Source organism: Paenibacillus tepidiphilus (assembly GCF_008635795.1).
In the GTDB taxonomy this organism is placed as follows: Bacteria; Bacillota; Bacilli; order Paenibacillales; family Paenibacillaceae; genus Paenibacillus_AQ; species Paenibacillus_AQ tepidiphilus.
Window position 1 is genome coordinate 113347 of record NZ_VWRQ01000004.1, and the last position, 230686, is coordinate 344032.

The following is a 230686-nucleotide window of genomic DNA, read 5'->3' on the forward strand; positions in this document are numbered from 1 at the left end:
TGATGGCCTCCGAGGAAGGCGGTACAGAAATTGAAGAAGTGGCGGCTACGCATCCGGAGAAGATTTTTAAGGAAGTCATTGATCCGGCTGTGGGGCTGCTGACCTTTCAAGCCCGCAAATTAGCTTATAGCATCGCCATTCCGCCGGAGCTGGTCAATAAAGCGGTCAAGTTCATGCAAGCGCTGTATTTGGCTTTTGTGGATAAGGATTGCTCTATTGCGGAGATCAATCCGCTTGTTGTGACCGGCGACGGTAACGTAATGGCACTGGATGCGAAGCTCAATTTCGATTCGAACGCCTTGTTCCGTCACAAGGATATTCAGGCATTGCGCGATCTGGATGAAGAGGATGAGAAGGAAATCGAAGCCTCCAAGTTCGATCTCAGTTATATCGCGCTGGACGGCAACATTGGCTGTATGGTCAACGGTGCCGGTCTTGCCATGGCTACAATGGATATTATTAAATATTATGGCGGCGAACCGGCCAATTTCCTGGATGTCGGCGGCGGTGCCACAACAGAGAAGGTTACGGAAGCTTTCAAAATCATATTGTCCGATGACAAGGTCAGTGGGATCTTTGTCAATATATTCGGCGGAATCATGCGCTGCGATGTCATTGCCAGCGGTGTAGTTGAAGCTGCGCGGCAGCTCGGCTTGACCAAGCCGCTCGTGGTCCGTCTGGAAGGCACTAATGTGGCGCTCGGCAAGGAAATTCTGGCCGGCTCAGGGCTGAATATTGTTGCTGCCGACTCCATGGCCGACGGTGCCCGCAAAATTGTCGCTTTAGTGTAATTTGCTGCCGGTACTTTACGGACCAGGCATTCGTATTCGACTACTCTATCAGTGGGGATGTGACCAGAACATGAGCATTCTTGTCAATAAACATACGAAAGTGATTACGCAAGGCATTACCGGAGCGACCGGACTATTCCATACTAAGGGAGCACTTGAATACGGTACGCAAATGGTTGGCGGGGTGACTCCTGGCAAAGGTGGAACCTATGCTGACATTACGCTGGAGAACGGCACCCAAGTCAGCCTGCCGGTATTCGACACCGTAGTGCAGGCAGTAGCCGCTACCGGAGCAACGGCCAGTGTTATTTATGTTCCACCGGCATTTGCTGCGGATTCCATTATGGAGGCGGTGGATGCCGAGCTTGATCTCGTCATCTGTATTACCGAGGGCATTCCGGTGCTGGATATGGTCAAGGTGTCCCGTTATATGGAAGGTAAGTCCACCGTACTCATTGGACCTAACTGTCCGGGTGTCATTACGCCCGGTGAGTGCAAGATCGGGATTATGCCGGGATATATCCATACCCCGGGTTATGTTGGCGTCGTTTCGCGCAGCGGAACCTTGACCTATGAAGCCGTGCATCAGCTGACCGAACGCGGCATCGGGCAATCGACGGCTGTGGGCATCGGCGGCGATCCGGTGAAGGGCTCGGAGTTTATAGATATTCTGAAGCTCTTTAATGAAGATCCCGGAACCAAAGCGGTTATTATGATCGGTGAAATCGGGGGAACGGCCGAGGAAGAAGCTGCGTTATGGATCAAAGAGAACATGACAAAGCCTGTTGTCGGATTTATCGGCGGCGTGACGGCGCCTCCAGGCAAGCGTATGGGCCATGCCGGTGCGATTATCTCCGGGGGCAAAGGTACGGCCAGCGAGAAAATTGCCGTGCTGGAGTCCTGCGGTATCAAGGTGGCGCCTACTCCGGCCGAAATGGGCTCGACGCTGGTCAGTGTTCTGGAAGAGCGCGGCATATTGAACGCCTTCACTACGCATTAAAGCTATACCTTGTCATCATTGCTGTGTATAATAGCTGTAAAGGTAAGCAACCTTTTATTCTCCGCAGCGGGGATAAAAGGTTGCTTTTTTTTGTGCCAAATAAGGAAGGCATTCCTTCCGTTCAAATGAGGGAGTAGAGTATATATGGATAAGCGCGAATTGCTGTTTGGGTTGCATGAGATTGCCGGTATCGGCTGGAAAAGTATCGACAAAATCTGCCGTTCAGGTTATTTGTCAGAGGAGGGGCTTTCCTGCCGGGAAGAGGAATGGCGCGGTATTGGATTATCGGTTGCAGTTGCGCAGCGACTGGCCGGGATGAACATCCTGGAGTGGATCAAAGAGCGCCGCCTTTTAATAGAAGAAAGAGGTCTGGAGATGGTCACCGTGTTCGACGGGAATTACCCGGCGCAACTGAAAGAAACAGCCCAGCCGCCTTGGGTGCTGTACTATAAAGGCGATATCGGACTGACCGGGAGACCGGTTGTCGCCATGGTCGGGACCCGTGTACCAACAGCGTATGGCCGTAAAGTCGGTGAAATGCTGGCTGAGGAGCTAAGCCGCGGCGGAGTGACTGTTGCCAGCGGACTGGCACGGGGGATTGACAGTGTCTGCCACGAAGCGGCATTGCGCGGAGAAGGCAGCACAATCGCAGTGATGGCGACAGGATTTGACAAAATTTACCCTCCGGATAACCGGGAGCTGGAACGCGATATTAGCCGCAGAGGACTGGTCTTGAGCGAGTATCCCTTAGGAACACCGAGCCATCCCGGCTTGTTTCCGCAGCGGAACCGGATTATCGCCGGCTTGGCCTTGGGTACGGTAGTGGTGGAAGCGGACAGCCGCAGCGGTTCGCTCATCACGGCAGATGCCGCCCTGGAAGCAGGCAGGGATGTATTTGCTGTGCCGGGACCGCTGACTTCGCCCAAGAGCAGAGGTGCCCTGGAGCTGATTAAGCAGGGGGCGAAGCTGGTAACCTGCGCCGGCGATATCCTTGAAGAATATGCCCATCTTTTGCCGCTGACTGCTGTGGACAGAGAATCCGGACACGGTCCGGCAGCCGGGCAACGGGCAGGACTTGATGAAAAGAAATTGACAAACGATGAGCAACAACTATACCATATACTGCAGCAAGGGCCATTCACCCTGGATGAGCTGCTGGGGCGCTCAGGATGGCATTTTGGACATTTGCATTCAGTTCTGTTATCGTTAATCATACAAAAAGCGGTAGCGCAATTACCGGGTGCAATCTATAAGGTAATTTAATATAGAAGGCGAGTTAAGTGCGTGTTTTACGGGTAAGATTTAATCCGGATTACTCTGAAGACAATGAACGTTCAGGGGCCCCGCATGCCCATGGACGCCCTGAAATTAGACTGCACTTTGCGGGATTCTATCGAGTATCAAGCTTATTTACGATTTAGGAGGAGAGCCTATGGCAGATGCATTGGTTATTGTCGAATCGCCGGCCAAAGCGAAGACGATTGGCAAATATTTAGGCAGTAAATATATTGTAAAAGCATCAATGGGGCATATCAGAGATTTGCCGAAGAGTCAAATAGGGGTTGAAGTCGAGAACCAGTTCAGCCCAAAATATATAACAATCCGCGGCAAGGGTTCGATTCTGAAGGAACTTAAGGACGCCAGTAAAAAAGTCAAAAAAGTATATCTGGCGGCTGACCCGGACCGCGAAGGGGAAGCCATTGCCTGGCATCTGGCGCATGCGCTGGAGCTGGACAATACGCAGGAATGCCGGGTGGTCTTTAATGAGATCACCAAGCAGGCCGTCAAGGATGCATTCAAGACGCCGCGCAAAATCAATATGGATCTGGTGAACGCACAGCAGGCCCGGCGTATCCTGGACCGGCTGGTGGGCTATAAGATCAGCCCACTATTATGGAAGAAAGTCAAAAAAGGACTCTCTGCCGGACGCGTACAGTCAGTAGCAGTCAAGATTATTATGGACCGGGAAAACGAAATTTCCGCGTTTGTTCCAACGGAATACTGGAGCATTACAGCGAAGCTTGGAATCCGCGATTCTGTCTTTGAAGCCAAGTTCCATAAGCTGAACGGCGAGAAAAAGGAGCTGGGCCAGGAAAGCGATGTTCAGGAAGTGCTGAAAGCGATCCAAAATGCGGACTTCACTGTCAGTGAAGTCAAAGAAAAGGAACGCCAGCGTCATCCTTCCGCACCGTTTACGACAAGCTCGCTCCAGCAGGAAGCGGCACGTAAGCTGGGCTTCCGGGCGGCCAAGACCATGTCCGTGGCACAGCAGCTCTATGAAGGGGTGGAGCTGGGCAAGGAAGGGACAGTCGGCCTTATTACTTATATGCGTACTGACTCCACCCGATTGTCTGTGACGGCCCAGGATGAAGCCCGCGAGCTGATTACCTCTAAATACGGTGCGCCATTCGTGCCGGAGACGCCGCGCAATTATTCCAAGAAAGCAGCCGGGGCCCAGGATGCCCATGAGGCGATTCGCCCTACTTCGGCGCAGCGCGAGCCGGAAATGATCAAGGAATTCATGAGCCGCGACCAGTTCCGGTTGTATAAGCTGATTTGGGAGCGTTTTGTTTCCAGCCAGATGGCTTCGGCTGTTCTGGATACTCTGTCGGTCGATATTGCTGCAGGCACAGCTGTATTCCGGGCTGTGGGCTCCAAGATATCCTTCCCTGGTTTCATGAAGGTGTATGTGGAAGGCAATGACGACGGGACTACCGATGAAGAGAAGTTTCTGCCGCCGCTGCAGAAGGGAGATGTCCTGGACAATAAGGAAATCGAGCCTAAGCAGCATTTCACCCAGCCGCCACCAAGGTATACGGAAGCCCGTCTGGTGAAGACACTGGAGGAGCTCGGCATCGGCCGGCCAAGCACCTATGCTCCGACACTGGAAACGATTCAGAAGCGCGGCTATGTGGCGATTGAAGAAAAGAAATTTATGCCGACAGAGCTGGGCGAGCTCATTATCGAGCAAATGGAGCAATTCTTCCCGGAAATTCTGGATGTGGAATTCACGGCACATATGGAAGGCGACCTTGACCATGTCGAAGAAGGGGAAGAGGATTGGGTGAAGGTACTTGCCGAATTCTATGAATCCTTCGAGAAGCGGCTGGTGGTTGCCGAGGAAGAAATGAAGGAAATCGAGATTGAAGACGAGGTTTCAGACGAGAATTGCGAGAAATGCGGCAAGCCGATGGTCTATAAGCTGGGCAGATTTGGTAAATTTCTGGCCTGCTCCGGTTTCCCGGATTGCCGGAACACCAAGCCGATCGTGAAGGATATCGGTGTGGAATGCCCGAAATGCCATGAAGGCAAAGTCGTAGAGCGACGCAGTAAGAAGGGCCGCGTATTCTATGGCTGCGACCAGTATCCGGGCTGCGATTTTGTCTCCTGGGACCGGCCTTCGGCCAAGCCTTGTCCTGTATGCGGCTCCTGGATGATCGAGAAGCGCAACAAGCAGGGAGCGAAGCTGCAATGTACGGCCTGTGATCATTCGGAGGAAGTGGCAGACAACGAAGAACTGGCAGAATAAGTCCTACAGGAGGAACGGAAAGTGACAGAATCAGCAAAAGTAACAGTGATCGGCGCAGGACTTGCGGGCAGCGAAGCTGCTTGGCAAATTGCCTCGCAGGGAGTGCCGGTCCGTTTATATGAGATGCGCCCGGCGGTGAAGACGCCGGCGCATCATACCGATCAATTCGCCGAGCTGGTCTGCAGCAATTCGCTGCGGGCCAATGGCCTTGGCAATGCGGTAGGGGTGCTTAAGGAAGAAATGCGCCGGCTGAACTCATTGGTGCTCGGCGCAGCCGACCGCCATGCAGTGCCGGCTGGCGGCGCGCTTGCCGTTGACCGTGACGGCTTCTCGGGCGAAATTACCAGAACGCTGCACGAACATCCTTTGGTGGAAGTCATAAATGAAGAACTGACGCATATACCGGAGGAAGGGATTGTTGTCATCGCTACCGGTCCCTTGACCTCACCGGCGTTATCTTCCGAAATCAAAGGACTGCTGGGCGAAGAGTATTTCTACTTCTATGATGCTGCCGCACCTATTGTCGAGAAGGACAGCATTGACATGAACAAGGTCTATCTGGCTTCGCGTTACGACAAGGGAGAAGCCGCCTACCTTAACTGTCCGATGACGGAAGCGGAATTCGATGTCTTCTATGATGCGCTGATCTCCGCGGAAACGGCAGCCCTCAAGGATTTTGAGAAGGAGATTTATTTCGAAGGCTGTATGCCGATTGAAATCATGATGAAGCGCGGGAAGCAGACCGCTCTGTTCGGACCCATGAAGCCTGTGGGCCTGGTTAATCCCCACACCGGCAAGCTGCCTTACGCGGTTGTGCAATTACGTCAGGATAACGCGGCAGGTACGCTCTACAATCTGGTCGGCTTCCAGACGCATCTGAAATGGGGCGAGCAGAAACGAGTCTTCTCTCTGATCCCCGGACTTGAGAATGCCGAATATGTGCGTTATGGCGTCATGCACCGCAACACATTCATTAACTCTCCGAAGCTGCTCCATCCTACCTATCAGATGAAGGGACGGGAACGGCTGTTTTTTGCCGGCCAGATGACCGGAGTTGAGGGCTATGTGGAATCGGCTGCCTCCGGACTTATTGCCGGAATCAATGCGGCCCGGGCGGCGCTTGGCCAAGAATGCCTGATCTTCCCGGACGACAGCGTGCTGGGCAGTATGCCAGCCTACATCACATCGGCCGATCCGGCACATTTCCAGCCGATGAACGCCAACTTCGGCCTGCTGCCGAAGCCGGAGAAGAAGATCCGCAGCAAGAAAGAGAAGAATGAAATGCTTGCTTACCGCGCGCTTGACAGCCTGGCGGCATTCGCCAAAGAGCAGAAGCTGCCTTATACAGAGCCGGAGGCAGAACCGGTGGCTTCAGAGACAGAATCGCAGTAAGAGGCGCGCTTCGAAGCCAGTTTTGCTCGAAGATAGGTTCAAGGATGTAACGCTCACAAAACTTAGCGTATGCTTACGAAGTCAGTTTGTACGAAGAGCATTCAAGGTAGTATTCCCATACAAATAAGCGTATGCTTCCGAAGCCAGTTTTGCTCGAAGATAGTTTCACGGATGTAACGCTCACAAAACTAGAGTATGCTTACGAAGTCAGTTTGTACGAAGAGCATTCAAGGTAGTATTCCCATACAAATAAGCGTATGCTTCCGAAGCCAGTTTTGCTCGAAGATAGTTTCACGGATGTAACGCTCACAAAACTTTTAGGAGGTTGCATATCATGTTGCCCAGCTTTCACGCAACCACAATCTGTGCTGTAAGACATAACGGCCAGGCGGCAATCGCCGGGGACGGCCAGGTGACGTTCGGCGAGAGCGTGATTATGAAAACCACGGCCAAGAAGGTGCGCCGGCTTTACCGGGGTCAGGTCATCGCCGGGTTTGCAGGCTCCGTAGCCGATGCCATCACGCTGTTTGAGATGTTTGAAGGGAAGCTTGAGGAGCATCACGGCAACCTGCAGCGCGCTGCAGTCGAACTGGCCAAGGACTGGCGCCAGGACCGCGTCCTCCGGAAGCTGGAGGCGCTCATGATCGTTGTGAACCGGGAAGGCATGCTGCTGATCTCGGGCAACGGGGAAATTATCGAGCCGGATGATGATGTGCTTGCGATCGGTTCCGGGGGCAATTTCGCGTTGGCGGCCGGTCGGGCGCTCAAACGCCATTCACCCGGTATGTCTGCACAGGAGATCGCCAGAGAAGCGCTGCAGATTGCCTCTGAAATTTGCGTGTACACCAATTCCAACATCATTACCGAACAATTGCAGGCCGAATAGGCCCGCAAGAACCAGAGGAGGAAGTCACGATGCCGAATCAAGCGTTTACGCCGCGCCAAATTGTCACCGAGCTGGACAAATACATCGTCGGGCAAAAGCAAGCTAAAAAATCGGTAGCCGTCGCTTTACGGAACCGTTACCGGCGCAGTCTGCTAAGCGAAGAGCTGCGGGATGAAGTGGTTCCCAAAAACATTCTGATGATTGGACCTACCGGCGTGGGCAAGACGGAAATCGCCCGCCGCCTGGCCAAGCTGGTTAATGCGCCTTTTGTTAAAGTGGAGGCGACAAAGTTTACCGAGGTGGGCTATGTCGGGCGGGATGTGGAGTCCATGGTTCGTGATCTGGTGGAAACGGCCATTCGGATGGTGAAGCTAGAGCGGACGGAGAAGGTCAAAGACCGCGCTGAGGAATTGGCCAATGAGCGTATTGTAGCCTTGCTGGTACCGTCCAATGTCAAAGCCAAGAACCAGCGCAATCCGTTCGAAATGATTTTTGGCGGAGGCGGAAATGGCGCTTCCGATGACACGAAAGAAGAAGCAGAGGACAGCAGTCTCAGTGAACGCCGCCGCGGGGTGAAGTTCAAATTGCTGGCCGGACAGCTGGAGGAAGACGTTATCGAAATCGATGTGGAGGATACTGCGCCGAATATGTTCGATATGTTTGCCGGCCAGGGCAATGACCAGATGGGGATGAACATGCAGGAGATGTTCGGCAGCCTGCTGCCCAAGCGGACCAAGAAACGCAAGCTGGCGGTCAAAGAGGCCCGCAAGGTGCTGATTCAGGATGAAGCGGCTAAGCTGATTGATATGGATGATGTCATCCAGGAATCCGTGGCACGTGCCGAGCAGTCGGGCATCATTTTTATCGATGAAATTGATAAGGTCGCAAGTGCGGGGAAAGGCTCCGGCCCCGATGTTTCCCGAGAAGGCGTGCAGCGCGATATTCTGCCGATAGTTGAGGGTTCGACCGTTATGACCAAATACGGCCCTGTAAAGACCGATTACGTGCTGTTCATCGCTGCAGGGGCCTTCCATATCGCCAAGCCGTCCGATCTGATTCCTGAGCTTCAGGGCCGCTTTCCGATTCGCGTAGAACTGAGCAGTTTGACCCTCGAGGACTTTGTGTCCATCTTGACCGAGCCCAAGAATGCATTGACCAAGCAGTACATCAATCTGCTCAAAACGGAGAACCTGGAGATCGAGTTCCAGCAGGAGGCGATTCAGGAGATTGCCCGGATTGCCGCGACCGTCAATCAGAACACCGAAAATATCGGTGCGCGCCGCCTGCATACCATTTTGGAGAAGCTGCTGGAGGATCTGTCGTTTGAGGCTCCGGAGCTCACGCTGGAGACAATGGTCATTACTCCGGAATATGTCCGCGAGAAGCTGGCCGATATCGCACAGGACCGCGATTTAAGTCAATATATTCTTTAAACTGACAAAGCAGCAATATTAACGAAAAATAGGCATTTGGATATAGTGACAGAACAGTCAATCTTTAAATATGTGTAAGCAATGCTAAATGTAGTGGAATATTAGCGATAAATGGGATTGAATTAACTATAAATTTGCCGTTTTATGTAGTGAGCCCTGTCTTTTCTGAAAAGATAGGGCTTATTTCTTATTGTAATAATATACAAATTCTAAGAGAATCAATGTATATGAGCGTCACTATTTTCATTCGACATCGACACCTTTCGACTTACGGTGAAAGGATAGGAAGAATTTTAGCTTTTTTTGTCGAATCAAGAAGGAATTCGTAAGAAGATGTGGAATTCTTTTCATTGCGAAAAGGATTGGAGAGGAGAGTTTCCATGGGATTGCTGAACAGTGTCAGTTTTCAAAGATTGCAGGCCGGTCTGGATGCCGCCAATATACGACAAAACGTGCTGGCCAACAATGTGGCAAATGCCGATACACCGAATTTCAAACGTTCGGATGTAGCTTTTGAAAGCTTGTTGAGACAGCAAGAAAGCGGAATCCAGGCATCACTGGACGCGAAAGTGACGGATTCCCGTCATTTCAAATTCGGAACAGGTACTTCTCTGCCGGGTCCTGCCGTATCCATGGACGCAACCACTTCCATGAACAACAACGGCAACAACGTGGATATGGACCGCGAGATGGCGCTCAGCGCCGAGAATCAGCTCCGGTATAATTCATATGTCCAGCAGATCAACAGTCAGATCACAATGATGCGAACCGTAATTGAAGGGAGGTAGTAAGTGGTGAATTTTGGCAGCAGTTTTGGAATCAGCGCATCCGCATTGACCGCCCAGCGGCTTAGAATGGACGTGATTTCCTCCAATATCGCCAACGCCGAAACGACCAGAGCGTCGGTGGTGGATGGCAAAGCAGTAGCATACCGCCGCAAACTGGTGGTGCTTGAGACTTCTGACAGCAACAGCTTCGCAAATGTTCTGAATTCCAAAATGAACGGTCAGAGCGAAGGAGTTAAGGTGCAGTCGATTACAGAGGATCCTTCACCGCTGAAACCCGTGTATAATCCGAGCCATCCGGATGCGGATGCCGAAGGCTATGTATATATGCCCAATGTGGATATTACGAAGGAAATGGTGGATATGCTCTCGGCTTCGCGTTCTTACGAGGCTAACGTTACGATGCTGAACGCATCCAAAGCAATGGTATCGAAAGCGCTGGAAATCGGCAGAGCTTAATAACGTCAATAAGGCAACAAAATTACAGGAGGGAATTCATTGATCCAGAATTTTATGATTGGCTCCCAGACCATACAACCGCTAGCCATGAAGACAGCAGCCGCTGAGACTTCCAGCGTATCCGACTCTTCACAAAGCTTCAGCGCTTATTTGCAGGATGCCCTGAATCAGGTCGCCGGCCAGGAACAAAATGCTAAAGATATGAACAATAAATTTATTTTGGGAGAAGTCAATATAGACGAAACCATGATTGCTTCCCAACAGGCACTGCTAAGCTTGCAGTTGACTACACAAGTCCGGAACAAGGTAATCGAAGCCTATCAGGAAATTATGAGAACTCAGATCTAAATAATCCAAGCTTAGTTTCGGATGGGGTGACACTGTGAATGAAAGATTTGCCCAGTACCGGGAGAAGCTCACCCAGTATTGGAACAGATTTAGCGGGAAGCAGAAGATTCTTTTCTTCTCGACCCTTTTTATAATTATCATCATCATTGTAGTTATGACCATGCAGCTTTCCAAAACGGAGTATGAAGTGGCATTCCGGGATCTTGACAGTACGGATGCTGCGGGAGTCATGACTTATCTGGATTCGTCGGGAATCCCTTACCGGCTGAGCCCGGATGGACAAAGTATTTCGGTCCCGAGCACGGATGCGACTAGGATCAAGATTGATATCGCTTCGCAGGGGATCGTACAGGAAGGTTCAATCGGCTACAAAGTATTCGATGAGTCCTCTTCGATGATTGGAACAACGGACAGCGAGTTTAATGTTAAGTATAACAACGCCTTAAACGGCGAGGTTGAGCAGCTGATGGGACGTATGCAGGGCATCAAGGCTGCCAAGGTGCTGATCAATCTGCCGAAAGAAACGGTATTCGTTGCACAAGAGGGGCAAGAACAGGCTTCGGCTTCTGTAGTCTTGACGTTCGACCCTGGCTTCAGGCCATCACAGGATAATATCGACGGATACTTCAATCTAGTGAAGACTGCCGTTCCAAATTTGCCCATCGAGAATATTACGATCGCTAACAATGAGGTCGAATTGATGCCGACGGCAAAGGGCGGACAAGCGGGTGTCTCCAATCAGGTGGAGGAAAACTTCGCGCTCACTAAGAAGTTCGAGGAAGAAGTCAAGAAAAATGTAAAGCAATTCTTAAGCACGTTTACCGGTCCGGACAAGGTGGATGTTCTGGTAATCTCAACATTGAATTTTGATAAGGAGAACCGGACGGAGAATATCGTAGCACCAGTTGATACCGAGAATATGCGAGGAATTGAAATCAGTTCGCAGATTATCAGCAACACTTATTCGGGTCAGGGAAACACCACGGGCGGAGTTGCAGGGACAGGCTCTGAAGATGTCTCCGGATATCCTGCCGGTTCCGATACGGGGACTTCCACTTCTGAAGAATCCTCGGAGACCCGGAACTATGAAGTGACCCGCATCACCAAGGATGTAATCGCAAGCCCATATACTGTTAAAGATTTAACCATTAATGTTGCGGTTGAACCACCTACAGGACAAGAAAGTTTGGACCAGGCGACTTCTGATGCCATCGAGAATATTCTGGTGAATATTGTCCGCGCATCTCTGGCCGGTTCCGGTACTACTTATACAGACGCTGATTTGGCCAAGAAAGTTTCGGTCTTATCGCAGCCGTTTGGCGGAACTACGGCAGAAGCAGCCGCAGGCGGCCTGGCTACCTGGATGATTTGGGCTATCGGCGGGGCGGCACTCCTGGTGGGAGTGGGAGCCGGATATCTGATCTACCGCAGACGCAGAAACAACGCGGAGGAAGATGTGGAAGAAGAAGTTCCTCTGCAGGTTCCTACCGAGTTTCCGTCTATTAATATGGAGAGCGTAACGAATGAAAGTCAGGTCCGCAAGCAGCTTGAAAGTCTGGCGAAGAAGAAGCCGGATGAATTCGTAAATCTGCTGCGTTCCTGGTTAGCTGACGAATAGAGGTGTCTTAATGGCAAAAGCCGGCCAAGCGGGACTCAGCGGCCGCCAGAAAGCGGCGATCCTGCTTATAACTCTAGGGCCAGAAGTATCGGCGCAAATATTCAAGCATTTGAAGGACGAAGAAATCGAACAGCTCACTCTGGAGATCGCCAACGTCCGCAAGGTGGACAGCGCGGAGAAAGAGATGATTATGTCCGAGTTCCATCAGATCTGCCTGGCCCAGGAATATATCTCGCAAGGCGGGATTAATTACGCCAAGGAGATCCTGGAGAAGGCACTCGGGCAGACCAAGGCGATGGAGGTCATCAACCGGCTGACGGCAACGCTGCAGGTCAGACCTTTCGACTTCGCCCGCAAGGCCGATCCGAATCAGATCCTGAACTTTATCCAGAACGAAAATGTCCAGACTATTGCGCTCGTCCTGTCTTATCTGCAATTCGAGCAGGCTGCCTCCATCCTGTCCTCTCTTCCGCAAGAGAAGCAGGCAGAGGTTGCCCGGAGAATTGCGATCATGGACAGCACTTCGCCGGAAGTGGTTACACAAATTGAACGGGTCCTGGAGCAGAAGCTCTCGGCTACCGTTACCCAGGATTATACGAATGCCGGGGGTATCGAATCCATTGTACAGATCCTGAATGGGGTCGACCGGGGCACGGAGCGCACCATTCTCGATTCTCTGGAGATTCAGGACCCGGAGCTTGCCGAAGAAATCAAGAAGCGGATGTTCGTGTTCGAGGATATCGTCAACGTGGACAACCGTTCAATCCAGCATATTATCCGGCATATCGAAAATGCGGATCTCCAGCTTGCGCTCAAGGTGGCCAGCGAAGAAGTGCGGGACGTCATCTTCCGCAATATGTCCAAGCGCATGGCGGATACCTTCCGCGAAGAGATGGAGTATATGGGTCCTGTGCGGCTGCGTGACGTTGAAGAGGCGCAGACCCGCATTGTAGGCACGATCCGCAGACTGGAAGACTCAGGTGAAATAATCATCGCCCGTGGCGGAGGAGATGACATCATTGTCTAGGCTGATCAAACATTCCCAATATGTTCCGATAGATGTGCTTAAACGGCTGGAACAGGCCCGGCACCATGCCGGACTTACAGATGAGCCGGTATCGGAAGAACCGGTTAGTGAAGTCCCTGTCCATGACGCCGCCCGCGAGGAAGCGGAAGCGGCCCGGAAGCAGATGCTGAAGGATGCCCAGGAGTTTGCCGAGGGGCAAGTCCGGAGCGCCTCGGAGGAAGCCGAGCGGATTGTGGAGGCGGCAAAGGCCGAGGCGGAGGAATGGTGGCAGCAGCGCAGGGAACAGGATGAGCATCTGACCGAGGCAATCAAGGCGGAAGCGTATCAGCAGGGATATCAGGAAGGCATTGCGCAAGCCGAGCAGGATATGGCCCGCAAGCTGGCACAGATGATGGAAGAGGCGCAAAATGTGCTGCAGGAGGCTTATCGGGCCAAAGAAGTCATCATCCAGGAAGCGGAGCCGTTTCTCGTGGAGCTGAGCTGCTCGATCGCCGAGAAGATCGTCGACAAGCAGCTCACCATAGAACCGGAATTTACGATGGAGCTCATTCGCAGGAATTTGTCGCGTAAACGCGAGCAGGGAGTGATATCCTTATGCGTCTCCCCTGCCCAGTTCGCATTTGTGAATGCTGCGAGAGAAGAATTGTCGCTGGCAGTGGATTCACAGGCTGAACTACAGATTTTGCCGGATTCTACCGTTAAAGATCAGGGCTGCGTAATACGCTCCTCCTTCGGAAGTATAGATGCCCGGATTGATACGCAGCTGGCCGAGATCAAGAAAGAGCTGCTCCGGGTTGCGCTGGACAACGATGAATTGAGAAATGGGGAAGACGATGCTGGACAGCGGACGCTATAAAGAGCAGTTGCGCAATCTCGATCCGGTGCGGGTCAACGGTAAGGTGACCCAGGTCATCGGGCTGATGGTTGAATCGGAAGGGCCGGATGCCAGTATCGGCGATGTCTGCTACATCTATCCCTCCAAAGGCAGCAAGCCTCTGCAGGCTGAAGTGGTAGGCTTCCGCGATAACAAGGTACTGCTGATGCCGCTTGGTGAACTGCAGTCGATCGGTCCGGGCTGCGATGTAGTGGGCACCGGCAAGCCGCTCAGCGTACAGGTAGGCTCCGAGCTTCTGGGCAAGATACTCGACGGCCTCGGCCAGCCGCTGGACGGTTCGCTGATTCCGGCCCGGATGCCGCACAGCTCAACCTTTAATATTCCTTCGAATCCGCTCAACCGCCCGCGAGTACATGAGCCGATCAGCATCGGTGTACGGGCGATAGATGGTCTGCTGACTATCGGCAAGGGACAGCGCGTCGGCATCTTCGCCGGTTCGGGGGTTGGCAAGAGTACACTGATGGGCATGATTGCCCGGAACACCTCGGCAGATGTCAACGTGATTGCTCTGATTGGCGAACGCGGCCGGGAAGTGCTTGACTTCATTGAACGCGATCTCGGGCCGGAGGGCCTGCAGCGATCGGTCGTCGTGGTGGCAACGTCTGACCAGCCGGCGCTGATCCGGATCAAGGGGGCGCTGATCGCGACAACCATCGCCGAGTATTTTCGCGACAGGGGCCTGAATGTGATGCTGATGATGGACTCGGTTACCCGGTATGCAATGGCGCAGCGTGAGGTGGGCCTTGCCGTCGGGGAGCCGCCGGCAATGAGAGGCTATACCCCTTCCGTATTTGCCAGCCTGCCGAAGCTGCTGGAGCGGGCGGGAACAGGTCCGACAGGATCGATTACGGCGTTCTACACGGTACTCGTCGATGGAGACGATATGAACGAGCCGATTGCCGACGCGGTCCGCGGTATTCTAGACGGGCATATTGTGCTGAACCGGGGGATTGCGAATAAAGGTCATTTTCCCGCCATCGATGTTTTGGCCAGCATCAGCCGTGTCATGAAGGATATTGCGCCGCAGGATCAGATTGCCGCAGCAGAGAATGTTAAGCGCCTGATGGCGGTGTATAAGGACTCGGAGGATTTGATCAATATCGGGGCCTATCAGCGGGGCTCGAACGCACAGATTGATGAATCCATCCATTTTATCGATAAAATCTGGGAGTTCACCAAGCAAAGAGTCAATGAGAAGGTCACGCTGGGTGAGGTTCAGCAAGCATTAATTTCACAGTTCTCAAGGAGTTGATAAGCAATGAGATTCCATTACAACTTTCAAAAAGTGGTGGATTTGAAGAGCAACGAGAAGACCCAGGCGGAGTGGATGCTCTCAAGCGCGCTCGGAGAACTGCAGGCCCAGGAGAAGAGTCTGGATCAATTGCTGGAACAACGCAGCACACTGTTACTGGAATTGCAAAATGCCGCCGAGCATAAAACGCCGATGGCCAAGATCCGCGAGATGCAAAATTATGTGGAATACCTGGATCTCTGCATTTCCCGCAAGCATACCGACATTAACCGGGCCCATGCAGAGGTGCAAATCAAGCAGGATCAGCTCAGCACGAAAATGCTGGATGAGAAGGTATGGCTGAAGGCGAGAGACAAGGCCCTGAATTTATTCCAGCAAGAGATGATTTTACGGGAACAAAACGAACTGGATGAGATGGCAACCGTCCGCTTCGCGATGAAATCCCTCTAACCCGGGAGGTTTCCGCTAGTGGCTAACAATGAATTAGAGATCGAAAACGAAGAGTCGGCAAGCAAATTCGAGCGGTTTTTGTTCCTGATGATTCCGATAATTTTTACACTTGTACTGCTTGGTGTGCTGTTGACTCTATTTAATATGGATGTTCGGGAGAAGGCGCTCAAAATTGCCGACAAAATTCTGTTTGTGGAGCGATTCGTTCCCGACCCGGTGGCTGACACGCCCGCTGAGTCGGCTGCGGAGGAAAACGATCAGACCGACAGCGAGAAGCAGCTGGAAAGCTCCGAGAGCACGATCAAGGAGCTGAAAGCCCAGCTTGCGTCACAGGCGGCGCAATTGCAGCAGGCCAATGAGGCCAAGTCGGCGCAGGACAGCAGGGTGGAGGCGCTGCAGAAGCAGATCGACGATATGAAGGCGGAAGCTGAAGCTGCCGAAGCGGTGGCGGCGGAAGAGGCGGTCGATCCGTATCAGGACAGGGTGACGGAGCTCGCCAAGCTGTATTCCGGCATGAAAGCGTCCAAGGCGGCACCGATTCTGGAGAATCTGACCACCGAGGAGCAGGTGCAAATCTTCAGTGCCATGAACAATGCAAGCAAGACGGCCATTCTTGAAAAAATGGACCCGGAGGCCGCAGCCGAAGTTACAGTAAGACTGAAGGAAACAGCAAGCTCGGCTGATATGGCCGTAGCCGCCCTGCAGTCCCGGCTGAAGCAGGAGCAGGCCGCGAAAACGGCGGCCACCACGGGAACATCCGCCAATCTGGACAAAGAACAGCTTGCTCAGACATTCGGTGCAATGCCTGCCGCTGATGCGGCCACCTTGCTAAGTTCAATGTACAGTATTAGTCCGGACAAAGTAATCACTATCCTCAATACTGTCGACGATAGCATACGCTCTTCTATACTAAGCGAGATGGCAAGCGCTGACGATGAAGGCGCCTTGGCTGCGAAAATTGTCAACCGTCTCATGGGCGGCAAATAATCAGCCGGGCAGAACTAAGAGGAACACTTGAAGGGAGGTGAAAAAGAATGAGTTTGGTATTTACATCGTTTACAGGCGGAGGAATGACAGCGCCGGTTGCTGCGCCAACAGGTGCAGGAAATTCTGCTGTGGCTTCGGCAACGGCCGGGGCGACAACACCTGCATTTGCGCTGACACTGGTTCAGAGCATGGAAGGTAATATCGTGAAGGAAGCTGCGGGTTCGCTCATCGGGAATGTAGCTGTGCTGCTGCAGGGCCTGCTTGCTGGAACATCTCCAGCGGGTAAAGAGTCCGCAGAAGCAGAAGGCACAGAAGCCGGTAAGCTTCTGGAGAAGCTGGGAGCTGAGCTTGAGCAGCTTGATGAAGACATCCAGAAGGATCCCGCACTGCTGGCGGCACTGCAGGGCTGGCTGCTGCAGGTTGCTGCACTGCTGAATGGCAACAGCACTTCCGGACCAACGGAAGCACTGGCTGAAGGTGCGGCAGGAGCAGAAGGCTTATCGCCGCTGGCCCGTCAACCCGAAACGCTGCGCTTCGCGGTGCAGGATGAGCTGCATAATCTGGTCTCGATGATTCAGAACGCATCAGCTGCAGGGAATGAAGAAGCTGCGGTCAAAGGAATGGCTATGCTGGGCCAGTTCTCGACTCTGCTGGCGGAAGTAGCGGTTCCAGAAGCCAAGGAGAAGACAACAGCTCTGAAAGCAGGTTCTATTCAGGCTATGCCTGAGAATCAGGCTGGTAAGAACACCGCCAAGACTGCTGAACCTGGAGTTCGCCTTGTTCCGGACAAGGGCGCTCAGCCTGCCGTAGAAGGCAAGCAGGCCGCTGCCCTGACAATGCCTGCACAGCAGCCTGCAGGGGATTCCGGAGAAGACCGGGTTTCTGCTTCTGTAATGAAATCGGCAGTGCCTGCGCTGAATGCAGAGACTGTGGAAGAGATGGCTCCCGATACGGTAAAGGCAAGCGCAGACCCGTCAGATGTTATTACAGCCGGCCAGCTGTCACTGCGTGACGGTATGACTGCTCCGCAGAAGACGGAGCTGCAGCGGGTTCCGGTTCACCGGTTCGCCGAAGAAATGGACACCTTTATCAAGGGCAACCTGCAGATCGTTCAAAAGGGCGGCGTAGCCGAAGCGACGATCACCTTATTCCCGGACAACCTGGGTCAGGTGGACGTCAAGATTACGATGCAGGCCGGAACGATTGTGGCACAGTTTGTCACCGAGCATACCGTCGCCAAGGATATGCTGGAGCAGCAGATGAATCAGCTGCGGAGCGCTTTGGTCTCCCAAGGCCTGCAGGTTGAGAAGCTGGAGGTATCCCAGAGCAATTCCTCGTCGCTGTTCTCGCAGTTTGCCGGTCAGCAGGGACGCGGCACAGGTTCCGGAGCCCAGCAGGACAGACGTTCCAGAGAACGTGGTGATGAACAATCGGATGCGCTTCTGGCTGCCGAATTGAACGGCGAGTGGAAGGATTGGGTGGCGAATACCCGTATGGATCAACGCGAAGGCGGCAGCGGGTTCTCAGCCAAGGTATAAATACAGTCAACAAGCGGGGTGAAATGAAATGACGACAACGAATCTGGTGTCCAATAACACACAATGGAATTATGCTGTACCTGATGCTTCGAAGCAAACAACAGGCAGTTCTGTTCTGGGCAAGGATCAGTTTCTCAAGATTCTGATCACGCAGCTGCAGAATCAGGACCCGATGCAGCCGATGGAAGATAAGGAATTTATCGCCCAGATGGCGCAGTTCTCATCCGTTGAGCAGCTGATGAACATCTCGACGCAAATTACGGCGATGAACCAGTCGCTTGGCTCGGTATCCGGCCTGATTGACAAAAGCATCAGCTGGACAGACGCAACTACCAAGCTGCCAAAATCGGGTACGGTGGAATCGATCCTCGTTAAGGATGGGGTTCAATACGCCGTGGTCGGCAGTGAACGCATCGCTCTGACGGACATCACACTAATCCAGAACGCTGTTCCTTCGGGGGAGAACGCCGGCGGAACGAACACCGGTACAGGCAGCGGGGAGAGCGGGGCGAACGCATGAGCGACAGAATGACTATTGGTCAGCTGTACCCCTCTACAATCCATCCTTCTGTGATGCAGCGGAAGCCGGCGGCGATGAATACGGCAGCTCCGGAAGCTTCGTTCGAACAGGTACTGCAGAACAATATGCTGAAGTTCAGCAACCATGCAGCCAAACGGCTGGAGCAGAGAGGCATTGAGCTGGGTGACCGGCAGCTGGATCAAATTTCGTCGGCGGTGGACAAAGCCGCAGCCAAGGGCAGTAAGGAATCACTTATTCTCATGAAAGATATGGCCTTGATTGTCAGTGTACCCAACCGCACGGTAGTGACCGCGCTGGACGGGAATGCGATGAAGGACAATGTATTTACGCAAATCGACAGTGCAGTCATAATTTCTTAAGCCGGCTGGTCCTTATCTGGGAGCCGGAGCGGCCGCCGACCGACTGAAGCGGCCGAACTCTTGATGATGAGTCAACTGAATTCCAATTTATTATCCGGGAGGACATGAAATGTTAAAATCAATGTATTCGGGTGTATCAGGTATGCGCGGGTTTCAGACCAAGCTGGACGTAATCGGCAACAATATCGCTAACGTCAACACGGTCGGCTTTAAGTCCGGACGCGTAATGTTCAAGGATATTATGAGCCAGACGGTATCGGGAGTTACCGCACCAGGGGGAGGAGAGCAGGGCGGGGTGAACGCCAAGCAGATCGGCCTTGGCGTAAGCATCGGATCGGTGGACACGCTGCATCTGGCCGGAAGCGCCATGACTACCAACAATCCGACCGACCTGCGTATCGACGGCGACGGATTCTTTCTGGTCAAGCTGAACGGCGATCAGGAGGTGCCTTTTCTGACCCGTGCCGGTGACTTTCATGTCGATGCGGAACGCTACCTGGTAACTTCCGACGGCTTGTACGTATCTGATGCCGGCGGTGAAATCATTCAGCTTGGCGACGATGTCACGGCATTCTCGATTGCCGATGACGGCACCATTGTACAGACCATGGCTGACGGAACGACCGAGCCGGGCGTGCAAATCGGGGTAGGCAAGGTGAGCAATCCGCAGGGCTTGGAAAAAATCGGGGGCAATCTGTACCGGATGACGCTGAATGCCAATGCTGAAGGTGCTCTTGAGCCAACAACTGCAGGCAATGCAGAAGTGGGTACCGGTTCGATCGTAGCGGGCCAGCTGGAAATGTCCAATGTGGACCTGACCGGTGAATTTACAGAAATGATCGTAACCCAGCGCGGATTCCAGGCGAACTCCCGCATCATCACTACTTCCGATGAAGTGCTGCAGGAAGTGGTAAACCTCAAACGCTGATTTAGGTACCAGATAATATGCTTGCTGAATCGAACGCGCCCACTCGCTAAGCGGGTGGGAAGCTCGTTACCGGCGGCGGGGGAGGTGCTCCTCCCCCAATTTTGTTAGGGGGTCAGATATGATTTCGGTAACGAGATTAAACGGCACACAGATGTGGTTGAATGCTTTGCTGGTAGAAATGGTTGAAGAATGCCCGGATACCTACATAACGCTTGTAACCGGGAAAAGATTGATTGTGCTGGAAAAGGCCGATGAGGTCATTGTAAAGATCAGGGATTATAACAGGGACATTGGCACGCATGCTGCCACCATTAAAGTCCAGTCTATGGAGGAGCTATCATGAAGAAGATGCTGCCGTGGCTCATTACGGCGCTGCTGGGAATTACGCTTATCGCAGTTGCCGCAGGTTTATTGTGGGACAAATTTTTCCCTAAGGATACGAATGATGTCAATGCTGCCGTTCAGAATGTAGAGGCCAAGCACCTGAGCGCCGATGAAATAGTCGAATTGACCGCAGAATTGACCGGAATCAAAACTAATCTTGCCGATCCCGAGTATATCGTTTCAATAGACTTTGCGTTCCAGCTTGATACCGCAACAGCCAAAGCGGATTTCGAGAAAATTATGCAGATCAAGATCAAGCCGATCATTATTAAAACGCTGGCCGACACCAAACCCGAGGAATTGAACGGGGCCAATGGCAAAGACCAGCTCAGCGCCAAGCTCGTCAACCTGATCAACAAAACGCTTCCGGAAGGGAAGCTGACCCAGATCGAGATTACGAACTTTGTGCTGGCCAGCATGTAATCTCAAGCCGGATGACACTATGATGGGGGGGTGATTGAAATGGTTGATGTACTATCGCAGAACGAAATAGATGCTCTCCTAGCCGCACTTTCTTCCGGTGAGATGGATGCCGATGAGCTGAAAAAGGAAGATACGCAGAAAAAGATCCGTTCTTATGATTTCAAACGGGCGGTGCGCTTCTCCAAGGACCATATCCGTACATTGACACGGATCCATGATAACTTTGCCCGCTACCTGACAACTTACTTCTCGGCACAGCTGCGTACCTTCGTCCAGATCAATGTCGTGCAGGTAGAGCAGCTCCCATACGATGAATTTATCCGCTCCATCCCCAAAATGACGATTCTCAACATATTCGAGGCCGAACCGCTGGAGGGACGGATGGTGATGGAGGTGCATCCGAATATCGCCTACGCGATGCTGGACCGGCTGCTTGGGGGCTTTGGCTCGGCACCGGCGAAGATTACGGCACTGACCGAAATCGAAACAACCATTATGGAACGGATTTTCAGCAGATGCTTCGAGAGTCTGCAGGAAGCCTGGAAGACTGTTCTTGATATCCAGCCCCGAATGGAAGCGCTGGAGACCAATCCGCAGTTTATGCAGATTGTGTCGCCCAACGAGACAATTGCGCTAATCTCCCTCAGCACCAAGATCGGTGACACGACAGGGATGATCAATCTCTGTATCCCGCATGTGGTACTTGAACCGATTATGTCGCGGCTGTCAGTGCATCAATGGTTCGTTTCGGAGAAGAAGGTTCGCGACGAAGTCGAGCTGCAAGCGATCAAGGCCAGTGTCAATCGGGCACAGCTGTCGATCGTGGCGGAACTGGGTGAATCCAGCCTGTCCATTGCTGAATTCCTCGGCCTCAGCGTCGGTGATGTCATTTCCCTGAACCGGGCGGTGGACTCCGGACTGTCGGTAAAAGTAGGCGATAAGCTCAAATTCATCGGAAGCCCGGGAGTGGTAAAAGACCGGGTGGCGGTGCAAATAGACGAGATTGTCAGTGAAGGAGTTGAAGAGATTGACGAGTAAAGATTATTTATCCCAGGAGGAAATCGATGCTCTTCTCAGACAATCTGCGGAAGGCGGCCTGGAACCTGCAGCGAAGACAGTTGATGATTTCCTGACCCCTTTTGAGCAGGATGCGCTTGGGGAGATCGGCAACATCACCTTTGGCAGTGCGGCCACCGCGCTGTCGACGCTACTCGGAAAAAAGGTAGACATTACCACACCGCAAGTGTCCATAATTACGCGTGGCGAGTTTGAAGAAGCTTTCCCCAAACCGCATGTCGCGGTTCATGTCCAGTACGTGGACGGCTTTCAGGGGATAAACTCGCTGGTCATCAAAATCAAGGATGCCCAGGTCATTGCCGACCTGATGCTGGGCGGCGAAGGCGCGCCGAAGGACGAGGAGCTCAACGAGATTCATATCAGCGCCGTGCAGGAAGCGATGAATCAGATGATGGGCTCATCGGCGACGTCGATGTCCACCATCTTTAACCGGTTTGTCAATATTTCGCCTCCGGGCATTGATATTCTGAATATGTCGAGCGGTGAAGGGGTAGGGAATCTGCCTGATGATGAGACGCTGATCCAGATATCGTTCCGGCTGAAGATCGGTGATTTGATTGATTCCACCATCATGCAGCTGCTTCCGGTGCAATTCGCCAAGGACATGGTAACCATGCTGCTTGGTGATGTAGGCTCAGCAGAGCCGGAAGCTGCAGCTGCGGTGGAAGCCCCGCCAGCACCGTCCGCTCCGCCGGCATCACAGGCACCGCCGGTATCCCAAGCGCCGCAGGGACAGCCGGAGCAGCCGCCGCAAGGGACGGTGCCGCCGCCATACCCGCCGCAGGGGATGCCGCCGTATCCGGGAATGCCGGAAGGCGGATATTACTACCCGCCGGCCGGAATGCCTGCCTACGGGATGCCCCCATATGGCATGCCTCCGCAAGGGATGCCATATATGCAGCAGCCTATGGCCCAGACGCCTCCGCCGCAGGCTCCGCCGGTTAACCGGAATGTGAATGTACAGCCTGTCCAATTCGCCAATTTGTCCGGCGGCGCTTTTGGCAGCATTGATGAAAATAATTTAAATTTACTGATGGACATACCACTGAAAGTGACCGTAGAATTAGGAAGGACCCAGAAGCAGATTAAAGATATTCTGGAGATGTCGCAAGGCTCGATTATCGAACTGGACAAGCTTGCAGGGGAGCCTGTGGACATTCTTGTCAATAACAAGCTTATTGCCAAGGGAGAAGTCGTAGTAATCGACGAGAACTTCGGTGTTCGCGTTACAGATATCGTCAGCCAGTGGGACCGACTTCAAAAACTACAATAATGGATATTTAGGGAGGATTTTGTACAAATGGCTAACCGAATTCTAATCGTAGACGACGCAGCATTTATGAGAATGATGATCCGTGACATTTTGACAAAGAACGGATTTGAAGTGGTAGGAGAAGCCCAGGACGGCGCACAAGCCATTGAGAAGTTCAAGGAATTGCGTCCCGACCTGATTACAATGGATATCACCATGCCTGAAATGGACGGCATTGCCGCATTGAAGGAAATCAAGAAAGTGGATGCAGGCGCCAAAGTCATCATGTGTTCCGCGATGGGTCAGCAGGCGATGGTTATTGATGCAATTCAAGCAGGGGCCAAGGACTTTATCGTTAAGCCGTTCCAGGCGGACCGTGTAATTGAAGCCATTAACAAAACGCTGGGTGTATAGGGAAACGGGATGTTAATGTACGCCTCCGAACCGTTCGGAACCGGCAATACCCTGCTGAACTTATTTAAGATCATTGCCGTGCTTGCGGTAATCGTTATTCTTATAGTGTTCCTGATCCGTTTTCTGGGCCGGCGCAACCGGCTGCTCATGAGCGGGCGGTCGATCCGTACGCTGGGCGCGATGGGCCTTGGACCCAATAAGTCGGTCCAGATTATTGAAGTCGGCGGCAGCCTGTATGTAATCGGGGTAGGCGAAGACGTCACCATGCTCGACAAGATTACTGATCCGGCGGAAGTGGCGCTCATTGTATCCGCGTTCGAGGATGAAATGGCTACCCAGAATAATGTGCTTGCACCGCTAATTGGCAAGTTCAAGGCCAAACTGCGGGGCGAGGTGCCCTCCGAGGAAATAGAACTTAGTGATACATCCTCTTTCTATGAGACCTTGCAATCCAAGCTTGCGCTCGCACCCGAGCGGAAAGAAAAGATGGACGAGCTGCTCCGGGATGATGCACCTAGGGATGAGTCGAGGTAGATATGAACAAAAAGCTGATTCTTTCATTTTTATTGCTCGGTATGTTTAGTATATTCCTGCAGCACCATCCGGTTCATGCCGATCCGATTCCGAACATCAACATTGATGTGGGAGGGAGCGGTGAAGGCGGAGCGACCAGCTCGATTTCGATTCTCCTGCTGATAACGGTGCTCAGTGTGGCTCCGGCTTTTCTGGTGCTGATGACCAGCTTCACACGGATCGTCATCGTGCTTGGATTTGTCCGCACTTCGCTCGGGACGCAGCAAATGCCGCCGAACCAGGTGCTGGTCGGGCTGGCACTGTTTCTGTCGCTATTTGTCATGTCCCCAACCTTGTCGGATATTAACGAGACTGCACTGCAGCCCTATATCAGAGGAGAGCTGACCCAGACTGAAGCGTTGAACCAGGCTGCCGATCCGCTGAAGGAGTTTATGTTCAAGCAGACCAGCGCGAAGGATCTGCTGCTGTTCATGAATTACGCCGGTGACTCCATTACGGAGAAGCCTGCGACTTACAGCGATATTCCGCTTACCGTTATGGTTCCGGCTTTTGCGATCGGTGAGATGAAAAAGGCTTTTACAATGGGCTTTATGATCTTTATTCCGTTTCTGATCATCGACCTGGTGGTATCCAGTACCCTGATGGCGATGGGGATGATGATGCTGCCGCCGGTAATGATCTCGCTGCCGTTCAAAATCATGCTGTTCGTGCTGGTTGACGGCTGGTACCTGGTCGTTCAGTCACTGCTCTCCAGCTTTAATACCTGACACATGGGAGGCATCCGCAAATGAATACGGAGTTTATTATCGGTCTGGCCGGCCAAGCCGTATATCTGGTGCTGGAGACAAGCGCTCCCATGCTGATCCTTGGACTGGTGGTCGGGCTTATTATCAGTATTTTTCAGGCGACGACCCAGATTCAGGAGCAGACGCTGGCGTTTGTCCCCAAGATCGTTGCCGTACTGCTGGCTCTGCTGCTCTTCGGACCGTGGATTATAACCAAGCTGGTGGACTTCACCAGTCAAATTTTGGGCAGTCTCCATATGTATATCGGTTAAGATGATGACAATGGAGACCCTGCTGCAAAATTTACCTGTCTTTATGTTGTTTTTTTGTCGAATTACAGCTTTTTTTGTTGTCGTTCCTGTTTTTTCTTCGCTGAATATACCGGCCACCTTCAAAATCGGCTTGTCCTTTTTTATTTCGCTGATTGTATTCAGCTCAAGAGGAACCGACCTTATCGTACCTCAGGATCTTACCTATGTTCTGATGATCTTCAAAGAGGTGCTGGTCGGCTTGCTGCTCGGCTTTATCGGATATCTGATGTTTATGGCGATTCAAACGGCAGGATCTTTTATCGATCTCCAGATCGGCTTCGGGATTGCGAACGTTATCGACCCGATGACCGGTACGTCGTCTCCGCTGCTTGGCAATTTCAAATATATGATTGCCACGGTCCTGTTTCTGGTGATGAACGGGCATCATTATTTGCTCGACGGTATCATTTACAGCTACAATTGGGCGCCGCTGGATAACGATTTGCTGGCCCGGATGATGGACGGCAGCCTGTCAGACTTCCTGGTGCGCACCTTCGCCCAGTCGTTCATGCTAAGCTTTCAAATGTCAGCGCCGCTGGTGACGGCATTGTTTCTGACGGATGTCGGACTGGCATTCCTGGCCCGAACGGCTCCGCAATATAACGTGTTCGTAATCGGCGTACCGCTCAAAATCATCATTGGTCTGGCGCTGCTGCTGGTGCTGATGCCTGGAATGGCAGTGCTGTTTCAAAACCTCTTCGACATCATGTTTGATTCCATGCGGAATCTGCTCGGCGTGATGGGGAAGAGCCCTTAGACAATCACAGGGAGAGAATGCAATGCCGGTTGTGAGCCGCTATAAGCTGGATCTCCAATATTTCGGCGGAGACAAAACAGAAAAGGCGACGCCTAAAAAGCGGCAGGATGCCCGTAAAAAGGGCCAGGTGGCCAAAAGCCCCGAACTCTCCGGCGCAGTGGTGCTGCTGGCGGCGCTCATCACCTTTACCGCCTTCGGCGGTTTTATCAAGGAACGTTTTATGGCGCTATACATGGATGTATTTCAGAACCGGATGACCATGGAAGTTACACCGGAGAATGTAATCTCCATGTTCAACGAGTATGGTGTGCAGATTCTGGTGCTGCTGGCTCCCTTGCTGGCCATCACCTTCATCCTTGCCATCGTGGCAAACGTGGCTCAGGTCGGTTTCATGGCTATCGGCGAAGGACTTACTCCTAAATTCAGCAAATTGAATCCCATTAAAGGCTTCAAAAATATTTTCTCCATGCGTTCGTTTGTGGAGTTTCTCAAATCGATCTTCAAGCTGGTGATTATTGCCTACCTGGTATACAGCACCCTCTGGGGGCAAAAAGACAAATTCGCCTCGCTTTCCCATCTCAATGCCGAGGGAGTTTTCCGGTTCGCCGCAGATCTTACCTTGAGCCTAGGAATCAAAATCGGTGTTGCCCTGATGATAATGGCGGCGCTGGATTACATGTACCAGAAATACGACCATGAAAAAAACCTGAGAATGTCCAAGCAGGACATTAAAGACGAGTACAAGAAAATGGAGGGCGACCCCCTCATTAAAGGCAAGATCAGGGAACGCCAGCGCCGGATGGCTATGCAGCGGATGATGCAGGAAGTTCCTAAAGCGGATGTCATTATTACAAACCCGACCCACTTTGCGGTAGCCCTGAAATACGACGGTTCCCAGATGGAAGCGCCGCAGGTTATCGCCAAGGGTCAGGATTATGTGGCACTGCGCATCAAAGAGCTGGCCAAGGAGCATGGTGTCGTGACTATTGAGAACAAGCCGCTGGCCAGAGCGCTGTTTGGGCGGACGGAAATCGGGGACAGCGTTCCCGCCGATCTGTTCCAGGCCGTGGCCGAGGTTCTGGCATATGTATACAAGCTTAAAGGCAAGAGGAGATAAGCCCCGGGGAGGTTGAGGACAATGAAAACTAAAGATCTAACAGTTCTTGTAGGCGTCATCGGCATTGTCCTGATGATGATCCTGCCCATCCCGGAATGGCTTCTGGATGTACTGCTGATTGTCAATATTTCGATCGCCTTGACCATTATTCTGGTAGCGATGAATACGCGGGACCCGCTGCAGTTCTCGATCTTTCCATCGCTGCTGCTGCTCACGACGCTATTCCGACTGGCGCTGAACATTTCTACGACGAAGCTGATTCTTGGGGAAGGGCATGCCGGTGCCGTTGTGGCGACATTCGGCAGCTGGATTGCCGGGGGACAGATCGCTATCGGTTTCATCGTCTTTCTGATTCTCGTCGTAGTGCAGTTTATCGTTATTACGAAGGGCTCGGAGCGGGTAGCCGAAGTCGGCGCCCGCTTTACGCTGGACGCGATGCCCGGTAAGCAGATGAGTATCGATGCCGACCTCAACGCCGGCATGATCAATGAGCAGCAGGCCCGTGAGCGCCGCCGCAACGTCGAACGCGAAGCGGATTTCTTCGGCGCCATGGACGGTGCGAGTAAGTTCGTCAAAGGGGATGCCATCGCCAGTATCATCATCCTCCTGATCAACCTGATCGGGGGATTCATTATTGGGATGATGGTTCACGGAGATACCTTTCAAGGTGCGCTGGCCAAATACTCCGTATTGACGATCGGTGATGGTCTGGTGAGCCAGATTCCGGCGCTGCTGATCTCCACGGCATCGGGTCTGATTGTTACGCGGGCTGCTTCGGAAGGCAATTTGGCCGAGGATCTGACCGGACAGCTGCTTTCTTATCCCAAGCTGCTGTACATTGTAGCTGTAACCATCGCTTTCCTCGGATTCTTCACGCCGATTACGGTATTGTCCACGTTGCCCCTGGCAGGCTTAATGGCTTTTGCCGCTTACAAAATGGGTGAAAAAGAGAACAAAAAGCAGCTTGAAGAGGAGCAGCTTGTCGAAGAGAAGCAGATCGAGGAGGTACGCAGTCCGGAAAGTGTCATCAATCTGCTGACGGTCGATCCTATCGAGTTCGAATTCGGCTATGGGCTGATCCCGCTCGCCGACACGGCGCAGGGCGGTGACCTGCTGGATCGCATCATTATGATCAGGCGGCAATGTGCACTCGAAATGGGACTGGTTGTGCCCGTCATCCGCATTCGCGACAATATTCAACTAAAACCGAACGAATATGTCATCAAAATTAAAGGAAATGTCGTTGGCGGGGGTGAATTATTACTTAATCACTATTTGGCCATGAGTCCCGGTTATGACGATGAATCCATACACGGAATTGAGACGGTGGAGCCGTCCTTCGGTCTCCCGGCACTTTGGATTGACGAAACGGTGAAGGAACGTGCCGAATTGTCCGGTTACACGGTTGTAGACCCGCCTTCCGTGGTGGCTACACACCTGACCGAGCTGATCAAACGCCATGGGCATGAACTGCTGGGTCGCCAGGAAACGAAGCAATTGGTCGACAACCTCAGAGAGAGCTACCCTGTTCTTGTTGACGAACTGATTCCTTCCGTGCTGGCCATCGGGGATGTTCAGAAGGTGCTTGCGAAGCTGCTGCGCGAGAAGATCTCCATTCGTGACCTTGTGACGATCTTTGAGACATTGGCGGATTACGGCACCTACACCAAGGATCCGGACATTCTGACCGAGTATGTGCGCCAGGCGCTGTCCAGACAAATTACTCAGCAATTCTCGCAATCCGGCGAGACACTGCGGGTAATTACGGTCGGGCCTAACCTGGAGAAAAAGATATCCGAAAGTGTGCAGCAAACGGAGCAAGGAAGCTACCTTGCGCTGGATCCGGTATCCACCCAGACAGTCTACCAGCGGCTGACCGAGCAGATTAACCGACTGCTGCAGTCCGGCCAACAGCCGATTGTGCTGACGTCTCCGACGATCCGGATGTATCTGCGCCAGGTCATTGAGCGGACGATGCAGGATATTCCCGTATTGTCCTACAGTGAGCTGGAGCCAAATATTGAAATTCAAAGCGTTGGGGTGGTGAATTTATGAGAGTGAAGCGTTATGTGGTCGATACGATGCCAGACGCGATGCATTCCATCCGCAGCGAGCTTGGAAGCGACGCCGTAATCCTGAGTACCAAAGAAGTTAAGGTGGGCGGCTTCATGGGCCTGTTCACCAAGAAAAAAATCGAGGTGGTGGCGGCTGTCGAAGAGGCCAAGAAGCCTTCGGCTCAGCCTATAGCTCCGCCTTCGCTGCCAAGTGTGCCGCGCAGCGCCGCACCGCAGGCCTATCAGAAGGCAGCCGCTGTAGTGAACCTGAACCAGCCGGCCCCTCCGCCTAAGGAACCGGAGATGCCGAAACGGACCTTCGCCGAGATCGCGGCGGCACTTGCGGAAGCTTCGGAAGCCGCAGAGGCTAAAGTCTCCGTAGCAGTGCTGACGGAGCGGGAGCCTGAGCCTCCGGCAGTAATTGCCGGTGCAGAGCGGGAGGAAGCCGTGCCGCCGGTACAGCGGAAGCCGGAGCTAAGCGCTGCGATGATCCGGGAAGAGCTGCGGAGCCCGGAGCCGGGCCTGGAACGGGTGTCCGCGGCTGAAAGCGACCTGATCCGCGAAATCCGCGATATGAAGCAGTGGATGGAACGCATCGCGCGTTATTCTTCCAGCGGGGTGGAGCTACCAGCCAGATTGGAGGAACTGAAAGCCCTGCTGCAGGACCATGATACCGATCTGGTGCTGGTGGAAGAATGGATCAACAACATTCATGAAGCCTGGATTGCCGACGGACGCACCTGGAATCCCGAGCAATTCGGGGAGCGGCTCCAGCTGCTGGTGGACGATTTCCTGCAAGGCCGGATCGCCGGAGGGATTGAGCCGGATACGCGTATCGTTTACATTGCAGGTCCGACGGGAGTCGGCAAGACGACGACCATCGCCAAGCTGGCCGCCGAACAGCTCTTCAAGCACGGGCGCAAGGTTGGCCTGATCACCTCCGACACGTACCGCATTTCTGCGGTGGAGCAGCTGCGGACCTACGCCGCTATTCTTAATATTCCGCTGGAAGTGGTGCAGTCGCCTGGTGATCTGCAGCGGGCGATGTTCCGGCTCGAAAGCTGCGATTTAGTGCTTATGGACACGGCGGGCCGGAATTACCGCAACGAGATGCTGGTGGCCGAGCTGCAGAGCTTACTGGCCAGGGAGCTGAAGAGCGAAACCTACCTGGTGCTCAGCATGACCTCGAAGAGCCGAGACATGAAGACGATTGCCGAGCATTTCGGCCGCTACCAGCTGGATAAGGTCATCTTTACCAAGCTGGACGAAACGGGAAGCTATGGACCGCTGTTCAATGTCCTGAACGATTTCCCGCTGAAGCTTTCCTATATGACCAACGGCCAGAACGTCCCCGATGATTTGCTGCTGGTCACCAAGGACCAGATCTCCGGGATGCTGCTGGGGACAGGAGGCTTCTGATGGATCAGGCGCAATCGCTCCGGCAGCTCGTTTCCGGAAACACGCCGAGGCGGTCGCCCGGTGACGGACCCACAGCCCGGATAATCACCGTTTGCAGCGGCAAAGGGGGCGTGGGAAAGTCCAACTTCACGCTGAATTTCGCCCTGGCGCTTAAGGCTATGGGCAAGAATGTGCTGCTGTTCGATGCCGATATCGGCATGGCGAACATCGATGTATTAATGGGGGTTTCCCCGAAGCTTAACCTCTACCACCTGCTGAAGAGAGAAGCAGAAATCGGGCAGATTATCGAGTCCGGACCGGGGAATCTTCCTTTCATTGCCGGCGGGTCGGGAATGGAAGAGCTGTTCAGCCTCTCCGAGGGTGATCTGGAATACTTCACCTCACAGGTGACACAGATTGCAGATAAGATGGATTATATTTTGTTCGATACCGGAGCCGGCCTTTCGAAGGAAACGATGAAATTTATCGCTTCCGCCGATGATTGCCTGGTGGTGACGACACCGGAGCCTACAGCCATTACCGATGCTTATGCGCTGATGAAGGTCGTTCATAACACCCACCCGGAGACGGTCTTCAAGCTGATCGTCAACCAGGCGGGGGATGAGCGGGAGGCACGGCTGACCAGCGATAAAATCCGGATGGCGGCCAGCCGCTTCCTGGAGCTGGATATCCCCTTTCTCGGGTTCATAAGCAGTGATTCCCATGTGGTTCAGGCTGTCAAGAAACAGATTCCATTCTCAGTGGCTTTTCCGAACAGTGCAGCAGCCAAGGATATACAGCGGCTTGCCCTCAGCTACCTGTCCGCCAAACCGGTGGAGACAGAGAAACCGCAGGGCATCAGAGGATTTATCAGCAAGTGGTTGAAGCGTAATCAGTAGATTGTTCTGAATAAGAGGACAGAGGTGGAAATGATATGGAACCATATAAGGTCTTGGTAGTTGATGATTCCGCATTCATGCGCAAGATCATTTCCGATTTGATTGAAACAGAACCTGCCTTCCGGGTTACGGCCACGGCAGCCAACGGCCGCGAAGCGATCATGAAAGTCAAGGAGCTTCGTCCGGATCTGGTGACGATGGATGTGGAGATGCCGGAGATGAACGGTCTCGAGGCGCTCAAAATGATCATGGCGGAGCAGCCGCTCCCTGTTATCATGCTGTCGGGCATCAACGAGCAGGGGATGAAAGAAACGATTATGGCGCTGGAATGGGGCGCGTTCGACTTCATCCGCAAGCCTTCCATCTCCAATTCGCAGGATATCCGCAGCGTCGGAGAAGCGCTGCGCGAGCAGATGAACGAAGCCATGCTGGCCCGGCGCCAGCGGGAAGAGCGGGCGCAGGCGTTACTGGCGCAGGGACCTGCCCCTATGCCGGCGCCGAAGCCGGAGTCGCCTCCGCCGGCCAAGGCCGAGCCGCTGCCCAAGGCTCCGGAGCTTCCGGGCCGGCTGCCTGAGGCGAAGCTGAAGCCTCAGGCACCGAAGCCGCCGGCTGCAGAAGCCTTGCGGAAGCCGGCTGCGCCGGTGCAGCCCGGAAGCAAGGCGGCCAAGCCTGCTTCGCAGCCGGCACCCGCTGCACGCCGGGCGGCAGCGGAGAAGCCCGTCGGCCGCAGCGGTGCGGAGCGTCCGGCCGGAAAGCCATTGCAGCCAGCTGCAGCGCCTGTGCAGGCTGCCGGAAGCGAGCCGCCGGTTGCAGCCGGCGACCGGAAGCCGGGCGCCGGCAAAGGACTGCGCAAGCTGGTAGCTGTCGGCACCTCGACGGGTGGTCCGCGGGCGCTCAAAGCCTTCCTGGAGCACATTCCCGCCGATTTCCCGGCGCCGATTGTCATTGTGCAGCATATGCCGCCCAATTTCACAAAGTCGCTGGCACAGCGGCTGAACACCTTCAGCCCGCTTGAAGTGGCAGAGGCCGAGCATGGTATGGTGCTCCGTCCTGGCGCAGCTTACATTGCACCCGGCGGCTATCATCTGAAGGTAGTGCCATCTGGCGGGGGCCAATATTCCATTCAGCTCTCCCAGGAAGAAGCGCGCAACGGCCACCGTCCGTCTGTCGATACCTTGTTCGAATCGCTGCTGCCGCTGAATGAGCTGGAACGGCATGCGGTCATCATGACCGGAATGGGCAGCGACGGGGCGCGGATGATGAAATCACTTTATGATTCCGGGGTAACCTCGACCTTCGCTGAAAGCGAAGAGACCTGCGTAGTCTACGGAATGCCGCGCTCCGCGGTGGAATTGCAGTGTGTAAGACATATCCTGCCGTTGCAAGAAATTGCTCCAAGGCTGGTGCAAGCCGTTAAATAAAGGAAAAGCGAACTCGAAGGGGAGGTGCTCGTTAGTGGACATGAATCAATACTTATCCATGTTTATTGATGAGTCGAATGATCATCTGCAGTCATTGAACGAGAATATGATGGGACTGGAAGCAAATCCTGTGGATCTGGGCATTGTACAGGTGATATTCCGCTCGGCGCATACCTTGAAAGGTATGGCTGCTACAATGGGATTTGAGGATTTGGCTTCGCTGACCCACCAGATGGAGAATGTGCTCGATCTGGTGCGCAACAACAAGCTGCGGATGCAGGATTTCATCTTTGACACACTGTTCAAGAGTCTGGATGCTCTGGAGGCTATGGTTCAGGATATCACTGCAGGCGGAGAAGGCAAAGCCGATGTATCGCATATCGTCGCATCGCTGCAGGCGATCGTCCGCGGCGAGATTCCTTCAGCAGCCGGAGCGGCAGCCGAAGTGACTGCCGCTGCAGCACCTGCGGCAAGCAGCTCACCAGGGACCCTGGATGAGTTCCAGTATTCTGTCCTGGAACAGTCCATACAGGAAGGCCACCGGGTACTGTACATTGATGTGGCGATCCGCAAGGATTGTCAGCTCAAAGCTGTCCGTGCCTATATGGTATTCGATCTCCTGGAGCGTTCGGGAGAAGTGGTCAAATCCTTCCCTTCGGTTCAGGACATAGAACAGGAGAAATTCGATCACGGGTTCTCCCTCTATTACATAACCGCCAAGGAAGCCAGTGAAATGGAATCCATGATTATGAATGTATCGGAGATTGAGAAGGCCACAGCGGTGATGCTTGACTCCGAGACGCTGCGTCAGATGAGTCAGGCTCCTGCAGCGGCAGCGGCTGAAGCTCCGGTTAAGGAAGCGCCCGGTGAGGTTCAGGCTCCGGCAGCTCCGGCCCCGCAAGCCAAGGGAGATGCCGCCAAGCCGGCGCCTGCCAGAGCGGCAGCAAACGCCCCTTCACGGACTATCCGCGTGGACATCGAACGGCTGGATGTGCTCATGAATCTGTTCAGCGAGCTGCTGATTGACCGGGTACGCCTGGAGCAGCTTGCCTCCGAGGTGCAAAACGGCGATCTGACTGAGACCGTGGAGCATATGGGACGTGTCAGCAGCGATCTGCAGAACATCGTTATGAAGCTGCGGATGGTGCCGGTGGATACCGTATTTAACCGGTTCCCGCGGATGGTCCGCGATTTGGCCAAGTCGCTCGACAAGAAGATCGACCTTGTGATTACAGGCGCGGAGACAGAGCTCGACCGTACCGTCATCGATGAAATCGGTGACCCGCTTGTCCATTTGCTCCGCAATGCCGTTGACCACGGTGTGGAGAACGGACAGGAACGCGTTGCCTCCGGCAAACCGGAGACGGGAACAGTCCATCTGCGGGCGTTCCACAGCGGCAACCATGTCTTCATTGAGATCGAGGACGACGGTGCCGGCATTAACCCGCAGAAGATCCGGCAATCGGCCGTGAAGAAAGGCATTCTCTCACAGGAAGAAGCTGCGCGGTACTCCGACGACGAAGCGATTCAGCTGTTATTCGCACCGGGCTTCAGCACAGCCGAAGTCATTTCCGACGTATCCGGCCGCGGGGTTGGCCTGGATGTCGTGAAGTCCAAGATTGCTTCACTTGGCGGCAATGTCGTGGTGTACTCGACCTTGGGCAAAGGCACCAATTTCTCCGTGCAGCTTCCGCTCACCTTATCGATTATCGCTGCAATGCTGATCCGCCTGGGGTCCGAGAAATATGCGATTCCGCTGTCTTCCATTGTTGAGACAGGCATCATCAAGAAGGCGCAAATCCGTCAGGTGCACGGCACGCGGATGATTGAATTCCGTGGCAGCCACATCCCGCTCCTGTCGCTAAGCAAATTCTTTGCCGTAGCCGATTTCGATGAGAGCACGGAGGATGAGACTGAGATTGTCGTCGTCCGTAAGGGCGATCGCCTGGTGGCTCTGGCCGTACAAGATTTCATCGGACAGAACGAAATCGTCATCAAGAATCTGGGCAAATATTTGCCGGAGGTTCAGGGGATTTCGGGAGCAACCATTCTTGGCGACGGCCAGGTTGCGCTGATCATTGACCCCAATGCATTTATTAAATAAATTAAAGTTCAACAGGGAGGTTTCGTTCCATGGCCGAAGATATTAAAGTGATTGTGTTCAAGCTAGGCACCGAAGAATACGGGATTGAAGTGGACAAGGTGCAGACGATCGAACGGATGATGCCGATTACCCGGGTTCCCAAGACGTATTCCTTCATTAAAGGAGTCATCAATCTGCGGGGTGTCGTCATTCCGGTCATTGACCTGCGCGGCCGCTTCGGCATCGCCGAAGCCGAGCATACCGATCAGACCCGCATTATTATCGTTAACGTGAACGAAATGGAAGTCGGCTTCATTGTGGATTCGGCCAACGACGTGATTGACCTGAACCGCGACTCCATCGATACTCCACCGGAGGTTGTCGGCGGCATCAAAGCGAAATATCTGGATGGGGTGGCCAAAATCGGAGAAGATCGTCTGCTGATCATGCTGAACTTGTCCGAAGTGCTTAACAAGAGTGAAATTGTGCAGCTCGAAAGTCTTGAGGGATAACGGATGGAGCTGTTTAAGAATTTCAAGGATTTTAAAATGGATGTGCTCAAGGAGGTCGGCAATATCGGAGCGGGTCACGCAGCCACCGCGTTATCCCAGCTCGTCGGCAAGCCGATCGATATGGCCGTCCCTAAGGTTCAACTGCTGAACTTTGAAGAAATCGCCGAAAAGGTGGGCGGAGCGGAGGAATTGGTCTATGCCGTATTCCTCCGGGTTGAGGGCGAAGCGCCGGGCAATCTGTTCTTCATCCTTACTCCCGAGGCCGCAGTCAGCCTGCTGAACCGGATTGCAGGTATAGAGGTATCTAGCGAGGGCATGCTCGGCGAAATGGAGATGTCTGCATTGAACGAGATCGGCAACATCCTGGCGGGATCATATCTTTCCTCGCTGGCCGATTTCACACAGCTGTCCATGTTCCCGACGGTTCCGGCACTGGCCATGGACATGGCGGGAGCCATTCTTGCCTATGGCCTGCTGCAGTTCGGGCAGATGGGCGATGATGCTCTCCTGATCGACACCACGTTTATGGAAGGCAATGATGAAATAGAAGGGCAGTTTTTCCTGATTCCCGATCCCGAATCGTTCCCGAAAATTTTCAAATCATTAGGAGTTCCGTTTGATAATGATTGAAGAACAGAGCATTATTAAGGTAGGCATGGCCGATCTCAATGTGGGCAGCCAGGACAGCCTGATCCGCACTACCGGACTTGGCTCCTGTGTGGGATTGACCTTGTTCGATCCGGTCAAGAAGCTGGCGGGCATGGCGCATGTCATGCTGCCCTCTTCGGATATTGCCCGTGAAGGGCAGCTTAATATCGCCAAGTATGCCGATACCGCTGTACCGGAACTGCTGAACCGCCTGCTTGCGCTTGGAGCGGTGCGCAGCCGCCTTGTTGCCAAAATGGCCGGCGGCTCGCAAATGTTCGCTTTTGCCGGAGGGAATGACACCATGAGGATCGGGCCTCGGAATGTGGAATCCTGCAAGCTTGCGCTGGAGGCGCTGCATATTCCTTTGATTGCGGAGGATACAGGCGGCAACTTCGGACGCACCATTGAAATTGCCTGCAATACCGGAGTGCTGTTTATCCGGAGCGTGCAAAAGGGCATAAGGGAAATCTGACGATGAAGAAGACATTTGTGCTGAGCGCTTTTGTCGGACTGGTCGGGTTTCTGATTACCTTTCTCGCGAATTCCGGACATAATTTGCTCGGAACCAGCCTCTTGCGAGGGTTTTACGGATTTGTTATCTGGTTTGTGCTTGCATTCCTCCTAGGATGGGTATTGGGATTTATCATGAAGTCGCCCGAAGCAGCGGACGCTGCCGCTGCGGATGGTGAAAGTGAAGCAGGACTCGGCAACCAGCTGGACATCAGCACACCCGGTGAAGACCAGGAGCTGATAGATCTGCTGAAGCCGAAGCCGGCGGTGGAAGAAGGCGGTACTGCTGAAGGTTTCAAGCCGCTGCAGCCGCCGAAGCTGGTCTCCATGAAAGATCCTGAAGAATTGGCCAAGGCCGTTCGTCACCTGAAAGAAGAATAAGCGGGAACGGGGCGCCGTCTCTTGCCCGCCGACTACACTTTGGGAAGGGTGAAAGCCGCTTGAACGAACATAAATCTTCTCAATTGGACACCGACGCGCTTTGGGAGCAGTGGAAAGAGCACGGCAATCCCGAAGCCAAAAAAAAGCTGATTGAGAGTTATCTGCATATTGTCGATTATGTGTCCAACCGTTTGGCTGTCGGTTTGCCCAAAAATGTCTCCAAAGAAGATTTGGCCAGCAATGGCGTGATGGGCCTGATTGATGCCATTGAAAAATTTGACTATAAGCGCGGGCTGCAGTTTCAGACCTATGCCTCCTGGCGTGTACGCGGAGCGATCCTGGATTCGCTTCGCCAGAGCGACTGGGTACCGAGATCGGTGCGTGAGAAAGCCAAGCGGATTGAAGACGCGTACCAACAGCTGGAACAGAAGTATTTGCGCTCAGTTACCGACGAGGAAATGAGCAAGCATCTGAATATATCGGAAACGGAGTTTCAAACCATGCTTCAGGATGTGGCGGTGATGTCGCTCTGTTCGCTGGAGGACCCGATCCGGGAAGAAGAATCCGAGACAAGAATGTCCATTCTGGTGGACGACAAAGCAAAAAATCCTGACCGGAAGGTCAATGAATTTTATCTGCGGGAGACCCTCACCAAAGGCATTGAAAAATTAACCGTGAAAGAACGGACCGTTGTGTCCCTTTTATATTATGAGGATTTATCTTTGAGCGAAATCGCCGAGGTGATGTCATTGTCGCCTTCCCGTATTTCGCAGCTTCATTCGAAAGCGATTTTGCGGCTGAGAGGGACGCTGGAGAAGAACCGCGATCTGCTCATGCAAAACGATTAACCGGGGACGGTGACAAGGGGGAGCAACATTGATCGGTCATTATGCGTTGAATCAATACGTAACGATAACCTTTTCGGAAGACAAAGGAATTGCATACCTGCAATTTTCAAAGAGAGACGAGAATTTCTCCTGTTCGGTTGAAGATTTGGAGAGCTTTCTGTCCGGTCAGGACATTCGTTACGGAATTCAGCATGATATAGTGAGACGGATCAGCAGCAATCCGGAGGAGTATTTCTTCAGCAGAGTTCCGATAGCCATCGGAGATGCTCCGGAGAATGGCGTAGACGGCCAGATCAAATATACCGTTGATTTGGAAGAGGACCGTAAACCTCTGGAGATGGCGGACGGCAAAGTCGACTATAAAGATTTGGTCCGGCTGCACAATGTGCTGAAGGGCCAGCTGATTGCCCAAGCCATTCCTCCCCGTCCGGGAAAAAGCGGCAAGACGGTCACCGGTGAAGTTCTGCCGTTCAAAGCGGGCAAGGAAGCGCGGTTTAAGGTGGGGAAGAACGTGCTGATAGACGGGGACGGAACCTCGATGTATGCCGCGATTGACGGGCTGGTTACTCTAACCGATAAAGGCAAAGTTAATGTGTTCCCCGTATATGAAGTTAACGGTGATGTGGATTACAGCACAGGCAACATTGATTTTGTCGGAACGGTCGTCATCCGCGGGAATGTCCTCACCGGCTTCACTGTCAAGTCCGCAGGAGATATCCGGGTAGTCGGGGGTGTAGAAGGGGCCGAGCTTGTTGCCGGAGGCTCCATCGAAGTGACCGGAGGAATTATCGGCTACAATAAGGGCCTGGTAAACGCGAGCAAGAATGTGAAGGTATCTTTTATCCAGGACGGGAACGTGGTCGCGGGTGAAGATGTGATCGTCTCGCAGAGCATCATGCATTCGAGTGTCCGTGCAGGACGCGATGTGATTTGTAACGGCACCAAGGGGTTGATTGTCGGAGGAACGGTCCAGGCCGGGGAGCGGGTCGTGGCACGTACAATCGGCAATACAATGTCTACGGCAACCGCCATTGAAGTCGGGGTCGTACCGGAGCTGCGCAATGAGATGAACGAGCTGCGCCAGGAGCTCCGCCAGCTTCTGGAGAACGAAGATAAGACCAACAAGGCGCTGTATCTGCTTAATCAGCTGGCGGGCAGCGGACAGCTATCTCCGGATAAAGTGGCACTGCGGGTCAAGCTGAACGCCACGAAGCAGTCCCATCTCCGCGAAGAGAAGCGGATTAAGGAGCGGACACTGGAGATTGAACGCATGCTGGAGGATAACGGCCGGGCCCGGGTCGAAGTGGTAAGAACGATCTATGGCGGCTCCAAAATCGTCATTGGCAGATATACACGTTTTGTCAAAGATCCCACGGAGCGGGTTATCTTCACCTATAATGAAGGCGACATCACGCTCACGCCTTATATTTAACTTTGGCGGGCAGCGTACAGCGGCCGGCCATTCCTTGATTTATAAGCAGTATACTTTGGATCAGGAAGAGGGCCCAATACGATGAGTATGAAACCGGTGGAACTGCAAATTGCCTTGCCGCGGACGACCGATGCCGGAAAAGTCCAGAACGATTTACAGCAGCGCCCGCTGATTACACAGCAGCAGATTTCCGCAGAGGGCATTAAGCAGGCACAGCAATCGGCGCGTCGCAGCGCAGAGATTGATGAGCCGGCAGATGCCAAGCTGCACAGCAGGGAGGGACGGAGCCGGCAGCCTCACCAGCAGGCCGAGGCGAAAGCCGAGAGAGAGGAGGATGTCCATGAGGCCGAACATCCTTACAAGGGACACCGGATCGATCTCAGTCTCTGATCTGGGCAAATTTAATGGTTAAGGAGATAAAAGCATTTGGAACCTTGGGTATATATAGTGCTGGTGGGCGTGGCCGCGATTGGATACGCCCTGATGATCCCGGCACGGAAGAAGGAGAAGACGGAAGGGCAGCAGAGCCTGAAGGATACGGAAGCGGCACTGGAGCTTTACATGTCGGATCTCGAACGCGAGAATGAAAAGATGATAGAGCTGGTCGCCGCCCTCAAGCAGCAGAGCCAGCAGAGCAAGGCGGCAATGCAGGAAGAAATCGGCGGGCTCCGGCAGCAAGTATCCGAGCTGCGCAGCCACACGGAACGGCTGGAGTCCAGACTTGATGCGAGCGAGCGGGGACTGCAGGAATTGACGGTAGCACAGGCGCGTGCCGAGGCTGCCCTGTCCGCGCCCGGACGCTCCGAAGCCGTGCAGGAGCAGGCCAAGCCGAAACCGGTCAGCTCGATCAAGCTGCGTTACCCGCGGCTGTTTGAGCTTTATGAAGAAGGGAAATCGATTGATGCCATCGCCAAGATGGCCGGTTTGCAGCGGGGTGAGGTACAGCTCATCCTGCAGCTAGCCAAACAGGAGGAATCGGTATGATGAAGAACCGATCCTTCCTGCTAGGGCTGGGCGCAGGGCTGATTATCGGCGCACTGCTCCTGCAGCTGATGATCGCCGGCGGAGCGGCACCCATGACGAAAGAGCAACTGGTGCGCGAAGCCGCCCGGCTGAATCTGGTAGTTGAGGATCCGGCCGCGCCGGCAGCAAGCCCCGAACAAGGTGCCGCTGAAGGGGAGCAGCCTGCCCAGAATAGCCAAGCCGGAGACCAGCCTGAGACTTCAGCAGCACCGGAGTCTCCGAGTCCGGGACCTTCGGCACCGGGAGAGGCCAGCGCTCCATCACAGCCAGCCGAGCCTTCGGCGCCTGCGGCTTCGTCCTCGCAGCAGCCGGTAAGCTCAGCAGACGCTGCAAGCGCACCGGCAGCTCCGGCTACCCCCGAACCGGCTGCCGGGTTGGTCAGCGTGCGCATTCCGACAGGGGCGACGCTCTCCGAAACGGCGGATATTCTGGCCGCAGCCGGGGTTATAGCGGACAAACAGGCTTTTCTGGATGCGGCGCTGGCCCGTAAGATCAACCGGATTATCCAATACGGCAGCTACAGCTTCACTAGAGGAGAGAGCAACGGCTCTATTATTGACAAGTTAATCAGCGTAAAGTAATTCAGTTTTGTCCCTATGCGCCATGCGTGGACCGGGCAAAACTTTTTTTATGAAACATTGCATCCCGTGTATGATTATGGTATAGTAATTGACGGTGTTAAAACACACGCCGGTTGATTTCGACAAGGGGTGCTTTCTTCTGAAGAAAGTCTTGTAGAAAAATGATATCCGGCGGAGGAGACACACAATAAACCAAACTTAGGAGGTGTGTGAAGATGGCAGTAATCTCCATGAAACAGCTGCTTGAAGCTGGGGTACACTTCGGTCATCAGACCCGTCGTTGGAATCCGAAAATGGATCGTTATATCTTCACTGAAAGAAACGGAATTTACATTATTGACCTGCAGAAAACGGTTAAAAAAGTTGAGGAAGCTTACAACTTTGTTAAGAGCGTAGCAGGCGAGGGCGGCACAATCTTGTTCGTAGGAACCAAGAAGCAAGCCCAAGACTCTGTGAAAGAAGAAGCCGAACGTTCCGGCATGTTCTTCATCAACCAACGCTGGCTCGGCGGTACCCTGACCAACTTCCAGACCATTCAGAAGCGCGTTGACCGCCTGAAGAAGCTGGAACTGTGGGAAGAAGACGGTACTTTCCAGGTTCTGCCTAAGAAAGAAGTTATCCTTCTCCGCAAAGAGAAAGATCGTCTTGAGAAATTCCTGGGCGGTATCAAGAACATGAAGGGCCTGCCAAGCGCGCTGTTCATCATCGATCCTCGCAAAGAGCGTATCGCTGTTGCCGAAGCACGCAAATTGGGTATCCCAATTGTAGCTATCGTTGATACCAACTGTGATCCGGACGAAATCGACTACGTAATTCCAGGCAATGACGACGCAATCCGCGCCGTGAAATTGCTGACTGGCAAAATGGCTGACGCTGTTGTTGAAGCCCATCAGGGTGAAGACACAACTACAGCTTAAGTAGTCTCCGGACTTTTAACAAGAACTTAAATGAAAAGGGTGGTTGGCAGGTGGATAACCTCTCACTGCCCTTTTTTTGGGATTATGGGCCTGTAAAGGGCTGACTATACAACAACCATTTGGAGGGAATTAACAATGGCAGTAGATGCTAAATCCGTAAAAGAACTTCGTGAAAGAACAGGCGCAGGCATGCTGGATTGTAAGAAGGCACTGGAAGAAGCTGGCGGCGACATCGCCAAAGCCGCTGACCTGCTTCGTGAAAAAGGTCTCTCCGCAGCCGCTAACAAAGCTGGCCGCGTAGCTACTGAAGGCGTTGTTGAATCTTACATCCATGCCGGCGGACGTATCGGCGTACTGGTCGAAATCAACTGCGAAACTGACTTCGTAGGCAAGACTGACTCCTTCAAAGAATTCGCACGCGACATTGCGATGCAAATCGCTGCAGCCAGCCCACGCTATGTACGCCGCGAAGAAGTGCCTGCAGAAGAAGTAGAGAAGGAAAAGGAAATTCTTAAGGCGCAAGCACTGAACGAAGGCAAGCCTGAGAAGATCGTTGAAAAGATGGTCGAAGGCCGCATCTCGAAGTTCTATGAAGAATATTGCTTGCTGGAGCAATCCTTCGTGAAAGACCCTGACAAGACGATTTCCCAACTGCTGAACGAAAAGATCAGCACGATCGGAGAGAACATCTCCATCCGCCGTTTTGTCCGTTATGAGCTGGGCGAAGGTCTGGAGAAGAAAGTCGACAACTTTGTAGAAGAAGTAATGGCGCAAGTTAAACAATAATATTCCCGCCGGATTTGAAGCTGGAGCAGAATTGAATAAAGGCAAGCATCATAAGAGCGGAACACAGTCCAAATCAGTGTTCCGTCTTTTGTAAGAAAGTGAGGGTATACATTTGGAACAGCCGGTATTTAAGAGAGTCGTCCTTAAGGTCAGCGGAGAATCGCTGGCAGGACAAAATGGATACGGTATTGATGCCGATACGATTATTTCGATTGCAGAGCAGGTGAAGGAAGTCGTTGAGCTGGGAGTTCAAGTGGCCATTGTGTGCGGCGGCGGGAACATCTGGCGCGGGATCGCCGGCAGCGCAAGCGGCATTGACCGGGCTACTGCGGACTACATGGGTATGCTGGCCACGGTGATGAATTCATTGGCGCTGCAGGATGCACTCGAACAGATCGATGTGCCTACGCGGGTTCAGACCTCCATCTCCATGCAGCAGATCGCCGAGCCTTACATCCGCCGGCGGGCAATCCGCCATCTGGAGAAAGGCCGCGTCGTTATTTTTGCCGCTGGAACGGGTAACCCGTTCTTCTCGACGGATACGACGGCAGCGCTCAGAGCCGCCGAAATTGAAGCCGAAGTGATCCTCATGGCCAAGAATAAAGTGGACGGCGTTTACTCTGCTGACCCATTCAAGGACAGCACCGCCGAGAAGTATGAACAGCTGACCTACATGGATGTGCTGAACAAGAACCTCGGTGTCATGGATTCTACGGCTTCTTCCCTTTGCATGGATAACAATATACCGCTCATTGTGTTTGCTATTACGGAGCAAGGCAATATCAAACGTGTCGTTCTCGGTGAGAAAATCGGGACGATTGTTAAAGGGAGTGTAGATTAATGCCGCAAGCGGTGAAGAAAAATGCCGAAGAACGTATGGAAAAAGCGATCGGAGCACTGAAGCGCGATCTGGCGACATTGCGTGCGGGCCGTGCGTCCACAGCACTTTTGGACCGGATTCAGGTCGAGTATTATGGAGCGCCGACTCCTGTGAACCAGCTGGCCAACATCAGTACCCCGGATTCCCGGACACTGCTGATCCAGCCTTGGGACAGATCATCGCTATCCGATATTGAACGGGCGATTATGAAATCCGATCTGGGGCTGACGCCAGCCAACGACGGAACCATTATCCGCCTGAGCATTCCTCCGCTGACCGAAGAGCGCCGCAGCGAACTGGTGAAGCTGACGAAGAAATTCGGCGAAGAAGCGAAGGTAGCTATCCGCAATATCCGCCGCGATGCCAACGACGACATCAAGAAGATGGAGAAGAACGGCATCTCGGAAGATGAATCCCGCGGTCATCAGGAGGATATCCAGAAATCAACGGATAAGTTCATAGCCGAAGTCGATAAAGTGCTCTTGGCCAAAGAAAAAGAGATTATGGAAGTATAAGAATTTCAAGAGACTAAGAGGCCCCTCCGTTTATGGTGGGGTTTGTCTCTTTCTTAAGAAGAGCTTGGAGGAAACGGAAATGATCAAACGGGTTCAAGCGTGGCTGGGCCGTAAAGACGGGCAGCAGCCAGTCGAGATTTCACCGGACAATATTCCCCGGCATGTGGCTATCATTATGGATGGCAACGGACGATGGGCGAAGAGCCGCGGATTGCCGCGGATTATCGGACATCAGAACGGCATGAAGGCAGTCAAACGGGCGACGATCGCCGCGAATGATCTGGGCGTGGAATTCCTGACGATGTATGCTTTTTCAACCGAGAACTGGAAACGTCCTAAGGATGAAGTCGATTTTCTAATGCGTCTTCCTGTGGAGTTTTTGGCCATTGAGCTGGATGAGCTGATTGAGAAAAATGTCCAGGTGCGTGTGATGGGCGATGCCGATGCTCTGCCCGAGCATACCCGCAAGGCGATGGAGGAGGCGGTGGCCCGGACCCGGGAGAACACCGGACTGGTGCTCAACTTCGCTTTGAACTACGGCTCTCGCAAAGAGATTGAGGATTGCATGCGCAGTATGGGTGAGGACATCCGGGCCGGAGTGCTGGCGCCGGAGGAGATTACCTCGGAGCTTATCGACAGCAGGCTGTTATCCGGCGGCTTGCCCGATCCTGATCTGCTGATTCGGACGAGCGGAGAAATGAGACTCAGCAACTTTATGCTTTGGCAGGTCGCTTACAGCGAGCTGTGGTTTACGGATATCTACTGGCCAGAGTTCGACAAGACGCATCTACTGCAGGCGGTGGCGGAATATCAGCGCCGTTCGCGCCGGTACGGCGGATTGAAGTAGCCTGATGGGGGTTTGAATATTGAAGCAGCGATTGATTACCGGTATTTTAGCCGGAGCGTTGTTTTTGGGCATGTGCGTATGGGGAGGCTGGCCTTACCAGCTTTTGCTTGCGGCAATGGCACTTATCGGAACCTATGAATTTATCGTAATGACCGGAATACCGGCAGCGGGAGCGCTTGCTGCCCTGGCGTATCTCAGCGTACTTGGCTTTATGATTCCTTGGGGGCTGCTGGAAACCTCGCCCTGGTTCACATGGGAGCAGGGAATCTGGCTGCTGCTGCTGCTCTTCCTGCTGGTTACGGTGTTTACCAAAAACAAGCGGGATATTAAAATAGTCGCGCTTCTCTTTACGGGTATGCTATATATCGGGATGGGCTTTTCATACATGGGAGTGACCCGCGGTGCGGAGGACGGCCACGGCCTGCTGTGGACCTTTCTGCTCTTGAGCTGCATTTGGGGCAGTGACGCTGGCGCCTATTTTGTCGGACGCAGCTTTGGCAAGAATAAGCTCTGGCCGGCAATCAGCCCCAACAAAACCATCGAAGGCGCTTTGGGCGGAGTGCTTATTGCAATCGTCATCTCCGTCATTTATGCACTGGCCGCACCGGATGTTCTGACCATAGGGCGTGCGCTGCTTATTGGCGCTTCCTGCGCGGTACTCGGACAACTCGGCGATCTGGTTCAGTCTGCTTACAAACGGGTGTACGGCATCAAAGATTCAGGCTCACTGCTGCCAGGTCACGGGGGCATCCTGGACCGCTGCGACAGCTGGATCATCGTATTTCCTTTCGTACATATCGTAATGCTGATGCCTTACTATTAACGGGCGGGAAGAGGGTATAATCCAGTGAAAAAGATAAGTATACTCGGCTCCACCGGGTCAATCGGCACACAAACACTTGACGTTGTAGCCATGCACCCGGAGGACTTTGCAATAGACGGCCTTGCGGCCGGAAGCAATACGGCACTGCTCCTGGAGCAGTGCCGGCGGTTCAAGCCGCGCCGGGTCTCCGTAGGAAGCAAGGCGCTTGCTGATGAGATCCGCTCCAGTCTGCCTGACGGCACAGAGCTGTTCTATGGGGAAGAGGGACTGGTGGAAATCGCCGCCGGCGGTGAAGCCGAAATGATTGTTACAGCGCTTGTGGGCAGCGTCGGTCTTGAATCTACGCTCGCTGCCATTGAAGCGGGACGGAATATCGGCCTTGCCAACAAGGAGACGCTTGTTACGGCGGGTCACCTGGTCATGGAAGCGGTTCGCCGGACGGGTGTCAGCCTGCTGCCGGTCGACAGCGAGCATTCGGCAATCTTCCAGTGTCTGAACGGGGAGAACCGCAGAGACATTGCCGGAATTACAATTACCGCTTCCGGCGGATCTTTCCGCGACTATAGCCGGGCTGAACTGTCCAATGTGACTGTGGAAGACGCGCTGCGTCATCCCAACTGGAGCATGGGCGCCAAAATCACCATTGATTCGGCAACCATGGTGAATAAAGGGCTGGAGGTCATTGAAGCCCGCTGGCTGTTTGATTTGCCTTATGAGCAGATTCATGTGCTGCTTCATCCGGAGAGCATTATCCATTCGTTCGTCGAATTCCAGGACAGCAGCATTATCGCTCAGCTGGGCAGCCCGGATATGCGCGTTCCAATTCAATATGCGCTGACGTATCCACAGCGGCTGGTTTCTCCGGCCAAGAGCTTGTCCCTGGCAGAAACAGGCCGCCTTACCTTCCGGGAGATGGATCTGGTACGCTATCCGGCACTGCGGATGGCCATTGAAAGCGGCAAAGCCGGGGGGACGGCCCCAACGGCCTTCAATGCCGCGAACGAGATCGCCGTGGCGCGGTTTCTGCGCCGGGAAATCCCTTTCCTGCGCATTGAAGAGATCATTGATGAGGTGCTGCAGCGCCATCAGAATACGGCCAGTCCGGACCTGCAGCAGATCAAGGAATGCGATGCCGCTGTCCGTACGCTTGCTGCGGGGCTGTAATCGCGGAATTGTCTCACCGGCGGGAAGTGGACATCACCCTGTAAAAATAGACCGGGACAAGTGATTCTCTTGTGAAGGACCTTGGAATAATGATAAATTAAGAGGACATACTTCGGTCTTAACCAAAAGGGGGAATGTTACGCATGGAAATGGTAAGAGTCGTCTTTTTGACGGTGCTTATGTTCTTTGTTCTGGTGACGGTGCATGAATGGGGACATTATTTTTTCGCCAAGCGCGCCGGCATCCTGGTACGGGAATTTGCCATCGGTTTCGGTCCGAAACTGTTTTCCTATAAACGCAATGAAACCCAGTTTACACTTCGTCTGCTGCCATTCGGAGGATATGCCCGGATGGCCGGGGAAGATCCGGAAATTATTGAAATCGGTCCGGGACAGATGATTGCGGTCCGGCTGGGCCAGGACAACAAGATCAAGAACATATATCTCGATATGCTGGATACCCGCCGGAACGTGATCCGCGGAGAAGCGCAGCATACTGATCTTGAGAACGATCTGAAGATCAAGCTTGATGTAGACGGAGAAATCGTCACCTACGACGTTCATCCGCAGGCCATGCTGATCAAGGGCAGCCAGCAGACGCAAATTGCCCCCAAAGACCGCCAGTTCGGCAGCAAAACGGTCGGGCAGCGCGCACTGGCAATTGTGGCCGGCCCGGTCATGAACTTCCTGCTGGCCTTCGTGTTGTTTGCGCTCCATTTGCAGATGGCAGGCATCGCTATCGAGAACCCGACCTTTGTGAAGATTGGCGGAGTCAGCGCAGGTATGCCTGCGGAGGAGGCCGGTCTGAAGTCCGGTGACATCGTCGTTTCAATTGATGGTGAAACTATCGGCGGCGATTATGAGAAAATGATCGCCATGACTTCCGTCTCCAAGGGGAAGCCAATGGAATGGACGCTGAAACGCGGCGATGAGACCCTAAGCGTTACCATGACTCCTCGCAGCATGGAAGGGGAAGAGGGCGGCAAGGTGGGTATCACAACGGAGCTTCCAACCCGCAAGGTTGGTTTCGTTGAGACGATCACGCTGTCGGGGACGGCAATGGTCGATACGACTCAGCTGATCTTCACCGGTTTCAAACAGTTGATTAACAACTTTAACATGGATGATATCTCCGGTCCTGTCGGCACGGCCAAAATGACCGGCCAGATCGCTCAGCAGGGGATTGAATATTTGACGTATTGGGCAGCGATTCTCAGCCTGTACCTGGGCATCTTTAATCTGCTGCCGATTCCCGCACTCGATGGAAGCAGGCTAGTATTCCTGGGAGTCGAAGCCCTGCGCGGCAAGCCGGTTGATCCGGGGCATGAGGGTATGGTGCATTTTGTGGGCTTCGCCCTGCTGTTCCTGGTAATGATCGCCGTGACCTATAACGACATTCTGCGGCTCATATCCGGTTAAGTTGTACTGAATATATTACGAAGCAGCTGCCTCATTTCATGGGGCGGCAATGGAGGATTTCGCCAATGGCTAAAGAGAAGCAGTTCGTGACCGAAATTACGCCGCAGAGCGAGGATTTCTCACGCTGGTATATTGATGTAATCAAAAAAGGGGACCTCATGGATTACTCCCCTGTTCGCGGCTGTATCGTATTCAAGCCGGAAGGCTATGAAATCTGGGAGCATATTCAGGAGGAAATGAACCGCCGCCTGAAGGCAACCGGCCACCGCAACGCCTACTTCCCGGTATTTATTCCGGAGAGCTTTTTCCAGAAGGAGAAGGAGCATGTCGAAGGCTTTAATCCTGAGCTTCCGTGGGTTACGGAAGCCGGGGGCGACGTGCTGGAGGAACGGCTGGCGGTTCGTCCGACTTCGGAGACCATGTTCGGCCATATGTATTCCAAATGGATTCAGTCTTACCGCGACCTGCCGGTGCTGATTAACCAGTGGGCCAATGTGGTGCGCTGGGAGAAGCGTACACTTCCGTTCATCCGCACTACTGAGTTCCTTTGGCAGGAAGGCCATACCGCACATGAGAACGAAGAAGAAGCGCGCGAAGAGACGATGCGCATGCTGGAGAATTACCGTGATTTTGTAGAGAACTACCTTGCGATTCCGGTCATCACCGGGCAAAAAACGCCGTCCGAGCGTTTTGCAGGTGCGGTTGACACCTACTCCATTGAAGCCATGATGAAGGACGGACGGGCGGTTCAGGCGGCGACCTCGCATTATCTGGGCACCAAATTTGCCGTCGCTTTCGATATTCAGTACCTAAGCCGTGAGAATGTACTGGAATACGTGCACACCACCTCCTGGGGCTCCACGACACGCCTGATCGGTTCGCTAATTATGGTGCATGGGGATGACCGCGGGCTGGCACTTCCGCCGAAGGTGGCTCCGACCCAGGTTATTATGATCCCGATCGGTCCGCCGAAGACGCGCGAAGCGGTCATTGCCCGGACGGACGAGCTGTTCCAGCAGCTGAAGGATGCAGGTGTACGCGTACGTGTAGACGACCGTGCCGATCTGACACCTGGCTGGAAGTTCAATGAGTACGAAATGCGCGGTGTGCCGGTTCGTCTTGAGCTTGGCCCTCGCGATATGGAGAACGGCGTATGTGTGCTGGTCTCCCGCATTACCGGCGAGAAGAAGATTATCCAGCAGGAGAACCTGGTGGAAGAAGTCCAGGCTATGCTGGAGCAGGTTCACAAGGAAATGTACGAGCGGGCGCTGCAGTTCCGTGAAGATCATTTCTACTCGGTGGATACTTTGGAAGAAATGAAAAGCTCGATGGAAGAGAAGCGTGGCTTTGCGCTGGCCGGCTGGTGCGGGTCGGAAGAATGTGAATCCAAGGTCAAGGAAGAAACGGGTGCGGGCAGCCGCAACATCCCGTTTGAGCCGGCAGTAACCAAGGATACCTGCATTTGCTGCGGCAAGCCTGCAGCGCACACAGTAGTATTTGCCAAGGCGTATTAATCCGCCTGTTATATCAGATCAACTGAATGCTAGCTTCTGGCGAGCGAAGCCCGGCGGGCCGTCATACCCCGGTGCTTTTAGCTCACCGGAAGCTTTTTCTCATGGCGCTGCGGATGTCATCATGTTAATATTTTTATAGATTTATCTATGCGTAATGTTAGGCGGGGGAGGCATGGAACAGAACTTGGAGAAGAGAAAGCGATTTGAACTGTTGATGAAGCAGGCGGATATGCCGCCGGCGGTCATCGAACCCTATTTTTTGGACGGCATGATTGAACGAGTCGAGATCAGCCGTGAGAACCGCGACTGGCATATTGTCATTGCCAAGGAAAGTCTGGTTCCGGCCCAGGTGTACCGGACCTTTTGTTTGAGAACACGCGAGAAGCTGCAGCACATTGCCAAAGTCAGCTTCTTGTTCCTATATGATGAGAAGATTAACAAAGCAGATATCGTGTATGAATATTGGGGATTGTTCCTGGAATGGGTGCAGCGGGAGATTCCCTCGGTCAACGGCTGGCTGACCCGCTCCGGACAGGAATTGCAGGGCGATACGCTGCAGCTCAGCCTGAATGATTCCATGGCGCTGGAGCTTGCCCGCAAGAAAGGGATAGAAGGAGCGATTACGTCGTTCTATAACCGGTTCTTCGCATTGCCGCTTAAGGTGAAGATGTTTGTCGCCGAGAATGAGAGCAGCAAAGCGGAAGCGATTGAGGAATTCCAGCAGAAGCTGCAGCAGGAGCAGCGTGAGCTGGTGGAACTGATGATGATGGCCAGCAATGAGCCGGAGGAGCCTGCTGAGGAGATCGACCCGAACGAAGTTATCAAACTGCAGATTGGTTATGACATCAAGGAGCCGCCGGTGCCGATCGTGCAAATCCAGGATGAAGAGAAGAAAATCCCGGTACAGGGGGCGATCTTCGGGCTGGAGAGCAAGGAGCTGCGCAACGGCAATACTCTCTTTTCCTTCTGCATCACAGACTTTACGGACTCCCTGCAGATGAAGATGTTCGCAAAGACCAAGGAAGATCTGAAGATAATGGGGCAGCTGGCCAACGGCAAATGGGTCAAGGCACGCGGCAGAGTGGAATATGACCGTTTCATGCAAATTCCGGAGCTGGTGATGATTCCTTCGGACCTCACGGAGGTGAACGCGCCTCCTGCACGCAAGGACAACGCCAAACAGAAGCGGGTTGAATTCCATCTGCATACGACGATGAGCACGATGGATGCGGTGACGCCGATCGATGTCTATGTCAAAACAGCCGCCAAATGGGGTCATCCGGCCATCGCTGTGACTGACCATGGAGTTGTGCAGAGCTTCCCGGAGGCCAACCATGCCGCGCACAAGAACAAGATCAAAATGCTCTACGGGGTCGAGGCCAATATTGTCAACGATTCTGTTAGCGTGGTGGAGAATGCGCAGCCAATCGACCTTAAGACAGCCACCTATGTCGTCTTCGACATCGAGACCACCGGCTTGTCCATTACGCGTAATAACATTACCGAGCTCGCGGCGGTCAAGTATCAGGAAGGCAAGGAGCTGGACCGCTACACCACCTTCGTTAATCCGCATGAAAAAATACCGTATCATATTCAGCAGCTGACCAATATTACGGATGAGATGGTCAAGGATGCCCCGGATCTTGGACCGGTGCTGAAGCAGTTCGTGGAGTTTGTGGGCGACAGCATCCTGGTGGCCCATAATGCCAATTTTGATATGGGCTTTATTCAGGCGATGCTCGTGAAGCATGGCATGCCGACATTGCCTAACCCGGCGCTCGATACCCTGGAGCTGGCGCGCCTGTTGTTCCCGGCCATGAAGAACCACCGGCTGAACACGCTGGCCGACAAATATAAGGTTCTGCTGGAAAGCCATCACCGGGCGGTAGACGATACCGTGGCTCTGGGCGGCATACTGATTGGTCTCCTGGCCGACGCTGAGAAGCTGAAGGGCATTACCCGGCTGGACCAGATGAATGACTATGCAGGCAACGACCTGTCCAATGTCCGTCCGTTTCATTGCGGCGTTTACGCCCTTAATGAAGTGGGCAAAAAGAACTTATATAAGCTGATTTCTTTATCGCATACGCAATATTTCAAGCGGGTTCCCTGCATTCCGAAATCCAAGCTGGAGCAGCACCGTGAAGGTCTGCTGGTCATCTCGGGCTGCGAGCGGGGGGAATTCTTCGAGGCGGTTCTCAACAAAACGGTGGAGGAAGCCATAGAAGTAGCCGAGTTCTACGATGTGCTGGAGATTCAGCCGCTCACCATGTACATGCATCTGGTGGATAAGGGCTTCGTAGCTACGGCGGAGGATTTGCGGGATGTGGTGCGCAAGATTTGTGAGATCGGTGACCGAATGAACAAGCCCGTCATCGCTACGGGGAATGTGCATTATCTGGAGCCACGCGACAAGATGTTCCGTGATATTACGATACATGGAATCACTGGCTTCAGTCCGCTGAAGGATCAGCGCAAGCCGGATGCCCATTTCCGTACAACGGATGAGATGCTGGAAGAGTTTGCTTTCCTGGGTCCGGAAAAAGCGATGGAGGTCGTGGTTACCAATACCGTTGAGCTTGCCGAACGCTTCGAGGAATATGAGCTGTTCCCAAGCAAGCTGTTCACCCCGAACCTGGAGGGCGCGGATGAGGAAATCCGCCAGACCTGCTATGATACGGCGAAATCGATCTACGGCGAGGAATTGCCGGAGGTCGTGGTAGCCCGGCTGGAGAAGGAGCTGGCACCGATTATCAAGTACGGCTTCTCCGCGAACTATCTGATTTCCGAGCGTCTGGTTAAAAAATCAAACCGCGACGGCTATCTGGTCGGCTCCCGTGGTTCCGTCGGCTCCTCTGTGGTTGCCACCTTCCTGGGGATTTCCGAGGTTAATCCGCTGCCCGCCCATTACATCTGCAGAAATCCGGAATGCAAGCACAGCGAATGGTTCCTGGACGGCAGCGTGCCGAGCGGATTTGACCTGCCGGACAAGAACTGCCCGGATTGCGGCGGCAAGCTGAAGGGGGAAGGGCAGGATATTCCGTTTGAGACCTTCCTGGGCTTCAAAGGGGACAAGGTCCCCGATATTGACCTTAACTTCTCCGGGGAATATCAGCCGCAAGCCCACAATTTCACCAAAACGATGTTCGGTGAGGAGAACGTATACCGGGCCGGAACGATTGGTACGGTAGCCGAGAAGACAGCCTTCGGCTTTGCCAAAAAATATGAGGAGCATCATCAGAAGCATTGGCGGGGTGCAGAGCTGAACCGTCTGGCCTCCGGCTGTACCGGCGTCAAACGCAGTACCGGCCAGCATCCCGGCGGGATTGTCGTCGTTCCTGACTACATTGATGTGGAAGATATCACACCAGTGCAATTTCCGGCAGACGACGTGACCGCTGAGTGGAAGACCACCCATTTTGACTATCATGCCTTTGATGCGAATCTGCTCAAGCTCGACATTCTGGGACACGACGATCCGACGATGATGCGGATGCTGCAGGATTTGACGGGAGTCGATCCGACGACCATTCCGATGAACGATCCGAAGGTCATGAGCATGTTCAACTCCACCGAGGCGCTTGGCGTCACGCCGGATCGTATCCGTACACCGGTTGCCACTTACGGGGTTCCGGAAATGGGTACCAAATTCGTCCGGCAGATGCTGATCGAATCGAAGCCGTCAAGCTTTGCCGACTTGCTGCAGATTTCCGGTCTCTCGCACGGTACAGGCGTGTGGCTCGGCAATGCGCAGGAGCTGATTAAGAATAACACCTGCAACATCAAGACGGTTATCGGCTGCCGTGACGATATTATGCTGTATCTGATCTATAAAGCGGGTATGGATGCCGGCCTTGCCTTCAAAATTACGGAGAGCGTGCGTAAGGGGAAAGGGCTCAGCGCTGAATGGATCGAGGAGATGAAGAAGTGCAAGGTGCCGCAATGGTACATTGACTCCTGCCTGAAGATCCAGTACATGTTCCCGAAGGCGCATGCGGCGGCTTATGTTATATCTGCTGTGCGCACCGCTTATTTCAAGCTTTACCATCCGATTGAGTTCTATGCGACATATTTCTCCGTCCGCGCGGCGGACTTCGACATCGAGCTGTGCTGCCAGGGCTATGACGCCATTTTGCGCCAGATTGTCGAAATAGAAGGCAAGGGCTTCGCGGCCCAGCCGAAGGAAAAAGCGCTGCTGCCGATTCTTGAAATGGCACTTGAAATGACTGCGCGCGGGTTCACGTTCCAGAGCATTGATCTGTACCGTTCGCAGGCTACCCGCTTTACCGTGGACGGAACAAGCCTGATTCCGCCGTTCTCGGCGCTGGCCGGTATCGGTGAGAATGCGGCGATCAACATCGCCGCTGCGAAGGACGCGGGAGAATTCCTCTCCATCGAGGACTTCCAGCAGAAGTCAAAGGCAAGTAAGACTATCATTGAGCTGCTGACGGGTATGGGCTGCTTCCGCGGCCTGCCGGAGAGCAACCAGCTGTCCCTTTTTTAGCCCAACAAATTAGTCCCACGAAGTGGAGAGATTTCTTCGAAGATTACTCAGGTACTTTGCGGGGACCCCGAGATAACGCCCCACAAAGTGGAGCTGCCCCCTTCGTCAAGGGCCGGCACTTGTCAGTCCGGGAGCACTATGGTATAATTTTTTTGGTAATAATGAGATAAGTCCGTTGTGTAAAGAGTGGGGAAACCCACTCTTTATCTTTGGTATATAGCAAAAGACAAGTTCGTGGAGGTAATTTTCTTTTGAGCACACCCAAATCCAAAATTAAACAAACGGTAGAGCAAATGCTCGGCTCCTATCTCGAGGAGAATGGTTTTGAACTGGTTGACGTGGATTACGTAAAGGAAGGCTCGAACTGGTTCCTGCGCATATTCGTGGACAAGGAAGGCGGCATTGATATCGATGACTGCGGCGCCATCAGCGAAGTTCTCAGCGCGCGGCTGGACGAGAACGATCCGATCCCGGAAGCCTATTTCCTTGAAGTTTCCTCGCCCGGGGCGGAGCGTCCGCTGAAGAAGGCCGCCGATGTGGCCAAGGCGGTGGGCAAGGATGTATATGTGACGACCTATGAGCCTATTTCCGGCCTCAAGGAATTCGAGGGCCGTTTGCTTTCGTTCGAGAATGAGGAAATGCTCATCTCCGCGGGCAAAAAAGAACATGTAGTGCCGTATGCCAAAGTCGCCAGCGCGAGATTGGCCATTATTTTTTGATGTCTTGAAAGGGGGACCGGAATTTCATGAGTATGGATTTTATTGAAGCTATGAATGAACTGGAAAGGGAGAAGGGCATCAGCAAGGATGTGCTGTTTGAAGCCATCGAAGCTGCGCTGATCTCCAGCTATAAACGCAATTTCAATGCGGCGCAGAACGTGCGTGTCGATATGAACCGCAATACCGGCGTTATCAAGGTGTTCGCCCGCAAGCTGATCGTCGAAGAGGTGCTGGATTCCCGCACCGAAATTTCGCTGACGGCAGCCAGAGAGATCAACCCGCACTTCCAGCTGGAAGATGTGGCCGAGCTTGAGGTTACCCCGCGCGATTTCGGGCGCATTGCCGCCCAGACCGCCAAGCAGGTGGTGACCCAGCGTATCCGCGAAGCGGAACGCGGACTTATCTATAACGCCTTTATCGATAAGGAAGAAGACATCGTAACCGGTCTTGTTCAGCGCCAGGATCTCCGCAACATCTATGTGGATCTCGGCAAAATCGAAGCCGTTCTGCCGCTCACGGAGCTGATGCCCGGCGAGAAGTTCAAACAGGCTGAACGGATTAAGGCGTATATTACCAAAGTGGAGAATACGACCAAAGGACCGCAAATCCTGCTGTCCCGCAGCCATCCGGGGCTGCTTAAGCGTCTGTTCGAGCTGGAGGTTCCGGAGATTTTTGACGGGGTGGTAGAGATCCGTTCGGTGGCCCGTGAAGCCGGCTTCCGTTCGAAGATCGCTGTCTTCTCGCGCAACCCTGAGGTAGATCCGGTTGGCTCATGCGTAGGTCCGAGAGGAACGCGGGTACAGACCATCGTAACCGAGCTCCGCGGCGAGAAGATTGATATCGTCCGTTACTCGGAATCGGTAGAAGAATATGTGGCGAACGCGCTCAGCCCGTCCAAGGTGCTGGAAGTACAAGTGTTCGAAGCCGAAAAGATGGCCCGGGTCATTGTGCCTGACTATCAGTTGTCGCTCGCCATTGGCATTAAGGGCCAGAATGCCCGTCTTGCCGCCAAGCTGACCGGCTGGAAAATCGACATCAAGAGCGAAACCCAGGCGGAGCAGGAATTCGGCAGACCGAGAACTTCTAATGATGAAATGCATCAGGATTCCGTCTCCATCGATTAATGCATTAATTATTGACGGGAGGCGTTAATGATGGTGAAGCAAAGAAAGGTGCCGCTGCGCAAATGCGTGGCCAGCCAAGAAATGATGCCGAAGAAAGAGCTGATCCGTGTGGTCAGAACTCCCGAAGGCGAAGTCATGATTGACCTGACCGGTAAAAAGTCGGGACGGGGTGCCTATATCTGCGGTAAACTGGAATATTTCAAGCTGGCGCAGAAGACCCGGGCGTTTGACCGCGCTTTGAAATGCCAGGTCAGTCCGGAGATTTACGCCCAGTTAATCAGAGACTTTGCTTCCGTGGAGGATGAATTTCTGGCGGCGAAGGATCGTGAGGAAGATGAGTAAGGCACTATCTTATTTAGGGCTTGCCATGAGGGCAGGCAAGATTGTCACCGGCGACGAGAGCGTACTGAAGGCAGTGCGTACTCGGGAAGCGAAGCTGGTCGTTCTAGCGGGTGACGCTTCAGATAATACCCAAAAAAAGTTCCGTGATAAATGCGGAACATACGATATTCCACTAGTCATCGCATCTGACCGGGATGAGCTCGGTGCAAGCATTGGTAAAGACCAGCGCGTAGTGCTGGCCGTTACGGACAAAGGATTCGCGGAAATGGTCTCCAAAGCGTTCGGAGATACAGTCGGAGGTGGAGTTATTGACTAAAGAAGATAACAAAGATAAACTGCGCGTGTACGAATATGCGAAATCGCTGAACATGAGCAGCAAAGAAATTATTACTATTCTGAAGCGTTTGAATGTTCCTGTGAATAACCATATGAGTGTAATGGAGAACGATTCTGTTTCCAAAGTGGAGCAATTCTTCAAGGACATTAAATCGAACGCGGCAGCCAAACGGGAGGGCGGCGCCAGCAGCCGTCCGGCAGTAGTCCAAGCAACTGCAGAACCGCAAGGTGCCAACAAAATACAATCGGAAAAGCAGGTAGGTATGAACAGTAACCATAACAACAACCAATCGACAACGTCACAAAGGCCACAGAGCGGACAAGATTCCCGCCGACCATCAGGAAATGGACAGAATTCCCGTCCGCAAGGAAGCTCGCAAGGAGGAAGCCGTCCGCAGGGCTCACAAGGCGGCAACCGTCCGCAGGGTAGCTCGCAAGGCGGCAATAGACCGCAAGGAAGCTCCCAAGGAGGAAATCGTCCACAAGGTAGCTCGCAAGGAGGAAGCCGTCCGCAGGGAGGCCAAGGCGGCCAAGGGGGCGGCAATCGCCCACAGGGCTCGCAAGGCGGCAACAGACCGCAAGGCGGTTCGCAGGGCAGCCGTCCACAGGGTGGACAGCAAGGCGGCGGCAACAGACCGCAAGGCTCGCAAGGCAGCCGTCCGCAAGGGCAAGGCGGCGCACCACGCAGCGGCCAGCCGGCGCAGGACTTCTCGCGCAGCGGCGACAGAACTCAGAAGAAGAATGTTCCCGGCGGCAGAGCAGGAAACGGTAACCAGAAACGGTTCGAGGACGGTAAGAGCGGAGGCAACAATTACCGCAGCCGGCCAGGCAACAAGAATAACCGCGGCAGAAACCAGCAGCAGACTGAACGCCGTGAAAAGATCGACAATACACCGAAGAAGATTATCGTACGCGGCAACATGACAGTCGGCGAAACCGCCAAACTGCTTCATAAAGACGCTTCGGAAGTAATCAAGAAGCTGATCCTGATGGGCGTAATGGCCACTATCAATCAGGAGCTGGACATCGAAACGATCCAGCTGCTTGCCGGCGAGTTCGGTGTTGAAGTGGAAGTGAAGATTCCAGTCGACGAAGACACCTTCGAGAACGTTGAAGAGAATGATTCCGAAGAGGATCTGCAGTCCCGTCCTCCGGTAGTCACCATCATGGGTCACGTTGACCACGGTAAAACCACGCTCTTGGATGCCATCCGCTCCACTAACGTAACCGGCGGAGAAGCCGGCGGGATTACCCAGCATATCGGTGCCTATCAGGTTGAAATCAACCAGAAGAAGATCACCTTCCTGGATACTCCGGGCCACGAAGCGTTTACTGCAATGCGTGCCCGCGGCGCGCAGGTAACCGACATGACGATCATCGTTGTGGCTGCCGATGACGGCGTAATGCCGCAGACGGTAGAGGCGATCAACCACGCCAAGGCCGCTGGATTGCCAATCATCGTAGCTGTTAACAAGATCGACAAGCCGGGTGCCGATCCGGATCGCGTGAAGCAAGAGCTGACCAATTATGAGCTGGTACCGGAAGAGTGGGGCGGCGATACGATCTTCGTCAACCTGTCCGCGAAGCAGCGCATTAATCTGGAAGAATTGCTGGAAATGATTCTGCTGGTTGCCGAAGTTAATGAATACAAGGCGAACCCTGATAAGCGTGCGCGCGGTACGGTCATTGAAGCCGAGCTCGATAAGAGCCGTGGACCGGTTGCCCGTATCCTTGTGCAGAATGGTACGCTGAAAGTCGGAGACGCCTTTGTTGCGGGTAACTGCTTCGGACGCGTCCGTGCCATGGTCAATGATAAGGGCCGTAAGATCAAGGAAGCGGGTCCTTCTACACCGGTGGAAATTACCGGTCTCACGGAAGTGCCGGGAGCGGGCGATCCGTTCATGGCCTTCGAGGATGAGCGTAAGGCACGCGCTATTGCTGACCGCCGTTCGATCTCGCATCGTCAATCCGAGCTGAACACGAATACGCGTGTAACACTCGATGATCTGTTCAAGCATATCAAAGAAGGCGAAATCAAGGACCTCAACGTCATTATCAAAGCTGACGTGCAAGGTTCCGTTGAAGCCCTCAAGGGCTCGCTTGCTAAGATTGAAGTTGAAGGCGTGCGGGTAAAAATTATTCACAGCGGCGCCGGTGCGATTACCGAATCCGACATTACCCTGGCTGCGGCATCCAACGCCATTGTGATCGGCTTCAACGTTCGTCCGGATGCGCAGACGAAAGCGACCGCCGATCAAGAGAAGGTGGATGTGCGTCTGCATAACATCATTTACAATGTCATTGAGGAAATCGAGAGTGCCATGAAGGGTATGCTCGATCCGATCTTCAAAGAAAATATTATCGGCCATGCTGAAGTACGTAATATCTTCAAGATCAGTAAAGTGGGTAACATTGCCGGCTGTATGGTAACTGACGGCAAAATTGCCCGTAATGCTGAATTGCGCCTGATCCGTGGCGGCATCGTGGTGCATGAAGGCAAGGTTGACACCTTGAAGCGCTACAAAGACGATGCCAAAGAAGTGTCGCAAGGGTTTGAATGCGGCATAACTTTGGAACGCTATAATGACATCCAAGTGGGTGACATCATCGAAGCGTTCATCATGGAAAAGGTTGAGCGCTAAGCAAAGAGGTGAATGCATATGTCTAAAATCAGAGCCGGACGGGTTGGCGAGCAAATCAAGAAGGAGCTCAGCCAGCTTATCCAAAGCGGACTGAAGGACCCGCGTGTCGGGTTCGTTACAGTCACCGGTGTCGACGTGACCAGCGATCTGTCGCAGGCCAAGGTATACCTTAGCGTATTTGGTGACGAGGAGCAGAAGCAAAGCTCGCTGAAGGCGATTGAGAAAGCGAACGGCTATCTCCGCTCGGAGCTGGGTAAGGTGATCCGCCTGCGCCATACGCCAGAGCTGATCTTCAAATTTGACGAGTCCGTAGCCTACGGCAGTCATATCGAGAAGCTGCTTGGCGAGATCGGCAAAAGCGAAGAGAGCCAGGATAAATAAAGGAGACGGCGAATGCAGAGCTATGAACAAAGTCTCCGGCAGACCCGTGAGTTTCTGCTGGAACACGACGATTACCTTGTAGTGTCGCATGTTCAGCCGGACGGAGATGCAGTCAGCTCCACCCTAGCGGTGGGCTGGCTTCTCTCATGTCTGGGCAAAAAATACACCATGCTGAATGAAGGCCCGATACCGCAGCGGATGAAGTATCTGTGGCATGCTGATGATATCATCAACATGACAGAAGGCGGATTGAACCGTACCTTCAGTCATGTCATCTGCGTGGATTGCGCCGATTTCCAGCGTGTGGGATTAACCAAAAGCTACTTCGCGGTGAACTGCCTCATTCTGAACATTGACCATCATCCCACCAACAACGGTTATGGTTCCCTGTCGCTCATTAAGCCGGATGCGGCGGCGACGGCGGAAATTCTGTTCGACCTGCTGAAGACCTTTCAGGTCGAGTGGGATCTGGATATCGCTACCGCCATCTATACCGGCCTGCTAACCGATACCGGGGGATTCCGGTATACCAACACTTCCCCTAAAGTTATGGCTGCTGTGTCTGAGCTTCTTGCGCTGGGAGTCAATGGTCCTCTGCTGGCGGAGACGCTGCTTGAGGAAATGACCCTTGCGCAGGTAAAGGTGCTGCAGCGTGCGTTAAATACATTGGAGATGACGCCGGACGGTCAGATCGCCTGGGTGTACGTGACGCCGCAGGATATGCTGGATTGCGGCGCGGCCAATGAGGATCTGGAGGGAATCGTCAATTATCCGCGCAATATCCGCGGCGTTGAGGTCGGGATCTTGTTCAAAGAGATCAACGGCCAGGCGGTTAAAGCCAGTCTGCGATCCGCCGGCAAGGTGGATGTAGCGGCTCTGGCTCAAGTGTTTGGCGGCGGCGGCCATACGCGGGCGGCAGGTGCCCGGATCGACGCTCCGCTGGCACAGGCGATTCCGCTTGTGCTTGAGGAGGTTAAGCGGCATTTATGAGTGAGCTTACAGGCGTACTCGCAGTTCATAAGCCGGCCGGCTTCACCTCGCATGATGTTGTAGCCAAGGCGCGGCGAATCCTGGGGATGAAGCGGATCGGACATACCGGTACGCTCGACCCGCAGGTGACGGGAGTGCTCCCGATCTGTCTCGGCAGAGCTACCCGGGTGGTGGAATACATTCAGGAGCTGCCGAAGGAGTATGTGGCGACACTGCGGCTGGGATTGTCCAGTGATACCGAGGATATGACCGGCACCATCACCGAGTCGGTGGATGAGGTGCAGGTTACAGAAGCCCAGGTACAGACGGTGCTGCAAACGTTCGTAGGCACCATCTCCCAGGTTCCGCCCATGTATTCAGCGGTGAAGGTTGACGGCAAGCGGCTCTATGAACTTGCCAGAGAAGGCAAGACCGTTGAACGCAAAAGCCGTGAAGTGGAAATCTATGAGATTGAGATGACCGAAATGGTCTGGAACGGCAATTATCCCGATATTACCTTTCGGGTGTTGTGCTCCAAGGGTACATATATCCGTACGCTCTGCGTGGATATTGGGCGGGCGCTCAGTCTCCCGGGGGTTATGGTAAGTCTGACGAGGACGATGTCCGGCGGCATTCCACTCAGCCGTTGTCTGACCCTTGAGCAGATTGCAGAGTATCAGGCAGACGGTACGCTGCAGAACTATTTGATTGCCGCCGATGAGGCGATTGCCCACCTGCCGCGTCATACCGTAACGGAAGAGAAGCAAAAAGCGGCGGTGCAGGGTCAACGGCTCTCTGCCAAGGCGGTCATTCCAGAAGTCGAGTCGGCGGGGCATTTCCGGCTTTACGATCCCGCCGGTGAATTTCTGGGGATTTATGAGCGGGACGACAGCGGGGCGATTGCTCCGGTAAAAGTGTTCGCTCAGGCATAACCGTTAATTTTATTTGTGAATTGTAGGTGAGAAGCAGCGTGAGAACGATCAACTTAAGCTATCCATTGCCTCCGGAGACTGTGGCACAGTGGGCCCGGCCGCAGGTGGCTGCACTCGGACAGTTTGACGGACTGCACCGCGGACATGCCAGCGTCATCGCTTCGGCTGTTACTTCTGCCCGCCGGGAAGGTGTACCGGCAGCGGTGATTACGTTTCATCCGCATCCGAAGGATGTGATGGGCAAGGGTGATTATGACGGATATTTGACTCCGCCGCGGGACAAGCAGGAGCTGCTGGCCGCAATGGGTGTCGATCTATTATATATCATTGAATTTAATGAACAGCTGTCCCGGGTCAGCCCGCAGGATTTTGTCACCGGCATGCTGCTGCCGCTGCAAATTACAACCGCCGTGGTCGGGTTCGACTATCGCTTCGGTTACAAAGGCGAAGGCGATGCCGACATGCTTCGTGAGCTTGGCTCCGGCCATATGAAGGTGGAGACAACGCCTCCTTATCTGCTTACAGGTGAGAAGGTCAGCAGCTCAGGCATCCGCAAAAGCCTGCAATCCGGAGATCTGGAGCGGGCCAACGCCTGGTTCGGCCGCTGCTACCATCTGCGGGGAACCGTCGGGCACGGGGAGAAGCGCGGGCGGACGATCGGCTTTCCCACGGCGAATCTGCAGCTTGAGGACCGCTATGTTATTCCTGCCAAAGGCGTATATGCAGTAAAAGTGCATCATGAGGCGGCTGTATTATACGGCGTCATGAACGTCGGTGTGAAGCCAACCTTTCATGAGGGTGTTACCGCACCGAGCTTCGAGGTGCATCTGTTTGATTTTGCCGCAGATATCTACGGCCAGGAGCTGATGGTGGAGCTGGTGTCCTTTATCCGGCCGGAACGCAAGTTCACCTCCATTGATGCACTGATCGCGCAAATCGCGGACGATGCGGAAACTGCCAAACAGCTGCTGGAATATCATTCATAAACATGACGTTTACTTTTGCAGGCAGAAATGCTATACTGATTAACGTTGCTGGAAAGACAGCATCATAACCTTGGCTTGGTTGCCCGTTCTCACCGACGGCTACGAGGCCAGAGGCGATTATAATGAAGGAGGTGAACAGGATGGCATTGACTCAAGAACGTAAACACCAATTGATCGACGAGCACAAAACTCATGAATCCGACACTGGATCCCCAGAGGTGCAAGTTGCTATCCTTACGGAAAATATCGTAAACTTGACAAACCACTTGCGTACGCACAAGAAGGATCACCATTCCCGTCGCGGACTGCTCAAGATGGTTGGACAACGTCGTAAATTGCTGGCATATCTGAAGAACAAAGATGTGCGTCGTTACAGCGCCCTGATCGAGAAACTGGGATTGCGTCGTTAATTTTCCATAAGATGACCCTTAAAGCAGCCTGGTTGTATACCGTATGTCCTTAATTGTGAGGTACAGCGGGACAGCCGGGTTGCTTTTTGAAAATTTAGGGAAAACTTTAACAGTGGCTTGCTTTCGCAGAACCACAGAAACCAAACGGCTGGTGCAATATTGCAGGACAAGCCGTTTCTTCTTTTATGATATCTACCATACGATGCCTGGCTTCCCCCGGAAACAGGTATTCTTTGTTTCATTTGACCGCTTGCGATGATCTGTAAAGTGATTAGTGGGGGGTCTATTACCACTTGAGGAGGGATTTTATGGAAAAACGTGTGGAAATGCAGCTCGGCGGAAGACGCCTCGTGCTGGAAACCGGCCGTCTGGCCAAGCAGGCCAACGCTGCAGTTATGGTCCGCTATGGGGATACTGCGGTATTGTGTACGGTTACAGCCTCCAGCGAGCCGAAGGATCTCGATTTCTTTCCGCTGACCGTAAATTATGAAGAAAGACTGTATGCCGTCGGCAAAATTCCAGGCGGCTTCATTAAACGGGAAGGCCGTCCGAGTGAAAAGGCTATTCTGTCCAGCCGTCTGACCGACCGGCCGATTCGTCCGTTGTTCCCGGAAGGCTTCCGTAATGATGTGCAAGTGCTTAATCTCGTCATGAGCGTGGATCAGGATTGCGCACCGGACATCGCCGCAATGATTGGTACCTCGGCAGCGCTGAGTATCTCTGATGTTCCGTTTGACGGACCGATCGGCGGAGTCTCCGTTGGCCGGATTGCCGGTGAATTCGTGATCAACCCGAACGTGGCACAGCAGGAAGCGAGCGATCTGTACCTCGTAGTGGCTGGAACCAAAGAAGCCATTATGATGGTTGAAGCGGAAGCCAACGAAGTGCCGGAAGAAGTAATGCTGGAAGCAATCATGTTCGGGCATGAAGAGATCCGCAAGATTGTGGCTACCATTGAAGAGCTGGTACAAATTGCCGGCAAAGAAAAGATGGCAGTGAAGCTGCACGCCGTCAATGCCGAAGTCAATGCGGAGGTTCGCGACTTCGCGCAAGCCCGTCTTGTAGAAGCAGTCCGAATCGCCGAGAAGCATGCCCGTCAGGATGCTATCGACGAAGTGAATAACGAGACGGTTTCGTATTTCGCGGAGAAATACATAGAGACCCCTGAACTTCTCTCCGATGTCAAGGAAGTGCTGCATGATATCGTCAAGGAAGAAGTCAGAAGATTGATTACCCATGACAAGGTTCGTCCGGATGGACGCAAGCTGGATGAGATCCGTCCGATTGATTGCGATACCAGTCTGCTGCCGCGTACCCACGGCTCCGGTCTGTTTACCCGCGGACAAACCCAGGCGCTCAGCGTCTGCACTCTGGGTGCGCTCGGCGATGTGCAGATTCTCGACGGTATTGATCCGGCCGAGACGAAGCGCTTCATGCACCATTACAACTTCCCGCCGTTCAGCGTCGGGGAAGCCCGTCCGCTCCGCGCACCGGGCCGCCGCGAAATCGGTCATGGCGCACTGGGCGAAAGAGCATTGTCCAAGGTAATTCCAAGTGAGACGGAATTCCCTTACACCATCCGCCTCGTATCCGAGGTCATTGAATCCAACGGTTCGACTTCCCAGGCCAGCATTTGCGCAAGCACACTGGCGATGATGGATGCAGGCGTACCGATCAAGGCTCCGGTTGCCGGTGTGGCGATGGGTCTGATCAAGGATGGCGATCATGTATCGATCCTGACCGACATTCAAGGGATGGAAGATCACCTGGGCGATATGGACTTCAAGGTTGCAGGTACGGCAGAAGGCGTCACGGCGATCCAGATGGACATCAAGATTGCCGGCATCGACCGCGCTATTCTGCAGGAAGCGCTGCAGCAGGCCAAGGAAGGCCGGATGCATATTCTCGGCAAGATGATGGAAGCTATTTCTGCTCCAAGAACCAGCCTGTCGCAGTACGCGCCTAAGATCATTATCATGAACATTAATCCGGACAAGATCCGCGACGTCATTGGCGCAGGCGGCAAGATCATCAACAAGATCATTGAAGAAACCGGCGTGAAGATCGATATCGAGCAGGACGGCCGTGTATTCATTGCTTCTTCCGATGAAGCTATGATCCAGAAAGCCCGCGGCATTATCGAAGGCATCGTGAAGGAAATCCAGGTCGGCGAGATTTATGTCGGTACTGTCAGACGGATTGAGAAATTCGGCGCATTTGTCGAACTGATTCCGGGCAAAGACGGACTGGTGCATATTTCTCAGCTCTCGACGGAGCGCGTAGCCAAAGTAGAAGATGTTGTAGCCATTGGCGATACCATTACTGTTAAGGTTACCGAAATTGACCAGCAGGGCCGCGTTAATCTGTCCCGCAAAGCTGTGCTCACCGCAGAAAGCGGCGCAAAGGCTTAAGTTCTGCCTGCTATAGGATAAATGAGAAGAAGAGACAGCATCGTTAGCGAGCTGGCTCTTTTTTTAATGCAGCGAATGCATTGTGCGTTCCCCGCGAGTTGGCCATGCCGCATATTTTCCGGAATCATCTCATAGGCTGGGACAAAGCGTCTTCTGCCGTCTGCGGAAGATGCAAGAGTAGCTTCTTCCGGGGAGGAACAACGTCATGAAGACGGAAAAAGCGGCAATCGTGCTGGCCGCCATGGCCATCATCATTGGCCTGGGCTCGAGCGACGGTCCGGTAAAGGAAATGCTGGCGGCGCTCAAGCCGCAGGAGGAACTTGCGGTGTGGAATGAGCTCCAGGCCGGAGACAACGAGCTGCGGAAGCTGGTGGAGAGCCAGGCGGCCAAGCTGAATGCGGCGCCTGTGGACGCCGCGGTGGATCGGGTCTGGAAGGCCGTACCGGGCTACAACGGGCTGGAGGTGGATGTGGAAGCAACCTACCGCCATGCGCTGCTGAAAGGCCCGGGGGACCCGCTCAAGCTGATGGTCCGCCAGATCAAGCCAAAGGTGTCGCTGGATGACTTGGGAGCGCAGCCGATTTACCGGGGCAATCCGGCTAAGCCGATGGTATCGCTAATGATTAATGTGGCCTGGGGCAACGAGTACCTGGTTCCGATGCTGGACATTCTGGATCAGGAGCAGGTGAAGGCTACTTTTTTTCTGGATGGCAGTTGGCTGAAGAAGAATCGGGAGCTTGCCCTCGAGATCCAGAAACGCGGTCATGAGCTGGAGAATCATGCGTATACGCATCCCAATATGAGCACGCTCAGCAGGGCCCGCGCCACCGCAGAAATCGAGAAGACGAAGAAGCTGCTGAAGGAGAGCCTGAACGTAAATAACAAGTGGTTTGCGCCCCCTTCGGGTGATTTTGACCAGGAGACGGTTGACATTGCCGCCTCGCTCGGTCTGAAGACCGTGCTGTGGACGCTGGATACGGTGGATTGGCGCCATCCCTCACCGGGTTCGCTGGTGCAGAAGATCAGTGCCAAAGCCGGACCGGGGACACTGATTCTGATGCATCCGACCGACTCTTCCTCACAGGCGCTGAAAGGGATGATCCGGGGAATCAAAGCCAAGGGCCTGCTGCTGGGAACCGTCAGCCAGACGCTCTCGGCGGATAGGGTGCTGCCAAGCGAAGTTGAGTGAGCCGTTTATTTCTGGTAGGATAAGTAGCATGCGCATCAATTGCAGATCAGAAAAGAGCTATGCCAGGAGGACGTAGAATTGGAAAAAATCGTATTATCGAACGGCCTGCGTGTGGTGACGGAGCGAATCCCCACCGGACGATCCGTTTCGTTTGGAATTTGGGTCAAGAACGGCTCACGCAATGAAACCCCGATTAACAACGGGATCTCCCATTTTATTGAACATATGCTCTTTAAGGGAACCGACCGCTTCAGCGCCAAGGATATCGCCGAGCAGTTTGACGCCATCGGCGGCAACGTGAATGCTTTTACCGCCAAGGAATATACCTGCTATTATGCTAAAGTACTGGATGAACATCTGCCGATTGCTGTGGACACGCTGGCCGATATGTTCTTCCGTTCACGCTTTGATGCCGAGGAATTGGCGAAGGAGAAGAACGTTATTCTGGAGGAGATCTCCATGTGCGAGGACACTCCGGACGACTTAGTGCATGATCTGATGTGCGCGGCCGCTTACGGCGATCATCCTCTGGCCTATACCATTCTCGGACTCAAGGAACGTCTGCTGGAGATGACGCCGGATGATCTCCGCGCCTTTATGCAGCAGCGCTATACTGTGGAGAATACGGTTATCAGCGTCGCTGGAAACATCAACGATGGCTTGCTGGAGCTCTTGGAGCGCCATTTCGGCTCGTTTGACAACCACGGCTCGTCCGATACGCTGACAGCACCGGAATTCCATGGCGAATTGGTGTATCACCGCAAGAAAACAGAACAGAACCATATTTGCATCTCGCTTCCGGGTGTGGAAAGCGGCGGACCGCTGCAATATCCGATGGTGCTGCTGAATAATGCCATCGGCGGGGGCATGAGTTCCCGGCTGTTCCAGGAAATCCGCGAAAAGCGCGGTCTGGCCTATTCCGTCTATTCGTACCACAGCGCGCAGGCCGACAGCGGCCTGTTCACGGTCTACGCGGGTACTGCACCAAAGCAGACCAAAGAGGTCACCGAGCTGATTAAGGAGATGCTGCAGGACCTGGCTCTTAAAGGTCTCAGCGAGGACGAACTGAACAAAGGCAAGGAACAGCTTAAGGGCAGCCTGATTCTCAGTCTGGAATCCACCAACAGCCGGATGAACCGGATTGGCAAGAACGAGCTGATGCTGGGCAGACATGACTCGCTGGACGAAATGATCGATAAAATTCAGCAGGTCTCCATGGATGACGTTAACCGTCTGCTTGACCATATGTTTGCACAGCCGCTGGCTGCAGCAATGGTCGGAGCAACGGACAAAGTGATAGCAAATGTTAGGAGAGATGATCTTGTCTTATTACGTGCAAATTCATAAACTTCCAGGTAACGAAGATGTACCGCTGCCGCGCAAGATGTCGGAGCAAGCCTCGGGCTATGACTTGTTCGCAGCTGTAGCGGAAGAGGTTGTGCTCGCGCCTGGCGAGCGGGCTCTGATTCCTAGCGGGATTGCGCTGGCGATGCCGGACGGTCTGGAAGCGCAGATCCGTCCACGGAGCGGGCTCGCGCTGAAGCACGGCATTACCTGTCTGAATACGCCGGGAACGATCGACGCCGATTACCGCGGTGAGATCAAGGTGCTGCTGATCAATCTGGGGCAAGAGCCGTTTGCGATTGTGCGCGGTGAACGAATTGCCCAGATGGTGTTCCAGGCCGTTCCTTCCGTCACTCTGACGGAAGTAGCAGAGCTCTCGGAAACCGAGCGCGGAGCCGGGGGCTTCGGACATACGGGGAGATAGACTCCCGGAATAGGTATTTAATCAGGCTTGCAGACAGCGCTTAATAAGCGCAGTGCTGCAAGCCTTTTTGGATAGTTGATAGTGCTGAGGCTTATCTGAATTGTCCGCTCTCAGCAAGATCGCTGCGAACCACCTCACGCAATTTGCTTATCTGTGCATCCTTGCGGTCCAATATGTCCTGTGCTGTGGTATAGGCTTCTATATCGGGGAAGACGCTTTCGGCCGGGTCCCTTTCCGGATCAGGACGCTCCCAGGAACAGTAGGAGGTCTGGAACATAATGCCCGATGAAGGCAGGGAGAAAGGGATCACATTTCCATAAGATGTAGGTCTGTTACCCGTGGCCTCGCCAATCACACTGCCCAATCCGTTGTCCTGTACAATGACGGCGAACCAGTTGGCGGAGCTGAATGTCCGCGGGGAGGTCAGAATGTACAGCTTGCCGTCATACGGCTGTCCCGCAGGTGCAGGATTTTGGATTACACCGCGCTCGAATTGTTTAAATCCCTGATCTTGTTCTAAGTTGTTGGCTTGTTTGGCTTGCGGTGAATAACGGATCAAGGCTCCAAAGCCGGTATATTCACGCACCTTTAAATAGGAAAGGAACTCGTCGATCACGACAGAATTGCCGCCTCCGTTATTCCTGATATCCACTGCAATATGCTTAATGCCCTTATCCGCCACTTCTGAAAAAAACTGTTTGACCATTTCCCGGTAAGCGGCGTTATAGGTGCACTCGTTGAGACGGAACACAGCCAGCGGCAGGTCGTCTTCAATCGAGTAAGAAAAAGCCTCTCTTCCGGATGGATAGGGGTTGTATCCTTCTTCATAGTTTGCACTGAGGGTGTACACATCGCTGACGTTCTGTTTGCCGCGCAAGGCTTCCACGACAACTTGTCCGTCTCGGATCATATCCAGGTGGCGCAGTACTGTAACCGTCCGCAAATAAGTTGCCCCCGTTGAACGCACCCAATTCATATTCTCCGCCGGTATCAGTTCCTTGAGAGCCTGCTCCAGCTCACCGATGCTCCGCCCGCCAATCGCCGTGACTATGTCACCTGCGCGCAGTTGTCCACGCTTGTCCGTTATGATTAATCCCTCGCGGGACCAGAACAGCGGCAAATCCAGCCATGCATTGACAAGGGGAGCAATGCCGAGCATGGTATGCCCGTCATGCAGGAGCATTACAATCTCGTTAGCAGCAAAATAAAACTCCTGGGCCGTCCGCTCCGTTTCGGCGTACTTGTATGCCTGCTTAATTACCGCTTGTTCATCAGAACTCCAGCCCTCGATGAGCCTCGGGTGTACTTCGCTCAACGTTGTAACTAAGTAATCCAGATCGGCTTTCATTTGCGCGGGAGTCAGTGTGGTCCTTATTGATAATAAAGAAAACTATATTATGACTTTGTATTTATATCTGTGACGGATTTGGCCCTGCGGCTTTTTCCACTCAGCGTTTCACCCATCCGCAGCCGCCCGCATAAGATGCTTCATAGTTGATTGTCGATGTAGAAAGGAGCGTCATCCCTATGCTTACTGGCATCAGGATCGTGTTCCTGGGCGGGGACGCGAGGCAAATAGAAGTAATCCGCAAATGTGTGGAAATGGATGCGACGGTAAGCGCAGCCGGGTTCGAGAAGTGGGAGTCTCGAATTCCCGGGGTCATTCTGGAGCCGTTGTCGGAAGAGCTCCTGGCTGGAGCGGATGTGCTGGTGCTGCCGACTGTGGGCTGCGATCAGGAGGGCAATATCAACGCGCTATATGCGAAGGATCGTCTGAAGCTGGAGGAAGAACATGTGGCGGCTCTGCCGCCGAATGCTGCGGTATATACGGGATTGGCCAAGAGCTATTTGCGCGACCTGTGCGCCAAATATTCGCTGAAGCTGGTGGAACTGCTGGATCGGGATGATGTGGCGATTCTCAATTCAATCCCTACGGCGGAAGGTGCACTGGTCATGGCGATTCAAAATACCGATTTCACCATCCACGGCTCAACCTCAATAGTGCTGGGAATGGGACGTACCGGATTTACGATGGCACGGGCGCTGCAGGGGTTAGGTTCAAGCGTTAAGGTAGGTGTCCGGAAGCAGGAGCATTTTGCGCGGGCTGAGGAGATGCGCTGGCGGCCGTTCATGACCGGAGAGCTGCTGCAGCAGGTGGGGGATGTTGACCTTATATTCAACACCATACCGAGCATGGTGATTACCGCCCAGGTGCTCACACGAATTCCCCGACATTGCGTAATTATCGATCTCGCTTCAGCACCGGGGGGCGTCGATTTCCGGTATGCGGAGAAGCGCGGGATCAAGGCCATGCTGGCGCCGGGCTTGCCGGGTATCGTTGCTCCGAAAAGCGCCGGGATCATTATGGGCAACGCGCTTGTTCAGTCGATCTCGGAAGAGATCATCATCAGGGGGGATTGATTCAATGGATTGGCACGGAAAAACGGTAGGCTATGCAATCACCGGCTCACACTGCACCTTCGCCGAGGTGATGCCGCAAATTCAGCGCTTTATGGACGGCGGCGCCAAGGTCGTGCCGATTGTGTCAGCTTCAGTGCTGAATACAGACACCCGCTTTGGAACGTCGGAAAATTGGTTAAAACAGTTGAAAGATATAACAGGGAATGATATCATTTCTACAATTGTTGAAGCGGAACCGCTCGGGCCTTCCAAGCTTCTGGATGTGCTCACAATCGCCCCCTGCACGGGGAATACCACGAGCAAGCTGGCTAATGCCATGACCGACAGCCCGGTGCTGATGGCGGCCAAGTCGCAGATGCGCAACGGACGTCCGCTCGTACTCGCGATTTCGACCAATGACGGTCTGGGGCTGAATGCGGCCAATATTGCGAAGCTGCTCGTGACCAAGAATATTTATTTTGTGCCGTTTGGCCAGGATAATCCCGAGGGCAAGCCGAATTCGCTGGTGGCGCGTATGGATCTCATTCCCGAGACCTGCTATGCGGCGCTTTCCGGCAAGCAACTGCAGCCGATGATCATCGAACGGTTTCATTCAGCATAGGACATATTTGTATCAGCATAGCTGCTGCGATAGTTCGTTCATTTTCGCCGTCCCTGCGAGGGGGCGGCCTGAAATATTTTACCAGCCATTCGGGAATGAACAGACGCTTCGGCTTAGAGAAGTTATGGAGGAATTATTCATGGGTATTTTGGTGCAAAAATTCGGCGGTACGTCACTCTCCACACCCGTGGCCAGAGAGCATGTCATCCGCCATGTCAAACGCGAGCTTGCCGGAGGCTACAGCCTGGTAGTCGTGGTGTCGGCCATGGGCCGCAAAGGCGAGCCGTATGCAACCGACACGCTGCTGGAATGGGCCGTGCAGAACGGTAATGCGCTGCCGGAACGCGAGAAGGACCTCCTGATGGCCTGCGGCGAGATTATTTCCGCCACAACGCTGTGCGGGCTGCTGGAGCAGGAGGGCATCCGCTCCACCGTGCTTACCGGCGCGCAGGCGGGCTTCGTCACGGACAACAGCTTCGGCAATGCGCGGATATTGGATGTACGGACCGACCGTATTTTGCGCGAATTGCGTGAGAACAAGGTCGTCATCGTTACCGGGTTCCAGGGACAGACGGAAGCCGGAGATTTCACGACCCTTGGACGGGGCGGAAGCGATACGTCGGCAACTGCACTGGGCGCTGCGCTGCGTGCGGACATTGTAGACATCTACACGGATGTGGACGGCATCCTGACCGCCGATCCGCGGATCGTTGAAGATGCCAAGCCGCTGACTTATGTCAGCTATACGGAAATTTGCAATATGGCTTATCAGGGAGCGAAGGTTATTCATCCCCGCGCTGTAGAGATTGCCATGCAGGCGCAGATTCCGGTTCGTGTACGGTCCACCTTCTCCGACGGAGAGGGCACGCTGGTTACCCATCCGGAAGGCTTCAGCGACGTATCGCATGGCATCGTGGACCGCTATGTGACCGGCATCGCCTACGTCAGCAACATCACCCAGATTTCAGTGGAATGCCCCGAAGGCAACGGAACCGGGGTGCAGCTGCAAATCTTCAAGAGCATGGCCGGCAACGGCATCAGCGTCGATTTCATCAATGTGACGCCGACAGAAGCGGTGTATACTGTCAATGACGACAAATCGGAGCGGGCCATCGCCGCGCTGCAGGAGCTCGGTCTGCGTCCGAGGAGCCTGTCCGGCTGTGCCAAGGTATCCGTAATCGGTGGCGGCATCAACGGGGTTCCGGGCATCATGGCCCATATCGTTGAAGCGCTCAGCTCCGAGAATATTCAAATTCTGCAATCAGCGGATTCCAATACAACGATCTGGGTGCTTGTGAAGAAGGAAGACATGGTTCAGTCCGTGCGTGCCCTGCACAACAAGTTCGAACTACACCGCTAATGTAGGAGGAATGGAACGTGGACTTCGGAAGATTAATCACGGCTATGGTTACCCCGTTTGACGGGGCGGGCGAAATCAACTGGGAAGCAACCTCCCGGCTGGTGGATTACCTGATTAAAGAGCAGAAATCGGAAGCACTGGTGGTCTGCGGCACAACCGGCGAATCGCCGACGCTCAGCGACAGGGAGAAGCTGCAGCTGTTTGCGTTCGTCAAGGAGCGGGCGGCGGGACGCTGCCGGGTCATTGCCGGAACAGGCACCAACAGCACCAGGCATTCCATTGATCTGACGAAAGAAGCGGAGAACATCGGCGTCGACGGTGTACTGCTCGTCGTGCCGTATTACAATAAACCGAACCAGGAGGGCCTTTACAGGCATTTTGCGGCAATAGCTGCGGAGACCTCTCTTCCGTGCATTCTGTATAATGTCCCTGGCCGTACAGGGGTCAGTATGAGCGTTGCGACCACGCTGCGCCTGGCTGAAATCCGGAACATCGTGGCCACCAAGGAATGCTTGTCCGTGGACCAGATTACCCAGATCGCCACGGCATGTCCGGAGGATTTCCATGTCTATACAGGTGACGATTCTGCAGGACTTGCTGCACTGGCCGTAGGCGGCCACGGCATTATCAGCGTGGCCAGTCATATCGTCGGGGCAGAGATGACGGAAATGATATCGGCCTTCATCTCCGGAAATGTGGGCGAAGCCGGCCGGCTGCACCGGCAGCTGTTCCCGGTATTCAAGGGCCTCTTCGATTGCCCGCAGCCGCTTCCGAATCCCTCGGCCGTGAAGTATGCGCTGGGCTTGCGGGGCCAGGAGGTCGGGTCCGTCCGGCTGCCCCTTGTACCGCCTTCCGCGGAGGAAGCTGATTTTATCAAAGCACTGCTTGAATCTTGATGCAAATAAGCCGGCTTCCGAACAGGGAGCCGGTTTTTGTATGCCTGATTTTGTATGATCCAAGGCAGCTGCCGAGCTGATTTTATGGAAAGAATAGGCTAACGAGCAGAGTGACTTGTCTTTTGCCAAAAAAATCATGTATAATGTTCACAAGTGACTGGGTGCGGTTAAAATTAAATATGCGGTAATCTTCCGTCAATGTTTTTTAACATTGTATACAGGATAGGTCCTAGCATTCGTCTGCTCTCATGCAGAATCTCATGCTGGGAAAGCGGCGGCGGTGAAGTTTGACGGCGGAATAACGTCTTCAAGAAGGTACTCACTACCCGGGTTCGGGCGTTTTTGTATATACAGAACTTACTGGATCAACGCGAGCTTCCTGTTCACGCAGAAGATTTACGGCAATTTGAGGAATGTGTTCAGCGCCGCTGAAATAATGAGCTAATAGTTAACAAAATAAAACGTATGACGTCCAACATCATAGGAGGGTTAGATTCATTTGTCCAAAAAAAACAACAACAACGATAAACTAATGATCTTCGCATTGGGCGGGGTCGGTGAGATCGGGAAGAACATGTATGTGATTCAATACGGGAACGACATTGTAGTCGTGGATTCCGGATTAAAGTTCCCTGAAGAGGATATGCTGGGTATTGATATCGTTATTCCTGATATCTCGTATTTGACGGAGAACCGCGACAAGGTAAGAGGTATTGTATTGACACACGGCCATGAGGACCACATCGGTGGACTGCCTTATGTGCTGAAGAACCTGAATGTTCCGGTATACGGAACGAGATTGACGCTCGGGCTGGTGGAGAACAAGCTGAAGGAAGCGAACCTGCTCGGTGATACGAAGCGAATTCTCATTCATGAGGATTCTGTGGTTGAACTCGGCAGCACGCTGAAAGCGACTTTCTTCAGAACCAATCACAGTATTCCTGATTCTGTCGGCGTTTGCATTGAGACACCGGAAGGCAATGTCGTCCATACAGGCGACTTCAAATTTGACCACACCCCAGTCAACGGTCAATACGCCAACCTGCACCGCATGGCCGAAATCGGTCAAAAGGGTGTACTCGCTCTGCTGTCGGACAGCACAAATGCCGAGAAGCCGGGCTTCACGCCTTCGGAGAAGAACGTCGGCGTAGTGCTGGAAGATATCTTCCGCAAGGCGGACCAGCGTGTGGTTGTGGCAACCTTCGCCTCCAACGTGCACCGTATCCAGCAGGTGGTTAATGCCGCTGAATCTACGGGCCGCAAGATTACCGTAATCGGACGGAGTATGGTCAATGTCGTTTCGATCGCATCTGAACTGGGCTACCTTCATATACCGGACGGTATGCTGATTGAGCCGGAAGAGATGAACCGGATGGCCGGCAACCGTGTCGTTGTGCTCTGCACAGGCAGCCAGGGCGAACCGATGTCGGCTCTGACCCGCATGGCTCGCTCCAGTCACCGTAAGGTGGACATCCTGCCGGGCGATACCGTTATTATTGCTGCAACGCCTGTACCGGGCAATGAGAAATATGTCGGCCGCACCATTGATGAATTGTTCCGCCTCGGCGCCAATGTCATCTACAGCGGTTCGAACTCCGGCGTACACGTCTCCGGCCACGGCAGCCAGGAAGAGCTGAAGCTAATGCTGAACCTGATGAAGCCTAAGTTCTTTTTGCCGATTCACGGTGAATTCCGGATGCAGCGCAGACATGCACTGCTGGCCGAATCGGTCGGCGTAGAGCCGGAGAACATCTTCATCACGGAGATCGGTGAAGTGATCGAGATCCAGGGCGGTACAGCCCGTAGAGCCAGCAAGGTAACCTCCGGCAATGTATTGATCGACGGCCTCGGCGTAGGCGATGTCGGCAATATCGTACTGCGCGACCGTAAGCTGTTGTCCCAGGACGGTATTCTGGTAGTCGTTGTGACGCTGAGCAAGCAGAACGGCGCCATCGTCTCCGGACCGGACATCATCTCGCGCGGATTCGTCTACGTTCGTGAATCTGAAGGGCTTCTGGACGAAGCGAACCGGATCGTATCCAGCACGCTGCAGCGTCTGATGAGTGAGAAGGTTAACGAGTGGGCTTCGCTGAAGACAAGCGTCAAGGATTCCCTGGGCCGCTTCCTGTTCGAGCAGACCCGCCGCAGACCGATGATTCTGCCGATCATAATGGAAGTTTAATTCCGGAAATCCAACCGGAGTCATTAATTTCAGACTTTACACAACTATAAGCATGGCCCCTCTCCCCGGAAATATTGGACGGTTTCCGCAGGAGAGGGGCTTTTTTGTTTGTTCAGTGACGGTGTCTGAATAGCGGGGCCCTTCCGCATGTCATACTAAGAAATAGTATGCCAAGCCGAGCCAATACTAAGCGGCGGAAAGGAAGACAGTGGTTATGGAAATCATCAATGGTTTGGACAATAGCGGAAATAATGAGGAGCATATTCCCGGCGAGGTTAAGCCAGAGGTACACGAGCCGGTTCTGCCCGGAACGGTGGGAATTGTGAAGGAGCTCGGCCAGACGGTGGTACCCAGCGGGGAGCCGGATATTTTTTGCATGACAATTATCGGACAGATTGAGGGGCACTTCGTGCTGCCGCCGCATAACAAGACAACCAAATACGAGCATATTATTCCGCAGCTCGTGGCGGCAGAGCAGAATAAGAATATCAAGGGACTGCTGATTATCCTCAATACCGTGGGGGGGGATGTGGAAGCGGGCCTCGCCATCGCCGAGATGATCGCTTCGCTGTCCAAGCCGACAGTGACGGTGGTCATCGGCGGCGGACACAGCATCGGGGTACCGATTGCGGTGGCCTCCAGCTACTCCATCATTGCCGAGAGCGCGACCATGACGATCCATCCGATCCGGATGAACGGGCTGGTGATCGGGGTGCCGCAGACTTTTGAGTATATGGAACGCATGCAGGAGCGGATGGTCCGGTTCGTCACTTCACATTCCAAGATCTCGGAGCAGCAGTTTAAGGACCTGATGTTTAAGACCGGAGAGCTTAACCGTGATATCGGAACGGCCGTAGGCGGGTATGATGCAGTGAAATACGGGCTGATGGACGAAGTGGGCGGCATCGGCTCGGCGCTCCTGCAGCTAAACCGCATGATTGCTGCGGGAGCCTCTCCTACAGCCGGTCTAGCTGCTCCGCAGGGAGGGCTGACACAATGACAATGTATACGGTATTGCCGATGGAACAGGTACTGGCGGGCGTGATCCAGTCTCCCGCCCCGTGCCGCGAAGTCAGCTTTCAGGGTGTGCTGATGCAAGTGGAGCCGCTGGAGGGCGGACAAGCACGGGTTGTCCGGCTGCTGCAATGCCCCTTGGAGAAGTATCTGGACCCGGCCTTTGCACCGGGTGCCATTGTGCGGTATGACGGCTAATGAAGCGTTCTTAATCATTTGATAGCGGGGTAAGAATGCCGTATTCTGCAGCAGGCAATATCCGACAAAAGAGAACATAGGTACGCCACGCCATTATATGGTATAATGTTGTCTCGGGGGTGGCCAACTGTGGCGAAACGTAAGAAGAAAAAGAAGAAAGCGCTGCTGGGCAGCGTTCTGAAATATGAGATATACGGAATTATGCTGATTACCCTATCCGTCATTGCTCTATCGGGAGAAGCGGCCGTCGGACGCGCGCTCTCCAGTATGGCGGGTTATTTATTGGGAAGATTCTACTTTGTACTGCCGGTTGCCGGCATAGTATACGGTTTGCTGGTTATGATCCACCGGAGGTGGCCGTCCAAATGGACAAGCCGCCAATCCGGTGTACTGCTGCTTGTGCTTGCACTGTGCCTGATGAGCACCATCTCTGCCATGCAGCAGAAGCTTGCCCCGCTTAACATGCTGCATCCTGGCAATGTACTGGCGCAAATACATAATGATTTGTCGGGCTCTCTGAAGCCAGCCCCGGACGACGGCGGCGCCTTTATGCTCGGCAAGGATATCAGCGGCGGTTACCTGGGGGCGCTTGAATATGCGGCCTTGCTGTGGCTGTTCGGCAATCTCGGCGCCAAGCTGCTGATGATTGTCATGCTGGCCATCAGCTTTATGCTCATTACCAATCTGTCCTATGTGGAGCTGTTTGCTTGGGTAAGAACGCGCGGAGTGAAGCTCCTCGACGGTATCCGGCTTAAAGTGGCCAACCGTCCGGCGGCAGTGCCCGTCGCCCCCCGTGCGTCCAAACCGCGCAAATCGCCCCCTCCTCCACCGGAGCCGGACGATGACGATGATTATTATGAAGAAGACCAGCCACTGGCGAAACGCAGCCGCCCGGCGTTCATGAAGACCATTGGCGGCTGGTTCAGCGGAGCAGGTCAAAGCAAGATGCCGGCAGCCGAAGCCGGTATGGATGATGACGGCTCTGATATTGTGCTCACCGGAGCGCCGCCAATGCAGACTGTCACGGTGCAGAATACGGAAAGATCCGGAACCGCTGCCTGGGAGGAGCGGGAGCCGGGTTATCCGGAGGACGGGGAACTGGAGCCGGTAACCCCGATTATCCGCGATTTCTTCGAGCATATCCGTTCCGAAGGCCTGTCTGAAGAAGAGCGGGAGGAGTGGGGCGAATTCTCGCCGGCGGCACGCGGCAGTGCGGTGAAGACGGCTGACGGCCCCGGGATGCTGCCTATGGATGAGCTTCCCGGTCCGGAGGAGTCGGATCAGCCGCTAGCAGCCGCCGGTCTCAGTGACCTCCCGCCGGATGGGGACAGCGGTGAGGTGCTGATTCCGCCTGCACCGCTCCCGCCGCCCCCGAAACCGTACAAGCTGCCGCCGTTCCGTCTCCTGACGAAGCCGAACAACGGCGGCAAGGGCGGCGATCAGAACGATTACATGCAGACTGCGCGCAAGCTAGAGGCGACGCTGGAAAGCTTCGGCGTCCGGGCGAAGGTGCTAGAGGTGGTTCGCGGTCCGGCCGTGACCCGCTATGAAATCCAGCCTGACATCGGCGTCAAGGTCAGCCGGATCGTCAATCTGACTGACGACATCGCACTTGCACTTGCCGCCAAGGATATCCGGATGGAAGCGCCGATCCCCGGTAAATCGGCGATCGGGATCGAGGTTCCGAATCCGGAGGTCTCTGTGGTTACGATGCGCGAAGTGATGGAGACACAGGTGTTTCAGGATGCCGAAGCGAAGCTGTCCATCGCCTTTGGCCGGGATATTTCCGGTCAGACCATCATAGGCAATCTGGCCAAGATGCCCCATTTGCTTGTAGCGGGCGCCACGGGCTCAGGGAAATCGGTATGTATTAACGGCATTATTACCAGTATTCTGTATAAAGCCAAGCCCAATGAGGTCAAATTCCTGATGGTTGACCCGAAGATGGTGGAGCTGAATGTGTATAACGGCATTCCTCATTTGCTGGCACCGGTCGTAACCGACCCGAAACGGGCCAGCCTGGCACTCAAGAAGATTGTGGTTGAGATGGAGAAGCGCTATGAGCTGTTCTCCAAATCGGGCACACGTAATGTGGAAGGCTATAATCTGCTGCAGAAAGACAATCCGGCGGCTGTACTGCCGTACATCGTCGTCATCGTGGACGAGCTTGCCGATCTGATGATGGTGGCTGCAAACGATGTCGAGGATGCGATCTGCCGGCTGGCACAGATGGCGCGGGCAGCGGGAATTCACCTGATTATCGCTACCCAGCGGCCGTCGGTCGATGTCATTACCGGATTGATCAAGGCCAATATTCCTTCCCGTATTGCGTTCGGGGTATCGTCCAACGTCGACTCGCGGACGATTCTTGATTCCCCCGGTGCTGAGAAGCTGCTCGGCCGCGGCGATATGCTGTTCCTGCCGATGGGCGCATCGAAGCCGATCCGCGTACAAGGCGCTTTTCTGAGTGATCAGGAGGTTGAAGCAGTGGTTGGATACGTCAGCAGCCAGGGCGAAGCCGAGTACGACGAATCCATCGTTCCGGAAGTTGATGATGAGGCGGCGTCGGAGGACCAGGAGCCGCAGGATGAGCTGTATGAGCAGGCGGTACAGATTGTGCTGGAAGCCAAGCAGGCTTCAGTTTCACTCTTGCAGCGGCGGATGCGGGTAGGCTATACCCGGGCTGCCCGTTTAATTGATGCGATGGAGGCACGCGGTGTTATTGGGCCCTATGAGGGCAGTAAGCCGCGCGAAGTGCTGATGTCGCTGGAGCAATACCAGCATAATAACCGGATTAGCTCATAAGGGTCATAAGTATGGAATACAGCGCTCTTTCCCATTGGGAGAGGGCGCTTTTTGTATATGCAGCGGGCTTTGCTCCGTCTTCCGTTCCGGGATTTGCTCCGTCTTCCGTTTCCGGCTATGCATAGGATGCCCTGCCGCTCCTCATAATAACTTTAGCCATTCATGCAGAACTAACAAGAAAGGTAGAGCGCATCCTATGACAAAAAAGAAGCAGTGGATATTAGCGGTGATTACCCTTGCCCTGGCTGCCGCGCCGTTCACGGGCCTGCTCCTGAACGACAAGCCCGGCTCCTCCAGTGTTTTTGCTGCGGCGGTACAAGAATCGAATCCGGACGACTTTGCGGAAGCAGCCCTTCCCGCATTCGGAACGACACCGCTTAAGCTTGGATCATCCGGGCAGGATGTTTATGAGCTTCAGGGCAGACTGAAGCATCTTGGGTATTATGGCGGCAAGATCGACAGCCAGTTTGGACCGAAGACGAAAAATGCCGTCACCTGGTTCCAATGGAGATTCGGCATGAAGGTGGACGGTGTCGTCGGGGCCAAAACAAAGCTGAAGCTTTACAACGCGACCAAAGCCTGGAAACCTACGGAGCCGCGTACCGGAACAGCGAGCAAGAATACCGGCAACAACGGCAATAAGAATGCTCAGGCAGCGAAAACCAATGCCGGCAACGCCGAATTGTCTTCCGGCAATACCATGGGCTTATCCGAAAATGATCTGAAGATTATGGCGAACGCCGTATACGGCGAAGCGCGCGGCGAGCCGTTTGAAGGCCAGGTTGCCGTAGCGGCCGTCATTCTGAACCGTGTGAAATCGCCGAGCTTTCCGAACACCCCTTCAGGTGTTATTTTTCAGCCCGGGGCATTCACCGCAGTAGCAGACGGACAAATTTATCTGGAGCCGAACGAGCAGGCCCGCAAGGCTGTTCAGCAGGCACTTAACGGATGGGATCCTTCGGGCGGCTGCCTGTACTATTTCAATCCCCGAACGGCCACATCCGCATGGATTTGGACCCGCCCGCAGGTGAAGACGATCGGTGAGCATATCTTCTGCATGTAGGCTAATGTGAGCCGAGCATATTTCAAGTACAAGCAACCGGAACCGGCTTCCGGTTGCTTCCTTACTTTGGAATGGTTTAGAATGGATAATACTTCATACACTTATTGGAGAAGCACCTATTCACGTCGTAAAGGAGTTTTGGACTTGACAAATAACGGATTTCAACATGGCAGCGTGGCAGGCATACGGATCCATGTGTTGCCGACCAAGGCGTTCAAGACGTTCGCCATATCGCTGTATGCAGGTGTTCCGCTGGACGAGAATACGGTGACAGAGACGGCCACTTTGCCTTTTGTGCTGCGCCGGGGAACGGCTTCCTACCCGGAAACGATCCAGTTCCGCGAGCGGCTGGAGGAATTGTACGGCGCCGGGTTTGGCTTTGACATCTACAAGCGGGGCGATTATCAGATTGTCCAGTTTCGGATGGACACGATCAACGATTCCTTCGTGCAGAGCAAGGACAGCCTGCTGGCTGAATCCTTTGCTTTTCTCGGAGAGGTAATCACCCGTCCCTTGCTGGAAGACGGCCATTTCCGGGCGGCCTATGTGAACACCGAGCGGGAGACGGTTCGTAAGAAGCTGGAAGCCATTGTTAATGACAAAATCCGCTATGCCGCTGAACGCTGCATCGAAGTGATGTGCGCAGGAGAGCCTTACCGGCTGCATCCCCTGGGACAAAGAGCCGATCTTGACCGCATTACTCCGGAATCGTTGTACGGCACTTACAAGAACTGGCTGGACGGGGCTATATTCGATCTGTATGTGGTTGGCGATACCACTCCGGAGGAAGTCGAGAAGCTGGTCGCCGCGAATTTCGGACGTGGCAACGCCCGCAGTGCGGATTATGAATCCCGGTTTACGCCGGTTCAGGTCAATGAGGTCCGGACTGTGGAGGAGCGGCTTAATGTTAATCAAGGCAAGCTGAATATGGGGCTGCGTACTTCAATTACTTATGGCGACGACCGGTATGCTTCCACCCTGATGTACAACGGAATCCTTGGCGGATACCCGCATTCGAAGCTGTTTGTGAATGTGCGGGAGAAGGCAAGCCTGGCGTATTATGCTTCTTCGCGGTATGACGGCCATAAAGGGATCGGAACGATCCAATCCGGCATCGAAACCCAGAACTACGGCAAAGCCGTCGATATTATCCGCAAACAGCTCGATGAACTGAAGAGCGGTAACATTACCGATCTGGAGCTGAACCAGACTAAGGCAATGATCCGCAATCTGCTCTCTGAAATTCAGGACTCTGCCTTTGAGATGATCTCCTTCGATTTCAACCGGCAGCTTTCCGGCAAAAACCGCTCAACCGCAGAACTGCTGAGCCAGGTGGACGGAACCGGGGTGTCCGATGTGAAAGCAGCGGCGGAGACCTTCCAGCTCGATACGATTTATTTCCTGACAGGGCAGAAGGAGGGGGAATAGCGGTGGAAAGCAAAACTTACGAGAGACTTCAAGAAACGCTGTATTACGAGGTAATGGATAACGGGTTACAGGTATACGTATTGCCAAAGCCAACTTTTAAGAAAACCTATGCCACCTTTGCTACCAAATATGGCTCTGTGGATAATCATTTCCGTGTGGAGGGGGGAGAAGAGACCCGGGTTCCTGACGGCATCGCCCATTTTCTGGAGCATAAGATGTTCGAGGAGCCCGAAGGAGACATCTTCGCGACCTTTGCTTCAAACGGGGCATCAGCGAACGCTTTTACCAGCTTCGACCAGACAGTATATTTGTTCTCTGCTACAGAGAATATTGAGACCAACCTCACAACCTTGGTTGACTTTGTGCAGCGTCCATACTTTACCGACGAGAATGTGGAGAAGGAAAAGGGCATTATCGGCCAGGAGATCAATATGTATGCCGACAATCCCGACTGGCGGGTCTATTTCGGCCTGATTGAGGCGATGTATTCCAAGCACCCGGTGCATATTGATATTGCCGGAACGGTGGAGTCGATCAGCACAATTACCAAAGAGACACTCTATACGTGCTACAACTCGTTTTACCATCCGAGCAATATGCTGCTGTTCATTGTCGGCGGTGTCGATCCCGAGCAAGTATTCACCCTGATCCGCAGTAACCAGAACACCAAATCGTACGGCAAGCAGGGACAGATTGAACGGCTTTTCGAGCCGGAGCCGGCCGAGGTGGCCAATAAGTGGAAAGAGTGCAAGCTCGCTGTATCCATGCCCAAATGTCTGTTCGGATTCAAGGAAAAGGCAACAGGACTGACCGGTCCGGATGCCGTACGGCGTGATCTCACGACCAAGCTGATGCTGGATCTGCTCTTCGGAAGCAGCACGGAGCTGTATCAGAAGCTATATAATGAAGATCTGATTTCTGACAGCTTCAGCCATGAATTCAACAGTTCGCCGCAGTACGCCTTTTCTGCTGTGGGCGGTGATACGAAGGATCCGGGGAGACTGATGGAGCGGATCAAAGAGGAAGTATCATCCCTTCTGGAAAGCGGATTTGCTGCGAAGGATTTCGAACGTGCCCGGAAAAAGAAAATCGGGGGTTATCTGCGGATGCTGAATTCTCCGGAAAATATCGCCCATGAATTTACGCGCTACCAATTCCGCGGCGGTGATTTGTTCGAGGTGCTTCCGGTGTATGAATCCATTACTCTTGAGGATGTGAACGCCCGGCTGCGCGAGCATGTCGCTTGGGAGCAGATGTCCGTATCGCTTGTGGTGAGTCCGTAATGGCTTCTCTGGGAGAGAGCGGCAAACCCATCAAGGAAATGACGGTGCTGATCACCGGAGGCAGCGGGGGAATCGGGGGGGCGATCGCTGAGCGATTCGCCTCCGTTGGCATGAATATTGTCATTCATTATATGAATTCGCATGAAGCGGCCAATGAAGTGGCGCGGCGCTGCATGGCGCTTGGCGCCAAGGTGCTGACGGTAGCGGCCGATGTCCGCGACCGCAGCCAGCTGCTGAGGATGGCGGAGCGGCTGGAGGGCAGCGGCATGCTCCCGGATATCCTGGTGAACAATGCCGGAAAGGCCCATTACGGGATGCTGGCCGATGTGACAGAAGAGGAATGGGATGATATTATGGCCGTCAACCTCAAGGGGACTTTCTTGTGCAGCCAAATCTTTATGCGACCTATGGTCTCCCAGCGGTTCGGGCGGATTATTAATGTCTCTTCCGTCTGGGGCATTTCAGGGGCTTCCTGCGAGGTGGCTTATTCGGCCAGCAAAGGCGGCATCAATGCATTCACCAAAGCGCTGGCGAAGGAGCTGGCGCCTTCCGGAGTGACGGTGAATGCCGTTGCCCCGGGAGCGGTCAACACCTCCATGCTCTCCAATCTGCAGGAGGATGAGATGCGCATGCTTGAGGAGGAAATTCCGGCCGGGCGGCTTGCGTCTCCGGAGGAAATTTCTTCGCTGGTTTACTTTCTGGCCCTGCCGGAGTCGGGCTACATCACCGGGCAGATCATCAGCCCGAACGGCGGCTGGATTACCTGAACCCCGGAGCTGCAGGACTGGCGAAATGCTCCAGCATAAGAAGTATCGCGCGGACACATATTAATATTGTTGCTTTTAAATCTCACGTAAACGGCGTCCCTTATCCAAGGCAGGCGGCCGTAACCTTGAAGGAGGATTTAAGATGTCAACAGAGTCCGTAGTAAAGAACTTTGATACCTGGAAGCATTTTCTCGGCGAGAAGGTCATTCAGGCCGAAAAAATGGGGATGAGCGATGAGACCATCTCCAAGCTGGCTTACGAAATCGGGGAATTCCTCGACAAGAAAGTCGATCCCGGGAACTATTCCAACCGGGCGATCAAAGAGCTATGGGATGTCGGCAACGACGCGGAGAAGCACACGATCGCTTCCCTGATGGTCAAGCTGGCGAAGACAAACGCATAGCATGCGGAACAAGCTCCCGTCAGGGAGCTTTTCTGCAATTATTACAGAGGCAGCCTTGCCTTTCAAATGTATTTTATATATCATTAACATGACCCGTGTTTCAGAACACTTTACGGAAGCCGGTTTTTTTGCTGTTTGGCGGAAAGTGTCGGGAAATGGAATCTATGAGGTGCTTTAGGTGGAATATAAACAGTGGTATATGGAGTACAAGATACATAAGAACAGACCCGGTTTGCTCGGTGATATTGCGTCCATGCTCGGTATGCTGGAGGTCAACATTCTGACCATTAACGGTGTGGAGGGAAAGACCCGCGGCATGCTGCTGGAAACAAGCGACGATGAGAAGATCATGCTGATGGGCGAAATGCTCAAGAAGGTTGACAATATAACTGTGACGGCGCTGCGTTCTCCCCGTCTGGTCGACAAGCTGGCCGTCCGTCACGGACGGTATATCGACCGTGATTCCGATGACCGCAAGACCTTCCGTTTTACCCGCGATGAGCTTGGACTGCTGGTTGACTTCCTCGGCGAGCTGTTTAAACGGGAGGGGAATCAGGTTATAGGACTACGTGGCATGCCCCGCGTAGGCAAGACCGAATCCATTATCGCGGGAAGCGTCTGTGCGATGAAGCGGTGGACGTTTGTTTCCTCGACGCTGCTGCGGCAGACCGTCCGCAGCCAGCTGGCCGAGGACGAAATGAATCCGAATAATGTATTTATTATCGACGGCATCGTCAGTACGATCCGTTCCAATGAGAAGCATTATAATCTGCTGCAGCAGGTGATGAACATGCCAAGCACGAAGGTGATTGAGCATCCGGACATTTTTGTACGGGAATCAGAGTATACCTTTGATGATTTCGACATTATTATCGAATTGCGCAATACACCGAACGAGGAGATCCAGTATGAGTCGTTTACAGCTTATACCGACGATCTTTGAGATACGATTCATAACTAATTTTCAGGAGGTGATGGTATATGTCGGAACTGGGCCGGCATTTGAAAGAGGCGCGCCTGCAAAAGGGCATGAGCCTCGATGATGTCCAGGAAGTCACAAAAATTCGCAAAAAGTATTTGGAAGCCATCGAAGCGGGCGATTACACGGTACTGCCGGGGAGCTTCTATGTCCGCGCATTTATCAAAACCTATGCGGAGGCTGTCGGTGTCAATCCGGACGAGCTGATGGAGGAGCACGGCAATGTACCCGCTGCGCCTCCGGACACTACAATGGAGACCGTCATTCAGAAGCGCAGCCGCAGATCGGATACGCAGCGGAACACCAAATGGCTGCCGACCGTCCTGATGTGGACCTTTCCGATATTGATCGTTGCCGTGATCTATATTTACGCATCGAATAGCTGGAATAAGTCGGATTCTGCAACAGTCGACTCTTCCAATGTCACCCATGAGTCGCAGAATCCTTCCGAGGCGACGCCGTCGCCGACGGCGGTAGGTGGCGGTATTGCCCCTTCAGCATCGGCCGGCACCGAAGGATCACCTGAGCCGACCGTGGCTCCGACGGCTTCACCGACGCCGAGTCCATCACCGACCACACAGCCAGTGGCCGTTACGGAAGACGGCAAATCGGGCAAAACGACCAAATTCAAAGTATCGGCACCTGCGGGCAGCGCCATCGAAGTGAAGATCGCTGCCACCGGAACGAGCTGGCTGGAGGTATACCGGGGTGAGAACTCCAAAGGCGAGAAGCTAAGCTTCGGTAATACCGCCGACGGTGACAATATGACCTTTACGCTGGATGCCCAAGGCATGTACATCAAATCCGGTTATTCACCGGCTACCGTGATTACCGTTAACGGCCAGGTGATTACTGACGGCAAGACATCCTCACGGCTGCTGCTGCAGCTGGATAACGGAACGGAAGCCGGAAGCGGTGAACCGCAAAGTACGGAAGCTGGCGGCGATAATGACGATGGGAATGATGACGGCGGAGAATAACAGTCAGGTATAGTTTTCGGGTGAATGGAGAACCTAAGAGTGATTTACAGTTCTTTCGCCAGAAGAGAGGTGTATTCACTCATGACCGTCAGCTGGATTGTAACGGGGCTGGGTATCATTGTCAGCCTTCTCGGCTATTACTTGACGCCAAGCGCCTGGGGCTATGGAATTCTTGGCTTCGGATTAGCGCATGTCGTGCTGGGGATTCTGGACATGTTCCGGGCTCCCGCCCGCAGCAGATAGTACCTATGTACCGGCGCCTCCCACAGGTCAAACTGCGGGAGGCGTGTTTTGCCTGTTCTTCTTCCATTATTAGACTTGGCAGCGACTTTTTCATATAATAAGAGCAGTATAAATGTAAACAAAGGACGTGGAACAATGGCCTCGGAAAGTGCATTCGATATTGTGTCCAAAATGGACATGCAGGAATTGACCAACGCTGTCAATCAGACGGAGAAAGAAATCGCGAACCGTTTTGATTTCAAGAACAGCAAGAGCAGCCTGAAGCTGGAGAAGGACGCACTGATTATCGCTTCTGAAGATGAATACAAGCTGAATGCCGTCATCGACATTTTGCAGTCCAAGATGGTAAAGCGCGGAATTACGCTCAAGAATATGGACTTCGGCAAAATCGAGCCGGCAGCTTCCGGTACTGTCCGTCAGCGTCTGGGCCTCAAGCAGGGGATTGACCAGGAGAACGCCAAGAAGATTAATATCCTGATCCGTGATTCCAAGCTCAAGGTGAAGAGCCAAATCCAGGGCGATCAAATCCGGGTAACCGGAAAGAGCAGGGACGATCTGCAGCAAATTATCCACCTGCTCCGTAACGCGGATCTGCCGCTTGATCTCCAGTTTAACAATTTCAAATAACTCCATGTGCCCCGCGGTGCTGCTAACTGCCTATGCGGGGTGCTTTGTGTTTGTTTTGACACTTACATAGGGCTATAATATACTAGCTTAAGCAGTTTCGCAGAAAATTGTGGAATTTCGGATTCGTAAGGACCAGGGGAGGAACTTCAGTGAATTTGCCCAACCGCATCACCTTAGCGCGTATTTTTCTTATTCCGATCATGATGATTTTCCTGCTGGCGGACTTCAGCTTTTTCCCTGAACCGATCCATTGGGGCTCCTTTGAGCTTTCGATAAATCACCTGATCGCAGCTCTGATCTTCCTGCTGGCGGCCAGCACGGACGGTATCGACGGTTACATCGCGCGCAAATATAATATGGTCACCAATCTTGGAAAGCTGCTGGACCCGTTGGCGGACAAGCTGCTTGTCTCCGCTGTGCTGATCTCGCTGGTGGAAATGGGGAAATGCGATTCCTGGATCGCCGTTGTCATCATCAGCCGCGAGTTTGCCGTGACCGGACTTCGTCAGGTTGCTCTCTTGGAAGGAAAGGTGATGGCCGCCGGCAAATGGGGCAAGATCAAGACCGTGGTCCAGATTGTTGCCATTTCACTTCTGCTGCTCAACAATTTTCCGTTCCAGTTTATCAGCATCCCTGTAGACGATATTGCGATTTGGGCGGCTGCGTTGATTACGATTTATTCGGGTATTGATTACTTTGTGAAGAACAAAGAGATATTAAAGTCGCATGAAGCCTAGAGTGTACTTCATACTGTAACCAGAAGGAGGAAGCCGGCTATGAAAGCGGAAATTATCGCCGTAGGCACAGAACTTTTATTGGGACAAATTGTAAACAGCAACGGGCAGTTTTTATCGGTGGAGCTGGCTGCCCTGGGGGTTGATGTCTACTTTCAAACGGTGGTTGGAGACAATAGCAGCCGTATTCAACAAGCTATTGAAATCGCCCAAGGCCGGGCCGATATTATCTTGTTCACAGGCGGCATCGGCCCAACCGAGGATGATCTGACCAAAGATGCGCTTGCTGCGGCACTGGGTCGTACGCTCCATATCGATCATCTGGCCATGGATCATGTACAGCGTTTCTTCGACGAACGCAAGATTACCATGACTGAGAATAACCGCAAGCAGGCGCTGGTCATCGAAGGAAGCACGCCGCTGGCCAATGAAATTGGCCTTGCCGTCGGTTTGGCCCTCGCTCATGAGAATAAATATTATATTGTACTGCCAGGTCCGCCCCGGGAGATGAAGCCGATGTTCACGGACAAGGTTAAGCCTTGGCTGCAGCAGCATGCACTTACCGATGAAATGCCGATTTACTCCAAGATGCTGAAGTTCGCCGGAATTGGCGAGTCGCTGCTGGAGGACAAGCTGATTGATCTCATCCGCAACCAGACGGACCCCACAATTGCTCCCTATGCCAAAGAAGGCGAGGTCACGGTGCGCATTTCGACCAAAGCGCCTTCCGAACGTGAAGCGATGGTGAAGCTGGATGCCCTGGAGAAGAAGATTCAGGAACTGCTGCCTGAGTATATGTATGCCAATATTGATGTGCCACTGGAACAGCTGATTGTGGACTGGATGGCTGATGCAGGGCTGACGATGAGCGCGGCGGAGAGCTGCACGGGCGGACTTCTCATGGAGAGCATCACCAGAACTCCGGGGAGCGCCTCAATGTTCCTCGGCGGAATCGTCTGCTATTCCAATGAAATGAAGAAGAAGCTGCTGAATGTGCCGGCCTCGCTGCTGGAGGGACCGGATGCCGCAGGTGCGGTAAGTCCGGAAGTGGCCGAGGTACTGGCGGAGCAGGTGCGGATGATCGCCGACAGCGATTTCGGCTTGTCCGTAACCGGCGTGGCCGGACCCGGTTACTCGGAACGTAAGCCTGTGGGTCTGGTATATGTGGGGCTGGCCGAACGCGGCCGCAAGACAGAGGTTTACGAGCTGAACCTCAAGGGCACGCGCGAGAACATCCGGCTGCGCTCCGTCAAGGCGCTTCTATACCGTCTCTGGCGCCGGCTGGAAGCGCGCAAGGTAGAGACGCCGCTTGAAGGCTCGGCCTTGCAATAACATGCTCTATTGGGGTATAATTGGATATACGGAAGAACCGTGGCAATGAGAATCCTTTGCTGCGGTTTTTTGTTTGTTTCCTAGGCCATACACTCGCTGAAGAGGCTCCGGAGCCAAAAAAACGAATGTATGTTCGAAAAAAAGCTTGGCAAGACCCTCAAAACACGGTATTATAATACTATAAACAAGTGAAGGAAGTGGTCTGATTGTCAGATCGTCGTGCAGCGCTGGATATGGCGCTTCGTCAAATAGAAAAACAATTTGGTAAAGGCTCGATCATGAAGCTGGGCGAATCCAACCACATGAAAGTGGAAGTAGTACCCAGCGGAGCTTTGGCACTTGATATTGCTTTGGGTATCGGCGGATTCCCCAAAGGACGCATTATTGAAGTATACGGACCGGAATCTTCCGGTAAGACAACGGTTGCGCTGCATGCCATCGCCGAGGTTCAGAAGGTTGGCGGACAAGCCGCTTTCATCGACGCGGAGCATGCGCTTGACCCTAAATATGCCAGCGCTCTGGGCGTAAATATCGATGAACTGCTGCTCTCGCAGCCGGACACGGGCGAACAGGCACTGGAAATTGCCGAAGCGCTGGTGCGCAGCGGCGCGGTGGATATCATTGTCGTTGACTCTGTCGCAGCACTGGTTCCGAAGGCTGAAATTGAAGGCGATATGGGCGACTCCCACGTCGGTTTGCAGGCTCGTCTGATGTCCCAGGCTCTGCGCAAGCTGTCCGGTGCGATTAACAAATCCAACACCATTGCCATCTTCATTAACCAGCTTCGTGAGAAGATCGGTGTGATGTTCGGTAACCCGGAGACTACGCCTGGCGGACGCGCCCTGAAGTTCTATTCATCAGTGCGGCTGGATGTACGCCGTGTAGAGAGCATCAAGATGGGCAACGACGTTGTGGGTAACCGCACAAGAATCAAGGTGGTAAAGAACAAGGTTGCACCTCCGTTCAAGCAAGCGGATGTAGATATTATGTACGGCGAAGGCATTTCCAAGGAAGGCAGCCTTGTCGATATCGGTACGGAAATGGACATCATCAACAAGAGCGGCGCCTGGTATTCCTATGAAGGCGAACGTCTTGGCCAGGGCCGTGAGAACTCCAAGCAGTTCCTGAAGGAGCATCCGGAAATTGCACTGGTGATTGAGAACAAGATCCGCGAAGCGAGCAGCCTGTCGACGATTGTGGCATCGCCAACCGAAGCGGAGATTGCTGCAGAGAAAGAGGAAGAAGAGAACCTGTTGCTGGAAATTGAATAACCTGGAATTGAATAAGCTGGAATGAATAATTCCGTACTGCAGAAGTGCGCCCTGTGATGAATTTTTACAGGGCGCTTTTAATTTAAAGTATCTTGTGAAGGATCTAGACGAATCAGAGGTGACATAGAGAGATGGTAATACAACTGAATCCGGAGCCGGAAGAGGAGAAGGGCTCGATACTCGCTGATTTTCCCGATCATGAACAACTGGTCATTACGCGGGTGGAACGGCAGAAGAAAGCGGATCACCGCTATGTTATACACTTCGGCGCTTACAGCATGACGGTCCATGAAGACGTCATGATCAAATATCGGATGATTACAGGCGGCTCCTTCCTGAAAGACGAACTGGAAGAGATCGTAGTTGCCGACGAGCGGCAGCGAGCATATGTGGAAGGATTGCGCTATCTGGGACTTAAACCGCGGACTGCGGAGGAAATCGCCCGCCGTTTACGGCAGAAGGAAATCGGGGAGACTATTATTGCCGAGGTTCTGCAGCGCCTGGAGCAGGAGCGTTTGGTCGATGACGGGTTGTACGCCAGGGCATGGGCAGAGCAGCGTTTATTAAACCAGAAGAAGGGCAAGCTATGGATTCGCCAGGAGCTGCGCGACAAAGGGGTCGATAAGTCGCTGATCGCCGAGGCGCTGGAGAATATCTCGCCGGAGCAGGAACTGGAAAGCGCGCTTCAGACAGGGCGGAAGAAATGGAATGCGCTCCGCGGCGAAGCGAGAGAGAAGTATAACAAGACAGGCGCGTTCCTGATGCGGCGCGGCTATTCGGGTGAACTGGTCCGCCGTGTGCTGAATCTATTGATGCAGGAAGCGGATACGGATGAGGACGCTGAAGAATTCTACATTTCGGACTGATTGTCTTGACTTTCCCGGAGCTTTCGACTCTCTTGACAATGTCATTTTATAAATAATAAAATATAACATGAATCGGCAAAGATAAGAAGTCCTTTTTCCTTCCCAAAAAGCTGACCTTTCTTTTCGGTTCACGTACAACTCATATGAAATGTAATCGCCGTGAATGGCGGGCAATGTGCATGTGCAGCATGTGCAGTATGGCAATCGGTGTATTACCGGTTTTTTGTATGGTGATGAACGGATAGTTTAACAACTGCACAAGTACCAAGGGTTGTTCCTTGGAGGAACCAACGAGGAGGTGAACTAGATGGTATCATGGATCTGGGTCATAATAATCGTTCTCGTTGTAGCTGCAATTTTCTTTGGATTCGGTTATTTTATTCGTAAATCCCTTGCAGAAGCTAAAATTTCAAGCGCCGAGAAGGAAGCTGTCGTCATCGTGGAGAACGCGAAGAAGGAAGCAGAGGCGCTGAAGAAGGAAACGGTACTCGAGGCTAAGGACGAGGTCCACAGAATTCGTACTGAAGCTGAAAAAGAAACTCGTGAACGTCGGAACGAAATCCAACGTCAAGAGAGACGTTTGCTGCAAAAGGAAGAAACGCTGGATAAAAAAATGGAATCGCTTGAACGAAAAGAAGAACAAGTAGCTAACAAAGAGAAACGAATCGATGAGACCCAACAGCAAATTGATGTTATTTACAAGAAACAGGTCACAGAATTGGAGCGTATCTCCAATCTGAGTATCGATGATGCCAGAAGTATCATTCTCAGCAATGTCGAGCAGGAAGTGCGTCACGAAACCGCACAGATGATCAAGGAGATTGAACAGCAGGCCAAGGAAGAAGCGGATAAGAAAGCCCGTGAAATTATCACCCTGGCGATTCAGCGCTGTGCAGCTGATCATGTGGCAGAGACGACGGTGTCTGTCGTGACCTTGCCGAATGAAGAGATGAAGGGCCGGATTATCGGTCGTGAAGGACGGAACATCCGCGCGCTGGAGACTCTTACTGGTATTGATCTCATTATTGATGATACGCCGGAAGCGGTAATTTTGTCGGGATTTGATCCGATCCGCCGTGAGGTGGCCCGGACAGCACTGGAGAAACTCGTGGCTGATGGACGTATCCATCCGGCTCGTATTGAGGAAATGGTGGAGAAATCCCGCAAGGAAGTTGATGAACGGATTCGCGAATACGGTGAACAAGCTACCTTTGAGGTTGGCGTTCACGGTCTGCATCCGGACCTCATCAAGATTCTTGGCCGTTTGAAATTCCGTACGAGCTACGGTCAAAATGTACTGAAACACTCAATGGAAGTTGCTTATTTGAGTGGACTGATGGCCAGTGAGCTTGGGGAAGACATTGTGCTAGCAAAACGTGCCGGATTGCTTCATGATATCGGTAAGGCGCTTGACCACGAAGTGGAAGGCTCACATGTGGAAATTGGCGTCGAACTGGCGAAGAAATACAAAGAGCATCCGGTAGTCATCAACAGCATTGCATCGCATCACGGCGATTGCGAGGCCACCTCGGTCATCGCGATGCTGGTCGGCGCAGCGGATGCGCTGTCGGCCGCACGGCCGGGCGCACGGCGCGAGACGCTGGAGACTTACATCAAACGTCTGGAGAAGCTGGAGGAAATCTCCGAAAGCTTCGAAGGTGTCGAGAAATCTTATGCCATCCAGGCGGGCCGCGAGGTTCGCGTTATGGTGCAGCCTGAGAAGATCGATGATGCAGAAGCCTTCCGTCTGGCTCGCGATATTACGAAGACTATTGAAAGTGAACTGGATTATCCGGGTCATATCAAGGTTACCGTTATCCGCGAGACGCGGGCTGTCGAATATGCCAAATAGTATGCGGACACGCTGTATCTCTATTCGTAGAGAGTGCACGGGTTCTGCAGCAGGAGAATTGGTCCCCTCTAGGGACCTTTTTTCTTTCAAGGATTCCACATTACGGAGGATTCAGCATCAGGCTATAGGAGGAGAACATTATTAAAGTACTATTTATCGGTGATATCGTAGGGAATACAGGCAGAAAAGCGCTGCGCGAAATGCTGCCTTCTCTCAAGAGCAAATACCAGCCGCATATTATCATCGTCAACGGTGAGAATGCAGCGGCGGGACGGGGGATCACCTCGGCGATTGCCAATGAATTCTTCAACTGGGGCGTGCATGGGATCACGCTGGGCAACCATACCTGGGACAACAGGGATATCTTTGAATTTATTGATGATGAACCGCGGATGATCCGGCCGGCCAATTTCCCTCCGGGAACTCCGGGCAGAGGGTATACAGTGGTGAAGGGAAACGGCAAACAATTGGCCATCGTCAACTTGCAGGGACGGACGTTCTTGCCGGCTATTGATGATCCTTTCCGGATCGGCGAGGAGATTGTGGACGAGCTGCGCCGCGACCATAAATGCATTCTGGTCGATTTCCATGCCGAAGCTACCTCCGAGAAGATTGCTATGGGATATTTTATGGATGGCCGCGCTTCTATTGTCGTGGGAACCCATACCCATGTGCAGAGCAATGATGATGTAATTCTGCCGGGAGGTACGGCGTACTTGACCGATGCCGGCATGGTTGGTTCAAGGGAAGGAATTTTGGGTATGGAAAAAGATGCAGTTCTTTACAAATTCACTACCCAGCTTCCGGCCCGATTTGTTGTCGATGAGGGGAAATGGCAGCTGCACGGGTTGTTCGCAGAGATTGACGAGACTACCGGTAAGGCAACACGTCTGGAGAAGATCAGACTGCGTGAAGATGAATGGGTTATGAGCTAGTATAGGAATTGGTGAATAGGTATTTCGGGAATATTCACTATTAATTGGTCGTAGTGTGATCTTTTTTATATCGAAAAAGAGTATCTTTTGTACCATTTTCTCCAGAGTAGTCCGCAAAAAGAAGGAATTATTTCTTCTCTCGCGAATAACATCTACAGTAGTGGAAGAAGAACACCATTATTTTTCCCAGGGGAGGTACTTACTATGGATGTATTAAAAGTATCAGCTAAATCCAATCCTAATTCCGTTGCCGGCGCATTAGCAGGTGTTCTTCGTGAACGTGGATCGGCCGAGCTACAAGCCATTGGAGCAGGAGCATTGAACCAAGCAGTCAAAGCTGTTGCCATTGCCCGGGGATTTGTTGCACCCAGCGGCGTCGATCTGGTCTGCATTCCGGCATTCACCGACATTGTCATTGACGGAGAAGACCGGACAGCGATCAAGCTTATAGTAGAACCGAGATAAGATGAACTTGTTAATTGGAACCTGTTTACACTGTAAACAGGTTTTTTGCTATACAGGAAAAGAACATGGAAATCATACATATACTTTATAGAATGAGTGATAGGAGTACTGCCAGACGGAAGAGCGGAAGAGGGATGATAATGGAGAGCAAGCTCAGGGTGGCTGATTTTCATTGTGATGTGCTCAGCAAGCTGCAAGCGGCCCCGGAACTGGATTTCCGGAACGATTCGCGTCTTGATGTTACGCTGGAGCGGCTTCAGGCGGGCGGTGTGCAGCTTCAGGTGTTTGCGGTGTATTTGTCAGAACGCAGAGGGCGGCCGTGTATCGAGGATGTACTGGGGCAATTGGAGCTGTTCCGGCTAAAGGTGACCGGTGTGGACGGGCTCAGTTGGCTGCGCTGGAAGGAAGATGCTGTGCAAAGCGATGCCGGAGACCGGCCCATGGCCCTGCTTTCCTTGGAAGGCGTCGATGGACTGGAAGGCAATCTTTGGTATGCACAGGTGCTCTTCGAACTGGGCGTTCGCCTGATGGGGATTACCTGGAATTATGCCAATTGGGCGGCGGACGGGGTGCTGGAGCCAAGGGGCGGCGGATTTACGGTAAAAGGACGGCAATTGGTCGACTGGTGTAACGAAAGCGGGATGCTGCTGGATGTGTCGCATTTGGCGGAAGCGGGCTTCTGGGAGCTGGCTGAACGCAGTGAGCGGCCGTTTATCGCTTCACATTCGAATTGTGCCGCCGTCTGCAAGCATGTCCGGAACCTGAACGATGAGCAGATCAAGGCTCTGATTGCGCTGGATGGGCGTATCGGGCTGACTTTTGTGCCTTGGTTCGTGCATGAACGCGGGAAGGTCAAGCGTGAAGACATGCTGAGGCATATCGAGCATATCTGCAGCCTTGGCGGCACGAAGCAGATCATGTTTGGCTCGGATTTTGACGGCATTGATGTCTGGGTCGAGGGTCTTGAGCATCCCGGGCGATATGCCGAGTTCACCGAACTATTGCTGCGTCATTATCCGGAAGAGGACGTACGGGGATGGTTGTATGATAACGCGGCCGTTTACCTGGCGAAGCATTTACCCGGCAAGCTGCATATTTCCTGACAAATAGGTGACATTCTTTGTTGCAGGGTGGAAAAGTGGCAAAAATGGGCTTTCCTTATGCGGAAGGTCTTTTTCTTTTCGGGTAATAAGGAGTATAATGGACAATGGCTTGTACAGATACTAGAGAAAATACAAGGAGTGACTTACAAAATGAGCAAGACTGTACCCGTAGGTGTGTCGGCCCGGCATATTCACCTTACGCAGGAGCACGTGGAGATTCTGTTTGGCGAAGGTTATCAATTGACTGAGTTCAAACCGCTCTCCCAACCAGGACAATTCGCAGCCAATGAACAAGTAGCCGTTATCGGCAGCAAAGGTAAATTTGATAAAGTAAGAATTCTTGGCCCGGCCCGTCCAGCCTCCCAGCTGGAAATTTCGCGCACAGACGCTTTCAGCCTCGGCGTGAAGGCACCGGTTCGTGAATCGGGAGATATTGAAGGAACACCAGGCATTACGCTTAAAGGCCCTGCCGGTGAAGTAGAGCTGGACAAAGGCGTAATCGTAGCAGCCCGTCATATCCACTTCCATACCTCTGAAGCAGCAGCCTGGGGCATTGCCGACAAGCAGCTGCTCAAAGTGCGTCTGGGCGGAGAACGCGGACTGGTACTGGAAAATGTGCTTGCCCGTGTATCCGACAATTTCGCCCTGGATATGCACATTGACACCGACGAAGCCAATGCAGCCGGTGCCAACAACGGCGACACTGCTGAAATTGTAGAATAGTTTCATCCATTAGCGAACAAGCGGAGGAGCAATCCTCCGCTTGTTTTTTGTCCGGTTATAAGAAAGTGTACCTTTCTCGCAGAAACGGTTACTGTTCTGTACAGGACGGCGTAGCCGCTTATACTTGTGTGCTGACAGCTTCTCCCGGAAGCCTTCTTATGAGGTATGTGCCGTGCAGCTGCAAAGCTCTTTGGTCTGAAGCCCGGATGGGGCGGAAGCTTCGCTGCGCTGAACGGCGGCGCGGGATCTGTACCAAGCATAGTTATAGTGCTTTTTACAGTACCCTTTGGCATAGTGCCTGATGTCACAGCCCGGAACCGAGCAGAGTGTGGGATTAACTGATCTTCTTTTACTCATGATGGTTGAAGCGCTCCTTTGTCTACTGAGTGATATTAATTTCAATATACACCAGGGCACTGAACCAATACTGAACAAATTTTCCATGAAATATTTAATATTTAAAATAATTTACTGTTATATCCAATGGCGGGAGTATGCCAATCAGCCGGCTTCAGAAAAACCCGCAGCTCACATGGTAGATGTAAGCTGCGGGTTTATGAGATAGATATAAATCGTAATGACGGGCTTTATCCGGCGAGATAAGCGCCAAGCTCCTCGCGCAGCCCGGTGCTGATCGAGGTCATTGGCAGGCGCAGTGTGTCCGAGGCGATCTCACCGCGGGCGCTGAGCAGCCATTTGATCGGAGCCGGATTCGATTCCTTGAACAGCAGCTGCATCAGCGGCACCAGGGCATCGAACTCAGCCCGGGCTGCTGCGGTGTTGCCGGCTCTGTACAGCTCATAGATACCGAGGAATTTGTCGGTGTGTACATTGGCTGAGGCGAGCATGCCGCCGGACGCTCCATAGCCCAGCATGTCGTAGAAATGCATATCATCGCCGCACAGCACCGGCTTGCAGCCCAGACGCGATAATTCGGAGACAAGCTGCGGGGAGCCGGAGCAGTCCTTCAGTCCAACAACATGCTCCATGTCCAGAATGGTGCGGGCGGTATCCAGGGTCATGCCTACGCCGGAACGGCCGGGAATGTCATAAGCGATAATGGGAACGCCAACTTCGGCGGCTTTACGGAAATGGGCGATAATTCCTTCCTGGGAGGGGCGGCTGTAATAAGGCACAACGACCAGAACGGCATCGGCTCCGGCGTTTGCCGCGAGCTCGGTTCGCTTCACCGTCGATGAGGTATCGTTGGTGCCGGTACCGATGACAAGCGGAATATTGCGGCCTTTCAATAATTCCTGCGAAGCGGTAATGAGGGTCTGTAATTCCTGTATGTTGACTGTCGGCGATTCTCCAGTGGTTCCATTGACGACCAGACCATGAATGTTGTTCTTGATGATGTTGTTCACATATCTCCGATACGATTCCAAATCAATTTCCCCTGCAGCGTCAAAAGGGGTAACTACAGGAACATAAACTCCATAAATCTGCTCTTCTGTTAACATGAACTATCGTCCTCCAAATTTGTGTAGCCTTTTATTCTACTTTACCATGGAATAATGTATCATCGTTATCTATAATAAATGATGTAGGTTATCAATAATATTGATGTCAGGGTGAGGACATGGATTTAACATATATGCGTACCTTCCGCGAAGTGGCCAAACGGCAAAGCTTTACCCGGGCCGCCGAGGAGCTGGGTTATGCCCAGTCGAGTGTAACAATGCAAATTCAGAAGCTGGAGAAGGAATATGGCGTGCCGCTGATTGAACGGCATGGCCGTGCTTTGCGGCTCACGCCGCCCGGCGATGAGCTGCTGAAGCTGTTCGGGGAGATTCTCGACCTGTATGACCGCTCCAAAGAGACGATTGCCCAGCAGATCGGCGGCACGCTGACAATTGGCACGATTGATTCGCTGGCCGCCTTCTATTTACCGCCGTTCCTGCAGCAGCTGCGGACGCGTTATCCCGGGCTGAACATCCATCTGCAGACCGAACAGGAGGCTAATCTGGTGGCCAAAATACGTGACGGCGAAGTGGATATCGGCTTGATGCTGGACCGCAGCACGGCCGATGCAGTGCTCCAGCGGACCGTGATCCGCGACGAGCCGCTGGTGCTGGTGGCGCCTGCGGGCCACCCTTTGGCCGGAGCGGAGCAGGTAACCCTGCAGGATCTGAATAACTGTGAGCTGATTGTCTCCGAAGAGAGCTGCATCTACCGCAGTCTGTTCGAGAATCTGTTGAAAGAGCACGGGATCATGTTCCGCATCGGCTTTGAGCTGTCCAATCTGGAGGCGATCAAGCGCTGTGTACGCAACGGTCTGGGCATCGCGCTCCTGCCGCGGATCGTAGCCGAGGAGGAGATTGAGCGGGGAACCCTGGCCGAGCTGCCGTTCACCCATCCGGAAATTCACTTCGATCTGCAGCTCCTGGTCCATCCGAAGAAATGGCATTCATCGCCGCTGGAATACCTGATCCACATGCTGCTGGATGATGCCAAAGCGAAATCGGCCGTGTCATAATTCCCGGTGCCTAAGGCCAAATGGCACCGCTTAACAACCGGATATTGACAGCTAAATCGGGAATATGGTATATAAAAGGAAGTGTTAGCACTCAGATGAAAGGAGTGCTAATCTTTTTGGACAAGCGACAAGGTTATCTAAGATTAATGAAATGAAACGCTATTTTTGAAGGGAGATTATTTAGTTCATGGCCAAAAAAGAGTTCAAAGCCGAATCGAAACGATTGCTGGAAATGATGATTAACTCCATCTATACGCAGCGGGAGATATTCCTCCGGGAGCTGATCTCCAACAGCAGCGATGCCATCGACAAAATCTATTACAAAGCACTGGCCGACGACAGCCTGGTGTTCAATAAAGAGGATTATTTCATTAAACTGTCCGCGGATAAAGACAGCCGCACGCTGACAATCTCCGACACAGGGATCGGCATGACTCAGGAAGAGCTGGAGAACAACCTGGGGATTATTGCGAACAGCGGTTCCTTCGCATTCAAGAAGGATAACGAAGCGAAGGACGGCCACAACATCATCGGCCAGTTCGGCGTAGGCTTCTACTCCGCATTTATGGTAGCCGACCAGGTAACAGTCATCAGTAAAGCGCTGGGGAGCGAACAGGCCTTTAAGTGGGAGTCGCAGGGCACGGACGGATATACCATTGAACCGGCTGAGAAGGACGCGGTGGGTACTGATATTATTTTACAGATCAAACCGAACACCGAAGAAGACAATTACGATGAATTCCTGGAAGAATACCGCCTGAAGTCGATCATCAAGAAATATTCGGATTTCATCCGCTTCCCGATCAAGATGGACATCAGCCGCAGCCAGCTGAAGGAAGGCTCTGAGAACGAATACGAGAGCGTTGTGGAAGAGCAGACCGTGAACAGTATGGTTCCGATCTGGCGCAAGAACAAGAACGAGCTGACTGAAGAGGATTACAACAACTTCTACAACGAGAAGCGCTATGGCTTCGACAAGCCGCTCAAGCATATCCATATCAGTGCGGATGGCGCTGTAGTGTACAATGCGATTTTGTTCATTCCGGAGAGCACGCCTTTCGATTATTACACCAAGGAGTATGAAAAGGGTCTGGAGCTGTACTCCAATGGCGTGCTGATTATGAACAAATGCGGCGACCTGCTGCCGGACTATTTCAGCTTCGTTAAAGGGATGGTGGATTCCGAGGATCTGTCCCTCAACATTTCCCGCGAGCTGCTGCAGCATGACCGCCAGCTGACGCTGATTGCCAAGAACATCAAGAGCAAGATCAAGAGCCAGCTGCTGAGCATGCTGAAGGACGAGCGTGAGAAATACGAGACATTCTATAAATCGTTCGGCCGCCAGCTGAAATTCGGAGTCTACAACGATTACGGCATGGAGAAGGATACGCTGCAGGATCTGTTGATGTTCTACTCCTCCAAGGAGAAGAAGCAGGTCACGCTGGCTGAATATGTAGAAAGAATGCCGGAAGAGCAGAAATTCATCTACTATGCTTCCGGTGACTCTATTGAACGCATCGAGAAGCTGCCGCAGACGGAGCTGGTGCTCGACAAGGGCTACGAAATTCTGTATTTGACCGACGATATCGACGAATTCGCCATCAAGATGATCATGTCCTACAAGGAAAAAGAGTTCAAATCCGTATCGAGCGGCGATCTCGGCATTGATGATGCCGACAACAAGCCTTCGGAAGAGGAAGAAAACGAGAACAAGGGCTTGTTCGAGGAAATGCAAGGCATTCTGTCCGGCAAAGTGAAGGCGGTCAAAGCCTCCAAGCGTCTGAAATCCCATCCGGTCTGCCTGTCCGCAGAGGGCGAGCTGTCGATCGAAATGGAGAAGGTGCTGAAGGCGATGCCTAACGGACAAGAAGTACAGGCTGACAAGGTACTGGAAATCAACATTAACCATGATGTCTTCAAATCCCTGAAGGCCGCCGCCGAAGGCGACAAGGAGAAGCTGAGCCTGTACACCAACCTCTTGTACAATCAGGCGCTGCTGATCGAAGGTCTCCAGGTGGGCGATCCGGTACAGTTCACCAACGATATTTGCAAAATTATGGTTTAAGCTTCGGCCTGCAAGCAGCCAAGCGCAATAGAGCCCGCCTCCGGTGCTGTCCGGGGCGGGCTCTTTGGTGTGCGGAGATTCAGGCGAAGCATATTTATGGCCCGGCGAAGCTGTCAATGAACCGCTTGGCCAGCGAGGACAAATACTTGTCCTTGTTCCAGACCGCCGCTACCCGGGTGACCAGAGATTCGCAGCGGATCTCCTTGGCGACCAGATTGCCGTTGCCGGCAAGTCCGAAGGCCGACTTCGGAATCAGCCCGATGCCCAGGCCGGCGTTGGCCCAGTGCAGCGTGGTGCGGGCGTCGTCGTTCATGCAGAAGAACTCCGGGTCAAAGCCGTTCGTAAGGCAGGTCTCGCGGATCAGCTGCTCGAATCTGCGGTAGATTATCAGCGGCCGCTGCTTCAGCTCGCCCAGCTCAATGGCGGTCCGGCCGCCCGTCCAGTCGTCATCCGGCGTCATTACGGCGATCATCGGCTCGGCCCTGACATACCGGCATTCCAGGCCCGCGCTGTTGAAGGGGGTGCGGACAATGCCGACTTCAACAATTCCTTTGGCCAGCAAATCCAGAATCCGGTAAGTATTGCCTTCATGGATGGCGAATTTGACCCCGGAGTATTCTTTATGGAATTCAAAAAGCCGGTCCTGCAGCAGTGTCGCTGCGGAGGAAGAGACGGTGCCGATGGACAGGGTGCCACGTATTCCCTTAACCAGATCCCCCAGCTCGCGTGCAGTGGAGTCGGCCATTTCCAGAATCTGCTGGGCCCGCTCGCGCAGAAGCAGCCCGGCGTCAGTAAGCTGGATGCTGCGCGGGCCGCGCTCCACCAGCTTGACGCCAAGCTCATCCTCCAGCTGCTTCAGCTGCTGGCTGAGCGGAGGCTGGGCCATCTGCAGCTTGCGCGCCGCCGAGGTGATTTGCCCTTCCTCGGCAATCGCCAGGAAATATTTTAACTGCCGGATGTCCATGGAGAAATCCTCTTTTCGTCAATTTTGAGATATGAAATACATATGGAAGTGATACGAAAGCAATATTATTAATATGTAACAGGATATGACATAATCATAACGGGTGTTTACCGGAAAAGCCAGAAGAGGAATACAACAACAATGTAAGGTGAGGATGCTTGTGTTTAAAATTGCCGCGTTTCTAAAACCCTACCGGAAGGAGGTCATTCTTGGTCCGCTCTTTAAGCTGCTGGAAGCGATTCTTGAGCTGCTGCTTCCTACTGTCGTCGCCTTGATCGTCAATAACGGCATCGGGCAGCAGGACAGTGCGTATGTGTACAAGATGGGCGGAGTGATGCTGCTGATGTCGCTGCTCGGCTTCGGCAGTTCAATGATTTGCCAGCATTATGCCGCCAGAGCCTCGCAGGGCTTCGGCACTTCGCTGCGCAATAAGCTGTTCGCCCATGTCTCCACGCTGTCCTGGGCCGAGCTGGACCGCTTAGGGACGCCTTCGCTGATCAACCGCATTACTAGTGATGTGAACCAGCTGCAGGTGGCGGTGGCGATGCTGATCCGGCTTGTCGTCCGTGCTCCGTTCATCTGCATCGGCGCGATTATCATGGCGATGATCCTTGATTTCCGGCTGTCGCTGATTCTGCTGGCGGCCGCGCCGGTGTTCGGCATTATTCTGTATTTCATTATCACCCGCAGCTCGCCGCTGTACCGTAAATACCAGCAGAAGCTGGACGGCCTCGCCCAGGTGCTGAGCGAGAATCTGTCCGGTGTCCGCGTGATCCGCGCGTTTGCCAAGGGTCGCCGCGAGAAGCAGCGCTTTGACGCCGCTTCGGATGATCTCACGGCGACGGCGATCCGCGTCGGACGCATCGCCGCCTGGCTGAGCCCGATGACCACAGTGGTTGTCAACGCGGCGATTATTGCTATCCTGTGGGCTGGCGGTATCCGGATTGAGGCCGGCTCGCTTTCACAAGGGGAGATTATCGCTTTTATCAACTATGTGACACAGATTCTGCTGGCGCTCATTGTCGTCTCCAATCTGGTCATTCTCTTCACGAAAGCCGCTTCTTCAGCGGCGCGCGTCAATCAAGTGCTGGCTACGCTGCCGTCCGTGCAGGACAACGCCAGCCCCGCTATAGCGGCGGCTGATGCCCAGGCACCGGCCATCTCCTTCGAGCATGTCTCCTTCCGGTATCATGCCACGGGTGAGCTGGCGCTGCAGGATGTAACGGTGAGCATCGGGCGCGGGCAAACGGTCGGCATTATCGGCAGTACGGGTTCGGGTAAATCGACATTTATCAATCTGATTGCGCGTTTCTATGATGCTGTGGAGGGAAAGGTGAAGCTGGGCGGCCGCGATGTGCGTGAGTACACACTGGAGAGGCTGCGGGGCCGGATTGGTCTGGTACCTCAGAAAGCGCTGCTGTTCACCGGCACGATTGCCGACAATATCCGCTGGGGCAAGCCGGATGCCACACCGGAGGAGCTGCGGCAGGCCGCTGCCGTTGCCCAGGCGGAGGAGTTCATCCTGAAGGCTCCGCAAGGATGGGAGACCCCTGTGGCACGGGGCGGGCAGAATCTGTCCGGCGGGCAGCGGCAGCGGCTGACGATAGCCCGCGCCGTGGTAGGGCATCCGGAGATTCTGATTCTGGATGACTCGGCCAGCGCGCTTGATTTCGCGACAGACGCCGCGCTGCGCCGCGCGCTGAAGGAATATAGCACGGAGATGACCGTTCTGCTGGTGTCCCAGCGGGTCAGCACTGTGAGGCAAGCAGACCGGATTATCGTATTCGAAGAAGGGCGGATCGCCGGTACCGGCAGTCATGAGGAGCTGCTGGAGACCTGCGCGGAGTACCGGGAAATCTGCGCATCGCAGCTGTCCGCCGGGGAGGTGCAGGGATGAATAGTACAGCAGCAATCTGGAAACGCATATTGCTCTATACGCGGCAGGAGCGAAAATTCGCCGTAGCGGCATCCGTCAGCGCCGTCATCAGCGTGATTGCCAGCCTTATCGGCCCGCTGCTGATCGGGCGGGCGATTGACCGGATGCTTGGCCCCGGGCGGGTGGAGTATCCGGCGATATTTCGCATTCTGCTGATTCTGGGTGCGGTGTATCTGGTCGGCAGCCTGTTCGGCTGGCTGCTGACCTATTATACAAACCGGATCGCGTACAAGACGGTGTATGAGCTGCGCCGGGAGCTGTTCGACAAGCTGGAGGCACTTCCGCTGAAGTTCCATGACAATCATCCGCAGGGCGACAGCATCAGCAGGTTCGTTAATGACATGGACGCCGTCTCGGATGGTCTCCTGCAGGGCTTCTCCACGCTGCTGACCGGCATTGTGACGATCTTTGGCGCAATCGGACTGATGCTGTATATCAGTCCGGTGATGACCATAGTCGTGCTGCTCTCCGCCCCCGCCGCTTATTATGTGGCGCGCTTCATTACGAAGCGCTCCCAGAAGTTGTTCCGTGAGCAGGCCAAGATTCTCGGCGGACTGAACGGGTACGTGGAGGAGGTCGTCGGCGGACAGAAGGTGGTGCAGGCTTTCCGTTACGAAGACCGTACGTATGCTGCGTTCTCCCAGCGTAACAGCGAATTGTACGAGACGGGAGTTAAAGCTCAGTTCTACGGCTCGCTGGCGAATCCGTCGACGCGCCTTGTCAACAATATCACCTTTTCTGTAATTGCGATGTTCGGGAGCGCCTTGGTCATAGCGGGACATTTCTCAGTCGGCGACCTGTCCAGCTTCCTGATTTATTCCAATCTGTTCGCCAAGCCGTTCAACGAGATTACCGGTGTGCTTACTCAATTGCAGGCGGCGACGGCTTCCGGGCAGCGGATCTTCGCCATTCTGGATCTGCCGGAAGAGACGCCGGACGCCCCGCAGGCGCCGGTGCCTGCGGCGAAGCAGAGCGCCGTCACCTTCGAACATGTCAGCTTTGCTTATGAAGCCGAGCGGCCATTGATCCGCGATTTCAGCCTGGAAGTACCGCCGGGCACACGGGTCGCCATCGTCGGCCAGACCGGTGCGGGCAAGACGACGCTGGTCAACCTGCTGATGCGGTTCTACGAGGTAGACAGCGGGGCCATCCGGCTGGACGGCGTGGACATCAGGGAATTCAGCAGGGACAGCCTGCGGCGCAACTTCGGGATGGTGCTGCAGGATACGTGGCTCTTCGGCGGCAGTATCCGTGACAACATTGCCTACGGCAAGCCGGAGGCTACGGATGAGGAAGTCATTGCGGCCGCCAAGGCGGCGAATGCCCACAGCTTCATCAAACGGCTGCCAGAAGGCTACGCGACGGTGATTTCCGCCGCCGGCGACAATCTGTCCCAAGGGCAGAAGCAGCTGCTCACCATCGCCCGGGTCATGCTGGCTGACCCGCCGATGCTCATTCTGGACGAAGCGACCAGCAGCATTGATACCTTGACGGAGATCCGTATCCAGAAGGCGTTCCTGACGATGATATACGGACGGACCAGCTTCGTGATCGCTCACCGGCTGTCCACGATCCGCGAAGCTGACATCATCCTGTTTATGAAGGATGGGGATATTGTCGAAAGCGGCACCCATGAGCAGCTGCTCGCTGCCGGAGGTTATTACGCCGGACTGTATAACAGCCAATTTGCGGCGGTGTAAACGGCTGATAGCTCGTCATGGTTAGGGCGGGCGGTATAATTCTGGTAGTGGACAAACACCCGCAGCGGCGGGTGTTTGTTCGTATCCAAGGGTACACAGCTCATAAACAGGATTCGGAAGCTGTGTCAACGATGTATTTAATTGACAGCCTTCAATACGATGGATATTATTTCCGGGTAAGCACGGTTAAGCCTGCGCAAGATACGCCAGGTTTGCTGTGCATACAACGCGTGCTGTGCGTAATTCATTCCGGCCAGCCGCGGGGCTCAATACTGGTTGTTGATAAAGGAGAGCAGGATGAAGATTTATGGCGTCAACCTGGCGGAGCAGCTGCAACATGAATTTCCGCTGGAGCAGTGGCTGGAGCTTCTCTCTGCGGAGCGGCGGGACTCCCTTTGCAGATTCAAGCGGTGGAGTGACCGGTTGCGTTCGTTCACCGGGGAATGCCTGATCCGCAATCTGGCCGGCGCTTACCTGGGCTGCCGTCCCAGTGAAGTGCGGATTGCCAAAGAGAGCGGCGGGGGCAAGCCGGTGTTGCCTTATGCCGGGATGCACTTCAATGTTTCCCACTCGGGAGAATGGGTGGTCTGCGCAATCGACCGCTGTCCGGTCGGCATCGATGTGGAAGAGATCAAACCGATTGATCTCGGCATTGCCGAGAGGTTTTTCTCCGCAGATGAATATAAAGCCTTGCTCACAGAACCTGCAGACAGGCAGATCGAAATGTTCTATGAGCTGTGGACGCTTAAGGAAAGCTATTTGAAGCAGAATGGCCAGGGACTGTCCGGGGGGCTGGATTCTTTTACAGTCACGAGGAACGGTAGCGGCTACAATGAAGTGAGCGGGCAATGCTTCTTCCGGCTATACGAGGTGGATTCGCGGTACAAGCTGTCCGTATGCGCAAACCATACAGAGTTTCCGCAGGAGGTCATCCGGCTGCCGCTGGACCATCTGCTGCAGGAATTCAGGTAACTTGAATGATGCATGAATATCTGTTCGTCTGCCAAGATAAAAGAAAGCTGCCTCCGATATCCCGGAAGCAGCTTCTTTTTCGCTCAGTCATGTAAATTACCCATCCACTAAACCAGTGCTTGGCTGACTTACCGCTGATTACTTTGATACATCCCGGCTTGTCCTTTTCATTGCTTGCCGGTATTAGGACGCGTATCCTGAATCATATGAATGCGCATCTCTCCCGGCGTACACCCGTAGGTCTTGCGGAAGAGGCGGATGAAATAGCTGCTCTCCATGCCCAGATTAAGGGCAATATCCTGAATGGGCAGCTCGGGGTTCTCCTCCATCAGCTGCAGCGCCCGGGTTAACCGCAGATTCTGCAGATACTTATGAGGTGTGACCCCGAATTCCTGAAGGAATAAACGCTGGAAATGCTGTACGGAATACCCGACGGCAGCGGCCAGATTGGCCACGAGCAGCGGTTCGGTATAATGGGTATTAATCAGGCTGACGGCCTGCTGCAGCGCTTCGTTGCGGACGGTCCCGGCCTCTTGGCGCTCAGGGGCGCCTGATGTCTGTTCACAGGGGCGCAGCAGCAGCAGCAGCCGGTAGAGTAACACGGATAGCTCGGACTGGCCCGTATTCTGACCGTTCGCCTTATGCCAGAGGTCGCCGATGGCCTCCCAGCATTCGCTAAAGTCAGCAGCCAGATAAGGCGAAGAGGGCAGCATCCCGAGAGTATCCAGCACCGGCGAAGCTTCCCGGCCATGGATGCCGATAAAGCCGACCCGCCACGGCTGATGCGACAGCGGATAATATTCATGGCCGCGGTCGGGAGGGAAGGCGAATACCATTCCCGGACCCAGCGCGGTTTCACTTCCGTCCACCAGATCGCGGAACAAGCCCTGTCCGCTGTGAATCAGAAATACCTGATGCACCGGAAAACCGCCGGGACGGACATGATGATACTGAATGTGGCGGCCTACGGAGTATGGATACAGAGGGAGTTCACCGGAGCTGCGCGGCAGCTCCACCAGCGAGAACGGTAGCATACATTAACACCTCATATTCATTTTGTACTATTGAATCGCGTGATTAATCCTACAGGGTATAGATGATTATCCTATATTATATATAGTATGAACAATCAATTCTGTAAAGGGCAGTTCCTGTGATTGGAAGAAATCAGAGGAATGTACCACCTGTGCAGGATTGTATACGAAAGGATGACGATGAACGATGACGATGAAATTACCTCCCGTCAGCAGCAAAGCGCCTGTAATGCTGCACGGGGCCGACTATAATCCGGAGCAGTGGCTGCGGTACCCGGAAATTCTCCGCGAGGACATCAAGCTGATGAAAGAGGCGGGCTGCAATGTGATGTCCGTCGGTATTTTTTCCTGGGTGTCGCTGGAGCCGGAAGAGGGCGTATTCACATTTGAGTGGATGGACCGTCTGCTGGATTCGTTTGCCGAGAACGGCATTTATGCCTTCCTGGCTACGCCGAGCGGTGCGCGTCCGGCCTGGATGTCGGCGAAGTACCCCGAGGTGCTGCGGGTAGAGCGCAACCGGGTGCGTAATCTGCACGGGGTCCGGCATAATCACTGTTATACTTCTCCGGTTTACCGTGAAAAAACAGCGCTTCTTAACGCAAAGCTCGCAGAGCGTTATGCACATCATCCGGCGGTGATCGGCTGGCATATTTCCAACGAGTTCGGCGGCGAGTGCCACTGCGATCTTTGCCAGAATGCCTTCAGAGACTGGCTGAAGGTGAAATACGAGGGCAGTCTGGACCAGCTGAACCATGCATGGTGGACTACATTCTGGAGCCACACCTATACCTCATGGGAGCAGATTGAATCCCCGGCTCCGCACGGTGAGACCCAGGTTCACGGCATGAATCTGGACTGGCGGCGTTTCGTCAGTGATCGGACGATTGATTTCTGCCGCCATGAGATTGAAGCAGTGCGTTCTTACAACCCGGAATTGCCGGTAACGACGAATATGCATAACATCGACGGCATTGACTACCGCAATCTGGCCGAGATCCTTGATGTCGTCTCGTGGGACGCTTATCCCGATTGGCATTATACCGAGGACAACGACGATTCGCGGCTGGCGGCCTGGACGGGAATGCAGCATGATCTGTTCCGCAGCCTGAAGCGCAAGCCGTTCCTCCTGATGGAGAGCACACCATCCCTCACCAACTGGCAGTCGGTCAGCAAGCTGAAACGGCCGGGAATGCATAAGCTGTCCTCCCTGCAGGCGGTAGCACACGGCTCGGATTCTGTGCAGTACTTCCAGTGGCGGAAGAGCCGGGGCTCCAGTGAGAAGTTCCACGGCGCTGTGGTGGATCACAGCGGACATGCCGACACCCGCGTCTTCCGCGATGTGGCTGAGGTTGGCCGGACGCTTGCAGGTCTAACGGAGGTAGTCGGGACTACAGCACCGGCCAAGACGGCAATTCTGTTCGACTGGGACAACCGTTGGGCGGTTAAAGATGCCCAGGGCATCCGCAACTCCGGACTGAAATACGAAGAGACGGTCCTGCAGCATTACCGCGCCTTGTGGGAGCTGGGCATTCCGGTGGACATCATCGGTTCGCAAGAGGAGCTGTCCGGTTACAAGCTGGTAATTGCCCCTATGCTGTATCTGATCAGTGAAGCAGGCGGTGCCCGGATCGAGAAATACGTTGAAGAGGGCGGCAACTTCCTCGCCACTTACTGGTCGGGCGTTGTCAATGAGACCGATCTGTGTCATCTGGGCGGCTTCCCCGGCCCGCTGCGGAAGACGCTGGGCATCTGGGCCGAAGAGACGGAAGGGCTGCCTAGCCGTGATTTGAACGGGCTGGTCATGGAGAGCGGCAATGCCCTCAAGCTGGCCGGAGATTATGACGCACATGAAATAGCTGAGCTGATTCATCTGGAGGGCGCGGAGGCGCTGGGACACTACCGGAGCGATTTCTATGCCGGCCGTCCGGCATTGACCCTGAACAAGCTGGGTGCGGGCAAGGCGTACCATCTGGCAACGCGGGTGAAAGACCCGGCGTTCTATGTGGAGCTGTACGCAGCAATTACAAGTGAAGCGGGGATTTCCCGCGTTCTGGACAGTGCGCTGCCGGCGGGGGTAACCGTACAGCGCCGTACGGACGGCGAGCATGATTATGTGTTCGTGCAGAACTTTAGCGGCAGTGATCAGACGGTTCAGCTGGATGGACGGGAATATACGGATCTGGAGACCAATGAAGCCGCTCCGGCCGAGCTGCTGCTGCCAGTGAACGGACTGGCTATATTGAAGCGCAAGACGGCGGAATAAGCGGTAGCGCCTGCCCGGGATTAGCCAAGCAACAGATACGTATGCTTGAGGTTATAGTGGAAACGAAATAAGGCAGAACCTGCCTCCTGATTGCTCCGGTGCCGTATATTATCGACACCGGGAGCAGACGGAGCAGGTCCTGCCTTTTATTTCGTTGTCCAGGCAAGCAATCAGTGAGAACTAATGGCTGTGCCAGGTTTGACTCGCTTGCTCTGTCTGCTTCAGCGACCTGGCAAACAGGATGCCTATCAGTACAGCCGAGCAGGTCAGAACGGAGGCGAACAGATAGAGCTTGACGATGCCGAAGGTCTCTGCCACCCAGGCCATGCCAAGGAGCGAAATGCAGAAGAAGAGATGCATCAGCGCAGCCTGTGCAGACAGCACCTTCGGCAGCTGTTCGCTGTTCACGCTGCGCTGGACCAGCGTCCGGCGGGTAACGGCGCTGAGCTCGGCGAACGGTCCCATGATCAGGACCAGCCCCAGAGCGGCATAAGGAGCGGTGTTGACGGCGTATAAGAGAGTCAGCACCCCATAACCCGCCATCCCGGTGAGCATGAAGGGCAGCAGCCGGTTGCCGATCCGGCGGACCATGGCGATAACCAGCAGTCCGCCGCCGACCGTCCCGGCGAAATAAACCGCATTGATAAAGCCCCACCATTCCTCGCCCTGGCCAAGCGCCTGCTGCACAAACGCCAGCATAAATGCGCCAACCCAGACGGAGCCGCCGAGCATGTCAATGGCATCGATGGCGGTCAGTGCCCGCAGGCTGCCTGTTCGCCAGATGATCCGCCAGCCTTCGGTCAGAAGGGCCAGACCGGAAGCGGAGACTTCCGCCGGCGCTGCGCCTTCCGCCCGCGCGTCAATCGTACTGTCGTCCATTCCATGCGGCGGACGGTCCGCCGGCTCCCGAACCTGCAGGGTGAGCAGGGCAGCCAGGCCATAGATGACGGCGGTGACGAGCAGCGTAGAGCTGGTCCCGATCCAGGCAATGACCAGTCCGCTCAGGCCCCAGCCGGCGAATTGGACGACCTGGTCGCTTACGGAGAGCAGACCGTTGGCCTTGAGCAGTCCGTCCCGGCTTCCCGTCAGCCGCGGAACGAGCGCATTGCGGGCGGGAACCGTCCAGCCGTCCAGAAAGGACATGGCGAAGATCAGCGGGAAGACGGCCAGCAGCGAAGCGTCACTTCCGTTCATGCCCAGATAGACCGACAGCGCGGCGAAGAACAGAAATTGTCCGGCCTGCGACAGCAGCAGCAGCCGGGGCAGCCGGAAGCGGACAATCAGCAGCGGGGCGAGCAGGCCGCTGAGCATCTGCGAGAGCGAACGGAATAAGGGGACCAGCGTGGCGGAGATCAGGCTGCCGGTATGGTCCAGCACAAGCACCGTCAAAGCCATAATGTACAATACATCTGCAGCATTGGCTGCGGTTTGGGTGCCCCATAAATAATAGAAGGCTTTGCCAAGCTTGGGTGGGTTCATGGTGAATTCTCCATAGTCAGGTGTATATTTGGTGGTGCTATCAAAGAAATGCGGCTGCTATGCCCTCGATGACTCTTAAATAATAGACGGCTTCATGCGGAACGAACCGGCCGATTTCGGCCATCTCGTCAATCTCGGTGCGTATTCCGCTGTCCATCCGGAAGCCGCGGATGCGGATAGCTGCGGCCTCACCCTCCCACAGCCTTCGAAAGTCAGAGAAGCTGACGGTGACGATGCCAGCTACTTCATCTTCCTGCAGCTGAAACGCTTCGAGGGGGTAGGGGTTGCTGAAGAGATAGACATTCGCCCGCTCTTTGTCGGAGAAGCCTTCTGTTTCCATCTTGTAAGGCACGATGCCCAGCGGAACCAGTTCGTCAAAGCCTACTGTTATCCCGAGCTCCTCCTGGACTTCGCGGATGCCGTCCTCCGGGGTCTCATGGGCCAGCAGATGCCCGGCGGCGGTAATGTCCAGCAAGCCGGCGTAATCCCGCTTCTCTGCGCTGCGCAGCTGAAGATAGACGGTCAGCTTCTGCTGATCCCGGCCGACGAACCAGCAGTGGAAGGTCTCATGCCACAGGCCCAGCCGGTGCACCTCGGAGCGGGGAACGGTTCCGGTAGGGTTGCCTTGTTCATCAAAGGTTGTGAGCAGCTCGTCGTTCATACGAAGCTCCTTTCTTAATCCATGTGTAGTATAATTTGACTAAATATAATCTATATAAGATTACCACATTGGCATCCTTGGTGTTGAATGAAATAAGGCAATAAGCGGAGAGGAGAATGAAATGCAGCATCTTGCAGTAATGGACAAAGAGACCTTCCATACCTTAAGCGACGAAGCCCTCGGGCACGCTTGTATGGAACCGGTCTTCAGCCAGATCCGGGGCCAATCTCCGCAGGTCAAGGCCCAGGTGGTCTCTGAGCTTGGCCGGAGCAGAGCGGCGCTTTGTATGTTCCGGGTGATGTACGACCACAGCCGCCCCTCGGCAGCGGAATTTTATGCCTGGATCAGTTATATGCAGGCGCAGCCGGGGTATTGGAGCGGGGTGCTCGAAGGACTCGATTTCTTCGGGGACAGCAGCATGTACGGGCTGCTGGAAGAAACGCGCAGGGTATTTGAGAACTGGAATAAGCGGCTGGGAAGAGTATGGGAGGAGGCAAGCCTTGGTGATCTGGAACGGAACGAGGAGCTGTGCGGAGCCGTAACATCCCTCTATGTACGCTTTCAAACAGCAGCGGCGGAGAGCTTGAGCATCATTGCTGCTTATATCCGCGAACATCCCCATGAATTCGTAAGGTTTTGCCAGGAGGATAATTGCTCGCTCTAACAAGAGAAAAGCCTTACGGAACACCGGTTACCGGCATATCCGTAAGGCTTTGTCGTTAGCTTAAGCAGCAATCGGCAGGGATTAACGGGCGAGCCATCCGCCGTCAACGGCCAGAACGTGCCCGTTCAGGTAGTCGGAGGCTGCGGAGGCCAGGAATACAGCCGGTCCCTTCACGTCATCGGCAGTGCCCCAGCGGCCGGCCGGAATACGGTCAAGAATTGAATCGGAACGCGCCTGGTCAGCACGGATCGGCGCTGTGTTCTCGGTCGCCATGTATCCCGGAGCGATAGCATTGACGTTCAGGCCGAATTGGGCCCATTCATTGGCGAACGCCTTGGTCAGACCGGCAACGCCGTGCTTGGATGCGGTATATCCTGGAACATTAATGCCGCCTTGGTAGGACAGCATGGAGCAGATGTTGATGATCTTGCCAGTGCCTCTTTCCAGGAAGTGGCGGCCGGCGATCTGCGACAGCAGGAAGACAGTGTTCAGGTTGAGGTTGATAACATCGAACCAGTCTTTCTCACTGTGATCCTTAGCCGGGGTACGGCGGATCATGCCTGCGCAGTTAACGAGGATGTCCACATGGCCAGTCAGTGCAAGGGAAGCATCGAAGGCTCCCTGAAGCTTGGTGTGATCGCTCAGATCGGCTTCAATGCTCAGGGCTTTTACGCCGAAGGCTTGTGCCGCATTTACAGTTTCTTCACTGGTATTCAGTGAAATGGATACTACATCTGCACCTGCTTCCGCGAAAGCCAGAGCGATGCCTTGGCCCAGACCCTGAGCTGCGCCGGTTACGATTGCTGTTTTGCCTGCCAGACTGAATAATGATGACATAATAGATATCTCTCCTTTGTGTGGTGAAAAATGGGTTTAAGCCTGCCCGCATTCAAGCCGCACGCCTGCGCTGCGGAATTGCCCGGCTGTCTCGGCCGCAAGTCCGCTGTCCGTCAGCAGCACATCCACTTCCCGGAGGGAAGCGAAGGTGCGCAGGGCGGTTTGTCCGAATTTGTGGTGGTCGCAGACGGCATATACAGTGCGGGCGGTGGCGACAAGCGCTTGCTTGTAATCAATGAAGTCACCGGTGTAAATCGACAGCCCTTGTTCGATATGAACGGCTGTGGCCGACAGAAATGCTTTTTCTATGTTTAGTTTTTGCACGTAGGCGACGGCTTCGGGTCCGGCCAGCATGTTGCGCACCCGGTATCCGCCGGGCACAACGAGACGAATGTTGTCCTTCGGAACCAGCTCGCTGATGATATAGACATCGTTGGTGACAACGGTGAGCGGAGCATTGCCGAGCCGCCGGGCGATTTCCAGCGTCGTGCTGCCGCCATCGAGCGCAATGATGTCGTTCGGGGCAAGATGCGCTACCGCGCGGCCGGCGATTTCCGCCTTCTCATCGGCATATTTGTCCAGCGGATCCCTCGCGGGCAAAATGCCGAATTGATCGCTCTGCGCCAGTACCGCTCCGCCGTGCACACGCACGATCAGCCCCTGCTCTTCGAGCTTGCTGAGGTCCTCGCGGATCGTCTTCCCGCTGACCTGAAGCTTGTCAGTCAGCTCATTTACCGTGACGTCCTTCTGGTTCAGCAAAACTTCCATTATCATCTCATGTCGCCGTATCGGATTCATCCGTCTGCCTCAGCTTTCCGTATTTGTATAAGTGCTATTTCAATTCCTTCATGGATACGGGGTCCATATCATCATAACGTTTGTTGTCTCCGGCCATGCTCCAGATGAAGGTGTAGTTGTTCGTACCGACACCGCTGTGAATGGACCAGCTTGGCGAGATCACCGCTTCTTCATTGCGCATCACGACGTGGCGGGTTTCGTCAGGCTCGCCCATCAGATGGAATACGACGGCATCCTCCGGCAGATCGAAGTAGAAGTAGGCTTCCATCCGGCGCGGATGAGTATGGGCAGGCATGGTATTCCACATGCTGCCGGTCTTCAGCTGAGTCATTCCCATGACCAGCTGGGCGCTCTGCACGCCGTTTGTATGAATGAAACGGTGGATTGTACGCTCATTGGAATTCTCCAGGCTACCGAGTGCGGCGGATTCCGCTTCGGCCAGCGAAGTCTTGGTTGTCGGGTAGGACTGGTGGGCCGGAGCGGAGTTCAGATAGAACTTGGCCGGCTTGGCGCTGTCCGCGCTCTTGAATACCACATCCTTGGCTCCTTGGCCGACGAAGAGGCATTCTTTGAAATCGATCTCATATTCGGTCCCGTCAACAGCGATGATGCCCTTGCCGCCGACGTTGATGACTCCCAGCTCACGGCGCTCCAGGAAATAGGTGACTCCCAGCTCCTTCAGATCCGTGGTGAGCGCCACTTCTTTGTTCACGGGGTTCGCGCCGCCGACAATCATGCGGTCTTCGTGGGTAAGAACCAGCTTCAGTTCATCGGGTGCAAAAATTACAGGAATGTGGAACTCCTGACGCAGGCGCCCGGTGTCGAACTGCTTGACTTCGTTGGGATGGGAAGCAAAACGTCTTTCCATTTCGTTTTCAGTCTCCTTTGTACAGCTGATTTTCGTTCGTATACGTTCAATTTAATCCATATTGGTTCATATTGCAAGAGGTAATCTTTTTTAGTTCGTTTATTTTAGTTCATTTGATACGAAATACCGATTGCTATATGAACAAAAACAGAGCAGAATAGAAAGCGTTAGCCAATGAACATACAGAATTAAGGGGAGAGTGAACCGCGATGGAAGAGGCGTTTGATCGTACGCCGCGGGAACGCAGACAAGAAATTATATGGGCTGCGGCGGTTGCCGCAGAGGGCCGGCAGCTGCTGCCGAGCGGATTATGGTTTCATGATGATGTGCGGAACAATTTCTATTATGCATCGTATTTGCTGGCGGCAGCGGGAGATGCTTCACTGGAGTTGCCGTTTGACCGGGAAGGCGCCAAGCGCAAAGCGGAGGCGGTGCTGCTGGAGACGGTGCTGCTGCAGAACAGGGTACCCGGCACAGCGCTCTATGGACACTGGCCGCTGAATCTTGATCCGGTGCCGCGTGAGGCCGGCTTTCATGAGCTTCCTGCCGAGCTGATGGGCAGTCTGATGGTATGGTTCTGGGCCCGTTACGGGGCAGATATGAACGCCGGGCTTAGAGTGGCTTTCCACACGGCAATCGGCCATATTTACCGCAGCGGATTCTTCCGCAAGCCGCTGGCGGCCTTCAATCATCATGAGGCCAAATATACGGCGGCCAAGCTGATCTTCGGGCAGCTGTTCGCAGATGAAGAGCTGAGAGAGGACGGCAAGCGGAGCCTTGCGGCTACACTGGAACGGCTACGCACCTTGGGGATGCCTGAATACGGCGCGCTGCCCTGGTTCTGGCATTGGGTTCAAGCCTTCACCTGCGCCTGGGAGCTGGAGCAGGACACGGAAATCCGCGGGATGCTCTCCGCTGTGCTCGATCAGCTCTGGCAGATACGGGCGGAATGGTACATGCGCGGAGCCTGGGTCGGGGCCCATTCCAGAGGCTGGCCGCATGACCTTCCCGCCGACCGCAATGTGCTGCATGATTATGTGCAATTCGGCGACTTCGAGCTGCCTGCGGCAATGCCGCGTACGGAATATGCCGGATTCCTGTTCTACGAAGCGCCGGAAGCGGCCCGGCGGACCGCGCTCAACCGGCGGGTATCCCGAGAACTTAAGAAGCTGGTACACCCGGCCGGAGCTGCTTCGAAGACGCAGGGGCCGCTGCACTCCTATGCGTATATTACCGGAGAAGTCGCTGCGGGCGGTGTGTGGGAACGGGCGGAAGAGTTCGACAATGAACAGCTCCGCTGGAGCTTCTCTTTGCCTGTAACTGCCGACGGTAACATCAACCGGCTGTATTTCTTCCACCCGGGCTCCGGCTACAGGGAAGGCGATCCGCGTCATCAGAGCGGGTATGCCGAGGTCATGTATCATCAGAATACCGTGCTTACGCTGTTTCCGGTTCCGGAAGAGAGCGGCGAAGCGGTAGTCGGTATTTTGCCGCAGGGGGAATGGATACAGGAGCAGCAAGCGTTGTTCGGCAGATGCGGGGAGGTCTATTTCGCCGTATTTCTGTCCGGCCCGTATGAGCTTCGTGAAGCCGGAGAATACATGCAGGTTACCCTGCCTGAGGGACCAGCAGGCGTTGTAGTGGAAGCGTTGACTGCGCAGCAGACTGCAAAACGGGGAGCTGCCGGAGTCAGCGGGTTTGCCAAGATCATGGGCGAACGGCTGCCTGCTTTTGCAGCAGACCCCGGAATGGAAGCTGAATACCGCAACTGGTGGAATGAGCGGCTGAGTTTGCGTATGAACGGTACCGGCGGGTCTGAGGCGGTGTTGAATGGTGTTCCGGTTACTTTTGCAGATTATACCGTATAGACGGACATAACGGCTGTTCTTTCTGTTCGCCTGAAAGGTTGATGATAAGCCATGCCATGGTATAATGGTTGAAGGAGCATTTATATGGCTTAATTCCTGGAGAGGACAACACTGGAGGAATAGCGTGGCAAAAGCGAAAGTGGCTAAACGCCCTACAAGAGATGAGTTTGTACTGGAGGAAATCGGCAACCAGCTGACAGAAGCTATGCACGAGGCCTCGGAGGTGCTGCTCACGGTTTGGGGGCTGGAGGAGCCGGTGCGGGGAACGATTGTGGGTATGGACCCGCGGACCGGTAAGGTGCATGTCGGCAAGGAAGAGGCAATGATCAAAGTGCCCTTTATGGATATCATGGCGCTGAACTACCCTCGGGATTAACTGCGGGTGCTGCGGTGTGGCAAAATATGGATGTACTGCTGAGCTGGCTATGCGAATAGAATATCGGGTAAACGCCCGAAGACAAGACTCCATAATTGTATGGAGTCTTGCTGTTTTTAGGCCTGTGCAGACGGTTTATGTCTTGTGAATTCTGTTGCAAAACGCGCTTTTGGCGGCTGTACAGCGGGCGGATATCCTGTTTTGAGCTTCGCTATTTCCGCTCCGGGAATAATGAACATGGTCCGACATAAACATCGTTGATTAAGCAAGTTTTTCGTTGCTGCGGCTTCTTGCTGCCAAAGACGAAAACGCTTACATTTGAGGAGCCGGACGATGCACGCATCGAATTTCAACCGGCACAATCAAATGGAGGCCTGATTAAAGTGGCAGCACGAACGGGCAATACCTGGTTCCATGCTTGGCTGGCCATCGCTCTGTTTGTGGCATCAATCGTTTGGACGCCTGCACCGCTTCTGGCTGCAGGCGAGAATCTGCTGGGCAACCCCGGATTTGAAGCGGGGGATACAGGTTGGGAGAAGTGGGGGGCACCTGCAGTAACCACAGCGGAGAAGCACGGAGGCGCCAAGAGTCTGCTGGTAAAGCGGAATACGGGCGGCGCTTCGGCTGCGGTTCCGGTAGTACCGGGCAAGACTTACCGGATCGGGCTGTGGGTCAAATTCGCCGGAACGGGGGTGACGTCAGCCACCGTGGATATGGACTACTTCGGAACGCAGCAGGGCAAGCAGAGACTCACCTTCTCGGGTTCGACGGGCTGGGAGTACCGCCAGCTGCTGTATACCCCGGGTCCGGGCGTAGCTCATATCCGGCTGTCATTCTGGAACGGCACCAGCAAGGATTATTATATTGACGATGCGGTAATCCGGGAGAACGTCGACATTGAGCGGCCTTCAACACCCGGCGCCTGGCAGAGCAGGGCTCAGCCGGACGCACTTGAGCTGGACTGGAACGGCTCCACCGATGATATGGGCGTCGACTCTTATTTGTTGTCTTACAAGAAAAGCGATGATCCGGACTGGAGCACGGTAACTGTTCCTCACCTGGAGACGGTAACCCGCTATACCTACACGCTGCAGAATCTGGAGCCTTATTCAGTTTACGCAGTGATGCTGCGCGCCAAGGATACCGCAGGCAATACTTCTGAGGCTGTAATGGGGCTGGAAGCGACGCCGGGAAGCAATCTGGTGAACAACGGCGGGTTCGAGACCGGAAATACACTGCCGTGGGCGGCAGTTACCGGAACCGTACAGACTGTAACCTATGGTACGTACGGCGGACAATACGCGCTGCAATTGTCCGGCGGTGCGGCGGTCTCTGCGGAAGAGATACAGGTAACGGGCGGAGGCTCATACCTGGTCTCGTTCTGGAGCCGCTCGGCAGCGGCGCCGCCGCATCCGCCAACCGTTAGCGTAGCGGTCTATAACGGCAGTACGGCCGCTGTCGTGCCGCTGTCGGCAGACCCTGCGGCGGTCTGGAGCCGGACGCAGCAGGTGATACCGGCCGGTGAAGACAGCGTGGGGCTGACGTTTCAAGCCGGCAACAGCGGAACTGCGGAGCTGATGCTTGACGATGTATTCGTCGGCAGGCTGCCGGAGCTCCCGGCCGATCTCTCGCCGGGTCTACCTGCCGGCTTCACCGCAACCGGTGTCGACGGCGTATCGGCAGATCTGGAATGGCTGGCATCATCCGGACCCTTCGGTGTCCGGGAGTACCGGTTAAGCTATAAGCCGGTCTCTGCCGGCGCGTGGAGTACGCTGACCATTCCTTATATCCCGGGACAGACAGCTTACAGCTACAAGCTTGAAGGGCTGGTTCCCGAAACGGTATATGAGCTTGAACTGCGTGCGGTCAGTGAAGGTACCGCTGTCTCTCCGCCGGCGGCTGCCTCGGCAACGACCGGCACGATGTCGCCGGTAAATCCGGATGCAAGTCCGGAAGCGGCCGCGCTGCTGGACCGGCTGTATGCCACCGTAGGCCATGCCGTATATACCGGCCAGCATAATTATTATGAAGCACCGTCCGAGTGGTATGATACTGCGGCTGAGCTGACGGGATATTACCCGGCAATATGGGGCTCGGATTTTGCTTACTATATCGGGGGAGATCTGGCTGAGCTTCGTCAGGGAATGATTGATGAAGCGATTGCGCAGGGGCAGGCGGGCAGTATTGTGACCCTGACCTACCATCAGATCAGGCCGACAGACCCGGCAACCTCCGGCTGGGAAAGTGTCACGGGCGATGTCACTCCCGCCCAGATGGCGGATATCGTGACCCCCGGAACAGCGTTATATGAGATCTGGGCAGCTCAGATGGACGAAGTGGCAGGGTATCTGGCGCAGCTGAGGGATGCCGGCATTCCGGTGCTGTGGCGGCCCTACCATGAGATGAACGCCGAATTCTTCTGGTGGGGCGCGCGGCCGGACCTGTTCCGCCAGCTGTGGCACAATATGTATGAGCGGTTCACTCAGGTTCACGGGCTGAACAATCTGCTGTGGGTCTGGAGCCCGAATGCCGAGAGCTCCTGGGCTTATGATTCCCAGCCGTATTACCCCGGCCATAATGAAGTGGATGTGCTGGCCATGGATATCTACAACAACGATTTCCGGGATTCCTATTACGCTAAGCTGAACAAATTAAGCGGCGGGCGGATTATTGCCGTCGGAGAGAACGGAGAGCTGCCGGATATGGAAATGCTGCGGGAGAAGCAGCCCCGCTATGCCTACTTCATGACCTGGTCCAATTACCTGTCCGACAAAAACTCGCTGAGCGCCATCCAGGCTGTCTACAGCCATCCCCGGGCCGTGAACCGCGGTGAGACGGGGAACGGCCCGTATGTGCCGCCGCCGCAGGACAGCTATCTGATTGATGATTTTGAGGGCTACGGCAGCTCAAACGGCAGCCTGCGGGCCAAGTGGCAGCGCAACGTCTCCGGCAATGCGGCAACCGTCACGCTGGACACGTATCACTTAAGCGAGGGCACCTATGGTCTGAAGCTGGATTATACCGTCGGAAATCCGGGTTATGCGGGCTTCTACCGCTCCATGGGCAAGGAATGGCCCGGCATGGAGGCCATCTCCTTCTGGCTGCAGCCGGACGGATCGAACCGTCAGCTGGCCGTGCAGTTTCATGAGACGAACGGAGAGGTATGGGAAGCGAGCCTGCGGATACAAGGAACTGCGCCGGTTCAGATAACGCTGCCGTTCAGCTCCTTCGTGCGCCCGGGATGGTCGACGGGCGGCAACGGCGTCATTGATCCCGGCTCCATCAAGGAGTTCGCCTTCTATATCGCCCAAGGCAGCGGCACGCCGGGCAGCGGAACACTTTATATCGACAACGTCAGGGCCGTGAAGCTGCCCGGCGGGTCCTGAGCATTGCTCCGAAACCGGATTCGGTTGACTGCGCAAATATGAAATTTAAAGATAGAACCGGCCGGCAATCATAGGGTATACTGGACACAGGGATACCCTTTTTTTACTATATAAAATAAAATATAGCATGATTTGCAGCAGTGGCTCTTTTTTTGACCGAATCCCTGGTTTCCGCTATTTCGGTTTGAAGGATGGGATAGGCATGTATACAGTGCTGCTGGTGGATGATGATCCGCTTGATCTTAAGGGTTTGGAGAGACTGGTAGACTGGAAAGGGCTGGGACTGGCAGTCATCGCCAGTGCAGGCGGCGCAAATGAAGCACTTGAAGTGCTGAGGTCCGAAGCGGTGGACATTCTGATGACGGATATCCGGATGCCGGGCATATCCGGTATCGAGCTTGCCCGCCGGGCAGCAGAATATAGCCCCGGACTGAAGGTTGTGTTCATCAGCAGCCAGGAGGATTTCAGCTATGCCAGACAGGCGATTGCGCTGAATGCCTCCGGCTATGTCATGAAGCCGGTCAACGGCAGTGAGCTGTACCATACGCTGACAGGGGTGCGGCAGCAGCTTGACCGCGAAAGGGCTTCTGCACGGCTGGAGCGCGATTATGCCGAGATGCAGCCGCTGCTGCGGCGGGAGCTGCTTAGCCGGCTGCTGGTAGACAGCCGGGATGCCAGCCCAATGCTCTCCCTGCTAGCGCGGAGCGGCTTGATCTGGCCCGCAGCCAGGCTTTATACCGGCTTGCTTGGCCCTGACGGCATGCAGCGGAAGCGAGCCTGTCCCGGGCAGGAAGCGCTGCTGCACAAAGGACTCCAACTGGAGGCTGCAGTTGAGCAATTCAGCGCGGAAGAGCAGATCCTCTTTTGCCGGGTGGACCCGCTGCACTACGCCCTGATTCTGGAGGAAGACTATGAACGCGGCCGTCTCGGAAGGCTGATCAAGCTGGCAGCGGAGCAGGCGAATATTGCCGTCACCATCGGGTATGGCCCGATTGTAGCGAATCCGGGAGAGCTGTACCGCTCCTTCCAGGGAGCCAAGGAAGCACTGAAGCTGGCGACGGACGAGGAGGATACAGGGCGGCACGCCCCATTCCGGGGAAGCCACGGGATGAATTTGCGGCTCAAGCGCCGGAGGTCCGAGGTTCCGGAGCAGCAGCGGAAGCGTCAAGGCAAGAAGCGCAAGCTGATCGCCGAGATGAAGACTTATATCGACGAGCATCTGGCAGACCGTCTGCTGCTGCGGGACGCGGCAGAGCATTTCTCCTTCTCGCCCAATCACCTGGGAAGAATCTTTTATGAAGAGACCGGCATTTATTTCTCCGACTATGTCCATCTGCGGCGGCTGGAACGGGTGAAGACCTTACTGGCCGATCCGAAGCTGAAAATATACGAAGCCGCAGAGCGGGCGGGCTACAAAAATCTGTCCCATTTCAGCAAGCAGTTCAAGGCCCATTTCGGTGTCAGTCCCGGAGATTACCGGAGATATCTCTGAGCTGCAGTGCGCGAGGCAGCGGCTAACGAATGAAATAACCCCCGGCACGCCTGTAACAGGCAGGCGTGCCGGGGGCTGTTGCAGCTTATGTATGATGACCTGGGTCCGGTTAACGCAGCTCTTTTTTCAGATAATACTGTTTGGCTCCGTCATAGGGGGAATCGTCCAGCACGCCGAAGATTGTGTATCCCAGCTTCTGATAGAAGTCGGGTGCCTGGAAGCTGAAGGTTTCGAGCTGGATATACCGCAGGCTGCGGCTGCGTGCAAGCTGTTCGGCCTGCTCCAGCAGCTTCGTGCCGATGCTCTGACCGCGGAGCGATTCATCGACCCACAGAAAATCCACGTGCATCTGTCGCCAGTAGATGGATGCGGTAAGGCCGGCCGTCACTTCCCCGCTGTCATCAAGCAGGGTCAGCTCGACCGTCTCCACTTCATCGCTCAACTTGCCTGCGGCTTGTGCCAGATTATATTGCAGCAGCTTGGGTCTGACCTTGCTGTTCTCTTTGGCGATCCACGCTTCCGTTATATTCATTCCACACCTCCATAATTGGGATTGCTTCGGACGCTGTTATCTTAGCTGTTCTCAGATTATTGCACGGTGCCGCCAGCTTGTCAAAAGATGGTTGCCCGCCGCGCAGCGCGTGCATTATACTGTTAGAAATGTTCGGCAGCCAGCGGAGACTGGCTGGGGTACGGGAAGGACGGAGAAGGATGCAGACAGTCAAGACCAACGCGCTTCGCCTGCTGGAGGCTAGTGGCGCTAAAGTAAAGGTACACAGCTATGACAATGAGGACGGGGCGATCCACGGAACCGCAGTGGCCGAGAAGATCGGCCTGCCGCCGGAGACGGTGTTCAAGACGCTTGTCGCCCACAGCGGAGCCCATCTGTATGTGTTCGTCATCCCGGTTGGCGAGGAGCTGGATTTGAAGAAAGCGGCCAAAGCGGCGGGGGAGAAGAAGATTGAAATGCTGCCGATGAAGGACCTGCTGAAATATACCGGATATGTCCGGGGCGGCTGCTCGCCGGTAGGAATGAAGAAGCTGTATCCGACATTTATTGAGGAAAGCGCGGAGCTCCAGGATACCATAGCCGTCAGCGCCGGCAAAATCGGCCTGCAGATGGAGGTGGCTCCGGGGGAGCTGGCTGGAATGGTCGGCGGAATGTTTTGTGATTTGGTGAAATAGCGGCCGGAGAGGCGGTTTAGCGATGGAAGAACTTTTACCAATCCTGGCGTATGGCTTGCCTGCGGTGATCATCATTCATTATGTGTTTATACGCGGGCTGCCCTTATGGAAGCGGCGTAATGGGAAGGATTCCATTCAGGTATATGGAGGCGGGTTTTTTGCCAGGAACAACAGGACTTATCACAGGGCTTTAGCAACGATGATTTGTTTATCCGTCGGGCTCAGCTTTTATGGTCTGTATTACGGTGACGGTTTCCGGCCTATTGTGTTAATGGGGATGTCAACACCGATAATTTGTTCGGCCATACTCTATACCACAAGCCTTTTTTATATGCGGGTTAAAGAGGATGGTGTTTATATTGCGAATGAATTTTATGTGTGGGATCAGATTGATGGAGTTATCTTAACCGAAGGAAGCTATAAAGAGTATCTTTTAATGGTAACCATACATATTAGCAGCGGGTCTGCGGGGTGCAAGGGTTACATAAGTGAAAGAGATACTATATAGATTGAACTAAAGATTTTTGTGTCGGGATTAGCCGTGACGCAAGAAAACAATTGGACTTCCGGTCGCTTCCCGTCCGTAGATTTCTTGATTTATACCGCTTGTTGCGGTTCCGGCCACCGCCTGATGGCTTTCCGCAGTAAAGCTGATAGGCGAAGCACGGGCTGTCATCGTTGTAAGCTGCTGTAATGTAGATCGTGATCATCCTCCACACAGGTCAAATCAATAAGATAGATAAGGAAGGCCAAGAGCACCTATGACTAAAGGCGACAGCAGCTATTGCTCTTAATGACCTCGCTAACCGCTGCTAAGCTGCTAATTGCAGTTTGTACAACTATATTCATCTAAATAGGCCGTTTCCCGGCTATAGTTGCATTTCGTACATCTATCTTCTTGCTTTAGGGCAGTTTGATCCCCATATGCTGATTTTAGTTGCACGAAATACATCTATCCTTCAAAAATGGGTGCATACCTAACAAATAGTTGTACGAAATACATTTATCCTTGTTGAATAGGGGTTGCTTTCGTTCATCATACCTAAACAGAGCCGGACAGAGCCTGCTGCCAGCGATCTCAACAGCAACTAGCGGTATTCATCTGGAGAATTAATTCACTTTCCGGCCTTATTCAGGCTAATCTTAAGTTCAACTTATATAATACATTTATTGAGTATACCAAAATCAAAAGTGAGCACTGATGGTGTTGTGTCATCCACGAAAAAGTAAGACTGCCGGGAGAGCCCGGCAGTCTGAGCGGGCCGCCGGCCCGCTATTTTTTGTTTGCTCTAACTCAGAAGATGGCCGCAAGCAGGCCCAAATATTCCTTCAGCGCGGTTGCAGTTGTACTCAGCGCATCCCCGGAAGGGGTGAATTTGCCCGGATAGATCGCGGTGCCCCGGCTGTCCAGATAGTCGGTGGGGTAAGCCTGGGGGGATAGTCCGGCAGCGGTGAAGTGCTTCATTGCCCGCGGCATATGGAAGGCCGAGGTGACCAGTACCGGGCGGCTGAATCCTTCGGCTTCCATCAGCTCGGCGGTGTACTGTGCGTTCAGCTCTGTATTCAGCGAGCGGTTCTCGGCCAGAATAGCCGATTCCGGCACACCGAGTCCGATCAGCTGACGCCTGGCGATATCGGCTTCATTGCCGCTGTCGCTGAATACCTGGCCGCCGGAGAAGAGAATGGGCAGGCCGCTCTCGCGGTAGAGGCGAGCAGCGGTCAGCAGCCGGTTGGCGGCCGAGCCGTACAGGTTGCCTTGTCCGTCCAGATCCGGGGTCCCGGAGGAGGCTCCGCCGCCGAGCACGACAATTACATCGCCGTCCAGAGCGGAGGGCTGCTCATACCGGCGCTCCAGGCTGCCGACCAGCGGAGCGGCAACGAGGCTGATCGAGGAAAGATAGAGCAGCAGGGCTACTGTAAGCAATGCGATAGCAGGGCGGCGGCTGCCGCGCCACAGCCAGACACCGATGCCGAGCAGCAGCACGACAAACAGGCCCGGCGGCAAGACGAAGCTATAGATAAATTTGATGACATAGATCAGGGGGATAACCGCCTCTCGATTACAGATTTATTTATGGGGATGTGTTAGGAGCCTATACATCTGAGACTTTTAAGGGCATCAGCTTGGCGGGGCTAAGTACGCTGCTCTCGACCACTATAGCCGTCAGACCTGATTCCGTCTTCGTATCATGCCACTCGTCCTGCTCCCAGAAGACGGCATCACCGGGATAGACGTTCCGGGTAAGCCCGGCTTCACCGGTGACTTGCCCCTCGCCGGCGACGATCAGCAGGAGCTGGGGAACAGGCGCACGGTGCCGCCCGATATGGCCGCCCGCTTCGAGATGCATGCAGCCGATATGGGCGGGCTCCTCCGTCCGGACAATGCGCGACATGATGAAGCTGGAATCAAAGGCGTGGATGGGCTGTCCGGCCGCTTGGCCGAACGTATATATTTTCATGAGTCCTCCTTGAATAACGGAAATGGAGACTGCCGGTAATTCTAACGTAAGTGTCAGCAAGTACCAATACATAATACCGGTAAAAATATTGCCGAGATGGTCAGTCTTTGCCTGTATCCTGCTCGGCGGTCAGCCGGCGGAAGCCCATCGGGGGCTGGCCGGTCCAGCGCTTGAACTGCTTGCTGAAATGGGAAACATCGCGGTAACCGAGCCGCAGGGCGATGGTCTCCACGGACAGGCTGTTGTCGAGCAGCAGCAGCTTGGCGTGACGGATAATCAGATCGGACAAGTATTGCCGCGGCGACATACCGAAGACCTGCTGAAAGACGCGGTTGCAATGGTTCGGGCTGTAGCCCAGTCTGGCGGCGATGGTCTCGATGCCGCCGCCCCTGCTGCCGGTAGCCGCAGCGTTAAACACCGCTTCCTGCAGAAGGCCTTCGATCGTGTTCGCCAGCGCCAGCGTATTCTCGCTTGCATCCGAACGGGAGCGGCGGGGATCGTCCGCCGTCTCGGCCAGGGCCCAGCCGCACAGTGCGGTGAACAGTCCAAGCGTTGCGCGCAGCGTCTGCATGCGGCTCCGCTTGGGGTCGGTATCGGCCGCCAGAATGGCCGAGGCAATCAGCGTATCCAGCGCAGCACGGATGGTCTCCATCTCCGGCGTACCGCCGCCCAGACTGACGGCATCCAGCGTCATCAGTGCCCGCCGCAGCACCAGATCGTCAATATCGAAATGCAGGCAGTAATAGGTCATGTCGCCGGCGTCCTCCGCACCGAGACTGGAATGAGGTACGCCCGGACGGATGAACAGTATATCTCCGCTCTTCTGGACATAGTCGCGGCCATTGACCACCATATGCTGGCTTCCCTGCAGGACGACATTAATCTCGAAGCTCGGATGCGTATGCTCGGGGTACCGCCAGTACGAATTGACTTTACGCCAATGAGAGGAGTAGATATGAAAAGCGGCCTGGATGTCCGGCGACATCCGTCCGTCGATGGAATGCAGGATGCCGGGCTGGTTCTTCTTCACGCGCAGTCCTCTTTTTCTGATGAAATATGTTCCATTATAGCATACTTGGCCAGCATGTTTGATTTGCCCAAATATTAGACGGCTTTTGCCCTGTTACTCCTTCCGGCGGGAAGCTAACATTGGATTATAGCCCGGCGCTGGCCGGGAACCAACCGGAGGGAGTGCAATACTTAAATGCCCAATAATCTGTTCTACAATGCTCATCATTCGCCGATCGGCGCTTTTGCAAGCTTCACCTTAGGCTTCAAGGGAGCCGGGGGCGGCTTCGATCTGGAAGAGGGTAGGCCGCCGCACCAGAATATCTTTGTCGGCCTGCAGCGCCGGGACGGCAGCGGCTATGACACCTTGCCGTTTCATGAGCATATCGGCGACGATGAGAGCAAGCGCTACGATGTCGAGAACCCGGACCACCAGCCGGCAAAGGCCCAGATACTGCATCCCTATAAGGATGGGGAGATTACGCGCGAGTTCAGGCTGGGCAGCGACACCTGGACGGCCGGAGACCTGACCTTCCGTATTCTGTCGCCGGTACGGCCGGTACCCGATCCGGAGCAGGCTCCGGAGGAGGAGCTGAAGGACGTGCTGCTGCCGGCAGTGCTGGTGGAGCTTGAGGTGGATAATACGCAGTGTGCCGAAACGCGGCGAGCTTTTTTCGGCTTTCAGGGCAATGATCCCTACACGGCAATGCGGCGTCTTGACGATGTCTCCGCCGAGCTGACCGGAGTAGGCCAAGGGCGGTTCGTGGCGATTGCTGCGCAGGCCGGAACGGCCCGGTCCGCACTGCATTTCAGACTGGAGGACATTCTGAATGCCGAGCTGGAGGAGAACTGGACGTTTGGTCTTGGACGTATCGGTACCATGGTGCTGGACGTCCCGGCAGGAACTCGCCAAACCTTCCGCTTCGCGGTCGCGTTCCACCGCAGTGGCTATGTGACGACAGGGATGGACGCCTCCTATTACTACAACCGGTATTTCAAGAGCGTGGAAGCGGTGGCGCAGCATGCGTTGACGCGGTTCGATGAACTGAAGGCGCATGCGCTGAAAGCGGATGAATTGTTAGAGGGCCGCGGGCTCAGCGGGGATCAGCGGTTTATGCTGATTCACGCTATCCGCAGTTATTACGGCTCCACTGAGCTGCTGGACTATGACGGCAAGCCGTTCTGGATCGTCAATGAAGGCGAATACCGGATGATGAATACATTCGATCTGACGGTCGATCAGGTCTTTTATGAGCTGCGGATGAACCCTTGGACGGTGCGCAATGAACTCGATATGTTCGTGAGCAGGTTCAGCTATGTGGATACGGTGCGTTTTCCGGGTGATACGCAAGAATATCCGGGCGGGATCAGCTTTACCCACGATATGGGCGTAGCCAACGCTGTCTCCCGTCCGGGCTATTCTTCTTATGAGCGGTATGGCATCGACGGCTGCTTCTCGCATATGACCCATGAGCAACTGGTGAATTGGGTGCTTACGGCAGCCGTCTATCAGGAGCATACCGGTGACCGGGACTGGATGCAGCGCAATTTGCCGGTGCTGGAGGATTGCCTGACCAGTATGCTGAACCGTGACCATCCGGACCCGCAGCAGCGCAACGGCGTAATGGGGCTTGACAGCTCCCGGACGATGGGCGGTGCGGAGATCACCACTTATGATTCCTTGGACGTATCGCTGGGCCAGGCCCGCAACAATATCTATCTTGCCGGTAAATGCTGGGCGGCCTATCTGGCCATGGAGAAAATATTCCGCGCTTTCGGGCTGGAGGAAGCAGCGCAGACGGCTGGACTTCAGGCGGAGCGCTGCGCGGCTACCATCGTATCTCATGTAACGGAAGAGGGATACATTCCGGCAGTAATCGGCGAGGGCAATGATTCCCGGATTATTCCGGCAATTGAAGGCCTGATCTTCCCATACTTTACCGGCTGTAAGGAAGCGCTGGAGCAAGGCGGACGGTTCGCGGATTATCTGTCGGCGCTGGACCGTCATCTGAAGGCTGTGCTGGTTCAAGGCGTCTGCCTGTTCGAAGACGGGGGCTGGAAAATCTCGTCCACCAGCAACAACAGCTGGCTGAGCAAAATTTATCTGTGCCAGTTCATCGCCAGAGAAATTCTCGGACTGGAATGGGATGAAGCTGGCCGGAAGGCGGACCGGGCGCATGTCGAATGGCTCACCCATCCGCAATTATCGGTCTGGAGCTGGAGCGATCAGATTATCTCCGGCCTAATTACCGGCAGCAAATACTACCCGCGCGGTGTAACGGCCATCCTCTGGCTGGAGGAAACAGCCGCCTTGAGAGCGCCGAAGCCGGAGACGGAGACGGGGATTCACGCATAACGGTTGCAGTCACCGGCAGCCGCATCAGAGCAGTTCCTTCAAGGTTAACGGAGGGGCTGCTTTTTTTGCTGTATTTTTTTGCTGTTTAAGGAAGCTAAAATTTATACTATATAAAGAATTAAAAAGATTTATATATATTCGTAAAATTCCAATTGACTATTACGCTATAACCCTATTAATATAGTGATATAGAAAGCGTTCTCACATTATTTAGTTTATATATAATTAAACTAAAGAGAGGTCAGAGCGTTTTTTTGATGGAAATATGAAAACGGTTTTATATGCATGCTTGGGAGGTGAAACTTCACTCAGCTGGCTTGTCTTTTGCGCAGGCAGAACACGACAACCTCAAAATCAGCGGAATCGGAGGCTAATACAAGTGAATAAAACGACGGGAAAGGTAACGTCCTCATTGCTTGCATTCCTGCTGCTGGTCCCGGCTCCGGCCATGGCGGCAACGAATAATGTAAGCGATTACACACAGAGTGTGCCAGGCGGGCTACATCAGATTGCGGATTACAGCGGGCACTGGGCGCAAAGTGATTTTCAGACTTGGGTCGACAAAGGACTGCTGTCCGGGTACGGCAACGGCATTTATAAGCCGAACCAGAATATTACACGGGCGGAATGGGTCAGCCTGATTAACCGGGTGTTCAAGCTGCAGACGGCGGCGGAGCTTCATTTCACGGATGTAGCCAAGGGCAATGCGGTATACAGCGATATCGCCAAAGCCGTTGCTGCCGGTTATGTCTCGGGGTATGAGGACGGAACCTTCCGGCCGCAGCAATCCGTCAGCCGTCAGGAAGCGGCTGTGATGCTGTTCCGGCAATTCGGGCTGGAAACGGGCAGCACTGCCGGTAACCCCGCCGATGCGGCGCAGCTGCCGGACTGGAGCCGGGAAGCAGTGCTCTCCATGCTCGGCGAAGGTTATCTGAGCGGCTACGAGGACGGCAGCTTTAAGGGTGCACGCCCGGTGACCCGCGCGGAAGCGCTGCGGATGATCGGTAAGCTTGCCGGGGAGCTTGTGGTCATCAGCGGCGATTATGACGGGCTGACCTCGAGGAACCTGGTCGTGAACTCATCCGGCGTTGTCCTGCGGAATTCCAGCATCTCGGGCAATCTCTATCTTACCGAGGGGGTCGGTGAAGGCGATGTCTTACTGGAAAACGTCAAAGTCGGCGGCAAAATTATCGTTACCGGCGGCGGCGCCAACAGCGTTACCCTGAACAACACGGTGGCTGCCTCGCTGGTGGCGGCCAAGAAGAACGGCAAGCTGCGCATTGTGGCCAAAGGCGCGAGCGCCGTGCCAATAGTGCAGGCACTCTCCGGCGTCCAGTTGGAGGAGGAAGCTTCTCTGACGGGTGCGGGCTTCAGCAAAGTGACCGTTACACAAGCATTGCCGCCGCAGTCTGTAATCCAGCTTAGCGGCAGCTTTGACAGCCTGGAAATGTCGGCATCCGGTGAACCCCGGGTGATTCTGGCGAAGGGATCAGTCCTGGAGGTGAACTTCGGCAAGCAAGGCGTGCTGCGTGTGGACGCCGGTGCCGAGGTCGGCAACCTGATCGTAACGGCAGCTGATGGAATCGATCTTCAAGGTGACGGCAAGGTGAAGTATGACGAGAAATACTCCGCCGTTATTAAGCGGGGCACCCCGTCGGCCACAGCCACCGCAGCGGCCAATCCGGGCAGCGGCGGGGGCACGGGTGCAACTCCGGCACCGACAACTGCGCCAACAGCGACAGCATCGCCAACAGCGACAGTATCGCCAACGGCAACAGCATCGGCATCGCCGACAGCGACCGCTACCGCAACACCGGAGCCTGAGCCGCAGGAGACCGCTCCGGCGTTCAGTAACGTATCGGTGCACGATCCGTCGGTAGCGAGGGATCAGGACGGCACTTATTATGTCTTCGGTTCGCATATCGAGGCGGCGAAATCGGCGGATTTGCTGAACTGGAGCAGATTCACCAACGGTTATACCACACCGGGCAACGCCATCTTCGGAGACTTGTCGGCCAACCTGGCCGAGTCCTTCAAATGGGCAGGCGAGAACGATGCCGACAGCAGCGGCGGCTTCTCCATCTGGGCGCCGGATGTATTCTGGAATGCCGATTACATTAACGAAGACGGCAGCAAAGGCGCATATATGATGTATTACAGCGCCTCCTCGACCTATATCCGCTCCGCTATCGGATTCGCGGTATCTCAGGATATTGAAGGTCCTTATACGTACGGCGATACGGTGATCTATTCCGGATTCACGAAGGAAGCGGCCAAGGACGACAAGAGCAATGTCGACAAAATCTGGTCGAATACCAACATCGCCAAGCTGGTGGAGGAGGGGACACTGGACGGACCGAATCCGGCCTGGTTCAATGCGAACGGCTCATACAACAATATGGTCTATACTAATGCCATCGACCCGACGCTGTTCTACGACAAGGACGGACAGCTTTGGATGACCTACGGCTCCTGGTCCGGCGGCATCTTCATTCTGCCGGTCGACCCGGCCACCGGCAAGCCGGTATATCCCGGTGAAGACGGCACTACCGAAGACGGCCGTATTATTGACCGTTACTTCGGAACCAAGCTTTCCGGCGGATTCCACCGCTCAGGCGAAGGCCCTTATATCAATTACGATCCGGGTACTGATTATTATTACATGTATGTAACCTATGGCGGCCTTGCTTCCGACGGCGGCTACAATATGCGCGTATTCCGTGCGAAGCAGCCGGACGGCCCGTATCTGGATGCGGCCGGCCACAGCGGTGTGCTGGCTACGAACGCCGATCATTCGGCCATCGGCAACAAGCTGCTGGGCAACTTCCAGTTCACCAATATCAACGGTGACCCGGATTTCCAGACTTACGGATATGCATCACCGGGGCATAACTCCGTGGATATTGATCCGGAGAGCGGCAAGCTCTTCAACTTCTTCCATGCCCGCTTCCCGTTCCAGGGCGAAGCGCATGAGGTGCGGGTCCATCAAATGTTCATGAACGAGGACGGCTGGCCGGTTCTGGCAGTGCACCGGTATACGGGTGAAGCGCTCGAAGCCGTTCAGGAGACGGAGCTGGCCGGACCTTACCAGTTCGTTAACCATGGCCAGGATACATCGGGCACGGTTAAATCGACGGTGCAAGTCAACCTGAATGCAGACGGAAGCATCTCGGGGGCAGTTACCGGTACATGGGAGCTGAAGGGCGATTATTATGCCCACCTGCTGATCGATGAAGCCGAGGGAGTGCAGCGTCTTTACAAAGGCGTATTCGTCAAGCAGTGGGATTCAACGCGCCAGCAGCAAGCGATGACCTTCACCGCCATGTCCGAGCTGGGCATCGCCGTATGGGGCAGCGCCCTGGAGAACCTGAGCGATGAGCAGAAGGCGGAGTATGTAGCCGCCGGCATTAACCTGGGTGATACGGGGGCTGTGTACCGTAATCTGGTTCTGCCGGAGAGCGGGGCGCATAATGCCGTAATTACATGGAGTTCCTCCGATGACGCCGTTGTCAATGCGAACGGACAGGTGAACCGGCCGGCTGCAGGGGCAAGCCATGCAGCGGTTACGCTGACTGCGGCTATCCAGGTCGGAGACGCGACGGTTACGAAGACATATCAGGTAACGGTACTGGCCCTGAGCAGCGCCGGTGCGCTGGAAGAGAATCTGGTGGCCGCATACGATTTCGAGGGTAATCTTGCCGATGCGGCGGGTCTTCTGCCGGAGGCGGCAGTCACTGGTAACCGGATTAATAATACCGGCGGCAGCATTACCTATGCCGAGGGCAAAACGGGACAAGCCGCTTATTTCAACGGCAGCGGCGGCGTGCGTCTTCCGGACAATCTGATTACAGATGACTCGTATACCGTAAGCCTCTGGTTGAAGCCGGAGAAGCTGGAAATGTATACGACGGCGTTCTTTGCCGGCCAGTCGCCAAGCCAATGGCTGAGCCTGCTGCCGTACGGCAACACCGGGGCGACGACCAGACTGTGGTTCGGCGAGCCTTACCAGGATGCGGCTTCAGGCCAGCAGATCAAGGCGGGACAGTGGAGCCATCTGGCGTTCACATACCGTTCAGGTACAGTCGATCTTTATATTAACGGCGTGCTGAAATATACAGGCACAGGCTTTAAGGATAAACTGACCGGCGGGAATACGCTATTCGCGCTGGGCGTGAATTATTGGGATAATCCGTACACCGGCTGGATGGATTCTGTGCGAATCTATGATACGGCTCTGCCTCCGGAAGTTATTGACTGGCTGGTAAACGGCACACCGGATCCTGAGCTGTTGGTTACCGACATTCTGCTGGCCAAGAGCAGTAAAGCGCTGGCTGTAGGCAAGACTTTTACGCCGGAATTCTCGGTCCTGCCAACCAATGCCGGTAACCGCAGTCTGGTATGGAGCTCAAGCGCACCGGAGGTGGCTGCCGTGGATGGCACTAGCGGAACGGTGACGGCACTGAGCGAAGGTGAAGCAATAATCAACGCCAAGGCTGCCGATGGAAGCGGGGTATCCCGTTCCTATAAGGTGACGACGAACGGCAGTGTGGCTCATTTTGCTTTTGAAGGCAATCTGCAGGATACACTTGGGATGTCCGTGGATGGAACGATTACCGGCGACCGGCTGAACAATGCGACGGTAGGGAACATTACTTACGGCGACGGGATTTACGGGCAGGCGGCTATCTTTGATGGAGCTTCGGGCATCCGTCTTGAGGATGGGCTTATTGACAGCCATACGTATTCCGTATCCATGTGGCTGAAGCCGGACAAGCTGCAGGGCTATGTAACAACATTCTTCGGAGCCGCTTCCGGCAACAGCTGGATCAGCTTCGTGCCGCAAAACAACGCTACGGAACAATCACAAACCATTCTCTGGTCCGGCGAAGCATGGTATGACGCTGTAACCGGAATGCGGATTCCGGCAGGAGAATGGACGCATGTGGCGTTTACGGTGGACAACGGGAATGTGAAGGTCTACATCAATGGTGTGGAGAAATTCTCCGGCAGCAAATTCCCGGATATCTTCACCGGCAAGAATGCGGTGTTCGCGCTCGGTGTCAATTACTGGGACGCACCGTTTACAGGAATGATCGATGAAGTGAAAGTGTATAACGATGTGCGGACGGCGCAGGAAGTGCTTGCAGAGTATGAAGCGGTGCAGCCCGCCGTGGAGTAAACAGCAGCCGCAGCGTCAATGTTAGGCCAGATCGTTCAATACGAGAATTAGTATGAAAAATAAGCAGAGCAGCCTTCCCCGGCTTCCGAGGATCGCTGCTCTGTTTTTGTGCGTTACGTCAGTGCCTTGCTACTGGTGTGTAGAATGGAGGTCTATCTAACCCGTACCGTGAGTTGAATCGGGTGAAGTGGGGGCTTATAGCCATTTCATGGCCCACAGCTCCACATGCCCCAGCGCTTCACCCAGCTCCCGGCCTTTATCCGTCAGGGAGTATTCGGTGCGCACAGGACGTTCAGGGATCACCGCGCGGCGGATGAGTCCGCATTCTTCCAATTCCTTCAGCCGCTCGCCCAGCATCCGTTTGCTGATTTCCGGAATGATGGTGTGCAGCTCGCTGAACCGTTTTGGTTCCTCCAGCAGAACATGGACAATGAGATTAACCCATTTCTTGCCGATCAGATGATGCACATGCTCCACTTTGGAAAAGAGGGGCTTAACGTCGTCCATAGTCATACATACCCCGCCTTAATAGTTATTATTAATAGTCAACTAACTATAGCATAGTAAAGACTTCGTGAAAATAATAACTTTTTGTAAATGTCAAAATGATATTGACGGAAAGAATTTACGGTCGTATGATGGGTGAAGTAAAAGTTTGCGAGTAATTTAAAGTAACCATATAAACAAAATATAACTACAGGAGGAATGAAAGTGGAATCATCGACCTTTATCCTATTCGGCGCCACCGGAGATTTGGCCAAACGCAAAATATTCCCTGCGCTATATAATTTGTTCATAGATGGCAAGCTTTCCGGTCCTCTTTCCGTCATTGGTCTGGGCAGAAGAGAATGGAGTAATGCCACGTTCCAGTCACAGGTGCTGGATTCACTGCGTACTTTCTCCCGGCGCGCGCCGGAGGATTCGCCGGAGCTGCGGCGTTTCTTGCTTGCTTTTGAATACAGTGTGCTGGATGTCGGCCATCCTGAAGATTATAAGAAGCTGCTGGCGCATGTTATCCGCCGGGAGCAGGAGCTGGGCCTGCCGCAGAACCGGATGTTCTACTTGTCCGTCGGCCCGGAGTTCTTCGCACCGATCGCCGCGAATATTCAAGGCAGCGGCCTTGGGGATACGCTAGGCTGGAAGCGGCTCATCATCGAGAAGCCGTTCGGCCGGGATCTGCAGTCGGCCCGTGAGCTGAACGACAGTCTTGGCGCGGCCTTTCGTGAGGAGGAGATTTTCCGCATCGACCACTTCCTCGGTAAGCCGATGGTGCAGAATCTGGAGGTGCTGAAAACCTCCAATCCGGTACTGCGGGCGCTGTGGCAGAACCGTTATATCGCTAATGTTCAGATCACCGCCGCTGAAACTGTCGGTGTCGAGGAGCGGGCCGGATATTATGATCAGTCCGGGGCGCTGCGCGATATGTTCCAGAATCATATGCTGCAGCTGCTGATGATGATGGCGATGCAGCTGCCGCAAGGCAGCACACCCGAGGAGGTGCGCAGGAAGAAACGCCATGTAATAGCCTCCGTGCTGCCGCTGCTCAGGGAGGAGCTTGCCCGGCATGTAGTGCGCGGACAATATGCTGCCGGCGAGATCAAAGGGAAGCCGGTTCCGGGCTACACCTCTGAGCCGGGCATTCCCGCCGCTTCGCAGAATGAGACTTATATCGCCGCCCGGCTGTTCATTGATGATCCGCTTTGGGAAGGTGTTCCATTCTATATCCGTACCGGCAAACGGCTGAAAGAGAAGTCTACGCGGATCGTGATCGAATTCAAGGAGCCGCTGAACGATGTCCACAATAAGAACAGAACCGTGCTTGAGCCTAATCTGCTGGTCATAAATATCGGGCCGGAAGAAGGGCTGTCGCTGCAGCTCAATACGAAGGACCCCCGGCGGCATGGCGCACTTGAGCCGGTGAGCATCCGCCACGATTCCGGGAATCCCGGAATGCCGGAGGCATATGAGAATCTGATTGGTGATGCGCTGCGCGGAGACGCTACCTTTTTCGCCCATTGGGATGAGGTTGAGTTGTCCTGGCAGTGGGTTCAGCCGATCATCGACGCCGTTGATGCAGGTGAATTGCCGCTTCATGACTATGCTGCCGGATCGCACGGTCCTGCTGCTGCGGATGCGCTGCTGGGTGAGGCTCACTGGTGGCTGGATGAAGAACCAGCGCCGCCAGCCGCTGCGAAAGATCCAGAGGCGATCCGCCAGGGAGCTTGATTTATACTTATTAAGGAAGAAACAGTTTGCATGATACAGATGAGGTTAATATTACAACAGGAGGGATCTGCCAATGAGAGTCGGACTAATCGGGCTGGGCAAAATGGGATATAACCTGAGCCTCAACCTGCTGGAGCACGGGCATGACGTTGTGGCTTATGATGTAAATAGCGCTGCCGTGGAAGGAATAGCAAATGAAGGAGCGAAAGGCGCATCCTCACTGGAGGAACTTGTCGGTAAGCTGGAAGCGCCGCGCGTTGTCTGGATTATGGTGCCGCATCAGTTTGTCGACTCGGTCATCGCTGAGCTGACGCCACTGCTCTCGCGGGGCGATATTGTGATTGAAGGCGGAAATTCGCACTACAAGGAATCGGTCCGCCGCCATGGTGAGCTGGAGCAGCACGGAATCTACTTCCTCGATGCCGGAACGTCCGGCGGGATGGAAGGGGCACGTCACGGGGCCTGCTACATGATCGGCGGGGATGAGGAGGCCTGGACCATCGCCGAACCGCTGTTCCGCGATACGGCTGTTGCGAACGGGTACCTGTATGCCGGTAAATCGGGCAGCGGCCATTTTCTGAAGATGGTGCATAACGGCATTGAATACGGGATGATGGCAGCGATCGGGGAAGGCTTCGAGGTTCTGGATAAAAGCGGCTATGATTTCGACTTCGAGCAGGTGGCCCGGGTCTGGAACAATGGTTCCGTGATTCGCTCCTGGCTGATGGAGCTGACGGAGCGCGCTTTTGCCAAGGATGCGAAGCTGGATGAAATCCGCGGGGTGATGCACTCTTCAGGAGAAGGGCGCTGGACGCTGGAGACGGCATTCGATCTGCAGGCAGCCACACCTGTAATCGCGATGTCGCTGCTTATGCGCTACCGTTCGCTGGAGGATGACACCTTTACGGGCAAAGTCGTCGCCGCGCTGCGCAATGAATTCGGCGGTCACGCCGTAGAGAAGAGCTGACTAGTAGTAGCCAGGCAGCCGTCAGGTATAGCTGCATTTTGTACATCTATATGCGCTTGAGAAAGCCAATTCTACGGAATAGCTGCACTTCGTACATTTATTAAGCGGTGATTCTATCGTTAACAGGAGTTTCCGGATAAATAATTGTAGCAAGTACAGCTATACCGGCGATGCAGCTGTTTCTCAGCGAAATAGCTGTATGGAATGCAATTACGGCGACGGAAATTGTTGATTTGAAATGAAAAGGTATCCCATAACGGCCGGTTTCGGACGGAATGCGGATACCTTTTTTGTGCTAGTAAATGACTTCAATATTCTCTTCAGCCAGCCGCTTCAGCCAGATATCCGCAGGCTTGCGGTCTGTAATCAGGAGGTCGACCCCGCTGAGCGGAATCAGATTGGTAAAAGCGGTCTTGCCGAATTTGGTATGGTCCGCGAGCAGCATGACCTTCTCGGCCTGGCGCAGCATATGCTTCTTGACCTCGCATTCCGGTTCGTTGGAATCGGTGATGCCGCTTGCCAGATCAACGCCTTTGCAGCTGATCACCGCCGTGTCCACGTTATAGCGCCGGATGGTATCGTGGGCAACGGGCCCGACCAGTGACAGCGAACGGTGGCGCAGGGCTCCGCCTGTGGAGACGATATCCATAGACGAGTTTGCAAACTCATGCAGAATATGAATGGAATTCGTAATCACGGTCAGATTGCTTTTGTTACCCAGCAGCTTGAGAAATTCCAGAGCGGTCGAGCTGGGGTCAACCATCAGTGTATCGCCGTCGGCAATGAGATCCAGCGCCTTCAGGGCGATGTTCCGTTTAATGTCGGTATTCAGCGCACCCCGTGTAACAAAAGGCAAATCCTCATTGGTATGCCTGTTGAGCATCGCGCCCCCGTAAGTACGGCTGAGAATGCCGTCCTTCTCCAATTTCTCCAGATCGCGGCGGATCGTCTCCTCGGTCACCTCGAACATCCGGCTGAGATCGCTAACGAGTACCCGCTTGTCCTGATGGACGAGATCGATTATTTTTTTGCGTCGTTCGCCTGCCAGCATCATGATCACCTTCCATTTGACATCTGGATTAAATATAGTCCATTAATATCTGCGTTTGCAATAAATAAAAGATAATAACCTGTTATTTCAGCAGTTTTTTCTGTGAAACAAACATTATACAAATAAAAACAACATAATTAATATTTTATTTGTTGACAACAAAGATTGGTGAGGTTACGATGAGGATGTTCCTTTGAAAGCGTATGCCCGGATATTTAGCGCCTCTGACTGGTTAACCTGCGGTAGTCCGCCTGACCAGCCGATAACGGCGCCGCAGCGAGACTTGCACGACTTTGCAGAGGATACAGGAGCCGGTGTTCAGCCGTGTTCCGCTACCAATATTGCCGGGAGGCTGGTTTGAAGTTATGAGTACTCATGTGTTTTATGTTCCGCCTATCAACATTATGGGCAAAGGCTGTCTGTCTGATATCGCTCCGTACATTAAAGAGCTGAAGCTTAGCAAAGCGCTGGTGGTTACCGACAAGTTCCTGATGAAGAGCGGCATCGCCGGCAAAGTGCTGGCTGTACTGGATGAGGCGGGGATCGAATATGCAGTATATGATGAAGTTAAGCCGAACCCGACTTGTAAAAATGTCCACGACGGCGTAGATTTCCTGAAAGCGAACGGCTGCGACCATCTGATCTCCATCGGCGGCGGCTCGCCGCAGGATACAGCCAAGGGCATTGGCATTATCGCCACCAACGGCGGCCATATCAAGGAATACGAAGGCGTGCATAAGTCGCAGCATAAATCGCTGCCGATCGTTGCCGTGAATACAACCGCCGGTACTTCCGCCGAAGTCACAATTAACTATGTAATTACCGATGAAGAACGCAAGGTGAAGATGGTTATGGTCGACAAGAACAGCCTGGCAGCGATTTCGGTGAATGATCCGGAACTGATGCTCGGCAAGCCGGCCGATCTGACGGCAGCAACCGGTATGGATGCCCTGACTCACGCCATTGAGGCCCTGGTTACTCCGGGCGCTTATCCGGTTACGGATGCTACGGCTCTGGCTGCGGTAGAACTGATCTTCAACAATCTGGCCCGCACTGTAAAGAACGGACAGGATATTGAAGCCCGTGAGCAAATGGTATATGCCATCTTCCTCGGCGGCCTGGCCTTCAACAATGCCGGTCTCGGTTATGTCCACGCAATGGCGCATCAGCTTGGCGGTGTCTACGATCTGCCGCATGGTGTATGTAATGCGATGCTGCTCCCTTACGTGGAAGAAGAGAACGCCAAGGTGGTTCCGCACCGCTTCCGCAATATTGCCAAAGCCATTGGCCTGCAGATCGAAGGCAAGAGCGACAAGGAATGTGCGGACTTCGTGATTGAATCGATCAAGGCCTTGTCGAAGGAAGTCGGCATCCCGTCCAAATTGTCCGAGCTGGGCGTGAACGAGGTTGACCTGGATCTGCTGGCCGAGAACTCGATGAAAGACGCTTGCGCACCGGGCAATCCGTTCATTCCGACCAAGGAAGAAGTTATCGCCCTTTTCCGTAAAATTCTTTAATCATAATATGCTATAAAGGAGATTCCCCATGAGCAATCATATCGCCGTTGATATCGGCGCCTCCAGCGGGCGGCTTGTTCTCGGAACCATCAAGGACGGGACTCTCCGGCTGGATGAGCTTCACCGGTTCAGCAATGGCTTCACCGAGCGGGACGGGTCCTGCTTCTGGGATATCGATCATCTGTTTGAGCAGATTATCATCGGTCTGCAGAAAGCCAAGGCCCAAGGCATTACCCGCTGTACGCTGGGCATCGACACCTGGGCCGTGGACTATGTGCTCCTTGACGAGTCAGGCGGGCGTCTCCAGGAAGTCTATGCCTACCGCGATAGCCGGACGAACGGCGTCATGGAGAAGGTAGCCGCCGTGATTTCGCCGGAGAAGGTCTATGCCAAGACCGGTATTCAGCAATTGAATTTCAATACGCTGTACCAGCTGTACGCCCATGACTCTGCGGAGCTCGCCCGGGCAGACAAGATAGTTATGGTACCCGACTATCTGTATTACCGGCTGAGCGGCCGCCTGATCAATGAGGCTACCAATGCTTCGACCATGCAAATGCTCAATCTGCAGACCCGGGAATTCGATGAAGAGCTGCTGGCGCTGCTGGGACTGCGCAGAGAGCAGTTTGCGGCCCTCACCGAACCGGGTGAGGTGCTGGGGATGATCTCTGCGGATCTTGAGCAGCAGCATGATCTTCCGGAATGCGAGCTGGTCGTTGCCGCAACGCATGATACCGCTTCCGCTGTGCTTGGCGTGCCGCTGCAAGAAGGGCGCAGCGCCGCCTACATCAGCAGCGGGACATGGTCGCTGCTTGGTGCGGAGCTTAACACGCCGCTTAACAATGAGCAGGCCATGGCCGCCAATTATACGAATGAATGGGGAGCGTTCGGCACTTACCGCTTCCTGAAGAACATCATGGGACTGTGGCTGATCCAGGAGGTCCGCCGGCTGGACGGCGGACGCCACAGCTTCGCCGAGCTGGCGGAGCTGGCCGCTGGCGCCGAGAGCTTCCGCAGCCTGATTCCATGCGATCACCCGCGGTTCCTGAATCCCGCCAATATGATCGACGAGATCCGCTCCGCCTGTGCGGAGAGCGGCCAGCCGGTGCCACAGGCGCCGGGCGAGCTGGCCCGCTGTATCTTCGACAGCCTGGCGTTGTCCTACCGCAGCTATCTGGAAGAGCTGGAGGCACTTACCGGCACGGGATTCGACGTGCTGCAGATCGTCGGCGGCGGTGCGAACAATGCGCTGCTGAACCAGCTGACCGCGGATATGATCGGCCGCGAAGTCCTGGCCGGACCGACCGAGGCGACGGCCATCGGCAATCTCGCCGTGCAGCTCATTCAGGCCGGCGAAGTGGCCGACATCCGGGAAGCGCGGGCGCTGATCGGCAGCTCCTTCGCGATTACCTCGTATCAGCCGCGTCCTGTACCGCAGCTGCAGGAAGTGCTGCAGCGCTGGGATGAGCTGAATGCTGCACTTGGTTAGGTAATACAGGGCAGGCAGCAGCCGGAATTCTGTACGTTCGGCGTAGTCACGGCCAAGTCACGGCCAAGACTCATGCTGTAGCCAAACGTTTTATGTGATAGTTGGATTTTCGCACACTAATTTTGTCTTTTTTACAGATTTCAACAATCTAATTCGATTTCCGCCACTTAATATGGACGTTAATGGTGTAAGTATTAATTTTCGTCCATATTAAGTGGCGGTTATCCAACTAGATGGGAGATTATCGCTTTACAGGTGAAAATAAGTGGCGAATTTCCAACTATGTATAGCTGGTTTTATGTTTTCGAGCAAGTTTTGCACGAAGTAACTCAATGGAGCGGATGCTCACAAAACTTTTAGGAGGTCAGCATCATGGATCAGAGCATCATCAACAGTTACAACGAAGCGAAGAAATTATACGCCGCCCACGGCATCAATGTGGACGAGGTGCTGGAGAAGCTGGCACAGATCAAGATTTCCCTGCATTGCTGGCAGGGGGATGACGTGCAGGGCTTCCTGTTCAAGGACAAGGAGCTGATCGGCGGCATTGCTGTAACCGGCAGTTATCCGGGCCGTGCCGGTACGCCGGATGAGCTGCGCCAGGACCTGGAGAAGGCGCTGGCGCTGATTCCGGGCAAGCATAAAGTCAATCTGCATGCCATTTATGCCGATACCGACGAGCAGGTTGATCTGGATGAGCTGGAACCGCGCCATTTCGCGAACTGGGTGGACTGGGCCAAAGAACAGGGGCTGGGCCTGGATTTCAATCCGACCTGCTTCTCCCATCCGAAGGCGGCGGACGGCTTCACCTTGAGCCATGCTGATGACGAGATCCGCAGCTTCTGGATCAAACACTGCAAGGCATCCCGCAAAATTGCCGAATCGTTCGGCCGTGAGCTGGGCCAGCCCTGCGTAACCAACTTCTGGGTACCGGACGGCTACAAGGATACGCCGGTGGACCGTCTCGCGCCGCGTGTGCGTCTCAAGGAAGCGCTGGATGAAGTGTTCAGCGAAGAAATCGATCCGCAGTATAACATCGACGCCGTAGAGAGCAAGCTGTTCGGCATCGGCTCCGAGAGCTATGTGGTCGGCTCGCATGAATTCTACATGGGCTATGGCCTGACCCGCGGCAAAGCCATCTGCCTGGACGCCGGACACTTTCATCCGACTGAAGTGATCTCGAACAAATTGTCCTCGATTCTGATGTTCAGCGAGCAATTGCTGCTGCATGTCAGCCGTCCGGTCCGCTGGGACAGCGATCATGTCGTAACCATGGATGATGAGCTGCTGGAAATTGCCCGTGAGCTGGTACGCGGCGATCTGCTGCCACGGACGAATATCGGCCTGGACTTCTTCGACGGCAGCATCAACCATGTCGCTGCCTGGGTCATCGGCACACGCAATACCATCAAGGCGCTCCTGCGTGCCATGCTGGAGCCGGTGGCGGAGCTGAAGGCCATTGAGCTTGCCGGAGATTACACCTCGCGTCTGGCTCTTGTTGAGGAATTCAAATCGTACCCGTTCGGTGCGGTATGGGACTACTATTGCGCGACTCAGAATGTCCCTGTCCGGGAGCAGTGGCTGGCAGAAGTGAAGACCTACGAACAAGAAGTGTTGTCCGCCAGATAATGGGGGAGAACCCTAATAACCAGCACCTCTAAAGGAGAGAAAACATATGAGCACGCTATTAACAGGAACAACGGGCTATATCGCCGAGACGGAAGCCCCGTTTATTCAGGAAATGTCCGAAATTACCCACCATATGTGGTCGCTCGGCTGGGACGAGCTGAACGGCGGCAACATCAGCTATCTGCTGGATGAAGCCGATGTGGCGAAATATATCGATATCCGTGAACCGCAGCGGGTCATCAATCTTACTTTCCCGGTGACGGAACTCGCAGGCAAATACTTCATCGTAACCGGCTCCGGCAAATACTTCCGCAACGTGATCAAGGACCCTGAGGCGAACCTGGGCGTGCTTCGTGTAAGCGCCAGCGGCGAGAGTGTAGAAGTGCTCTGGGGACTTCGCAACGGCGCCGTACCGACCAGTGAACTGGCTTCGCATTTTATGAGTCATATCGAACGTCTCAAGGTGGACCCTACGCACCGGATTGTACTGCATACCCATGCTACCAACGTCATTGCCATGACCTTTACGCATGATTTGAATGAACTGCAGTTCACCAAAACCCTGTGGGAAATGTGCACCGAATGTCTCGTGGTCTTCCCGGACGGCGTCGGCGTGATTCCGTGGATGGTACCCGGCAGCAGCGACATCGGCCGTGCCACAGCGGACAAGATGAAGGATTACCGCGTAGTGGTGTGGCCGCAGCACGGCATCTTTGTTACCGGAGCGACTATGGATGCTACATTCGGTCTGGTAGAGACGATTGAGAAGGCGGCGATTGTCTACAACCTGATCGGCGGCAGAGAGATCAAGCAGAAGATTACCGACCGGCAGCTGGCCGATCTGGCCCAGGCCTTCCGTGTGACTCCGAAAGCGGGCATTCTGGAATTATAATCTGTCCATAAGTTCATTTATTACCGCTGAACAGCCAACCCATAATAAGATAAGTAAGCCGAGCAGCATTCTCCCGTTGTTGGAGGATCGCTGCTCGGTTTTTTTGGTGCCTCTTGGCTATTTCCCGGATTGTGCGACGACCCCGAAGTGCAATGATAGGACAAAATATTCATATCTATAACAAAATAGTTAATAGCTTGTATAATTAACACTAGGAAAGTAGGCTTAGTCCGGCGAAACTTACATAGGGAGTACTAGAACTATTGTAGTGGTACAATCCACACGGTGAAAGAAGGATGGGGCATTATGATGAAGCGTATAGCGGTTACCGGTTTCGGCATCAAGGTTCCAGGCGGGGAGAACAACAGTGATTTCGAGCGCCATTTACTCAGCGGAGAGTACCATTTTGTAACGAAAAGCGATTTGTCACCAACCGGGGAGCCATTGCTGTTCGGTGAGCTCAGCGGTGATTTAGGGGAATTGGATGGACGTGAGCACCGGACATTGCCCCGGTTCGCCAAGCTGGCGATCAGCACGGCAGCTGAAGCCATTGCACTGGCACAATTGCCGACTGCCGACCTGGGGGATAGAGTAGGGGTGTTTTTTGGCACAACAATGGGCGGTATTATCTCCCTGGAGGAAATGCTTCACATTATCGGTAACAATGATTTCCGCGGCCTGCCTGTGTATTGCTGCGGACTAGTACATAACCATACACTCGCCTCGGCGATCTCCAGCCATTTCGGGCTGACGGGCCGAACCAAAACGGTTACGACCGGCTGCACAGCCGGTATTGAAGCTCTGGAGGATGCCATGATGTATTTGCAGAGCGGTACCATTGATACCGCCATCGTCGGCGCATCCGACAGCTGCAATACGAAATCGACCGTCTATGGCTTCGGCAAAATCAGGGGCCTGCCGTTCGGCCAAGGGCCGGATGCAGCGGGATCGCCCTTCAACAAGCGCAGCAAAGGGTTTGTCCTGTCAGAAGGCGCGGCCACGCTGATCCTGGAAACCGAAGAGCATGCGCTGGGCCGGGGGGCGAATATCTACGGATACGTCGATAAGGTGGCCTCCAACAACGACGGGGTGTCCGTCAACGGCCAGGATACGAGCGGCCAGCGGATGAAGCAGGCAGCAGCGGCCGTCCTGGACGGCAGAATCCCGGACTATGTGAACAGCCAGGCGCTGGGGTATGAGTCTAACGACAGGATCGAAGACATCGTCTCCCGCGATTTGTTCCGGCATGAGGTGCCGTTGACCTCGATCAAGGGGCTGACTGGCCATCCCTTCAGCGCCAGCGGACTGGCTCAGCTCATCGCTTCGCTGCTCGGCTTCCGTGCGGCTTTTGTTCCCAGGACGATCAGAACCGATCAATACGGCTATGAGCATTTGCCGGTGATTACAGCACAGATGCCTCTTAAGAATGAAGAGGTATTGATTACAAGCCACGGCTACGGCGGCAACAACGCCTGTGTGTACTTAATGAAAGATTAATTCTCAGCGGCGGCGCGTCCGGGCATCTCCGGTCAGCCTGCGCTGCCGCATCGAAGCTTCCGACCGCCACTTCTGTGCTTCCAGCGATTGATTGTTCCGCTCATAGAGATTCGCAATCTGTTCATAGGCACCGTATTCCTCCTCGTTAAAAAGCAGCACATATTTCAGATAAGCGATTGCGCCCGGAGTGTTACCTCTGACGGCGAGAATTTCAGCCTGATAATTGGCCAGAGCAATCAGCTCAATCTCGGTTTTGGAGCGCAGATTCAGGTTCCAGTCCTGATCCAGATTGCAGAAGATATCCCCTTCAATCTGCCAGAACACCGAATCGATAAGCGCCATCTTGCTATCCGTATCTTTCTCCTCGTTCGCCTTCTTAATATCTGCCAGCAGGCTGAGCAGGTCGCATTCCGGCTGACCCTGCAGCTTGATCTGCTGCTTGTCACTGTAGATCAGCCCCGTAACTTCATTGTTCATCAGCTGTTTGAGGTGGGTGAGGCAGACGCGCAGCTGGCCCCGGGCCTTGAGAATATCCATGTCGCCCCACAGCTCACTGCACAGGCGATCCCTGTCCGCTATAGGATTGAGCAGGAGATAGATCAGCAGCTCCTTGGCATTCCGCCGGCCCCAGCCGTTATTGACCGGAAGATCGCCGACAGTGACCTCGAACCGGTTCAGCAAATCCACCTTCAGGACAGGGCGGTCCAGCCCGGACTCCAGAGCCGGATTCGAGCCGAGAATGGAGAAGAAGTCGGCATGCAGCTGATGCAGCAGCGGATCGAGCGAGCCCTGGATTTGCGAACGTGTATCTATAAAAGCCTTGATTTGCCGGAATGTTTCTTCCGGCTGATCATAAAATACCATATTGGACGAACTGTAGATCATCCGGTAACGGCAGTGCGGATTGGCTGAAGCAATCAGACTCGACAGGTAAGGCGGATACATCGGATCATGCTCTCCGGTCAAAATCAGCGAAGGAGTCTGATGCTGCTTGAACATATCCATAATCTCGCCATGCGCCGCCGTGAAAAAAATCAGCAGCTCGGTGTAGACGTCATACGGCACCCGCGCAAAGCTGGTGTGCAGCATCTCCATCTCCGGGGTGCCCGGCTTGAACAAGGTGGCATTGCCGATTACATGCTCGGCCAGTGCACGCATTGACTGCTGCTTCATCAGATCCTGCCGGTATGTAGAATATTTGTTCGCCGTCTCGGCGGAATGAAAGAGCGGCAGTGAGAGCAGAGTCGTTGTTTCGACAAGGTGGGAATGTGTGCGCGAAAAGTACAGCGCCAGAATGCTCCCGGCTCCGTGTCCGACCAGGTGGACAGAACCGATCTGCAGGTGATCCAGCAGCGCGTGGATATCGCCGACCATATCGGCAGCGGGGGAAAGCAGCTCCTGAGGGCCTTTATCGCTGAACCCGTGGCCTCTAAAATCATAACGGAGCACATGGTAATGCTCCAGCATGGCGGGTACGATCCGGTCCCAGCCGCGGAGGTCAAAGCCGATGCCGTGAATCAGCACAAGCGTCTCCGTGTGCGGACGGGCCTGGCGTGCAGGCTCATACTCATAGTGAATTCTCATGTTGTCTTTCAATAAATCAGGCATCCAAGGTATCCCTCGCTAAAATCAGGTTAGTACAGTCATTATAACAATAATCGGCTGATACGGAACGCAAAAAACGCGTAATTTGCGGTTTTTTGTAGAAATCTGTAACGATTGTGTAACGCAGCCTTGCTACAATGAGTTGTATAACATGATCTGGGAGCGTGAAATACAGCAATGAGAGTCTTTTTTTGTCTGGCCATCCGTAATCAAGAGTCCCGTAAGCCGGAACTTTGCCAGTCCGAATCCCGCAAACCGGACATGAAGCAGGAAACACGCAGCAGCCAAATGGAAATGCTGTATGTGAAATTTACCCTCCAACGCTGAGAATTGAACTGCCGGTCAGTTTTATGCAGGCAGATACAGACGTCCGGGACTTCCCGGACGTTTTATTTTTTTGCTTATGTTTCAGAAGTTAAGCTGTCTTCCTCCGCGTTGTACTCGGCAATAAATCTGGCATATACGATGGCTTCGGAAGAGTTACCTTGTTCCTCCAAATATTTAAGCTGGTGATTGGCCAAGGTGATTAAATGAATTTCCGTTTTGGTTCTTAGGGATAATCCCCAGTCTTCATTAAAGTTCTGAAACAGATCTCCGTCCACATGCAGAAAAATATCGTCGATCAGCTCTTTTTTCAGAGATTCGTCTTTTTCGGCCATTGCAGATTTGATTGTTCCCATGAGTGCCAGCAAATCACATTGAACAGGGGCTGATAAGATGAGTTGCTTATTATCTATATACACAAGATTAGTTCTGTCGTTATCAAGCAGCTGTTTTAAATGATTGAGGCATACCCGCAGCAGATTTCTGGATTTGGTGATTTCCATATTGGGCCATAAATCCTCGCATAAGCGGTCTCTGGACACCTTGGGATGAAATACTAAATAAATTAACAATTCCTTGGCTTTTCTCTTGCTCCAGCCATTAACGACAGGGCTGCCGTCTATCATTACCTCGAATTTATTCATTAAATTAACGGTTAAGTGTGACGGGAGGGGACTGAGCTCTGTATCTGCCGCGTCCTGATGCATGACCTCGAAAAAGTCGGCGTGAAGAGTGGCCAGCAGCGGATCGACAGCTCTCGATTCGGAGTTCTTCATTTGCAGAAACGATAAAATCTGCTTGTACGTCTCCTCAGGACGGTCCAGGAAAACCAGATTAGAGGCATCGAAGATGGTCATATACCGGCTATGCGGATTTACTGCTGCAATCAGGCTGGATAAGAATGGAGGGTACATCGGGTCTTTTTCGCCGGTTAAAATCAGTGTGGGTACGGTATGATGCTTAAACAGGTTGAGTATTTCCTCGTATGTATTAATGAAGAAATTTAGTAATTCAAAATAAGTATCCGTGGTTACTTTGGCGAACGAGCTTAGCAGCTGTTCAACCTCCGCACTGCTTATGGAATGAAGGGTTACATTTGAAATCACATGGTCCGCAAGCGCCTCCATCGAACGGTATGTAATTAATTCTTTCCGGTAATTTGTGTATTTGTGCGCGGTGTTAATTGAAGTGAACAAAGGAATGGAGATCAGGGTGTTGGATAAAATGCGGCCAGGGTAAAATGAAGCGAAATAAAGCGGGATAATGCTGCCGACTCCGTGTCCGACAATATGAAAGGTATCGATCTGTAAATGAGCAAGCAAGCGGTACAAATGATCGGTGAATATCCGGGCCGGATCTTCCATTGCAAGTTCTTCCGATATACTTAATCCATGGCCCCGGAAGTCGTATCTGAGGATATGGAAGTCATCGGCGAAGTAAGGAATGATTAAATCCCAGCATCTTAAATCAAAGCCCAGACCATGAATAAAAACGACTGTATTCGTGCTTTCGTGCGCCTGTTTCGCTAAATCATATTCGTAATAAATATGAACATCATCTATTGAAAGATATGGCATAAGGAGCCTCCTTTGTATACCTAATCCATTATATCTGAAAATCAGGTGAGACTATATATCAAAAATTGCAGTTTTTTGTAGAATCGTATTAGCTTATGTATAATGAAAAGTTATAAATTTGATACATATCGTGACGGTTCGCTATAGCAGATTCAAGGCGGCAAAGGTGCTTAGGGTTTATCTCCAGGCGCCTTTTTATGTGGCTATACTTGGATTGACTTTTATCCTTATGTTATAATTTTTACTTAGCAAAGTATAAATCTGCTTTCTTTATATAAGTGCTTCATTATAAGGGACGTGAAACGATGACAAAAGAGCAGCACTCACCGGACTTAAAATCCGGCCAGGGTGGCCTTAAGGATTACTCCAAGTATTTCGATTTCTCCGACGCCAAGCTTATCAGTGAAGAGGATGGCAAATCCACATACAGAATCAAGGGCCGCACCGTCCAGATTAACTCCAATCCGGATTATAAAGAGGGCAAGCGCCGGGGCAAGCAGGAAACAGCCGTTATTGACTTCGACAGTGACGAAACTGCGCATATCATGGCGGATTTCCGGGAGATGAACCGCGGGAAGCAGCACTATTACCATATCGCCACTTACGGCTGCCAGATGAATGAGCATGATACCGAGACCATGAAAGGGCTGCTGGAGCAGATGGGTTACCTGCCGGCCGATGAACGCAGTGATGCGGATATTATCCTGCTCAACACCTGCGCCATCCGCGAGAATGCCGAGGACAAGGTGTTCGGCGAGCTTGGCCATCTCAAGACCCTCAAGCTGGAGAAGCCGGGGCTGCTGCTGGGCGTATGCGGCTGCATGTCCCAGGAGGAGGGTGTTGTGAACCGGATTATGGCGAAGCACGGCTTTGTCGACATGATCTTCGGTACACACAATATCCACCGGCTGCCGTATCTGGTCAAGGAAGCACTGTTCAGCAAGGAGCTTGTGGTTGAAGTATGGTCCAAGGAAGGCGACATCATCGAGAACCTGCCGAAGAAGCGGGAGGGCATGCGCGCCTGGGTTAACATTATGTACGGCTGCGACAAATTCTGCACATACTGCATCGTACCCTATACCCGCGGCAAGGAGCGCAGCCGCCTTCCCGAGGATGTCATTGCAGAGGTGCGGGAGCTGGCGCGTCTGGGCTTCAAGGAAGTGACGCTGCTGGGCCAGAACGTCAACGCCTACGGCAAGGACTTCACCGAACTGGATTACACGTTTGGCGATCTGATGGATGATCTGCGGCTGATTGATATCCCGCGCATCCGGTTTATGACCTCGCATCCGCGTGATTTTGACGACAGACTAGTTGAAGTGCTGGCCAAAGGCGGCAATCTGACAGAGCATATCCATCTGCCGGTTCAGTCGGGCAGCACGGCCGTGCTGAAGAAGATGAGCCGCAAATACACGCGGGAATCCTATCTGGAGCTGGTCCGCAAGCTGAAGGCACAGGTGCCCGGCGTCGTGCTCACCACCGATATTATCGTCGGCTTCCCGGGGGAGACCGAGGAGCAGTTCGAGGAGACGCTGTCGCTTGTCCGCGAAGTAGGCTATGATATGGCGTATACCTTTATTTATTCTCCGCGTGAGGGGACTCCGGCTGCATCGATGGAGGACAATGTTCCTTATGAGGTGAAGAGCGAACGGCTACGGAGGCTGAACAAGCTGGTCAGCGAACAGAGCCGGATCGGCAATGACGGCATGCTGGGCGAGATCGTTGAGGTGCTGGTCGAGGGAGAAAGCAAGAATAATACCCAGATGCTCTCCGGCCGTTCCCGCGCCAACAAGCTGGTCCATTTCGCCGGCCCGAACGAGCTGATCGGCAGCTTCGTGCAGGTGCGGATTACGGATACGAAGACATGGTATATTAAAGGCGAGTATGTGGCGGAAGCCGCAGCCGTGCTTTAATTTCAGAAATAAGGGGTGACATCAGGTGAACGAGGAGAATGCGGGTATGAGCCGTCCGGAGCCGGCAGCTGAAGCCGGCCGTGACTTAATTGAACGCGAGGCGATTCTGGCCAAGGCCCATGAGCTGGCGGCGCTGATCTCGCATAGCGAGGAAGTGCAGCAATTCCAGCAGGCCGAGCATAAAATTCAACGGCATGAACGGGTGCAGGGGCTGATTGCCGATATGAAGAAGAAACAGAAGGAAATTGTGGCATTCGAAAGCTTCGGCAACAAGAGCATGGTAGCCAAGATCGAAGCTGAAATTGCCCGGCTGCAGGCTGAGATCGACGGCATTCCGCTCGTTGCCGAATTCCAGCAGAGCCAGGTCGAGATTAATGATCTGCTGCAGTTCGTAATCTCGGCCATCAAGGATACCGTCTCGGAAAAAATCAGCGTGGAGACCGGAACCGAAAGCCCGCCGCCGTCCTGCGGCGATTAACCGTAGCGGGGCCAGGAGACAGGCATTGAAAAAGCAGCGGCAAAGGATGGTCGATTGTGAGCGATAATGAGAAGCAGCAGTACAACGCCAAAAAGTACCGGACACCGGATGGGGTGCCGGCTGATATTGTAATGTTTACGTTAACCAAGCGCGAGCGGAAGACGGTCACCAAGACACTTCCGCTGCGTGAGCTCAAGGTTATGCTCATCCGGCGGAAGAAATGGCCTTGCGCGGGCATGTGGGCGCTGCCGGGAGGCTTTTGCCAGGAAGATGAATCCATCTATGATGCGGCAAAGCGCGAGCTGAAGGAGGAGACCGGCGTAGACGGCGGCCATCTGGAATATTTGGGCGTATACAGTACGCCCGGACGCGATCCACGCGGCTGGATCATCAGCCATGCCTTCTTCGCTCTGGTGGAGGAATGGATGCTGGAGCAGCGGCAGGCTTCCGACGACGCCGGGGAGGTTGGCCTGTTCACTCTGCAGGAAGCTCTTGAGGAGCTGGAGCTGGCTTTTGACCACCGTGAGATTATTACGGATGCTTACCTGCGGATTCAGCAGCAGATGCTGCAGACGACGATTGCCCGGCAGTTCCTGCCCCGCCATTTCACATTAAGCGAGCTGTATCAGGTGATTCAGACGGTGGTGCCGGAGTTCAAGGAACCGAATTTTATCCGCAAAATTACTTCTACCCGTTCCCGGCAGGGCATTCTCAAGGAGGTACGGGACGAGGAGGGCAATCCGCTCAGCTCCAACCAGTATTCCCAGCGGCCCGCCCAGCTCTATATGTTCACTGATCATGAGCCGTTGTTATCCATTTATACCTAATATCAGCCGTACAGCGACAGGCCTATTACAAGGAGGTTTTAGCTATGAAAGCACTGATCGTGATAGATTTCACTAATGATTTTGTCGATGGCAGCCTGCCGGTCGGACAGCCGGCCGTGGATATCGCTCCGCGGATATGCGAACTGACCGAACAGTTTGTTGCTAGCGGTGAATATGTGGTGATGGCGGTCGATTTGCACGAGGAAGGCGATCCCTATCATCCGGAGAGCAGGCTGTTTCCGCCGCATAATTTGCGCGACAGCAAGGGCCGTGAGCTGTACGGACAGCTTAAGGATGTGTATGAAGCGCACCGCGGTTCGATCTATTGGATGGATAAGACACGGTACAGTGCCTTCAGCGGCACGGATCTGGAGCTTAAGCTGCGTGCACGCGGCATTACCGAGCTGCATCTGGTCGGAGTCTGTACAGATATTTGTGTGCTGCACACAGCGGTGGATGCATATAACAAAGGCTTTGATCTCATCATACACGAAGACGCCGTTGCCAGCTTTAATCCGCAGGGACATGAATGGGCGCTCGGGCATTTCCGCGGCAGCCTTGGTGCAGCGGTTGTAAAGGCGGAATAAACATGAAGCGGCGGCCTTCGATCAGACAGGAGTTGAGCTTGTGAGGAAGGAATTTGCTCTACATACCGACAAATATCAGATCAACATGATGTATGCCCATTGGGTGAACGGCAGCCATAAGCGTAAGGCTGTGTTCGAGGCTTACTTCCGCAAGCTGCCGTTCGGTAACGGCTTTGCCGTATTTGCCGGACTGGAGCGAATCGTTCAATATATCGTCGGACTGCGTTTCTCCGAAGAGGATGTCCGCTATTTGTCGGAGCAGGAGGAGGACTATGCCCCGGCATTTCTGGAGGAGCTGCTGCAATTCCACTTCCAGGGCACGATCCACTCGATGAAAGAGGGGGCGCTGGTGTTCCCGGATGAGCCTCTGATCCGCGTAGAAGGAACGATTATGGAAGCACAGTTGGTGGAGACGGCGATTCTGAACTTTATGAATTACCAGACGCTGATTGCCACCAAAGCCTCCCGCATCAAGCAGGTAGCTCCGGACGACATTCTGCTGGAGTTCGGTACCCGGCGCGCACAGGAAGCTGACGCTGCAGTCTGGGGCGCACGTGCGGCCTATGTCGGCGGCTTCCATGCGACCTCCAACATGCTGGCCGGCAAAATGTTCGGCATCCCTACAAAGGGCACACACGCCCATTCCTGGGTGCAGAGCTTCGGCAGCGAGCAGGAGGCCTTTGACACCTATGCGCGGGTGCTGCCGGATAATGTGACACTGTTAGTGGATACCTTTGATACGCTGCGCAGCGGGGTGCCGCATGCGATCCATACCGCCAAGCAGCTGGAAGCGCAAGGAAAACGGATGAACGCAATCCGGCTCGACAGCGGTGACCTTGCCTATCTGTCCCGCCAGGCGCGCAAAATGCTGGATGACGCCGGTCTCGGTTACGTGAAGATTGTCGCCTCCAACGATCTGGATGAGAATACGATCATGAACCTGAAGGCCCAGGGAGCTGCCATTGATACATGGGGTGTCGGCACACAGCTGATTACCGCATCGGATCAGCCTTCGCTCGGCGGCGTGTATAAGCTGGTCGAGATTGAATCTCCGGAAGGCGTGATGATTCCGACGATCAAGATCTCCTCCAACCCCGAGAAGGTATCGACTCCCGGCAAGAAGGAAGTGTACAGGATCATCGGCACCCACGGCAAGGCGCTGGCCGACTATATCAGTTACCCGGAAGAAACAGCTCCGCGCAGCGGTGCACGGCTGAAGCTGTTTAATCCGCTGCATCCCTATCTCAAAAAGCATGTGGACCGTTATGAGGCGCTCCCGATGCTGGAGCCGATCTTCGTGAACGGCTTCCAGGTCTACAAGCTGCCCGAGCTGGAGGAAATCCGCCGCTATCATGAGCAGCAGCTGGATTTGTTCTGGCCGGAGTATCTGCGTATCCTTAATCCTGAGGTTTACCGGGTGAACCTGAGCGAGCAGGTCTGGGACCGCAAGCAGAAGCTCATCGCCGAGCATATGCAGCAGGACATGGAATAGCATATCAGATTCATGTGCGGCAGGAGCCGCCCGTCCAGGGGATTGAACCTTTGGATGGGCGGTTTTTTTGTGTGGCAGCTGCGGGTGCCCCGGGAAACGCATACATTTATATTCGGTAAGGCTTGCGGGAGAAGCGCTCATTGTTGAGAGCTCCCGGGATATACGTTATTGACAATGAATAATTGGAATAATATATTATTTATGCTTTAAAATACTATTTTGAAGTAGAGAGGTGGTGTTCGTCAGGTTCAGAACGGATGCAAAACCCATTATGTCGAAGGAGTGAAGATGGATGAGAAAGCCCGGAAAGCATAAATGGAACGCGATAAGCATCATTACCTTCTGTCTGGCGTTGTTCCTCCTGCCTGCCGGTTCCGCTTTTGCCGCTGTGAACAAACCGTTTCCGCAGCACACTGCCTACACCGCAGGCACGATCAAACCTAATCATGTCACACAGACCGTCATGGATAACGCCGTCAAGACCAAATGGGACGCCTGGAAAGCGGCCTATCTGAAGCCGGCCGGAACCGGCAAGTATTATGTCAAATATAATGCGGCTGGCGAGACCGTATCGGAAGCGCATGGCTACGGAATGCTGTTTACGGTACTTATGGCGGGGTATGACACGAATGCCCAAACTTACTTCAACGGACTCTATAACTATTACACAGCCCATCCCAGCTCGATCAATTCTTATCTGATGGCCTGGAAGCAGAACAGCAGCTTTCAAAATATAGAGGGTGATGATTCAGCTGCGGACGGGGATATGGATATCGCCTACGCGCTGCTGCTTGCCCACAAGCAGTGGGGCAGTACGGGAACCGTCAACTATCTGCAGGCTGCCACGAACATCATTAATGCCATTATGAATAATGATATTAACCAGTCCCAGTGGACAATCCGTCTCGGCGACTGGGCTTCCAGCGGAACTTATAATACAGCAACACGGACCTCGGACTTCATGCTCAATCATTTAAAAGGGTTCAAAGCCGCTACGGGAGACGCACGCTGGCAGAGCGTCATCGACAAGACGTACAGCATTATTGGAAGCCTTTATACAGGCTACAGCTCCACAACCGGATTGCTTCCTGACTTCTCGGTATATTCGGGCGGCGTATACAAGCCTGCTGCGGCCAATTTCCTCGAAGATGCCAACGACGGGCACTACAATTATAATGCCTGCCGAACGCCCTGGCGGATTACAACCGATTATCTGCTTACCGGAGATAACCGGGCGCTGGCACAGCTGACGCAGCTGAACAGCTGGATCAAGACCAAGACGGGCAGTAATCCGGCGAATATTGTGGACGGCTACAAGCTGGGCGGAACGACGTTCGGCAGCTATAACAGCGGAGCCTTCTATGCTCCCTTCGGCGTCAGTGCCATGATCTCCTCGTCGAACCAGAGCTGGCTGAATGCCCTGTGGACCCATACGGCCGGAAGCGGTGCCGAAGACTATTATGAAGACAGCATCAAGCTGTTCTCCATGATTGTTATGTCCGGGAACTGGTGGGCCTATTAAGATTTGATATGGCTATGAAGAGACTGCTGCAATAATCCTGCCGGCCATGAGGCCGGTTTTTTTTGTGGGTACCATTGCAGGAGCTTACAGCTCTTCTCTGCATATCTTGTGATTTTTATCATGAGCAAATGTGACAAATTTAACATCTTAATTTTTAATTTTATTGCTAAATTAAGGGTGACCTTGTATCGACATTTTCATTGGGATATTGCCGGATTACACATAATGTTCATATTTCGCGACGTTGATGGCAGCATTTCTCCTTTTGAGGTAACGCCACACTGTCGCATATAAATAAAACAATTAAAATCCATAAATAATCGTGATTCCCAATGAGTGGATAATGCAAGATTTGTCACTTCACGGCAGGTTAAATCAGAGTACAATCGTTGAAAAAGTCAAAAGGATTGTTATTCTACTTGACACTAAGAAAGGGGTTATGTCGGTGGTACAATTACCTAAAGTTAATGCTCTCGGCTTCTTCGAGATCCGCCTGGAATCCATTGGCGGGCTGGGAGCGAACCTGGCCGGCAAGATGCTCGCGGAAGCAGGAGTGGTCGGAGCGGGACTGAACGGCGTCAGCTTCTCCTCCTATGGTTCGGAGAAGAAAGGCTCGCCGGTCAAAGCGCATATCCGGTTCTGTGATATGAACACGCATATCCGCGATACGTCTCCGGTTGAACGCCCGCATGTCGTCGGAGTATTTCATGAAGCGCTGGCCAAGACCGTCAACGTCACCAGCGGGATTAATGAAGAAAGCACCGTTCTCGTGAATTCGGCCAAGACGCCGGAGGAATTGAAGGAGCTGCTTAAGCTGAAAGCTGGCACGCTCGCGGTGATTGATGCGACAAGCATTGCGCTGAAAGAGAAGAACCGGGTCAATATGGCGATGCTCGGGGCACTGTTCCGGCTCTGCCCATTCCTGGACACCGAGACGATGAAGGGCGTTATCGAGAAGTCGCTCGGCAAGAAGTACCCGCAGGCCGTCCAATCGGCGATTACGACGTTTGAGCGCGGCTATAACGAAGTGAAGTTTATGCACTTCGAGCTGCCGGCAGGCGAAAGCATGCCGGAATATGTGCGTTCCGATGTGTCGCCTCTCGGCTATGAGACCCAGCCTATGGGCGGCTCGATCATTAATCCGGGCAGCACCTTCCTGAAGAACCTGAGCATCTCCCGCTCGGGGATGATTCCGGCTTATGAGCAGGAATCCTGCATTAATTGCGCACAGTGCGACACTGTCTGTCCTGACCAGTGCTTTGTCTGGGAGGAGCGGCTGGACCGCAAGGGCCGTTCGCAGATGTTCCTGCTGGGCATCGACTACCAATACTGCAAAGGCTGCCTGAAATGCGTAGGCGCCTGCCCGACCTCGGCGCTCTCCAGTATGCGCGAGAAGGAAGGCTATGCAGATGCCCATACGGTCCGCCACACGTTCGATCTTGTGGATCTTGTGGCCCAGTCCTAAACTCCCGGAGAAAGGTGGAATGAGCAGTGGCTATCGATTATGAAAAAGAAATAGGCTCCGCCCAGGTGGAGCAGAAATTCCTCTATGAGTCCGGCAACGAAATGGCTGCCTATGCGGCTCATCAGATTAATTATCATGTAATGGGTTATTTCCCAATCTCGCCTTCGACAGAGGTCGCCCAGTTTCTAGATACGATGAAGGCCAACGGACAGCATGATATTATGCTGATTCCTTCGGACGGCGAGCACAGCTCCGCCGGGATCTGCTACGGCGCTGCAACCGCAGGCGGCCGTGTATTCAACGCAACCAGCGCGCAGGGCTATATGTTCATGCTGGAACAGCTGCCGGTGCAGGCCGGCACCCGGATGCCGATGGTCATGAACCTGATTTGCCGCTCGATTTCCGGGCCGCTGAACATTCACGGCGACCATTCGGATCTGTATTTCGCCCTGAACACCGGCTGGCCGATTCTGATGTGCCGTGATCCACAGTCCGTCTACGACATGAACCTGATGGCACTGAAGCTGGCCGAGCACGCCAAGGTCCGCCTGCCGGTCATGGTCGCTTCCGACGGGTACTTCACCTCCCACCAGAAGCGCCGCGTACAAGCCTTCGCGCACCGTGCCGATGTGCACAAGTTCGTAGGGGAACAGCCGCCAGCCGGCTTCACCGATACACTGGACCGCAACAACCCGGTTACCGTGGGTCCGTACATGAACGAGCCGGATTACATCAACAACCGCTATCAGCAGTCGGTGGCAATGTACAATGCCGGCGAGGTGTTTGAAGAGATTGCCGCAGAATTCGCGCAGTTGACCGGACGCCATTATCCGACGCTGGAGCAGTATCGGATGGAGGATGCCGATGTCGCCGTCTTCCTGATGAATTCCGCCTCGGAGATCATCAAGGATGTCGTGGACCAGCTTCGCCTGCAAGGCGTCAAGGCTGGAGCCCTCTCACCGAATATGATCCGTCCGTTCCCGCAGAAGCAGATTGCCGAAGCGCTGAAGAACGTCAAAGCAATCACGGTCGGTGACCGTGCGGATTCCGTCGGCGGACACGGCGGCAACATGGTGAACGAGATTAAAGCAGCATTGTTCACCTATGGCAACACAACGACTAAGGTTATCAGTCGGATCTATGGTCTGGGCGGCAAGGATTTCTACGCCGAAGACGGCCACGCCTTCTTCCAGCTGGCGATGGACGCTGTGGTGGCGGATAAAGTAGAGGTTCCGTTCGATTACTACGGCCACAATCCAGGCGTGCCGGCCGAGGCGCCGAAGCGGCTGCTGAAGCCGATGGACTTCGACTCGCTGAAGACCGGATTAATCACGGTGAACCGCAATGAAGAGACCGGCAAGCTGAGCGTCAAGGTGCCGCCGGTGCGCAGCCTGATGAAGAAGCCAAGACGGCTCTCGCCGGGTCACGGCGCATGTCCGGGCTGCGGTATTTTCTCCGGGCTTGAGCTGTTCTTCAGAGGGATTGAAGGCGATATTGTCGCACTGTACCATACCGGCTGTGCGATGGTTACGACGACCGGCTATCCGTATTCGGCGCATAAATCGACCTTCATCCACAACCTGTTCCAGAACGGGGCAGCAACGCTCTCCGGCGTGGTTGAGATGTTCTGGGAACGCAAACGCCGCGGCGAGCTTGACGGACTGGGCCTGAAGGAGGATTTCACCTTCGTAATGGTCACCGGCGACGGCGGGATGGACATCGGCATGGGGCCGGCCATCGGCGCGGCGCTGCGCGGCCATAAGATGATTATCGTGGAATACGATAATGAAGGTTATATGAATACCGGTGCGCAGCAGTCCTATTCGACGCCGCTGGGACACCGGACTTCCACATCAAGCATCGGTAAAGCCCAGCAGGGTAAAGTGACCCAGCATAAGGACACCGCGCAGATCATGGCTGCGGCCAATGTTCCTTATGTCTTCACAGGCTGCGAAGCGTATCCGCAGGACCTGCTGAAGAAGGCCGCCAAGGCGCAGTGGTACGCCCAGAACGAGGGTCTGGTCTACGGCAAGATTCTGATCGCCTGCCCGCTGAACTGGATGACCGAGGACAAGGACGGCACTGAGCTGGTATCGAAGGCGGTTGAGTCCTGCTTCTTCCCGCTGTATGAAGTGGAACAGGGGATTACGACCATCACCTATGATCCGGAAGCTAAGGACAAGCGCATCGACGCTTCTGAATGGCTGAAGGGCATGGGCAAGACCCGCCACCTGCTGAAGCCGGAGAACGAAGAAGCCCTGACCAATTTCAAGAATGAGGTACAGCGCCGCTGGACCCGTCTGAAGGCCAAGCACGAGCATCCCGATTTGTAAGCATACGGCATTTATCATATGTGTTAATGCTGACCCGGCAGAATTTCTGCCGGGTTATTTGACGTACCCGGGCGGTATTCTATTAGCGGGGGAGGAGAACTGAAAATGCAGGGGGAAGGGAATAAAAAACATTTAATAAAACACTTTAATAAAGTATTATGGAATAGAGGTGAGCACAGTGGAGAATATCGGCGGCAATGCCCTGGTGATCCGGGAGGTGAATACGAATCTGGTCCGGCAGTGTCTGAAAGAGCAGGGACAGGCGACCAAACGGCAGATTGCCGAGCGCACAGGTCTCAGTATCGTTACAGTCGGCACAGTGCTGCAGCAGCTGGTTCAGGAGCATGAGGTGCTGGAGGCGGGCCAGGTATCGTCTATGGGCGGCAGACCGGCGCAGCAGTATGCTTACAATGATGTCTACAAGCTTGTGCTTGTGCTGTTTCCGCTGGAGAAAGCGGGAAAGCGCATTATACACAGCAATCTCGTTTCACTTACCGGCCGCAGCCTGAAGAAAGCCGATACGGTAGTGGATGAGATCCATTTAGCCGTGTTTGAAGAGATCATTGACGAATGGATTGCGGAATATCCTGCCGTCTCCGCGCTGGGCATTGGTCTGCCCGGTACCGAAAGTGACGGGAAGATGGCGGTCTCCGACTACGAGTACCTCCGGGGAGTGGCGGTCGCAGAGCATTTCCGCAAGCGGTACCGGCTGCCCGTCGTCATCGAGAATGATGTGAATGCCGCGGTAACCGGCTATTGCCGCGTAATGAAGAAGCCGGCGGACACAACGGTCGTCTATCTGTATTTCCCGGACCGCTTCCCCCCGGGGGCGGGGATTTATCTGGACGGCAGACTGTATCGTGGCCCGCGCGGCTTCGCCGGCGAGATTGCAGGCATTCCGCTGGATGCCGTCTGGGGCCCGGAGCTTTATGCTTCACCTTCCGCGCTTACGGGCGCAGTCGCGAAGCTGGTACTTGCGCTCGGAGGCATTCTGAATCCGGATGAAGTGGTGCTGAACGGCAGCTTTCTGACTTCCGGACATCTGCAGGCGGTACAGGAGCGTTGTGAGGCTGTGCTGCCGCCGGAAATGGTGCCCCGTCTGCTGCTGACGCAGGATTTCGCAGCGGACTATGTCCAGGGGATGATAGAGCAGACTCTGCTCACGCTTGCACCGAATGTGCAACTAACTAAATCTAAAGCTTAGGTGGGTTTCAAGTGGCAACTTTTTTTCTAATTATCATTTATTTGGCTTTCATCAGTCTTGGCTTGCCCGATTCGATGCTGGGTTCAGCCTGGCCGGTTATGCGCCTCGATTTCGGGGCTCCGGTCGACCGGGCCGGTGCACTTTCGATCATTGTTGTCAGCGGTACAATCATTTCCAGCTTGCTGGGCGACAAAGTCCTGAAACGGTTCGGCACCGGCCCGGTTACCTTTGTTAGCGTGGCTGTAACAGCTTTGGCGCTGCTTGGATATACGTACGCTCCATCGATCTTGTGGCTGGCCGTACTGGCTCTGCCTCTGGGTCTAGGCGCCGGTGCCATCGATGTCGGGCTGAACAATTATGTCTCGACCCATTACAAAGCCCATCATATGAGCTGGCTGCATTGCTTCTGGGGCGTAGGAGCCATGCTCGGGCCAGTCATTATGTCGGGATACATCTCGGCTGGCGAATCGTGGCGGAGCGCCTTCCTGACGGTCAGTCTGATCCAATTCGGCCTGGTGGCCCTGTTGTTCTGTACGCTGCCGCTGTGGAAACGGACTGAGGCAGGTGCTGCTGCGGCGTCAGCAAGCGAGGAGTCTACCGGTCCGGAAGGCGCGCCAGCCAAGTCTCAAGGCGTGCTGCGGATCAAGGGTGTCAAGCTGGCGATGGTGACTTTCCTGTTCTACAGCGGTGTAGAGGCCACGTTAGGTCTTTGGGGCAGCAGCTTTCTGGTCAATGTGAAGGAGCTGTCTGCCGCGACAGCCGCCGGCTGGGTATCATTATATTACGGAGGCATAACAGCAGGCCGGTTCATTGCCGGATTCATTACGTTTAAATTGTCTAACCGGACTTTGATCCGCATCGGGCTGCTGATTACACTCATTGGTGCAGTAACCCTGGCCTTGCCGCTGCCGGCAGTATTCTCTCTGATCGGATTTATTCTGATCGGGCTTGGCTGCGCGCCGATCTTTCCAAGCTTGCTGCATGAGACTCCGGCCCGGTTCGGCAAAGAGAACTCCCAGAAGATTATCGGGTACCAGATGGCGTTTGCCTACACCGGCGGGGCCATATTGCCTCCGCTGCTCGGATGGATAGCCGGACGTACCACATTCATGATTCTGCCGCTGGCCATGCTTGGATTTACGGTGATCATGCTGCTCAGCTCGGAGCGGATCAATCAGCTGATGGATAAACGAAATCACAAGGAGGCGGTGTAAATGAAGACGATTGAATGGAGCAGCGGGCGCTGGACCCACGAACCCGTGTCAACCCGGACGGTGCCGGGAGGATTTATGGTAGAAGCAGTGAAAGGCAGCGACTACTGGCAAAAGACACTGTACGGCTTCCAGCATGACGACGGCCATGCACTGCTTGCACCGTGGGAAGAAGACCGGGCCATGGAGGTCAGCTTCTCCACCCAGGGGTTCAGCGGCCTGTATGATCAGGCCGGAATTATGCTGTGGCATGGCCCGGAACGCTGGATAAAAGCCGGAATTGAGTTCAATGACGGTCTGCCGCATGTGGGCGCGGTGGTGACAGACGGTTATTCCGACTGGTCGCTTTCTCCCGTTCCGGAATGGGCGGGGAAGGAAATTACCCTCCGGGCATCGCGGATGAAGGATGCGGTTATTATCCGGGCGAGAGCTGAGGGGGAAGGCTGGCGGACGATCCGGGTTGCCCGCTTGGAGCCGGGGTCCGCCTGGCAGGCCGGGCCGATGGTCTGTGCGCCGACGCGGCCGGGGCTGCAGGTTGCTTTTACACGCTGGGTCCTTACTGCATCAGACAAGGATCTGCATGAAGATCCGCCTGTACCTTCCGGAGCGGAATAATCACACAATATACACAAATCAGGGGATTGATCTTTGCGGATTTGTTGGGTATAGTGAATCCATAGTAAGTCTATTGGTATTTACTAATTTTAGCTGAGCGGTTAACCGCAGGCCGGTGATGTTATCCGAGAAGGATGATGTGCCGGCCTTTTATTTTTGGCGCATATTGTGAAATACTTCACAGATTGTCCGGTGCCGATCAGCAGAAAGAACAGCCAGAAGCAGTATTCAGACACGAAGATTGGGCCGACTGGACCACAATCCGGAGGTCAGACCAGGCACCCTGGAGGTGAGCGGTTTGGCCTCTTTGTGTGCATTTAGCCCAGAACAGGAGGGGGAAGATGACTTGGAGGGTTGCTGTCGGCAGTACGGATGGGCTATGGATTAACGGACATTTTGCCCGGTGCGGCACGTTCTGGATTCATGACATTGAAGACAACGGCTCTTATAGACTGCTGGAGCAGCGCTGCTGCGAAGGCGGCTCCGCCGGGCGTAACGGGCATTCGGAGCAGGTGCTCCAGCTTACGGCAGATGCGCTGGCAGACTGCAATATTGTGCTGGTCAGCCGGATCGGTCCCGGTGCAAAGGCGATGCTGCAGGCACGGGGAATTGCCGCAATGGCGGTTGAGGCTCCCGTTGAACAGGCCATGCGCAGGCTGATCCGCTTTTTACAGTCAGGCAAGGAATCGCTGCTCTACGAATCTCACACACAGTAAAGGAGTGTCATTCATGGCAAAGAAGCTGAAGCAAATCGCCATTTACGGAAAAGGGGGCATCGGCAAGTCGACGACCACCTCGAACATTAGTGCCGCGTTATCGGTCGCCGGGTATAAGGTCATGCAGTTCGGCTGCGATCCGAAGAGCGATTCTACCAATACGCTCCGCGGGGGGGAGTATATTCCCACCGTTCTTGATACTTTGCGGGACAATCAAATTGTCAAGGCCCAGGATGTAATCTACGAAGGGTTCAACGGCATTTATTGCGTGGAGGCCGGGGGTCCGGCGCCGGGTGTCGGCTGTGCGGGAAGAGGGATCATCACTTCGGTCTCCCTGCTTAAGCAGCAGCGGATCTTCGAGGAGCTGGATCTCGATTTCGTAATCTACGACGTGCTTGGAGATGTGGTCTGCGGCGGCTTCGCTGTTCCGGTGCGTGAAGGCATTGCCGAGCATGTCTACACCGTTACCTCGGCGGATTTCATGGCGATCTATGCCGCGAACAATCTGTTCAAAGGCATCCACAAATATTCGCGGGAAGGCGGCGCGCTGCTGGGCGGTGTCATTGCCAATTCCATCAATGCGCCGTACGCCAAAGAAATCGTCGATGATTTCGTCCGGCGGACGGATACCAAGGTTGTCGAATATGTGCCGCGGTCGGTTACGGTCACGCAAAGCGAGCTGCAGGGCAAAACGACGATCGAAGCCGCACCGGATTCGGAGCAGGCCAAGGTCTACCGCAGCCTCGCGCAAAAAATCGCCGACCACACCGAATCCAAGGTTCCCGCACCGCTGGATACGAACGAATTGCGGCAATGGGCGTCGGATTGGGGCAAGCAATTGGTTGCACTTGAATCCGGCTTGATGGCTCCGGCCGCCGCCGGTAATTTATAGCTGCCCGCCGCCCGGAGAGAAGCTGGAGCGCAACCCCGGGGATAAATTACAGAAAGAAGGATGAAAGATGGCTGATAAAACATTGGCATTTGATACCCTGAAAGTACGGGCAGGATACGATTCCGCAGAGCATAATCATGCGGTGGCCGTGCCGATTTACCAGACGGCCTCCTATGACCTGGGCAGCGTGGAGCGGGGCGAGAAGCTGTTCGGGATGACCGAGCCGGGCTTCCTGTACACCCGGATCGGCAATCCGACCGTAGCCGTACTGGAACAGCGGCTCGCAGCGCTGGATAAGGCAAGCGGCGCTGTGGCGGTTGCCTCAGGCATGGCGGCGGTGACATACGCCCTGCTGAATCTGGCCGAAGGCGGCGGCCGGATCCTGACGACGCCGCGGCTGTACGGCGGAACCTTTGATGCGCTGAATCATCTTTATCCCAAATTCGGCGTCCATGTAGATTTTGTCGAGGACTCCGATGATCCCGAAGCGTACCGGCGGGCGATTACACCGGATACCAAGGCGATTCTGATCGAAAGCATCAGCAATCCGAATTCGACCGTGCTGGATATTGAATCCATCGCCCGGGCTGCGCATGACAACGGGATTCCGCTCGTTATCGACAATACATTCGCTACACCGTATCTGTTCGATTCGTTCGCTCACGGCGCGGATATCGTCATTTACTCGGCGACCAAGGCTATCGGCGGGCATGGGACGACCTTGGGCGGTCTGATTCTGGAGAACGGAAAATTTGACTGGGCCGGCGGAAAGTTTCCGCATTTCGAGGAACCGGCGTATCTGCTGCGTGATCAGGAGACCGGGCGCGAACGCAGCATTCTGGAGGTGTTCCCGGAATCGCCGTTCACAGCCAGAGTGCGGCTGAACTACCTGGCCTATTTCGGCGCTTCGCTCAGCCCCTTCGACGCCTTTCTGCTGATTCAGGGCATTGAGACGCTGTCGGAGCGTGTAGCCAAGCAGGTGGCGACGACCCGTACCATCGTTGACTACTTACAGAAGCATGAACGGGTCAGCTGGGTCAGCCATCCGTTCGCTGAAGGCAATGCTTACCGGGAGCTTGCCGACAAGTATTTTCCCAAAGGCGCTGGAGCGATCTTCACTTTCGGCTTCCAGGGCAGCGAGGATCAGCTGAAGGCCTTTCTGGATTCGGTCAAGCTGTTCAGCTACCACGCCAACGTGGGCGATGCCAGATCGCTTATTATTAATTCGCCCAAGACGACGCACAGCGAGCTGAATCCGCAGGAGCAGGCCTTGGCCGGCATCGCGCCGGAGACCATCCGGCTCTCCATCGGACTTGAGGACGCAGGGGACCTGATTGCCGATTTGGAGCAGGCGTTTGCGAAGGCTTTTGTGGCCAGTCTGGTATAGATCAGCGGTAGATTATAAGGGGGAAATGATGATGAAGGTTAAAACAAAGCTTCCGGCGGTGCTGCTGGCCAGCGCAGTATTGTTGTGGGCCACGGCGTGCGGCAATAATGAGAGTAACAAATCGGCATCTAACAGCGGGAAATCACAATCAGGCGCGAATGCTGCTTCTGCAAATGCGGAATCAGGTGCGAAAGCAAACACCAAGAGCAATGCCGCCGCTGGTACGGGCGCAAAGCCCGCATCGGCAAAATTCAAATACGGCAAGCTGAAAATTCAGGCGCTGAGCGGTGCCGTCTGCGGCGCGCCAAGCTACGTCGCTTATGAGAAGGGCTTCTTCGCGGAGGAAGGCCTCGATGTGGAGCTGGTCAGCGGTTCGATGGATGCGATGAAGACCGGGCTTACGACGGGGGAATTTACAGTGACCAACGGCGATTTTGTCTGGTTCACCTCCATCCAGCAGGGGCTGGATCTGAAGGTGATCGGCGGTCTGCATCACGGCTGCATCAAGCTGGTGGTTCCGCCGGGATCAAGCATCAAGACAGCTGCCGATCTGAAAGGCAAGCGGATTGGTGTCGATGAAATCGGCGGCGTTCCGATGGCCGTGTCCAGCGTGGTGCTGGCCAATGCGGGGCTTGACCCGCAGAAGGATGTGCAGTGGCTGGCCTATCCGCTGGATCAGCTGCAGGAAGGCGTCAAGAAAGGCGAGATTGATGTCTACGCAGCCTGGGACCCCTTCGGCAAACTGGCGGAAGTGAACGACGGTTATACCGTACTGTCCGATATTTCCACCGATCACAGCTTTGCCGGTAAAAGCTGCTGCTTCCTGTATGCCTCCGGCAAGCAGATCAAGGAGAATCCGGAGCGCGTTGCAGCTATCGCCCGTGCGTACCAGAAGGCGACCGCGTGGATTGCCGAGCATCCGGAAGAAACTGCGAAACTGGAGATTGAGAAGAAATATGTTGCTACCAATGATGTAGCCCTCGTCACTGATCTGATCAAGAGCTACCACTTCAATTACACCACCGACGCTGCCCAGGAGGACATCCGTTATTTCGTGGAACAGTTCAGCAAGACGGGCTTCCTGAACAAGGACACCGATCCTGAGGCATTCCTGAAGAAGGCTTATTATGATGTGTTCGGCGGTGCGCAGCAATGAGCCTGGCAGGCGGCAAGCTGAACGGGAGCAAGCTGACAACGCAGGCAGCTGCATCCAAGGCAACCCGCGGCCGATCAGTTCTTCACCAAGGTCTGCTGACAACGCTGCCGGTGCTTTCGTTCGGCCTTGCGCTGGCGTTAAGCCTTACACTTCCCGGACAGCAGGAGGTTGTCCTGCTGCCCTACCGGCTGCTGCTGCTCGCTTTGACGATTGTTTTCGCACTGCGTATCCCGGCGGCACGCTTCAGTTCAGCCCGCTGGCGCAAGGCACAGCAGGACTCACCCTTCTACATCGCCGCAGGCCTGCTGGTGGCGCTGTGGGATCTGCTGACCACCAAGCTGAATGTGCTGCCGCTTCCGTTTGTTCCCGGACCGGCACAGATCGCCGGTGTAATGGTGGAGGATGCGGAGACGCTGCTGCTCAGTACCCTGTATTCGCTGCGGCTGCTCGTTATCGGCTTTCTGATCGGAAGCTTCTGCGGCATTGTACTTGGCGTGCTGATCGGCTGGTACCGCAAGTGGCGGTATTGGCTGTTCCCGTTCATTAAATTTATGGGCGTAGTCCCGGCGACAGCACTGATTCCAATCGCCATGATCCTGGTTCCGTCCAGCTTCTATGCGGGGGTATTGCTGATTGTGATCGCAGTGTGTTTTCCGGTGGCGTTTATGACCAGCAACGGGATCGAAGGGGTGCAGAACACGTATTTCGAAGCGGCCCGGACCCTCGGTGCGGATGAGCGGTATCTGATCTTCAAGGTGGCAATTCCCGGGGCGATGCCGGCGATATTCAGCGGTATATATACGGCCACAGGAATCTCGTTCGCGACGCTTGTGGTCTCCGAGATGATCGGCGCCCGGGCCGGTCTTGGCTGGTATATCAACTGGGCCAAGGGCTGGTCCAATTATGCCAAGGTGTATGCCTCCATTATCATCATGGCGATCACCTTTTCGATCGTGATGGCGGTTATTTTCCGGATCAGGGACAGAGTATTGAAATGGCAGAAGGGACTGGTCAAATGATGGGCAACCCGGTGGAAAAGATAACAGGCGCGGTAAGTATCCGCGGAGTCGGAAGAGTCTATGCGGATTCTGCAGGCAATCCAATGGAGGCGCTTAGGGATGTACATCTGGACATTGCTCCGGGCAGCTTCGTCTCCTTCATCGGCCCGAGCGGCTGCGGCAAAACAACGCTGATGCGGCTGATCGCCGGCCTTGATGAGACCGCGAGCGGTGAGATTACACTTGACGGCAAGGTTATCGACGGTACGCATTATGAACGCGGATATGTGTTCCAGCAGGCGAACTTGTTTCCCTGGATGTCGATCCGCCAGAATATCGCCGCCGGCCTGAAGGCGCGTAAGGTCTACCGCGATTGCCGCGACAAGCCGGATGAATATCTCCGCATGGTCGGGCTGGAGGATTTCGGCAGGATGTATCCACACCAGGTGTCCGGCGGGATGGCGCAGCGCGCCTCGCTGGCGCGGGCGCTGATCAATGAGCCGAAGGTGCTGATGCTGGATGAGCCGCTGGGGGCGCTGGACGCTTTTACCCGGATGAACCTGCAGGATGAGCTGCTGCGGCTATGGCAGCTTCGCGGCACAACGATGATCCTCGTCACCCATGATGTGGATGAGGCGATCTATCTCAGTGACCGGATCATCGTAATGTCGGCCCGGCCGGGGAGCATTAAGGAAATTGTGGATATCGACATGGAGCACCCGCGCGACCGCTCTGCACCCGAATTCATCCGTTTGCGGTCGAGAATCCTGGAGATGCTGCATTTTGCCGGTACGTCCCGGAGTCTGGAATATTATTTGTAGGCCGTGTGGCCGTGAAGGGAGATAAGAATGGGCAAAGTGAATATCAACAGCGCCGAAGTGACGGTTCGCGAGCTGCGTCTCGGGTCAATTACCGGGTTCGCCGGCACCGCCGCCGAACTGGTCGGCTGCTCCAATAGCGGAGGCCTTAAGGACAGCTCCCGCTCTTTCAGCCAATGCATGGGCTGCAGCTCTGGCAACGCCTTCTGCCAATTGTCGATGATTCAGGATGCGGCCATGGTTAACCATGCGCCTGTAGGCTGCGCCGGAGATTTCTTCGGCTATAATTTCGTGTACCGTGTGGGACAGATGGAGCGCGAGCTGCCGCCGGTGATCGGCCGGTATTTCAATACCAATCTGGATGAAATGGATACAGTATTCGGCGGCTCGCGGAAGCTGGAAGCGACGATCAAGCTGGCCTATGAACGGGTGAAGCCGGCTGCCATCTTCGTCACGACTTCCTGCGCCTCCGGCATTATCGGCGATGATGTGGAGGCGGTGACGAACAAATTGACGGCAGAGCTGGGGATTCCGGTCGTCTCGTGCTTCTGTGAAGGGTTTAAGTCCAAAATCTGGACCTCCGGCTTTGATTCGGCCTATCACTCCATTGTGCGCAAAATTGTCAAGCCGCCGGAGCAGAAGAGCAACCGGGTAAACATTATCAATTTTTGGGGCAGCGATGTCTTCTCCAGATTGCTGAACCGCCTTGGATATGAGGCCGATTATATTGTACCGTTCTCGACGGTGGCTCAGCTGGAGCGGATATCAGAGGCCGCTGCGACGATACAGATCTGCCCGACGCTGGGCACTTATCTCGGCGCTGCGCTGGAACAGGTGTATGGCGTGCCGGAGATCAAGGCGCCGGTCGCTTACGGCCTGGCCGGGACCGATGCCTGGATGCGCGAGCTCGGAAGGGTATTAGGGCGGGAGCAGGAGATTGAAGAGATTATCGCCGAGGAGAAAGCGGCAGTGCTGCCCAAGCTGGCGGAGTATAAGGCGAAGCTGGCCGGCGTGACCTGCTATCTTACGGCCGGCTCCGCCCACGGTCATGCACTGATTGCGCTGCTGCGGGAATTGGGGATCGAAGTGCAGGGCGCGGCTATTTTTCACCATGACCCGGTGTACGACAACGGCGATCCCGCCTCGGATATGCTGGAGCATACCGTGAAGACCTACGGGGATGTGCCGAATTATAATGTCTGCAACAAGCAGGCTTATGAGCTGGCGAATATCCTGAACCGGGTCCAGCCCGATCTGATGATCGCCCGGCATGGGGGGATGACCCATTGGGGTGCCAAGCTGGGGATTCCGACGCTCCTGATTGGCGATGAGCATTTCAGCTGGGGGTATCAGGGCCTGCTGAATTATGCCGAACGGATTCTGGAGACGCTGGACAACCGCGAATTTGTAACCAATCTGGCCAAACACAGCATCATTCCCTACACCAAGTGGTGGATGGAGCAGGACCCTTATACTTTCCTGGGAGGCCATGTGCATGTCCAAACTTATTGAGCAGCCGCGCTATTCCTGCGCCCTGGGGGTACAGCAGTCCGTCATCGCCATACCGCGCACCGTTCCCGTTGTGCACGCAGGCCCGGGCTGCAGCACGAAAATCCATGGGTTCCTTGGACAGGGAGAAGGTTATGCCGGGGGCAGCACGATTCCGTGCACCAATGCCAGCGAGGCCGAAATCGTCTTCGGTGGGGAAGGGAAGCTGCGCAGCGTTATCGACGGCGCCTTTAAGGTCATTGATGCCGACCTGTATGTGGTGTTAACCGGATGCACCTCCGATATCGTCGGCGATGATGTGGGCCAGGTGACCCGGGATTACCAGGACCTTGGCAAACCGCTTGTCTATGTGGAGACCGGGGGCTTCAAGAGCAATAACTATGTCAGTCATGACCACGTCATTAAAGCGATAGTGGAACAATATGTTGACAAGTTCGCAGAAGGGCGCGGCGTTATTCCCGGACTGGTTAATCTCCTGGCCACAGTGCCTTATCAGGACCCCTACTGGATTGGCAACCTGCAGGAGCTGAAACGCCTGCTTACCGGCATCGGACTGCAGGTGAATGTGCTGTTCGGTCCGGAATCGGAAGGAATCAGCGAATGGCTCAGCATTCCGCAGGCCCAGTTCAATATTGTCGTCTCGGCTTGGCCGGGCCTGAGGAGCGCGGAGCTGCTGGAACGCAAATATGGCACACCGTATTACCACTTTCCGTATCTTCCGGTCGGGGGAATCGAAACGGGCCGTTTCCTGCGTGAAGTAACCGGGTTCGGCGCTCTGGACCAGGACAGTGCGGAGGCGTTCATCCGCTCCGAGGAACGGAAATTTTATGCGCATATTGAGCGGACGGCGGATTTCATGCTGGAGTTCCGCTACGGACTGCCGCGCGTCTTCTATACGATGCTGGATGCGACCTACGCTGTCGGCTTCGCGAAGTATCTGCTGAATGAGCTGGGCATTCTGCCGGCGGAAACGCAGTATGTGGTGGATCAGACGCCTGAGGAATACCGGGGGCGGATCGCCGACCAGTTCCGGCATATATCCGAGCGGCGTTCGGCAGCCGTGGAATTCGTAGAGGATGGCGGAGCGATTCAGGAAGCCATCCGGGCGAACAAGCCGAAACAACGTGCACTGCTCCTCGGAAGCGGCTGGGAGCGCGATCTGGCGCGTGAACTGGGTGCCGATCTGCTACCGGTCAGTGTACCGATAACCTACAGGCTGATTCTGAACTGCGGGTATGCCGGTTATCAAGGCGGCTTGCGGCTGATTGAGGATATTTATGACAGGGTACTGGATACTTACCGGTAGAGAGACTGGCGGAATGTGGCCGCACCAGTCTGCTGGAATGCGTAGAGAATGGACCCCCTAATCTGAGCCAAAAGAAAAACAAGCGGATGGATAGCCGGTGCCACTGCCGGCACTACATTCTTCCGCTTGTTTTTGTCGTTAGGGAATAAGGCCATTCCGGCGGCCGTGAAGCCGCTAACGCCTATTCCCGTTTGTAAATCTCGCGCATGACATGACGCAGCTCGGGAACGATAAGCCGGTTCAACGCCAGCCGGATGGCGCCGGTCGAGCCCGGCATCGAGAAGACGGCTGTATTGCCGATGGTGCCCGCAATGGCCCTGCTCAGGATGGCGGCGGAGCCGATATCCTCTGTAAAGCTGAGCAGGCGGAAGATTTCGCCGAAGCCGGGCAGCACCTTATCGAGCAGCGAAGCTACCGCTTCATAAGTGGTATCCCGGGGCGATATACCGGTCCCGCCAGTCAGCAGAACAGCTTCGATACCGGGGTGAACGGAACATTTGTACACCAGCTCACGGATTTCTTCATAATCGTCCTTGACGATGGTGCGGCCTTGCACGACATAGCCGGCTTCTTCGAGCAAGCTTTGCAGCAGAGCACCGCCGGTATCGGTCTCCATGGTCCGGGTATCCGATACGGTAATGATGTGGCAGCTTACTGTCTGCGGCGCTTCGCGCCGGTGTTCTTCAGTGGAAGACATACGGACCAGCTCCTTGGGATGTAGTGGATCGATTATAAATCAGGGTGACCCATAATTCTTCTCTTAACCGGAAAATATGATACACAATCATTGTCCCTTACATCATAGGGGATCACGGATTCAAAGACAAGCTGGAGCCGTAAGGCCTGAACCGGCCGGGCCCGGCAGCACGATCCTTGCATGGAGTAGGGAGTTGTAGTACACTCGCTACCATACCGAACGTGCAAGAGGAGAGATGAAGATGGAACAGGCATTGCCGATTTACATATTGTCCGGCTTTCTGGGGAGCGGCAAAACGACGCTGCTGAAGCGGCTGCTGGATCATTGGCAGGACAGCGGGCTGCAGCCTGCCGTGGTGATGAATGAATTGGGAGAGGTCAATCTGGACGGGCTGATTGTGGAGCAGCCGGTGCCGATGGCCGAGCTGCTCGGCGGCTGCATCTGCTGCTCGATCCGCGGGGATCTCAGTACGGAGCTGGCCACTCTGATCAAGAAGGAATCGCCCGACGTCGTCGTCATTGAGGCAACCGGCGCAGCCAATCCGCTGGAAATTGTCGATGCGGTCACGGAAATTTCGCTGTACCAGCGGGTAGAGCTGAAAGGGCTGATTACGGTTGTCGATGCCGCACATTTACTGGATCTGTACCGCGCGCAACAGGGCGCCACATACCGGCTGATGCAGGAGCAGATCCGCTGCGCTTCCGTGCTGATTCTGAACAAGACCGACCGGGTAACCGCTGAGGAAGCGGAGGAGGTCACGGGAATTGTGCGGAAATGGAACGCTTTTGCCGAGATTTTGCCGGCTGTACGTTGTGATCTGCCACCGGATGAGCTGCTGGCCAAGGTGGGCGGAGCGCACAGTGAATATTCGGCAGTGCTGCACGCTGAAGCTGCTGAAGATTCAGCAGACGCTGAGGCTGGAGCGCAGATCCATCAATCCCATGATCATGTAATGGCCTACACCCATTATTTCCGGCAGCCGGTCAACAGCGAGGCGTTCGAACAGTTCGTCAAGGCGTTGCCGCGCGATGTCTACCGGGCCAAGGGCATCGTGACTTTTAATGACACATCGAGCCGGTTTCTGTTCCAGTATGCCTACCGGGAGGCAGATTTTATGAAAATCACTCCGCAGGGCGATGTTCCGGATGTAGCCGTATTTATCGGTGAGCATTTCTCTTCAGGTGAGTTGCGCCGCGGTCTGCTTGAACTCGAAGGGCGCCTGCCCGGACGCCCGGCGCGCATTAAGCGCAGCCTCTAATGACTCCCGCAGCGGCGGGGTCAATGGTTCGTTTTCAGGCGGGCAGGTTAATACATAGGCATAACCTATCATAAATTGCAGGAGGAATAAGGCTTATGACCCGAATTCATTATCAGGAATGCATTGACGCTTGTATCAAATGTATGAACGCCTGTAATTACAGCTATGTCTCCAGCCTGAAAGAATATGACCTGGCCGCGCTGCGCGAGAGTATCCGGCTGGACCGCGAATGTGCAGATATCTGTTCTTTTGCCGTCCAGGCAATGACTCGGCAAAGTCCGTTTGTAGCCGAGATCCTGCGGCTGTGCGCCGAAATCTGCGAACGCTGCGCCGACGAGAGCTCCCGGCATGAACTTACGCACTGCCATGAATGCATTGAAGCCTGCCGCAGCGCCGCCATGGCGTGCCGTCTGATTAGTGATGCGGTTGAGGTCTACGCTTAAGCGATTCATTGGCGGACAGCTCCGCTGCAATGATAAATAACCAGAGCCATGCAGCCACGTAACTGCTGGGTTCTGGTTTTTTTATGTGTCATGGAAGAGGATATAACCGGGCATTCGGCGAAAAGTATAAGGAGAAGAACTCAACATACATAGTGCAGCCGCCACTCGGGACGGAGCGGGAGAAGGCACCTGTTACGGGGCCTGCATCACTGAAAGAAGCTTAGGGTAAATAAATACCCGGGGGAAGGAAGCGGAAGCACAGAGGGGGAGAAAGGATGAAGGATACACAAATTCCGGAGAGTGAGCAATCCAAAGAGCTGTTTGCCTATTTCGGACTTGCGGTCTATTACTGTCAGGCCTTGGAGCAGCAACTGACCAATCTGCTGCTGCTTACCAAGCTGTCGCAGGGCCAGACCCTGACCGAAGCGGATCTGGCGGAGCTGTATCAACGCAAGCTCAGTAACTCACTCGGCCAGCTCATCAAAGAAATCCAGCATCATTTTCCATTCTCGGAGGAAGATACGCGTCAGCTGCAGGCCGTCTGGAAGCAGCGTAACCATATTGTCCATGATTATTTCAAAGAGCGGATTCAGCAGACCTTTACACCGGCGGGCAGGGCGCAGATGATCCGCGAGCTCAAACGCTTCAAGAATAAAGCGAGAAGGCTTGAAGTCAAACTGCAGAGCTATTGTACAGAGATGTACACCAAGCTGGGGAATGAGGAAGAATCGATGACCACTTAGCCTGCTTCCGGCAGATATTAACCACAGAGAGTATGTCAAAGAACGCTCGCAGGCAATTCTGCTGCAAGCGTTCTTTGGTTTAGCTGCGTGGCTTAGCCGCGGAGGCCTTGAGGGCTTTCTCCAGCTTGCCCAGCTTCTGGGATTTGACAAGACCGGTAGCAAATTCAATCCGGGCTGCCCGGGTGCAGCGGGCCAAAGCGTGCAGGGCTGCGCTGAGCAGCGGAACATTATGGTCATCCAGCGCTTCTTCGGGCTCCCACCACCAGCCTGCGATGGTCAATACGCCGGTTTTCTTGTTCATGACCGGCTCAAGCCGGGCCACAAACCGGTCGCCGCAGAGCAGCGGCAGCACATAATAGCCGAACTTACGCTCGGCGGCTGGCTTGTAGACCTCCCAGCGGTAGGTGAAGCCGAAGAGCTGGGCGACCAGCTCCCGCTCCCAGAGCAGGTTATCGAGCGGAGCCAGCACAGCCGCACAAGCAGGCTTCTCCGCCGTATCCGCCTGCGCCGCAATGACTGCTTCCAGCACGGGGGCGTCTTGCGTGCGGATATACAGCGGGTGCTTGAGACCGTCTACGCGCACCTCGCGGAGCAAATCACGCTGCAGCAGCCGCAGGATGGCGGCCGTGCGCTCCTTGCTCTTCATATCGGCGATTCCCAGCCAGCCGTCGCCGGATTTGTTCCACAGGAGTCCGATGCTGCCGATCCGCCGCAGCACATACCAATCATGGTACTCCTCATCCGTTGAAAGCGGGTCTGGTGTCTGCAGTACGCGTTCCGGCAGGAGCTTGGACGTGAAATCATAATACCGGCGCGTGTTCACCCGGTGATGCACAGTCAGCTCGCCCCAGAAGTACATACTCTCCATAGCTGCGCGTGATACCCTTGCCGGTGCCCAGGCCCAGTCCATCTTCTCCTTGCCGTCCAGATCGAGCGAGGAGAGCGGACCGCGCAGCATCAGCTCCTGGCGAACCTGCTCCGCCGTCGTCATCAATACCTCATTGTCCCGGAATCGAAGGTACGCTCTGTCCCTGTACCTCCGGAAGTAAGGCCAATCCTCGGTGGAGTAGATCGACATGTTCTTATCCCAGCCGTCGATCAACAGCCGGTCCTGGTACAGCAGCTCGTAGGCCATCTCCGGGCGGAAACCAGGAATCCGCGCCTGCAGCACCAGCTCGTGATTATGTCCGGCTATATTCAGCGGATCATATTGTATGCAGCCGGCTTGGCGGATATATTGCATAATGCCTTCCTTGCCTGCCGGCAGCGTGCCAGGCCGCAGACCCTGATGCTGCAGCAGAAATTGTCTGGCCTGCCGCTTGTCGATCATATAGCTGAACAATACAACCACTCCGTTCGTATGTATGATTATTCCATTATAACGAACGAATGTTCTGTAATCAACTGTGTATGAAATCAAAGTTCAGAGCAAATTGACCCCGGCTGCGGATTTACAAGGATAACGCACCTGACCGCTATATTTCCTATGCGGACATCCCTCGGCTCACTGCAATATGAAAGACCACCTCATCGGCGGCAGTGTAACGATTCTCACACCGGTGCTCTCAACCGTATTTGTCACATTAAATTCCTCCATTGTCGTCAAAATCCGAGCTAATTCAGCCAAGTTACTTGATTCATGCTGCATCAGGTATAGTAGCATCCGTTCAAGCTCCTGCTGTGTACGCGCGCTTTCTATCTGCTGAAGGCTCAGCTTATGGATATGACGGGATATCGCTGTCCTTACATGCGCCAGCGATTTGCCCGCAAGAACAGCGTGGATTTCCTTGATTGGAATATCCAGTGCCCGCAGTAACGCAATAATGCTGATGCATGCAACCGCTTCCTCATCATATACTCTCCATCCGGAGGAGCGATCTCTTTCACTCTGGATTAAGCCTTCCGCTTCCCAGTGGCGCAAGGTGCGACTCGTCAGTCCCATTTGCTCCGACAGCTTGTGTATCGTAATCCGTCTGTTCATGGTGAATCTCCTTCCGAGCTCTGATTTGATCGTATCAATTGACGCAGCGGTAATTTCAAGTGTTTGATTGAACAAAAGAACAACTCTTATAGGTGGGAGTGCAGAAAGGAGGATTAGAACTGTAAGAGCAGCAAAGTCCGCCTGATAACATTCTACTTGGAAAGCTGGAATCGGAAGCTCTCTGTTTCGCCGGTTCCAGCCGCTAAAAGCGGTGGAATTCAGAAATCCTAGGGCAAGCAGCCGGGAGCTTAACATAACATTCTCCATAGTCACGGCCAATCCTTATCAAACTCTTGTCACTCATGCATATAGTTCGATTTTCGCACACTAATTTTGCTTTTTTTACAGATTTCAGCCATCTAATTCGATAATCCTCACTTAAATGGAACGATATTAGTGTAATTATTGATTTTCACTCATTTTAAGTGGCGATTATCCAACTATTCATGCGGTCATCCTCCATACCGGTGAAATTAAGTGGCGATTTTCCAATTATTTAAATTGAACAAAGAACAGCAGAGTGCAGAGGGGGGGAGGATTGGAGGCTACAGCGTCTGCCTGAATGCTTCGCAGGAATGCTGCTGGTTAAGCATACGCCATCACCTGTATCCAGCGGTTCATACAATTTAGATCAAAATTTTCACGCTGGTAGGCAACAACAAAGGAGCAGTCCATGGACTGCTCCCTTGTCGTTGATGATTCTATGTGGTCAGACTCTTCAGCTTATAAAAGCGCCCGTCTGAGCTCTTCCCCCGATTTAGGCGACAGATAGCTGAACGGAACATCGAATACGGTCTTCGCGCCGCTCTGGCCTTCACGGTTCAGGCGGACCGCCGCCCGGGCATAGGCTACCAGCACACTGGCTGTAAATTCGGGATTACTGTCCAGCTTCAGGCCGAATTCAATAATTTGCTTCTTGCCTTGCCCGGTCACTCCGCTGCGGATGACGAAGCCGCCATGCGGCATTTCCCCATGCTCTTCCCGCAATTGCTCCTCGGTAATGAACGTAACGGTCGTATCATAGTCGGCAAAATAATTCGGCATCGAGACGATTGCCCGGCGAATTTCTTCCTGGTCGGCGTGTTCCTCGGCTACGACATAGCATTCACGCAAATGCTTCTCCCGCGTCGTCAGCTCGGGAGTCTCACCCGCACGAATCTGTTCAATGACGTCTTGCACCGGGACCGTATATTGCACGCCGCCCTTGACGCCGGGAACGCGGCGGATGGCGTCGGAATGGCCCTGGCTCACGCCCTTGCCCCAGAACGTATAATCGGTACCGACAGGCAGAATCGCTTCGGCAAGCAGCCGGTTCATGGAAAAGAGGCCCGGGTCCCAGCCGGTGGAGATGACGCTGAGCTTGCCGCTTTCTTTGGCAACGGCATTGACTGTATCATAAAATTCCGGAATTTTGGCATGGGTATCGAAGCTGTCGACGGTGTTGAACAACCGGGCAATCAGCGGAGTCTGCTCCGGCAGATCGGTGGCGGAGCCGCCGCACATGATCATGACATCAATCCGGCCGACGTAGCTCTCGGCCGCGGAAATATGCTCGAATTTGACTCCGGCTTGCGGAGAATGCATTTGTTCGGGCTGTCTGCGCGTGAATACAGCTACCAGCTCAATATCGTCATTTTGGGCGATGGCCTGCAAAACGCCTTTTCCAAGATTACCGTAACCGACAATACCTGCTTTGATGGTCATTGTGAAATTCATTCTCCTTATCTGTAGCGAATAGTATGTAGCTTACATAAGTATAACGTAGAATGGAAGCTGGTTCTACCCGCATTGCAAAACGTTTATTTCTCCCATCCCCATAAGCTCCAGACCCAGAACTGGCTGGCGGAATATCCGTTCTGTATCGCTTTCGAGGTACAATCGTCGATCCACTTGTGCCAGTCGGGATGCTTCCATGCCCCTAGCCGCTGCGCCCAGAGTAATTCTTCTCCGAGATTGGCGCTGTACAAATCCACCCCGGGCAGCAATTGGTTCAGAGAAATGAAATTTATTAAGGAATTCATCAGCGCCTCCAATACTGTAACCTTCTGCTTCCAGTCCTGGGCTGACACCAGCTCATCCAACCCGGAGACGAAAACGGCGGCCTCTACAGGCAATCCTGACATGGCCCAGCGCAGGTGCGTACGCCAAGGATAGTATTGGTGAAACGCGGCAAATACAAGCCGGAACATTCCTTCCACCACCCGGCCAAAAGAAATATGGGCTTCAGCCTGCCGCTCCCGCAGCACACTGGACCGGAGTTCGGGTAAATCCTCGGCAATCAGCTGATGCAGTGTCCCCAGAAGAGCCTTCTTCCAGAGAGGCTCCGGATAACGGGAAGGTGCGGCCGCCTCCCGGAGGGAGCGCAGGAGCCCTTGCGGATCATGAAAGATTAAATTGTAGCGGAGGGTGAACAAAGACTCAAAGGACACTTGTTCCCAGGGCAACTCGCCTGAAGGTTCAAGAAAAGCCGTTGATTGACCATCCAGCAGCCAGGAAACTGGGAGGACAGACAGGACGGAGCCTTCTTGTCTCCAGGGGTTGGTGTCGGCGAGGCAACGGTTAACCGACAGCTGCAGTTGACCGCCGTAAGCGTGCCAAGCGTGATCATTCAGATAGATGGCGGCTTCCAGATCGGAGAATACATCATCAATGCCCAGCCCTACAGAACCCAGAATCAGGATGCTCATCTCCTGGACGGCTTCCGGGTAAAGGCTGCGAATCATCGGCATGACGGCATTCTCGAAATAGCGGACAACAGCGGTGGGCATTGTCTTCGGTCACTCCTCATTCACATTATTCCGTGGCAGTCTGATAAATAAACGAACGGTTCGATGCAGGTATCATAACTGGGTGCTGACACCCCGTCCAGAGAATCCTTCATTATAATTAATCTCTACTTAATTTCCTTACCTAACAAAAAAAGAGACAGACTCCATCAAGGAGCTGTCTCTTGCCCGTTGCAAGCCGGGAAAGCGTTACGCCTGGCTTTCTTTATACAAAGGCTGCAGCCGGGTGCCGTTCTGCGCCCGCGGCGCGGCTTCCGGCTTCTCGGCGCCAGCGCCGAGCTGCAGCTGATACATGCGGAAGTACCTGCCGCCGAGCGCCATCAGCTCATCGTGGCTGCCGCGTTCGACGATCTCTCCGCGGTGCAGGACGAGAATCTGGTCGGCGCTGCGGATGGTCGAGAGGCGGTGGGCGATGATAAACGTGGTGCGCCCTTGCTTCAGCACCTCCAGCGCCTGCTGGATCAGGCTCTCTGTTTCCGTGTCGATGTTCGAGGTCGCTTCGTCCAGGATCAGGATCGCCGGATCGAAGGCGAGCGCGCGGGCGAAGGAGATCAGCTGGCGCTGTCCAGCGGACAGGGTGCTGCCTTTCTCCACGACCGGCTCGTCGAAGCCCTGCGGCAGATGGGCCAGCAGCTTGTCGGCACCGACCTCGCGCAGCGCCCGCTCTACCCGTTCCCGGGAGATGTGTTCATCGCCGAGGCTGACATTGCTGGCAATCGTGCCGGTGAACAGGTAAGGGTCCTGGAGCACGATGCCCATATGGCTGCGCAGCCATTGCTTCGGAATGTCCTTGACCTCTTGCCCGTCAATCGTGATGCTGCCGCGCTGCGGATCATAGAAGCGGAACAGCAGGTTGATGATCGAGCTTTTGCCGGAGCCGGTATGACCGACCAGCGCCACTGTCTCGCCCGAGCGGGCTTCGAAGGAAATATCGCGCAGCACATAGTCCTGCTTGTAAGCAAACGAGACATCCTTGAAGACCACATTTCCTTTGTAGCGCGGCATGGAACCGTCAGTTACCGGTTCACCCGGTTCATCCATCAGCTTGAACACGCGTCCGGCGGAGACCATAGAGGTATCCAGGTTCGCGAGCTGGTTCACCATCCCGGTAATCGGCTGGAACAGCCGGCCGAGCACATCGACGAAGGCATAAAGCACGCCCAGCGACACAAAGGTGGAGCCGCCCATGCTGCCGAAGCCGAAATAGCACAGAATGATCACGAACGCAAAGTTACGGAGCGAGCCGACGAGATTATGCGAGGTGAAGGCATTCAGATTGAGCATTTTATTCTGATAGGTCTGGTAGTCGTCGTTGAGTCGCTCGAATTCTTCGCTGCTCTGTTTCTGGCGGCGGAAGATCCGGATAATCGACATCCCCTGGATCGACTCATTGATAATGGCATTAATCTCGCTGAGTCGCGAGCGGATGATGGTGTTGTACTTGGTGGCGATTTTGCGGTACAGCACAATCCAGAGCACGATGATCGGCACAATGAACAGGCTGACGAGACCAAGCCGCCAATCCAGCAGGAAGAGAGCGATATATACGCCGGTGATATTGATGATCCCGGAGCTGAAGTTGGATAATACGGCGATGAACAGATCCTTGACCGCTTCCGTGTCATTGGTGACCCGGGAGACGACCTTGCCGGCAGGCAGGTTATCGAAGAAATACACCGGCAGGCGCTGGATATGCGCGTATACATCGGTTCTCAGCTTGCGGATGACCTGATTGGCTGAAGACTGCAGCCAGTAGGTTTTACCGAATTCGGCGAAGATCGAAATAACCAGAAACACCGCATAGAGTCCGACCAGTTCGTAGATGCCGGGCAGCTCGGGCTTGTAAAAAGCAAACAGCTCATCCGCCGACAGCTTCACGGCAGGGTAGACAGCTTCGTTGTCCCCGTTCTGGATATGGACCCTTCCGTCCTCGAAGCTCCGCTTGCCGCCGGGCTCCGCTACGGCCTCGTTAATGAAATAGAAGCTTCTGCCGATCTGCAGCAGACGCACTTCCTGTCCTTTGGCTTCCCCGTCTTCAAAGCGGTCGCCGCGTTTGTACCACTCATTGTTATATTGGGCCGCATTCTCGGCTTCGCTGGTTACGAAGTAAGGCTTCTCAATCGCCAGCATATGATTGTCGATCATGTTCTTGGCGATGAATGGGCCGGCCAGCTCGGCCGCCACCCCGATGGTAAGCAGGAGCAGGGCGGCGATAAAGGTTTTTTTGGCAGTTAAAGCGTATTGCAGCAGGCGTTTGCCTGTACTCTGTGTCACTGTGACACCTCCTAAGCTTCTGTGTGCAGGTTTATTCATTCGTTAAATTATTCTCTACCTGCTGGCGCTCGAACTGTTCACGGTACCAGCCGTTCAGAGCGAGCAGCTCCTGATGGGTGCCCCGTTCCGTAATCCGGCCACCGTCCAGCACCACAATCTGATCAGCATGCTCGATAGCCGAGAGGCGGTGGGTGGAGATCAGGGTCGTCTTGCCGGAGCGCTCCCGGCGGATATTCTCGATAATTTGCGCTTCCGTACGGGCATCGACGGCCGAGAGGGCGTCGTCGAGAATCAGTATTTCCGGATTGGCGATAAACGCCCGCGAGATTGAGACTCGCTGCTTCTGTCCGCCCGAGAGTGAGACGCCGCGTTCGCCCACAAGTGTATCCAGGCCATCCGAAAGGGTGCCGAGATCGTTCTGGAACGCGGCCGCCGTAATGGCGGTCATAATCCGCTCATCGTCGGCACCGGCATAACCGAACTGGATGTTCTCGCGTACGCTCTTGGAGAACAGGATTTGCTCCTGCGGCACATAACCCATCCAGCTATGCAGCCGATCCAGCGCAATCTGCTCGATGGGAACACCGGAAATCAGGATTTCACCTTCGCCCGTCGGATATTCATGCAGCAGCTGCTTGAGCAGTGTTGATTTGCCGCTGCCGGTCCGTCCGACTACGCCAAGCGTCTGGCCTTTCTCAAGCGCGAGACTGACTTCGCTTAAGTTATCAATGGTCGAGGTCGGGTAGCGGAAGGTCACGTCCTTCAGCTCAATCCGCGTAGGCGCTGCTACGGCTACAGGATGCTGAACATCCTCGACATCGGGCTTCGTATTCAGCGTCTCGTCGATCCGCTCCAGTGAGGCGCCGCCGCGCTGCATAATGTTGATCAGTTCGCCGATGGCGAACATCGGCCAGACGATCATGCCCAGATACATATTGAAGGAGACGAGATCGCCAAGGGTAATCTCGTTGCGGAACACGAGATAGATGCCGTAGGTCAGCGCAATGATATAGCTGAGGCCAACACAGAACCGGATGGTCGGTTCGAAGAAGGAGTCTACCTTTGCTACCGCCATATTTTTGCGGTATACATCTTCGGTAATATCGGAGAAACGTTTCTCATCCAGCCGTTCCTGTACATAGGCGCGGATGACACGCACGCCGGAGACCGATTCCAGCACCTGGTCGTTCATGTCGCCGAAGGCATCCTGGGCCAGACTGTAACGGTCGTGGATCGCCTTGCCGTAGAAGATCATGGCGATGGCAATCAGCGGCAGAGGAAGCACGGCGGCCAGGGTCAGCTTCCAGCTGACCAGGAAGCCCATGGCCAGCAGTACGACCGACAGGAAGGCAGTCGAGTCGACCAGGGTTAGCATGCCGAAGCCCACGGTGACCGAGACGGCTCGGATATCATTCGTGGCCCGGGCCATCAAATCGCCTGTACGGTTGCGCTCGAAGAATGCGGGCGTCATCGTCATCAGACGGTTCATGAAGCGTGAGCGCAGCAGCCGCTCCACCAGATTGGAGCCGCCGAAGAGGCTGTGCATCCATATGTAAGTGATCCAGTAAATGAGCAGCAGCATGACAAGAATGAGTCCGATGTACATCAGGAGGGAGCTGGTGGTAATGGTCCCCCGGGTAATTTCGTCGATGGCATTGCCAAGCAGCCGCGGCGGCAGCAGTTCAAGCACACCTGCCACAATCAATAAAAGCATACCGATGGCATAACGCCTTTTTTCCTGGCGAAAAAACCAGCCAAGATCACGGAGTACGGAGAACAAGTGAATCGCTTCCTTTCAGGTTGAAAATGGTTACTTTGTCTGTTTGTCATCACATGAGGACAGTGGAATGCTTCTTAGCGGCAGCAAAAAAGGCATACCATCCGAAAACGGACGATATGCCTGTGTTCATTCAGCGGCTATCATGTCTGCGGCGATCTAAGGCAGCCGCAGGGCATGGAAGAGATGCTCTCTCACCTGAATCATCGTGCACTGACGCGCAGGACACTGCATTCAGGAGAATTCCACTACTCGGGCTGCAGGTATATTAAGTTTCTGGCTGTTGCCGGCATAAAATAGATCATCCAGTTTAACATTAAACACCATGCTCACCCTTTCATCAGTTTGGTAATAACTTGAAGACGCGTTGTATGCTCCGATCTTATCACCATCCCAAAAGAGTTGTCAAACATAATTTTGAACAAATTCTGAATTAGCGGTAAGATAGAGAGCAGGCGATAAACGTATTAAAGCTTGCCCGAAGTTTGGAGAGAAGCTGATTTGGGGTATGAATACTGCATACAGGAGGAGTTGACCAAGATGATCATGACCATTAGCCGCGAAGCATCCGCCTGGTACAGAAGAGAGCTGGGGCTTCAGGATGGGGATTACATCCGTTTGTTTCCTCGCTACAGCTCGGGTGGAGGCCTTCATCCCGGATTCTCGCTGGGAATCGCGAATGAGCCGCCGGCGCGCGCTGCAGTAGAGGTGACAGAGAGCGGCATTGTCTTTTATATGGAAGAGCAGGATCTATGGTATATGGAAGGCTACAGCCTATCCGTCGAATATGTGCCGGCCGAAGACGATATTGTATATAACTATCAGCCTGTACCTGTAGCCGGAAGCGTGCAGAAGTGATCTAGCCGGGCGGTGGTTGCCGTTATCCGGGTGAAGCCTCCGGCGGATTGCCAAGACAAATAAGCCCTTGCCTCCGGTTATGAAGGCAAGGGCTTATTATTGACCTGCAGGTGGAATGCTTCAGTGCGAGCTGCGGAAGGTCTCTTCCTCCATTGCAAAGTCGAAATCGTCGATATCATAGACCTGCACATGTACGCCGCCTTCAATAATCCGCTGGATCAGCTCGAACTGGTCGGTCAGAATCGGCGCCTTCTCCCGCTCGGAGACCAGAAGCAGCTCGGTCTCTATCGGATCAAACAGTTCGCCGTAGGCGGCATTGTCCACGCTGTTGATAATTGTAATCTGCGCCTGCGTCCCGAGCAGAATGCCGGAGCTCTTCGCCCAGGGAACGGTGAGGCAACGGTTGATCTTCTTGGCGTTCAGCGGTTCTTCGAAATACGCGATCAGCTCGCTGATCTTGCCTTTGACATGACGGTCGTCGTCGGCACGGTTCATCAGCGGCTCGTCGCTGTCACGCAGCTCATACAGTTCCATTACAGTCGTGTACGGCACGATATATTCCACCTGGCTGCTCGGCACAAGGAGCTGGCCGTAAATCGCCATCATGACGGCTTCCGTCACAAATTGTCTGGACATCATTATCCTCCTGAATTTCGGCGGTGCAATTGTAAACGATCTTAAAAATATAAAAACACTGTGCAGCGCAAATGTCAACTGTACCCAATCAAAGTCATGCCAGAAAGGACGTAACATTCTGTGAAGCTATGGAAATCCTATTATCCTTTTGTCCGGCCCTATCTCAAATGGATCCTGCTGACGCTGCTTATCGGGATGATCAAATTTGCGATTCCGCTGACGCTGCCGCTAATTCTGAAATATGTGGTCGACGACTTGCTGGGCAACACGGTGCTCACCGTACAAGAGCGTGTCTCTAAGCTGATGACCGTTCTCGGCGGCTCGCTGCTGCTCTTTGTCGTCGTCCGCGGCCCGGTGGAATATTACCGGCAGTACTTTGCCCAGTTCATCACGAGCCGGGTGCTATTTGATATGCGGAACCGGCTCTATGCCCATCTCCAGCGGCTGTCGCTGCGGTATTACCAGAACACGAAGGTCGGGGAAGCCATCTCCAGATTCATCAACGATGTGGAGCAGTCCAAGAATCTGGTCGAGGTCGGGATGATGAACGTCTGGCTCGACATGTTCTCCCTGGTCTTCGCGCTTGCCTTCATGTTCTATTTGAACCCTGTATTGGCTCTTGTATCCATCGCGATACTGCCTCTTTACGGCATTGCCGTGAATCTGCTGTACAAGCGGCTGAAGGTGCTGACCAAGGACCGTTCGCAGGCGCTGGCGGGCATTCAGGGCTATCTGCACGAACGGATTCAGGGTATTTCCGTGATCCGTAGCTTCACTATGGAGCAGGTGGACAAGCGGCAGTTCGAAGGCATCAACCGCAAGTTCCTGGATAAGGCGATGGCCCATACGCGCTGGAATGCCGTTACCTTCGCCATTATCAATACCCTGACGGATATCGCCCCGCTCCTGGTCATCGGCTATGGCGGTTATGAGGTCATCCGGGGGAATCTTTCGCTTGGAACATTCGTAGCCTTCTTCGGTTATCTGGACCGGATGTATGCGCCGCTGCGGCGGCTGATTAATTCCTCCACCGTGCTGACCCAGGCTTCGGCCTCGCTGGAACGGGTAATGGAGCTGCTCTCCGAGACCTATGATATTACCGACAGTCCGAGTGCGCGTCCGCTGCTTCGACCTGAAGGGCGGATTGAATTCCAGCAGGTCTGGTTCAAATACAGCGAAGACAACGATTGGGTGCTGCGGGACATTAGCCTGCAGATTCATCCAGGGCAGACCGTTGCTTTCGTCGGCATGAGCGGGGGCGGCAAATCCTCGTTGATCAGCCTGATTCCGCGCTTCTATGATATTACGGACGGCAGTTTGCGCGTAGACGGACAAGATGTGCGGGAGCTGACGCAGGAGAGCTTGCGGCGGAGCATCGGCATGGTGCTGCAGGATAACTTCCTGTTCAGCGGAACGGTCAGGGACAATATTCTGTTCGGCAATCCCGATGCGCGCGAGGAAGAGATTATCCTAGCTGCACAGGCGGCCAATGCCCATGACTTCATCATGCAGCTGCCGGAAGGATACGACACCGAAGTCGGCGAACGGGGAGTGAAGCTGTCCGGCGGCCAGAAGCAGCGGCTCTCGATCGCCCGCGTCTTTCTCAAAGATCCGAAGGTGCTCATTCTGGACGAAGCGACATCGGCGCTGGATCTGGAATCGGAGCATCTGATCCAGCAGTCGCTGGCATCTCTGGCCTCCGAGCGCACCACGCTCATTGTCGCCCACCGGCTATCCACCATAACTCATGCCGATCAAATTATTGTACTGGAGAATGGGGAAATCACAGAACGCGGGACGCATGAAGAGCTGATGCAGCTTGATGGCAGCTATGCGCGTCTGTTCAATGTACAGCGGCTGGATGCTTGAGCGGGGATATGTCTCCATCCCGGAAAGTCCGTTCCGCATGCGGGTAAATCCGCTTGCAGAGCGGGCTTTGCTTTTCGAATTAAGTTACAGTATGATGTAATCATAACACTTAACTGTAACTTATAATTTTACCTGGAGGGATTGGGTGATGGGCAACTATACAGCACAGCAGCTCGCCGATATTTTACAGCGGGAAGATCCGGAGATGAATCTGCGCAAGGTACGTTATTACACCCAAATTGGAATGCTGCCTCCGCTGGAGCTGGCCGGGAATAGGCGGGTGTACACGGAACGGCATTTGAACCACTTACGGGCGGTATTAACGCTATCCAAGAGCGGGGAAAGCCTGGCGCAAATTCAGAGTAAACTGGCGGGGATGCCGGATGAAGAAATTGCTGGTTTAGGAGAACGGCTGCCGTTCTATCAGCCTGAACATATCATGGCCAATGAAACGCTGGTGCTGAGCGAAGACGTGATGCTCACGCTGAGTCCGCGCATTCCGGCAGAACTTAAGGCGGAGATGATAGCAGCAGTAAGCAGTTTACTGAAAGGAGAGAAGCGATAATGAGCAGAAATCTCTTAGAAGCCGATATTCGCTGGGCCAAGCCGCTGCTTGAGCATGAAGAGGGGATGAACCACCTTTGGGTGCGGATCTGGCCCCTTGCCGGTAAACGAACTGCTTGGGTGCAGCTGCAGCTTCCGGAAGGAATATTCCTGGACGATTCAGCGTGTGGATATAAGACGGATGAGAGAGGGAGGATTGCCATCGAAGCTCCGGCAAAGGAAATCGAGCTTTTGTTCGGGATCTATACGGAGAAGCCCGTCCCCTGCGGTGGAACTGCGGTTGTTCTTAAACTGGATACACAGGATAATGCTGGTGAGGAATACTGTGAATGTTGGGAAATTCCATTGCAAATTGTAGACGCCGTAGAAGCGGAGCTGCTTGAGCCGGAGCTTGACGAAGAGGTCGTCCGGAAGGTCAAGGAGCAGGCCGCGAGGCGTCCAGCGGAGACCGGAGGCCCGGATGCCGAACAGGAGCGGCTGGACTGCACTCCGGCCAAGGTGATCAGATATGACGCCAGCCGGCGTACTGAACTGGAGAAAGAGTATTGGGTTGAGGGTTAAAAGGACCATAAAATGTAAAAACACTCTACCTTCTGTCAACGGGTTGTGGTATAGTGTATGTAGAAAAAATACCCGGCAAGAGAACCGTGCGCCAACACGGCTCTCCCGGTGCAGGTCGCTGCTGCATTGGCGGCAAGCTTAATTCGAAGCGGTCCAACACTCTGTGAGATAGGCCGTTGACCCGGTCAAGGGCGGCCTATTTCTTACCATTTCGGTTATTGGCAACGACGATGGTCACAACCAGTGTCATCAGGGCGACGATAAGCGCACCGAAACTGATCATGAGCGACAAAGCGTCTTTAACCTCCACAGAGCATCACCTCCCTGCCGGAAGATGTGCCGTCCGCCCTTGCAAGCGCTTTACTGCTACTATTATTTTATCATAAGGACCTCTTTTTTAACACAAAAATTTCCAATAATAGAGCAAGATGTCTATTTACAAAACAGGCTCCCTGCCGCTTAGCTTCAGCTGGCGAAGGGAGCCTGTTTATTATTGTTCTCTCATGCTCTGCCGATCAGCAGCGACAAGATTCCGGCGGCAATCAACGGTCCTACGGGGACACCCTTGAAGAGGGCGACGCCGAGCACCGTACCGATCATGAGACCCGCGACAACGGTGGGCTGGCTGCCCATCAAGGTAACCCCGCGCCCGCCGAGATAGGCGACGAGCATGCCGATGCCGATGGCGGCCAGCGATTTCCAGTGCAGGAAAGAATGCCAGACGGTATCGAGCGAGATTTTGCCGCTGGCCAGCGGTGTCATGACGCCAATGGTGAGAATAATAATGCCGAGCGTCAAGCCGTATTTCTCCAGCCAGGGAAAAGTCTGCTGCAGTCCAAGGACCCGCAGCAGCAGGAGCACCGTCATGGCGACGGTAATCGGCGTGTTGCTGCTGAGGATACCGAGCGCTGCGAATGCCAGCAGCAGCAGCGAAGTGACATCCATAAAGTTATGCAACCTTTCATAAGAAGATTAACTGCCGGCTAACCGTGTCGAGACAATGTGGTCCGCAATCAATTTACCGTGACCCCGGCCGGTCTCGATGAATACCTCGTTGGCGTTGCGTCCGGAAGCTATAACGCCGGCAACATACAAGCCCGCAATATTGGTCTCCATCGTGGCGGGATTAAAATGCGGCTTGTCCAGCTCATCGTCCATATGAGCTCCAGCCGAGGTGAGGAGGGTGCGGCTGGGACGGAAACCGGTGAGCGCCAGTACAAAATCATTCTCCATCTCAGCAGTTTCCCCGTCTGCCCCTGTAATCATAACTGCTCCGGGTGTAATTTCTGTAACCCGGGACTGCAGATGCAGCTTAATCTTGCCTTTCTGCACCATGCTCTCGAAGATGGGACGCACCCATGGCTTGATGTTCTCCGAGATACTGGCTCCGCGGTACACCATGTCCACCTCGGCGCCGACGCGGGTCAGCTCCAGCGCTGCATCGACAGCGGAGTTGCTGCCGCCGATGACAACCACGCGCATACCGGTATAAGGATGGGCTTCGCCGAAGTAATGGGATACCTTGGGAAGCTCTTCGCCCGGAATACCAATCATATTAGGCTGGTCGAAATAGCCTGTGGCAATGACCACATGGGCTGCACGGCGGACCTGGCGATCACCACGGTTATTGACGGTATGTACATGATAACTGCCGTCCTCCAGCCGTTCGACGCTCAGCGCATCCTCGTAAGCCGCAATCTCCAGTCCGTGCTGCTCGGCGGCGCGCCGGTAATAGACCAGTGCTTCATGGCGGTAAGGCTTATCGTTGGGCGAGGTAAACGGTACCCCGCCGATTTCCAGAAGTCCGGTGGTACTGAAGAATTGCATATTTACCGGGTACAGATAAATGGAGTGGACAATGAAGTTTTTTTCAATGATCAGTGTAGTAAGCCCTTGCTTCCGGCATTCTATGGCTGCCGAGAGACCGCAGGGACCGGCTCCGATAATGATGACGTCTTTCATAGGTTAAAATGACCTCCCCGGGTAATGTAGAATCGCAGTATAAATCGTACCCTAAATCTAAAATTTTTGCCAATAACCCGCCCGATTGATTGTCATTATCTTAAAAATAAGATATAATTAGATATATATCTAAACTATATCATTTATATGCCACAATATCGTTTCCAGGAGTGATTCCCATGCAGCTCGATAAAATTGTCAATTACCATAAAGCACTGGCTGATCCGGCCCGTCTGCGGCTGCTGCTGCTGTTGTCCAAGGGGGAATTGCACGGCCAGGCGCTCGCCGAGAAGCTGAATCTGTCTCAGCCCACGGTGACCCACCACGCCGCCAAGCTGCGCGAAGCTGCACTCATCAAGGAACGCAGGGAGAAGAATACCGTGTACTTTTCGCTGAATCCGGAGTTTATCTATGCCGGGTCCGAGGCCTCGCTGAAATTTATATTTGCCAAGGGTGCGGAGGAACTGGAGCAGGAGTCGCCGGAGAGCAGTCTGAAGGAATCGGTGCTGCGCAATTTTTTCGCCAAGGATGGCCATTTGCGGCAAATACCTGCCCAATACAAGAAGAAGCTGATTGCCCTGCAGCATATGGCTGAGCAGTTGGAGCCCGGCGTTATTTACAGCGAGAAAGAAATTAATGTATTCATCCAGCAATTCCATGAGGACTATGCCACAATCCGCCGGGAGTTTATTATGCACCATTTTATGTACCGGGAAAATGAGCGTTACGAGCTGAATCCGCCGGAAATGTGGACGCGATGGGAAAATGTCAAATAATCGGTTCAAATTTAAGGAGTTTTAGTGACAAATGCGAAGTCGTCTGATTATATTGTCCGAATAACGAATAAAATAGAATTGTAAGCGTTATCTGACATATTCTTCGAAAGGAGAGATTCAGTATGATCTTCAAACGCGCCAAAAAAAACCCCGAGACGATAACCGTTACTCTGCATCAGGTGAAGCAGGCTGTCCGGCAATTCGAAACGGATATGCCCGCACCCATTAACCGGACCGCGTTAATTATGGATGATAAAAGCATTGACCTGAGCCGGCTGAAACGCTATTTAGGCGGAGTGCCGGAGCAAAAGTTCTATATGTCGCGCGAAACGTATGAAATCTTCGAGGAAAATGACAAGCTGGTACCGTATTATCTCGATCTGGTGCAGACCGCCGTTGATAATTACATCAGCGATACCGGTAAACTTCCGCTGCTTGAAGATGCCTGGCTGCCCGAAGTGCATTACCGGCTGCTGGCGACGGAACGGTATCTTAAGGAAACGCCGCCGTTCCCGCTTTACATTACGGAAGACGAGATGATGCTTACGCATCGGCCGGAGCATTTTGGGTAAGGCCGGACTGTTACATGAACCATGGACCGCTTGGAATGGAAGGTGCAGGCTTGCCTTTCTGACCGGAGCGGTCTTTCCTTTGTCTGCCGCAGCATAGTACAATGAACCGGAATCCAGTACATAGGGGGCATGGGGAATGAACGAGACGCAAGGCATATTGTTTGATCTGGACAACACATTGATGGACCGCGATTATACCTTCCGCAGCTTCAGCACGCAGTTCGTGCGGGACAAGCTGGGGCATCTGGGTCCGGAGGAGGCGCAGCGCGTTGTGAAGGATATCATTGTGCGCGATGCCGACGGGTACCGGGATAAGAATGGCTTCTTTGCCGAGCTCAGCGAGGTGCTGCCATGGAAGACGGCACAGACGGCGGGGGAGATCCGGGATTACTACGAGCTGAATTATGCGGGGCACGGAGCCGTGATGAAGGATGCCATCGAGGTACTGGAATATTGCCGCAGCAAGGGCTACACGCTCGGGCTTGTCACGAACGGCGAAAAGCATATTCAGGACGGCAAGATCGACCTGCTCGGCCTGCGCGAATATTTCAAGGCCATCGTCATATCCGGCGAGGTCGGCATCCGCAAGCCCGATCCGGCTATCTATAAGCTGGCACTGGAACGTATGGGAACCACTCCGGAGCAGACCTTGTTTATCGGCGATCATCCGGTGAACGATATTTGGGGCGCCGGCAAGGCCGGGATGACGACAATATGGCTGGAGCGGAATCATGCCTGGGATGACAGCCTGGATGTGCATCCCTGGAAGTCCATTCATGAGCTGGATGAACTGAAAGAGCTGCTGTGAGGAATAACCGAACACGGTAATAAATGATTATAAACATTTACTCCGCTTGACGTCAGTGCTTGCCTGCAATTATGATAACAGCAGATTATGAATCGGAAGGAGACGATGTGATATGGCAGTTTATACTGTAATTGCGACCACAACTGTAATAGCTACGCGTTCTCCGGGAGCAGATATAGTATAACGGTAATTGATCCGTTAGGACTGTAACGCTTATGATGCTTACAATGCCGCAGGGAACCGCAGCTGGTTCCGGCGGCTTTTTGATGTTCTTCTGGTTGACAGCGGACGGGTAACCCTGTCCGTTTGCCCCATGAAGCAGCCGCCGGAATCCAGGTTCCGGCGGCTTTTTTGACGTTCCCGGAACAAGAAGACCCATACAAATATGCAGGAGGAATTGGATGAGTATTAATCAGTACGGATGGAATGCAGCATGGGAAGAAATATGGCAGAAGACTGACAGCAGTCAGGCGGGTAGAGAGCTCCAGCCCGCCCGGATCGTCGGCGATTTCGGCAGCAAATACCGGCTCATGACCGGGCGGGGCGAGCTCTGGGGAGAGATGGCCGGCAAGCTGCGTTATACGCTGACGGAGAAAGGCGCTTACCCGGCCGTCGGCGACTGGGTCGCGGCCGCGCTGACGGCAAGCGGCGATCAAGCCGTCATTCATGAGGTGCTGGCCCGCCGCAGCGTCATTTCGCGCAAGGTGGCCGGCACGACGCAAGAGGAGCAGATCGTGGCCGCGAACGTGGATACGCTGTTCCTGGTCAGCGCCTTGAATGACGACTATAATGTCAGGCGGATGGAGCGCTATCTGATTATGGCCTGGAACAGCGGGGCAACTCCCGTTATTCTGCTGACCAAAGCGGATTTGTGCCCGGATGCAGGCAGGCGGATTGCCGAGATGGAGCAGGCGGCGCCCGGTGTAGCGGTCCATGCCGTCAGCGCATTGCAGGATGAAGGGCGGGAGGCGCTGCTGCCGTATATCCGGCAAGGACAGACGGTAGCCTTGACCGGTTCCTCCGGCTGCGGCAAATCGACGATGGTGAACTGGCTCAGCGGACAGAAGCTGCAGCTCACCCAAGACGTTCGTGAGGATGACAGCCGGGGACGGCACACAACCACTCACCGTGAGCTGTTTCTGCTGCCGGAAGGCGGCATCATTGTAGATACGCCCGGAATGCGCGAGCTGCAGCTCTGGGAGGATGAAGGCGGTCTGGATCTGGTCTTTGGCGATATCACCGGCCTGGCGGAGGACTGCCGCTTCAGCAACTGCCGCCATGAGGGTGAAGAAGGCTGTGCCGTGATTGCGGCAGTCGCCTCGGGGATGCTGGAAGAGAAGCGTCTGCTCAATTTCCGTAAAACCGAGCGGGAGCTGCGCTACCAGAGCAGCAAGGAAGCCAGGCAGCAGCGGAAGACGGCTTCAGCGGCGGCTAAGCCCGCCGCTCCTCGGTCCAAGAAGGTCAATTGGCGGCGGGAGCTGGAAGAATATTAAGCAGCAAGAGGGGCAACCGTCTAGAACGGTTGCCCCTCTTGCTGCTTGCCGCCGCTGTGCCGGATGGCGCAGCGGGGCTATATATAAATAAAAGTCCGACGGATATCATAAGCAGAGTCTACAGATGCGGTAAGCGATAGCTGTTAAGCCGGACTTTTAACACGCTGGCGAGCGTGTATTAGAACTTGGCTGCTTCAGTCTTGGCGAGATCCAGACCGGCGGCAATAATGTTTGCGGATTCAGTCGGGTTCTGGTTATGACCTTCGATGATAACCTGTGTAATGTCCTGGAAGCCCCAGAATCTCAGGTTGCCGAGAATGAAGTTTACGGCCATTTCAGCGGCTGCGGCCGGACCTTCGGAATATACACCGCCACGGGCGTTCAATACGGCGGCTTTCTTGCCGGTGATCAGACCTACAGGACCTTCAGCGGTATACTTGAAGGCTGTACCGGCCTGGTTCAGGTAGTCAATGTAAGTGTGAAGAACAGCCGGAACGGTCATATTCCACAGCGGGAAAGCGAAGACCACTTTGTCGGCAGCAAGGAACTGGTCCAGATATTTCTTGACATTAGCGGCACCAGCAGCTTCTTCAGCAGTGGCTTCCAGACCTTGGTTGGCTTTAAAGACACCGGTGATCAGTGTGTTGTCATAGTAAGGGAGCTGTTCGGCGAACAAGTCCAGTTCAGTGACCTGATCCTCAGGATGGGCTTCCTTGTAGCTGGACAGGAAGGCATTGTAGAGCTGAACACTTACGGCTTGCTCTGCAGGACGGTTATTAGCTTTGATGAAGAGTACATTAGACATTATGGTTTCTCCTTAAATATATATTTATTACTAACTATATTTAATATAGCATTTAATATTTCGTTTGTAAACTGCAGTCGAAATAAATTTTGTTTGACTCGACAGCAGGTTACTATACTTTGCAAGGGCACCACATCTTCTGAAGCAGGGGCGGGTTTTCGCATGTATGTATCAAGATGTAGTAAAACCGTGATATGACAGGTTTTTTTGCGTTTTTAGGCAAGGTTTAAGCTGCACAGGACCCGGTTATATACGTTTTACAAGGGGGCAGGTAATCATTTCCTCTCCGCTCTGGCGAATAACCTTTATCCTAAAAGGAGCGATTGACATGTCCATTGACCGTTTCATTATTAAGAAATTGGACAACTGTCACGAAGAGCATACCCGGCACAACTTAGTACAGTTGTTCAAACTGCGGATTCAAAAAGCGGAAAAAGAAGAAGGACGGAAACACCGGATTAGTTGATGTTAAAAGCAGATGCAGACAGCGGCAACCTTAGCCATATATAGAGCGGGGCACATCTTCCGGGATGTGCTTTTTTTTGCTGGTCCAGGATTTAATGATGCCGAGCAACCGTTTTCTTACAAAAAAAACTACCCCTCTATTAATAGAGGGATAGCGCCAATGAATCATTTTCACTATAACTGTGCAATATAGCTTCAGAGCCTTTAATTTCTATACTGATCAGAGAATTCAGACATTTTTGGATGGCACTTTTGCCTTTTTGAAATTTAAGCTCCAGTGTGCTATTCAGAATGCGCAGCACCTTCTGGGTGGGTTGTTTGTTTTCGGTGGTAATATACACAGGCACAAGCTTGTTCTGAAACGTGATGAGCGTTCTCATATTGAAATCACCTCGCTACAAGTATTTCATGTTATAGATCATACCTGCCGTATCTTAATTTTACCTTAAAATTAGCTTATGATAACATAAAGATTGCAAGTTTCAGAGCAAGACCCAAATGAATTCTGGGCCTCAAACGGGATGACCTTGAGCAGCCAGGAAGGATTATGAAATTGTGAAAACAAATGACGGACTGGATATACTGCATTTCCTGTTTCCTGACGGGGCGAGCCGCGATGTACGGCGGATGACCTCCCAGGCGGACCGGATCTGCAGGTTAATATACAATGAAGGCGAATATACGCAGGATATATGCCTGCAGGTACATAAAGACCGGACGCTGGTTTCCAGCCTGAAGCAGGCGGATGCCTTTACTTATGTATTACAGGGTCCCGCTGAAATTAAGCGGGCCTGCTTTTATTTGCTCAACTGTCTGGATGCCGGTGAGACCGCAGCGCCGGAAGCGCCGGCACTGTTGATCTCCAGGCGTAAATACGAGGAGCTGAAGGAAAATGCAGGCTCGTATACGCTGTACTTTCTCGCCGAATGCCTCAGGGCCGAGACCGGCGATCTCGTTCAGTCGGCGCAGCTGGCCCGGGTGCTGAAGTGTCACACTTCCGATGGAGAGCTGCGATTATGTTCACGCAGCGGAACCGGATGGCAGCTGCAGCAGGCCGGATACATCGAGGACGCCGGAGGCGGGTGGCTGCTGCGCATGAGCTGCCGCACCGGAGAAGACTGGATTGTTGCCGTTCCGGCATCCAAGACGCAATTGAGTATGGCTTTCTATGAATGGGTCACGCTATAGCGTGACCGGCTACTCCAGGACGGCGGTGGAGTATGGGGCAAGGCTAAGCTTACCGCCGCTGAAAGCAGCATCACCGGGGATGGTCTTGAGCACGGCGGAATATTGGAGGTCGTTGCTGCCCGGATGCAGCTCAAGCTCCTGCGGCTGTCCCGTTAAATTATGGACGACCAATACCTGCTGCTCCGCTGTAATTCGCTCGAATGCCATTACACCGGCATGGTCCACCGTGTAGTCACGGATGCCGCCGGCATTCAGAGCCGGCACTTCACTCCGCATAGCGATAAGCTGGCGGTAACGGGAGAGGAGCGAATCCGCATCGGCCGACTGGCTTGCCACGTCAGCACCGGCAATGGCGGCATTGTTGGTGCCCGCTTCCCACGAGGTTGTTCCCGCGCTGCTGCGGTCCGCCGTCCACACCATAGGCTCCCGGATGCCTTCATCCGGCTTCACGCCGAGCATGCCGATCTCTTCACCGTAATAGATAAACGGGTTACCGGGCAGGGTGAGCAGCATCGCCGCGGCCATTTTGGCATGGGCGGTGTTGCTTCCAAGCACACTCATCACCCGGTTCTGGTCATGGTTGCTGAGAAAGACCGCATCGGTAAAGTCGCCCCCGGAGATTTGGGAGTACAGCTTGTAAGTGCGTTCCAGAGTAAACGCGGCACCGCTGTTCGACTCCGTCTTGGCAGAGTTGATCAAGGTCTCGGCCAGGCCGAAGTTGAAGCCGGAGTCGAAAGCCTGGTCCAGATAAGCTCCCACCGAAGTGGCGGAATTCTCCCACACTTCGCCGACAATATATGCCTCCGGATTTACCTCGTCCATACTTGCGCGGAATTCCTGCCACCATGCTACATTCTTGTCTGTAGTGGCCTCGCTCTTGTCGGACAGCAGATCCTCGTAAATATGCTTGGCGGCATCCAGCCGGAAGCCGTCCATCCCCAGCTCCAGCCAATATTGCCCGATATCCTTCATCTCGGTCCGTACCTGCGGATTGTCGAAATTCAAATCCGGCATTCCGTCCCAGAAGGTTCCCATATAGTGGCTGCCCAGCACAGAATGCCACGGATTGCCGCTGCCTGCAGCACTGCTGCCCTCTGGCCTGCGGCCACTGTCCTCTGCCCAGACGTACCAGTCGCGGTGCTCGCCGCCCTTGGCAGCATCTACGAACCAGGGATGCTCCTTGGAGGTATGGTTGACCACCAGATCCATAATCACTTTAATGCCGCGCTTATGGGCCTCGGCGATCAGTTCCTTCATATCCTCCACCGTTCCATAGTCGGGATGAATCTCCCGGTAATCGGTAACATCATACCCATGATAGCTGGGGGATGGATTGACGGGCATGAGCCAGATGCCTCCGACCCCGAGATCCTCCGTAGTGGACGGATTACCGTCGTTCAGATAATCAAGCTTCTCGGTAATGCCGCGCAAATCGCCGATTCCATCCCCGTCGGAATCATAGAAGGAACGGACAAAAATTTCATAATACACCGTCCCCGGCTGCTCATCGACGGCGGCTGCGGCTGCAGCAGGCTGCGCTGTGCTTGCGGTTGCGGCGGGGCTTCCCGCCGGTGATGTCTCTGCTGCGGCAGAGGGGGCGGCTTCGTCATTCTTAGGATTGCTGCTGCCTGAGCAGCCCGTTAGCAGCAGGGCGGATACTGCCGCGACGGCGGCCGATTTCTGGAGCAGGGCGCGGGACCTTGCGGTGGTTATTAAGTTCATCATGATGAACTCCTTCCTGGAAAGATTGCTTCATTTATATAGCGAAAGCGCTTCACTGATATCTTAGATGAATCCACACCTAAAGGTAAAACGTTTGCACACCCCAAAAATAACCGTTTTTAACGATAATAAGCTGTATATAGGAATTAATACTTTATTAGCTCGTATTTAGTTTGATTTTCGAGAAATTATTAACTAAATCAACTTACTGTACCGGGAATATGTGCGAAAGCTTTACAGAACTCTCAGGAGAAGCTGGAATTATGGAACAGCGACTGGTGTAAAATCCGTGCAAACGGTTCGGCAAATGCCGGATTAACCTTTCCCTGGGCCGGCGCATATGCTGGGGCAAGGGCACAAGACCCGGAAGAAAGGAGAGATTAGGATGAAATTCAACCCAAAGCCGCTGCTGCTCTGCTGCCTCATTGCCTTGGGCTTAACCCTGTTTGCCGGCTGCGCCAAGGAATCTACCGATGTAAAAGTAAAGATCGGCGAAGTGACCCGATCGGTCTTTTACGCTCCGGAATATGTGGCCTTGTCGCAGGACTTTTTTAAGGATGAAGGGCTGGATGTCGAGCTGCAAACCATTCCCGGCGGCGACAAGACAATGACGGCACTGCTCTCGGGAGCCATCGACGTTGCACTGGTGGGATCGGAGACCTCCGTGTATGTCTACCAGCAGGGTACAGATGATCCGGTGATCAATTTTGCCCAGCTTACACAGCGGGACGGAACCTTTTTGTTCGCACGCAGCGCGGACACAAGTTTCAACTGGGAGAAGCTGAAGGGGTCGACCTATCTCGGCCAAAGAAAAGGGGGAATGCCGCAGATGGCCGGAGCCTTCGCGATGAAGCAGAAGGGTATCGACACCGGGAAGGACCTCACGTTGATCCAGAATATTGATTTTGCCAATATTGCCGGTGCGTTCGCTTCCGGTACAGGCGATTATGTACAGCTGTTCGAGCCGCAGGCTTCCATCTTTGAAAGCGAGGGCCGCGGGGCGGTCGTGGCTTCCTTCGGTGTGGAAAGCGGGTATTTGCCGTATACGGTGTTCATGGCGAAACAAAGCTATATCGGTAAAAACAAGGAAACGGTGCAGAAGTTCACCAACGCCATTCAGCGCGCCCAGCTGTGGGTCAAAGAGCACAGTCCGGAAGAGATTGCCGATGCGGTACTCCCTTATTTCGAGAATACAGACCGCGACATCGTGGTGTCTGCGATTGAGCGCTACAAAGAGCAGGACACGTATGCCGGAAATCCGGTCATCGACGACAAGGAATGGAACAATCTGCTGGATGTGATGGACAATGCCGGGGAATTGAAAGACCGCGTGCCGCTTCAGGCGATTGTCGATAACAGCTTCTCCGAGAAAGCGGAACAGACCGTCCAATCAGGGAATTAGGCTTTGAGCAATCCGAATGGTTAGGAGGAACACTACCATGCTGCCGCTAGTGCAATTAAAGGGAGTGACGCATGCCTACCTGGGAGACCGTGAGGCTACACTGGCTATAGAGGAGCTGAATCTCACAGTGGATAAGGGTGAGTTCGTGAGCCTGGTCGGACCCAGCGGCTGCGGCAAAACCACTCTGCTGTCGATCATCTCCGGGCTGCTCCAGCCTTCACGCGGAGATGTGTATGTGGGCGGGCATCCGGTCCTGGAACCCTCGGCCGAGATTGGCTATATGCTGCAGCAGGACTATCTGTTTCCATGGCGGACAATTCTGGATAATGCTGTTCTGGGTCTTGAGCTGACGGGCAATCTTAATGAAGAGACACGGCGGCGTACGCTGGGGCTGCTTAAAGAGCTGGGTCTGGAGGGAAAAGAGAACGCCTACCCGTCCGAGCTCTCCGGCGGTATGCGCCAGCGGGTGGCACTCGTGCGGACGCTGGCCACCGGGCCCAAGCTGCTCCTGCTCGACGAACCGTTCTCCGCACTGGACTACCAGATCAAGCTGCAGCTGGAGGATCTGGTGGCGGAGACACTGCTGCGCCGGGGTACCACGGCTATCCTGGTGACCCATGATCTGGCTGAAGCGATTGCCGTCAGCAGCCGGGTCATATTGCTGCAGCCGAATCCCGGCAGAATCCGCCGCATATTTACTGTACCGGAAGCCATCCGCAGTACACCGCCGCTATACGCGCGGGATTTACCCGGCTTCGCGGAGCTGTTTCATACCGTGTGGAAAGAAATGGAGCTGGCCGGAAGGGGGGATTAAGATGAAATCGGTGGAGCAAATTGAACTTGCCGTGTCCCGCAAGCTGTGGCTGGACCAGAAGCACGAAGAATACCGTGCAGCCAAGCTGCGTTGGAAGAGCCGTGTCATGGCGGTCCGCGCCGGGCTTCTGGTGCTTCTCTTTGTGCTGTGGGAGACAGCGGCGCGGGCAGGCTGGATCGACACACTGCTGTTCAGTTCGCCCGGCAGAGTCTTCCGGCAAATATGGAGCGATCTTTCAGGAGGCAGTCTGTGGCCCCATCTGTCGGTGACGGTGGGGGAGACGGTCATCGGCTTCCTGCTGGGAACCCTGCTCGGAACCCTGCTGGCCGTCGTGATATGGTGGTCGCCTTTTCTGTCCGCCGTGCTTGATCCGTATATGGTAGTGTTCAACAGCATGCCGAAGGTGGCGCTGGGGCCGATCTTCATCGTCATGTTCGGAGCCGGTTTTACGGCGATTGTCATCACCACATTGTCTATAACCGTAATCATTACAACGCTTGTGGTATATAACAGCTTCAATAGTGTGGACCCGAATCTGGTCAAGGTAGTGCGTTCTTTCGGTGCATCGCGTGTACAGGTATTCGGCAAGGTAATTTTGCCTTCATCTTTTCCGGCGATTGTATCTACCCTGAAGGTGAATGTGGGGATGTCCTGGGTCGGTGTCATTGTCGGTGAATTTCTCGTGGCCAAGTCGGGTCTCGGGTATCTGATTATTTACGGCTTTCAGGTGTTCAACTTTACATTGGTCATGTCGAGTCTGCTGATTATTGCGGCGGTAGCTACGGCGATGTATCAGCTGGTGGTTTATGTGGAGAAGCTGATTTTGTCGCGGCGGTGAAAAGAATGTCTTATTGTGTCTCCCCGGAAAATCTTGTACCATGTCTATATCTTTACCTGTGTATTCGCATAACGTTCGAAGAGAGAGGTATTTTCATGGGATTTCGGGTAATCAAAACAGCGGCCGCCACGCTGCTGTCCATTCTGCTGGCGGCGGCCGCGGGAATCCCGAGCGCGCAAAGCGCCGGACTTCTGGCCATCCTGGGGGTGGAGACGACACGCAAACGGAGTCTCCGCACGATTACGGCAAGATTCTCCGCCTCGCTGGTGGGGCTCCTTTGCGGCATTGTTTTATTCTATCTGCTGGGCTTTCATTACTGGGTATTGGGTCTTTATGTGCTGTTTGGCTTCCCGCTAATTGTAAAAGCAGGCTTCAAGGAAGGCATCGTTACCAGTTCGGTCGTGGTCTTCCGTGTGTTTGGACAAGCCGAGCTCTCTCTGCATGTGCTGCTCCAGCAGATCGAGCTGCTCATTATCGGCCTCGGGTCGGCAGGCCTGGTCAACTTGATCTATATGCCGCAGGGCGGAAGCCTGATTGCCGGTATCCGTAAGGAGGTGGACAGCCAGTTCTCGGTCATCTTCAAGCAAATGGCGCGTACACTCCGCGATCCCCTGCTGGTCTGGGACGGCAAGGAGCTGATTGGCGCCAGCGATGCGATTCAGCGCGGCATTACCGCGTCATCCCGGGAGATGGAGAATCATGTGATCCACCCCGACGAGGCGTGGAACGTCTACTTCTACATGCGCAAGGAACAGCTGGAATCCATCCAGAATATGATGCAGCTGCTCTCCCAGGTCTATCGGCAGCTTCCGCACGGGGATATGGTGGCCGACCTGTTCGATCAGCTCAGCGGCGATGTGCTGGCCGAAGAATATACGGGCCGGACAGAGAAGCTGCTGGACAAGCTGGAGCAGGAGTTTCAGGAAATGGAGCTGCCGGGGACCCGGGACGAATTCGAGGTGCGGTCGGCCATACTGCAGCTGTGCCGGGAACTGGCCCTGTATCTCAAGATCGCCAAGCGGCATAAAGTCCCGGTGGAAATCAAGCCGGCCAGACGCAGCGAGCGGCTGCGCGGACAGGGCTAAGGCCTACAGGCGAATAAGCGCCAAGGCCTATTTACAATCCGGCGTCTGTGTACGATAACAAAGTAAGGGTGTTTGTCAGCATTTTATTAATCAGGTGAAGGTATTATTGTGTTATACAGCTTGATGCACAAGCTCCCATTATTGCAGATGTTCGCGGGCCGTGAATCTCTGCTCTGGCAGGTGATGATAATCTACAACAACGAACAGTATATCGGTAAACAGCTTGCAGCCAATCTATTTAACCGCAGCGGTGTATTTGTTCTGCCGGCTTACACGCTGCTCACCGCCGAGCATGTCAGGCTGATCTCGCAGCACCAGATCAGGCTGGAAGCGCATGATGTGGTACAGCTCGACAATGCCGTCTATTATCAGCTTGCGGTGGATGAATGCACGGCGGCCATGGAACGCATCTTTGAACAGCTCCGTTATACCAAGAGCCGGCGGCTGCCGATGATTGAACTGCGGGGGGAAGTCATCCCGTTTATCCAGCAGGTCGGCGAGAAGAATGATTTCTTCGGCATTCTGGCCGCGCTGCAGTCCAAGGACGATTATACATACCGGCATAATGTTGCCGTCGGCATCCTGTCCACGCTGCTGGGGCGCTGGCTGAAGCTGAGGCCGGAAGAGCTCAGCTCACTCACGATTGCCGCTACTCTGCATGATATCGGAAAGGTAATGATACCCTCGGACATTCTGGCCAAAACGGAGGAGCTGACGGCAGAGGAGCGTGAGCTGCTCAAGAAGCACACTACTTACGGCTATGAAATGATCCGCGATACTGTCGGAACCTCGCATATGCAGGCGCTTGTGGCACTGCAGCATCATGAGCGTATGGACGGCAGCGGATATCCGTTCGGCGTCCAGGGACACCGGATTACCGACTTCAGCAAGATCGTGGCGGTTACCGATATTTTTCACGCGATGACCTCGGACCGTTATCACCGCCCGGCTGCTCCGCTCTATGAGGTGCTGCGGCAGATGGAGAATGATGTGTTCGGTAAGCTGGACCCTTACATTTGCCGGGTGTTTATCAACAAGCTGATGCAGTCGATGATCGGGAACGAGGTACTGCTGACCGACGGCCGGACCGGTAAAATTGTGATGATTCTGGCCCATGATCCGCTGCACCCCTTGGTCAACATCGATGAGGATTTTATCGATCTGAGCCGCCACCGCGATCTCGGGATCGTGCGGGTGCTGCCGCAATAAACATAAGCAAGACCCCCCGTTGCCAGGCTGAAGCCGCCGGCGCCGGGGGTCTTTTTTACGATGAGACTTCATTAGTTAAGCTATGTATGGATACAAGTTGCGTCTATCAATCTATATCGGTGGAACTGCCTGAACCCCCGGAGGGCTTACCCAAATTAATTTCTACTCTAACAATCAACAAATGCCCAGAACCTGCATACACTTGATAGTGAATGATTGTATGGAGGAGGTTCAAAGATGTCATTAAGTCATAAACGTCAGACAAGAGAGATCATTACGAAGGCTGTTTGCGGCAAAGGTCGTAAGTTCTCTACCGCAACTCATACCGTGACTCCGCCACATCATCCGACGAGTATTCTGGGGGCCTGGATTATTAACCACCAGTACGAAGCGGTTGCCGCCGGGAACGGAATTGAAGTCATCGGTACTTACGATGTGAACATTTGGTACTCGTATGACAAAAACAAACAGACAGAGGTAGCCAAGGAAACGGTCTCTTATGTAGAGCTGATTCCGCTGTCCTATCTGGACCCGAGACACCGCGCTTCCACCGTGGAGGTCACTGCGGAGGCAACGCAGGAACCCAACTGTGTGGAAGCGGGAGTATCCCCGGGTGGCGGCAGTGTGACGCTCCGTGTAGAGCGGGAATTCGAGGCGGAGCTGGTGGCTGAGACCAAGGTCCGCGTGTATGTCAGTGATCAGAGCGACGATCCGGAGGATAAGGATTATGACTTCGACGGTGAGAGCTTCGATTATGACGATCTGGACCCCGATGCCCTGGACGACGAGCTGTAGGATGACGGCGCCGCCGCCGCTTCACCTTGGTTGACTGCCTAAGGATAATACATTATATGTAGCGAGGGCGGCGGCGAGAGGGCGGATGCCCTCCTTTTTTTAAAAGATTTAAAAGTACAATCTCTCCGAAACGGTTACTGTCCTGTAAGGACGGCGTAGCCGTTTTTACTTGGATATTTAAAAGTATTCAAGTATCCGGTGTCCCCGCAAAGTGTCTGATCATCAACTGAAGGAGCATCGCTTATGAATGAAGGGCTGGATGTATACCGCAGTCTGTCTGCAGCCGGACGGGAGGACCGCTTGCGGCGAAGCGGTCTGGATGCCAGGCTGGGTCCGGACCCGGTGGCACCCTGGCGGCAGGCCGGTCCGGATACATATAGCAGCGGGACAGAAACACAGCGTCTGCGGTATTCGCTGCTTGTGTTTAATCTGGAGGTGGTGCAGGTCTCCTCCTTGGGCATGGGCCGGGGAATGACCGGGAAGCTGGAGGTAGGAGCGCTGCGGAGCGGGCGGGAAACGGCTCACCTGCCGCCGGCCATCCTGACAGGCGGCCGGGAGGCACATCCGGCGATCATGGAGCATGGCGCTGCCGCCGAAGGCGGGGGGCAGGCCTCCCCCGGCGGTGAGCCGGGCCGGCGGCCGGGCGGTGCAGCAGCACGGCTGGCTTCGGCCGCCGTGCGGGCACTGCAGGCGCTGGGGCTCGACAGCGGCGAGGTGCGGCTGGCGGCAATGGGAGAGCGCCGCTATACAGTGGAAGCGGTGCAGCCCCTGGCAGCGGACAGGCCGCTGCCGCCGCCTTGCCGCGCGGCGGCCGAGGCGCTCGCCGGCGCGCTTGCGCAGGAGCAGCCCGGCCGCCCGGGGCTGCTGATGGGCATGGACCCGGAGTTCCTCCTGCTCCGGGAGGAGACGGGCCGCGTCGTGCCGGCGACGCGGTTCCTGCCCACGGACGGCGTCGCCGGCTGCGACGCCGGACCTCCGGGAACGCGCGGCGCGTTCCCGGTCGCCGAGCTGCGCCCGGCGCCGCGCGGGACCCCGCGGGCGCTGCTGGCGCAGCTGTGGTCCGCCGCGGCCACGGCGGACCGGCGCATCGCCGACCGCACGCTGGCCTGGCGGGCCGGGGGCATGCCGCTGCCGGGCTGGGCGCTCGGCGGCCACCTGCATTTCAGCGGCGTGGCGCTGACGGCGCCGCTCCTGCGGGCGCTCGACAATTATCTCGCGCTGCCGCTGATGCTGCTGGAGGACGGCCGGGCGGCGGACCGGCGTCCGCGTTACGGGACGCTCGGCGATTTCCGCCGCCAGCCGCACGGCGGCTTTGAGTACCGCACCCTGCCGAGCTTCCTGGTGTCCCCGCTAATCGCCAGAGGCGCCGTGTACCTAGCGCACCTGATCGTCAGCCGGTACGAAGAACTGCCGGACCGGCCGCTCGATCGCGACGGCCTGCACGCCGCTTTCTACAGCGGCGACAAGGCTCTGCTGCGTCCCGAGATTCCGCCGCTGCTTGCACGGCTGCGGCGGCTGGACGGCTATGACGATGCCGCCGGGGCCATCGAGCCGCTCTTTGAACTGATCGCCGGGACGCGCGCCTGGGACGAGACGCGAAATGTCCGGCCGCTGTGGAGCGCCCGGACAATCACTGCAAGGCCGTTTTAGTGCTGCAGGTACTTCATGCTCCATGAACCAATCCGGCGGAAGCCCAGCTCCTCATAGATAGCTGCGGCTTTGGGATTGTCGTAGAACAGGCAGAGCGACTTGCCTTCCGCTAACAGGTCGGCGCAGAGCTGCGCCACAAGCCGGCGGGCCAGTCCCTGCTTGCGGTGCTCAGGGTGGGTAGCCACCCCGACAATCATCGCAGACAGCGAGTTCTCCGCCGATGTGGAGGCGCAGGCAACCACCTTGCCGCCCCGTTCCACATAATAGGTACGGCCGGTGCCGCTTTGCAGCGTCTGGCGCAGGCTGGTGCGCATCCCGGAGCCGCTGCCGGCGAACTCTTCAATAAGGTCGGTGAGCGCACAGACGGCTTCGACATCGTCTACTCCCGCCCTATGAACCATAACCTGCGTGTTCCCGCAGGCCTGCCGGACTTCTTCTGTCATGGCGGCAAGCTCGGAGAAATCCATCCGCTTCTGCAGACGGAACTCGATTTTATCACCGAACGCCTCCAGCACCTCCGCCGAGCCGGAGATCATCTCCGCCTTCTTGTTGGCCTTGATTAAGGCCGTAAACCCGTCCACATCGAACATTCCGCGCGCATAAGGCAAGTAACTGCTGTAGTAACGCAGCAGCACCGCTGTGAGCGGTCCGTCTTCCCCTGTGGTCTCGCCCCACACCTCCATGAAATCCTGCCCGAAGCCAAAATTCTCGACATCTCCGATCAGAAACAAATTAAGGGCCGCTTCCTGGCCGAGAAACGACAGCACCGCTTCCCGGTCGGCTTCTTCCAGCTTGCGAATCATTCTGCTCTCCCCCTCTGGCAATGCAGTATCCATCTATGAAAAGCTTCTGCCATTGTACAACATGCCGCCAAAAATGAATATGACAGCCGCGAATTAGGTGCAGGAAGCTTTTAGGACCTCCCTCAATGCGGGTAACGTTCATGTCCAAGTTTCTGTTATAATAGATAGACTTAGTGAAAAGGCATGGAGGTTAACAATGGCTAAATATACGCCGATGATCGAGCAATATTTGAAGGTAAAGGAAGGGGCGCAGGATGCCTTCCTTTTTTTCCGGCTGGGCGATTTCTACGAAATGTTCTTTGACGATGCGATTCTTGCTTCGAGGGAGCTGGAGATTACATTAACCGGGCGCGAAGGAGGCGGGGATGAGAAGATTCCGATGTGCGGTGTCCCTTATCATTCGGCCGAAGGCTACATTCAGCGCCTGATTGAAAAAGGCTATAAGGTCGCCATCTGCGAGCAGCTTGACGATCCGGCGGTCACCAAAGGGATGGTACGGCGGGATATTGTCCGGGTAGTTACGCCAGGAACCGTTATGGACGGGAAGATTGCTGACAAAAGCAACAATTACCTGGTATGCGTCACCGAAATCGACGGCATGCTGTCGCTCTCGGCCTGTGATTTGACCACAGGGGAGCTGTATGTCACGTCTGTTCTGTCGAACATGGAATGGCTGCGTGACGAGATTGGAATTTATGAACCGGCGGAAATTATCGGGGATGCCGGACTGCTGGAGACGCTTCGTGCAGAAGCGGCGCTGCTGGCCAAGCCTGTCGTCTATACGCCGTGGGACAAACGCGACGAGGAACAGGCGCGCCGGCAGTTCGGCGAAGCCGCTTGGGTGCGGCTTGAGCGGGAACGGGGGCACTGCCTGGCGATGCTGATCGCCTACCTTGGCGAAACCCAGCGCCGTTCGCTGGGTCAGCTGCGGCAGATTTCACCGTATGAGCCGGGGAATTACATGATTCTCGATCCGTTTACGCGCCGTAATCTGGAGCTGACGGAGACGGTGCGCGAGCGCTCCAAGAAGGGCTCGCTGCTCTGGCTGCTGGACCGCACCGAGACCTCGATGGGCGGCCGGCTGCTGCGGCGCAGAATCGATAAGCCGCTGCTGCAGCGTTCGGCAATTGAACGGCGGCTGGAGGCCGTCGATTATCTTTATAACCAGTTCATCGTACGTGAAGATATACGCGGTGCGCTGAAGGAGATTTATGATCTGGAGCGGCTCGTAGGCCGTATTGCCTTTGGCAGCGCCAACGGCCGGGATATGAATGCGCTCAGGTTGTCACTCGAGCAAATCCCTGCCCTGAAGGAGCTTTGCCTGACTTCAGGTTCTTCTACCCTGCGGGAAATCGGGGCCGCTATCGACGAGTGCGCTGAAGTCCGCGAGGATATCGGACAGGCCATCGTTGATGATCCGCCTGTGTCCGTACGGGATGGAGGAATGATCCGGCCGGGATACCATGAACGGCTGGATGAGCTGCGGGAGGCCAGCAGCAACGGTAAACGCTGGATTGCAGAGCTGGAAGCGAAGGAGCGCCTGGCTACCGGTATCAAGTCGCTGAAGATCGGCTATAACAAAATCTTCGGCTATTATATAGAAGTAACCCGCTCTAATCTGGCGTCCCTGCCGGAAGGCCGGTATGAACGCAAGCAGACACTGGCGAATGCCGAACGCTTCGTCACGCCGGAGCTGAAGGAGAAGGAAGCGCTGATCCTGGAAGCCCAGGATAAAATGACGGATCTGGAATACAGCCTGTTCAGCGGGCTGCGCGAGCGCATCAACGCCCAGATTTCCCGTCTGCAGGCCTTGGCCGAGAAGGTGGCTGAAATCGATGTGTACCAGAGTCTGGCTGCGGTCAGTGCGGAGCATCGTTTTGTTAAGCCGAAGCTTAGCGACGGCTATGATCTGCGCCTGGAGGGCGGAAGACATCCTGTCGTAGAGGCGGTGCTGAAGGATACGGCGTTTATTGCCAACGGCACGGCCCTGGGCCGGGAGGACGGCAATATTCTGCTGATCACCGGCCCGAATATGGCCGGGAAGAGCACTTATATGCGCCAGGTCGCGTTAATCTGCATCCTGGCCCAGATTGGCTGCTTTGTTCCGGCAGCCAGTGCAGAAGTGCCGCTGATCGACCGGATCTTCACCCGGATCGGGGCGGCCGACGACCTGATCGGCGGCCAGAGCACCTTTATGGTGGAAATGGCCGACATCCAGGTCATGACCGAGAAAGCGACGGCCCGCAGCCTGATTATCATCGACGAGTTGGGCCGCGGCACCTCCACCAGCGAGGGCATGGCCATCGCCCAGGCCGTCATCGAATATGTGCATGATACGATTGCCTGCAAAGCGCTGGTCTCCACCCACTTCCATGAGCTGGCTCATTTGGAACAGAGCCTGCAGGGGCTGAGAAACTATTCCATGGCCGTTCAGGAGAGCGGCGATAAGGTCAACTTCCTGCGCAAGCTTGTGCCGGGAGCGGCCGACAGCAGCTATGGCATCTATTGTGCCCGGCTGGCTGGCCTGCCGGAGGGCATTATTGACCGTGCGTACACACTGCTGCAGAGCATTGAACAGGCGGCGCCTGCCATCACTGTGGCGACGCCAGCTAGTGTCTCTCAGCCGGAGGTCCGGGGTGGCGGAGACGTATCCGCCGTGGGCAGCGCGGCTGACGACCGTCTTACTGCGGACAGACATGTTGAGCAGGAAGAGCGGCTATCTACCGGGCGCATCCAGTCTGTCGGCGAAGGGAGTGCAGATGCTGCCGGCAACGTGCGTGAGCACACCGGGGCGGCGGCTGCCTATGCGCAAACCGCTGTATCGCTGGCCGAAGAGGAGCAGGAGGTTGTGCAGCTCTCGATCTTCGGCGAGGAAGAGCCGCGCAAAGGGCGCCGGCAGGCTGCAGGCGTCCCGGCTCCGATTGCCCCGGTCGTCAAGGAGCTGATTGCCGCCGTGCAGGGGGCGGATCTGATGAACATGACTCCGCTGCAGGCGATGGGTCTGCTCAATGAGCTGAAGATGAAGGCCAAGGGCTTGTAGGCTGCGGTTCAGCCAGTTTTTTCAGGTACCGTAATTGTTTGAGCGTAAAGGACGACGCAAATAGATTGATTTTCGCACACTAATTTGCCGTTTGTACTGATTTCAGCACTCAATTTCAATTATCGCCACTTAATAGGGTTGGGCTGTATTGGCGTAGTCATTAACTTTCACCCGTTTAAGTGGCGGGTAGCCAACTATATAGAGTGTACTGAAGATATATTTGTTATAGCCGTGACTCCAGAGAACATTTGGATTTCCGTCCGTTCGCCTGATCGCTTTCCGTAGGAATAGCGGTCGGTTCTCCACACTCTCGCCGTAGTCAGGGCAAAGCTCAGGCGTAACTCAGGTCAAAGCTAAAGTGAACCCTATCGATCCTGCGATTAGTTCGATATTCGCACACTAATTCTTCCTTTTTTACGGATTTCATTAATCTAATTCGATTATCGCTACTTAATTTGGACAAAATTGCTGTGATGATTGATTTACAACCATATTAAGTGGCGATTATCCAACTAGAGTTGCGATCTACCTCCAAATGTGTGGAATTAAGTGGCGATTTTCCAACTAAAGCCTGCGAACAGGCGCTGCCTTTCATTCATCAAAACGATATAGAGCTGGCTGCCGTGGATTATTCAGCAAATAGCGTTATTCATCCGAAAATCGCGGGAGCGGGCAGCGGCCGAAAGTCACATAAGCTTACTGCAGTCACTTTCCGGTCTTATCGGCGAACTGCCTTAAGCGGACATAGAATTAGTTTTGTTTAATCAAATATTACCATTCATTGTTTGGCTCCATAGCCAAGTTAGCGAGGTGAAAGATATGAGCAAAATTCATGTGCTGGACGAGCATATTGCCAACCAGATTGCTGCCGGTGAGGTCGTCGAACGTCCGGCCTCCGTCGTCAAGGAATTGGTGGAGAATGCGATTGATGCGGGCAGTACGCGGATTGAGGTTTCGGTGGAGGAAGGCGGACTGCAAAGCATCCGCGTTAAAGATAACGGCTCCGGCATTGAGCCGGAGGATTGCGAGACTGCGTTCTACCGGCACGCCACCAGCAAGATTGCCAACGGTCGCGATCTGTTCCAGATCACGAGCCTGGGCTTCCGGGGTGAAGCTTTGCCCAGTATTGCCGCCGTCTCCAAGCTGTCCCTGCTGACAGCAAGCGCGGATGACGGCAAGGGCCGCCTGGTCGAGATTGAAGGCGGCAAGCTGCTCCGCAGTGAAGACGCACCATCCGGCCAAGGCAGTGAGCTTGCCGTGCGCGAGCTGTTCTACAATACACCTGCCCGGCTCAAATATATGAAGAGCATTCAGACGGAGCTGGGGCATATCTCCGATGCGATGTACCGGATGGCGCTGGCACATCCGGATATTTCGTTCACGCTGCAGCATAACGGCAACCAGCTGCTGCATACGCTCGGCAACGGTGACCTGCTGCAGGTCATTGCTGCTGTCTACGGCACCTCTGCCGCCAAGGCCATGCTGAAGGTCGATGCCGAGGACCCGGATTACCGCATCTCCGGTTATATCAGCCGTCCGGAGTGGACCCGCTCGAACCGCAACGCGGTAACGACCATCGTCGGCGGACGTTATATCCGCAGCAACGGGCTGAATGCAGCGATTCTGCGGGCCTATCATACGCTTCTGCCGATTAACCGCTACCCGCTGCTGGTGCTCAGTCTGGATATGCATCCGTCGCTCGTTGACGTGAACGTGCATCCGGCCAAGCTGGAAGTGCGGTTCAGCAAAGAGCCTGAGCTATACGCCTTCGTCGAGCAGGAGCTGCGCAAGGTGCTGCTCGGACAGGACCTGATTCCCCGCCCGACTAAAGAGGTCATCGGGGGCAAGAACAGCAGCTCCTTTATCCAGGAGCAGTTCGCGTTCCCGAAACCGCAGGCGGCTTTGCCGGCGGAGAACTTTTCTCGCGCGGACGGACGCCCCGACACACCACGCACGGACGGTTTACGCGCTGAAGTGCCGCATCCCGGCGCACCACGTGCCGACGGATTACGCACCGACGCGCCGCTCACCGACGCACCACGCACCGACGCATCACGCACCGACGTGCCGCACCCCGACGCATTACGGGCGGACGCATCTTCCGGTGCGGCTGCTCTGGCCGATCCGCGTCCGGCGGATCACTTCCGCAGCGGAGATGGAGGCGTCCATCTCCAAGATAGCGCGGACCTGCCCTCCGGCGGTCCTGATCGCCAATCTGCCGGCGCTGCACCGCTGCCGCAAGCAGCGGATACACCCGCTGCGAAGCCGTGGCAGCCGCAGGCCCGGGAGGCATCGGCCGGTTACGGGGCCTATCAGCCGCAGGCGCGGCCGCAAGTCTCCGGCGGGTACCGCCAGAGTGCTCCGGCTGCGCCCGGCAGGAGCGGGTATCCGGTACCGGAAGAGCTGTACGCTCCAGCGGGCAGTCTGGAGCCCGGCCTGCCGCAGTTTCCGGAGCTGAACTATATCGGACAGCATCACGGCACTTATATCATTGCCCAGAATGACAGCGGGCTGTATCTGATCGACCAGCACGCAGCGCATGAGCGGATTAATTACGAATATTATTATGAGAAATTCGGACAGCCGGCGGACGCCTCTCAAGAGCTGCTGCTGCCGATTACCCTGGAATTTACGCCATCGGAGAGCCGCCAGCTCAGCGAGCGGCTGCACTGGTTCGAGCAGGCTGGTGTGTATCTGGAGCACTTCGGAGGACAGACCTTTCTGATCCGTTCCCTGCCTTACTGGTTCCCGGAAGGAGAGGAGAAGGCGATTGTCGAGGAAATGGCGGAATGGGTACTCAGTGAGCGGGCCATTGATTTGGCGAAGCTGCGCGAGAAATCCTCGATTCTCTGCTCCTGCAAGGCTTCGATTAAAGCCAACCAGAAGCTGACCGAACAGGAAGTGTCCGCACTGCTCAGCAGACTGGCTGCCTGCCGCCAGCCGTACACCTGCCCGCACGGGCGGCCGATTGTTGTATCGTTCTCGGCCTACGATCTGGAGAAGCTGTTTAAGCGTGTCATGTAATGACGATGCTGATATCTTAAGAGACATTAACTATATACTGTAAAGTGCGTAATGAGTGTACTGAACGGAGGCATCATGATTATAACAACGGGCTTTGACCCGATACCGGATATTGAGAAGCGCGCATTGCGGCTGGCCGAACACATAGGGGCCGATTACGTGCCCCGCGGCGGCACCTCGGCAGCGAAGCTGCTCAAGCGATATGACGGGCGGGAAATACTGGTTGTGCTGCAGGAGACCGTGAGGCTGCTGGTCTCCGGCGCGGAACCGCTGGAGTTTCATCCCAGCATGGGCTTTATCCGGGCCAAACGGATTCTCAAAGGCGAGCCCGATCCGCTGATCGAAGCCGCCGGCATGCAGCCCGGAGACAGTGTGCTCGACTGCACGGCCGGTCTGGGCAGCGATTCGCTGCTCTTCGCCGTCTATGGAGGGGAGCATTCGCAGGTGACGGCGCTGGAGAGCGCCTTGCCGCTGTACTCCCTCCTGCTTGGCGGCATGGACAGCTATGTGTCCGGCTTGGCGGAAGTGGACGGCGCGCTGCGCCGCATCCATGTTGTACATAGCGATCATTACTCCTATTTACAGGCGCAGCCGGATAACAGCGCAGATATTGTATATTTCGACCCGATGTTCCGCTCGCCGCTGACCGATTCAGCGGCGATTTCCCCGCTCCGCCGTTTCGCGAATCCCGAGGCGCTTGCAGAGGGCAGTGTTGCAGAGGCGCTTAGGGTCGCACGTAAGCGCGTGGTGCTGAAGGAAAAGGCCCAGAGCGGGGAGTTTACCCGCCTGGGATTCACGGAGCTAAGGCGCGGCAGCGCCAAAACATCATACGGGGTGATCGAGCTGTGACAACAACGGACAAGCGCAAAGTGCTGGTGCTTCTGGGTCCCACGGCGGTAGGCAAAACCAGGCTCAGCCTGGAGCTGGCGGAGATGTATAACGCCGAAATTATCTCCGGCGATTCCATGCAGGTATACCGCGGAATGGACATCGGAACCGCCAAGATCAGGCCTGAAGAAATGAAGGGAATTCCCCATCATCTGATCGACATTCATGATCCTGCTGAAGCGTATTCCGCAGCCGAATTCCAGGAGCAGGGCGGGCGGCTGATCGAGGAGATCAGCGGACGCGGCAGGCTTCCTTTTATAGTGGGCGGCACGGGACTGTATATTGAATCTCTGTGTTACGGATTCCGTTTCTCTGCGGCCGTAGCCGATGAGGCCTTCCGGCAGGCGCAGGACGCCTTTGCCGAGGAGCACGGGGCCGAAGCGCTGCATGCGCGGCTGGCTGCCGTTGACCCGGAGAGTGCCTCCCGGCTGCATCCCAATGACCGGCGCCGGATTATCCGCGCGCTGGAGATTCACCATCAGACCCAAACGACATTGTCGTCCACCCAGGCAGCGCAAAAGCGGGAATTCCCTTATGAGCTGTGTCTGGTCGGATTAACCATGGACCGGCAGATTCTCTACCGGCGTATTGAGGAACGGATCGACCAGATGCTGGGGAACGGTCTGGTAGCGGAAGTCGAAGGTTTATTGCGCCAAGGCTGCAGCAGAAATATGGTTTCGATGCAAGGTCTGGGCTACAAGGAGATCGCCGCTTATCTGGAGGGTGAGCTGACCCTCGACGACGCCGTTACCCTGCTGAAGCGTGATACACGCCGTTTTGCGAAGCGACAGCTGTCCTGGTTCCGGCATATGAAGGAGATTGTATGGATCGATGATTTTCAGGAAGCCAATTATGCTGAGCATCTGCTGGCCATCCGCGCCGTAATAGCCGAGAAACTTAAGCTGTAGCTAAAAGGGGAACTGTCCTGTGATTGACGGAATGGGCTTTAAAGAATTAACATATAAAAAAGAGGAGAACTCCTTCGCCCGCCGAAATTATACTTAGGAGCTTCCCGGCCCTCCTGAATTGCTCTGTATCTCGGAGCCATGGTATAATAGCAGGAAAGTTTCTCTCAGGTCTTGAATATACTTTTGAACAATCTAATTGAACCATTGGGGGTACGTCATATGAACAAGTCCATTAACATCCAAGATACGTTCTTGAACCAGCTGCGCAAAGAGAATATCCCTGCAACAGTATATCTGACCAACGGGTTTCAAATCCGGGGAATCATTAAAGCCTTCGACAATTTCACAATTGTGATCGACAGCGACGGGCGTCAGCAAATGGTGTACAAGCATGCGATTTCGACCTTCACGCCGCAGCGGAGCGTATCGCTGATGCAGGACAACAGCGGCGAAGAATAACATTTTATGTTTTTGAAGCGAAACCTTTTTGCTTATAAATCGTTTGAATAGAGAGTGCGGAGAGCAACCTGCGAAGGTTGTTCTTTTCATTCGTGACCTTACATTTAGAGAGAAAGTTCCGAAAGGGAGTCAGGAGGAAGCATGGCTAGAGATGATATGTCCAGAAATAATCGGAATCGATCCAGAACTTCGAGCCCTGCAAATTCCAAAGGGAAACCGAAGAAGAAAAAGTTTTTAACGAAGAAGCGGGTGCTGTGGACCATGTTTTTTGCCATGGTGCTGGCCATTATCTGTGCACTGGGCGGTTACTTGTTCATCCTGCTGAACGGCGAGAAGCTGCTGGACGCGAACCGGGATAAGCTTACCGTCAATCCGCCGACGCAGATTTTTGACCGCAACGCCAATTTGATTGCCGAGCTGTCGCTGGAGAAGAGTGACCCCGTGGAGTATGAAGATATTCCGCCGTTACTGGTCCAGGCTTTTGTCTCCACCGAGGATAAGCGGTTCTTCGAGCACAAAGGGGTGGACTTCTGGTCCATCGGCCGGGCTGCCGTAAAGGACGTTATGGCGCGCAGCATGGTGGAGGGCGGCAGTACGATTACCCAGCAGCTGGCGAAGAATATCTTTCTGACCCGCGACAAGACCTTCTTCCGTAAGGCGACGGAAATGTCCATTGCCATGGCGCTGGAAAATGAAAAGAGTAAAGAAGAGATCATCACGATGTACCTGAACCGGATCAACTTCGGCGGTACAACCTACGGAATCAAAGCGGCCTCTATCCGTTATTTTGGCAAAAGTGATCTGAAGGATCTTAAGCTGTGGGAGATGGCAACCTTGGCGGCTATGCCGAAGGGACCGTCCCGCTACAATCCGCTGCGCAATCCCGAGCTGTCCAAGGAGCGCCGCGCTGTAGTTCTGCAGCTGATGTATGATCAGCAGAAGATTACCGAGCAGGAGATGAATGAAGCCAAGGCGGTGGATTACAACTACAAGCCGCCGGAGAAGAAGCAGAAGTATCAGGCATTTATTGATTTTGCTATTGATGAAGCTGAGGATAAGTTCGGTCTGTCGGAAGACGATCTCAATATCGGCGGGTACAAAATCTTCACGACCATGGACAAACATGCCCAGGAGACGGTGGAAGCGGCCTTTGCCGACAGTGATAATTTCGAGGAGAGCGTCGACGAGGAACTGGTGCAGGGGTCGATGACGATCATCAATCAGGAGAACGGCAGTATTGTGGCTTTGATGGGCGGACGCAATTATGAGAAAAAAGGCTTTAGCCGCGTCAATGACAGCCGCCGCTCGCCGGGCTCCTCGTTCAAGCCGATCGTGTCATATGCTCCGGCACTGGAATCGGGCAAATTCACCAGCTCTTCGATGCTTAGCAACGAAAAGCAATGCTTCGGCAACTATTGCCCGAGCAACCTGCATGGATATTCGAGCACCATCAGCATGAGCCAGGCGATAACCAAGTCGGAGAATATCCCGGCCGTATGGCTGCTGAATGAAATCGGTGTGAATACCGGCTTCCAGTTCGCCAAATCACTGGGTATTTCGCTCAGCGATGAAGATAAGAACCTCTCCCTTGCCCTCGGCGGGATGAGCCAGGGTACAAACACACTGGAGATGGCCCAGGCTTACACTGCTTTTGCCAATGGCGGTGAACTAAGAGAGGCGTATTCGATCAAATCGATTGAGAACAGCGACGGAGCGACGGTCTATAAGGCCAACACATCTCCTGAGCGCGTCATGAGCGAAGAAACGGCTTACCAGATGACGGAGATGATGCAGGAGGTTGTCACGGACGGAACGGGCAAGAAAGCCAAGATCAACCGTCCTGTTGCCGGCAAGACCGGTACAACCCAAAGCGGCTATGAAGGCATCAGCGCTAACCGTGATGTGTGGTTCGTCGGCTATACGCCGGAATGGACCGCAGCGGTATGGATGGGTTACGATAAGCCGAGCAAGAAGCACCTGCTCAAGAACAGCAGTCCGCTCGCTGCAGCGTTCTGGGGCAAGGTCATGGAAGAAGCGCTGGAAGGCGTGCCGGCCAAATCATTCCCGCAGCCTAAGGGTGTAATCGAAACTGAACCAACGGAGACCCCAGGTGCTGTACAGCCGGTCAGCGGACTCAGCGCCTCCTATGATCCATCGACGTTGACGGTCAATATAAGCTGGCAGGCAGCTCCGGCCGATGGGGTGGAATACCGGGTGTACCGCCGGGAAACCTCGGAGTCGGATTACAGTCTGCTGCTGAGTACCCAAGACACCAATATTGGAGACATCAGCGCGATGCCTGGTCTCACCTATGAGTATTACGTAACAGCCTATTATCCCGAGCTCGATACGGAAAGTGATGCCTCTGAGATCGTGACCGTGGCTGTACAGGATGAGGCGCCGCCTTCCGCAGAGCCTGTGGAGACTATGGATCCGGCTATTCCAACCGACGATGGCAGCAACGGCTGGGTTGATGATCCGGGCGACGGCTGGAACAACGGCAACGGCAATGGCAATGGTAACGGAAATAGTAATGGTAATGGCAACGGAAATGGGATCGGGAATGGCAATGGTAATGGGAACGGGAATGGCAACGGCAACGGAAATGGAGGAGGCAACAGTGGGGGCGGCACGCCTACGCAGCCTCCGGCAACACCGCCGCCGCCAACCCAAGAGCCGCAGGCAACTCCGGCAGCTACAGAGACGATTGCAACGCCTGTAGTGACAGCCGATCCCGCAGCCGCCGATGCCGTGACGGATGTGACCACTCCTTAAAGTTGAACATCCCATGGCTCACAGACGAAAGATGAACATAATGCAATACAGCGGTTCTGCTGTCGCTTCGGCGACGGGGAGCCGCTTTTTTTTACATATAATAGCTGATCTATCCATGCCCGGGGGGAATATCTGATGCTCATACACTTTCGTTCCGGTTACGCCTTTACATAAGTTGATAAAGGATGTTTTGAGTGTCTCTTCTAAATATGTTAAGCTGGAGACACCATTTGTTGAGAGGGAAATTTTATATGAAACGTAAATTCGGAGACCGGGCCAACTGGCGACGGATTACGCGCCGCCATTTTGCCTGCCGTTATGTGGAGACCCGGGAGTTCAGCGGCTATATTACCCTGTATACGATTTACGGATTGAAAGAGCCGCTTTGGAAGAGCTATGGCCGGCATACGTACCGCATCGCGGACAAGGGCTATTCCTGGCTGCAGTATTTCCCCAAGGACAGCCATTATATTGTGACGGCCATGTTCGATGACCGCCAGAATATTGTCCAATGGTACATCGACACCTGTAAGGTGCAAGGGGTGACAGATCAGGGAGTCCCCTGGTTTGATGATCTGTATCTCGATGTGGTGGTGCTGTGGAACGGCGAGGTATTCCTGCTTGATGAGGATGAACTGGAAGAGGCGCTGGAGCGCGAGGATATTACCGAACACGAATATAACCTCGCCTGGAAGACCGCTGATACGGTCATGAGGAGTATAGATGCTCATGCGTTCCCCTATTTCACACTCTCGTTGAAGCACCGTGCCGAGCTGTTTCATCACGGAGAATTCAGGAGGAAGTAACTTATGGAGTGGTATGTGTATCAAAAAGAATCCTCCCCGATTCGCAGAATGTCGGGGAGGCGCCGCCGCTCCCGCCGCAAGCGGGTGTGGCTGATTGCGCTTGTCGCGGTAGTTGCGGCAGGTCTGCTGTGGGTTGCAGTGGTGTTCAACAATATCAACAGCGCCAGAACAGCGTCACCTCTGCCGAAAGCGGATGCGGGCATAATTCTGGGGATGTCGATGTGGGGCGATGAACCCAGCCCGGGGCTGCAGGAGCGTCTGGACTATGGCCTTGAGCTATACCGGCAAGGGAGCTTTGGGGAGTTCATCGTTTCCGGCGGTCTGGATCACGAGGATTACAAGTTTACTGAAGCGGAAGGAATGCGTAATTATCTGGTGTCACAGGGCGTGCCGGAGGATATTATTCATCTGGATAACGAATCTACCAACACCTATGAGAATCTCCGCTACAGCCAGGCCATTATGCGGGAGGAAGAATTGAACACGGCGGTCATCATCACGCACAGCTTCCATGGAACGCGTGCGCTGGAAATGGCGGAGGAGCTGGGATATCAGACACCTGCATTGGCCGTAACAGAGAGTAAAGTGATGTCGATGCTCAAGTACAAAACCCGTGAGATTCTCGCTTATACCAAATGGAAGCTGCAGCAGCCTTTTATGTAAGAACACGAGAATAGGAACAGCTACGCGCCGCTGGAGAATGGATACTCTGCCGATTTGTCCGGAATAATCTGAAACTGCTAATAACCGCTTCTGAAACGGAATATAACTATAGAATAGAGAAGTGGTTAAGGCAGTCAGCCCTGGATAATGAGGTGAACAAGGTGAACGGACGCGTAGCGGCGGCAAGCGGACAAGAGGAAGGCAGACCGTCCCGGCAAATTAATGTAGTACTGCGGCAGCAGGAGCCACCGGTATCCCCGGCTGCTGCCGTAGGAGACGGGAGAAGCTTGAACAGCGGAGGAGTATCGCCCAAAAGTCACGCCCATGGCGGGCTGTTCCAGGAGCTGAGCCGTGAGCTCGATGCGCTCGTGGGACTGGATAATATCAAAGAGCTTGTATTTGAGATATACGCCCTGCTGCAGGTTGCCCAGATGCGCAGCGAAGCGGGGCTGGCCAGCGGCAGCCAGGCGTACCACATGGTGTTCAAGGGGAATCCGGGTACCGGCAAGACGACGGTAGCAAGGATAGTCGCCAAGCTGTTTCAACGCATGGGCGTGCTGAACAAGGGGCATCTTATCGAGGTAGAGCGGGCTGACCTTGTAGGCGAATATATCGGCCATACGGCGCAGAAGACCCGTGACTTGGTCAAGAAGGCGCTCGGTGGTATTCTTTTTATCGATGAAGCCTACAGTCTTGCACGTGGCGGAGACAAGGATTTCGGAAAAGAAGCCATCGACACCTTAGTGAAATCCATGGAGGATCACCGTAGCCAGTTCATCCTGATTCTGGCGGGCTATTCGGATGAAATTGATTATTTCCTGATGAGCAACCCCGGGCTTCCTTCCCGGTTTCCGATTCAAGTGGAATTTCCCGACTACACGATTGACCAGCTGGTGCAAATTGCCGAGCTGATGGCGAAGGAACGCGACTATATTCTGATGCCGCAAGCGATACTTAAATTAAAGCAGCATGTGCTGCTGGAGAAATCGGAAAGCCTGCATGCCTTCAGCAACGCCCGCTATGTGCGCAATGCCATTGAGAAGGCGGTGCGCGCCCAGGCGGTGCGGCTGCTTACCCATTATGAGAGCAGTAGTCCGGGGAAGCAGGAGCTGATGACGCTGCGCACAGAGGATTTCAAGCTGTAGGACGGGCAAGAATACATTGAATTATCCCGGTGGGGTACGGGCAATAAGGAGCATATGAATAATGGCGCCAACAACCTATGACACGACGACAGAAATGCAGGACCGGGCGATTCTGGTAAGTCTGGTTACCGACAAAATCAAGCAGACGGGCATTGATCCCGAGCTCTCCCTGCAGGAACTGGTCCAACTGGCCGAGACCGCAGGGGTAGAAGTGCTGGATGTGCTGCGCCAGAACAAAGAGACGCCGGACCCGAGATGGTTTATCGGCAAAGGCAAAGTAGAAGAGCTTCGAATGGCTGCCGACGGCCTTGGGGCGAATACGGCCATCTTCGACCAGGAGCTGTCAGGAGCCCAGGTACGCAACCTGGAGGAGGCGCTTGATCTTAAGATTATTGACCGCACGCAGCTGATTCTCGATATTTTTGCCGGACGGGCGAAGACCCGGGAAGGGATTATCCAGGTAGAGCTGGCCCAGCTAACCTACCTGCTGCCAAGGCTATCCGGACAAGGCAAGAATCTGTCCCGCCTCGGCGGCGGCATCGGGACCAGAGGTCCGGGGGAAAGCAAGCTGGAGGCAGACCGCCGGCATATCCGTGACCGCATCGGTGAACTGAAACGGCAGCTTGATGATGTGGTCAAGACACGCGAGCTGCACCGGGAGCGCCGCCGCAAGAGCGGAGCCGTCCAGGTGGCTCTGGTCGGTTATACCAACGCCGGCAAGTCCACGCTGCTTAAGCAGCTTACGGATGCCGACGTGTATATTGAGAACCAGCTGTTCGCCACGCTGGATCCGACTTCAAGAATACTGGAGCTGCCAGCGGGCAAAGAAGTGGTGCTCACAGATACAGTAGGCTTTATTCAGAATCTGCCCCACGATCTGGTGGCGGCCTTCCGGGCGACCCTGGAGGAAGTGAACGAAGCTACGCTTGTACTGCATGTGGTTGACGCATCTTCTCCGATGCGGGAGGAGCAAATGGAGGTTGTCGGCGCTATTCTGCAGGAGCTTGGCGCAGCCGGGAAGCCGCAGATCGTCTTGTATAATAAGAGGGATCTCTGCACGCCGGAGCAGCTGCAATTGCTGCCGGGCGGGCCAGGACATCTGAAGATCAGTGCTTATGATACGGAGGACCAGGAGCGGATCCGGCAGACTATCGCCGATGAGCTCGCGGGGGACACCTTGAGGTTCCGCATCCCGGGAGAACGCGGCGATCTGTCTGCTCTGCTCTACAAGGTGGGCGAAGTGCTTGAAACCGATTATGAAGAAAATAACGTCCTGTATACCGTCCGTGTAAACAAGGAAGATTACGGCAAGCTGGGATATAAGCTTGCCGAGTACGCAGATCAGCAGTAACCGTATGAGAACCAAAAGTTAATTACATGTACAATAGTTAAACCAGGTCCCGCAAGGCTTCTTCTTGCTCCGGTACTGCCGGAATCCGGAAGACGCTTCTGCGGGACGAGCTTTGCTGTCCCAAGAAAATCAGGTATGAGGAGAGAAACAGGGGAAATGGCAGTTTTCGCAGATGATATTTTACAGGCGGCAGAGGCCGCAGAGCTTGAGATCATTGAGGCGGTCAAGAGTTTAGACCGCATTGTCGACCGGAATCAATGGAAGGTCATTGAAGCCTTCCAGCGGCACCAGGTCAGCGATTTTCATTTTGCCGGGTCCACCGGCTATGCATACAATGACCGGGGGAGGGAAATTCTCGATCTGGTTTACGCCGATGTCTTCGGAGCCGAGGCGGCGCTGGTCCGTCCGCATTTTGCATCAGGAACGCATACCATATCTACGGCACTGTTCGGTGTGCTGCGTCCTGGAGATGAACTGCTCTATATTACGGGAAGACCCTACGATACGCTGCATAAAGTCATTGGAGAAGCCGGGGACGGAACCGGCTCGCTGGCCGATTTCGGTATCGGCTACCGGGAGACGGCATTAAATCCGGAAGGCGGCATTGATTGGGACGCCGTAGCCGGAGCGCTCAATGAGAAGACTAAGGTAATTGGCATTCAGCGCTCACGCGGATATGACTGGCGTTCATCGTTCACGGTGGCCGAAATCGGTGACATGATTGCTAAAGTCAAAAGTCTGAAACCTGGACTGATTGTTTTCGTAGACAACTGTTATGGAGAGTTTACGGAAGAAATGGAGCCGCCCCAGGTCGGCGCTGACCTTGTCGCCGGCTCGCTGATCAAGAATCCCGGCGGGGGGATTGCCGAAACCGGAGGGTATATCTGCGGGCGTGCCGACCTTGTTACACTGGCGGCTTACCGGCTGACTGCTCCCGGCATCGGCGGGGAAGTAGGGGCTATGCTGGGGACGACGCGCGGGCTTTACCAGGGGTTGTTCATGGCTCCCCACACGGTAGGACAAGCGCTCAAAGGGAGCATCTTCGCTGCTTCGGTATTCGCCCGCTGCGGCTTCCGCACGAAGCCGGCCTGGAACGAGCCGCGTACGGATTTGATTCAGGCGGTGGCTTTTGACGGTCCGGAGCATCTGATCGCCTTCGTGCAGGGGATTCAGCGCGCCGCAGCGGTAGACAGCCATGTAGTTCCAGAGCCCTGGGACATGCCTGGTTATGAACATCCTGTCATTATGGCGGCAGGAACCTTTATTCAAGGTGGGAGCTTGGAGTTATCCGCCGACGCGCCAATCCGGGCGCCATATATCGGCTATATGCAGGGCGGATTGACCTATTCACATGTGAAGTTCGGAGTGCTGATGGCACTGCAGCGCATGCGGGATTCAAAATTGCTGTAAGTATATCTTACATACCATTGACACGCCTGAATACGAAATGTACAATGAGATGAGATAAAAGATCATTGGAAGGTTGGATGAGTCATGGGTGATGAAATCCGCAGAAATATGGCATTATTTCCTATAGGGATCGTAATGAAGCTAACCGATTTATCTGCTAGACAAATTCGTTATTATGAGCAGCATAGTTTGATCGTACCTGCGCGCACCTCAGGCAATCAGCGGTTATTCTCGTTTAATGATGTAGAGCGTCTGCTCGAAATCAAGGCTTTAATTGAGAAGGGTGTCAATATCGCCGGCATCAAGCAGGTGATGAATCCGGTCTCGAAGGAATCCGAAGAAGCTACGGTTATTACCCCTGATACAGAGGTTCGCCGCAGGGAGTTGTCCGATTCGCAGCTGCACCGATTATTGAAGCAAGAGTTGGTTTCCGGTAAAAGGCCGGGACAAGTGTCACTTATTCAAGGCGAGCTATCCCGGTTTTTTAATAAATAACATAAAGAGACATGAAAGGGAGAGGGTAAAGTGAGCTTCACTAAAGAGGATATTTTGCGTATTTCCAAGGAAGAAAACGTCCGTTTCATTCGTCTGCAATTCACCGATCTGCTCGGCACGATCAAAAATGTAGAAATTCCAGTCAGCCAGCTTGAGAAGGCGCTCGACAATAAAATGATGTTCGACGGTTCGTCCATTGAAGGATATGTGCGGATCGAAGAATCGGATATGTATCTGTATCCTGACCTCAGCACCTGGGTTATTTTCCCTTGGGTAACGGACAGCCGTGTAGCCCGTCTGATCTGCGATGTATACATGCCTGACGGCACGCCGTTTGCCGGTGACCCGCGCGGTATCCTGAAACGCTGCCTGAAGGAAGCCGAGGAAATGGGCTATACAGCGATGAACGTTGGACCGGAACCGGAATTCTTCCTGTTCAGAACCGATGAGAAGGGGAATCCAACCAAGGAGCTTAACGATCAGGGCGGATACTTCGACCTGGCTCCGATGGATCTTGGCGAGAACTGCCGCCGCGAAATCGTACTGACCCTGGAAGAAATGGGCTTCGAAATTGAAGCATCTCACCATGAGGTAGCTTCCGGCCAGCATGAGATCGACTTTAAATATGCCGATGCCATCAAAGCTGCCGACCAGATTCAGACCTTCAAGCTGGTTGTGAAGACGGTTGCCCGTCAACATGGCCTGCATGCTACTTTTATGCCTAAGCCTCTCTTTGGCATGAACGGCTCCGGGATGCATGCCCATCAGTCGCTCTTCAAAGGCAATGAGAATGTATTCTATGATGAAAGCGACACGCTCGGCCTGAGCAAGACTGCGCGTTATTACATGGCTGGTATCCTGAAGCATGCCCGTGCTTTTGCCGCGATCACCAATCCGACGGTGAACTCGTACAAGCGTCTGGTTCCCGGTTATGAGGCGCCTTGCTATGTGGCCTGGTCCGCAAGCAACCGCAGCCCGATGATCCGTATTCCGGCATCCCGCGGGCTGAGCACACGCATCGAAGTCCGTAACCCGGACCCGGCTGCTAACCCATACCTGGCCCTGGCGGTTATGCTGAAAGCAGGCCTTGACGGCATCAAGCGCCAGATGGATCTGCCTGCACCGATCGACCGCAACATCTATGTGATGTCCGAGGAAGAGCGGATCGAAGAAGGCATTCCAAGCCTGCCGGCTGACCTGAAGGAAGCGCTCAGTGAAATGATCCGCAGCCAGGTGATTACCGAAGCGCTCGGCGAACACGCTCTGGCCCATTTCTACGAACTGAAGGAAATCGAATGGGACATCTATCGCACGCAAGTGCATGAGTGGGAACGCGATCAATACATGACGCTGTACTAAGACGAATTAACCCCCGGAGCTGTGGCTCCGGGGGTTTTTTACTGTGCCATTTTGTTTTCTCTTGAACCGGGATACACATCCGCACCAATATTCAATGGAACTAATATATTGTACAAACCTTATTTTTCGGAACGGGAAGCGGGATGAAGAGATTGGCCAAGAAGTTAAGTATAGAAGAGCAATTGGCTGCCTATGCTTGGCTGCAGGCAATAGGAACCAATATTGCAGCAGTGGGCCAAACCAAAAGTCTCTCCAAAAGTAAAAAGCAGCAGGATGAGGCCAATAAGCTGTCTATCATTGGCAATGCCATGCAGTCCATAGCCAATGCGGCGCAGGCCGAATTGACCGCAGCACAGCGGAGCACCGCCAGTAATAAGGAATCGAATGAGTTAACGGTAATAGGAAACCTTCTCCAATCGGTTGGGAATGCGCTGCAGGTGGTTGCCGGTGTTGAGGATCTGCATACGTCAGGCAGCAATGGACGCTCATCCGCCAGACGCAAGACGGTCCCACCTGTGAAGCGTAAGACGGTCCCGGCTGCGAGACGCAACAAATCGAGAAGTTAATTATGAGTGAGCTATCGGGGCAGTTGTTCCGTTTTGTTTGCCGAAACACCCAGGCCCGGGAACAACCGCCCGCATAAGCTATGCTGTAAACTGATTCTGAGGGAGGAATTAGCATGGGTGAAAATGTTGGGGGCTACGGAGCAGGCGGATATATGTGGACTTCTACCGGAGCGATTCTGGTACTGTTCATTTTACTTGTGATTATTACCAAAGCATTCTATATCTAAATGGCAGGATTAGAAGTTAAGCAATTTGCAGCAAATGGCCTGCGGGGAGCTTCCCGGCGGGCTATTTGCCGTTCTGGCAGCAAAAGCCTGGAAAGGTCCTCTTGGCTGAGATCATGACTTCCAGCATATTTACATCCCATCGGATGACAGCTATATTGGAGTAGATAAGGAAATACAAGGAGAAGAAGAACGATGCCATTTATCATGGTTGCGCTTTCATAAAATGCGTAAACCTAATGCAAAATGACGATAATCGTAATTTTTTACAGAGAAATTACGTGAAAGCTGTCAGAACGAGAAGGAAATCATACCCATTGGCTGGAATATTGTTTATTATGGCTACAAGAGCAAGCTGAATTACAATGAAGCTGGATTTGCTGAGGAGGCCGGGTAGATGTCGTCAGGGACGGTAGACCATTTTTCAGTCATCGGATTTATTTTGCCGCTAATATTATGGTTGGCGTCGCTTGTGCTGGGCATATATATCATCGTCTTGGTTATTAAGCTGGCCCGCAGAGGTATTACTGCGCTTGATTTATACATATTCGCCAAGAACCGCGAGATCCGCGAGCGTTACGAATCCACTGGTAGGGAGGAACTGTAATGAATAACAATACGACATATAAGGTGCTTAAGACCGATGCCGATTTGTTTGCGGCCGCGATTTGCGAAGCTAATGTGTATGTAGTGCAATTGGTGAAGGGCAAGCCGCATGTGATTGCTGATTATGCCGGACCGATCCAGCGATGGACCCCGGACGAAGTGTTGTTGGCCGGTATGGTGTACAACCGGAGGGAGTATGAATTCCGTGTCCGCTTATCTGGTGAAGAAGATTAACCGGTGTTAACTTGAGCTGACTCTATTGATTATAACTGCCGGATCGCACAAGCCAATATCTGATTAATGGCATCTCTTATACTATCACAAGTAAAAGAGGTGTTATTATGACGGATAGAGAACGTAGAAGAATTCGCCGGACCATCCAGGTGTTGCGTACGCAAAGAGCTGTGCTGCTGGAGAGACTGGAGGAAATCAACGAGAACCTGCGCAGAGTCCCGAGCGGAAGCCGGGCCCGCAGAGAGCTGCTGGCTGCCAGAGCATCCATAAGGGAAGCGCTGCGGCTGAACGCTATTGCCATCCGTATTCTGCGCAGTTTGCTGTAGTAGAGTGGAGCATCCTTCGGGATGCTTTTTTAGTATTCTTTGAGTGTTGGTTGTGCTGGTAGTATAATAAACGTTGATCAAGCGGCAGCCCGTATACAGGGTGGAAGAAGGCCGAATATTTGGCGGAAGGTGAACAGTATGGAAGAAAGATTACGACAAATCTTGGCCTTGCCTGAGAGAACGATGCATACAGAAATAGAAGACGCACAGCATACCAGTAATGATCATGAAGAGCAGGAGCTGTTCTTTCTGAAGATCTCCAGAGAAGATGTCGAGCAAGGACGACTGCAGACTTACCTGCGCGAATTCAAAAAGTTCGAGAAACGGCGGTATCGCGGACGGGTCTCGCTGGTGTTTACGGGATATGAGTATGATCCTCGTGAAGTCTATCAAATCCGTGAGATTACAAACTGGCTAGACCGTCTGCTCAAAAATATCCCTTACCTCTTTTATTTCCTGAGCAGAGAGAATTACAGTATGCGGATCGCTTTCTTCTGCTTGTCCGAGGTGGTTGGCCGTTCAGGTGCGGAAGTGGCAATTACGAAAGCGCAAGGCCGCAGACTGATCGAGAAAGTAACGGCCAGTGCGCTCAAGTTCTCAAGACGTGCTAAAGAGCCGATCGAAGCTCAGTATGCGCTGGCAGAGTCGATTCTGGCGGAACTGGGCTATGAGCAGACCTATTCAGATGATGAGGCCGCAGACGCGGAATAACCCTGCTGGCTCTTAAGGGCAGATAGCAGGGTTTACACATGGGGGCTATAGATTTCAGCATGTGACAGTTACTCCCGGATAGTAACCCGTGTTCCGATTGGCACCAGCGAGGATAATGCCAGAACATCCTCATTATACATACGGATACAACCATGGGAGACCATATGTCCGATCGAAGAAGGGTCGTTTGTACCGTGGATGCCGTAGTGCGGCTTGGACAGACCCATCCAAAAGGCGCCGAACGGTCCTCCGGGATTTGGCTGCTTATTGATGATGGTGTATTCTCCGACGGGAGACAAGGTCAGCATTGTACCGATTCCGACCGGAAAACCGCGCGTAACCACATTCCCGTCCAGCAGGTAGAGCATACGCTGTGACAGGTCAACGATAATGCGGTAGTTGGGCATTAATGATCAGCGCTCCTTTTAGATACAGGATATGTGCCGATTCAGATTTCTGTTCATCTCTATAACTAAGACAAGCAGCTCCGCATTACGCGGAGCTGCTTGTCTTAGTGCAGTTTAATGGATGTCGCGGAAAAGTCCGATGACTCTGCCCAGGATGGTCACCCGGTTCAGGCGGAGCGGTTCATAAGCCGGATTCTCCGGCTGCAGACGAATGTGATCGCGTTCCTTGTAGAAGGTCTTAACGGTTGCTTCATCATCTTCAGTCATGGCTACAACAATGTCGCCGTTATCGGCTGTCTGCTGCTGGCGGACAATTACATAATCACCGTTCATAATGCCCGCTTCGACCATACTGTCGCCGAGTACAGAAAGCATAAACACCTTGTTATCGCCTACATAGTGTGTCGGGAGCGGGAAATAATCTTCAATGTTCTCAGTAGCGGTAATCGGTACCCCGGCGGTAACCTTGCCCACAACTGGAACACGGGTAACGGTCTGGACAAATTGATGGACATTCTCGGAATCCTCTTGTCCGAGCAGTTCAATGGCGCGCGGTTTCGTAGGGTCGCGGCGGATTAAACCCTTCTTCTCAAGGCGGTCCAGATGACCGTGTACAGTGGAGCTGGAAGCGAGCCCGACAGCTTCGCCGATTTCACGGACAGACGGAGGATAACCCTTGCTGCGGACTTCATTACGTATAAATTCCAGGATCGCCAGCTGGCGACTCGAAATCTTCGACATCGGAATCAACCCCATATCATATGTTTGGGAAAATTATAACATAGAACTACCGTTCGTACAAACATAAGTTCTAACAAACCGCGGTTTTTTTCAGTCCGGAGTTCTGGCTATCCGTAAAAGAGGTATCAAGAATAAAGGGAACAATTGTTCGAAAAAGCTATTGATCAAAACACATGTTCGTGTTATATTGAATTTGCAAGTAAGAACAAGTGTTTGGAGGTCATGTTCCCATGTTGAAATACAGTACATACCGCAGCATTTACGAAGAGAACAATGAAGATAAGCATTCTGTGATGAATACCCCCCGGGAACGGAGCCAATCCGTTGCCCTTACCCAATCCTTCGTGCGGATTATGCATCAGGTAGGATTTATGAAGCTGGCATTAGTGTTCGTACTAGTAATCTCCGGTTTTGCTGTTGTGGGCAATGTATTCGCCGGTTCTGTCTCTATGATTCAGCAGGAGAAGCGGGTGGTTGTAGAGCCTGGCGACACTCTGTGGAGCATCGCATTGGAGAACAAGCCTGACAGAATGAAGACGGCTGTTTATATAGAAGGAATTAAGTTGGCGAGCGGACTGGAGAATGACGAAATTATGGCAGGGGATGTACTGTCGCTGCCTGTATATTAATAGTAAGAATAATAATAGAATTTACCTTAAAGAGCTTTCAGGGGGCAAACCTTGACAAGCTCTTTTTCTCATGGCACAGTTAGAATGAATTCAAAGGGAGGGAAATCATTTGAACATTGATGAATTGGTCGCACGGATTAACGAATTAGCCCGCAAACAGAAGAACGGCGGCCTGAGTGAAGAGGAGACGGCGGAACGTGCCAAGCTCCGTGAGATTTACCTGGGTAACATCCGCAAGAATTTCCGGGCTCAGCTCGACAGCATTGAAGTTGTGGATAAGGAATAGCAGGCGTGAACAAGGCGGGCCGGGTATGCTTGATGCCGGAGCTGTCTTTTCATAGATATTTATGGATGACTAGGGGGAACTGAAATGTCCCGATCATGGGAGCGAATGGTTCAGCGCAATACGAAGCAGACCAACAGTTTACGAAAGAAGCAAGGCAAAGAAACGCTTTATGCTGCAAATTCATCATCAGGAACGGCTGGCGCCGGTAAAGGTCTGGATGTATTCAAGGGCCGCAATTTCTTTTTTCCGATTGCACTGGTGCTTCTCGGGATTATGTTCTGGGCAGTGAGCACCGTCAGCCAGACTGAAGAAACCGCCGGGATGATTCCGCCGTGGGTCGGCATTGTGCTGTATTTCGCGCTGGCTGCCCTCGTATACTTCCGCCGGCCTTTCCTGA

210 protein-coding genes (2 of these 210 running past the window's edge) are annotated in these 230686 nt (G+C 54.3%); 176 read left to right on the forward strand and 34 right to left on the reverse strand.

Annotated elements, in window-relative coordinates; translation table 11 throughout:
* From sucC to dut, 68 genes are all read left to right on the forward strand, one after another.
* A protein-coding gene (gene sucC, locus F1379_RS06480) for an ADP-forming succinate--CoA ligase subunit beta (RefSeq protein WP_150267627.1) crosses the window boundary here: on the forward strand, positions 1 to 791 show its 3' portion. 367 nt of this gene lie to the left of the window's left edge; the window shows 791 of its 1158 coding nt (coding positions 368-1158); its start codon lies beyond the left edge, outside the window; it ends in the stop codon at positions 789 to 791.
* Positions 792 to 861: 70 nt separating this feature from the next.
* On the forward strand, positions 862 to 1791 hold the full coding sequence (gene sucD, locus F1379_RS06485) for a succinate--CoA ligase subunit alpha (protein ID WP_150267629.1): 930 nt from the start codon (positions 862 to 864) through the stop codon (positions 1789 to 1791).
* A 144-nt stretch (positions 1792 to 1935) separates the two neighbouring features.
* A complete protein-coding gene (gene dprA, locus F1379_RS06490; protein ID WP_150267631.1) occupies positions 1936 to 3054 on the forward strand; it encodes a DNA-processing protein DprA in 1119 nt (372 codons plus the stop codon).
* Between the two features lie 169 nt (positions 3055 to 3223).
* Complete coding sequence (topA, locus tag F1379_RS06495; protein ID WP_150267633.1) at positions 3224 to 5320, forward strand: type I DNA topoisomerase; 2097 nt, start codon at positions 3224 to 3226, stop codon at positions 5318 to 5320.
* Positions 5321 to 5341: 21 nt separating this feature from the next.
* Positions 5342 to 6712: an FADH(2)-oxidizing methylenetetrahydrofolate--tRNA-(uracil(54)-C(5))-methyltransferase TrmFO gene (trmFO, locus tag F1379_RS06500; RefSeq protein ID WP_150267635.1), complete on the forward strand. Its 1371-nt coding sequence runs from the start codon at positions 5342 to 5344 to the stop codon at positions 6710 to 6712.
* Between the two features lie 334 nt (positions 6713 to 7046).
* The gene (gene hslV, locus F1379_RS06505; protein ID WP_150267638.1) at positions 7047 to 7598 is read left to right on the forward strand and encodes an ATP-dependent protease subunit HslV; all 552 of its coding nucleotides are present in this window, start codon (positions 7047 to 7049) and stop codon (positions 7596 to 7598) included.
* A gap of 29 nt (positions 7599 to 7627) precedes the next feature.
* On the forward strand, positions 7628 to 9031 hold the full coding sequence (gene hslU / locus F1379_RS06510) for an ATP-dependent protease ATPase subunit HslU (protein WP_150267640.1): 1404 nt from the start codon (positions 7628 to 7630) through the stop codon (positions 9029 to 9031).
* Positions 9032 to 9411: 380 nt separating this feature from the next.
* Positions 9412 to 9819 carry a flagellar basal body rod protein FlgB gene (gene flgB, locus F1379_RS06515; protein ID WP_150267642.1) on the forward strand — a complete coding sequence of 136 codons (408 nt, stop codon included), beginning with the start codon at positions 9412 to 9414 and terminating at the stop codon, positions 9817 to 9819.
* Positions 9820 to 9885: 66 nt separating this feature from the next.
* Complete coding sequence (gene flgC / locus F1379_RS06520) at positions 9886 to 10275, forward strand: flagellar basal body rod protein FlgC (RefSeq protein WP_420850481.1); 390 nt, start codon at positions 9886 to 9888, stop codon at positions 10273 to 10275.
* Between the two features lie 39 nt (positions 10276 to 10314).
* The gene (gene fliE, locus F1379_RS06525; protein WP_150267646.1) at positions 10315 to 10623 is read left to right on the forward strand and encodes a flagellar hook-basal body complex protein FliE; all 309 of its coding nucleotides are present in this window, start codon (positions 10315 to 10317) and stop codon (positions 10621 to 10623) included.
* Positions 10624 to 10657: 34 nt separating this feature from the next.
* Positions 10658 to 12241, forward strand: a complete 1584-nt coding sequence (gene fliF / locus F1379_RS06530) for a flagellar basal-body MS-ring/collar protein FliF (protein ID WP_150267648.1) — start codon at positions 10658 to 10660, stop codon at positions 12239 to 12241.
* 10 nt (positions 12242 to 12251) lie between these two features.
* Positions 12252 to 13268, forward strand: a complete 1017-nt coding sequence (fliG, locus tag F1379_RS06535; RefSeq protein ID WP_150267651.1) for a flagellar motor switch protein FliG — start codon at positions 12252 to 12254, stop codon at positions 13266 to 13268.
* The gene (locus F1379_RS06540) at positions 13261 to 14124 is read left to right on the forward strand and encodes a FliH/SctL family protein (protein ID WP_150267653.1); all 864 of its coding nucleotides are present in this window, start codon (positions 13261 to 13263) and stop codon (positions 14122 to 14124) included. The genes fliG and F1379_RS06540 overlap by 8 nt, the downstream gene beginning before the upstream one ends.
* A complete protein-coding gene (gene fliI, locus F1379_RS06545) occupies positions 14102 to 15415 on the forward strand; it encodes a flagellar protein export ATPase FliI (protein ID WP_150268128.1) in 1314 nt (437 codons plus the stop codon). The genes F1379_RS06540 and fliI overlap by 23 nt, the downstream gene beginning before the upstream one ends.
* Positions 15416 to 15421: 6 nt before the next feature.
* Entirely contained in the window at positions 15422 to 15865 is a 444-nt protein-coding gene (fliJ, locus tag F1379_RS06550; protein WP_150267655.1) for a flagellar export protein FliJ, read from the forward strand.
* Positions 15866 to 15883: 18 nt separating this feature from the next.
* Complete coding sequence (locus F1379_RS06555; protein WP_150267657.1) at positions 15884 to 16852, forward strand: MotE family protein; 969 nt, start codon at positions 15884 to 15886, stop codon at positions 16850 to 16852.
* 47 nt (positions 16853 to 16899) lie between these two features.
* Complete coding sequence (locus F1379_RS06560) at positions 16900 to 18390, forward strand: flagellar hook-length control protein FliK (protein ID WP_150267659.1); 1491 nt, start codon at positions 16900 to 16902, stop codon at positions 18388 to 18390.
* A gap of 28 nt (positions 18391 to 18418) precedes the next feature.
* The gene (locus F1379_RS06565; protein WP_150267661.1) at positions 18419 to 18910 is read left to right on the forward strand and encodes a flagellar hook capping FlgD N-terminal domain-containing protein; all 492 of its coding nucleotides are present in this window, start codon (positions 18419 to 18421) and stop codon (positions 18908 to 18910) included.
* 53 nt (positions 18911 to 18963) lie between these two features.
* Positions 18964 to 19290, forward strand: coding sequence for a TIGR02530 family flagellar biosynthesis protein (locus F1379_RS06570; protein WP_420850482.1), 327 nt, complete (start codon positions 18964 to 18966; stop codon positions 19288 to 19290).
* A 109-nt stretch (positions 19291 to 19399) separates the two neighbouring features.
* Positions 19400 to 20218 carry a flagellar basal body rod protein FlgG gene (gene flgG, locus F1379_RS06575; protein WP_150267664.1) on the forward strand — a complete coding sequence of 273 codons (819 nt, stop codon included), beginning with the start codon at positions 19400 to 19402 and terminating at the stop codon, positions 20216 to 20218.
* A gap of 118 nt (positions 20219 to 20336) precedes the next feature.
* Positions 20337 to 20561 (forward strand): flagellar FlbD family protein, encoded by a 225-nt coding sequence (locus F1379_RS06580; protein ID WP_150267667.1) that lies wholly within the window; start codon positions 20337 to 20339, stop codon positions 20559 to 20561.
* Positions 20558 to 21025, forward strand: coding sequence for a flagellar basal body-associated FliL family protein (locus tag F1379_RS06585; RefSeq protein ID WP_150267669.1), 468 nt, complete (start codon positions 20558 to 20560; stop codon positions 21023 to 21025). The genes F1379_RS06580 and F1379_RS06585 overlap by 4 nt, the downstream gene beginning before the upstream one ends.
* A gap of 39 nt (positions 21026 to 21064) precedes the next feature.
* Positions 21065 to 22063, forward strand: coding sequence for a flagellar motor switch protein FliM (gene fliM, locus F1379_RS06590; RefSeq protein WP_150267671.1), 999 nt, complete (start codon positions 21065 to 21067; stop codon positions 22061 to 22063).
* Positions 22053 to 23375, forward strand: a complete 1323-nt coding sequence (fliY, locus tag F1379_RS06595) for a flagellar motor switch phosphatase FliY (protein ID WP_150267673.1) — start codon at positions 22053 to 22055, stop codon at positions 23373 to 23375. Before fliM ends, fliY begins: the two co-directional genes overlap by 11 nt.
* Before the next feature lie 27 nt (positions 23376 to 23402).
* Positions 23403 to 23768 carry a response regulator gene (locus tag F1379_RS06600; protein ID WP_150267675.1) on the forward strand — a complete coding sequence of 122 codons (366 nt, stop codon included), beginning with the start codon at positions 23403 to 23405 and terminating at the stop codon, positions 23766 to 23768.
* 15 nt (positions 23769 to 23783) lie between these two features.
* Complete coding sequence (locus F1379_RS06605) at positions 23784 to 24302, forward strand: flagellar biosynthetic protein FliO (RefSeq protein ID WP_239004584.1); 519 nt, start codon at positions 23784 to 23786, stop codon at positions 24300 to 24302.
* Between the two features lie 2 nt (positions 24303 to 24304).
* Positions 24305 to 25069, forward strand: a complete 765-nt coding sequence (fliP, locus tag F1379_RS06610; RefSeq protein ID WP_150267679.1) for a flagellar type III secretion system pore protein FliP — start codon at positions 24305 to 24307, stop codon at positions 25067 to 25069.
* Between the two features lie 20 nt (positions 25070 to 25089).
* Complete coding sequence (fliQ, locus tag F1379_RS06615) at positions 25090 to 25359, forward strand: flagellar biosynthesis protein FliQ (RefSeq protein WP_150267681.1); 270 nt, start codon at positions 25090 to 25092, stop codon at positions 25357 to 25359.
* A gap of 10 nt (positions 25360 to 25369) precedes the next feature.
* The gene (gene fliR, locus F1379_RS06620; RefSeq protein WP_150267683.1) at positions 25370 to 26155 is read left to right on the forward strand and encodes a flagellar biosynthetic protein FliR; all 786 of its coding nucleotides are present in this window, start codon (positions 25370 to 25372) and stop codon (positions 26153 to 26155) included.
* A 22-nt stretch (positions 26156 to 26177) separates the two neighbouring features.
* Positions 26178 to 27272 (forward strand): flagellar biosynthesis protein FlhB, encoded by a 1095-nt coding sequence (flhB, locus tag F1379_RS06625; protein ID WP_150267685.1) that lies wholly within the window; start codon positions 26178 to 26180, stop codon positions 27270 to 27272.
* A gap of 21 nt (positions 27273 to 27293) precedes the next feature.
* The gene (flhA, locus tag F1379_RS06630) at positions 27294 to 29327 is read left to right on the forward strand and encodes a flagellar biosynthesis protein FlhA (protein WP_150267687.1); all 2034 of its coding nucleotides are present in this window, start codon (positions 27294 to 27296) and stop codon (positions 29325 to 29327) included.
* Complete coding sequence (gene flhF / locus F1379_RS06635) at positions 29324 to 30745, forward strand: flagellar biosynthesis GTPase FlhF (RefSeq protein WP_150267689.1); 1422 nt, start codon at positions 29324 to 29326, stop codon at positions 30743 to 30745. Before flhA ends, flhF begins: the two co-directional genes overlap by 4 nt.
* Entirely contained in the window at positions 30742 to 31623 is an 882-nt protein-coding gene (locus tag F1379_RS06640; protein ID WP_239004587.1) for a MinD/ParA family protein, read from the forward strand. Before flhF ends, F1379_RS06640 begins: the two co-directional genes overlap by 4 nt.
* Positions 31624 to 31658: 35 nt before the next feature.
* Positions 31659 to 33044 carry a protein-glutamate methylesterase/protein-glutamine glutaminase gene (locus F1379_RS06645; protein ID WP_150267694.1) on the forward strand — a complete coding sequence of 462 codons (1386 nt, stop codon included), beginning with the start codon at positions 31659 to 31661 and terminating at the stop codon, positions 33042 to 33044.
* 34 nt (positions 33045 to 33078) lie between these two features.
* On the forward strand, positions 33079 to 35148 hold the full coding sequence (locus F1379_RS06650; protein WP_150267697.1) for a chemotaxis protein CheA: 2070 nt from the start codon (positions 33079 to 33081) through the stop codon (positions 35146 to 35148).
* Positions 35149 to 35177: 29 nt separating this feature from the next.
* Positions 35178 to 35639: a chemotaxis protein CheW gene (locus F1379_RS06655; protein WP_150267699.1), complete on the forward strand. Its 462-nt coding sequence runs from the start codon at positions 35178 to 35180 to the stop codon at positions 35637 to 35639.
* Between the two features lie 3 nt (positions 35640 to 35642).
* Positions 35643 to 36269, forward strand: a complete 627-nt coding sequence (locus F1379_RS06660) for a chemotaxis protein CheC (protein ID WP_150267701.1) — start codon at positions 35643 to 35645, stop codon at positions 36267 to 36269.
* Positions 36262 to 36759 carry a chemotaxis protein CheD gene (locus F1379_RS06665; RefSeq protein ID WP_150267703.1) on the forward strand — a complete coding sequence of 166 codons (498 nt, stop codon included), beginning with the start codon at positions 36262 to 36264 and terminating at the stop codon, positions 36757 to 36759. Before F1379_RS06660 ends, F1379_RS06665 begins: the two co-directional genes overlap by 8 nt.
* A 2-nt stretch (positions 36760 to 36761) precedes the next feature.
* Positions 36762 to 37178, forward strand: coding sequence for a hypothetical protein (locus F1379_RS06670; protein WP_150267705.1), 417 nt, complete (start codon positions 36762 to 36764; stop codon positions 37176 to 37178).
* Positions 37179 to 37237: 59 nt separating this feature from the next.
* Positions 37238 to 38026: a FliA/WhiG family RNA polymerase sigma factor gene (locus F1379_RS06675; protein ID WP_150267707.1), complete on the forward strand. Its 789-nt coding sequence runs from the start codon at positions 37238 to 37240 to the stop codon at positions 38024 to 38026.
* Positions 38027 to 38054: 28 nt separating this feature from the next.
* On the forward strand, positions 38055 to 39458 hold the full coding sequence (locus tag F1379_RS06680; protein ID WP_150267710.1) for a DUF342 domain-containing protein: 1404 nt from the start codon (positions 38055 to 38057) through the stop codon (positions 39456 to 39458).
* Between the two features lie 81 nt (positions 39459 to 39539).
* The gene (locus F1379_RS06685) at positions 39540 to 39848 is read left to right on the forward strand and encodes a hypothetical protein (protein ID WP_150267713.1); all 309 of its coding nucleotides are present in this window, start codon (positions 39540 to 39542) and stop codon (positions 39846 to 39848) included.
* A 36-nt stretch (positions 39849 to 39884) separates the two neighbouring features.
* Positions 39885 to 40442 (forward strand): hypothetical protein, encoded by a 558-nt coding sequence (locus F1379_RS06690; RefSeq protein WP_150267716.1) that lies wholly within the window; start codon positions 39885 to 39887, stop codon positions 40440 to 40442.
* On the forward strand, positions 40439 to 41062 hold the full coding sequence (locus tag F1379_RS06695) for a hypothetical protein (RefSeq protein ID WP_150267718.1): 624 nt from the start codon (positions 40439 to 40441) through the stop codon (positions 41060 to 41062). Before F1379_RS06690 ends, F1379_RS06695 begins: the two co-directional genes overlap by 4 nt.
* Before the next feature lie 215 nt (positions 41063 to 41277).
* Positions 41278 to 41979, forward strand: a complete 702-nt coding sequence (rpsB, locus tag F1379_RS06700) for a 30S ribosomal protein S2 (protein WP_150267721.1) — start codon at positions 41278 to 41280, stop codon at positions 41977 to 41979.
* A gap of 135 nt (positions 41980 to 42114) precedes the next feature.
* The gene (gene tsf, locus F1379_RS06705) at positions 42115 to 42765 is read left to right on the forward strand and encodes a translation elongation factor Ts (RefSeq protein ID WP_150267723.1); all 651 of its coding nucleotides are present in this window, start codon (positions 42115 to 42117) and stop codon (positions 42763 to 42765) included.
* 112 nt (positions 42766 to 42877) lie between these two features.
* Positions 42878 to 43606 (forward strand): UMP kinase, encoded by a 729-nt coding sequence (gene pyrH / locus F1379_RS06710; protein WP_066362084.1) that lies wholly within the window; start codon positions 42878 to 42880, stop codon positions 43604 to 43606.
* The gene (gene frr / locus F1379_RS06715) at positions 43606 to 44160 is read left to right on the forward strand and encodes a ribosome recycling factor (protein ID WP_150267725.1); all 555 of its coding nucleotides are present in this window, start codon (positions 43606 to 43608) and stop codon (positions 44158 to 44160) included. Before pyrH ends, frr begins: the two co-directional genes overlap by 1 nt.
* 79 nt (positions 44161 to 44239) lie before the next feature.
* Positions 44240 to 45007, forward strand: a complete 768-nt coding sequence (locus F1379_RS06720; RefSeq protein ID WP_150267727.1) for an isoprenyl transferase — start codon at positions 44240 to 44242, stop codon at positions 45005 to 45007.
* 19 nt (positions 45008 to 45026) lie between these two features.
* The gene (locus F1379_RS06725; protein WP_150267729.1) at positions 45027 to 45830 is read left to right on the forward strand and encodes a phosphatidate cytidylyltransferase; all 804 of its coding nucleotides are present in this window, start codon (positions 45027 to 45029) and stop codon (positions 45828 to 45830) included.
* A 24-nt stretch (positions 45831 to 45854) separates the two neighbouring features.
* A complete protein-coding gene (locus F1379_RS06730; RefSeq protein WP_150267732.1) occupies positions 45855 to 46994 on the forward strand; it encodes a 1-deoxy-D-xylulose-5-phosphate reductoisomerase in 1140 nt (379 codons plus the stop codon).
* A 143-nt stretch (positions 46995 to 47137) separates the two neighbouring features.
* A complete protein-coding gene (gene rseP / locus F1379_RS06735) occupies positions 47138 to 48412 on the forward strand; it encodes an RIP metalloprotease RseP (RefSeq protein WP_150267734.1) in 1275 nt (424 codons plus the stop codon).
* A 65-nt stretch (positions 48413 to 48477) separates the two neighbouring features.
* Complete coding sequence (gene proS / locus F1379_RS06740; protein WP_150267736.1) at positions 48478 to 49926, forward strand: proline--tRNA ligase; 1449 nt, start codon at positions 48478 to 48480, stop codon at positions 49924 to 49926.
* A gap of 172 nt (positions 49927 to 50098) precedes the next feature.
* The gene (locus tag F1379_RS06745; protein WP_150267738.1) at positions 50099 to 54430 is read left to right on the forward strand and encodes a PolC-type DNA polymerase III; all 4332 of its coding nucleotides are present in this window, start codon (positions 50099 to 50101) and stop codon (positions 54428 to 54430) included.
* A gap of 251 nt (positions 54431 to 54681) precedes the next feature.
* Positions 54682 to 55149 carry a ribosome maturation factor RimP gene (gene rimP, locus F1379_RS06750; protein WP_150267740.1) on the forward strand — a complete coding sequence of 156 codons (468 nt, stop codon included), beginning with the start codon at positions 54682 to 54684 and terminating at the stop codon, positions 55147 to 55149.
* Between the two features lie 26 nt (positions 55150 to 55175).
* Positions 55176 to 56273, forward strand: a complete 1098-nt coding sequence (gene nusA, locus F1379_RS06755) for a transcription termination factor NusA (RefSeq protein ID WP_150267742.1) — start codon at positions 55176 to 55178, stop codon at positions 56271 to 56273.
* Positions 56274 to 56306: 33 nt separating this feature from the next.
* Positions 56307 to 56615, forward strand: coding sequence for an RNase P modulator RnpM (rnpM, locus tag F1379_RS06760; RefSeq protein ID WP_150268130.1), 309 nt, complete (start codon positions 56307 to 56309; stop codon positions 56613 to 56615).
* A complete protein-coding gene (locus F1379_RS06765) occupies positions 56608 to 56931 on the forward strand; it encodes a YlxQ family RNA-binding protein (RefSeq protein WP_150267744.1) in 324 nt (107 codons plus the stop codon). The genes rnpM and F1379_RS06765 overlap by 8 nt, the downstream gene beginning before the upstream one ends.
* Entirely contained in the window at positions 56924 to 59593 is a 2670-nt protein-coding gene (gene infB / locus F1379_RS06770) for a translation initiation factor IF-2 (RefSeq protein ID WP_150267746.1), read from the forward strand. Before F1379_RS06765 ends, infB begins: the two co-directional genes overlap by 8 nt.
* An 18-nt stretch (positions 59594 to 59611) precedes the next feature.
* Positions 59612 to 59974, forward strand: a complete 363-nt coding sequence (gene rbfA / locus F1379_RS06775; protein ID WP_150267748.1) for a 30S ribosome-binding factor RbfA — start codon at positions 59612 to 59614, stop codon at positions 59972 to 59974.
* 12 nt (positions 59975 to 59986) lie between these two features.
* Positions 59987 to 60964, forward strand: a complete 978-nt coding sequence (locus F1379_RS06780) for a DHH family phosphoesterase (RefSeq protein WP_150267750.1) — start codon at positions 59987 to 59989, stop codon at positions 60962 to 60964.
* Complete coding sequence (gene truB, locus F1379_RS06785; RefSeq protein WP_150267752.1) at positions 60961 to 61875, forward strand: tRNA pseudouridine(55) synthase TruB; 915 nt, start codon at positions 60961 to 60963, stop codon at positions 61873 to 61875. The genes F1379_RS06780 and truB overlap by 4 nt, the downstream gene beginning before the upstream one ends.
* Before the next feature lie 38 nt (positions 61876 to 61913).
* Complete coding sequence (locus F1379_RS06790) at positions 61914 to 62861, forward strand: bifunctional riboflavin kinase/FAD synthetase (RefSeq protein WP_150267754.1); 948 nt, start codon at positions 61914 to 61916, stop codon at positions 62859 to 62861.
* Between the two features lie 140 nt (positions 62862 to 63001).
* Positions 63002 to 63271, forward strand: coding sequence for a 30S ribosomal protein S15 (rpsO, locus tag F1379_RS06795; RefSeq protein ID WP_150267756.1), 270 nt, complete (start codon positions 63002 to 63004; stop codon positions 63269 to 63271).
* 308 nt (positions 63272 to 63579) lie between these two features.
* Positions 63580 to 65682 carry a polyribonucleotide nucleotidyltransferase gene (pnp, locus tag F1379_RS06800; protein ID WP_150267758.1) on the forward strand — a complete coding sequence of 701 codons (2103 nt, stop codon included), beginning with the start codon at positions 63580 to 63582 and terminating at the stop codon, positions 65680 to 65682.
* A 205-nt stretch (positions 65683 to 65887) separates the two neighbouring features.
* On the forward strand, positions 65888 to 66871 hold the full coding sequence (locus F1379_RS06805) for a polysaccharide deacetylase family protein (RefSeq protein ID WP_150267760.1): 984 nt from the start codon (positions 65888 to 65890) through the stop codon (positions 66869 to 66871).
* A gap of 78 nt (positions 66872 to 66949) precedes the next feature.
* Positions 66950 to 68218, forward strand: coding sequence for a M16 family metallopeptidase (locus F1379_RS06810; RefSeq protein WP_150267762.1), 1269 nt, complete (start codon positions 66950 to 66952; stop codon positions 68216 to 68218).
* Entirely contained in the window at positions 68193 to 68639 is a 447-nt protein-coding gene (gene dut, locus F1379_RS06815; protein ID WP_203457052.1) for a dUTP diphosphatase, read from the forward strand. The genes F1379_RS06810 and dut overlap by 26 nt, the downstream gene beginning before the upstream one ends.
* Positions 68640 to 68730: 91 nt before the next feature.
* Here the strand turns inward: dut and F1379_RS06820 are convergent, their stop codons facing one another.
* Positions 68731 to 69954: a S41 family peptidase gene (locus F1379_RS06820; protein ID WP_162551089.1), complete on the reverse strand. Its 1224-nt coding sequence runs from the start codon at positions 69952 to 69954 to the stop codon at positions 68731 to 68733.
* Positions 69955 to 70166: 212 nt separating this feature from the next.
* Here F1379_RS06820 and dpsA point away from each other — a divergent pair, with 212 nt between their 5' ends.
* The 26 genes from dpsA (at position 70167) to pduL (ending at position 97170) form a co-directional block, all read left to right on the forward strand.
* Positions 70167 to 71060 carry a dipicolinate synthase subunit DpsA gene (gene dpsA, locus F1379_RS06825; protein WP_150267768.1) on the forward strand — a complete coding sequence of 298 codons (894 nt, stop codon included), beginning with the start codon at positions 70167 to 70169 and terminating at the stop codon, positions 71058 to 71060.
* A 4-nt stretch (positions 71061 to 71064) separates the two neighbouring features.
* Positions 71065 to 71661 carry a dipicolinate synthase subunit B gene (locus F1379_RS06830; RefSeq protein ID WP_150267770.1) on the forward strand — a complete coding sequence of 199 codons (597 nt, stop codon included), beginning with the start codon at positions 71065 to 71067 and terminating at the stop codon, positions 71659 to 71661.
* 139 nt (positions 71662 to 71800) lie between these two features.
* Positions 71801 to 73021 carry an aspartate kinase gene (gene dapG / locus F1379_RS06835; RefSeq protein WP_150267772.1) on the forward strand — a complete coding sequence of 407 codons (1221 nt, stop codon included), beginning with the start codon at positions 71801 to 71803 and terminating at the stop codon, positions 73019 to 73021.
* Positions 73022 to 73038: 17 nt separating this feature from the next.
* On the forward strand, positions 73039 to 73917 hold the full coding sequence (gene dapA, locus F1379_RS06840) for a 4-hydroxy-tetrahydrodipicolinate synthase (RefSeq protein WP_150267774.1): 879 nt from the start codon (positions 73039 to 73041) through the stop codon (positions 73915 to 73917).
* Between the two features lie 532 nt (positions 73918 to 74449).
* Positions 74450 to 76099, forward strand: coding sequence for a ribonuclease J (locus tag F1379_RS06845; protein ID WP_420850483.1), 1650 nt, complete (start codon positions 74450 to 74452; stop codon positions 76097 to 76099).
* Positions 76100 to 76313: 214 nt separating this feature from the next.
* Positions 76314 to 77099 carry a ClpP family protease gene (locus F1379_RS06850; protein WP_150267778.1) on the forward strand — a complete coding sequence of 262 codons (786 nt, stop codon included), beginning with the start codon at positions 76314 to 76316 and terminating at the stop codon, positions 77097 to 77099.
* Entirely contained in the window at positions 77096 to 77311 is a 216-nt protein-coding gene (locus F1379_RS06855; RefSeq protein ID WP_150267780.1) for a YlzJ-like family protein, read from the forward strand. Before F1379_RS06850 ends, F1379_RS06855 begins: the two co-directional genes overlap by 4 nt.
* A gap of 129 nt (positions 77312 to 77440) precedes the next feature.
* Positions 77441 to 80116: an FtsK/SpoIIIE family DNA translocase gene (locus F1379_RS06860; protein ID WP_150267782.1), complete on the forward strand. Its 2676-nt coding sequence runs from the start codon at positions 77441 to 77443 to the stop codon at positions 80114 to 80116.
* A 196-nt stretch (positions 80117 to 80312) separates the two neighbouring features.
* Positions 80313 to 81179 (forward strand): spore cortex-lytic enzyme, encoded by an 867-nt coding sequence (gene sleB / locus F1379_RS06865; protein ID WP_150267784.1) that lies wholly within the window; start codon positions 80313 to 80315, stop codon positions 81177 to 81179.
* A gap of 144 nt (positions 81180 to 81323) precedes the next feature.
* Complete coding sequence (gene yfmF, locus F1379_RS06870; protein WP_150267786.1) at positions 81324 to 82607, forward strand: EF-P 5-aminopentanol modification-associated protein YfmF; 1284 nt, start codon at positions 81324 to 81326, stop codon at positions 82605 to 82607.
* Between the two features lie 2 nt (positions 82608 to 82609).
* Positions 82610 to 83890: an EF-P 5-aminopentanol modification-associated protein YfmH gene (gene yfmH, locus F1379_RS06875; protein WP_150267788.1), complete on the forward strand. Its 1281-nt coding sequence runs from the start codon at positions 82610 to 82612 to the stop codon at positions 83888 to 83890.
* Entirely contained in the window at positions 83890 to 84657 is a 768-nt protein-coding gene (gene ymfI / locus F1379_RS06880) for an elongation factor P 5-aminopentanone reductase (RefSeq protein WP_150267790.1), read from the forward strand. The genes yfmH and ymfI overlap by 1 nt, the downstream gene beginning before the upstream one ends.
* 142 nt (positions 84658 to 84799) lie before the next feature.
* Positions 84800 to 85060, forward strand: coding sequence for a DUF3243 domain-containing protein (locus F1379_RS06885; RefSeq protein WP_150267792.1), 261 nt, complete (start codon positions 84800 to 84802; stop codon positions 85058 to 85060).
* 178 nt (positions 85061 to 85238) lie between these two features.
* The gene (locus F1379_RS06890) at positions 85239 to 86003 is read left to right on the forward strand and encodes a DUF3388 domain-containing protein (RefSeq protein WP_150267794.1); all 765 of its coding nucleotides are present in this window, start codon (positions 85239 to 85241) and stop codon (positions 86001 to 86003) included.
* A gap of 38 nt (positions 86004 to 86041) precedes the next feature.
* Complete coding sequence (locus F1379_RS06895; RefSeq protein ID WP_150267795.1) at positions 86042 to 87019, forward strand: helix-turn-helix domain-containing protein; 978 nt, start codon at positions 86042 to 86044, stop codon at positions 87017 to 87019.
* 39 nt (positions 87020 to 87058) lie between these two features.
* Positions 87059 to 87262, forward strand: a complete 204-nt coding sequence (locus F1379_RS06900; RefSeq protein ID WP_150267798.1) for a hypothetical protein — start codon at positions 87059 to 87061, stop codon at positions 87260 to 87262.
* Between the two features lie 135 nt (positions 87263 to 87397).
* Positions 87398 to 87889, forward strand: coding sequence for a YajQ family cyclic di-GMP-binding protein (locus F1379_RS06905; protein WP_150267800.1), 492 nt, complete (start codon positions 87398 to 87400; stop codon positions 87887 to 87889).
* Positions 87890 to 88038: 149 nt separating this feature from the next.
* Complete coding sequence (gene pgsA, locus F1379_RS06910; RefSeq protein WP_150267802.1) at positions 88039 to 88626, forward strand: CDP-diacylglycerol--glycerol-3-phosphate 3-phosphatidyltransferase; 588 nt, start codon at positions 88039 to 88041, stop codon at positions 88624 to 88626.
* Positions 88627 to 88665: 39 nt separating this feature from the next.
* Positions 88666 to 89955 (forward strand): competence/damage-inducible protein A, encoded by a 1290-nt coding sequence (locus F1379_RS06915; protein ID WP_150267805.1) that lies wholly within the window; start codon positions 88666 to 88668, stop codon positions 89953 to 89955.
* Between the two features lie 206 nt (positions 89956 to 90161).
* Positions 90162 to 91226, forward strand: coding sequence for a recombinase RecA (gene recA / locus F1379_RS06920; protein ID WP_150267807.1), 1065 nt, complete (start codon positions 90162 to 90164; stop codon positions 91224 to 91226).
* Positions 91227 to 91357: 131 nt separating this feature from the next.
* Complete coding sequence (locus F1379_RS06925) at positions 91358 to 92092, forward strand: regulatory protein RecX (protein ID WP_150267809.1); 735 nt, start codon at positions 91358 to 91360, stop codon at positions 92090 to 92092.
* A 307-nt stretch (positions 92093 to 92399) separates the two neighbouring features.
* Positions 92400 to 93944 (forward strand): ribonuclease Y, encoded by a 1545-nt coding sequence (gene rny / locus F1379_RS06930; protein ID WP_150267811.1) that lies wholly within the window; start codon positions 92400 to 92402, stop codon positions 93942 to 93944.
* Positions 93945 to 94144: 200 nt separating this feature from the next.
* Entirely contained in the window at positions 94145 to 94879 is a 735-nt protein-coding gene (locus tag F1379_RS06935; protein ID WP_275262208.1) for a TIGR00282 family metallophosphoesterase, read from the forward strand.
* A 204-nt stretch (positions 94880 to 95083) separates the two neighbouring features.
* On the forward strand, positions 95084 to 95344 hold the full coding sequence (locus F1379_RS06940) for a stage V sporulation protein S (protein WP_068723905.1): 261 nt from the start codon (positions 95084 to 95086) through the stop codon (positions 95342 to 95344).
* Positions 95345 to 95484: 140 nt separating this feature from the next.
* Entirely contained in the window at positions 95485 to 96447 is a 963-nt protein-coding gene (locus F1379_RS06945) for a dipeptidase (protein WP_203457053.1), read from the forward strand.
* A gap of 150 nt (positions 96448 to 96597) precedes the next feature.
* A complete protein-coding gene (gene pduL, locus F1379_RS06950; RefSeq protein WP_150267817.1) occupies positions 96598 to 97170 on the forward strand; it encodes a phosphate propanoyltransferase in 573 nt (190 codons plus the stop codon).
* Between the two features lie 587 nt (positions 97171 to 97757).
* Here pduL and dapA (F1379_RS06955) read toward each other — a convergent pair.
* Complete coding sequence (dapA, locus tag F1379_RS06955; RefSeq protein ID WP_150267819.1) at positions 97758 to 98633, reverse strand: 4-hydroxy-tetrahydrodipicolinate synthase; 876 nt, start codon at positions 98631 to 98633, stop codon at positions 97758 to 97760.
* Between the two features lie 119 nt (positions 98634 to 98752).
* Here dapA (F1379_RS06955) and F1379_RS06960 point away from each other — a divergent pair, with 119 nt between their 5' ends.
* Positions 98753 to 99649, forward strand: a complete 897-nt coding sequence (locus F1379_RS06960; protein WP_150267821.1) for a LysR family transcriptional regulator — start codon at positions 98753 to 98755, stop codon at positions 99647 to 99649.
* Positions 99650 to 99836: 187 nt separating this feature from the next.
* On the forward strand, positions 99837 to 101714 hold the full coding sequence (gene htpG, locus F1379_RS06965; protein WP_150267824.1) for a molecular chaperone HtpG: 1878 nt from the start codon (positions 99837 to 99839) through the stop codon (positions 101712 to 101714).
* Between the two features lie 94 nt (positions 101715 to 101808).
* On the opposite strand, the gene F1379_RS06970 is transcribed toward htpG, so the two are convergent.
* On the reverse strand, positions 101809 to 102678 hold the full coding sequence (locus tag F1379_RS06970) for a LysR family transcriptional regulator (protein WP_150267826.1): 870 nt from the start codon (positions 102676 to 102678) through the stop codon (positions 101809 to 101811).
* A gap of 160 nt (positions 102679 to 102838) precedes the next feature.
* Between F1379_RS06970 and F1379_RS06975 the strand changes: the two genes are divergently transcribed.
* The 3 genes from F1379_RS06975 (at position 102839) to F1379_RS06985 (ending at position 107286) form a co-directional block, all read left to right on the forward strand.
* The gene (locus F1379_RS06975) at positions 102839 to 104575 is read left to right on the forward strand and encodes an ABC transporter ATP-binding protein (protein WP_150267828.1); all 1737 of its coding nucleotides are present in this window, start codon (positions 102839 to 102841) and stop codon (positions 104573 to 104575) included.
* Complete coding sequence (locus tag F1379_RS06980) at positions 104572 to 106314, forward strand: ABC transporter ATP-binding protein (RefSeq protein WP_150267830.1); 1743 nt, start codon at positions 104572 to 104574, stop codon at positions 106312 to 106314. The genes F1379_RS06975 and F1379_RS06980 overlap by 4 nt, the downstream gene beginning before the upstream one ends.
* 297 nt (positions 106315 to 106611) lie before the next feature.
* Positions 106612 to 107286: a 4'-phosphopantetheinyl transferase family protein gene (locus tag F1379_RS06985; RefSeq protein WP_150267832.1), complete on the forward strand. Its 675-nt coding sequence runs from the start codon at positions 106612 to 106614 to the stop codon at positions 107284 to 107286.
* Positions 107287 to 107453: 167 nt separating this feature from the next.
* Here the strand turns inward: F1379_RS06985 and F1379_RS06990 are convergent, their stop codons facing one another.
* Positions 107454 to 108320, reverse strand: coding sequence for an AraC family transcriptional regulator (locus F1379_RS06990; protein WP_150267834.1), 867 nt, complete (start codon positions 108318 to 108320; stop codon positions 107454 to 107456).
* A gap of 187 nt (positions 108321 to 108507) precedes the next feature.
* Between F1379_RS06990 and F1379_RS06995 the strand changes: the two genes are divergently transcribed.
* Positions 108508 to 110583: a beta-galactosidase gene (locus tag F1379_RS06995; RefSeq protein ID WP_150267836.1), complete on the forward strand. Its 2076-nt coding sequence runs from the start codon at positions 108508 to 108510 to the stop codon at positions 110581 to 110583.
* Between the two features lie 180 nt (positions 110584 to 110763).
* Here the strand turns inward: F1379_RS06995 and F1379_RS07000 are convergent, their stop codons facing one another.
* On the reverse strand, positions 110764 to 112062 hold the full coding sequence (locus F1379_RS07000; RefSeq protein WP_150267838.1) for an MFS transporter: 1299 nt from the start codon (positions 112060 to 112062) through the stop codon (positions 110764 to 110766).
* Between the two features lie 40 nt (positions 112063 to 112102).
* Positions 112103 to 112723 (reverse strand): NUDIX hydrolase, encoded by a 621-nt coding sequence (locus F1379_RS07005; protein ID WP_150267840.1) that lies wholly within the window; start codon positions 112721 to 112723, stop codon positions 112103 to 112105.
* A 121-nt stretch (positions 112724 to 112844) separates the two neighbouring features.
* Here F1379_RS07005 and F1379_RS07010 point away from each other — a divergent pair, with 121 nt between their 5' ends.
* The gene (locus F1379_RS07010) at positions 112845 to 113387 is read left to right on the forward strand and encodes a hypothetical protein (protein WP_150267842.1); all 543 of its coding nucleotides are present in this window, start codon (positions 112845 to 112847) and stop codon (positions 113385 to 113387) included.
* A gap of 81 nt (positions 113388 to 113468) precedes the next feature.
* Here F1379_RS07010 and kduD read toward each other — a convergent pair whose 3' ends face one another.
* Genes kduD through kduI form a run of 3 tightly spaced genes read right to left on the reverse strand, consistent with a single transcriptional unit; the run spans position 113469 to position 115890 of the window.
* Positions 113469 to 114224, reverse strand: coding sequence for a 2-dehydro-3-deoxy-D-gluconate 5-dehydrogenase KduD (gene kduD, locus F1379_RS07015; RefSeq protein WP_150267844.1), 756 nt, complete (start codon positions 114222 to 114224; stop codon positions 113469 to 113471).
* A 36-nt stretch (positions 114225 to 114260) separates the two neighbouring features.
* Positions 114261 to 115022 carry a DeoR/GlpR family DNA-binding transcription regulator gene (locus tag F1379_RS07020; RefSeq protein WP_150267846.1) on the reverse strand — a complete coding sequence of 254 codons (762 nt, stop codon included), beginning with the start codon at positions 115020 to 115022 and terminating at the stop codon, positions 114261 to 114263.
* A gap of 34 nt (positions 115023 to 115056) precedes the next feature.
* A complete protein-coding gene (gene kduI, locus F1379_RS07025) occupies positions 115057 to 115890 on the reverse strand; it encodes a 5-dehydro-4-deoxy-D-glucuronate isomerase (protein WP_150267848.1) in 834 nt (277 codons plus the stop codon).
* Positions 115891 to 116099: 209 nt separating this feature from the next.
* Here kduI and F1379_RS07030 point away from each other — a divergent pair, with 209 nt between their 5' ends.
* The 4 genes from F1379_RS07030 (at position 116100) to F1379_RS07045 (ending at position 123012) form a co-directional block, all read left to right on the forward strand.
* Positions 116100 to 117758, forward strand: coding sequence for a hypothetical protein (locus F1379_RS07030; protein WP_150267850.1), 1659 nt, complete (start codon positions 116100 to 116102; stop codon positions 117756 to 117758).
* Positions 117759 to 117822: 64 nt separating this feature from the next.
* On the forward strand, positions 117823 to 118134 hold the full coding sequence (locus F1379_RS07035) for a YolD-like family protein (protein WP_275262209.1): 312 nt from the start codon (positions 117823 to 117825) through the stop codon (positions 118132 to 118134).
* 383 nt (positions 118135 to 118517) lie between these two features.
* Complete coding sequence (locus F1379_RS07040) at positions 118518 to 121520, forward strand: glycosyl hydrolase (protein ID WP_162551090.1); 3003 nt, start codon at positions 118518 to 118520, stop codon at positions 121518 to 121520.
* A gap of 202 nt (positions 121521 to 121722) precedes the next feature.
* On the forward strand, positions 121723 to 123012 hold the full coding sequence (locus tag F1379_RS07045; RefSeq protein WP_162551091.1) for a response regulator: 1290 nt from the start codon (positions 121723 to 121725) through the stop codon (positions 123010 to 123012).
* Between the two features lie 109 nt (positions 123013 to 123121).
* Here F1379_RS07045 and F1379_RS07050 read toward each other — a convergent pair whose 3' ends face one another.
* Positions 123122 to 123544: a GNAT family N-acetyltransferase gene (locus tag F1379_RS07050; protein WP_150267859.1), complete on the reverse strand. Its 423-nt coding sequence runs from the start codon at positions 123542 to 123544 to the stop codon at positions 123122 to 123124.
* 179 nt (positions 123545 to 123723) lie between these two features.
* Between F1379_RS07050 and ybaK the strand changes: the two genes are divergently transcribed.
* Both ybaK and F1379_RS07060 read left to right on the forward strand, forming a co-directional pair.
* On the forward strand, positions 123724 to 124197 hold the full coding sequence (ybaK, locus tag F1379_RS07055; protein ID WP_150267861.1) for a Cys-tRNA(Pro) deacylase: 474 nt from the start codon (positions 123724 to 123726) through the stop codon (positions 124195 to 124197).
* A 22-nt stretch (positions 124198 to 124219) separates the two neighbouring features.
* Positions 124220 to 124705: a hypothetical protein gene (locus F1379_RS07060; protein ID WP_150267863.1), complete on the forward strand. Its 486-nt coding sequence runs from the start codon at positions 124220 to 124222 to the stop codon at positions 124703 to 124705.
* 786 nt (positions 124706 to 125491) lie between these two features.
* On the opposite strand, the gene F1379_RS07065 is transcribed toward F1379_RS07060, so the two are convergent.
* The 3 genes from F1379_RS07065 to F1379_RS07075 all read right to left on the reverse strand — a co-directional run bounded on the left by F1379_RS07065 (position 125492) and on the right by F1379_RS07075 (position 127686).
* The gene (locus tag F1379_RS07065) at positions 125492 to 126238 is read right to left on the reverse strand and encodes a YdcF family protein (protein ID WP_150267865.1); all 747 of its coding nucleotides are present in this window, start codon (positions 126236 to 126238) and stop codon (positions 125492 to 125494) included.
* Positions 126239 to 126290: 52 nt separating this feature from the next.
* A complete protein-coding gene (locus F1379_RS07070) occupies positions 126291 to 126656 on the reverse strand; it encodes a cupin domain-containing protein (protein WP_150267867.1) in 366 nt (121 codons plus the stop codon).
* Between the two features lie 100 nt (positions 126657 to 126756).
* A complete protein-coding gene (locus F1379_RS07075) occupies positions 126757 to 127686 on the reverse strand; it encodes an AraC family transcriptional regulator (protein WP_150267869.1) in 930 nt (309 codons plus the stop codon).
* Positions 127687 to 127860: 174 nt separating this feature from the next.
* Between F1379_RS07075 and F1379_RS07080 the strand changes: the two genes are divergently transcribed.
* Together F1379_RS07080 and F1379_RS07085 are read left to right on the forward strand one after the other, a co-directional pair.
* Complete coding sequence (locus tag F1379_RS07080) at positions 127861 to 130020, forward strand: glycoside hydrolase family 52 protein (RefSeq protein ID WP_150267871.1); 2160 nt, start codon at positions 127861 to 127863, stop codon at positions 130018 to 130020.
* 379 nt (positions 130021 to 130399) lie between these two features.
* Positions 130400 to 135199: a LamG-like jellyroll fold domain-containing protein gene (locus F1379_RS07085; RefSeq protein ID WP_162551092.1), complete on the forward strand. Its 4800-nt coding sequence runs from the start codon at positions 130400 to 130402 to the stop codon at positions 135197 to 135199.
* Positions 135200 to 135394: 195 nt separating this feature from the next.
* Here the strand turns inward: F1379_RS07085 and F1379_RS07090 are convergent, their stop codons facing one another.
* Complete coding sequence (locus F1379_RS07090) at positions 135395 to 135706, reverse strand: winged helix-turn-helix transcriptional regulator (RefSeq protein WP_150268132.1); 312 nt, start codon at positions 135704 to 135706, stop codon at positions 135395 to 135397.
* Positions 135707 to 135910: 204 nt separating this feature from the next.
* Here F1379_RS07090 and zwf point away from each other — a divergent pair, with 204 nt between their 5' ends.
* Entirely contained in the window at positions 135911 to 137425 is a 1515-nt protein-coding gene (gene zwf, locus F1379_RS07095) for a glucose-6-phosphate dehydrogenase (RefSeq protein ID WP_150267875.1), read from the forward strand.
* Positions 137426 to 137498: 73 nt separating this feature from the next.
* Positions 137499 to 138392, forward strand: coding sequence for a phosphogluconate dehydrogenase (NAD(+)-dependent, decarboxylating) (gene gnd, locus F1379_RS07100; protein ID WP_150267878.1), 894 nt, complete (start codon positions 137499 to 137501; stop codon positions 138390 to 138392).
* A gap of 295 nt (positions 138393 to 138687) precedes the next feature.
* On the opposite strand, the gene F1379_RS07105 is transcribed toward gnd, so the two are convergent.
* On the reverse strand, positions 138688 to 139443 hold the full coding sequence (locus tag F1379_RS07105; protein ID WP_150268134.1) for a DeoR/GlpR family DNA-binding transcription regulator: 756 nt from the start codon (positions 139441 to 139443) through the stop codon (positions 138688 to 138690).
* A 365-nt stretch (positions 139444 to 139808) separates the two neighbouring features.
* Between F1379_RS07105 and F1379_RS07110 the strand changes: the two genes are divergently transcribed.
* The 5 genes from F1379_RS07110 to F1379_RS07130 all read left to right on the forward strand — a co-directional run bounded on the left by F1379_RS07110 (position 139809) and on the right by F1379_RS07130 (position 146467).
* Positions 139809 to 140960, forward strand: a complete 1152-nt coding sequence (locus tag F1379_RS07110; protein WP_150267880.1) for an iron-containing alcohol dehydrogenase — start codon at positions 139809 to 139811, stop codon at positions 140958 to 140960.
* 28 nt (positions 140961 to 140988) lie between these two features.
* Positions 140989 to 142449, forward strand: a complete 1461-nt coding sequence (gene rhaB / locus F1379_RS07115) for a rhamnulokinase (protein ID WP_150267882.1) — start codon at positions 140989 to 140991, stop codon at positions 142447 to 142449.
* 372 nt (positions 142450 to 142821) lie between these two features.
* A complete protein-coding gene (gene rhaA, locus F1379_RS07120) occupies positions 142822 to 144078 on the forward strand; it encodes an L-rhamnose isomerase (RefSeq protein WP_150267884.1) in 1257 nt (418 codons plus the stop codon).
* Positions 144079 to 144124: 46 nt separating this feature from the next.
* Complete coding sequence (gene rhaD, locus F1379_RS07125) at positions 144125 to 144970, forward strand: rhamnulose-1-phosphate aldolase (RefSeq protein ID WP_150267886.1); 846 nt, start codon at positions 144125 to 144127, stop codon at positions 144968 to 144970.
* Between the two features lie 306 nt (positions 144971 to 145276).
* Positions 145277 to 146467 (forward strand): beta-ketoacyl-[acyl-carrier-protein] synthase family protein, encoded by a 1191-nt coding sequence (locus F1379_RS07130; RefSeq protein ID WP_150267888.1) that lies wholly within the window; start codon positions 145277 to 145279, stop codon positions 146465 to 146467.
* 3 nt (positions 146468 to 146470) lie between these two features.
* Here F1379_RS07130 and F1379_RS07135 read toward each other — a convergent pair whose 3' ends face one another.
* Positions 146471 to 148075, reverse strand: a complete 1605-nt coding sequence (locus F1379_RS07135) for an alpha/beta hydrolase (RefSeq protein WP_150267890.1) — start codon at positions 148073 to 148075, stop codon at positions 146471 to 146473.
* Positions 148076 to 148473: 398 nt separating this feature from the next.
* A complete protein-coding gene (locus tag F1379_RS07140) occupies positions 148474 to 149973 on the reverse strand; it encodes an alpha/beta hydrolase (RefSeq protein WP_150267892.1) in 1500 nt (499 codons plus the stop codon).
* Between the two features lie 305 nt (positions 149974 to 150278).
* Here F1379_RS07140 and miaB point away from each other — a divergent pair, with 305 nt between their 5' ends.
* From miaB to F1379_RS07235, 19 genes are all read left to right on the forward strand, one after another.
* Positions 150279 to 151886 (forward strand): tRNA (N6-isopentenyl adenosine(37)-C2)-methylthiotransferase MiaB, encoded by a 1608-nt coding sequence (gene miaB / locus F1379_RS07145; RefSeq protein WP_150267894.1) that lies wholly within the window; start codon positions 150279 to 150281, stop codon positions 151884 to 151886.
* Between the two features lie 46 nt (positions 151887 to 151932).
* Positions 151933 to 152364: a YlbF/YmcA family competence regulator gene (locus F1379_RS07150; RefSeq protein ID WP_150268136.1), complete on the forward strand. Its 432-nt coding sequence runs from the start codon at positions 151933 to 151935 to the stop codon at positions 152362 to 152364.
* A 56-nt stretch (positions 152365 to 152420) separates the two neighbouring features.
* Positions 152421 to 153191, forward strand: a complete 771-nt coding sequence (locus F1379_RS07155) for an NUDIX domain-containing protein (protein ID WP_150267896.1) — start codon at positions 152421 to 152423, stop codon at positions 153189 to 153191.
* A gap of 44 nt (positions 153192 to 153235) precedes the next feature.
* Positions 153236 to 153778 carry a cysteine hydrolase family protein gene (locus F1379_RS07160; RefSeq protein WP_150267898.1) on the forward strand — a complete coding sequence of 181 codons (543 nt, stop codon included), beginning with the start codon at positions 153236 to 153238 and terminating at the stop codon, positions 153776 to 153778.
* 40 nt (positions 153779 to 153818) lie between these two features.
* Positions 153819 to 155270 carry a nicotinate phosphoribosyltransferase gene (locus tag F1379_RS07165; protein WP_150267900.1) on the forward strand — a complete coding sequence of 484 codons (1452 nt, stop codon included), beginning with the start codon at positions 153819 to 153821 and terminating at the stop codon, positions 155268 to 155270.
* A gap of 292 nt (positions 155271 to 155562) precedes the next feature.
* On the forward strand, positions 155563 to 156792 hold the full coding sequence (locus tag F1379_RS07170) for a family 8 glycosyl hydrolase (protein ID WP_150267903.1): 1230 nt from the start codon (positions 155563 to 155565) through the stop codon (positions 156790 to 156792).
* Between the two features lie 445 nt (positions 156793 to 157237).
* Positions 157238 to 158257 (forward strand): 2-oxoacid:acceptor oxidoreductase family protein, encoded by a 1020-nt coding sequence (locus F1379_RS07175; protein WP_150267905.1) that lies wholly within the window; start codon positions 157238 to 157240, stop codon positions 158255 to 158257.
* Positions 158258 to 158283: 26 nt separating this feature from the next.
* Complete coding sequence (locus F1379_RS07180; RefSeq protein ID WP_150267907.1) at positions 158284 to 160590, forward strand: thiamine pyrophosphate-dependent enzyme; 2307 nt, start codon at positions 158284 to 158286, stop codon at positions 160588 to 160590.
* A 178-nt stretch (positions 160591 to 160768) separates the two neighbouring features.
* Positions 160769 to 161794: an ROK family transcriptional regulator gene (locus F1379_RS07185; RefSeq protein ID WP_150267909.1), complete on the forward strand. Its 1026-nt coding sequence runs from the start codon at positions 160769 to 160771 to the stop codon at positions 161792 to 161794.
* Positions 161795 to 161805: 11 nt separating this feature from the next.
* Complete coding sequence (locus tag F1379_RS07190) at positions 161806 to 163008, forward strand: MFS transporter (protein WP_150267911.1); 1203 nt, start codon at positions 161806 to 161808, stop codon at positions 163006 to 163008.
* Complete coding sequence (locus tag F1379_RS07195) at positions 163009 to 163620, forward strand: DUF1349 domain-containing protein (protein WP_150267913.1); 612 nt, start codon at positions 163009 to 163011, stop codon at positions 163618 to 163620.
* 341 nt (positions 163621 to 163961) lie between these two features.
* A complete protein-coding gene (locus F1379_RS07200; RefSeq protein ID WP_150267915.1) occupies positions 163962 to 164336 on the forward strand; it encodes a NifB/NifX family molybdenum-iron cluster-binding protein in 375 nt (124 codons plus the stop codon).
* A gap of 13 nt (positions 164337 to 164349) precedes the next feature.
* Positions 164350 to 165228, forward strand: coding sequence for a nitrogenase iron protein (gene nifH, locus F1379_RS07205; RefSeq protein WP_150267917.1), 879 nt, complete (start codon positions 164350 to 164352; stop codon positions 165226 to 165228).
* A gap of 67 nt (positions 165229 to 165295) precedes the next feature.
* Complete coding sequence (locus F1379_RS07210; RefSeq protein WP_150267919.1) at positions 165296 to 166615, forward strand: O-acetylhomoserine aminocarboxypropyltransferase/cysteine synthase family protein; 1320 nt, start codon at positions 165296 to 165298, stop codon at positions 166613 to 166615.
* Between the two features lie 31 nt (positions 166616 to 166646).
* On the forward strand, positions 166647 to 167771 hold the full coding sequence (locus F1379_RS07215) for an ABC transporter substrate-binding protein (RefSeq protein WP_150267921.1): 1125 nt from the start codon (positions 166647 to 166649) through the stop codon (positions 167769 to 167771).
* Positions 167768 to 168790, forward strand: a complete 1023-nt coding sequence (locus tag F1379_RS07220; protein ID WP_150267923.1) for an ABC transporter permease — start codon at positions 167768 to 167770, stop codon at positions 168788 to 168790. Before F1379_RS07215 ends, F1379_RS07220 begins: the two co-directional genes overlap by 4 nt.
* Positions 168787 to 169590 carry an ABC transporter ATP-binding protein gene (locus F1379_RS07225; RefSeq protein WP_203457054.1) on the forward strand — a complete coding sequence of 268 codons (804 nt, stop codon included), beginning with the start codon at positions 168787 to 168789 and terminating at the stop codon, positions 169588 to 169590. The genes F1379_RS07220 and F1379_RS07225 overlap by 4 nt, the downstream gene beginning before the upstream one ends.
* Before the next feature lie 27 nt (positions 169591 to 169617).
* Positions 169618 to 171099 (forward strand): nitrogenase component 1, encoded by a 1482-nt coding sequence (locus F1379_RS07230; protein ID WP_150267927.1) that lies wholly within the window; start codon positions 169618 to 169620, stop codon positions 171097 to 171099.
* Positions 171083 to 172402 carry a nitrogenase component 1 gene (locus F1379_RS07235; protein ID WP_150267930.1) on the forward strand — a complete coding sequence of 440 codons (1320 nt, stop codon included), beginning with the start codon at positions 171083 to 171085 and terminating at the stop codon, positions 172400 to 172402. Before F1379_RS07230 ends, F1379_RS07235 begins: the two co-directional genes overlap by 17 nt.
* Positions 172403 to 172583: 181 nt before the next feature.
* On the opposite strand, the gene F1379_RS07240 is transcribed toward F1379_RS07235, so the two are convergent.
* Entirely contained in the window at positions 172584 to 173099 is a 516-nt protein-coding gene (locus tag F1379_RS07240) for a MogA/MoaB family molybdenum cofactor biosynthesis protein (protein ID WP_150267932.1), read from the reverse strand.
* A 241-nt stretch (positions 173100 to 173340) separates the two neighbouring features.
* On the opposite strand from F1379_RS07240, the gene F1379_RS07245 reads away from it, so the two are divergent.
* The 3 genes from F1379_RS07245 to F1379_RS07255 all read left to right on the forward strand — a co-directional run bounded on the left by F1379_RS07245 (position 173341) and on the right by F1379_RS07255 (position 175543).
* Positions 173341 to 174357, forward strand: coding sequence for a CobW family GTP-binding protein (locus tag F1379_RS07245; RefSeq protein WP_150267934.1), 1017 nt, complete (start codon positions 173341 to 173343; stop codon positions 174355 to 174357).
* 95 nt (positions 174358 to 174452) lie between these two features.
* A complete protein-coding gene (locus tag F1379_RS07250; RefSeq protein WP_150267936.1) occupies positions 174453 to 174800 on the forward strand; it encodes a four-helix bundle copper-binding protein in 348 nt (115 codons plus the stop codon).
* 275 nt (positions 174801 to 175075) lie between these two features.
* Positions 175076 to 175543 (forward strand): hypothetical protein, encoded by a 468-nt coding sequence (locus F1379_RS07255; RefSeq protein WP_150267938.1) that lies wholly within the window; start codon positions 175076 to 175078, stop codon positions 175541 to 175543.
* 79 nt (positions 175544 to 175622) lie between these two features.
* On the opposite strand, the gene F1379_RS07260 is transcribed toward F1379_RS07255, so the two are convergent.
* The 6 genes from F1379_RS07260 to F1379_RS07285 form a co-directional block, all read right to left on the reverse strand.
* Positions 175623 to 176885 (reverse strand): winged helix-turn-helix domain-containing protein, encoded by a 1263-nt coding sequence (locus tag F1379_RS07260; RefSeq protein WP_150267940.1) that lies wholly within the window; start codon positions 176883 to 176885, stop codon positions 175623 to 175625.
* A gap of 162 nt (positions 176886 to 177047) precedes the next feature.
* On the reverse strand, positions 177048 to 177524 hold the full coding sequence (locus F1379_RS29710) for a MerR family transcriptional regulator (protein WP_162551093.1): 477 nt from the start codon (positions 177522 to 177524) through the stop codon (positions 177048 to 177050).
* Positions 177525 to 178247: 723 nt separating this feature from the next.
* Complete coding sequence (locus F1379_RS07270; RefSeq protein WP_150267945.1) at positions 178248 to 179228, reverse strand: diaminopimelate dehydrogenase; 981 nt, start codon at positions 179226 to 179228, stop codon at positions 178248 to 178250.
* 95 nt (positions 179229 to 179323) lie between these two features.
* Positions 179324 to 180292: a DUF4037 domain-containing protein gene (locus F1379_RS07275; RefSeq protein WP_150267947.1), complete on the reverse strand. Its 969-nt coding sequence runs from the start codon at positions 180290 to 180292 to the stop codon at positions 179324 to 179326.
* Positions 180293 to 180499: 207 nt separating this feature from the next.
* Complete coding sequence (locus F1379_RS07280; RefSeq protein WP_275262214.1) at positions 180500 to 182584, reverse strand: ABC transporter ATP-binding protein; 2085 nt, start codon at positions 182582 to 182584, stop codon at positions 180500 to 180502.
* Positions 182585 to 182615: 31 nt separating this feature from the next.
* Entirely contained in the window at positions 182616 to 184364 is a 1749-nt protein-coding gene (locus tag F1379_RS07285; RefSeq protein ID WP_150267951.1) for an ABC transporter ATP-binding protein, read from the reverse strand.
* 537 nt (positions 184365 to 184901) lie between these two features.
* Between F1379_RS07285 and F1379_RS07290 the strand changes: the two genes are divergently transcribed.
* Positions 184902 to 185219, forward strand: coding sequence for a HesB/YadR/YfhF family protein (locus F1379_RS07290; RefSeq protein WP_150267953.1), 318 nt, complete (start codon positions 184902 to 184904; stop codon positions 185217 to 185219).
* Between the two features lie 120 nt (positions 185220 to 185339).
* Here F1379_RS07290 and F1379_RS07295 read toward each other — a convergent pair whose 3' ends face one another.
* Positions 185340 to 185855 carry an ADP-heptose synthase gene (locus tag F1379_RS07295; protein ID WP_150267956.1) on the reverse strand — a complete coding sequence of 172 codons (516 nt, stop codon included), beginning with the start codon at positions 185853 to 185855 and terminating at the stop codon, positions 185340 to 185342.
* 120 nt (positions 185856 to 185975) lie between these two features.
* Between F1379_RS07295 and F1379_RS07300 the strand changes: the two genes are divergently transcribed.
* The 3 genes from F1379_RS07300 to F1379_RS07310 all read left to right on the forward strand — a co-directional run bounded on the left by F1379_RS07300 (position 185976) and on the right by F1379_RS07310 (position 188849).
* Positions 185976 to 187724 carry an ABC transporter ATP-binding protein gene (locus F1379_RS07300; RefSeq protein ID WP_150267958.1) on the forward strand — a complete coding sequence of 583 codons (1749 nt, stop codon included), beginning with the start codon at positions 185976 to 185978 and terminating at the stop codon, positions 187722 to 187724.
* Positions 187725 to 187872: 148 nt separating this feature from the next.
* The gene (locus tag F1379_RS07305) at positions 187873 to 188289 is read left to right on the forward strand and encodes a MerR family transcriptional regulator (protein WP_150267960.1); all 417 of its coding nucleotides are present in this window, start codon (positions 187873 to 187875) and stop codon (positions 188287 to 188289) included.
* Positions 188289 to 188849 carry a hypothetical protein gene (locus F1379_RS07310; RefSeq protein ID WP_150267962.1) on the forward strand — a complete coding sequence of 187 codons (561 nt, stop codon included), beginning with the start codon at positions 188289 to 188291 and terminating at the stop codon, positions 188847 to 188849. The genes F1379_RS07305 and F1379_RS07310 overlap by 1 nt, the downstream gene beginning before the upstream one ends.
* A gap of 196 nt (positions 188850 to 189045) precedes the next feature.
* On the opposite strand, the gene F1379_RS29715 is transcribed toward F1379_RS07310, so the two are convergent.
* The 3 genes from F1379_RS29715 to F1379_RS07320 all read right to left on the reverse strand — a co-directional run bounded on the left by F1379_RS29715 (position 189046) and on the right by F1379_RS07320 (position 190811).
* Positions 189046 to 189159: a putative holin-like toxin gene (locus F1379_RS29715; RefSeq protein ID WP_162551094.1), complete on the reverse strand. Its 114-nt coding sequence runs from the start codon at positions 189157 to 189159 to the stop codon at positions 189046 to 189048.
* Positions 189160 to 189350: 191 nt separating this feature from the next.
* Positions 189351 to 189794, reverse strand: coding sequence for a DUF441 domain-containing protein (locus F1379_RS07315; protein WP_150267964.1), 444 nt, complete (start codon positions 189792 to 189794; stop codon positions 189351 to 189353).
* A 27-nt stretch (positions 189795 to 189821) separates the two neighbouring features.
* Entirely contained in the window at positions 189822 to 190811 is a 990-nt protein-coding gene (locus tag F1379_RS07320) for a YpdA family putative bacillithiol disulfide reductase (protein WP_150267967.1), read from the reverse strand.
* Positions 190812 to 190990: 179 nt separating this feature from the next.
* On the opposite strand from F1379_RS07320, the gene F1379_RS07325 reads away from it, so the two are divergent.
* The 4 genes from F1379_RS07325 to rsgA all read left to right on the forward strand — a co-directional run bounded on the left by F1379_RS07325 (position 190991) and on the right by rsgA (position 194460).
* Entirely contained in the window at positions 190991 to 191587 is a 597-nt protein-coding gene (locus F1379_RS07325; protein ID WP_150267969.1) for a DUF2087 domain-containing protein, read from the forward strand.
* Between the two features lie 122 nt (positions 191588 to 191709).
* A complete protein-coding gene (locus tag F1379_RS07330; RefSeq protein WP_150267971.1) occupies positions 191710 to 192159 on the forward strand; it encodes a DUF3939 domain-containing protein in 450 nt (149 codons plus the stop codon).
* A gap of 136 nt (positions 192160 to 192295) precedes the next feature.
* Complete coding sequence (locus tag F1379_RS07335; protein ID WP_150267973.1) at positions 192296 to 192967, forward strand: HAD family hydrolase; 672 nt, start codon at positions 192296 to 192298, stop codon at positions 192965 to 192967.
* Positions 192968 to 193368: 401 nt separating this feature from the next.
* Positions 193369 to 194460 (forward strand): ribosome small subunit-dependent GTPase A, encoded by a 1092-nt coding sequence (gene rsgA, locus F1379_RS07340; protein WP_150267975.1) that lies wholly within the window; start codon positions 193369 to 193371, stop codon positions 194458 to 194460.
* A gap of 178 nt (positions 194461 to 194638) precedes the next feature.
* Here rsgA and F1379_RS07345 read toward each other — a convergent pair whose 3' ends face one another.
* Together F1379_RS07345 and F1379_RS07350 are read right to left on the reverse strand one after the other, a co-directional pair.
* Positions 194639 to 195265 (reverse strand): FMN-dependent NADH-azoreductase, encoded by a 627-nt coding sequence (locus F1379_RS07345; protein ID WP_150267977.1) that lies wholly within the window; start codon positions 195263 to 195265, stop codon positions 194639 to 194641.
* A 605-nt stretch (positions 195266 to 195870) separates the two neighbouring features.
* Positions 195871 to 196110 carry a hypothetical protein gene (locus F1379_RS07350; RefSeq protein ID WP_150267979.1) on the reverse strand — a complete coding sequence of 80 codons (240 nt, stop codon included), beginning with the start codon at positions 196108 to 196110 and terminating at the stop codon, positions 195871 to 195873.
* 175 nt (positions 196111 to 196285) lie between these two features.
* Between F1379_RS07350 and F1379_RS07355 the strand changes: the two genes are divergently transcribed.
* Positions 196286 to 196918, forward strand: a complete 633-nt coding sequence (locus tag F1379_RS07355; RefSeq protein WP_150267980.1) for a hypothetical protein — start codon at positions 196286 to 196288, stop codon at positions 196916 to 196918.
* A gap of 9 nt (positions 196919 to 196927) precedes the next feature.
* Here the strand turns inward: F1379_RS07355 and F1379_RS07360 are convergent, their stop codons facing one another.
* Positions 196928 to 198640 (reverse strand): alpha-amylase family glycosyl hydrolase, encoded by a 1713-nt coding sequence (locus tag F1379_RS07360; RefSeq protein ID WP_150267982.1) that lies wholly within the window; start codon positions 198638 to 198640, stop codon positions 196928 to 196930.
* Between the two features lie 385 nt (positions 198641 to 199025).
* Between F1379_RS07360 and F1379_RS07365 the strand changes: the two genes are divergently transcribed.
* The 7 genes from F1379_RS07365 (at position 199026) to F1379_RS07395 (ending at position 206433) form a co-directional block, all read left to right on the forward strand.
* Positions 199026 to 200042: an ABC transporter substrate-binding protein gene (locus F1379_RS07365; RefSeq protein WP_150267984.1), complete on the forward strand. Its 1017-nt coding sequence runs from the start codon at positions 199026 to 199028 to the stop codon at positions 200040 to 200042.
* Between the two features lie 37 nt (positions 200043 to 200079).
* Positions 200080 to 200856 carry an ABC transporter ATP-binding protein gene (locus F1379_RS07370; RefSeq protein WP_150267986.1) on the forward strand — a complete coding sequence of 259 codons (777 nt, stop codon included), beginning with the start codon at positions 200080 to 200082 and terminating at the stop codon, positions 200854 to 200856.
* Position 200857: 1 nt separating this feature from the next.
* Positions 200858 to 201694 (forward strand): ABC transporter permease, encoded by an 837-nt coding sequence (locus F1379_RS07375; protein WP_150267988.1) that lies wholly within the window; start codon positions 200858 to 200860, stop codon positions 201692 to 201694.
* A gap of 95 nt (positions 201695 to 201789) precedes the next feature.
* The gene (locus F1379_RS07380) at positions 201790 to 202779 is read left to right on the forward strand and encodes an aromatic acid exporter family protein (protein WP_150267990.1); all 990 of its coding nucleotides are present in this window, start codon (positions 201790 to 201792) and stop codon (positions 202777 to 202779) included.
* A 108-nt stretch (positions 202780 to 202887) separates the two neighbouring features.
* Complete coding sequence (locus tag F1379_RS07385; protein WP_239004585.1) at positions 202888 to 203988, forward strand: HD-GYP domain-containing protein; 1101 nt, start codon at positions 202888 to 202890, stop codon at positions 203986 to 203988.
* 237 nt (positions 203989 to 204225) lie between these two features.
* A complete protein-coding gene (locus F1379_RS07390; protein WP_150267993.1) occupies positions 204226 to 204783 on the forward strand; it encodes an outer spore coat protein CotE in 558 nt (185 codons plus the stop codon).
* Positions 204784 to 205026: 243 nt separating this feature from the next.
* Complete coding sequence (locus F1379_RS07395) at positions 205027 to 206433, forward strand: putative amidoligase domain-containing protein (protein WP_150267995.1); 1407 nt, start codon at positions 205027 to 205029, stop codon at positions 206431 to 206433.
* Here the strand turns inward: F1379_RS07395 and F1379_RS07400 are convergent.
* Positions 206430 to 207236: a GNAT family N-acetyltransferase gene (locus tag F1379_RS07400; RefSeq protein ID WP_150267997.1), complete on the reverse strand. Its 807-nt coding sequence runs from the start codon at positions 207234 to 207236 to the stop codon at positions 206430 to 206432. The two genes, F1379_RS07395 and F1379_RS07400, sit on opposite strands and share 4 nt — an antisense overlap.
* A 196-nt stretch (positions 207237 to 207432) precedes the next feature.
* Here F1379_RS07400 and mutS point away from each other — a divergent pair, with 196 nt between their 5' ends.
* From mutS to F1379_RS07490, 19 genes are all read left to right on the forward strand, one after another.
* Positions 207433 to 210276: a DNA mismatch repair protein MutS gene (gene mutS, locus F1379_RS07405; RefSeq protein ID WP_150267999.1), complete on the forward strand. Its 2844-nt coding sequence runs from the start codon at positions 207433 to 207435 to the stop codon at positions 210274 to 210276.
* 819 nt (positions 210277 to 211095) lie between these two features.
* On the forward strand, positions 211096 to 213300 hold the full coding sequence (mutL, locus tag F1379_RS07410) for a DNA mismatch repair endonuclease MutL (RefSeq protein WP_150268001.1): 2205 nt from the start codon (positions 211096 to 211098) through the stop codon (positions 213298 to 213300).
* 75 nt (positions 213301 to 213375) lie between these two features.
* Positions 213376 to 214149, forward strand: coding sequence for a class I SAM-dependent methyltransferase (locus F1379_RS07415; RefSeq protein ID WP_150268003.1), 774 nt, complete (start codon positions 213376 to 213378; stop codon positions 214147 to 214149).
* A complete protein-coding gene (gene miaA, locus F1379_RS07420; protein ID WP_150268005.1) occupies positions 214146 to 215096 on the forward strand; it encodes a tRNA (adenosine(37)-N6)-dimethylallyltransferase MiaA in 951 nt (316 codons plus the stop codon). The genes F1379_RS07415 and miaA overlap by 4 nt, the downstream gene beginning before the upstream one ends.
* 219 nt (positions 215097 to 215315) lie before the next feature.
* Positions 215316 to 215555: an RNA chaperone Hfq gene (hfq, locus tag F1379_RS07425; RefSeq protein ID WP_150268007.1), complete on the forward strand. Its 240-nt coding sequence runs from the start codon at positions 215316 to 215318 to the stop codon at positions 215553 to 215555.
* A gap of 141 nt (positions 215556 to 215696) precedes the next feature.
* Positions 215697 to 218330 carry a PBP1A family penicillin-binding protein gene (locus F1379_RS07430; RefSeq protein ID WP_150268009.1) on the forward strand — a complete coding sequence of 878 codons (2634 nt, stop codon included), beginning with the start codon at positions 215697 to 215699 and terminating at the stop codon, positions 218328 to 218330.
* A gap of 251 nt (positions 218331 to 218581) precedes the next feature.
* Complete coding sequence (locus F1379_RS07435) at positions 218582 to 219136, forward strand: ribonuclease FAU-1 family protein (RefSeq protein ID WP_150268011.1); 555 nt, start codon at positions 218582 to 218584, stop codon at positions 219134 to 219136.
* 3 nt (positions 219137 to 219139) lie between these two features.
* A complete protein-coding gene (locus tag F1379_RS07440) occupies positions 219140 to 219799 on the forward strand; it encodes a YdcF family protein (RefSeq protein ID WP_150268013.1) in 660 nt (219 codons plus the stop codon).
* A 161-nt stretch (positions 219800 to 219960) separates the two neighbouring features.
* A complete protein-coding gene (locus F1379_RS07445) occupies positions 219961 to 220944 on the forward strand; it encodes an AAA family ATPase (protein WP_150268015.1) in 984 nt (327 codons plus the stop codon).
* Between the two features lie 61 nt (positions 220945 to 221005).
* Positions 221006 to 222295: a GTPase HflX gene (gene hflX, locus F1379_RS07450; RefSeq protein WP_150268017.1), complete on the forward strand. Its 1290-nt coding sequence runs from the start codon at positions 221006 to 221008 to the stop codon at positions 222293 to 222295.
* Positions 222296 to 222451: 156 nt separating this feature from the next.
* Positions 222452 to 223705, forward strand: a complete 1254-nt coding sequence (locus F1379_RS07455) for a methionine gamma-lyase family protein (protein ID WP_150268019.1) — start codon at positions 222452 to 222454, stop codon at positions 223703 to 223705.
* An 84-nt stretch (positions 223706 to 223789) separates the two neighbouring features.
* The gene (locus F1379_RS07460) at positions 223790 to 224200 is read left to right on the forward strand and encodes a MerR family transcriptional regulator (protein ID WP_019910684.1); all 411 of its coding nucleotides are present in this window, start codon (positions 223790 to 223792) and stop codon (positions 224198 to 224200) included.
* 30 nt (positions 224201 to 224230) lie between these two features.
* Positions 224231 to 225559, forward strand: coding sequence for a type I glutamate--ammonia ligase (gene glnA, locus F1379_RS07465; protein ID WP_150268021.1), 1329 nt, complete (start codon positions 224231 to 224233; stop codon positions 225557 to 225559).
* Positions 225560 to 225711: 152 nt separating this feature from the next.
* On the forward strand, positions 225712 to 226125 hold the full coding sequence (locus tag F1379_RS07470; protein ID WP_239004586.1) for a DUF6944 family repetitive protein: 414 nt from the start codon (positions 225712 to 225714) through the stop codon (positions 226123 to 226125).
* Positions 226126 to 226238: 113 nt separating this feature from the next.
* Positions 226239 to 226352: a sporulation protein YjcZ gene (locus tag F1379_RS29985; RefSeq protein ID WP_203457055.1), complete on the forward strand. Its 114-nt coding sequence runs from the start codon at positions 226239 to 226241 to the stop codon at positions 226350 to 226352.
* 394 nt (positions 226353 to 226746) lie between these two features.
* Positions 226747 to 226956 (forward strand): hypothetical protein, encoded by a 210-nt coding sequence (locus F1379_RS07475; protein ID WP_150268023.1) that lies wholly within the window; start codon positions 226747 to 226749, stop codon positions 226954 to 226956.
* The gene (locus tag F1379_RS07480; RefSeq protein WP_150268025.1) at positions 226956 to 227189 is read left to right on the forward strand and encodes a hypothetical protein; all 234 of its coding nucleotides are present in this window, start codon (positions 226956 to 226958) and stop codon (positions 227187 to 227189) included. The genes F1379_RS07475 and F1379_RS07480 overlap by 1 nt, the downstream gene beginning before the upstream one ends.
* A 107-nt stretch (positions 227190 to 227296) precedes the next feature.
* Entirely contained in the window at positions 227297 to 227515 is a 219-nt protein-coding gene (locus tag F1379_RS07485; RefSeq protein WP_150268027.1) for a hypothetical protein, read from the forward strand.
* A gap of 138 nt (positions 227516 to 227653) precedes the next feature.
* Positions 227654 to 228226, forward strand: a complete 573-nt coding sequence (locus tag F1379_RS07490; protein WP_150268029.1) for a hypothetical protein — start codon at positions 227654 to 227656, stop codon at positions 228224 to 228226.
* A 68-nt stretch (positions 228227 to 228294) separates the two neighbouring features.
* Here the strand turns inward: F1379_RS07490 and F1379_RS07495 are convergent, their stop codons facing one another.
* Positions 228295 to 228633 carry a L,D-transpeptidase gene (locus F1379_RS07495; protein ID WP_150268031.1) on the reverse strand — a complete coding sequence of 113 codons (339 nt, stop codon included), beginning with the start codon at positions 228631 to 228633 and terminating at the stop codon, positions 228295 to 228297.
* Between the two features lie 114 nt (positions 228634 to 228747).
* Positions 228748 to 229374, reverse strand: a complete 627-nt coding sequence (gene lexA, locus F1379_RS07500) for a transcriptional repressor LexA (protein ID WP_150268033.1) — start codon at positions 229372 to 229374, stop codon at positions 228748 to 228750.
* 230 nt (positions 229375 to 229604) lie between these two features.
* On the opposite strand from lexA, the gene F1379_RS07505 reads away from it, so the two are divergent.
* From F1379_RS07505 to F1379_RS07515, 3 genes are all read left to right on the forward strand, one after another.
* Entirely contained in the window at positions 229605 to 230003 is a 399-nt protein-coding gene (locus tag F1379_RS07505; protein ID WP_150268035.1) for a LysM peptidoglycan-binding domain-containing protein, read from the forward strand.
* Between the two features lie 109 nt (positions 230004 to 230112).
* The gene (locus F1379_RS07510; RefSeq protein WP_150268037.1) at positions 230113 to 230289 is read left to right on the forward strand and encodes a DUF896 domain-containing protein; all 177 of its coding nucleotides are present in this window, start codon (positions 230113 to 230115) and stop codon (positions 230287 to 230289) included.
* 84 nt (positions 230290 to 230373) lie between these two features.
* On the forward strand, positions 230374 to 230686 hold the 5' portion of the coding sequence (locus F1379_RS07515) for a hypothetical protein (RefSeq protein ID WP_150268039.1). The gene runs 230 nt beyond the window's last position; 313 of the gene's 543 nt are visible here — the first part of the coding sequence; its start codon is at positions 230374 to 230376; the stop codon falls past the right edge of the window.

What these genes read in the sequence shown, in the direction of transcription:
- sucD (WP_150267629.1), top strand. Translation starts at nt 862, where the DNA reads ATGAGCATTCTTGTCAATAAACATACGAAAGTGATTACGCAAGGCATT.
- dprA (WP_150267631.1), top strand. Translation starts at nt 1,936, where the DNA reads ATGGATAAGCGCGAATTGCTGTTTGGGTTGCATGAGATTGCCGGTATC.
- topA (WP_150267633.1), top strand. Translation starts at nt 3,224, where the DNA reads ATGGCAGATGCATTGGTTATTGTCGAATCGCCGGCCAAAGCGAAGACG.
- hslV (WP_150267638.1), top strand. Translation starts at nt 7,047, where the DNA reads ATGTTGCCCAGCTTTCACGCAACCACAATCTGTGCTGTAAGACATAAC.
- hslU (WP_150267640.1), top strand. Translation starts at nt 7,628, where the DNA reads ATGCCGAATCAAGCGTTTACGCCGCGCCAAATTGTCACCGAGCTGGAC.
- flgB (WP_150267642.1), top strand. Translation starts at nt 9,412, where the DNA reads ATGGGATTGCTGAACAGTGTCAGTTTTCAAAGATTGCAGGCCGGTCTG.
- flgC (WP_420850481.1), top strand. Translation starts at nt 9,886, where the DNA reads ATGGACGTGATTTCCTCCAATATCGCCAACGCCGAAACGACCAGAGCG.
- fliG (WP_150267651.1), top strand. Translation starts at nt 12,252, where the DNA reads ATGGCAAAAGCCGGCCAAGCGGGACTCAGCGGCCGCCAGAAAGCGGCG.
- fliI (WP_150268128.1), top strand. Translation starts at nt 14,102, where the DNA reads ATGCTGGACAGCGGACGCTATAAAGAGCAGTTGCGCAATCTCGATCCG.
- fliJ (WP_150267655.1), top strand. Translation starts at nt 15,422, where the DNA reads ATGAGATTCCATTACAACTTTCAAAAAGTGGTGGATTTGAAGAGCAAC.
- F1379_RS06560 (WP_150267659.1), top strand. Translation starts at nt 16,900, where the DNA reads ATGAGTTTGGTATTTACATCGTTTACAGGCGGAGGAATGACAGCGCCG.
- F1379_RS06565 (WP_150267661.1), top strand. Translation starts at nt 18,419, where the DNA reads ATGACGACAACGAATCTGGTGTCCAATAACACACAATGGAATTATGCT.
- F1379_RS06570 (WP_420850482.1), top strand. Translation starts at nt 18,964, where the DNA reads ATGCAGCGGAAGCCGGCGGCGATGAATACGGCAGCTCCGGAAGCTTCG.
- flgG (WP_150267664.1), top strand. Translation starts at nt 19,400, where the DNA reads ATGTTAAAATCAATGTATTCGGGTGTATCAGGTATGCGCGGGTTTCAG.
- F1379_RS06580 (WP_150267667.1), top strand. Translation starts at nt 20,337, where the DNA reads ATGATTTCGGTAACGAGATTAAACGGCACACAGATGTGGTTGAATGCT.
- F1379_RS06585 (WP_150267669.1), top strand. Translation starts at nt 20,558, where the DNA reads ATGAAGAAGATGCTGCCGTGGCTCATTACGGCGCTGCTGGGAATTACG.
- fliM (WP_150267671.1), top strand. Translation starts at nt 21,065, where the DNA reads ATGGTTGATGTACTATCGCAGAACGAAATAGATGCTCTCCTAGCCGCA.
- F1379_RS06600 (WP_150267675.1), top strand. Translation starts at nt 23,403, where the DNA reads ATGGCTAACCGAATTCTAATCGTAGACGACGCAGCATTTATGAGAATG.
- F1379_RS06605 (WP_239004584.1), top strand. Translation starts at nt 23,784, where the DNA reads ATGTACGCCTCCGAACCGTTCGGAACCGGCAATACCCTGCTGAACTTA.
- fliP (WP_150267679.1), top strand. Translation starts at nt 24,305, where the DNA reads ATGAACAAAAAGCTGATTCTTTCATTTTTATTGCTCGGTATGTTTAGT.
- fliQ (WP_150267681.1), top strand. Translation starts at nt 25,090, where the DNA reads ATGAATACGGAGTTTATTATCGGTCTGGCCGGCCAAGCCGTATATCTG.
- fliR (WP_150267683.1), top strand. Translation starts at nt 25,370, where the DNA reads ATGGAGACCCTGCTGCAAAATTTACCTGTCTTTATGTTGTTTTTTTGT.
- flhB (WP_150267685.1), top strand. Translation starts at nt 26,178, where the DNA reads ATGCCGGTTGTGAGCCGCTATAAGCTGGATCTCCAATATTTCGGCGGA.
- flhA (WP_150267687.1), top strand. Translation starts at nt 27,294, where the DNA reads ATGAAAACTAAAGATCTAACAGTTCTTGTAGGCGTCATCGGCATTGTC.
- flhF (WP_150267689.1), top strand. Translation starts at nt 29,324, where the DNA reads ATGAGAGTGAAGCGTTATGTGGTCGATACGATGCCAGACGCGATGCAT.
- F1379_RS06645 (WP_150267694.1), top strand. Translation starts at nt 31,659, where the DNA reads ATGGAACCATATAAGGTCTTGGTAGTTGATGATTCCGCATTCATGCGC.
- F1379_RS06655 (WP_150267699.1), top strand. Translation starts at nt 35,178, where the DNA reads ATGGCCGAAGATATTAAAGTGATTGTGTTCAAGCTAGGCACCGAAGAA.
- F1379_RS06660 (WP_150267701.1), top strand. Translation starts at nt 35,643, where the DNA reads ATGGAGCTGTTTAAGAATTTCAAGGATTTTAAAATGGATGTGCTCAAG.
- F1379_RS06665 (WP_150267703.1), top strand. Translation starts at nt 36,262, where the DNA reads ATGATTGAAGAACAGAGCATTATTAAGGTAGGCATGGCCGATCTCAAT.
- F1379_RS06670 (WP_150267705.1), top strand. Translation starts at nt 36,762, where the DNA reads ATGAAGAAGACATTTGTGCTGAGCGCTTTTGTCGGACTGGTCGGGTTT.
- F1379_RS06685 (WP_150267713.1), top strand. Translation starts at nt 39,540, where the DNA reads ATGAGTATGAAACCGGTGGAACTGCAAATTGCCTTGCCGCGGACGACC.
- F1379_RS06695 (WP_150267718.1), top strand. Translation starts at nt 40,439, where the DNA reads ATGATGAAGAACCGATCCTTCCTGCTAGGGCTGGGCGCAGGGCTGATT.
- rpsB (WP_150267721.1), top strand. Translation starts at nt 41,278, where the DNA reads ATGGCAGTAATCTCCATGAAACAGCTGCTTGAAGCTGGGGTACACTTC.
- tsf (WP_150267723.1), top strand. Translation starts at nt 42,115, where the DNA reads ATGGCAGTAGATGCTAAATCCGTAAAAGAACTTCGTGAAAGAACAGGC.
- frr (WP_150267725.1), top strand. Translation starts at nt 43,606, where the DNA reads ATGCCGCAAGCGGTGAAGAAAAATGCCGAAGAACGTATGGAAAAAGCG.
- F1379_RS06720 (WP_150267727.1), top strand. Translation starts at nt 44,240, where the DNA reads ATGATCAAACGGGTTCAAGCGTGGCTGGGCCGTAAAGACGGGCAGCAG.
- rseP (WP_150267734.1), top strand. Translation starts at nt 47,138, where the DNA reads ATGGAAATGGTAAGAGTCGTCTTTTTGACGGTGCTTATGTTCTTTGTT.
- proS (WP_150267736.1), top strand. Translation starts at nt 48,478, where the DNA reads ATGGCTAAAGAGAAGCAGTTCGTGACCGAAATTACGCCGCAGAGCGAG.
- F1379_RS06745 (WP_150267738.1), top strand. Translation starts at nt 50,099, where the DNA reads ATGGAACAGAACTTGGAGAAGAGAAAGCGATTTGAACTGTTGATGAAG.
- nusA (WP_150267742.1), top strand. Translation starts at nt 55,176, where the DNA reads ATGAGTATGGATTTTATTGAAGCTATGAATGAACTGGAAAGGGAGAAG.
- F1379_RS06765 (WP_150267744.1), top strand. Translation starts at nt 56,608, where the DNA reads ATGAGTAAGGCACTATCTTATTTAGGGCTTGCCATGAGGGCAGGCAAG.
- rbfA (WP_150267748.1), top strand. Translation starts at nt 59,612, where the DNA reads ATGTCTAAAATCAGAGCCGGACGGGTTGGCGAGCAAATCAAGAAGGAG.
- F1379_RS06780 (WP_150267750.1), top strand. Translation starts at nt 59,987, where the DNA reads ATGCAGAGCTATGAACAAAGTCTCCGGCAGACCCGTGAGTTTCTGCTG.
- truB (WP_150267752.1), top strand. Translation starts at nt 60,961, where the DNA reads ATGAGTGAGCTTACAGGCGTACTCGCAGTTCATAAGCCGGCCGGCTTC.
- rpsO (WP_150267756.1), top strand. Translation starts at nt 63,002, where the DNA reads ATGGCATTGACTCAAGAACGTAAACACCAATTGATCGACGAGCACAAA.
- pnp (WP_150267758.1), top strand. Translation starts at nt 63,580, where the DNA reads ATGGAAAAACGTGTGGAAATGCAGCTCGGCGGAAGACGCCTCGTGCTG.
- F1379_RS06805 (WP_150267760.1), top strand. Translation starts at nt 65,888, where the DNA reads ATGAAGACGGAAAAAGCGGCAATCGTGCTGGCCGCCATGGCCATCATC.
- dpsA (WP_150267768.1), top strand. Translation starts at nt 70,167, where the DNA reads ATGCTTACTGGCATCAGGATCGTGTTCCTGGGCGGGGACGCGAGGCAA.
- F1379_RS06830 (WP_150267770.1), top strand. Translation starts at nt 71,065, where the DNA reads ATGGATTGGCACGGAAAAACGGTAGGCTATGCAATCACCGGCTCACAC.
- dapG (WP_150267772.1), top strand. Translation starts at nt 71,801, where the DNA reads ATGGGTATTTTGGTGCAAAAATTCGGCGGTACGTCACTCTCCACACCC.
- F1379_RS06845 (WP_420850483.1), top strand. Translation starts at nt 74,450, where the DNA reads ATGATCTTCGCATTGGGCGGGGTCGGTGAGATCGGGAAGAACATGTAT.
- F1379_RS06850 (WP_150267778.1), top strand. Translation starts at nt 76,314, where the DNA reads ATGGAAATCATCAATGGTTTGGACAATAGCGGAAATAATGAGGAGCAT.
- F1379_RS06855 (WP_150267780.1), top strand. Translation starts at nt 77,096, where the DNA reads ATGACAATGTATACGGTATTGCCGATGGAACAGGTACTGGCGGGCGTG.
- sleB (WP_150267784.1), top strand. Translation starts at nt 80,313, where the DNA reads ATGACAAAAAAGAAGCAGTGGATATTAGCGGTGATTACCCTTGCCCTG.
- ymfI (WP_150267790.1), top strand. Translation starts at nt 83,890, where the DNA reads ATGGCTTCTCTGGGAGAGAGCGGCAAACCCATCAAGGAAATGACGGTG.
- F1379_RS06885 (WP_150267792.1), top strand. Translation starts at nt 84,800, where the DNA reads ATGTCAACAGAGTCCGTAGTAAAGAACTTTGATACCTGGAAGCATTTT.
- F1379_RS06895 (WP_150267795.1), top strand. Translation starts at nt 86,042, where the DNA reads ATGTCGGAACTGGGCCGGCATTTGAAAGAGGCGCGCCTGCAAAAGGGC.
- F1379_RS06905 (WP_150267800.1), top strand. Translation starts at nt 87,398, where the DNA reads ATGGCCTCGGAAAGTGCATTCGATATTGTGTCCAAAATGGACATGCAG.
- F1379_RS06915 (WP_150267805.1), top strand. Translation starts at nt 88,666, where the DNA reads ATGAAAGCGGAAATTATCGCCGTAGGCACAGAACTTTTATTGGGACAA.
- F1379_RS06925 (WP_150267809.1), top strand. Translation starts at nt 91,358, where the DNA reads ATGGTAATACAACTGAATCCGGAGCCGGAAGAGGAGAAGGGCTCGATA.
- rny (WP_150267811.1), top strand. Translation starts at nt 92,400, where the DNA reads ATGGTATCATGGATCTGGGTCATAATAATCGTTCTCGTTGTAGCTGCA.
- F1379_RS06935 (WP_275262208.1), top strand. Translation starts at nt 94,145, where the DNA reads ATGCTGCCTTCTCTCAAGAGCAAATACCAGCCGCATATTATCATCGTC.
- F1379_RS06940 (WP_068723905.1), top strand. Translation starts at nt 95,084, where the DNA reads ATGGATGTATTAAAAGTATCAGCTAAATCCAATCCTAATTCCGTTGCC.
- F1379_RS06945 (WP_203457053.1), top strand. Translation starts at nt 95,485, where the DNA reads ATGGAGAGCAAGCTCAGGGTGGCTGATTTTCATTGTGATGTGCTCAGC.
- pduL (WP_150267817.1), top strand. Translation starts at nt 96,598, where the DNA reads ATGAGCAAGACTGTACCCGTAGGTGTGTCGGCCCGGCATATTCACCTT.
- dapA (WP_150267819.1), bottom strand. Translation starts at nt 98,633, where the DNA reads ATGTTAACAGAAGAGCAGATTTATGGAGTTTATGTTCCTGTAGTTACC.
- F1379_RS06960 (WP_150267821.1), top strand. Translation starts at nt 98,753, where the DNA reads ATGGATTTAACATATATGCGTACCTTCCGCGAAGTGGCCAAACGGCAA.
- htpG (WP_150267824.1), top strand. Translation starts at nt 99,837, where the DNA reads ATGGCCAAAAAAGAGTTCAAAGCCGAATCGAAACGATTGCTGGAAATG.
- F1379_RS06970 (WP_150267826.1), bottom strand. Translation starts at nt 102,678, where the DNA reads ATGGACATCCGGCAGTTAAAATATTTCCTGGCGATTGCCGAGGAAGGG.
- F1379_RS06980 (WP_150267830.1), top strand. Translation starts at nt 104,572, where the DNA reads ATGAATAGTACAGCAGCAATCTGGAAACGCATATTGCTCTATACGCGG.
- F1379_RS06985 (WP_150267832.1), top strand. Translation starts at nt 106,612, where the DNA reads ATGAAGATTTATGGCGTCAACCTGGCGGAGCAGCTGCAACATGAATTT.
- F1379_RS06990 (WP_150267834.1), bottom strand. Translation starts at nt 108,320, where the DNA reads ATGCTACCGTTCTCGCTGGTGGAGCTGCCGCGCAGCTCCGGTGAACTC.
- F1379_RS06995 (WP_150267836.1), top strand. Translation starts at nt 108,508, where the DNA reads ATGACGATGAAATTACCTCCCGTCAGCAGCAAAGCGCCTGTAATGCTG.
- F1379_RS07000 (WP_150267838.1), bottom strand. Translation starts at nt 112,062, where the DNA reads ATGAACCCACCCAAGCTTGGCAAAGCCTTCTATTATTTATGGGGCACC.
- F1379_RS07005 (WP_150267840.1), bottom strand. Translation starts at nt 112,723, where the DNA reads ATGAACGACGAGCTGCTCACAACCTTTGATGAACAAGGCAACCCTACC.
- F1379_RS07010 (WP_150267842.1), top strand. Translation starts at nt 112,845, where the DNA reads ATGCAGCATCTTGCAGTAATGGACAAAGAGACCTTCCATACCTTAAGC.
- kduD (WP_150267844.1), bottom strand. Translation starts at nt 114,224, where the DNA reads ATGTCATCATTATTCAGTCTGGCAGGCAAAACAGCAATCGTAACCGGC.
- F1379_RS07020 (WP_150267846.1), bottom strand. Translation starts at nt 115,022, where the DNA reads ATGAATCCGATACGGCGACATGAGATGATAATGGAAGTTTTGCTGAAC.
- kduI (WP_150267848.1), bottom strand. Translation starts at nt 115,890, where the DNA reads ATGGAAAGACGTTTTGCTTCCCATCCCAACGAAGTCAAGCAGTTCGAC.
- F1379_RS07030 (WP_150267850.1), top strand. Translation starts at nt 116,100, where the DNA reads ATGGAAGAGGCGTTTGATCGTACGCCGCGGGAACGCAGACAAGAAATT.
- F1379_RS07035 (WP_275262209.1), top strand. Translation starts at nt 117,823, where the DNA reads ATGGTTGAAGGAGCATTTATATGGCTTAATTCCTGGAGAGGACAACAC.
- F1379_RS07045 (WP_162551091.1), top strand. Translation starts at nt 121,723, where the DNA reads ATGTATACAGTGCTGCTGGTGGATGATGATCCGCTTGATCTTAAGGGT.
- F1379_RS07050 (WP_150267859.1), bottom strand. Translation starts at nt 123,544, where the DNA reads ATGAATATAACGGAAGCGTGGATCGCCAAAGAGAACAGCAAGGTCAGA.
- ybaK (WP_150267861.1), top strand. Translation starts at nt 123,724, where the DNA reads ATGCAGACAGTCAAGACCAACGCGCTTCGCCTGCTGGAGGCTAGTGGC.
- F1379_RS07060 (WP_150267863.1), top strand. Translation starts at nt 124,220, where the DNA reads ATGGAAGAACTTTTACCAATCCTGGCGTATGGCTTGCCTGCGGTGATC.
- F1379_RS07070 (WP_150267867.1), bottom strand. Translation starts at nt 126,656, where the DNA reads ATGAAAATATATACGTTCGGCCAAGCGGCCGGACAGCCCATCCACGCC.
- F1379_RS07080 (WP_150267871.1), top strand. Translation starts at nt 127,861, where the DNA reads ATGCCCAATAATCTGTTCTACAATGCTCATCATTCGCCGATCGGCGCT.
- F1379_RS07090 (WP_150268132.1), bottom strand. Translation starts at nt 135,706, where the DNA reads ATGGACGACGTTAAGCCCCTCTTTTCCAAAGTGGAGCATGTGCATCAT.
- gnd (WP_150267878.1), top strand. Translation starts at nt 137,499, where the DNA reads ATGAGAGTCGGACTAATCGGGCTGGGCAAAATGGGATATAACCTGAGC.
- F1379_RS07105 (WP_150268134.1), bottom strand. Translation starts at nt 139,443, where the DNA reads ATGCTGGCAGGCGAACGACGCAAAAAAATAATCGATCTCGTCCATCAG.
- F1379_RS07110 (WP_150267880.1), top strand. Translation starts at nt 139,809, where the DNA reads ATGAGTACTCATGTGTTTTATGTTCCGCCTATCAACATTATGGGCAAA.
- rhaB (WP_150267882.1), top strand. Translation starts at nt 140,989, where the DNA reads ATGAGCAATCATATCGCCGTTGATATCGGCGCCTCCAGCGGGCGGCTT.
- rhaA (WP_150267884.1), top strand. Translation starts at nt 142,822, where the DNA reads ATGGATCAGAGCATCATCAACAGTTACAACGAAGCGAAGAAATTATAC.
- rhaD (WP_150267886.1), top strand. Translation starts at nt 144,125, where the DNA reads ATGAGCACGCTATTAACAGGAACAACGGGCTATATCGCCGAGACGGAA.
- F1379_RS07130 (WP_150267888.1), top strand. Translation starts at nt 145,277, where the DNA reads ATGATGAAGCGTATAGCGGTTACCGGTTTCGGCATCAAGGTTCCAGGC.
- F1379_RS07135 (WP_150267890.1), bottom strand. Translation starts at nt 148,075, where the DNA reads ATGCCTGATTTATTGAAAGACAACATGAGAATTCACTATGAGTATGAG.
- F1379_RS07140 (WP_150267892.1), bottom strand. Translation starts at nt 149,973, where the DNA reads ATGCCATATCTTTCAATAGATGATGTTCATATTTATTACGAATATGAT.
- miaB (WP_150267894.1), top strand. Translation starts at nt 150,279, where the DNA reads ATGACAAAAGAGCAGCACTCACCGGACTTAAAATCCGGCCAGGGTGGC.
- F1379_RS07150 (WP_150268136.1), top strand. Translation starts at nt 151,933, where the DNA reads ATGAGCCGTCCGGAGCCGGCAGCTGAAGCCGGCCGTGACTTAATTGAA.
- F1379_RS07160 (WP_150267898.1), top strand. Translation starts at nt 153,236, where the DNA reads ATGAAAGCACTGATCGTGATAGATTTCACTAATGATTTTGTCGATGGC.
- F1379_RS07170 (WP_150267903.1), top strand. Translation starts at nt 155,563, where the DNA reads ATGAGAAAGCCCGGAAAGCATAAATGGAACGCGATAAGCATCATTACC.
- F1379_RS07195 (WP_150267913.1), top strand. Translation starts at nt 163,009, where the DNA reads ATGAAGACGATTGAATGGAGCAGCGGGCGCTGGACCCACGAACCCGTG.
- F1379_RS07200 (WP_150267915.1), top strand. Translation starts at nt 163,962, where the DNA reads ATGACTTGGAGGGTTGCTGTCGGCAGTACGGATGGGCTATGGATTAAC.
- nifH (WP_150267917.1), top strand. Translation starts at nt 164,350, where the DNA reads ATGGCAAAGAAGCTGAAGCAAATCGCCATTTACGGAAAAGGGGGCATC.
- F1379_RS07210 (WP_150267919.1), top strand. Translation starts at nt 165,296, where the DNA reads ATGGCTGATAAAACATTGGCATTTGATACCCTGAAAGTACGGGCAGGA.
- F1379_RS07215 (WP_150267921.1), top strand. Translation starts at nt 166,647, where the DNA reads ATGAAGGTTAAAACAAAGCTTCCGGCGGTGCTGCTGGCCAGCGCAGTA.
- F1379_RS07220 (WP_150267923.1), top strand. Translation starts at nt 167,768, where the DNA reads ATGAGCCTGGCAGGCGGCAAGCTGAACGGGAGCAAGCTGACAACGCAG.
- F1379_RS07225 (WP_203457054.1), top strand. Translation starts at nt 168,787, where the DNA reads ATGATGGGCAACCCGGTGGAAAAGATAACAGGCGCGGTAAGTATCCGC.
- F1379_RS07230 (WP_150267927.1), top strand. Translation starts at nt 169,618, where the DNA reads ATGGGCAAAGTGAATATCAACAGCGCCGAAGTGACGGTTCGCGAGCTG.
- F1379_RS07235 (WP_150267930.1), top strand. Translation starts at nt 171,083, where the DNA reads ATGTCCAAACTTATTGAGCAGCCGCGCTATTCCTGCGCCCTGGGGGTA.
- F1379_RS07240 (WP_150267932.1), bottom strand. Translation starts at nt 173,099, where the DNA reads ATGTCTTCCACTGAAGAACACCGGCGCGAAGCGCCGCAGACAGTAAGC.
- F1379_RS07245 (WP_150267934.1), top strand. Translation starts at nt 173,341, where the DNA reads ATGGAACAGGCATTGCCGATTTACATATTGTCCGGCTTTCTGGGGAGC.
- F1379_RS07250 (WP_150267936.1), top strand. Translation starts at nt 174,453, where the DNA reads ATGACCCGAATTCATTATCAGGAATGCATTGACGCTTGTATCAAATGT.
- F1379_RS07255 (WP_150267938.1), top strand. Translation starts at nt 175,076, where the DNA reads ATGAAGGATACACAAATTCCGGAGAGTGAGCAATCCAAAGAGCTGTTT.
- F1379_RS29710 (WP_162551093.1), bottom strand. Translation starts at nt 177,524, where the DNA reads ATGAACAGACGGATTACGATACACAAGCTGTCGGAGCAAATGGGACTG.
- F1379_RS07270 (WP_150267945.1), bottom strand. Translation starts at nt 179,228, where the DNA reads ATGACCATCAAAGCAGGTATTGTCGGTTACGGTAATCTTGGAAAAGGC.
- F1379_RS07275 (WP_150267947.1), bottom strand. Translation starts at nt 180,292, where the DNA reads ATGCCCACCGCTGTTGTCCGCTATTTCGAGAATGCCGTCATGCCGATG.
- F1379_RS07290 (WP_150267953.1), top strand. Translation starts at nt 184,902, where the DNA reads ATGATCATGACCATTAGCCGCGAAGCATCCGCCTGGTACAGAAGAGAG.
- F1379_RS07295 (WP_150267956.1), bottom strand. Translation starts at nt 185,855, where the DNA reads ATGTCCAGACAATTTGTGACGGAAGCCGTCATGATGGCGATTTACGGC.
- F1379_RS07305 (WP_150267960.1), top strand. Translation starts at nt 187,873, where the DNA reads ATGGGCAACTATACAGCACAGCAGCTCGCCGATATTTTACAGCGGGAA.
- F1379_RS07310 (WP_150267962.1), top strand. Translation starts at nt 188,289, where the DNA reads ATGAGCAGAAATCTCTTAGAAGCCGATATTCGCTGGGCCAAGCCGCTG.
- F1379_RS07315 (WP_150267964.1), bottom strand. Translation starts at nt 189,794, where the DNA reads ATGGATGTCACTTCGCTGCTGCTGCTGGCATTCGCAGCGCTCGGTATC.
- F1379_RS07320 (WP_150267967.1), bottom strand. Translation starts at nt 190,811, where the DNA reads ATGAAAGACGTCATCATTATCGGAGCCGGTCCCTGCGGTCTCTCGGCA.
- F1379_RS07325 (WP_150267969.1), top strand. Translation starts at nt 190,991, where the DNA reads ATGCAGCTCGATAAAATTGTCAATTACCATAAAGCACTGGCTGATCCG.
- F1379_RS07330 (WP_150267971.1), top strand. Translation starts at nt 191,710, where the DNA reads ATGATCTTCAAACGCGCCAAAAAAAACCCCGAGACGATAACCGTTACT.
- F1379_RS07335 (WP_150267973.1), top strand. Translation starts at nt 192,296, where the DNA reads ATGAACGAGACGCAAGGCATATTGTTTGATCTGGACAACACATTGATG.
- rsgA (WP_150267975.1), top strand. Translation starts at nt 193,369, where the DNA reads ATGAGTATTAATCAGTACGGATGGAATGCAGCATGGGAAGAAATATGG.
- F1379_RS07345 (WP_150267977.1), bottom strand. Translation starts at nt 195,265, where the DNA reads ATGTCTAATGTACTCTTCATCAAAGCTAATAACCGTCCTGCAGAGCAA.
- F1379_RS07350 (WP_150267979.1), bottom strand. Translation starts at nt 196,110, where the DNA reads ATGAGAACGCTCATCACGTTTCAGAACAAGCTTGTGCCTGTGTATATT.
- F1379_RS07360 (WP_150267982.1), bottom strand. Translation starts at nt 198,640, where the DNA reads ATGAACTTAATAACCACCGCAAGGTCCCGCGCCCTGCTCCAGAAATCG.
- F1379_RS07365 (WP_150267984.1), top strand. Translation starts at nt 199,026, where the DNA reads ATGAAATTCAACCCAAAGCCGCTGCTGCTCTGCTGCCTCATTGCCTTG.
- F1379_RS07370 (WP_150267986.1), top strand. Translation starts at nt 200,080, where the DNA reads ATGCTGCCGCTAGTGCAATTAAAGGGAGTGACGCATGCCTACCTGGGA.
- F1379_RS07375 (WP_150267988.1), top strand. Translation starts at nt 200,858, where the DNA reads ATGAAATCGGTGGAGCAAATTGAACTTGCCGTGTCCCGCAAGCTGTGG.
- F1379_RS07380 (WP_150267990.1), top strand. Translation starts at nt 201,790, where the DNA reads ATGGGATTTCGGGTAATCAAAACAGCGGCCGCCACGCTGCTGTCCATT.
- F1379_RS07390 (WP_150267993.1), top strand. Translation starts at nt 204,226, where the DNA reads ATGTCATTAAGTCATAAACGTCAGACAAGAGAGATCATTACGAAGGCT.
- F1379_RS07395 (WP_150267995.1), top strand. Translation starts at nt 205,027, where the DNA reads ATGAATGAAGGGCTGGATGTATACCGCAGTCTGTCTGCAGCCGGACGG.
- F1379_RS07400 (WP_150267997.1), bottom strand. Translation starts at nt 207,236, where the DNA reads ATGATTCGCAAGCTGGAAGAAGCCGACCGGGAAGCGGTGCTGTCGTTT.
- mutS (WP_150267999.1), top strand. Translation starts at nt 207,433, where the DNA reads ATGGCTAAATATACGCCGATGATCGAGCAATATTTGAAGGTAAAGGAA.
- mutL (WP_150268001.1), top strand. Translation starts at nt 211,096, where the DNA reads ATGAGCAAAATTCATGTGCTGGACGAGCATATTGCCAACCAGATTGCT.
- F1379_RS07415 (WP_150268003.1), top strand. Translation starts at nt 213,376, where the DNA reads ATGATTATAACAACGGGCTTTGACCCGATACCGGATATTGAGAAGCGC.
- hfq (WP_150268007.1), top strand. Translation starts at nt 215,316, where the DNA reads ATGAACAAGTCCATTAACATCCAAGATACGTTCTTGAACCAGCTGCGC.
- F1379_RS07430 (WP_150268009.1), top strand. Translation starts at nt 215,697, where the DNA reads ATGGCTAGAGATGATATGTCCAGAAATAATCGGAATCGATCCAGAACT.
- F1379_RS07435 (WP_150268011.1), top strand. Translation starts at nt 218,582, where the DNA reads ATGAAACGTAAATTCGGAGACCGGGCCAACTGGCGACGGATTACGCGC.
- F1379_RS07440 (WP_150268013.1), top strand. Translation starts at nt 219,140, where the DNA reads ATGGAGTGGTATGTGTATCAAAAAGAATCCTCCCCGATTCGCAGAATG.
- hflX (WP_150268017.1), top strand. Translation starts at nt 221,006, where the DNA reads ATGGCGCCAACAACCTATGACACGACGACAGAAATGCAGGACCGGGCG.
- F1379_RS07455 (WP_150268019.1), top strand. Translation starts at nt 222,452, where the DNA reads ATGGCAGTTTTCGCAGATGATATTTTACAGGCGGCAGAGGCCGCAGAG.
- F1379_RS07460 (WP_019910684.1), top strand. Translation starts at nt 223,790, where the DNA reads ATGGGTGATGAAATCCGCAGAAATATGGCATTATTTCCTATAGGGATC.
- F1379_RS29985 (WP_203457055.1), top strand. Translation starts at nt 226,239, where the DNA reads ATGGGTGAAAATGTTGGGGGCTACGGAGCAGGCGGATATATGTGGACT.
- F1379_RS07475 (WP_150268023.1), top strand. Translation starts at nt 226,747, where the DNA reads ATGTCGTCAGGGACGGTAGACCATTTTTCAGTCATCGGATTTATTTTG.
- F1379_RS07480 (WP_150268025.1), top strand. Translation starts at nt 226,956, where the DNA reads ATGAATAACAATACGACATATAAGGTGCTTAAGACCGATGCCGATTTG.
- F1379_RS07485 (WP_150268027.1), top strand. Translation starts at nt 227,297, where the DNA reads ATGACGGATAGAGAACGTAGAAGAATTCGCCGGACCATCCAGGTGTTG.
- F1379_RS07490 (WP_150268029.1), top strand. Translation starts at nt 227,654, where the DNA reads ATGGAAGAAAGATTACGACAAATCTTGGCCTTGCCTGAGAGAACGATG.
- F1379_RS07495 (WP_150268031.1), bottom strand. Translation starts at nt 228,633, where the DNA reads ATGCCCAACTACCGCATTATCGTTGACCTGTCACAGCGTATGCTCTAC.
- lexA (WP_150268033.1), bottom strand. Translation starts at nt 229,374, where the DNA reads ATGTCGAAGATTTCGAGTCGCCAGCTGGCGATCCTGGAATTTATACGT.
- F1379_RS07505 (WP_150268035.1), top strand. Translation starts at nt 229,605, where the DNA reads ATGTTGAAATACAGTACATACCGCAGCATTTACGAAGAGAACAATGAA.